221 protein-coding genes, 4 tRNA genes and 2 pseudogenes (1 of these 227 cut by a window edge) are annotated in these 222,219 nt (G+C 68.9%); 80 read left to right on the top strand and 147 right to left on the bottom strand.

Features of this window, described 5'->3' with window-relative positions; genetic code table 11:
* Nucleotides 1-278 precede the first annotated feature (278 nt).
* The 3 genes from AX769_RS22915 to AX769_RS23735 form a co-directional block, all read right to left on the bottom strand.
* Nucleotides 279-590: a GNAT family N-acetyltransferase gene (locus AX769_RS22915; RefSeq protein WP_082763517.1), complete on the bottom strand. Its 312-nt coding sequence runs from the start codon at nt 588-590 to the stop codon at nt 279-281.
* Between the two features lie 35 nt (nt 591-625).
* Nucleotides 626-1,345 (bottom strand): GNAT family N-acetyltransferase, encoded by a 720-nt coding sequence (locus AX769_RS05780; RefSeq protein ID WP_239451954.1) that lies wholly within the window; start codon nt 1,343-1,345, stop codon nt 626-628.
* A 219-nt stretch (nt 1,346-1,564) separates the two neighbouring features.
* Entirely contained in the window at nt 1,565-1,864 is a 300-nt protein-coding gene (locus AX769_RS23735) for a hypothetical protein (protein ID WP_157887476.1), read from the bottom strand.
* Nucleotides 1,865-2,003: 139 nt separating this feature from the next.
* Between AX769_RS23735 and AX769_RS05770 the strand changes: the two genes are divergently transcribed.
* Both AX769_RS05770 and AX769_RS05765 read left to right on the top strand, forming a co-directional pair.
* Nucleotides 2,004-2,192 carry a hypothetical protein gene (locus AX769_RS05770; RefSeq protein ID WP_066276964.1) on the top strand — a complete coding sequence of 63 codons (189 nt, stop codon included), beginning with the start codon at nt 2,004-2,006 and terminating at the stop codon, nt 2,190-2,192.
* A gap of 405 nt (nt 2,193-2,597) precedes the next feature.
* Entirely contained in the window at nt 2,598-3,188 is a 591-nt protein-coding gene (locus AX769_RS05765) for an RNA polymerase sigma factor (RefSeq protein WP_066276960.1), read from the top strand.
* A 211-nt stretch (nt 3,189-3,399) separates the two neighbouring features.
* On the opposite strand, the gene AX769_RS05760 is transcribed toward AX769_RS05765, so the two are convergent.
* Entirely contained in the window at nt 3,400-3,612 is a 213-nt protein-coding gene (locus AX769_RS05760) for a hypothetical protein (RefSeq protein ID WP_157887475.1), read from the bottom strand.
* Between AX769_RS05760 and AX769_RS05755 the strand changes: the two genes are divergently transcribed.
* On the top strand, nt 3,599-3,922 hold the full coding sequence (locus AX769_RS05755) for a hypothetical protein (protein ID WP_066276956.1): 324 nt from the start codon (nt 3,599-3,601) through the stop codon (nt 3,920-3,922). The genes AX769_RS05760 and AX769_RS05755 overlap by 14 nt on opposite strands.
* Nucleotides 3,923-4,692: 770 nt before the next feature.
* Here the strand turns inward: AX769_RS05755 and AX769_RS05750 are convergent.
* From AX769_RS05750 to AX769_RS23725, 5 genes are all read right to left on the bottom strand, one after another.
* On the bottom strand, nt 4,693-5,091 hold the full coding sequence (locus tag AX769_RS05750) for a hypothetical protein (protein WP_066276954.1): 399 nt from the start codon (nt 5,089-5,091) through the stop codon (nt 4,693-4,695).
* A 221-nt stretch (nt 5,092-5,312) separates the two neighbouring features.
* Entirely contained in the window at nt 5,313-6,569 is a 1,257-nt protein-coding gene (locus AX769_RS05745; protein ID WP_066276951.1) for an MFS transporter, read from the bottom strand.
* Nucleotides 6,566-7,099, bottom strand: a complete 534-nt coding sequence (locus AX769_RS05740; RefSeq protein WP_239452013.1) for a helix-turn-helix transcriptional regulator — start codon at nt 7,097-7,099, stop codon at nt 6,566-6,568. Before AX769_RS05740 ends, AX769_RS05745 begins: the two co-directional genes overlap by 4 nt.
* A 679-nt stretch (nt 7,100-7,778) precedes the next feature.
* Nucleotides 7,779-8,198, bottom strand: coding sequence for a tautomerase family protein (locus AX769_RS23730; protein ID WP_066276944.1), 420 nt, complete (start codon nt 8,196-8,198; stop codon nt 7,779-7,781).
* A 34-nt stretch (nt 8,199-8,232) separates the two neighbouring features.
* Complete coding sequence (locus tag AX769_RS23725) at nt 8,233-8,832, bottom strand: carboxymuconolactone decarboxylase family protein (protein WP_157887474.1); 600 nt, start codon at nt 8,830-8,832, stop codon at nt 8,233-8,235.
* 71 nt (nt 8,833-8,903) lie between these two features.
* Between AX769_RS23725 and AX769_RS05725 the strand changes: the two genes are divergently transcribed.
* Complete coding sequence (locus tag AX769_RS05725; protein ID WP_082763515.1) at nt 8,904-9,563, top strand: LysR family transcriptional regulator; 660 nt, start codon at nt 8,904-8,906, stop codon at nt 9,561-9,563.
* Nucleotides 9,564-10,147: 584 nt separating this feature from the next.
* Here the strand turns inward: AX769_RS05725 and AX769_RS05720 are convergent.
* The 3 genes from AX769_RS05720 to AX769_RS25935 all read right to left on the bottom strand — a co-directional run bounded on the left by AX769_RS05720 (nt 10,148) and on the right by AX769_RS25935 (nt 13,284).
* A complete protein-coding gene (locus AX769_RS05720; protein WP_066276931.1) occupies nt 10,148-10,786 on the bottom strand; it encodes a TetR/AcrR family transcriptional regulator in 639 nt (212 codons plus the stop codon).
* A 10-nt stretch (nt 10,787-10,796) separates the two neighbouring features.
* Nucleotides 10,797-12,356, bottom strand: coding sequence for an MFS transporter (locus AX769_RS05715; RefSeq protein ID WP_157887473.1), 1,560 nt, complete (start codon nt 12,354-12,356; stop codon nt 10,797-10,799).
* 517 nt (nt 12,357-12,873) lie between these two features.
* Entirely contained in the window at nt 12,874-13,284 is a 411-nt protein-coding gene (locus tag AX769_RS25935; protein WP_369824091.1) for a MarR family winged helix-turn-helix transcriptional regulator, read from the bottom strand.
* A gap of 139 nt (nt 13,285-13,423) precedes the next feature.
* Here AX769_RS25935 and AX769_RS05705 point away from each other — a divergent pair, with 139 nt between their 5' ends.
* A complete protein-coding gene (locus tag AX769_RS05705; RefSeq protein WP_066276925.1) occupies nt 13,424-13,891 on the top strand; it encodes a nuclear transport factor 2 family protein in 468 nt (155 codons plus the stop codon).
* Nucleotides 13,892-13,894: 3 nt separating this feature from the next.
* Here AX769_RS05705 and AX769_RS05700 read toward each other — a convergent pair whose 3' ends face one another.
* Nucleotides 13,895-14,494, bottom strand: coding sequence for a TetR/AcrR family transcriptional regulator (locus AX769_RS05700; RefSeq protein ID WP_239451952.1), 600 nt, complete (start codon nt 14,492-14,494; stop codon nt 13,895-13,897).
* A gap of 80 nt (nt 14,495-14,574) precedes the next feature.
* Here AX769_RS05700 and AX769_RS05695 point away from each other — a divergent pair, with 80 nt between their 5' ends.
* Nucleotides 14,575-15,456, top strand: coding sequence for an NADP-dependent oxidoreductase (locus tag AX769_RS05695; protein WP_082763512.1), 882 nt, complete (start codon nt 14,575-14,577; stop codon nt 15,454-15,456).
* Here the strand turns inward: AX769_RS05695 and AX769_RS05690 are convergent.
* Nucleotides 15,446-15,805, bottom strand: a complete 360-nt coding sequence (locus AX769_RS05690) for a helix-turn-helix domain-containing protein (RefSeq protein WP_066276917.1) — start codon at nt 15,803-15,805, stop codon at nt 15,446-15,448. The two genes, AX769_RS05695 and AX769_RS05690, sit on opposite strands and share 11 nt — an antisense overlap.
* A gap of 47 nt (nt 15,806-15,852) precedes the next feature.
* On the opposite strand from AX769_RS05690, the gene AX769_RS05685 reads away from it, so the two are divergent.
* Nucleotides 15,853-16,779 (top strand): NADP-dependent oxidoreductase, encoded by a 927-nt coding sequence (locus tag AX769_RS05685; RefSeq protein ID WP_066276916.1) that lies wholly within the window; start codon nt 15,853-15,855, stop codon nt 16,777-16,779.
* A 59-nt stretch (nt 16,780-16,838) separates the two neighbouring features.
* On the opposite strand, the gene AX769_RS05680 is transcribed toward AX769_RS05685, so the two are convergent.
* Complete coding sequence (locus AX769_RS05680; protein ID WP_162269010.1) at nt 16,839-17,564, bottom strand: IclR family transcriptional regulator; 726 nt, start codon at nt 17,562-17,564, stop codon at nt 16,839-16,841.
* Between the two features lie 150 nt (nt 17,565-17,714).
* Between AX769_RS05680 and AX769_RS05675 the strand changes: the two genes are divergently transcribed.
* Nucleotides 17,715-18,884, top strand: a complete 1,170-nt coding sequence (locus tag AX769_RS05675) for an epoxide hydrolase family protein (RefSeq protein WP_239451951.1) — start codon at nt 17,715-17,717, stop codon at nt 18,882-18,884.
* A gap of 942 nt (nt 18,885-19,826) precedes the next feature.
* Here AX769_RS05675 and AX769_RS05670 read toward each other — a convergent pair.
* Nucleotides 19,827-20,318, bottom strand: a complete 492-nt coding sequence (locus AX769_RS05670) for a hypothetical protein (RefSeq protein ID WP_157887471.1) — start codon at nt 20,316-20,318, stop codon at nt 19,827-19,829.
* A 181-nt stretch (nt 20,319-20,499) separates the two neighbouring features.
* Between AX769_RS05670 and AX769_RS05665 the strand changes: the two genes are divergently transcribed.
* From AX769_RS05665 to AX769_RS05650, 5 genes are all read left to right on the top strand, one after another.
* Entirely contained in the window at nt 20,500-21,051 is a 552-nt protein-coding gene (locus AX769_RS05665) for a GNAT family N-acetyltransferase (RefSeq protein ID WP_066276908.1), read from the top strand.
* Nucleotides 21,052-21,674: 623 nt separating this feature from the next.
* Nucleotides 21,675-22,004, top strand: coding sequence for a hypothetical protein (locus AX769_RS23720; RefSeq protein WP_157887470.1), 330 nt, complete (start codon nt 21,675-21,677; stop codon nt 22,002-22,004).
* Between the two features lie 578 nt (nt 22,005-22,582).
* The gene (locus AX769_RS05660; RefSeq protein WP_066276906.1) at nt 22,583-23,011 is read left to right on the top strand and encodes a hypothetical protein; all 429 of its coding nucleotides are present in this window, start codon (nt 22,583-22,585) and stop codon (nt 23,009-23,011) included.
* 170 nt (nt 23,012-23,181) lie between these two features.
* Nucleotides 23,182-24,654 (top strand): hypothetical protein, encoded by a 1,473-nt coding sequence (locus tag AX769_RS05655; protein ID WP_157887469.1) that lies wholly within the window; start codon nt 23,182-23,184, stop codon nt 24,652-24,654.
* A gap of 202 nt (nt 24,655-24,856) precedes the next feature.
* A complete protein-coding gene (locus AX769_RS05650) occupies nt 24,857-26,689 on the top strand; it encodes a hypothetical protein (RefSeq protein ID WP_066276898.1) in 1,833 nt (610 codons plus the stop codon).
* A 527-nt stretch (nt 26,690-27,216) separates the two neighbouring features.
* Here AX769_RS05650 and AX769_RS23715 read toward each other — a convergent pair.
* The 6 genes and pseudogenes from AX769_RS23715 to AX769_RS05630 all read right to left on the bottom strand — a co-directional run bounded on the left by AX769_RS23715 (nt 27,217) and on the right by AX769_RS05630 (nt 31,747).
* Nucleotides 27,217-28,965: an Ig-like domain-containing protein gene (locus AX769_RS23715; protein WP_157887468.1), complete on the bottom strand. Its 1,749-nt coding sequence runs from the start codon at nt 28,963-28,965 to the stop codon at nt 27,217-27,219.
* Nucleotides 28,966-29,260: 295 nt separating this feature from the next.
* Nucleotides 29,261-29,491 (bottom strand): annotated as a pseudogene (locus AX769_RS25045) (LuxR C-terminal-related transcriptional regulator); the annotation flags it as partial.
* Between the two features lie 92 nt (nt 29,492-29,583).
* The gene (locus AX769_RS25040) at nt 29,584-29,931 is read right to left on the bottom strand and encodes a response regulator transcription factor (protein WP_239451950.1); all 348 of its coding nucleotides are present in this window, start codon (nt 29,929-29,931) and stop codon (nt 29,584-29,586) included.
* Nucleotides 29,921-30,058 (bottom strand): hypothetical protein, encoded by a 138-nt coding sequence (locus tag AX769_RS23705; protein WP_157887467.1) that lies wholly within the window; start codon nt 30,056-30,058, stop codon nt 29,921-29,923. Before AX769_RS23705 ends, AX769_RS25040 begins: the two co-directional genes overlap by 11 nt.
* Nucleotides 30,016-31,215 (bottom strand): sensor histidine kinase, encoded by a 1,200-nt coding sequence (locus AX769_RS05635; protein ID WP_157887466.1) that lies wholly within the window; start codon nt 31,213-31,215, stop codon nt 30,016-30,018. The genes AX769_RS23705 and AX769_RS05635 overlap by 43 nt, the downstream gene beginning before the upstream one ends.
* A gap of 25 nt (nt 31,216-31,240) precedes the next feature.
* Complete coding sequence (locus tag AX769_RS05630) at nt 31,241-31,747, bottom strand: hypothetical protein (RefSeq protein ID WP_066276893.1); 507 nt, start codon at nt 31,745-31,747, stop codon at nt 31,241-31,243.
* A 183-nt stretch (nt 31,748-31,930) separates the two neighbouring features.
* On the opposite strand from AX769_RS05630, the gene AX769_RS05625 reads away from it, so the two are divergent.
* Nucleotides 31,931-32,854 (top strand): spermidine synthase, encoded by a 924-nt coding sequence (locus tag AX769_RS05625; RefSeq protein ID WP_204249327.1) that lies wholly within the window; start codon nt 31,931-31,933, stop codon nt 32,852-32,854.
* Here the strand turns inward: AX769_RS05625 and AX769_RS05620 are convergent.
* From AX769_RS05620 to AX769_RS05500, 25 genes and pseudogenes are all read right to left on the bottom strand, one after another.
* Entirely contained in the window at nt 32,851-33,120 is a 270-nt protein-coding gene (locus tag AX769_RS05620) for a carbon storage regulator (protein WP_066276890.1), read from the bottom strand. The two genes, AX769_RS05625 and AX769_RS05620, sit on opposite strands and share 4 nt — an antisense overlap.
* A gap of 111 nt (nt 33,121-33,231) precedes the next feature.
* Nucleotides 33,232-34,430: pseudogene (locus AX769_RS05615) on the bottom strand (IS110 family transposase).
* 280 nt (nt 34,431-34,710) lie between these two features.
* Nucleotides 34,711-35,835 carry a hypothetical protein gene (locus tag AX769_RS05610; RefSeq protein WP_066276888.1) on the bottom strand — a complete coding sequence of 375 codons (1,125 nt, stop codon included), beginning with the start codon at nt 35,833-35,835 and terminating at the stop codon, nt 34,711-34,713.
* Between the two features lie 121 nt (nt 35,836-35,956).
* Complete coding sequence (locus tag AX769_RS05605; RefSeq protein ID WP_066276885.1) at nt 35,957-38,005, bottom strand: flagellar biosynthesis protein FlhA; 2,049 nt, start codon at nt 38,003-38,005, stop codon at nt 35,957-35,959.
* Nucleotides 38,002-39,192 (bottom strand): flagellar biosynthesis protein FlhB, encoded by a 1,191-nt coding sequence (locus AX769_RS05600; protein WP_082763511.1) that lies wholly within the window; start codon nt 39,190-39,192, stop codon nt 38,002-38,004. Before AX769_RS05600 ends, AX769_RS05605 begins: the two co-directional genes overlap by 4 nt.
* 94 nt (nt 39,193-39,286) lie before the next feature.
* On the bottom strand, nt 39,287-39,946 hold the full coding sequence (locus AX769_RS05595; protein WP_369824065.1) for a flagellar biosynthetic protein FliR: 660 nt from the start codon (nt 39,944-39,946) through the stop codon (nt 39,287-39,289).
* Between the two features lies 1 nt (nt 39,947).
* On the bottom strand, nt 39,948-40,223 hold the full coding sequence (gene fliQ, locus AX769_RS05590) for a flagellar biosynthesis protein FliQ (protein ID WP_066276882.1): 276 nt from the start codon (nt 40,221-40,223) through the stop codon (nt 39,948-39,950).
* Nucleotides 40,223-41,083, bottom strand: coding sequence for a flagellar type III secretion system pore protein FliP (gene fliP, locus AX769_RS05585; RefSeq protein ID WP_066283213.1), 861 nt, complete (start codon nt 41,081-41,083; stop codon nt 40,223-40,225). The genes fliQ and fliP overlap by 1 nt, the downstream gene beginning before the upstream one ends.
* 239 nt (nt 41,084-41,322) lie before the next feature.
* The gene (locus tag AX769_RS05580; protein ID WP_066276879.1) at nt 41,323-41,895 is read right to left on the bottom strand and encodes a flagellar biosynthetic protein FliO; all 573 of its coding nucleotides are present in this window, start codon (nt 41,893-41,895) and stop codon (nt 41,323-41,325) included.
* A gap of 3 nt (nt 41,896-41,898) precedes the next feature.
* Nucleotides 41,899-42,588: a flagellar motor switch protein FliN gene (gene fliN / locus AX769_RS05575; RefSeq protein ID WP_066276877.1), complete on the bottom strand. Its 690-nt coding sequence runs from the start codon at nt 42,586-42,588 to the stop codon at nt 41,899-41,901.
* Nucleotides 42,585-43,523 carry a flagellar motor switch protein FliM gene (locus AX769_RS05570; RefSeq protein WP_082763510.1) on the bottom strand — a complete coding sequence of 313 codons (939 nt, stop codon included), beginning with the start codon at nt 43,521-43,523 and terminating at the stop codon, nt 42,585-42,587. The genes fliN and AX769_RS05570 overlap by 4 nt, the downstream gene beginning before the upstream one ends.
* 57 nt (nt 43,524-43,580) lie before the next feature.
* Nucleotides 43,581-44,543 (bottom strand): flagellar motor protein MotB, encoded by a 963-nt coding sequence (locus tag AX769_RS05565; protein ID WP_066276875.1) that lies wholly within the window; start codon nt 44,541-44,543, stop codon nt 43,581-43,583.
* Nucleotides 44,540-45,352, bottom strand: coding sequence for a motility protein A (locus tag AX769_RS05560; protein ID WP_066276874.1), 813 nt, complete (start codon nt 45,350-45,352; stop codon nt 44,540-44,542). Before AX769_RS05560 ends, AX769_RS05565 begins: the two co-directional genes overlap by 4 nt.
* 1 nt (nt 45,353) lies before the next feature.
* The gene (locus AX769_RS22895) at nt 45,354-45,683 is read right to left on the bottom strand and encodes a flagellar FlbD family protein (RefSeq protein ID WP_082763509.1); all 330 of its coding nucleotides are present in this window, start codon (nt 45,681-45,683) and stop codon (nt 45,354-45,356) included.
* 318 nt (nt 45,684-46,001) lie between these two features.
* The gene (locus AX769_RS05550; RefSeq protein ID WP_066276871.1) at nt 46,002-47,174 is read right to left on the bottom strand and encodes a flagellar hook protein FlgE; all 1,173 of its coding nucleotides are present in this window, start codon (nt 47,172-47,174) and stop codon (nt 46,002-46,004) included.
* A gap of 55 nt (nt 47,175-47,229) precedes the next feature.
* Entirely contained in the window at nt 47,230-47,730 is a 501-nt protein-coding gene (locus AX769_RS05545) for a flagellar hook assembly protein FlgD (protein WP_066276869.1), read from the bottom strand.
* Nucleotides 47,731-47,797: 67 nt separating this feature from the next.
* Nucleotides 47,798-49,426 carry a flagellar hook-length control protein FliK gene (locus AX769_RS05540; protein WP_066276865.1) on the bottom strand — a complete coding sequence of 543 codons (1,629 nt, stop codon included), beginning with the start codon at nt 49,424-49,426 and terminating at the stop codon, nt 47,798-47,800.
* A complete protein-coding gene (locus AX769_RS25035) occupies nt 49,423-50,691 on the bottom strand; it encodes a C40 family peptidase (protein ID WP_066276862.1) in 1,269 nt (422 codons plus the stop codon). Before AX769_RS25035 ends, AX769_RS05540 begins: the two co-directional genes overlap by 4 nt.
* Complete coding sequence (locus tag AX769_RS05530) at nt 50,691-52,025, bottom strand: FliI/YscN family ATPase (protein ID WP_066276859.1); 1,335 nt, start codon at nt 52,023-52,025, stop codon at nt 50,691-50,693. The genes AX769_RS25035 and AX769_RS05530 overlap by 1 nt, the downstream gene beginning before the upstream one ends.
* The gene (locus AX769_RS05525; RefSeq protein WP_082763508.1) at nt 52,022-52,666 is read right to left on the bottom strand and encodes a FliH/SctL family protein; all 645 of its coding nucleotides are present in this window, start codon (nt 52,664-52,666) and stop codon (nt 52,022-52,024) included. The genes AX769_RS05530 and AX769_RS05525 overlap by 4 nt, the downstream gene beginning before the upstream one ends.
* Nucleotides 52,659-53,684, bottom strand: a complete 1,026-nt coding sequence (fliG, locus tag AX769_RS05520; protein WP_066276851.1) for a flagellar motor switch protein FliG — start codon at nt 53,682-53,684, stop codon at nt 52,659-52,661. The genes AX769_RS05525 and fliG overlap by 8 nt, the downstream gene beginning before the upstream one ends.
* Nucleotides 53,681-55,351, bottom strand: a complete 1,671-nt coding sequence (fliF, locus tag AX769_RS05515; protein WP_066276849.1) for a flagellar basal-body MS-ring/collar protein FliF — start codon at nt 55,349-55,351, stop codon at nt 53,681-53,683. Before fliF ends, fliG begins: the two co-directional genes overlap by 4 nt.
* Nucleotides 55,351-55,689: a flagellar hook-basal body complex protein FliE gene (locus tag AX769_RS05510; protein WP_066276846.1), complete on the bottom strand. Its 339-nt coding sequence runs from the start codon at nt 55,687-55,689 to the stop codon at nt 55,351-55,353. The genes fliF and AX769_RS05510 overlap by 1 nt, the downstream gene beginning before the upstream one ends.
* Entirely contained in the window at nt 55,689-56,084 is a 396-nt protein-coding gene (locus tag AX769_RS05505) for a flagellar basal body rod protein FlgC (protein WP_066276842.1), read from the bottom strand. The genes AX769_RS05510 and AX769_RS05505 overlap by 1 nt, the downstream gene beginning before the upstream one ends.
* The gene (locus AX769_RS05500) at nt 56,084-56,425 is read right to left on the bottom strand and encodes a flagellar basal body protein (RefSeq protein WP_066276841.1); all 342 of its coding nucleotides are present in this window, start codon (nt 56,423-56,425) and stop codon (nt 56,084-56,086) included. The genes AX769_RS05505 and AX769_RS05500 overlap by 1 nt, the downstream gene beginning before the upstream one ends.
* A gap of 170 nt (nt 56,426-56,595) precedes the next feature.
* Here AX769_RS05500 and AX769_RS05495 point away from each other — a divergent pair, with 170 nt between their 5' ends.
* Entirely contained in the window at nt 56,596-56,988 is a 393-nt protein-coding gene (locus AX769_RS05495; RefSeq protein WP_066276840.1) for a hypothetical protein, read from the top strand.
* Nucleotides 56,989-57,078: 90 nt separating this feature from the next.
* Here the strand turns inward: AX769_RS05495 and AX769_RS05490 are convergent, their stop codons facing one another.
* From AX769_RS05490 to AX769_RS05470, 5 genes are all read right to left on the bottom strand, one after another.
* Nucleotides 57,079-57,378, bottom strand: a complete 300-nt coding sequence (locus tag AX769_RS05490; protein WP_157887465.1) for a hypothetical protein — start codon at nt 57,376-57,378, stop codon at nt 57,079-57,081.
* Nucleotides 57,371-57,820, bottom strand: a complete 450-nt coding sequence (fliS, locus tag AX769_RS05485) for a flagellar export chaperone FliS (protein WP_066276837.1) — start codon at nt 57,818-57,820, stop codon at nt 57,371-57,373. The genes AX769_RS05490 and fliS overlap by 8 nt, the downstream gene beginning before the upstream one ends.
* Before the next feature lie 5 nt (nt 57,821-57,825).
* Entirely contained in the window at nt 57,826-59,241 is a 1,416-nt protein-coding gene (gene fliD / locus AX769_RS05480; protein ID WP_066276834.1) for a flagellar filament capping protein FliD, read from the bottom strand.
* Nucleotides 59,242-59,367: 126 nt separating this feature from the next.
* Entirely contained in the window at nt 59,368-60,558 is a 1,191-nt protein-coding gene (locus AX769_RS05475; protein WP_066276831.1) for a flagellin, read from the bottom strand.
* A 133-nt stretch (nt 60,559-60,691) separates the two neighbouring features.
* Nucleotides 60,692-61,519, bottom strand: coding sequence for a sigma-70 family RNA polymerase sigma factor (locus tag AX769_RS05470; protein ID WP_066276828.1), 828 nt, complete (start codon nt 61,517-61,519; stop codon nt 60,692-60,694).
* A 598-nt stretch (nt 61,520-62,117) separates the two neighbouring features.
* Between AX769_RS05470 and AX769_RS05465 the strand changes: the two genes are divergently transcribed.
* The 7 genes from AX769_RS05465 to AX769_RS05435 all read left to right on the top strand — a co-directional run bounded on the left by AX769_RS05465 (nt 62,118) and on the right by AX769_RS05435 (nt 67,893).
* Entirely contained in the window at nt 62,118-62,606 is a 489-nt protein-coding gene (locus AX769_RS05465) for a flagellar protein FlgN (RefSeq protein WP_066276823.1), read from the top strand.
* Nucleotides 62,607-62,608: 2 nt separating this feature from the next.
* Nucleotides 62,609-64,033, top strand: coding sequence for a flagellar hook-associated protein FlgK (flgK, locus tag AX769_RS05460; protein ID WP_066276820.1), 1,425 nt, complete (start codon nt 62,609-62,611; stop codon nt 64,031-64,033).
* Nucleotides 64,033-64,962 carry a flagellar hook-associated protein FlgL gene (gene flgL, locus AX769_RS05455; protein ID WP_066276819.1) on the top strand — a complete coding sequence of 310 codons (930 nt, stop codon included), beginning with the start codon at nt 64,033-64,035 and terminating at the stop codon, nt 64,960-64,962. Before flgK ends, flgL begins: the two co-directional genes overlap by 1 nt.
* On the top strand, nt 64,959-65,378 hold the full coding sequence (locus tag AX769_RS05450; protein WP_066276818.1) for a flagellar assembly protein FliW: 420 nt from the start codon (nt 64,959-64,961) through the stop codon (nt 65,376-65,378). Before flgL ends, AX769_RS05450 begins: the two co-directional genes overlap by 4 nt.
* 140 nt (nt 65,379-65,518) lie before the next feature.
* Nucleotides 65,519-66,688 carry a tetratricopeptide repeat protein gene (locus AX769_RS05445; RefSeq protein ID WP_066276816.1) on the top strand — a complete coding sequence of 390 codons (1,170 nt, stop codon included), beginning with the start codon at nt 65,519-65,521 and terminating at the stop codon, nt 66,686-66,688.
* A gap of 3 nt (nt 66,689-66,691) precedes the next feature.
* Nucleotides 66,692-67,147, top strand: coding sequence for a SprT-like domain-containing protein (locus AX769_RS05440; protein ID WP_066276813.1), 456 nt, complete (start codon nt 66,692-66,694; stop codon nt 67,145-67,147).
* Between the two features lie 113 nt (nt 67,148-67,260).
* Nucleotides 67,261-67,893 carry a CGNR zinc finger domain-containing protein gene (locus AX769_RS05435; protein ID WP_066276810.1) on the top strand — a complete coding sequence of 211 codons (633 nt, stop codon included), beginning with the start codon at nt 67,261-67,263 and terminating at the stop codon, nt 67,891-67,893.
* 79 nt (nt 67,894-67,972) lie between these two features.
* On the opposite strand, the gene AX769_RS05430 is transcribed toward AX769_RS05435, so the two are convergent.
* Both AX769_RS05430 and AX769_RS05425 read right to left on the bottom strand, forming a co-directional pair.
* Nucleotides 67,973-68,266 (bottom strand): DUF427 domain-containing protein, encoded by a 294-nt coding sequence (locus tag AX769_RS05430; protein WP_066276808.1) that lies wholly within the window; start codon nt 68,264-68,266, stop codon nt 67,973-67,975.
* A 39-nt stretch (nt 68,267-68,305) separates the two neighbouring features.
* Complete coding sequence (locus AX769_RS05425) at nt 68,306-68,875, bottom strand: hypothetical protein (RefSeq protein WP_066276807.1); 570 nt, start codon at nt 68,873-68,875, stop codon at nt 68,306-68,308.
* A gap of 50 nt (nt 68,876-68,925) precedes the next feature.
* Between AX769_RS05425 and AX769_RS05420 the strand changes: the two genes are divergently transcribed.
* The 4 genes from AX769_RS05420 (at nt 68,926) to AX769_RS05405 (ending at nt 72,861) form a co-directional block, all read left to right on the top strand.
* On the top strand, nt 68,926-69,612 hold the full coding sequence (locus tag AX769_RS05420) for a hypothetical protein (RefSeq protein WP_066276806.1): 687 nt from the start codon (nt 68,926-68,928) through the stop codon (nt 69,610-69,612).
* A 214-nt stretch (nt 69,613-69,826) separates the two neighbouring features.
* Nucleotides 69,827-70,069: a hypothetical protein gene (locus AX769_RS05415; RefSeq protein WP_066276804.1), complete on the top strand. Its 243-nt coding sequence runs from the start codon at nt 69,827-69,829 to the stop codon at nt 70,067-70,069.
* Nucleotides 70,070-70,196: 127 nt separating this feature from the next.
* Nucleotides 70,197-70,796, top strand: coding sequence for a DUF1684 domain-containing protein (locus AX769_RS05410; protein ID WP_066283208.1), 600 nt, complete (start codon nt 70,197-70,199; stop codon nt 70,794-70,796).
* A gap of 232 nt (nt 70,797-71,028) precedes the next feature.
* Entirely contained in the window at nt 71,029-72,861 is a 1,833-nt protein-coding gene (locus AX769_RS05405) for a DEAD/DEAH box helicase (protein ID WP_066276801.1), read from the top strand.
* 98 nt (nt 72,862-72,959) lie between these two features.
* Here AX769_RS05405 and AX769_RS05400 read toward each other — a convergent pair whose 3' ends face one another.
* Together AX769_RS05400 and AX769_RS05395 are read right to left on the bottom strand one after the other, a co-directional pair.
* Nucleotides 72,960-73,706 carry a hypothetical protein gene (locus AX769_RS05400; protein WP_066276798.1) on the bottom strand — a complete coding sequence of 249 codons (747 nt, stop codon included), beginning with the start codon at nt 73,704-73,706 and terminating at the stop codon, nt 72,960-72,962.
* A gap of 87 nt (nt 73,707-73,793) precedes the next feature.
* On the bottom strand, nt 73,794-74,237 hold the full coding sequence (locus AX769_RS05395) for a VOC family protein (protein WP_066276795.1): 444 nt from the start codon (nt 74,235-74,237) through the stop codon (nt 73,794-73,796).
* A 25-nt stretch (nt 74,238-74,262) separates the two neighbouring features.
* On the opposite strand from AX769_RS05395, the gene AX769_RS05390 reads away from it, so the two are divergent.
* Nucleotides 74,263-75,189, top strand: coding sequence for an NADP-dependent oxidoreductase (locus AX769_RS05390; RefSeq protein WP_066276793.1), 927 nt, complete (start codon nt 74,263-74,265; stop codon nt 75,187-75,189).
* 98 nt (nt 75,190-75,287) lie between these two features.
* On the opposite strand, the gene AX769_RS05385 is transcribed toward AX769_RS05390, so the two are convergent.
* Both AX769_RS05385 and AX769_RS05380 read right to left on the bottom strand, forming a co-directional pair.
* Nucleotides 75,288-76,835, bottom strand: coding sequence for a GMC family oxidoreductase (locus AX769_RS05385; protein WP_066276791.1), 1,548 nt, complete (start codon nt 76,833-76,835; stop codon nt 75,288-75,290).
* Nucleotides 76,832-78,349: an alpha/beta hydrolase gene (locus tag AX769_RS05380; protein WP_066276788.1), complete on the bottom strand. Its 1,518-nt coding sequence runs from the start codon at nt 78,347-78,349 to the stop codon at nt 76,832-76,834. The genes AX769_RS05385 and AX769_RS05380 overlap by 4 nt, the downstream gene beginning before the upstream one ends.
* Before the next feature lie 72 nt (nt 78,350-78,421).
* Between AX769_RS05380 and AX769_RS24505 the strand changes: the two genes are divergently transcribed.
* Nucleotides 78,422-79,045, top strand: coding sequence for a hypothetical protein (locus tag AX769_RS24505; RefSeq protein ID WP_162269008.1), 624 nt, complete (start codon nt 78,422-78,424; stop codon nt 79,043-79,045).
* Between the two features lie 25 nt (nt 79,046-79,070).
* Nucleotides 79,071-79,277, top strand: a complete 207-nt coding sequence (locus AX769_RS05370) for a hypothetical protein (protein ID WP_066276782.1) — start codon at nt 79,071-79,073, stop codon at nt 79,275-79,277.
* Between the two features lie 80 nt (nt 79,278-79,357).
* Here the strand turns inward: AX769_RS05370 and AX769_RS05365 are convergent, their stop codons facing one another.
* Nucleotides 79,358-80,776, bottom strand: a complete 1,419-nt coding sequence (locus AX769_RS05365) for an FAD-binding oxidoreductase (RefSeq protein WP_066276780.1) — start codon at nt 80,774-80,776, stop codon at nt 79,358-79,360.
* Nucleotides 80,777-80,795: 19 nt separating this feature from the next.
* Nucleotides 80,796-81,353 (bottom strand): NUDIX hydrolase family protein, encoded by a 558-nt coding sequence (locus tag AX769_RS05360; protein ID WP_066276778.1) that lies wholly within the window; start codon nt 81,351-81,353, stop codon nt 80,796-80,798.
* 60 nt (nt 81,354-81,413) lie between these two features.
* Here AX769_RS05360 and AX769_RS05355 point away from each other — a divergent pair, with 60 nt between their 5' ends.
* Together AX769_RS05355 and AX769_RS05350 are read left to right on the top strand one after the other, a co-directional pair.
* Nucleotides 81,414-82,064, top strand: coding sequence for an alpha/beta hydrolase (locus AX769_RS05355; RefSeq protein ID WP_066276776.1), 651 nt, complete (start codon nt 81,414-81,416; stop codon nt 82,062-82,064).
* A 69-nt stretch (nt 82,065-82,133) separates the two neighbouring features.
* Nucleotides 82,134-82,781: an SIMPL domain-containing protein gene (locus AX769_RS05350; RefSeq protein WP_066276771.1), complete on the top strand. Its 648-nt coding sequence runs from the start codon at nt 82,134-82,136 to the stop codon at nt 82,779-82,781.
* A 126-nt stretch (nt 82,782-82,907) separates the two neighbouring features.
* Here the strand turns inward: AX769_RS05350 and AX769_RS05345 are convergent, their stop codons facing one another.
* The gene (locus tag AX769_RS05345; RefSeq protein WP_066276769.1) at nt 82,908-83,312 is read right to left on the bottom strand and encodes a MarR family winged helix-turn-helix transcriptional regulator; all 405 of its coding nucleotides are present in this window, start codon (nt 83,310-83,312) and stop codon (nt 82,908-82,910) included.
* 53 nt (nt 83,313-83,365) lie between these two features.
* On the opposite strand from AX769_RS05345, the gene AX769_RS05340 reads away from it, so the two are divergent.
* Nucleotides 83,366-84,187 carry an alpha/beta fold hydrolase gene (locus AX769_RS05340; protein WP_082763503.1) on the top strand — a complete coding sequence of 274 codons (822 nt, stop codon included), beginning with the start codon at nt 83,366-83,368 and terminating at the stop codon, nt 84,185-84,187.
* Between the two features lie 105 nt (nt 84,188-84,292).
* Here AX769_RS05340 and AX769_RS05335 read toward each other — a convergent pair whose 3' ends face one another.
* From AX769_RS05335 to AX769_RS05310, 6 genes are all read right to left on the bottom strand, one after another.
* Nucleotides 84,293-85,213 carry an NADP-dependent oxidoreductase gene (locus AX769_RS05335; RefSeq protein ID WP_066276767.1) on the bottom strand — a complete coding sequence of 307 codons (921 nt, stop codon included), beginning with the start codon at nt 85,211-85,213 and terminating at the stop codon, nt 84,293-84,295.
* A 106-nt stretch (nt 85,214-85,319) separates the two neighbouring features.
* A complete protein-coding gene (locus AX769_RS05330) occupies nt 85,320-85,835 on the bottom strand; it encodes a gluconokinase (RefSeq protein ID WP_066276765.1) in 516 nt (171 codons plus the stop codon).
* 22 nt (nt 85,836-85,857) lie between these two features.
* Nucleotides 85,858-86,751 (bottom strand): SDR family oxidoreductase, encoded by an 894-nt coding sequence (locus tag AX769_RS05325; RefSeq protein ID WP_066276763.1) that lies wholly within the window; start codon nt 86,749-86,751, stop codon nt 85,858-85,860.
* On the bottom strand, nt 86,751-88,088 hold the full coding sequence (locus tag AX769_RS05320) for an MFS transporter (RefSeq protein WP_066276760.1): 1,338 nt from the start codon (nt 88,086-88,088) through the stop codon (nt 86,751-86,753). Before AX769_RS05320 ends, AX769_RS05325 begins: the two co-directional genes overlap by 1 nt.
* Entirely contained in the window at nt 88,085-89,068 is a 984-nt protein-coding gene (locus tag AX769_RS05315; RefSeq protein ID WP_066276759.1) for an aldo/keto reductase, read from the bottom strand. Before AX769_RS05315 ends, AX769_RS05320 begins: the two co-directional genes overlap by 4 nt.
* Nucleotides 89,069-89,485: 417 nt before the next feature.
* On the bottom strand, nt 89,486-90,130 hold the full coding sequence (locus tag AX769_RS05310) for an FMN-dependent NADH-azoreductase (protein ID WP_066276757.1): 645 nt from the start codon (nt 90,128-90,130) through the stop codon (nt 89,486-89,488).
* Nucleotides 90,131-90,205: 75 nt separating this feature from the next.
* Here AX769_RS05310 and AX769_RS05305 point away from each other — a divergent pair, with 75 nt between their 5' ends.
* From AX769_RS05305 to AX769_RS05295, 3 genes are all read left to right on the top strand, one after another.
* On the top strand, nt 90,206-94,990 hold the full coding sequence (locus AX769_RS05305) for a DEAD/DEAH box helicase (protein WP_066276755.1): 4,785 nt from the start codon (nt 90,206-90,208) through the stop codon (nt 94,988-94,990).
* A gap of 58 nt (nt 94,991-95,048) precedes the next feature.
* Complete coding sequence (locus tag AX769_RS05300; RefSeq protein ID WP_066276751.1) at nt 95,049-95,825, top strand: DNA-formamidopyrimidine glycosylase family protein; 777 nt, start codon at nt 95,049-95,051, stop codon at nt 95,823-95,825.
* Between the two features lie 106 nt (nt 95,826-95,931).
* Nucleotides 95,932-96,591, top strand: coding sequence for a peroxiredoxin-like family protein (locus AX769_RS05295; RefSeq protein WP_066276748.1), 660 nt, complete (start codon nt 95,932-95,934; stop codon nt 96,589-96,591).
* Between the two features lie 25 nt (nt 96,592-96,616).
* Here AX769_RS05295 and AX769_RS05290 read toward each other — a convergent pair whose 3' ends face one another.
* The 7 genes from AX769_RS05290 to AX769_RS05260 form a co-directional block, all read right to left on the bottom strand.
* Entirely contained in the window at nt 96,617-98,665 is a 2,049-nt protein-coding gene (locus tag AX769_RS05290) for a glycosyl hydrolase (RefSeq protein WP_066276744.1), read from the bottom strand.
* A gap of 59 nt (nt 98,666-98,724) precedes the next feature.
* Nucleotides 98,725-99,456 (bottom strand): HlyD family efflux transporter periplasmic adaptor subunit, encoded by a 732-nt coding sequence (locus AX769_RS05285; RefSeq protein WP_066276740.1) that lies wholly within the window; start codon nt 99,454-99,456, stop codon nt 98,725-98,727.
* Nucleotides 99,453-101,396, bottom strand: coding sequence for a glycosyltransferase (locus AX769_RS05280; protein WP_082763502.1), 1,944 nt, complete (start codon nt 101,394-101,396; stop codon nt 99,453-99,455). The genes AX769_RS05285 and AX769_RS05280 overlap by 4 nt, the downstream gene beginning before the upstream one ends.
* Before the next feature lie 288 nt (nt 101,397-101,684).
* Complete coding sequence (locus AX769_RS05275) at nt 101,685-102,581, bottom strand: hypothetical protein (RefSeq protein WP_066276739.1); 897 nt, start codon at nt 102,579-102,581, stop codon at nt 101,685-101,687.
* Between the two features lie 200 nt (nt 102,582-102,781).
* Nucleotides 102,782-103,093: a hypothetical protein gene (locus tag AX769_RS05270; protein ID WP_066276736.1), complete on the bottom strand. Its 312-nt coding sequence runs from the start codon at nt 103,091-103,093 to the stop codon at nt 102,782-102,784.
* Nucleotides 103,094-103,169: 76 nt separating this feature from the next.
* Nucleotides 103,170-103,562 (bottom strand): DUF1304 domain-containing protein, encoded by a 393-nt coding sequence (locus AX769_RS05265; protein ID WP_066276734.1) that lies wholly within the window; start codon nt 103,560-103,562, stop codon nt 103,170-103,172.
* 95 nt (nt 103,563-103,657) lie between these two features.
* Nucleotides 103,658-103,981, bottom strand: a complete 324-nt coding sequence (locus AX769_RS05260; protein ID WP_066276732.1) for a hypothetical protein — start codon at nt 103,979-103,981, stop codon at nt 103,658-103,660.
* A 137-nt stretch (nt 103,982-104,118) separates the two neighbouring features.
* Here AX769_RS05260 and AX769_RS05255 point away from each other — a divergent pair, with 137 nt between their 5' ends.
* Together AX769_RS05255 and AX769_RS23695 are read left to right on the top strand one after the other, a co-directional pair.
* The gene (locus AX769_RS05255) at nt 104,119-104,625 is read left to right on the top strand and encodes a sigma-70 family RNA polymerase sigma factor (RefSeq protein WP_066276728.1); all 507 of its coding nucleotides are present in this window, start codon (nt 104,119-104,121) and stop codon (nt 104,623-104,625) included.
* Nucleotides 104,622-105,365 carry an anti-sigma factor gene (locus AX769_RS23695; RefSeq protein WP_066276725.1) on the top strand — a complete coding sequence of 248 codons (744 nt, stop codon included), beginning with the start codon at nt 104,622-104,624 and terminating at the stop codon, nt 105,363-105,365. Before AX769_RS05255 ends, AX769_RS23695 begins: the two co-directional genes overlap by 4 nt.
* A 23-nt stretch (nt 105,366-105,388) precedes the next feature.
* Here AX769_RS23695 and AX769_RS05245 read toward each other — a convergent pair whose 3' ends face one another.
* Nucleotides 105,389-106,561 (bottom strand): DUF2510 domain-containing protein, encoded by a 1,173-nt coding sequence (locus AX769_RS05245; RefSeq protein ID WP_066276722.1) that lies wholly within the window; start codon nt 106,559-106,561, stop codon nt 105,389-105,391.
* 197 nt (nt 106,562-106,758) lie between these two features.
* On the opposite strand from AX769_RS05245, the gene AX769_RS05240 reads away from it, so the two are divergent.
* Nucleotides 106,759-107,601, top strand: a complete 843-nt coding sequence (locus tag AX769_RS05240) for a helix-turn-helix transcriptional regulator (protein ID WP_066283205.1) — start codon at nt 106,759-106,761, stop codon at nt 107,599-107,601.
* Between the two features lie 254 nt (nt 107,602-107,855).
* Here AX769_RS05240 and AX769_RS05235 read toward each other — a convergent pair whose 3' ends face one another.
* From AX769_RS05235 to AX769_RS05225, 4 genes are read right to left on the bottom strand one after another with little or no spacing between them, the layout of a single operon-like run.
* A complete protein-coding gene (locus AX769_RS05235) occupies nt 107,856-109,025 on the bottom strand; it encodes a glycosyltransferase family 2 protein (RefSeq protein ID WP_157887464.1) in 1,170 nt (389 codons plus the stop codon).
* Nucleotides 108,998-109,204 (bottom strand): hypothetical protein, encoded by a 207-nt coding sequence (locus AX769_RS23690; RefSeq protein WP_157887463.1) that lies wholly within the window; start codon nt 109,202-109,204, stop codon nt 108,998-109,000. The genes AX769_RS05235 and AX769_RS23690 overlap by 28 nt, the downstream gene beginning before the upstream one ends.
* Nucleotides 109,201-110,199 carry a glycosyltransferase family 2 protein gene (locus AX769_RS05230; protein ID WP_082763498.1) on the bottom strand — a complete coding sequence of 333 codons (999 nt, stop codon included), beginning with the start codon at nt 110,197-110,199 and terminating at the stop codon, nt 109,201-109,203. Before AX769_RS05230 ends, AX769_RS23690 begins: the two co-directional genes overlap by 4 nt.
* Nucleotides 110,196-111,080: a glycosyltransferase family 2 protein gene (locus tag AX769_RS05225; protein WP_239451949.1), complete on the bottom strand. Its 885-nt coding sequence runs from the start codon at nt 111,078-111,080 to the stop codon at nt 110,196-110,198. The genes AX769_RS05230 and AX769_RS05225 overlap by 4 nt, the downstream gene beginning before the upstream one ends.
* Nucleotides 111,081-111,927: 847 nt before the next feature.
* On the opposite strand from AX769_RS05225, the gene AX769_RS05220 reads away from it, so the two are divergent.
* From AX769_RS05220 to AX769_RS05205, 4 genes are all read left to right on the top strand, one after another.
* Nucleotides 111,928-112,956: a glycosyl hydrolase family 18 protein gene (locus AX769_RS05220; protein WP_082763497.1), complete on the top strand. Its 1,029-nt coding sequence runs from the start codon at nt 111,928-111,930 to the stop codon at nt 112,954-112,956.
* 109 nt (nt 112,957-113,065) lie between these two features.
* Entirely contained in the window at nt 113,066-113,356 is a 291-nt protein-coding gene (locus AX769_RS05215) for a DUF6504 family protein (RefSeq protein ID WP_082764021.1), read from the top strand.
* Between the two features lie 19 nt (nt 113,357-113,375).
* Nucleotides 113,376-113,996, top strand: coding sequence for a GNAT family N-acetyltransferase (locus tag AX769_RS05210; protein ID WP_066276716.1), 621 nt, complete (start codon nt 113,376-113,378; stop codon nt 113,994-113,996).
* 2 nt (nt 113,997-113,998) lie between these two features.
* Nucleotides 113,999-114,292, top strand: coding sequence for a hypothetical protein (locus tag AX769_RS05205; protein ID WP_066276714.1), 294 nt, complete (start codon nt 113,999-114,001; stop codon nt 114,290-114,292).
* Here AX769_RS05205 and AX769_RS05200 read toward each other — a convergent pair.
* The 7 genes from AX769_RS05200 to AX769_RS05170 all read right to left on the bottom strand — a co-directional run bounded on the left by AX769_RS05200 (nt 114,286) and on the right by AX769_RS05170 (nt 119,507).
* Nucleotides 114,286-114,537 carry a hypothetical protein gene (locus tag AX769_RS05200; RefSeq protein WP_157887462.1) on the bottom strand — a complete coding sequence of 84 codons (252 nt, stop codon included), beginning with the start codon at nt 114,535-114,537 and terminating at the stop codon, nt 114,286-114,288. The two genes, AX769_RS05205 and AX769_RS05200, sit on opposite strands and share 7 nt — an antisense overlap.
* Nucleotides 114,518-114,910, bottom strand: a complete 393-nt coding sequence (locus AX769_RS05195) for a hypothetical protein (RefSeq protein ID WP_066276708.1) — start codon at nt 114,908-114,910, stop codon at nt 114,518-114,520. Before AX769_RS05195 ends, AX769_RS05200 begins: the two co-directional genes overlap by 20 nt.
* A gap of 126 nt (nt 114,911-115,036) precedes the next feature.
* Entirely contained in the window at nt 115,037-115,681 is a 645-nt protein-coding gene (locus AX769_RS05190) for a response regulator transcription factor (protein WP_066276703.1), read from the bottom strand.
* Nucleotides 115,678-116,880: a sensor histidine kinase gene (locus tag AX769_RS05185; RefSeq protein ID WP_066276701.1), complete on the bottom strand. Its 1,203-nt coding sequence runs from the start codon at nt 116,878-116,880 to the stop codon at nt 115,678-115,680. Before AX769_RS05185 ends, AX769_RS05190 begins: the two co-directional genes overlap by 4 nt.
* 36 nt (nt 116,881-116,916) lie before the next feature.
* A complete protein-coding gene (locus AX769_RS05180; RefSeq protein WP_066276699.1) occupies nt 116,917-117,729 on the bottom strand; it encodes an ABC transporter permease in 813 nt (270 codons plus the stop codon).
* Nucleotides 117,726-118,589, bottom strand: coding sequence for an ABC transporter ATP-binding protein (locus AX769_RS05175; protein WP_066276697.1), 864 nt, complete (start codon nt 118,587-118,589; stop codon nt 117,726-117,728). The genes AX769_RS05180 and AX769_RS05175 overlap by 4 nt, the downstream gene beginning before the upstream one ends.
* Before the next feature lie 255 nt (nt 118,590-118,844).
* The gene (locus tag AX769_RS05170) at nt 118,845-119,507 is read right to left on the bottom strand and encodes a ScbR family autoregulator-binding transcription factor (protein ID WP_157887461.1); all 663 of its coding nucleotides are present in this window, start codon (nt 119,505-119,507) and stop codon (nt 118,845-118,847) included.
* A 126-nt stretch (nt 119,508-119,633) separates the two neighbouring features.
* Here AX769_RS05170 and AX769_RS05165 point away from each other — a divergent pair, with 126 nt between their 5' ends.
* Entirely contained in the window at nt 119,634-120,629 is a 996-nt protein-coding gene (locus tag AX769_RS05165; RefSeq protein WP_066276694.1) for an MBL fold metallo-hydrolase, read from the top strand.
* A 55-nt stretch (nt 120,630-120,684) separates the two neighbouring features.
* Here AX769_RS05165 and AX769_RS05160 read toward each other — a convergent pair whose 3' ends face one another.
* The 3 genes from AX769_RS05160 to AX769_RS05150 form a co-directional block, all read right to left on the bottom strand.
* Nucleotides 120,685-121,902 carry a GAF domain-containing protein gene (locus AX769_RS05160; RefSeq protein ID WP_066276692.1) on the bottom strand — a complete coding sequence of 406 codons (1,218 nt, stop codon included), beginning with the start codon at nt 121,900-121,902 and terminating at the stop codon, nt 120,685-120,687.
* Nucleotides 121,903-121,972: 70 nt separating this feature from the next.
* On the bottom strand, nt 121,973-123,904 hold the full coding sequence (locus AX769_RS05155; RefSeq protein ID WP_066276689.1) for a glycosyltransferase family 39 protein: 1,932 nt from the start codon (nt 123,902-123,904) through the stop codon (nt 121,973-121,975).
* Nucleotides 123,844-124,590, bottom strand: a complete 747-nt coding sequence (locus AX769_RS05150; RefSeq protein ID WP_066276686.1) for an MBL fold metallo-hydrolase — start codon at nt 124,588-124,590, stop codon at nt 123,844-123,846. The genes AX769_RS05155 and AX769_RS05150 overlap by 61 nt, the downstream gene beginning before the upstream one ends.
* Before the next feature lie 135 nt (nt 124,591-124,725).
* Between AX769_RS05150 and AX769_RS05145 the strand changes: the two genes are divergently transcribed.
* From AX769_RS05145 to AX769_RS05120, 6 genes are read left to right on the top strand one after another with little or no spacing between them, the layout of a single operon-like run.
* Nucleotides 124,726-125,352 carry a molybdenum cofactor guanylyltransferase gene (locus AX769_RS05145; RefSeq protein ID WP_066276683.1) on the top strand — a complete coding sequence of 209 codons (627 nt, stop codon included), beginning with the start codon at nt 124,726-124,728 and terminating at the stop codon, nt 125,350-125,352.
* Between the two features lie 8 nt (nt 125,353-125,360).
* Nucleotides 125,361-125,651, top strand: coding sequence for a DUF6457 domain-containing protein (locus AX769_RS05140; protein WP_066276679.1), 291 nt, complete (start codon nt 125,361-125,363; stop codon nt 125,649-125,651).
* On the top strand, nt 125,648-126,835 hold the full coding sequence (locus AX769_RS05135; RefSeq protein ID WP_066276678.1) for a molybdopterin molybdotransferase MoeA: 1,188 nt from the start codon (nt 125,648-125,650) through the stop codon (nt 126,833-126,835). Before AX769_RS05140 ends, AX769_RS05135 begins: the two co-directional genes overlap by 4 nt.
* A 49-nt stretch (nt 126,836-126,884) precedes the next feature.
* Entirely contained in the window at nt 126,885-127,838 is a 954-nt protein-coding gene (fdhD, locus tag AX769_RS05130; protein ID WP_066276675.1) for a formate dehydrogenase accessory sulfurtransferase FdhD, read from the top strand.
* On the top strand, nt 127,835-130,156 hold the full coding sequence (locus tag AX769_RS05125) for an FdhF/YdeP family oxidoreductase (protein WP_066276673.1): 2,322 nt from the start codon (nt 127,835-127,837) through the stop codon (nt 130,154-130,156). The genes fdhD and AX769_RS05125 overlap by 4 nt, the downstream gene beginning before the upstream one ends.
* A gap of 32 nt (nt 130,157-130,188) precedes the next feature.
* Complete coding sequence (locus tag AX769_RS05120) at nt 130,189-131,880, top strand: FAD-binding dehydrogenase (RefSeq protein WP_066276670.1); 1,692 nt, start codon at nt 130,189-130,191, stop codon at nt 131,878-131,880.
* A 92-nt stretch (nt 131,881-131,972) separates the two neighbouring features.
* On the opposite strand, the gene AX769_RS05115 is transcribed toward AX769_RS05120, so the two are convergent.
* The 4 genes from AX769_RS05115 to AX769_RS05100 form a co-directional block, all read right to left on the bottom strand.
* Nucleotides 131,973-132,614: a DUF1294 domain-containing protein gene (locus AX769_RS05115; protein ID WP_082764019.1), complete on the bottom strand. Its 642-nt coding sequence runs from the start codon at nt 132,612-132,614 to the stop codon at nt 131,973-131,975.
* Nucleotides 132,615-132,699: 85 nt separating this feature from the next.
* Nucleotides 132,700-133,893, bottom strand: a complete 1,194-nt coding sequence (locus AX769_RS05110; RefSeq protein WP_066276665.1) for an ATP-binding protein — start codon at nt 133,891-133,893, stop codon at nt 132,700-132,702.
* Nucleotides 133,894-133,966: 73 nt separating this feature from the next.
* Nucleotides 133,967-134,968 (bottom strand): zinc-binding dehydrogenase, encoded by a 1,002-nt coding sequence (locus AX769_RS05105; RefSeq protein WP_066276663.1) that lies wholly within the window; start codon nt 134,966-134,968, stop codon nt 133,967-133,969.
* A 38-nt stretch (nt 134,969-135,006) separates the two neighbouring features.
* Complete coding sequence (locus tag AX769_RS05100; RefSeq protein WP_239451948.1) at nt 135,007-135,723, bottom strand: TetR/AcrR family transcriptional regulator; 717 nt, start codon at nt 135,721-135,723, stop codon at nt 135,007-135,009.
* 101 nt (nt 135,724-135,824) lie between these two features.
* On the opposite strand from AX769_RS05100, the gene AX769_RS05095 reads away from it, so the two are divergent.
* From AX769_RS05095 to AX769_RS24635, 3 genes are read left to right on the top strand one after another with little or no spacing between them, the layout of a single operon-like run.
* Entirely contained in the window at nt 135,825-137,372 is a 1,548-nt protein-coding gene (locus tag AX769_RS05095) for an NAD(P)/FAD-dependent oxidoreductase (protein ID WP_066283197.1), read from the top strand.
* On the top strand, nt 137,369-138,085 hold the full coding sequence (locus tag AX769_RS05090) for an alpha/beta fold hydrolase (RefSeq protein WP_204249326.1): 717 nt from the start codon (nt 137,369-137,371) through the stop codon (nt 138,083-138,085). The genes AX769_RS05095 and AX769_RS05090 overlap by 4 nt, the downstream gene beginning before the upstream one ends.
* Complete coding sequence (locus AX769_RS24635; protein WP_369824064.1) at nt 138,010-138,225, top strand: alpha/beta fold hydrolase; 216 nt, start codon at nt 138,010-138,012, stop codon at nt 138,223-138,225. Before AX769_RS05090 ends, AX769_RS24635 begins: the two co-directional genes overlap by 76 nt.
* Nucleotides 138,226-138,339: 114 nt before the next feature.
* Here the strand turns inward: AX769_RS24635 and AX769_RS05085 are convergent, their stop codons facing one another.
* Entirely contained in the window at nt 138,340-139,644 is a 1,305-nt protein-coding gene (locus tag AX769_RS05085; protein WP_066276661.1) for an MFS transporter, read from the bottom strand.
* A gap of 46 nt (nt 139,645-139,690) precedes the next feature.
* On the bottom strand, nt 139,691-140,122 hold the full coding sequence (locus AX769_RS05080; protein WP_066276658.1) for a MarR family winged helix-turn-helix transcriptional regulator: 432 nt from the start codon (nt 140,120-140,122) through the stop codon (nt 139,691-139,693).
* Between the two features lie 82 nt (nt 140,123-140,204).
* On the opposite strand from AX769_RS05080, the gene AX769_RS05075 reads away from it, so the two are divergent.
* Nucleotides 140,205-140,474: a winged helix-turn-helix domain-containing protein gene (locus AX769_RS05075; protein ID WP_066276655.1), complete on the top strand. Its 270-nt coding sequence runs from the start codon at nt 140,205-140,207 to the stop codon at nt 140,472-140,474.
* Between the two features lie 10 nt (nt 140,475-140,484).
* On the opposite strand, the gene AX769_RS05070 is transcribed toward AX769_RS05075, so the two are convergent.
* A complete protein-coding gene (locus AX769_RS05070; RefSeq protein ID WP_066276654.1) occupies nt 140,485-141,369 on the bottom strand; it encodes a GH25 family lysozyme in 885 nt (294 codons plus the stop codon).
* 179 nt (nt 141,370-141,548) lie between these two features.
* Between AX769_RS05070 and AX769_RS05065 the strand changes: the two genes are divergently transcribed.
* Both AX769_RS05065 and AX769_RS05060 read left to right on the top strand, forming a co-directional pair.
* A complete protein-coding gene (locus AX769_RS05065; RefSeq protein ID WP_066276653.1) occupies nt 141,549-142,031 on the top strand; it encodes an SRPBCC family protein in 483 nt (160 codons plus the stop codon).
* Nucleotides 142,032-142,071: 40 nt separating this feature from the next.
* Nucleotides 142,072-142,320 carry a hypothetical protein gene (locus AX769_RS05060; RefSeq protein WP_066276650.1) on the top strand — a complete coding sequence of 83 codons (249 nt, stop codon included), beginning with the start codon at nt 142,072-142,074 and terminating at the stop codon, nt 142,318-142,320.
* 11 nt (nt 142,321-142,331) lie between these two features.
* Here AX769_RS05060 and AX769_RS05055 read toward each other — a convergent pair whose 3' ends face one another.
* The gene (locus AX769_RS05055) at nt 142,332-143,444 is read right to left on the bottom strand and encodes a DNA alkylation repair protein (protein ID WP_066276647.1); all 1,113 of its coding nucleotides are present in this window, start codon (nt 143,442-143,444) and stop codon (nt 142,332-142,334) included.
* Between the two features lie 57 nt (nt 143,445-143,501).
* Nucleotides 143,502-143,990, bottom strand: coding sequence for an FBP domain-containing protein (locus tag AX769_RS05050; RefSeq protein ID WP_066283194.1), 489 nt, complete (start codon nt 143,988-143,990; stop codon nt 143,502-143,504).
* Between the two features lie 206 nt (nt 143,991-144,196).
* Between AX769_RS05050 and AX769_RS05045 the strand changes: the two genes are divergently transcribed.
* The gene (locus tag AX769_RS05045) at nt 144,197-145,114 is read left to right on the top strand and encodes a hypothetical protein (protein ID WP_066276642.1); all 918 of its coding nucleotides are present in this window, start codon (nt 144,197-144,199) and stop codon (nt 145,112-145,114) included.
* Between the two features lie 93 nt (nt 145,115-145,207).
* Here the strand turns inward: AX769_RS05045 and AX769_RS05040 are convergent, their stop codons facing one another.
* The 4 genes from AX769_RS05040 to AX769_RS05025 form a co-directional block, all read right to left on the bottom strand.
* On the bottom strand, nt 145,208-146,098 hold the full coding sequence (locus AX769_RS05040; RefSeq protein ID WP_066276640.1) for an aldo/keto reductase: 891 nt from the start codon (nt 146,096-146,098) through the stop codon (nt 145,208-145,210).
* Nucleotides 146,099-146,228: 130 nt separating this feature from the next.
* A complete protein-coding gene (locus tag AX769_RS05035; protein ID WP_066276638.1) occupies nt 146,229-147,095 on the bottom strand; it encodes a mycofactocin-coupled SDR family oxidoreductase in 867 nt (288 codons plus the stop codon).
* A gap of 99 nt (nt 147,096-147,194) precedes the next feature.
* On the bottom strand, nt 147,195-147,806 hold the full coding sequence (locus AX769_RS05030) for a TetR family transcriptional regulator (protein ID WP_066276636.1): 612 nt from the start codon (nt 147,804-147,806) through the stop codon (nt 147,195-147,197).
* 29 nt (nt 147,807-147,835) lie between these two features.
* Complete coding sequence (locus AX769_RS05025; RefSeq protein WP_066276634.1) at nt 147,836-149,191, bottom strand: aminotransferase class V-fold PLP-dependent enzyme; 1,356 nt, start codon at nt 149,189-149,191, stop codon at nt 147,836-147,838.
* A 175-nt stretch (nt 149,192-149,366) separates the two neighbouring features.
* Between AX769_RS05025 and AX769_RS05020 the strand changes: the two genes are divergently transcribed.
* Nucleotides 149,367-149,768, top strand: a complete 402-nt coding sequence (locus AX769_RS05020; RefSeq protein ID WP_066276629.1) for a hypothetical protein — start codon at nt 149,367-149,369, stop codon at nt 149,766-149,768.
* Nucleotides 149,769-149,830: 62 nt separating this feature from the next.
* Here the strand turns inward: AX769_RS05020 and AX769_RS05015 are convergent, their stop codons facing one another.
* From AX769_RS05015 to AX769_RS24630, 3 genes are read right to left on the bottom strand one after another with little or no spacing between them, the layout of a single operon-like run.
* A complete protein-coding gene (locus AX769_RS05015) occupies nt 149,831-150,316 on the bottom strand; it encodes a MarR family winged helix-turn-helix transcriptional regulator (protein WP_066276627.1) in 486 nt (161 codons plus the stop codon).
* Nucleotides 150,317-150,326: 10 nt separating this feature from the next.
* Nucleotides 150,327-152,483, bottom strand: a complete 2,157-nt coding sequence (locus AX769_RS05010; RefSeq protein WP_204249324.1) for a glycosyl hydrolase — start codon at nt 152,481-152,483, stop codon at nt 150,327-150,329.
* A gap of 38 nt (nt 152,484-152,521) precedes the next feature.
* Nucleotides 152,522-153,325 (bottom strand): hypothetical protein, encoded by an 804-nt coding sequence (locus tag AX769_RS24630; protein WP_066276622.1) that lies wholly within the window; start codon nt 153,323-153,325, stop codon nt 152,522-152,524.
* 214 nt (nt 153,326-153,539) lie between these two features.
* On the opposite strand from AX769_RS24630, the gene AX769_RS05000 reads away from it, so the two are divergent.
* The gene (locus tag AX769_RS05000; RefSeq protein WP_239451947.1) at nt 153,540-154,883 is read left to right on the top strand and encodes an MFS transporter; all 1,344 of its coding nucleotides are present in this window, start codon (nt 153,540-153,542) and stop codon (nt 154,881-154,883) included.
* A 91-nt stretch (nt 154,884-154,974) separates the two neighbouring features.
* Here AX769_RS05000 and AX769_RS04995 read toward each other — a convergent pair whose 3' ends face one another.
* The 5 genes from AX769_RS04995 to AX769_RS04975 form a co-directional block, all read right to left on the bottom strand.
* The gene (locus AX769_RS04995; RefSeq protein WP_066276620.1) at nt 154,975-157,125 is read right to left on the bottom strand and encodes a CBM35 domain-containing protein; all 2,151 of its coding nucleotides are present in this window, start codon (nt 157,123-157,125) and stop codon (nt 154,975-154,977) included.
* Between the two features lie 77 nt (nt 157,126-157,202).
* Entirely contained in the window at nt 157,203-158,204 is a 1,002-nt protein-coding gene (locus AX769_RS04990) for a carbohydrate ABC transporter permease (protein ID WP_082764017.1), read from the bottom strand.
* Nucleotides 158,201-159,172, bottom strand: a complete 972-nt coding sequence (locus tag AX769_RS04985) for a carbohydrate ABC transporter permease (protein ID WP_204249323.1) — start codon at nt 159,170-159,172, stop codon at nt 158,201-158,203. The genes AX769_RS04990 and AX769_RS04985 overlap by 4 nt, the downstream gene beginning before the upstream one ends.
* Entirely contained in the window at nt 159,172-160,542 is a 1,371-nt protein-coding gene (locus AX769_RS04980; RefSeq protein ID WP_066276618.1) for an ABC transporter substrate-binding protein, read from the bottom strand. The genes AX769_RS04985 and AX769_RS04980 overlap by 1 nt, the downstream gene beginning before the upstream one ends.
* 30 nt (nt 160,543-160,572) lie before the next feature.
* Nucleotides 160,573-162,189 (bottom strand): glycoside hydrolase family 13 protein, encoded by a 1,617-nt coding sequence (locus AX769_RS04975; RefSeq protein WP_066276616.1) that lies wholly within the window; start codon nt 162,187-162,189, stop codon nt 160,573-160,575.
* 104 nt (nt 162,190-162,293) lie between these two features.
* Between AX769_RS04975 and AX769_RS04970 the strand changes: the two genes are divergently transcribed.
* The gene (locus AX769_RS04970) at nt 162,294-163,322 is read left to right on the top strand and encodes a LacI family DNA-binding transcriptional regulator (protein ID WP_066276614.1); all 1,029 of its coding nucleotides are present in this window, start codon (nt 162,294-162,296) and stop codon (nt 163,320-163,322) included.
* Nucleotides 163,323-163,942: 620 nt separating this feature from the next.
* On the opposite strand, the gene AX769_RS04965 is transcribed toward AX769_RS04970, so the two are convergent.
* Nucleotides 163,943-165,763 carry a hypothetical protein gene (locus AX769_RS04965; protein ID WP_157887460.1) on the bottom strand — a complete coding sequence of 607 codons (1,821 nt, stop codon included), beginning with the start codon at nt 165,761-165,763 and terminating at the stop codon, nt 163,943-163,945.
* Nucleotides 165,764-165,867: 104 nt separating this feature from the next.
* On the opposite strand from AX769_RS04965, the gene AX769_RS24625 reads away from it, so the two are divergent.
* Nucleotides 165,868-166,338 carry a helix-turn-helix domain-containing protein gene (locus tag AX769_RS24625; protein ID WP_066274926.1) on the top strand — a complete coding sequence of 157 codons (471 nt, stop codon included), beginning with the start codon at nt 165,868-165,870 and terminating at the stop codon, nt 166,336-166,338.
* Nucleotides 166,227-167,009 (top strand): IS630 family transposase, encoded by a 783-nt coding sequence (locus tag AX769_RS23685; RefSeq protein WP_204249216.1) that lies wholly within the window; start codon nt 166,227-166,229, stop codon nt 167,007-167,009. The genes AX769_RS24625 and AX769_RS23685 overlap by 112 nt, the downstream gene beginning before the upstream one ends.
* A gap of 290 nt (nt 167,010-167,299) precedes the next feature.
* Here AX769_RS23685 and AX769_RS04950 read toward each other — a convergent pair whose 3' ends face one another.
* Nucleotides 167,300-167,689: a site-specific integrase gene (locus AX769_RS04950; RefSeq protein WP_066276609.1), complete on the bottom strand. Its 390-nt coding sequence runs from the start codon at nt 167,687-167,689 to the stop codon at nt 167,300-167,302.
* A 20-nt stretch (nt 167,690-167,709) separates the two neighbouring features.
* Entirely contained in the window at nt 167,710-168,975 is a 1,266-nt protein-coding gene (locus AX769_RS04945) for an IS110 family transposase (RefSeq protein ID WP_204249319.1), read from the bottom strand.
* Between the two features lie 326 nt (nt 168,976-169,301).
* Here AX769_RS04945 and AX769_RS04940 point away from each other — a divergent pair, with 326 nt between their 5' ends.
* Nucleotides 169,302-170,582: an IS256 family transposase gene (locus tag AX769_RS04940; RefSeq protein WP_066276607.1), complete on the top strand. Its 1,281-nt coding sequence runs from the start codon at nt 169,302-169,304 to the stop codon at nt 170,580-170,582.
* A 282-nt stretch (nt 170,583-170,864) separates the two neighbouring features.
* On the opposite strand, the gene AX769_RS04935 is transcribed toward AX769_RS04940, so the two are convergent.
* On the bottom strand, nt 170,865-173,081 hold the full coding sequence (locus AX769_RS04935; protein ID WP_157887459.1) for an N-6 DNA methylase: 2,217 nt from the start codon (nt 173,079-173,081) through the stop codon (nt 170,865-170,867).
* Here AX769_RS04935 and AX769_RS23680 point away from each other — a divergent pair.
* On the top strand, nt 173,052-173,411 hold the full coding sequence (locus AX769_RS23680; protein ID WP_157887458.1) for a hypothetical protein: 360 nt from the start codon (nt 173,052-173,054) through the stop codon (nt 173,409-173,411). The genes AX769_RS04935 and AX769_RS23680 overlap by 30 nt on opposite strands.
* An 882-nt stretch (nt 173,412-174,293) precedes the next feature.
* Here AX769_RS23680 and AX769_RS04925 read toward each other — a convergent pair.
* A tRNA-Ser gene (locus AX769_RS04925) sits at nt 174,294-174,384 on the bottom strand.
* Between the two features lie 283 nt (nt 174,385-174,667).
* Here AX769_RS04925 and AX769_RS04920 point away from each other — a divergent pair.
* Together AX769_RS04920 and radA are read left to right on the top strand one after the other, a co-directional pair.
* Nucleotides 174,668-175,549 (top strand): SGNH/GDSL hydrolase family protein, encoded by an 882-nt coding sequence (locus AX769_RS04920; protein ID WP_082763495.1) that lies wholly within the window; start codon nt 174,668-174,670, stop codon nt 175,547-175,549.
* A 151-nt stretch (nt 175,550-175,700) separates the two neighbouring features.
* Nucleotides 175,701-177,062: a DNA repair protein RadA gene (gene radA / locus AX769_RS04915; protein WP_066276601.1), complete on the top strand. Its 1,362-nt coding sequence runs from the start codon at nt 175,701-175,703 to the stop codon at nt 177,060-177,062.
* A 448-nt stretch (nt 177,063-177,510) separates the two neighbouring features.
* Here radA and AX769_RS04910 read toward each other — a convergent pair whose 3' ends face one another.
* From AX769_RS04910 to AX769_RS04895, 4 genes are all read right to left on the bottom strand, one after another.
* The gene (locus tag AX769_RS04910) at nt 177,511-177,915 is read right to left on the bottom strand and encodes an SseB family protein (RefSeq protein ID WP_066276599.1); all 405 of its coding nucleotides are present in this window, start codon (nt 177,913-177,915) and stop codon (nt 177,511-177,513) included.
* On the bottom strand, nt 177,915-178,610 hold the full coding sequence (locus AX769_RS04905; RefSeq protein WP_066276597.1) for a hypothetical protein: 696 nt from the start codon (nt 178,608-178,610) through the stop codon (nt 177,915-177,917). Before AX769_RS04905 ends, AX769_RS04910 begins: the two co-directional genes overlap by 1 nt.
* 109 nt (nt 178,611-178,719) lie before the next feature.
* Nucleotides 178,720-179,238, bottom strand: a complete 519-nt coding sequence (locus AX769_RS04900; RefSeq protein ID WP_066276593.1) for an amino-acid N-acetyltransferase — start codon at nt 179,236-179,238, stop codon at nt 178,720-178,722.
* 161 nt (nt 179,239-179,399) lie between these two features.
* On the bottom strand, nt 179,400-181,889 hold the full coding sequence (locus tag AX769_RS04895) for an ATP-dependent Clp protease ATP-binding subunit (RefSeq protein ID WP_066276591.1): 2,490 nt from the start codon (nt 181,887-181,889) through the stop codon (nt 179,400-179,402).
* Between the two features lie 190 nt (nt 181,890-182,079).
* Here AX769_RS04895 and AX769_RS04890 point away from each other — a divergent pair, with 190 nt between their 5' ends.
* Nucleotides 182,080-183,006 carry an NAD(+)/NADH kinase gene (locus AX769_RS04890; protein ID WP_066276589.1) on the top strand — a complete coding sequence of 309 codons (927 nt, stop codon included), beginning with the start codon at nt 182,080-182,082 and terminating at the stop codon, nt 183,004-183,006.
* Nucleotides 183,007-183,013: 7 nt separating this feature from the next.
* Here AX769_RS04890 and AX769_RS04885 read toward each other — a convergent pair whose 3' ends face one another.
* A complete protein-coding gene (locus tag AX769_RS04885) occupies nt 183,014-183,529 on the bottom strand; it encodes a GNAT family N-acetyltransferase (RefSeq protein ID WP_066276586.1) in 516 nt (171 codons plus the stop codon).
* 148 nt (nt 183,530-183,677) lie between these two features.
* On the opposite strand from AX769_RS04885, the gene AX769_RS04880 reads away from it, so the two are divergent.
* Both AX769_RS04880 and AX769_RS04875 read left to right on the top strand, forming a co-directional pair.
* Nucleotides 183,678-184,559, top strand: coding sequence for an alpha/beta fold hydrolase (locus tag AX769_RS04880; protein ID WP_066276583.1), 882 nt, complete (start codon nt 183,678-183,680; stop codon nt 184,557-184,559).
* A 14-nt stretch (nt 184,560-184,573) separates the two neighbouring features.
* On the top strand, nt 184,574-185,356 hold the full coding sequence (locus AX769_RS04875; RefSeq protein WP_066276581.1) for a metallophosphoesterase: 783 nt from the start codon (nt 184,574-184,576) through the stop codon (nt 185,354-185,356).
* Here AX769_RS04875 and AX769_RS04870 read toward each other — a convergent pair.
* Entirely contained in the window at nt 185,346-186,572 is a 1,227-nt protein-coding gene (locus AX769_RS04870) for an MFS transporter (RefSeq protein WP_066276578.1), read from the bottom strand. The two genes, AX769_RS04875 and AX769_RS04870, sit on opposite strands and share 11 nt — an antisense overlap.
* 75 nt (nt 186,573-186,647) lie before the next feature.
* On the opposite strand from AX769_RS04870, the gene AX769_RS04865 reads away from it, so the two are divergent.
* Nucleotides 186,648-186,878: a hypothetical protein gene (locus AX769_RS04865; protein WP_066276570.1), complete on the top strand. Its 231-nt coding sequence runs from the start codon at nt 186,648-186,650 to the stop codon at nt 186,876-186,878.
* A gap of 91 nt (nt 186,879-186,969) precedes the next feature.
* Here AX769_RS04865 and AX769_RS04860 read toward each other — a convergent pair whose 3' ends face one another.
* The 16 genes from AX769_RS04860 to tilS all read right to left on the bottom strand — a co-directional run bounded on the left by AX769_RS04860 (nt 186,970) and on the right by tilS (nt 203,348).
* Nucleotides 186,970-187,833 carry a serine protein kinase RIO gene (locus tag AX769_RS04860; protein WP_082763493.1) on the bottom strand — a complete coding sequence of 288 codons (864 nt, stop codon included), beginning with the start codon at nt 187,831-187,833 and terminating at the stop codon, nt 186,970-186,972.
* Nucleotides 187,834-188,065: 232 nt separating this feature from the next.
* Entirely contained in the window at nt 188,066-188,356 is a 291-nt protein-coding gene (locus AX769_RS04855) for a hypothetical protein (protein ID WP_157887457.1), read from the bottom strand.
* A gap of 53 nt (nt 188,357-188,409) precedes the next feature.
* A complete protein-coding gene (locus AX769_RS04850) occupies nt 188,410-189,318 on the bottom strand; it encodes a hypothetical protein (protein WP_066276563.1) in 909 nt (302 codons plus the stop codon).
* Nucleotides 189,319-189,702: 384 nt separating this feature from the next.
* Nucleotides 189,703-190,734 (bottom strand): sigma-70 family RNA polymerase sigma factor, encoded by a 1,032-nt coding sequence (locus AX769_RS04845; protein ID WP_239451946.1) that lies wholly within the window; start codon nt 190,732-190,734, stop codon nt 189,703-189,705.
* Nucleotides 190,735-191,228: 494 nt separating this feature from the next.
* Nucleotides 191,229-191,462, bottom strand: coding sequence for a hypothetical protein (locus AX769_RS04840; protein WP_066276557.1), 234 nt, complete (start codon nt 191,460-191,462; stop codon nt 191,229-191,231).
* 87 nt (nt 191,463-191,549) lie between these two features.
* Nucleotides 191,550-193,055 carry a lysine--tRNA ligase gene (lysS, locus tag AX769_RS04835; protein WP_066276555.1) on the bottom strand — a complete coding sequence of 502 codons (1,506 nt, stop codon included), beginning with the start codon at nt 193,053-193,055 and terminating at the stop codon, nt 191,550-191,552.
* Between the two features lie 18 nt (nt 193,056-193,073).
* Nucleotides 193,074-193,826 carry a Rossmann-like and DUF2520 domain-containing protein gene (locus AX769_RS04830; RefSeq protein WP_066276554.1) on the bottom strand — a complete coding sequence of 251 codons (753 nt, stop codon included), beginning with the start codon at nt 193,824-193,826 and terminating at the stop codon, nt 193,074-193,076.
* Nucleotides 193,823-195,745: a PH domain-containing protein gene (locus tag AX769_RS04825; RefSeq protein ID WP_082764015.1), complete on the bottom strand. Its 1,923-nt coding sequence runs from the start codon at nt 195,743-195,745 to the stop codon at nt 193,823-193,825. Before AX769_RS04825 ends, AX769_RS04830 begins: the two co-directional genes overlap by 4 nt.
* A gap of 8 nt (nt 195,746-195,753) precedes the next feature.
* Nucleotides 195,754-196,236, bottom strand: coding sequence for a PH domain-containing protein (locus tag AX769_RS04820; RefSeq protein ID WP_066276553.1), 483 nt, complete (start codon nt 196,234-196,236; stop codon nt 195,754-195,756).
* A 90-nt stretch (nt 196,237-196,326) separates the two neighbouring features.
* A complete protein-coding gene (locus AX769_RS04815; RefSeq protein ID WP_066276548.1) occupies nt 196,327-196,806 on the bottom strand; it encodes a DUF3180 domain-containing protein in 480 nt (159 codons plus the stop codon).
* On the bottom strand, nt 196,803-197,363 hold the full coding sequence (gene folK / locus AX769_RS04810; RefSeq protein WP_082763492.1) for a 2-amino-4-hydroxy-6-hydroxymethyldihydropteridine diphosphokinase: 561 nt from the start codon (nt 197,361-197,363) through the stop codon (nt 196,803-196,805). Before folK ends, AX769_RS04815 begins: the two co-directional genes overlap by 4 nt.
* Entirely contained in the window at nt 197,360-197,722 is a 363-nt protein-coding gene (folB, locus tag AX769_RS04805) for a dihydroneopterin aldolase (RefSeq protein ID WP_239451945.1), read from the bottom strand. The genes folK and folB overlap by 4 nt, the downstream gene beginning before the upstream one ends.
* Complete coding sequence (gene folP, locus AX769_RS04800) at nt 197,715-198,506, bottom strand: dihydropteroate synthase (protein WP_066283187.1); 792 nt, start codon at nt 198,504-198,506, stop codon at nt 197,715-197,717. Before folP ends, folB begins: the two co-directional genes overlap by 8 nt.
* A 942-nt stretch (nt 198,507-199,448) precedes the next feature.
* Nucleotides 199,449-201,452 (bottom strand): ATP-dependent zinc metalloprotease FtsH, encoded by a 2,004-nt coding sequence (ftsH, locus tag AX769_RS04795; protein WP_066276542.1) that lies wholly within the window; start codon nt 201,450-201,452, stop codon nt 199,449-199,451.
* A 197-nt stretch (nt 201,453-201,649) separates the two neighbouring features.
* A complete protein-coding gene (gene hpt / locus AX769_RS04790) occupies nt 201,650-202,201 on the bottom strand; it encodes a hypoxanthine phosphoribosyltransferase (RefSeq protein ID WP_066276539.1) in 552 nt (183 codons plus the stop codon).
* A gap of 82 nt (nt 202,202-202,283) precedes the next feature.
* Nucleotides 202,284-203,348: a tRNA lysidine(34) synthetase TilS gene (gene tilS / locus AX769_RS04785; RefSeq protein ID WP_066276532.1), complete on the bottom strand. Its 1,065-nt coding sequence runs from the start codon at nt 203,346-203,348 to the stop codon at nt 202,284-202,286.
* 72 nt (nt 203,349-203,420) lie between these two features.
* Here tilS and AX769_RS04780 point away from each other — a divergent pair, with 72 nt between their 5' ends.
* On the top strand, nt 203,421-203,915 hold the full coding sequence (locus AX769_RS04780) for an inorganic diphosphatase (protein ID WP_066276529.1): 495 nt from the start codon (nt 203,421-203,423) through the stop codon (nt 203,913-203,915).
* 79 nt (nt 203,916-203,994) lie between these two features.
* Here the strand turns inward: AX769_RS04780 and AX769_RS04775 are convergent, their stop codons facing one another.
* Together AX769_RS04775 and AX769_RS04770 are read right to left on the bottom strand one after the other, a co-directional pair.
* Nucleotides 203,995-205,395 carry an NlpC/P60 family protein gene (locus tag AX769_RS04775; RefSeq protein WP_157887456.1) on the bottom strand — a complete coding sequence of 467 codons (1,401 nt, stop codon included), beginning with the start codon at nt 205,393-205,395 and terminating at the stop codon, nt 203,995-203,997.
* 31 nt (nt 205,396-205,426) lie between these two features.
* Nucleotides 205,427-206,752, bottom strand: coding sequence for a M23 family metallopeptidase (locus tag AX769_RS04770; RefSeq protein ID WP_066276525.1), 1,326 nt, complete (start codon nt 206,750-206,752; stop codon nt 205,427-205,429).
* Nucleotides 206,753-207,112: 360 nt separating this feature from the next.
* On the opposite strand from AX769_RS04770, the gene AX769_RS04765 reads away from it, so the two are divergent.
* The 3 genes from AX769_RS04765 (at nt 207,113) to AX769_RS04755 (ending at nt 207,369) form a co-directional block, all read left to right on the top strand.
* Nucleotides 207,113-207,185, top strand: a tRNA-Glu gene (locus AX769_RS04765).
* 33 nt (nt 207,186-207,218) lie between these two features.
* Nucleotides 207,219-207,295: transfer RNA gene (locus AX769_RS04760), tRNA-Asp, on the top strand.
* Between the two features lies 1 nt (nt 207,296).
* Nucleotides 207,297-207,369: transfer RNA gene (locus AX769_RS04755), tRNA-Phe, on the top strand.
* Between the two features lie 352 nt (nt 207,370-207,721).
* Here the strand turns inward: AX769_RS04755 and rocD are convergent.
* Nucleotides 207,722-209,029, bottom strand: coding sequence for an ornithine--oxo-acid transaminase (gene rocD / locus AX769_RS04750; RefSeq protein ID WP_082763491.1), 1,308 nt, complete (start codon nt 209,027-209,029; stop codon nt 207,722-207,724).
* Nucleotides 209,026-209,817 carry a dimethylargininase gene (ddaH, locus tag AX769_RS04745; protein WP_239452011.1) on the bottom strand — a complete coding sequence of 264 codons (792 nt, stop codon included), beginning with the start codon at nt 209,815-209,817 and terminating at the stop codon, nt 209,026-209,028. The genes rocD and ddaH overlap by 4 nt, the downstream gene beginning before the upstream one ends.
* A 173-nt stretch (nt 209,818-209,990) precedes the next feature.
* On the opposite strand from ddaH, the gene AX769_RS04740 reads away from it, so the two are divergent.
* Nucleotides 209,991-210,428 (top strand): Lrp/AsnC family transcriptional regulator, encoded by a 438-nt coding sequence (locus tag AX769_RS04740; RefSeq protein WP_066276518.1) that lies wholly within the window; start codon nt 209,991-209,993, stop codon nt 210,426-210,428.
* A 108-nt stretch (nt 210,429-210,536) separates the two neighbouring features.
* Here the strand turns inward: AX769_RS04740 and AX769_RS04735 are convergent, their stop codons facing one another.
* Nucleotides 210,537-214,172 (bottom strand): bifunctional proline dehydrogenase/L-glutamate gamma-semialdehyde dehydrogenase, encoded by a 3,636-nt coding sequence (locus tag AX769_RS04735; RefSeq protein ID WP_066276512.1) that lies wholly within the window; start codon nt 214,170-214,172, stop codon nt 210,537-210,539.
* Nucleotides 214,173-214,213: 41 nt separating this feature from the next.
* Between AX769_RS04735 and AX769_RS04730 the strand changes: the two genes are divergently transcribed.
* Nucleotides 214,214-214,684 (top strand): MarR family winged helix-turn-helix transcriptional regulator, encoded by a 471-nt coding sequence (locus AX769_RS04730; RefSeq protein ID WP_066276510.1) that lies wholly within the window; start codon nt 214,214-214,216, stop codon nt 214,682-214,684.
* A 66-nt stretch (nt 214,685-214,750) separates the two neighbouring features.
* Here the strand turns inward: AX769_RS04730 and AX769_RS23675 are convergent, their stop codons facing one another.
* The 4 genes from AX769_RS23675 to AX769_RS04715 form a co-directional block, all read right to left on the bottom strand.
* Nucleotides 214,751-214,903, bottom strand: coding sequence for a hypothetical protein (locus tag AX769_RS23675; RefSeq protein ID WP_157887455.1), 153 nt, complete (start codon nt 214,901-214,903; stop codon nt 214,751-214,753).
* A 7-nt stretch (nt 214,904-214,910) separates the two neighbouring features.
* A complete protein-coding gene (locus AX769_RS23670) occupies nt 214,911-215,615 on the bottom strand; it encodes a hypothetical protein (RefSeq protein ID WP_157887454.1) in 705 nt (234 codons plus the stop codon).
* A 163-nt stretch (nt 215,616-215,778) separates the two neighbouring features.
* Nucleotides 215,779-216,276 carry a pyridoxamine 5'-phosphate oxidase family protein gene (locus tag AX769_RS04720; RefSeq protein WP_066283182.1) on the bottom strand — a complete coding sequence of 166 codons (498 nt, stop codon included), beginning with the start codon at nt 216,274-216,276 and terminating at the stop codon, nt 215,779-215,781.
* A 10-nt stretch (nt 216,277-216,286) separates the two neighbouring features.
* Entirely contained in the window at nt 216,287-217,162 is an 876-nt protein-coding gene (locus AX769_RS04715) for a rhodanese-related sulfurtransferase (RefSeq protein ID WP_066276507.1), read from the bottom strand.
* 82 nt (nt 217,163-217,244) lie between these two features.
* Here AX769_RS04715 and AX769_RS04710 point away from each other — a divergent pair, with 82 nt between their 5' ends.
* The 3 genes from AX769_RS04710 to AX769_RS04700 are packed head-to-tail and all read left to right on the top strand — an operon-like array spanning nt 217,245 to nt 219,556.
* Nucleotides 217,245-217,916 carry a GntR family transcriptional regulator gene (locus tag AX769_RS04710; protein ID WP_066276505.1) on the top strand — a complete coding sequence of 224 codons (672 nt, stop codon included), beginning with the start codon at nt 217,245-217,247 and terminating at the stop codon, nt 217,914-217,916.
* On the top strand, nt 217,913-218,590 hold the full coding sequence (locus AX769_RS23665; RefSeq protein ID WP_066276503.1) for a GntR family transcriptional regulator: 678 nt from the start codon (nt 217,913-217,915) through the stop codon (nt 218,588-218,590). The genes AX769_RS04710 and AX769_RS23665 overlap by 4 nt, the downstream gene beginning before the upstream one ends.
* A gap of 9 nt (nt 218,591-218,599) precedes the next feature.
* A complete protein-coding gene (locus AX769_RS04700) occupies nt 218,600-219,556 on the top strand; it encodes a DNA-3-methyladenine glycosylase (RefSeq protein ID WP_066276501.1) in 957 nt (318 codons plus the stop codon).
* 101 nt (nt 219,557-219,657) lie between these two features.
* Here the strand turns inward: AX769_RS04700 and AX769_RS04695 are convergent, their stop codons facing one another.
* On the bottom strand, nt 219,658-220,305 hold the full coding sequence (locus AX769_RS04695) for a DUF4190 domain-containing protein (RefSeq protein ID WP_066276499.1): 648 nt from the start codon (nt 220,303-220,305) through the stop codon (nt 219,658-219,660).
* 91 nt (nt 220,306-220,396) lie between these two features.
* Between AX769_RS04695 and AX769_RS04690 the strand changes: the two genes are divergently transcribed.
* Both AX769_RS04690 and AX769_RS04685 read left to right on the top strand, forming a co-directional pair.
* Nucleotides 220,397-221,425, top strand: a complete 1,029-nt coding sequence (locus AX769_RS04690) for a 6-phosphofructokinase (protein ID WP_066276496.1) — start codon at nt 220,397-220,399, stop codon at nt 221,423-221,425.
* Nucleotides 221,426-221,470: 45 nt separating this feature from the next.
* Nucleotides 221,471-222,219, top strand: partial view of an MDR family oxidoreductase gene (locus AX769_RS04685; RefSeq protein WP_066276494.1) — the 5' portion only. The gene runs 259 nt beyond the window's last position; 749 of the gene's 1,008 nt are visible here — the first part of the coding sequence; it begins with the start codon at nt 221,471-221,473; its stop codon lies beyond the right edge, outside the window.

Genomic DNA, 222,219 nt, shown 5'->3' with positions numbered 1-222,219 from the left:
ATGCGCTTTCGGGTACTGCTCGGCATCTCCGTTTGGATCGTCGTTATCGGCGTTGTCGGCCTCGTAACCACCGTTCCCCGGTTGTTTGAACAGCATCACTTGACCACAGTTCAGGCGTTCATCTTCCGTCAGTCTCGTTCGTTGTCGGACTCGCGCTCTACGTGTGGTCCCGGCGGAGAATCAGAACCGGCCCGCGCTCCTAGGCGGCGCTACTTTCGGCCGCCTGTCTACCCTCGAACGTCGACCGTGCACCTCGCCCGGCCCTCGTAGGGGAATCTTCATCGTGCGAGCTGCATAGCAGCCTCTACGAGCGTTCGGCCCAAGCCCTGCCGAGCGTGCTCGAGCGCGACAGACAGTTGCTCCAGGTGGCAGATGCCGTCGACCTCGAAGACGTGGACGAAGCCCGCGACCGGGCCATGGTCAAGTTCCACGACGAGAAGAAATCCCGGCTCAGACAATCGAGCGGTCCCCGGGGGCGCCGGAGACCACGATTCTGGTTTCAGACGACGGATCAGGAGTTGATCGGCGTCGTTCTCGATCTGCTCGATGACCTCGAGGTCCTGCTGTTCAGCAAGGCGGACACGGGTCATGTGACGAGCGTAGAGCTGACCATCAGCAGAACCCCCTAACGAACCATCCGAAGCTCGATAAGGTGTGAATCCCCGGGGTCCACGTATTGCGATCCATCGAAAGCAAAGCCGTTCCGTTCGTAGAACGCTGTCGCCCTGCCGTTGCCTTGCAACACCCAGAGCTGGACCGGACGGTCACCGACGACGGCATCGTGGAGCGCTTGACCGGCGCCTGTTCCTTGTGACTGCGCCAGAAGGTAGATCGAGAAGAGCGTGAGCGGGCGCGCCGCGGGGAAACCGTGCTCCGCGTCGACGCCGATCGACTTGCCTGAGTTCGCGAAACCAACGATCGTCCCGTCGATCTCCGCCACCGCTAGGGACCCAGGACGCGGGCTGAGGTCTAAGTAGCTTGACCAGAACGCAGCACGGCGGTCGAAAACATCCTCGGAGAAGAAGCGCTCGTTGAGGACGCCCGCGTAAGTTTCGCGCCAACTATCGACGTGTACTCGTGCGATGCCCTTCGCGTCGCCCACGATGGCGTCCCGGACGGCAACTAACCCAATCGTCATGCAATGACGATATCCCGGTGAGAATAAGGACTTGAGGCCCAGGACGTGCGCGGCCACGGCATCGATTCCGGCCACCACGTTGCTGAGGAAGAACCCGCTGCGCTCAGTGACGCTCTGATGGGTTCCTGCCCACCCCGCTGATCTCAAAACATCCGATCGCCGATCGCTTGCCGACTCGGAACCAGCGAGGAACAATGCGTCGATCACGGTTAGATCGCCGCGAAGGTTCGCTGGAAACGATCGGCTGGACCTGCGTGTCAGCGCTGGTGGCCGTCAAGGACGGTGAAGGCGGTCTCATGCCCGTCATGTTCTAAGACGAACGCATCGCCGGAAACGATTTGACTTGACCAGTCGAACACGACATCGAAGTGGTCCTGGAAGGGGCCTCCCGCAGCCGACGTCTGGGTGGCGGCGGCCCGCACTCCGTCAGGCCCCTGGAGCTGGGGCTGCTCCACCGCCCGGGGTGCCCTCCGAAGCGAAGGCTTCGGCCAAAACTGCCTTGTTTTCGTAACGACGAGATTGCCCATAGACAACGAAACCTGCCATCAGCATCACGCTGGTGACGCTCCCGGCGACGCCGATCCAGAAAGATGAAAGGCCGGCGAGTCCGACGCACGAAGGGCCAGCGATTCCAAGAAAAGCAATTGCCCACAGGACTTGAGCTACTCGAAGCAGACGTCGAGACGTTGCGAGAAGGTTCCCTGCGTCGTCGTTGCTGTCAGCCATGCCGTAAAACTATGCCTCGCTTCCGAGGCCGCGGTGCATCCGACTGCAGACCGCGGCCGTGAGCGGAACCGTAAACGGTCGCATGGAATTTTCGTCCCGCAGGAAATCGTGCCACCCATCATGGCGCTACCATCGCGCTATGAGACGCAGGCAAGCTGCCATCTTCCTCGGCGCCGGCATCGTGTTCGTGTTGGTGTTCGGTGCCTTGTACCTCTTTGATTCTCACGCCATCAAGACCCTAATTCCTCAGATATTTTTTCCGATCGGCGTGGTCCTGATGGTGATCGGCACCGTCGGCCTGTTTCGCACTCGACGCAGCCGAAGCTGACATTCGGTAAGCGGGCCGCTTCCGTGCGGCTCGGACGGCGTTCGCGAGGGAACGTCAACCGTGCACCGAGAAGGGCGACGGGTGAGGAACCGCTGGCCAACGATTACGAGGTCTGGGTCTTTCTCAGATGCGCAACACCGCCGAGGGGCGTCAAGCGATGCCACGGGAGCGCGTGTCCGGGAGAACACTCCGCAGGCGCGCAGGGCCGTACGAAGGTTCTAAGCGGGGCTCAAGCTCATAGTTGAGACAGTTGCGATGGCCGCCTCGGCTGCTCTGTTCCTACAGAGACATCTTCGGATACGGGCGACTCGTCGTAGTTTCTAATCTCGCGTAGCTCAAAAATGGAACCTTCTCCGGTGTGCGGACACCAGTCAGAAGAGAGGTATCGGATAGGGGGACAGCAAGATGACGGAAGACGACTCGGGGCTCTGGCACGGAGCGAAAAGTGGTGATGCGGAGGCGTTCGGAGCACTCTACGACCGGCATCGCGCAAGAGTCTTCAGTCAGGCTTCACGCCTTCTCCGATCGCGACTGGATGCTGAAGACGTCACCGCGATGGTCTTCTTGGAGGCATGGCGTAAGCGTGACTCCGTGCGTCTCGCCGACGACTCGATACTCGGCTGGCTCCTCGTGACGACCAACTACACCGTGGCGAACGCCGCGCGCTCGGCTCGGCGTCATCGAGCGGCTCTAGCCAAGATTGCGAGCCAGTACGAGCCCCCAGAATTCGACGGACACCAGTTCGAGGCCGTCGACGGCTCATCCGAAGCCGCTTCGGTGCGCAAGGCCTTCCTGTCACTCAAGCCGCAAGACCGTGACGTGCTCACGCTCTGCGTGCTGCACGAGATGCCCATAGCGCAGGCGGCATCAGTGCTCTCGCTGCCCGTCGGGACCGTCAAGTCCCGTCTCTCGCGAGCCAAGCAGAAGCTTGCAGCTCTCACCGGTTCCTTCGACGGAACCGCCGTAGTCACTCCCTCGACGGAGGAATTGTCATGACCGCACCGCGCCCGTTCGATCCTGCCCACGACGACGCCATCCGATCGGTACTCGTCGAGACGGTGGCGAATGGATCTCGTCGTGGGAGATCGACTCGTCGGATCTCGCTGTTCCTCTCGATCGCAGCCGCATGCGTCCTGGCCATCGCCGGAGGCGGCTATGCCTATGCGTCGCTGCACCCGGCATCGGGGGGCGGCGGGATCGCAGCCGTTCAGACGTCGCCGAGCGTGACCTCGGAACAGCCGGAACCAAGTTCCTCCACGAAGCCTTCGAGCTCCTCCTCAGCTTCAGGAAACGAGGAGCCCGCCAGCACTCCGACGCCAACGCCACTGCCCACGCCGATTACGGCGACCACCATCAAGACCCCGGTGATTCTGACACCGACGGCGGGCGAAGTGTTTCCGGCCGGGGTGACGAGCATCACCTATTCAGGAACAGGGACTCCCGGCACGAACATCTACCTCGCGGTCGACTGCGTGGATCCCGGTCATCCCGACGACTGCAGCAGCGCCGAGGAGTACGGCCAGGCCTACCTGAACAATCCGATCGTCGTCGGAACAGACGGCCAATGGAGCTACCAGGCGACATACGCTGGCACCCCGAACCCTGTTCCCGAGCAAATCGTCATGGCTTCGTCTGCTCTCGTGGACGCGCAGGGAAACACGCTGCGCGACTCCACCGGTGCCCTCATCCAAAGCGGCCACTCTGAGCAGATCACGTTCTACGTCGGATAGCCGGGGTCGTGATAGGCGACCGTGCAAGGCCTTCACCTCGTGGGCTTGTGACGGTTCCGAAAAGCGACGCCGAACAGCTGAACTACCGGGACGGCGACGTCGAGCAGGAACGCTATGACGGCCGTTGCAGAACGTCGCGACCACCGTCTCCCACCTGGGCCGTTGCTGCGCGGCACCCAAACCTTGAAGACGGCCGCAAGCTCAACCTCGGGCGTGCTTTGCACGGATGGCTGCGTGTGCCTTGGTGTGACTCGCGTCTAGGAACCCGTGAAGAAGCCGAAGAGGCAGAAGAGGATTCCTGCGATGGCAAAAACCATCGCAGAGTAGCGAAGCAATCGACTAGGAGGTTGGGCGACGTTGGAGAGTCCGCGCCTGTAGACAGTCACCATGAGACCGCAGAGGAGAACGAGCGCCAGCCCGATGGCCATGATTGCGGAAGCGGAATGTCTCACGAGCGGGAGCGTAGCTTCACGAAGACGCCGATGCCAACGCTGAAAAGTGACCCCGCCGACTGCACGTGGGGCGCAATCCGGACCCCCACCGTAGGCCTCCGCCGAAGTACGAAGAGGGACCTCCCTCGCTCATCTCAACCGGCGCGCGGAGGGGAACCCCATCCGGACGCCGACGAGTCCAGGTGGTTCGAGCCACGGGGAACTCGACAGTGGTGGCACCGTTCGCTTCGGTGCCGCGTGCCCCAGGTCCATACACCAAAGGAAGGCGTCAGCGCGCAGCGTCTACCTGGCGACAGCAATTGCCGGGGTACATGGGGGTCAAAGCGTCGAGATGGAAATGTACACACGGCCGTTCGAGTCATCAGGACCCGCCGAAAGAACAGTCACGTCGTACCCGCGAACTCGGAGAGACCACGGCTCATCACCCTTGCCATAGCCGGCCCGATACATCGCGGCGTGAAATCGCGCCTCCCAATCTGGGGTGTCGGCGGCGGCGAACGAATAGACAATGGTCGGCCCGTTTCCTGAGCCCCCTCGACGGACGGCCAGGCCGCTTTCGGTGCGAGTGGTGTCCGGAATCTCGCTGGGCAGGTCGATGCGCTTGTCTACGATTCGCAGGGCACTGAAAGCGGCCGCGGTCTGCGTGCGCTCATTCACGTTCGACCAAACCCGGTATCCCGAGACGAGCGCAACCAGCACCACCGCGATGATCGACACGACGAGAATCGCTCGAGACCCACTTCTCTTCCCCACGCCCACAAAGTACTTCTTGTCACCACGAAGCGGAGCCCCCTGTTCGGGACGCCAGCGGCAGGTGGCCGACCGCCCGAGCAGGAACCCCTTCCGTACGCATCGTTCTTGGATGCTGATCCGCCGTCCGGAGGGGGTCGTCCAGTGGTCACGGTGCGACTGGCAACAATCTCGTGGCGGCGTTTGGTCTATTCGAGGTCAGTAATCCGCCGGACTCGCAGGATTGGCGAGGGGAGCACCCATGCCACAGCTGCGGCACCGAGCACAGCCGCGGCACCGATGACGAGGCCGGGCCCGGCAGCTGTGGCAGCGATGCCAGCGAGGACGGCGCCAAGGGGGCGGCTGCCGTAGTTGATGGTCGAGTACGCGCCGGAGACGCGTGATCGCATGTCGTCGTCGGTGACCGCGACGGTCAAAGAGTTGTTGTTGACGTCGAAGACCATGATTGCCCAGGCGGATACGAACTCCGCCGCGCTGAGGGCGACGAAGGCACTGAGTTGCGTTTCCCCGGCGATGGGGAGTGCGATGAATGGTAGGGAGCTAAGGGCGACCCCGATCGCGATGGAGGGTCCGCTGCCGATCCCTGTGGCGAGCGGACCGGCCGTCAGGGCACCGAGTAGCCCACCGGCGGCGCCTAGGCCGAGCGCGAGCCCGATCTGCCCCGCGTTCAAGTCGAGGTAACGCGTGGCGTAGAGCACGAGAAGAGCTTGGATTGCGAGGGAAGTGATATTCATCGTCGCTGATGCGAACAAGCTCGCCCGAAGGATTTGGTGCTGGCGCAAGTAGATAAGACCGAGGCGGAGGCGGCGGCGATAGGGCTCAGTCGATGCGTGCTCTCGAGGCTTAGGCGGTGTGTGGAGAGACGCGATTGCGATGGCTGAGACGAGGAAGGAGACCGCGTCGGCGAGAACCGCGAGCGGGGCTCCCAGAAGCTGGATCAAGCCACCGCCCAGGGCCGGCCCGCCGATCGCAGCCATCCCTCGCGTCGTCGACAAGGCCGAGTACGCAGAGACGTACTGGTCCCGCCGCACCAGGCGAACAAAGAGCGCCGGGTACGTGCTGTCGAATAGGACTCCTCCGAACCCGAGAGCGACAGCCGCCCCATACAGCAAGGACATGCTCAAGGTCCCGGTGATGAACGCCACTGGGACGACCGACAGCGCTGCTGCCTGAAGGATGTTGGCCAGGACAAGGAGCCAGCGTTGCTGCCGGACGACGTTCGCCCACGTTCCTATCAGAATCGCCAGCAGATTCGGCCCCCACAGCGCGGCGGTGAGGATGCCCAGCTGGAACGGCGTCGCCTCGAACTCGGTGACGGCAATGAAGGGAAGTGCGAGTGCCGTGATCTGGTCGCCGAACGACGAAACGGCGTTTCCCGTCCAGAAGCGAAGGAAAGACTGCGACCGCCACAAGGAACGAGGTTTCTCTCCCTCGCGGCCGATCACGACAACTCGGGTGCGGCGGACGGCAGGACGTAGCGGAGGATCCTGACAGGTCGGGAGTCGCGCGGCCGCTCCTCTATTCGTCTCGCGACAAGTGGCACGAGCACAGCCTCGTGGGCTTCCTCAAGAGCCTCAAGCTCAGCCGGAGACACCCAGACGACGGTGTTCCATCGGCTGGAGGCCGACAACCATTCAGGCTCGAGCCGGGGTCGCGTCTCCTCGACCCAAGCAGTGACCAGATCTCCTTCGTCTCGCTCCAAGGCGTCGAACAGCGCCGCACCCGCCTCGGCATCCGCGGCACCTACGTCGAACCGGAACCCACGTCCTACGACCTGCCACCACCTCTGACGGCCGCTGCCACTTCCGTTCGGTGCGTCTTCGACGAGCCCGTGCTCGGCGAGATGGCGAAGATGCCAACTCGTCACGGAGGGACTAGCACCAACATGCGGCGCCAGCTTGGAGGCCGTCGACACGCCCTCCTCTCGCAATCGCCGCAAGATCGCGAGGCGCACCGGATGTGCCAGAGCACGCATGCCGCGAGCATCAAGCTCGACATCACCTAGCTGATTCATGCGGCCCCCTCAATTGAGAGAAGACTATCGAGAGAACACTCTCAATACCAACCTTGGCTCACACAACGGACTGGCCACCATCAACCGGCAGATTCGGAGCTGCCCAAGACCCACACGAAGCCGAGCCGAGGCCACCCTCTCGCAGAGTGGATCGTTCGCGTACGAAAACCTGAGGCCAACCGTCTGAAGCTCGCGTGTCTCTGTGGCTGACATTCAGCGGGCGGCTCGGCCGCGTTCGCGATGGGACCTTCATCGTTCGCGCCGCTAGCCGCGCGAGTGGGAACCTCATACGGAAGTTTTCTCAGAGGAAAGGCCATGTCTGGCTCGATCGACGTGTTTGAGCGATCGTGTACCGCAGTTGACCGGTGGTTGTGGGCTTCAAGGGAATGATCCCGGTGGGCGAGTAGCTCGATGGCGGCCGCAGGGGCGCTGATCCGGTGGGCAAATTGGCGAGCGTCAATCGAATCAGCTCGCGGCGCGGCAAAGGCCAGGTTCATTTCGAAGCGGGCCTCTGATAGCTGCGTGTCAGTGTCCCGATCGAGGTGGGGTGAGCGAAATGGTGGAAGCCGTGCCCGCCGCCGATTCCAGTTGATGCGATCCTCAACCAGCGGCTAGGAAACCGTGCGCGCTTTTCCGCGCGTCAGCTGCCGGGCACGACGGTCATCCGTGAGTCATAGCCCGTCGCCGGGTCAAGGGTCCGGCCGAACCCCCACCAGTTGGCCTTTGCCGTCTCGAGGACACGGAACATGACGTCTTCAGGGCGAACGCCCGCAATCTCGGTGAGGCGTTCAACGGCGGTGGCGAACAGTTTCTCTTTGGTCTTCGCATCCCTGTCATTGAAGGAGAAGGTGACGAACATGAGGCGCTCGTCTCGCGGCGCACCGAAGATGACGTTGTCGTGGAACATCGTCGCTTCGGGGTGTTCGTAGAACACGTGCAGGCGGTCGTCTTCCGGGATCCTGAGGACGTCTTTCATGGCCTGGTGCAGAGCGTCCGAGATGGCCTTCCGGTCCTGAGCGCTGTACGCGCCTTCGTGGATATCGATGCTGGTGAGTGGCATGGTGCTCTTTCTGTTGTGTTTTCTGGTCACCCCGTCAGGGCTGCTCAGGGGCGGGCACGGCGAAGCATGCCAGCAGTGCGGACGTGGTCGTGTATTGGCCAATGAGAGAGACAAGCGACACTGTGCCTGCCTCACCAAACTGGGCAGAGACCCTGTCATAGATGCGGTCGGGCACGACATGGCTGTCGGAGAGGGCGCTGACCAGCGCGAGGGCCGCGTCGATCTCGGCCGAAGCAGTGACCGGGACCTCGCGACGCAGGATCGCCTCGATCTCCGCATCGCTCAGTCCCGCCTGACGCGCAGCGATCGTGTGCGCGTAGCGCACGTACGGAGATTGCCAGCGAGCCGTGACACCGAGAATGGTCGCCTCGACCACCACCTTCGACAACGGTGATGCGGCGTTCGCTTGCGCCCACGCCAGGTACGCGGCGCCGACCTCTGGCGCCCGGAGCAACGGGTTGAAGGGACCAATGAGTCGGCCGTCCTCGGTTGTCGTTCGATAGCCGGATCGGTCGCCGCTCTTACCACGGCTTCGTCCGATGCTGTCGGCGAGGTCGCGCTGGGCGTCCGTCATGTCGGCGTGGCTCAGAAGTCTCAGCCGGCCGTCCAGGGCGTCACTGCTCGAATGGTTCATGTCATTCACGCTAGACACCGACGAGCTATGTGGGAATCGCAACGTCTGCATGGTGACTATGCTTGGTGCGCATGGATGTGTCGACGTCGGTTCTGCGGACGGCTCGTGCGGTGGCGGAGCTGGGGAGCGTCAGTGCAGCTGCGCGCGCGCTCGGCTTTTCGCAGTCAGCGGTGTCGCGACAGATCGGCTCCCTCGAACGAGAGACCGGCTACCCGCTCATCGTCAGGTCTGTTCACGGTGTGCAATTGACTCGGGAGGGCACCATCCTGCTGAGGGGAGCGATCGATATTCTCGATCGACTCGACTTGTCGGCCATGGAAGTCGCCGGCGTCTCTCCTGGTCGTACCCTCCGGGTCGGGTTCTTCCCGGTCGCCGGCGCGATACTGCTTCCCCAGGTCCTCGCGGCGCTGCGCCAGTCTCGGCCCGAAGTGAAAATCGTCAGTCGGCAGGGCTCTACGCCAGGATTGGTTCGCGCACTTCGAACGGGGGCGCTTGACTTCGCTGTCATCTCGCAGCGGATGCCTTACCGTGCTCCCGACAGCGAATTCCCGCCCCTCGTCATCGACGATCTCATCGACACAGAACTCCGAATCGGAGGGGCCGAGAACTCCTTCGACGGATCACGATTGATTCCGCGAAGCTCGTTGGTGCTCCCTGGATCGCGCCGATGTCTTCCAACGACGAGCCGCAAATCGGTGTCTGGCCGGGCCTTCCCGGGCGCCCCCAGGTGACCCACCGCGCCAACGACTGGTTGGCGCGCCTACGCCTCGCCGCCAGCGGAGCCGGGATCACCTCCATGCCGGGCCCGTTCCTCACCAGCCTCGTTCCCGGCCTCCATAGCTGGCGAGTCGAAGGACTCCCAGTAGAAAGGCGACGGGTCAGCCTCGCGTACGCACCCCGAAACGCGTCGGGGACTAGGTAGTCCGTGCCGTCGCGTCCGAGTTCGCCCATGCGGCAGGTGTCCTCGTCGACGACGCTTCGGCATATGAGTAAGTCAGGGCCGCGGACGTTGTCATCGGCGGGTCATCCAGGGCGTTCGCGCTTACGATCTGTGCAGAAGTCGGGCCGACCTTCTGTCTCTTCTGAGACCGTCACTCCAGGATGGCTGCGCGCGTTCGGCAGCCTGCCCGTCGAAGCGATCGTCGCCTGGGTACCTGCTCGTGGACACTCATCGAACCTGGACTAAGCCTTTCGCGGGGTGTGTCCGTGGTGAGAGTCATCCGGGCGTTCGTTCAGAAATTTCTCAAGCCTTCCGCCGCCCGGTCGTTAGTGGGATGTGCTCGTAACGCATCGTGAACGCCAGTCAGTCTTCTTGCTACGTTCGAGTCGACTGCTGAGTGTCGGATCGGGGAGCAAGGCCGTTGAGGTACGCGTCGACTATGGCCTTGGCCGAGGGGGCGGGTCTGCCGGTGGGTCTGACGTTGAGAACGCCGCCCACAACCGTGGAGATCATCATGGTCACGATTGCGACGGGGTCGGTGTCAGGGCGGAGCGATCCGGTTGCCATGTCTCGTTCGAGGAGCGAGACGAGGGCGTCGATCCGGGGCGAGACGAAGAGGTCGGCATAGATTCTGGTCGCGTCCGAGTACCGGTCGTCCGAACCGAGCAGCCGACACCAGACCCGACCCACACGGGTCGAAGTGAGGCGGTACTCGAGGTTCTCGATCACGTCGATGAGAGTGGTTCGGAGGTCACCGTCAGGATCGAAGGGCGCCAGGGCTTCGGAGTGGCCGAGGGCGTAGGCGACGAGTTCTTCTTTATTTGCCCAACGGCGGTAGATGGTCGGCTTGCCGACCTTGGCGCGAGCGGCGATCTTGTCGACGGTCAGACCTGTGACGCCCTCTTCGTCAATCAAGTCGACGACGGCACCGATCAGTGCGAATTCGGCCCGCTCGCCGCGGCCCGGCTGGTGTTCGTTCTCGTGACTTCTAGGGGAGACACGCGAGCTCGGCATGCGAGACAGCCTAGTTCGCGACCGGTTCGAGCCCTGGCGCCAGCGACTCGTTCTGAAAGGCGTCCGGCTCGGTGCCGGTCGAGGCAGGCCAACCCGATCTGGCGGCACTGACGGCGACGGCGATTGCACACAGCAGTGCGGCGCCGGCGGCGACCAGGGCCGTGACGTGGAGGGCCTGCATGAACGCGTCCTGTGCGGCCGCAACCTGGCTGTGACCACGAGCAAGGGAGAGGGTCGCCGACAGCGACTGGCGCGCTACGGAGCGGCTCGCGTCGGGAAGGGAAGCGATGCTCGATGCGACCCGGGCACCGTAGATCGACCACATGATGGAGCCGAGAACGGCCGTTCCGAGGGCGCTCGAGATCTGACGAGCAGTGTTGACGAGGGCGGATCCTGCGCCCACGCGGTCGGCCGGGACGGCTGCCATCGCCGTCGTCGTTCCGGGGCTGAGGACGAGGCCGAAACCGAGGGCGAGGACGAGGAAAACGGCAAGGATCAGGATGACCGCCGTGTGGATGGTGTAGAGACTCATCGCGGCCAGGGCGATCGTGATGAGGAACATGCCCATGGCCACGGTCGAGCGTGCTCCGAATCGGTCCGAGAGCTTCCGCGACAGCGGGGCGCCGGCAAGGAGGCCCAGAGACATTGGAACGAACAGGAGCCCGGTCTGGAAGGGCGTGTAGCTGCGGGCGACCTGCAGGTAGAAGGTCAGGAAGTACATCGCGCCGAAAAGGACGAGGGAGCCGACGCTGAGCGCGAGGACCGAGATCGCGAAGTCGGCCCGGCGGAAGAGTCCGACGTCGGCCAGCGCATCGCTTCGGCGTCCTTCCGTGACGACCAGAAGGGCGAGGAGGGCGAGCCCGACGAGCATCGGCGCCAGCGTCGTCACGGCCACCCAGTCGCCGCTCTGGCCGCCATCGAGGACTCCCAGGACGAGCAGCCCGATGCCGCCGACCGACATGACGACCGGGAGGAAGCGGAGCTCGCCCGTGCCGGATGTCGGAAGTCGCGGCACGAAGCCGACCGACATTCCGAACGCGATGAGGCCGACCAGGGCGACGAGCACCAGCACGGAACCCCACCACAGGCCGGCGCTGAGCAGAAGCCCTCCCGCCAACGGGCCGATCGAGATCGAGAGGCCGGATGCCGCGGCCCAGACGACGATCGCGCCGGCACGCTGGCGGGGCGGATACACCCGCAGGATAATCGCGAGAGTGGTGGGCAGGATCGCCGCAGCGAAGACTCCCATGAGGGCTCGCATCGCGATGACGAAGCCGACGTCGGTGGGAAGCGAAGCGAGAGCGGACGCGATGACGAATCCGCCCAGGCCGACCAGCAGGGTTCGGCGGAGGCCGAAACGGTCGCCGAGGGTTCCGGCGATCAGGAGGAATCCTGCGAACGTCAGCGTGTAGGCGTTGAGAACCCACTGCTGCCCCTCGTTCGTGAGGTCCAGGGCGCGGCTCATGTCGGGCAGTGCCACGTTCAGGATCGTGCTGCCGAGCAGCACTACCGATACGGCTACGACCATCGCGGCGAGCACGCCTCTGCGGCGTCCGCTTGTCATCTCCATGTCATTCCATCCAATCGTTACGAAACGGTTTCGTTCTGTAACCATATCTCGAGATAGCGGGAATGGAAACACCCGCGGCAGGAGATTGCGGCTGACGTCGATCTACGGCTCGTCCTCGGTGAACCTTGGGAGCCTTAGATTCCTAGTCAGCGTTTCTGGGTCGAGACGTAGACGACGTCAGCCTTCGGTCGGTCGGATGCATCGCCAGTCTCGAGGAGCAGGAAGCCTGCCCGCCGTTTTCCAGCCCGGTATTCGGGGTCTCCTGCTTCGAGACGAGGTGTTCGCAGGGCACGAGTGCCTCATAAGGGCTTTGGAGCGCGCGGCTCCAGGCGTCATTGGTGAAAAGAGTCTGGGCTATCTTCGGCGCCCGTGTCCCGGCGGCGGCATCAATGTAATCCCTTGGAGGAATTTGCCGGGCTCATGGCACCCGTTTGTCAGACCTGCTGGCGGGGGTCGTCACCGCGTGGAGCCCAGTGGTCAGCAAACGCTCCCGGGCTAGGTGACTGCTAGGGGCGACTCAGGCGTGGGGGCCACAAGGCCTACTCGTGACGCCCAATGCTTTGAGGAGAAGGTGGTGCAGCTCGCCCTGCTCCGCGGTGGTGAGGGAGGCGAGGCGGCCTGCGGTTGCCCCGTCGGCGGCGTCATTAGCTTTGTCGAGAAGAGCTTTGCCCTCGGTTGTGAGCGTGAGCTCGTGGCGGCGACGGTCCACGTCCGACCGACGGCGTCGAATGACATCGCTTTCTTCAAGCCTGTCCAAGACGCGGACAAGATCGCTTCGGTCGATACCGAGGTCGGTGGCGATGTCTTGCTGGGAGGGGGCGCCTGTCAGGGCGATGGCGTTCAGAACGCTGTGATCTCTCAGCGTCAGCCCAAGGTCTTTGAGGCGGAGGGCTATGTCGGACAGGACGCGATCGTGTAGACGCCCCATCGCGAAGCTCGGCCACCGCAGCAGCAAATCCGGTCGGAGATCTTCGTTGTCGCCTTGCGTATCACCCACACGAGAATGCTACGCTCAATCAACTGTAGGAAATACCTACAGTCTTTTTTACCAATGAATAGGGTGCGAAATGATTCAGGTGACTTCGGGTGAATCGGTGGCGGAACGAGCTGTCGCCGAGTATCTCAACTACGTCGTCGACGAATCGATGACGGCGCAGGTTGCTGGCTTGTTCGCGGAGGATGCGGTGTTCGAATTTCCCTTCGCCCCCGTGGGGGTTCCGAAGGTCATCTCGGGTCGGAACGCGCTCTCAGCGCATGTCGCCCACTTTCCGAAAACCTTCGATGTGCGTTTTGTCGAACTCACCTTCCATGCCACCGCAAGCCCTTTCGAGGCAGTCGTTGATTACCGGGCCGAAGGAACGGTCCGGGCAACCGGGAAGGCGTACCCGCAAACCAGCGTCTCGATAGTGCAGACCAATGCCGATGGGCTCATCGTCCACTTCAGAGATTATTGGAACCCCTTGATTGCGATCGAAGCGATGACTCCGAGGGATGCCTCGGTGACCTTGGGCGAGGTCCAGTTCGGCGACAACTAGATCTCAGCGGTGCGCAGTTTCCCAGGCCGCTTCGACCATCGGGAAGATGCTGTCGAGGGTGGCGAACGGCGTGTCGGAGGCACGTGCCAGGGAGTACGTGGTGACGATGAACCGGGCAAGTGCCTGGTTGGTGTCGTGGGTCCCTCCGAGAGTGGGGTCGGCTGTCATGGCGGCCGCGAGCGACTCGGCGTGGCGGGTGAGCATCGACTCCTCGTAGGCGCGGAGGTCGGGCGAGTGGTCGATCATGACCCAGAGAGGGCGAGACGATTCGGATCCGCAGTGCCGGATCATGGCCTCGACCTCGCCCCGCAACGCCTCCAGCACGGACTCCTCGGCGCCTCGTTCGGTGACGGCTTCGACGAAGCGCTGCTCGAAGACGCCGTCCAGTTCGAAGACGAGGGCTTCCTTGGACGGGAAGTGGGAGAAAAGCGTGGTCACGGCGACGTCGGCATCTTCCGCAATGTCGCGGATTCCCACCGCGTCGTATCCCTGCTCGAGGAACAGCCGGCGTGCTGAGTCGGCGATCCTGCCGCGGGTCTCGGCCTTCTTCCGCTCACGGCGCCCCGACGGACCGGCCTTCTCGATCGCAGGCTCCCTGATCACCCGTGAAGCCTATCCACATGCTGACCGTTAGTAAACACTGACGGTCACATAATGCTAACCGTTAGTGCTAGCGTGCAGACATGAGAAAAGTGAGCTTCGCCGAATTCGGTGGTCCGGAAGTCCTGCGCGTGATCGAGGCGGAAGAACCCCATGCGGGTCCCGGCCAGATCCGCATCGCAGTGAGAGCGGCGGGTGTCAATCCCGTCGACTGGCGGATCCGGGAGGGGCAGCGGCTGCAGGCGCATCCGCTCTCGCTTCCCTCCGGCATCGGTCAGGATGCGGCAGGGATCGGCGACGGGATCGAGGGGCTCGACCTCGGTGATCGGGTTTTCGGTCGAGGTGCGGACACGTACGCGGATCATGCCATCCTCGCCTCCTGGGCGGAGATACCCGGCGCATTGACGTTCGAGGAGGCAGCGGGGTACCCGTCCGTCGCCGAGACCGCCCTCCGGGTGATTCGCGAAGTCGGAGTACAGCCGGGCGAGACGCTTCTGATCAGCGGGGCGGCCGGCGGCGTCGGTTCTGCGGCCGTTCAGATCGCCCGCTCGCGAGGCATCGTCGTCATCGGCACCGCCTCGGCAGCCAACCAGCAGTACCTCAGCGATCTGGGCGCCGCCCCGACCACCTATGACCAGGGGTGGGTCGACCGGGTGCGGAACCTCGGGAATGTCGATGCCGCCGTGGATGTGTCCGGTAGCGGCGTCATCGCGGAACTCGTCGAGCTGACCGGCGACCCGAAGCGCGTCGTGACCATCGCCGATCTGTCGGCTCCGGCGCAGGGCGTCCGCTTCCTGGGCGTCGGCGGAGACATGTTCGCTGCTCTCGCCGAGGCGACGGATCTCATCGAGAGAGGGCTCCTGACCATCCCCGTCGACGCGACGTACTCACTGACAGACGCCGCGGCCGCACAGGCGGACAGCCAAGCCGGTCACGCGCGAGGGCGTCGCGTCATCATCCTGTGACGGTCTCCGCATCGACGACGGCGTCGGCGTTCTCCTTCGCCCACTCGGTCAGCGTGTGGATCGGATCGATGAGGGTCGCGCCGAGCGGAGTGAGCTCGTACTCGACTCGGGGCGGGACTTCGGCGTACGCCTGACGGCTCACGAGCCCGTGCGACTCGAGACGGCGCAGCGTCTGCGTGAGCATCTTGCGCGAGATCCCGCCGATCACGTCGATCAGTTCGCCGTGCCGGATCGGGCCCCTGCTGAGGCCGTAAAGCACGACGGCCGCCCACTTGTCGGCGAGAAGCTCAACGGTCAGACGAGCCGGGCAGTCGGCGAGAAATCCATCATCGGGGGCGAATCCGCTCATGTTCCCACGGTACCTCCGGGTTCCTGTCGGAAACCTACCGTGGAGGCATGCGAATCATCACCCAGCACACGCTCGGCGGCCCCGAGGTCCTCACCATCGAAGAGCGCCCGACGCCTCACCCTCTCCCCACGGAGGCCCTCGTCCGCGTCGAGGCCATCGGCCTGAACCCGCTCGAGCCGCGCCTTCGCGAAGGCGAGTTCCCTCTGCTCGGCGCGCCGCCCTTCATCCTGGGCTGGGATGTCAGCGGTGTCGTCGAGCAGACGGCGTCGTGGCGCTTCGCGCCGGGTGACGAGGTCTTCGGCATGCCTCTGTTCCCCCGGGCCGCCAACGCCTACGCCGAATACGTGGCCGTGCCGGCGGCGCAACTCGTGCGGAAGCCGGCATCGCTGTCGCACGTCGAGGCGGCGGCGCTGCCGATCGTGGGGCTGACGGCGTGGCAGGGGCTCGTCGACATCGGCCGTGTCACCGCAGGAGACCGCGTGCTCGTGCACGCGGGCGGCGGCGGCGTCGGCCATGTCGCGATCCAGATCGCCAGAGCACGCGGCGCTCATGTCATCACGACCGCCAGCGCCAGCAAGCGCGAGTTCGTCGAGTCGCTCGGAGCCCACGAGGTAATCGACTACACCACGGACGACTTCGCGGAGAGAGTCCACGACGTCGACGTCGTGCTCGACACGCTCGGCGGCGACACCGTCGAACGCTCGCTCGCGGTGCTGCGGCCGGGAGGGCACCTCGTGACGATGGTCGCCGACGAGGATCTCGAGCTCGCCGCCCGCTTCGAAGCCGCAGGCATGCGTTTCAGTGGCATCGCGGTCGACCCGGATCCCGACGCCCTGCGACAGCTCGTCGATCTCGTCGAGAAAGGGCAGCTCCTAGTTCACGTTCACGAGACCTTTCCATTCGACCGCATCGCCGACGCCCATCGACTGCTCGAAGCCGGCCACGTGCAGGGCAAGCTCGTGCTCACCGTGTGAGGCGGCGCGAGGCGGCAACGGCGCGACGGAGCGACCACGGTCGGCAGCGACCGCGGGTCTCAGGGGGCGGCGAAGCGCAGGCGACGCTCGATTGCGCCCGCAGCCTCGGTCACGAGTGCGACCGTGCGCTCGAGTTCAGGGGTTGCGAAGTGATGGTCGAGCCCTGACACCGAGATCGCCCAGAGAAAACCGTCGTCGTCGGTCAGCGCGACACCCACGGAGTTGATGCCCAGCGGAAGGCCCGACGCGTCCAATGCCCACCCTCTCTGGCGGATTGAGTCGATGTCGATCCGAAGGGCATCCTGCTGCGCCGTCTCGTCCCGCAGGGTCTCCGCGAGGTGACGGTCGAAAACCGCAATCTCCAGGCGGCCGAGCAGAGCGCGCCCCGCGGCGGCGCCATCCAGACGAACAGCTTCTCCAGAGGTCCAGGTCAGCACGTCCACCTCCCTGCCCGGCAGGCGAAGGAGGCAGCGTGCTAGCGAGGCTTCCCGTGTCGCGAGGAGAGTCGTCATCCCGGTCTCGTCCCGAAGCGCGGCCAGCACCGGTTCTGCGACACGGATGATGTCCAGGTTGAGCCTCACGGCCGCGCCGTAGCGGAGCATCTTCATACCCAGCCGGTAGCGGCCACCCTGATCTCGCGCCACCAGTCCCGCCTGGTCGAGTGACGCCAGAAGACGGAACGTCGTACTCCGATTGATGCCCGTCGCCTCGGCAGCCTCCGACGGCGTGAACCCCGAAGGAGCATCGAGGAGCGCGTCGAGAACGCGGACGGCTTTCTCGAGCACAGCGATGTGCGTACCCACCGACCGCTCGTCGGCCTCTGTCATGTCAGTCACGTCAATCCCGTCGTCGCAATCACGACACCTTTACATCCATTGGCCATCAACCTAGCCTGTTCACTGTACGAATAACCATCTCGCAATACGAGATGCTTCATGAGTGGACTGGTTATGACGATCACCCCGTTTCGAATCGCCGTGTCGACCGAAGACATGCAGGACCTGCTCGATCGGCTGAACCGCACGCGGTGGCCCGATCCATCTCCGGTGGGCGACTGGGTGGACGGGAGTGACGAAAGGTTCTTGCACCGTCTCGTCGAGCAGTGGAGATCCGGCTTCAACTGGCGACAGCAGGAGGAGTCACTGAACGAGCTGCCTCAGTTCACGGCCGAGCTGGACGGCGGCACCGTGCACTTCATCCATCAACGCGGCACCGGACCTCGCCCCCTTCCATTGGTTCTCGGCCACGGCTGGCCACAGACCGGGTTCGACCTGCGCCGCCTCATCCCGCTGCTGAGCGACCCCGCAGCTCATGGGGGCGACGCGTCCGACGCTTTCGACGTCGTCGCCCCTTCCCTACCGGGCTATGGATTCTCCGGGCGCCCCACGACACCCGGCACCGGTCCGCGACAGGCCGCACAGGGATGGGCGAGCCTCATGACTCAACTCGGCTATGACCGATTCGGCGTCCAATCCGGCGACTGGGGGGCCGCCGTCGGCATGTGGTTGGCACTCGACTCCCCGGAGGTCGTCACCGGTCTTCACATCAACTTCCTGCCGGGCTTCTACCAGCCACCCCTCGGCGACGGCCTCCCGCCGCTCTCCGACGCCGAAGCCACCTTCCTGACCGGGCTGCGGGGCTGGTTCGAAGCCGAAGGCGGATACCACCGACTCCAATCCACGAAACCGCAGACCCCCGCCTACGCACTTACCGACTCACCCGTAGGGCTGGCCGGCTGGATCGTCGAGAAGATGCGCGGCTGGAGCGACTCCCACGGCGACATCGAGAGCGTGTTCACCCTCGACGAGATCCTGACCAACCTGTCGCTGTACTGGTTCACCAGCACGATCGCCTCCTCGATGAGGTTCTACCGGGAGAACGCGCTGGCCCCGAACCGATTCGCCCCCGGCCAACGCGTCACGCCTCCGTTCGGCTTCGCCGCATTCCCCGCCGACCCCGTCCCGCCGCGGGAATGGCTCGAGCGCGTCTTCGACCTCCGCCAGTACACGGTCATGCCGAGGGGCGGTCACTTCGCTGCCTGGGAAGAACCACAACTCCTCGCCAAAGAGATCCGGAAATTCTTCCGGCCCCTCCGGACACCATGAGTCTGCAGATCCGAACGGGTCACCGAGCAGCCTGCGGAGGACCGCATCCGAAAACGCGCCTCCACCCCTCGGGCTGATGAGACGTCCGCCAGGGGACTTCATCCACATGCGCAGACGGGCGTAGCAGTCACGTCACTGCGTACTTCGACGCGATCGGGACTCTGATGAAATCGCTAGCTGTCGTCAAGCACGGCGCGGGTGTCATTGTGTCGACCCTCGCTCATCTTGCGGGCGCTTCGGCTGCCGCCGGAACCAGGGTTCTCCCGCCCACCGCCGATAAAGATCCGCAGTTTGCCGAGCGCGACGACTACCGCCCCTGAGAGGCCGCCTTCGTTCCAATCACGAGGACGCGTCGCCGCAGGAGGCAATCAGGGTGCTTGTGGGGCGGGTCCAGTGTCCCCGCGGGAACCTCATACGGCCCACGCAACTGTGAGCAGGGGACTGCGATGAATCTGACACCGCTTACTTCTGAGCCGCCGAAATGGCAGATGTCAAAGATGCTGGCGTGTTGTGCCAGAGGGAAGACCTGCCGCATACTTTCCGACCGGAGTAAGCAACATCCATCGGCATGAATGCTGAGTTGCCATGATCGACACGCTCGGGGGACCTTTTGAATCGGCGCATAACGCAACTGACGCGAATGGCAGCTCTCAGTGGTCTGCTGGTGGCCCTCGTCGGAGTGATCTTGCTGCTGTCCTCCCATGTACCCGCTGGGAAGGCTTTCATAGGCGGCGGCGCCGTCCTATGTGCCATTGCATCCCTCGTTGGTTCTTGGGCTCGTAAAAAGCCCCCGCTGCAATGACCTTTGGAATCAGCGCGATCCTCGTCTGAGTTCGCCCCTCCTCGCCTACGCGCTAGCAACCGTCGGAGATTTCACTCAACAGACGGACGCCGCTTGCGCTAGTTCACGGGCGTTCGCAGGGGAACGGTAACCGTTCGGACTTACGCGTGAACGATCTCGTGAGTGAGAAGGCTCCTCGTTCCCAGCGGCGCTTTGAGATGCACTAAATAGGGGACCTCTAGCTCCGTGCCGGCGCACGCCCCGACGGGGTTGTCGGTGGTTGGCCCGTCCCAAACATCTATGAGAACTGTCGCGCTGGTTTCGTGCACATAAATTCGCTCGTGGTGGCGCTCTCCGCAGTCGCCGAAAGCGAGATGGATCGGCAACACCCGGGAGCTGGCAGCGACTCGCAAGGCAGACCAAGACGAAGGAGCGAAGTCGCGCGGCAGAGTTCCCCATACCTGCCTGTGAGTCACGTGATGGTCGCTGGAGATGGAAACGAATTCGCCGGCAGGGACCACGTCGGCGGCAGTCACTTCCGCCTTTGTTCCGGGTTGCAGCATTTGTCCACGACCGGGTGTGGAGCACGCACTCAAGGAAATCAGCGACACGCTGACGGTCGCCAGAAGCAAAATGCGCTGGGTTCGATTCACTCCTTCAGGCTAAGCGAGGGGGTCCGGAAAGCAGTAACGATTGCTAATGACGGCCGAAACCCTTATCAACCAAGGGGGCCTGAAAAGAAGGTCGTGCGGGAAAGCCGGCGCCTGTCCTCAGTGGAACCGCTCACGTGCTCCGGCAACCTTGAGCCCCGCGGGTATCGGCTAGCGTTTCGGGATGACAGGGATACAAGTCCGTTGGGCGCGCGTCGAAGACGCCTTGGGTGTAGCCGACGTGCACGTTGCGTCTTGGCGGGCCGCTTACTCGGGGCTGATCGACAAGCGAGTTCTCGATGGTCTTAGCGTTGCCCAGCGGGCCGACGGCTGGACAACGATCATCACGGGGCATGGCGGGGAGAATCCACCGGACGCGGCCAGTGGCAAAGCGCACAGCCTCCTCGTCGCCGAGCGAGATGGTCGCATTGTCGGTTGGGCGAGTTTCGGGGCTGGTCGGGACGAGGAGGCGAGCGAACAAGGTGAGCTTGCTGGGCTGTACGTCCACCCCGATTTCTGGTCAAAGAAAATTGGACACTCGCTGATCCAGGCTGTTGAAGAACAACTTTCAGAGGCCGGCTATCGCTCGGCGTACCTCTGGGTGCTGTCCGGCAACTCCCGCGCGATTTCTTTCTACGACAGGCATCGATGGATCGCCGACGGCGGAGCGAAAATCGGCGCCGCAGGTGGTGCAAAGGATCTTCGTGAACTGCGGCACGTGCGTTCGTTGCCCTAAGAGAGGCAAGATTCGCGGGGTGGACTGCAAGCTGGCCAATGGGGCGCGAAAGCCGGACCCTCACCGTTCGCGCTGGGGCGCCAATTCGGGTCCTGCGGAGGGGAACCCCAAACGGACGACGGCCTAGGAACGGGGACTTGCGTCTGAGCTCAGAGACGCTTCATCTCCGAAGGCTCTGAGTCGAACGACCTCGTCTTCCCAGCGCCTCGAGAGGGTCATCAGCGTCGTGAAAGCGGCCAAGGCCACGATCCCGAGAGCGACAGCTACGAGAATGCCTAAGTTGTCTAACGAAAAGAGGCCGAAGGCGAGAGGTGATGCCACTGCCATGACCGCAGGAACGAACGCCCACTTGGCCGCGGCGGCACTTCGTCGAGCGCGGACCGCAAGCAGGTCGGCCCTCGCATCCAGACTCGACATGACAACAAGCTAGCCCCGGATGCGGCCAAAAATGAACCTTCGTGGTGCTTTCACCGTGCCCGGGACGGCCGACATGCGCGCTTGCCGAAGAGGTAAGTCTCAGGTAGGTGATTCGCTGGTGACCGGCGAAACTTCAGAGCGAAACCGACCAGAGGCATCCCTTTCTGGGGTGTTCCGTCATGAGCTCTCTCTGCGCACAATGAACCGTGATCAAGTCGCTTTTGAAACCGGCAGCGGTCCTCGGTCTGGCCCTAGTCGTCGTTGGAGGGCTCGGCGGCTGTTCCGCTGGTCCGAACGCTGATGTGACTGTCAATATCGGCAATCTGCGACCCGGGCAGGAGATTCGCGTGACTGTCACCAATCGTGGCAAGACCCTCGAGGATCAGAAATTAGTTGCGCAACAATCGCAATCCTTCAAGCTGCATACGCAAGGACTCGTGGGCGTCCATTTCGGGACCTTTTGTTCCGTCGCGGCCAGGCCCGATGCCAATGGCAAGATCGTCGCGCACATGAACATGAAGGGTTGCGGCGTCTAGAGGCGAAACCCTTGCCTGAGGCGCATTGCAATGCCGCCCTCGCAGCCCCTTCGGTCTCCCATCGGCGCGCAGGATCTGTGCTGACCCCAGTGCATAGCCGAAAGTTGAGCCCGGTCGCTTTTTGCTGGGCGCTGTACTTTTATCCGGGCGATGGTTGAGCTTCAGAATGCCTCCGATACGGCGGTCCTGGCCTCCTGGCCTCCTGGCCTCCTGGCCTCCTGGCCTCCTGGCCTCCTGGCCTCCTGGCCTCCTGGCTCACGGCTCACGGCTCACGGCTCACGGCTCACGGCTCACGGCATACCCGCAAGCCGAACCTCTATCGTGCGCGGGGAAAGTCTGGCTGTGGCCTCTCCCGCCTGCCCTGTCGCTTCATCGCATCTGCGACGCGGCGGCGGTACCTTCGACATGTCGGCGGCAATAGCGAGCGGGAGAACATGCGCGTTTCACGGGGCGTTCTCGCGGTTGCAGTCGTGGCCACGGCATGTGTCACGCTTACCGGTTGTGGCGACAATGGCTCTTGGGACACCCCTAGGACACCCACCCTCTCTGTCCAAGTCGACGACGGCTGCCCGCCCCACGTGACGAAGGCACGCGACGTCGTCAACGCGGACCCGGCCGATAGGACGCTTGTCCCGAGCGGCATCTCACCCAACGCCGCTGTGATGTGCATCTACAGCGGGCAGCTCAACCCATCGACCAAGCACCTCGCGATTAGCCTCAACGCGACCGAAGCCGCCCAAACCGCAGCATCACTCCAGCAGGTTTCGCTCAAGCGACCTACCGGCACCGTTAACTGCCCAGAGGACTCTGGCTCCTTTGCAATCCTGGCTTTCTCCTACCCCCGCCACCGAGACGTCGACCTCTGGTGGGACACGACCGGATGTCAGACCATCGACAACGGCCGGATCGGAGCATCGCAAATCGCCTCCGACAGTTTCGCTCACTTCCAGGAGACCCTTGATAGTGCCGCGAAGCTTCCCAACGGGCCCTACCTCCTCAACCCGTGACACCCTTTAGCGCGCGCGAAGGGGACCGTCACCGTTCGCCATGATCGGTGCCCGGAAGGGAACCTCCACCGTGCTCCCGGAGCAATTTGCTTCCTTGATTCAGCGGCAGCATCAATGGGCCTGACTTCGCGGCCAGCACGGGACGGTTCTCCGCTGGCACACTTGGCTTCATGCAGATCGTCACCTCGCGCACACCGTCGGGCGTTTTGACATGCACGGGTGAGGTGCCCGGGAGAACGTACGGCTCGCTGGTCTTCGCGGTGTCGAATCGTGACGAGCCTCTCCCTTGGCGAGGGATCACGGTCTTGACGCGGGCTCTCATACTCGATCTGTTGTATCCGCAGGCGTTCGAGGTCGAGATCGTTGCGGGCAGTGAACAGGTTGCTTTCCAGGTGTCAGGAACTCCCATTCAGGTGCAGGAACGATTGAAAGAAATCGCCGACGTCGTTTCGGACCTGTCACAGACAACGGTGGATGCTTTTGCGAAGACCAAGGAACGCGTTTCGCGCTCGAGCAGTATCGGGCCAACTCTTGAGCCAGGGGTCCTCTCCGTCCGGTACGGTCTTGCCGACATCGGCCTCGAGGACATCGCGTCTCGAGCATTGGAGGCCATGACTCTGGAGACAGTTACTACGTGGGCGGCTGAGTGGTTCGTTGCTGAGAACGCGGACGTCACCATGTCCAAGCCCCTTCCGGCGTCCTTCGACGTCAACCTGCCCGGAAGGCACTCGGCAGTCACGCGAGGCAGTTTCGCCGTGTCGGCGCTAGACCGGCCCACCCTCACGTCTGTCGGATACGACAGCCTCGTCCTGTCCTTGGTCATGCCATCCGCCACGGCCGACGTCGTCTATCTCCCTGTGTTGCATGAGCTTTACGACTCAACGGTCATGCGCCATGGTTTCGCAGAAAACGTGTCCGCGGCCCGGCCAATGCGCGTGGACGCATCCCAATCGCACCTCAAGTTCCGGTTCCACAAAGTGGATCGCGCCAAATCCGTGGAGAGGATCGTCACGGCTCTTCGCAAAATCGCCCGGGCAGGGGTGGCAGCGGAGTCTTTGAGCCTGGCCGTTGAAAGACTTCGAACCCGGTACGAAGAACCCGCAAGCGTTGACGTCAGGTTGGGCCGGCAATCCGGCGCAGCTCTTCGCGGCATAACGGACGCCGGGCTCGCCGAGGAGTTGCAGACGGTGCTGCAACTCTCCAGCAACGATGTCGCCTCGGCCGTTGAGAACGCATTGCCGACACTGCTGGTGAGTGTCGACAGTCAACGACCCGACATCGTCCAAACTCTCGCCCGCAAAAACCGGCTCGAGTTGGACCTGAACCATCGCGACCTTGTCCGTTCAACGACCGGAACGACTCCCGCGCGCCTGAACGATGTGATGACGTTTACCACTGACTCGATCGCGGGCGAGGGAGAAACCGTCGCTCTTTCTTCGGAGGGACTGTTCTTCACGTCCGCTCGAGGAAACACGAAGATCGACTTCGCCGACATCAGGCTGATCGGAGACGACCGCCCCTGGTCGGTCGTGCTGATCGACCAAGGCGGCCGCACAGAAACCCTCAGTCAGGAGAATTGGGACATCGACTTCTTGGACGCCTTGATCGACGCGGCCCCCCGGGACCGCATCGAAGTCTGGTAGCGAAAGCACACAGATCACGAACCCCACACGTGCCTTCGAGTGTGGAAGGCTTTCCACCAGGACATACAAGCGCGAGCAATGCTGAAGCTGCTCGGAACGTTGGACAACCCTGGACGCCACCGGCGCGACCATCACCGGCCCCGCGACCGACAACATCCTGCGGAATGCGGCGTCCGTCGCGACGGTCATCGCGACCGCGCGCGTGACGGCAGGATCCCCGGTCGTCACGCTCTCGAACGCCGTGTTCACTCCCGGCATGGTCGGCCAGCGCATCCAGATCCTCGATGTCGGCCCACGCGCTGGCCGCGTCGGCGCGCCCGGCTCGATGTACGGCGCGATCATCGCAGTGACGTCAACGAGCCAGGTGACGCTCGACACTCCTGCCACGTCGTCGTCGACGGCCGCGCACATGTACCTCTACCCGCACAACGACTCGAACATCTCGATTCAGGGCGGCACCTGGATCAATCAGAACAAGAACGCGCTCTCGCAGGTGCTCTCGGGACACGGCTTCTTGATCCGGCGGGCCTCAGGTGTGACCCTCGCCAAGCTCACGGTGAAGTCGACAGGACGGGCACAGCAGGGCGGCCAGTACGCCATCTCGCTCGCCGACGTGACGAACGTCACAGCCGCGAGTCTCACCTTCACGAACACGGCCTCCGACGGGCTCCACGTGCAAGGACCCGCCTCGGGGATCACCGTGCAGAACATCGTGGGTACGAACTCGGGTGACGACCTCGTCGCCTTCACCGGCGTCGACGGGCAGAGCCACGACGGCTCCCGTCTCGGCGACTGCGAAGGCGACATCTCCAACGTCACCGTGCAGAGCGTCAAGGGCACGAGCTGCCTCACCCACCTCAAGATCACATCGGGTGTGGGTGCGGCCGGTGTTCAGCGACACGTGACCGGATTCCAGGCCTCGGGCATCACGGGGACCGTGACGGGGACGTCATCGATCAACATCGTCAACTATGCCGGCACCACGTCGTTCGAGGGCAGCATCTCGAACGTGACCGCGTCACCCAACGGCACTTCGCCCATCGTCAACATCGGCGCGGCGTCGGTCAGCGCGATCACCATCGACGGGGTCACCTGGCCGGCCTCGGCCAAGTCCACACCCGACAGCGGCATCGTGAACCTCGCCAGCCCCTCCGTCGGCACGGCGACCGTTCGCAACGTCGTGCTGAAGTCGACGGCGAAGAGCCGCGCCACCGGCCTCGGCTGCGGTGTCCGCCTGCTGTCGGCCTCAGTCGGGGCACTCGACGTCTCGGACGTCAGCTGCCCAGTGCTCGCGCCGCACTTCGACTCCGTGCAGTTCGCGGCCCCGGGCATCGCCGTGAACACGCTGACCATCGCGAGCGACACATCATCCGCTCTCGACGGCAACGTGCTGCACTTCACCCCGGCGAGCACGGGGTACTCCATCGGATCGGCCGCCTTCACGGACATCCTGCGCACGACCGGGTCGATCTGGGAGGCCGACGTCGACGGGGGCGCCGTCGCCACGGCGATCACCGTCAACCGGTCGACGGGCGGCCGCGCGTTCGCACTGCTGCGCAGCCCGGCCACGATGACGCTGTCGAACATGAAGCAGCCCTCCCCGTCGGGCGCCGCCGTCCGGCTCATGTCACCGGCAGCGTCGCCCGTGCGAGTCGTCGTCAGCACGTCCACGCGGCCGGCCACGCTGATCTCGCGCACGGCATCACAGGCGGTCTCGGCCGTGTCGCCGACCATCGTCGTCGACCAGACGCTGCTGACGCCCCTCGACGGCGACATCATTCTCAACGCCAACCAGGGGCGGATCCAGTACGACGCCGCGACGTCCACGTGGGTCTCGCCGAACTCGACACCGGCGCCTCAGGCGACACCCAACAAGCCGGCCGCAACCATCCATGACGCACCCCCACCACGACACCGACCAGCAATCCGGCAACACCAACATCGACCGCCACACCGTCGGCAACCCCGGCGCCCACTGCCCCGCCAACGACTCCCCCAGCAACATCTCCCACAACGCCCGCAGCGCCAACAGTAGGCAGCGCTGCGGCGTCAGCCTCCACAACCGTTCCCGCCACATAAGCCTGCGGTCCGCACCGCCGCAAATGCCCTGAAGCTTCCGATAGACATCACGAGCGTCATTGACGCCTGCAAGACCCTAGGGACGGAAACGACCGGCCAACAGTAGATGGCCACAGAGACCGATTCCGAAGAACGGATCGCAATCAACGCCTACGGCGGGCCCGATCCCCTTCCCTCTAAAGGACGGAATCTTTTCCACCACCACCTCTCAGCGGCTGCTGACCAGTTGAAGTATCAACGCGCGTAAATGCGTTTATCAGGGGTCAGTCGTGGACGATGAAAGCGACATCCGTCGGCTCCTCGCCGCACAGCTTCGCCACGCGGTCTGCCGCCAGCTGCCTGGTGCGCCAAGTCACTTGAGTGCCCGGCCAGGGGAGAGTGGAACCGGCCGAAGCTGTCCCCAAGGGCTGGGCGCGGCAAGAAAGAGCCAGACCCGCAAAACGCGCGGCCTGGCTCCTTCGGTTACTGCAGCGGCGGCAAGCCCTACTCAGCCGCCCGACGGCGACGCAGCACACCAAGCACGGTGAGCAGCGCGCCGAGCGCCAGCAGGCCGCCGGCGAGGCCGAGGGGGGCCTCGACGTTCGAGCCCGTGAAAGCCAGCGAGCCGGTGCCGTTCGAACTGCTGTCGGCGAGGGGCGTCGTGCCGGTGGCCGCGGGCGCGACCGGGCCTGTCACGGGCGTGGCCGTCGTCGTGCCAGGGCCGGAGTTGCCGCCGGTCGGGGTTCCCGGGCCGGTGCCCGTGCCGCCGCCGGTGACGGGGGTGCCGGTGTTGGGGGTGCCCGCGTTGCCGCCGGTCGGCGGGGTGCCTGCGGCGCCCGGGGTGACTTTGGCGAAGTAGTCGTTGCTGGCCGTGACCGCCGTGCCGCTGACGACGCCGGTCGCGGTGACCGTGCCGACGTCGTGGTGGTCGGGGCCGGTCGACGAGACGCCGCTGAGAGCCGAGGTGCAGGGGAAGCTCGCGCCGGCGGGGAAGCGACCGGTGAAGGTCGTGCCGGTGGACGACCCGCCGAACGCCGAGAAGTCGCAGCTGAGACCGGTGACCGTGCCGTTCGCGAGCACCTGGTCGGTGACGGCGACATTCGTCAGAGCGTCGGCGCCCGTGTTGGTGATCCTGTAGACCAGGGAAGCCTGGCCCGAGACGGGCAGGGTCGCCGCCGTGAGGTCGGTGTCGGCCGCGTTGCCATCGGCGTCGCCCTTGGTGATCGACACCGCGGACACGGCGTTGACACCCACGCCGGTGCCGCCGCCGGACGACTGCACGTTGGAGGCGTTGGCGTCGGCGCTCGTGGTCACGCCGCCGGCCGTGGTCGTGACGACGGCCTGGTTGACGAAGGTCTGGGGGGCGGCGTCGCCCGTGGCTGCGAGCAGGCTGGTCGAGTAGGTCAGCACGATGATGTGCGACGCGGCGACCGCGGGCAGAGTGGCCGTGAGTGACGTGCGCGTGCACGACTTCGCGGTCGGCGTCACCGGCGTCTGAGCCGCGATGCTGTTGTTCGCGGCGATGGTCTGGTCGACGTAGCCGACGGTCGAGCAGTCGAACGTCCAGTTCTGCCCGCTGGGCACCGAGTCGGCGATCGTGGTCGACGTCGACGGGCCCATCGGGGTGTCGACGTGATAGGCGATGAAGTCCTTCGGGTGGAGACGACCCTCATCCGTGCTGAATTTGCCGTACTTGATCGGGATCGAACGGTCGCCGATGATGCCCGTCGGGGTGATGCTCGTGCTGAAGGTCTTGCCGTCGTTCGTCGTCGACGTGATCGGTGTCGGCGTGCCCGAGGGCATCTTCGCCGCCGAGAAGTCGGAGACCACGTAAGCCGTGCCGTGGGTCTGCAGGTGCGTCGACGCGTAGGCCGTCATCGTGAACGTGATCACGGCAGGCGTCGTCTGCGACAGGACCGCGTTCGCGACGACGGCGTCGGTAGCCGGGTCGTGGAGCGCGAAGCCGGCGGGCAGATCGGTCAGATCCGAACTGAGGGTCAGGGTGAACATGTCGCCGGCCCGGGTGCCGTCGGGCACCTTCCAGTCGATGTCCGTGGTGATCTGCGAGCCCTGGTGGGGCGTCGTCGGGGCGACAGTGACGGTGGTGATCGCGCCGCCGATCATGGTCGAGGCGGCGTGCGCCGAGAGGCCGAAGGTCAGCGACGCGATGCCGACAGCGGCGACGGCAGCGACCGCGAGCAGAGAACGGAGTCGGCGGCTTTTCGGCGCGCGCGACAAGGGCAGGAGGGACATTCGGGGCCTTCGGGGTTCGGGTTGTCAAGCGCGCCGACGGGGCCCCGCCTTGCGTGGCCGTCTTGGGCGAACGGCCGCACATCGGGTGATCTGGGCAGGGCTCGGGCGCGCCTGCGGGTGGGTGTCCATTCACCATAACCCCCGAACAGGGGTCAGGGGGAGGGCTTTCTGCCGGGCATCCGCTGCGCGTAGTGCGGCAGGCCAAGGCCTCAGCGCAGGGCGAGCGCCATGGCCTGGCCCTCGTCGAGACCCCGAGCTTCGCGAAGATCGTGTTGACGTGAGCCTTGACGGTGGCGACGCTGACGAAGAGGAGGCCCGCGATCTCGGGGTTCGAGCGACCCTCGGCGATGAGGGCGAAGACCTCGGCCTCGCGCGGCGTCAGGTCGGGGTGGCGAGCGCGGAGGGAGTCGGCGGTGACCGGCGTCGGGGAGATGGGGGCGTCGGATCCTGCAGCCTGTGACGCCCCCGCGTGGGGCGTCGCACCCGGCGGCGCTGCCGGCGCGGGTGAGCCCGTCAGGCTCTGCACCAGCAGGGCGCCGACGGAGGCGTCGAAGATCGACTGGCCGGCGGCGACGGCGCGGATGGCGCTCTCGAGCTCTTTGCGGCCGGCGTCTTTGGTCAGGTAGCCGCGTGCCCCGCGCGGAGGGCCCCGACGATCGACTCGTCGTCGGCGAAGGTCGTCAGCACGAGCACGGCCGTCTGCGGGTGCTCGGCGAGCACGCGCGCTGTGGCCTCGGCGCCCGAGATCTCGGGCATGCGCAGGTCCATCAGCACCACGTCGGGGCGCAGCTCGTCGACCCGGCGCACAGCCTCGAGGCCGTCAGCGGCCTCGCCCACGATCGCGAAGCCGTCGACGAGCGAGAGCAGGGTGACGAGGCCGTCGCGGACGATCGCCTGGTCGTCGGCCACCAGGATCCGGATGGGGTCAGCGGGCACGGGTTCAGCGCGCACGGGGTCAGCGGGCACGGGCGGTCTCCGTCGTGTGGGGGGTGGGGTCGGCGACCGGCAGGGCGGCCTCGACGACGAAGCGCTCGCCGACCGGGCCCGCGGTCAGCTGCGAGCTGTCCGCGAGGGCGTCGAAGCGCTCGCGCATACCGAGCAGGCCGTGGCCGCCGCCAAGCCGCGCCGAGGCGGGGGCGGGGTCGGGGCGGGGGCGCCTGTGAGCGGGGCCTCCGCGTCGGCCGGCCCGAGGCCGTTCGAGAGGCGAACCCGCAGGATGCCACCGGTCACCGGGCCGACCCCCAGACTCACCACCTCGCCCGGAGCGTGCCGGCGCGCATTGCTCAGCCCCTCTCTCAGCACCGCCGCGAGCACCCGGCGGTGGCGCGGGTCGAGACGGGCGATGTCGGCAGTGCCGCCCGTGACGACGACGCGGCCACCGAGCGACTCGTGGGCGGCGAGCAGGCGATCGACGGCGTCGGGAGCGGCGAGGGGGTCGTCGGTGTCGGCGCCGCCATCGGTCTTTCGAGCCGGGTCGGCCTCCGGGTCGCGGAGGGTCGCCACCGCTCGGCGAGCCTCGCCGAGGCCGTCGGCGGCGAGCACCCGAGCGGCGGTCACCCGGAGGGCGGCGTCCTCGGTGCGACCGCTCTCGAGCAGGGCCTCGACCGCGTCGAGCTGGATGACGAGGCCGCCGAGGCTGTGGGCGAGCACGTCGTGGATGTCACGAGCCACCGTCGCGCGATCGGCCAGCAGTGCGCTGCGGGCCTGCTCGCGCTCGACGTCGAGCTCTCGTTCGAGCAGCTCGCGCTCGCGCAGCTCAGCAGCACGGGCCTGGCGGCGGCTGATGCCCACGACGAACCCGAGGGCGATCCCGGATGCACAGCCGACCAGGAAGGCGGCCGGGCGGGCGTCCAGCAGAGAGGCGGCCGTGATGATCGCGAGGCCGACGAGGGAGAGGATCGCGCCGAACGCGAGCGGGCGACGCGGCTCGGCGGTGGCGGTCAGGGCGCCGATGATCGCGGGCGTGATGAGCAGGGCCTCGGTCGGAACGACCATGACGGAGCCGCCCACCAGCATCACGCAGGCCAGGACGTCGCGCACCCGATCGCGGGCCGGCGTGCCGGGGAAGATCAGCACCCTCGCCGCCCACGACGCGAGGGCGACAAGCGAGACGGTGATGACCACGGGGCTCAGACCGCCGTGGGCAGGCGCCTCCTGGAACAGCCAGAACCCGACGACGACGGCCCCGATCACGCTGAGCAGCGCGCCGAGGCCGAACCGACCGGAGGTCGAAGGCAGGCTGATGGTCACGAGTGCCATCATGCCCTGCCCGGGGTCAACGACGGATCGGAGTGCGAGCCGCCTGCGGGAGCTTGCTGTCGATCACGAGCGCGCTGGCCGCACGGCTGACCGCGACGGTGAGCAGGATCACGCCGGTGGCGGTGAGCAGGTGAGCGCCCATGACGCCGCCCAGCACGTCGAGCCCGACGCGGACGAGGATCAGCACGACCCACAGGGCAGCACCGGCGCGACCCGAACGGGCCTCGATGACGCGACCCTTCGAATCCGGCCGAGCAGCGGTGCGGAACGTCGTGAGCTTGCCCATCATCAGGCCGATGACGACGGCGATGACGAGCTCGATGCCGATGAAGGCGATGTCGGGTGCGCCGACGACGGTGCCCTTCGACATCGAGCTGAGGTTGATGACCCCGATGATGCCGAGCACGATCGGCAGGCGCCAGATGCTGCCCCGGTCGATGCCGGTCCAGCGCAGCTGGCGGTAGACGAGGTAGGCGACGAGCGCGAGCCCGATGACGACGTTCTCGATCAGCTGGATGCTCACGAGTGATCCCTTTCGAAGTGGTCTGCGGCCGGTTTTCGACCTGGATCCAGCCTCGCGATCCTGGGGCCTTCGCCCCACCACCCGTGGGTGGAGACCTCGTTCGGCGCGGGTGGAGATCTGCGCGGGGCGGGTGCGGACCGGCATGGCAGACGAGCACGGAGACCGGCATGGCAGGCTTGCGGCATGGCTTCCACCCCGTCTGCCGGCTCGAGCGGCTCCTCCCCCGACGCGCCCGTCGAGATCCGCCTCGGCGCGGGGCTCGCCCGCATCGACCCCGACCGCTACAGCCCGGGCTCGTTCACGCTGGTCGTCGACGGCACCCCGCAGTCGCACGTCGACCTCGACGACCCGACGCACCTCGTCTTCGAATACGTGCGCCGCATCGGCCACGCCATCGACCTGCTGCCGTCCGGCCCGATCACGGCCCTCCACCTCGGCGCCGGCGCCCTGACCCTCCCCCGCTACGTCGAGGCGACCCGGCCCGGCTCTCGCCAGCAGGTGATCGAGCTCGAGAAAGACCTCGTCGACCTCGTGCGGGCCGAACTGCCCCTGCCTCGTGGCGCCTCCCTCCGCGTCCGTTACGGCGACGCCCGCGAGGTGATGGAGAAGCTGCCCGCGGGGCTCCGCGGCACGGTCGACCTGCTCGTGGTCGACGTGTTCGGCGGCTCCAGGATCCCCGCGCACGTCACCTCGCTCGAGTTCTATGAGGCCGCTGCCGCCTTCTTGTCGCCCCGTGGCATCCTGGTCGTCAACTCGGCCGACGGGGCCGGCCTGCAGTTCGCGCGAGGGCAGGCGTCGACGCTCGCCACGGTGTTCGCCTCGGTCGTGGCCGTCGCCGACCCCGGCACGCTCAAGGGGCGGCGATTCGGCAACGTGGTGCTCGTCGGGTCTCAGCAGCCGCTGCCGGTCGACGAGATGCCCCGGGTCTACTCGAGCGACCCGCTGCCGGCGAAGGTGGTCGCGGGGCGCGAGCTGCGCGACTTCATCGCGGGGGCGCCGGTCGTGACCGATGCCACCGCGGTGCCGTCGCCGGAGCCGTCCCGCAGCGTCTTCGGGGGCGCTAGCTCGGTCGTCGCTGGCGGTGTCGGGCCGAGGGCGGACGGCTAGGACTGGCTGGGGGCGTCGTCGGCAGGATCCGCGGGGGCGGCGCCTCCGAGCAGGTCGCGGATCTGCGCCTCGGCCTCGTCGCCGGCCGAAGCCGCCTCGACGTTGGCCTCGGTCACGGCCCGGACGACCTCTTCGCGCTGCACCTTGATGCCGCGGGGGGCGTCGATGCCGACGCGGATGCCGTCGCCCCGAGAGTCGAGGATGGTGAGGACGATGTCGTCACCGATGAGGATCCTCTCCCCGACCTTGCGCGTCAGCACCAGCATCCGGCCAGACTACCGGAGCCCGGCAGCCACCAGAGTGCGCAAATTGCGGGTGAGGGCGAAAGTGAGGGGCGAGTTGCGCACTCTCGGGGGGGGGTGCCCCTATGTGTTTTGTCAAGCAGCAAGGGCGTGATCGGTTTCGTAGAGGGTGCCGTCGCGGAGCATTGCGAAAAGGACGTCGCAGCGGCGTCGTGCGAGTGCGATGAGGGCTTGGTTGTGGCGTTTGCCTTGGGCGATCTTGCGGTCGTAGTAGGTCCGTGAAGTTGGGTCGCGGAGGGCTGCGAAGGCGGACAGGAACAGGGTGCGTTTGAGGATCTTGTTGCCTCGCCGGGACGGATGTTCGCCCCTGATCGACGACCCCGATCTCCGAGTCACCGGCGCCAAACCCGCGTAAGCGGCGAGGTGGCCAGAGGTCTCGAAGTGTTTGCCGGCGACTTCGGTGAGGAGCCTGGCTGCGGTCCTGGCGCCGACTCCCGGCATGCTCGTCAGGACGGGCGAAAGAGGGTGCGCCTCCACCAGCTTCTCCACCACCACGGCGATCTCTGATCGCTGCCGTCGCAGCGCCGCGAGTTGCTCCGCCAGGCGCGGCAAAACAGTCGCGGCCGCGTTGGTGCCGACCACCACGACGGTCTGCTGGCTCAGGGCCTGGGTGATTTCCTCGGCCAGACGGCGTCCCATCCGCGGGCCAGCTTCAGCAGCCGGGTTGACATGCGGGTGGTGCCGGCCGACTTCATCGCGGCCGGGGACGGGTAATGCTGGAGCAGGTCGAGCATCGCGGGGTGGTCCAGGTGAGGCCCGACAACCCGCTCCAATGCTGGGTGGATCTGGGTCAGCAGGCCGCGGATTCGGTTGCTGGTGGCGGTCATCTGCTGCAGGATGTCGTCGTCGAAGCCGCAGAGCATGGACAGCTCCGCGACGGATTCGTCGGCCATCTGGATCGACCGCAACGCATGCGGCAACGTCCGCGCAGCTTGGGCGATGATCGCTGCATCGCGGGCGTCGGTCTTCGCTTCACCGGCGTGGAGGTCGGCGATGCGTCGCATCGCCAGCCCGGGCAGATACCCGACGAGGACACCCTCGGACTGCGCGACGGCGATCGGTAGCGCACCGATGGTGGCCGGCTGATCGACGACCACGAGGACCGTGCCGTGGTCTTTGAGTTTCTGCAACACGGCGCGCATCTTGGTTTCATCGTTGGGCAGGGCCTTGTCGAAGACGACTTTGCCGGCCCGGTTCAGGGCAACGGCGTGGTGTTCGCCTTTGCCCACATCGACACCGACGAACACGTCGACGCTGTCGTAGTTCTCGATCATCACTACTCCATCCACTCGGTCGAAGTGGCCTGGTCACGGCGTCAAGTCTCGGCATCCACGTTACGAACGACCTCGGCAACTTCACCTAGTCGAGCCCCTATTAGCGATCACCCGACGCCAATCGAGCCCGGTGACAACACCCCCGGATCATCAACGACTGGGGGCAACAATCATGCCGGGCCCGACAGGCCAACACCCTCCCAGTTCACACCGTTTGGGCCTACGAAGAAAGTAACGGGGGGAGAGCGGAGACCGAGCGGAGGGAGAGCGGAGACGGAGGTCAGGCGTCGCGCCAGCCGACGGGGAGACCGAGGGCGAGCACGGTGTCGGGGGTGGAGGTGCCGCGGAGGCCGTGGGCCGCGAGACCGTCGGCGGCGACGGTGGCCGTGACGGCGGCGAGCCAGCGTTCGGTGTCGGCGTGCTTGCGTCCGGCGTCGACGGCGATCCAGATCTGGTCGGCGGCGAGCGCGGCGACGATCTCGGGCACGAGGGCGGGTGCTGCGGCGTCCCAGCCGACGGCGACGATGGTCGCTCGGTCGAGCTCGACTCCGGCGGCGCGGGCCTCGAGGGCGGCGCGACGGTCGTCGACGGCGACGAAGCGGCCGTTGGCGGCGGCGCCCGCGACGCGCACTGCCGGGCGTGTGCCGGTCGAGCCGTCGGCGATCGCCTGAGCGGTCGCGACCACGTCGGGGCGCTCGCCGATGACGACGACGAGGTCGCCCGGGCCGTCGAGAAGGGCGGGGGCGGCAGGATCCGACGGGGTCGCGCCGGCGGGCACGCCGCGTCCGGCCCCGGCAGCGCCCGCACCGGCCCCGGCAGCGCCCGCACCGGAGGCAGGCGCGGCAGGGCCAGGCGCGGAGGCCGGCGCAGCAGCAGGCGCCGACGCGACCGGCTCGGGGGCGACCCCGTTGAACGCGAGGTCGTCCATGAGCTCGGCGAAGGCGTCGGAGCGGGTGGACAGGGCGGGGGCCGGCGCGAGCCGGGCCGACGCGGACGGCGGTGGGGTGGTGCCGGCCGAGCCGGTGGGGGCACCCGGCCCCGTGGCATCCTGCGCCCCCGACAGCACGGCGTCGAAGCCTTCGTCGGCCTCGTCGGCGTCGGCGAGCAGAGCAGCGAGGCCCACGCGCTGGGCCGGCGACGGCGAGAACGCCTGCTGGGCGGGCGGCGGCTCGGTCGGGGTGCCGCGGTGCCCGTCGACCGGGGAGCGGGCTGCGCGGCGGCCGCGCTCGGGCAGCTCGACGGTGGCCTCGACGTAGCGCTTCTGGAAGAGCCCGGCGATGCCGAGCCCGCCCGAGGTGACCCGCTGCGCCTCGACGATGCGGGCGCGCGGGCCGTAGTCGTCGCGCACCTTCGTGGCGATCTCGTCGAGGGTCTTGCCCTTCACGACGACGCGCTGGCCGGTCATGGCATCCACCCTATGTCAGCGCCCCCGACGGCGACTGCCCCGCCGGACGCGGCCCCGACGGAGACTGCCCCGACCCGGACTGCCCCGACGCAAACGGCCCGGGCCGCCGACCCGCAGAGCCTCACGCGGCGAGCGCATCTGCCGCGGCCCGCACCACGCCGATGGTCTCGATCGTCGAGCCTGCGGCGGTGGCCTCCTGGTACGACAGCACCGGCAGGCCGCCGTTCTGCGCAGAGACGAGGCGGCGGATCGCAGGGCGAAGGGCTGGCGCGCACACCAGCACGGCCGACAGCCCGTTGGCCTCGGCGTTCGCCACCGACTGCTTGAGCGAGGTCAGGATCGCCTCGATGCGGCCGGCGTCGAGCAGGATCTGGGTGCCCTGCTCGCTGGGGCGCAGGCCCTCGAGCAGTGATTGCTCGAGCATCGGGTCGATCATGATCACTCGCAGCACGCCGTCGTCGAGGTACTGCGCGGCGAGCGCGGGGCCGAGCGCGGTGCGGGCGGCCTCGATGAGCCCTTCGGGGTCGGTCGAGACCTTGGCGCGCAGGGTGAGCGCCTCGCAGATGCGGCCGAGGTCGTTGATCGGGATCTGCTCTTGCAAGAGGCCCTGCAGCACCCGCTGCAGCTCGGCCATGCTCAGCATCGACGGGATCAGCTCGTCGACTGCCGACGCGTTGACGGTCTTCACGCCCTCGACCAGCACGCGCACGTCTTCGCGGCTGAGGAGGCGAGCGGCGTTGTTCGTGATCATCGACGACAGGTGCGTGACCAGCACCGAGACGCGGTCGATCACGGTGGCGCCGGTCATCTCGGCCGAGTGACGCATCTCGGAGGGGATCCACTTGCCCGACAGGCCGAACACCGGCTCGACGGTCGCGACACCGGGCAGGGCGTCGAGGTAGTCGCCGAGGGCGAGCACCTTGCCGGCCGGGGCCGTGCCTCGACCCGCCTCGACGCCGGCGATCCTGATGCTGTACGTCGACGGCGGCAGCTCGACGTTGTCGCGGGTGCGGACCGGGGGCACGACGACGCCGAGCTCCATCGCGATCTTGCGGCGCAGCGCCTTGACACGGCCGAGCAGGTCGTCGCCGGCGCCCGAGACCATGTCGACGAGGTCGGGGGCGAGCAGGATCTCGAGAGCGTGCACCCGCATCTGCTCGAGGAGGTCTTCGGTGGTCTCCGTCGGCGCTGCCGGGGCGGCGAGCGCGGCCAGGTCGGCGGCCTTGGCTGCGGCGCTGGCCTTCGACTTGATGCGCTGGCCGATCACGAGCAGCGTGCCGCCGACGATCAGGAAGGGGACGATCGGCATGCCGGGGATGAAGGCCATGCCACAGGCGGCGACTCCGGCGATCCTGACGGCGGTGCGCGACTGGGTGAGCTGGTTGCCGGCGGTGGTGCCGAGGTCCGACTCGGCGTTCGACCGGGTCACGATCATGCCGGTGCTCACGGCCATGAGGAGGGCTGGGATCTGGGTGACGAGGCCGTCGCCGATGGTGAGGATGCCGTACTTGCTGAGCGCGTCGCCGATCGCGAGGCCGCCCGACATCATGCCGGTGGCGATGCCGCCGATCAGGTTGATGATGATGATCAGGATGCCGGCGATCGCATCGCCCTTGACGAACTTCGACGCGCCGTCCATGGCGCCGTAGAAGTCGGCCTCGCCGGCCACCTCGGCGCGGCGCCTCTTGGCGATCTCGTCGGTGATGAGGCCGGCGTTCAGGTCGGCGTCGATGGCCATCTGCTTGCCGGGCATGGCGTCGAGGGTGAAGCGGGCACCCACCTCGGCCACGCGCTCGGCGCCCTTCGTGACGACGACGAACTGGATGACCACGAGGATCAGGAAGATGACGGCGCCGATGATGACCGAGCCCGCGACCGCGACGTGCCCGAAGGCCTGAATCACATCGCCCGCGAAGCCCTTCGACAGCACGAGACGCGTCGACGCGACGTTGAGGCCGAGGCGGAAGAGCGTCGCGACGAGCAGCAGCGACGGGAAGACCGAGAAGTCCATCGGCTTGCGGACGAACATCGTCGTGAGCAGGATCACGAGCGCCAACAGGATGTTGCAGATGATCAGGAAGTCGAGGAGGAACGACGGCACCGGGACCACGAGCAGCAGGACGATGCCGACGACGCCGAGGGGGACTGCGAGCTTCGGAAGATTCTTCATGACAGGGCTCCGATGAGGGTGGTCGGGGAGGCGGTGGGGTCGGGGATGCGTTCAGGGCTGTCGACGTCTTCGGAGACTTCGGCGTCCTCCGGGTCGAGCGGGATCGTGCCGCCCGGCATGGAGTGCGTGCCGGGCACGGCCGACGAGCCGCGGGCCTTCAGCGCCATGACGAAGGTGAGTACGCGGGCGACGGGCGTGTAGAGGTCGACGGGGATCTCTTCGCCGATCTCGCAGAGGCGGTGCAGGGCGCGGGTCAGCGGCACGTCTTCGACCATCGGCACGCCTTCGGCCTCGGCTCGCTCGCGGATTCCTCGGGCGACTTCGCCCTTGCCCTTCGCGACGACGCGGGGCGCCGAGCGGCCGGGCTCGTAGACGAGGGCGACGGCGAACGCGGTCGGGTTGATCATGACGACGTCGGCGTCGACGATCTTCGACATCATCCGGTTGCGGCTGATGGCGAGGGCTCGTTGGCGGCGCTGATGGCGGATCAGCGGGTCGCCGTCCGACTGCTTGTTCTCGTCTTTGATCTCTTTCTTGGTCATGCGCGTCTTCTTGCGGTTGCGGCGCATGACCACCATCACGTCGAGGCCGCCCATGGCGAGGCCCGCGGCGACGGCCCCGACCACCAGCGACGAGACGCCGCCCGACGTGGCGGAGATGAGGGAGGTGAGTGGCAGGCCGGAGTTCATCAGGATCGGCATCAGGCCGTGGACGACCCCCCAGAGCACGAGGGCGACGACACCGGTCTTGAGCAGGATCTTCACGCCGTTCCAGAGCGCCTGCGGGCCGAACAGGTGCTTCACGCCGTTCAGCAGGTTGAAGTGCTCGAACTTCAGGATCGACTTCTTGAAGTGGATGCCACCCTGGGCGATGCTGACGACCAGCGCCGCGATGGCCGTGACGATCAGCATGGGCAGGATGATGCCGCCGATCGACTCGAGGCCCTGCGACAGCGCTGCCGTGGCCTTCGCCGGGGTGGGCGCGGCGATCACGCTCTGGACGGTGAGCATCTGGTGGAGGCCGGCGGCCTTCGCCCGGGCGATGGTCGAGGGCATCATGAAGACGGCGGCGCCGACTCCGACCCACGCCGAGAGATCCTGCGACTTCGAGAGCTGGCCCTTGCCGTGGACCTCCTTCATCCGCTTCTCGGTGGCTTTTTCGGTCTTCTCGCCGGAGGTGTCGCTCACGCCGCGCCTCCCATCATCTGGACGGCCTGGTCGCCGAGGTGCGAGACGATCTGAGGCATCGCCACGAACACCAGCCCGCCGAGGCCGAGCGTGATCATGATCTTGAGGGGTAGCCCATCTGGAAGGCGTTGAGCGCGGGCGCCACGCGGGTGAGCAGGCCCAGCCCGACGTCGGCGAGGAAGAGGATCACGATCAGGGGCCCGGCGATCTGCAGCGTGGCGAGGAACATCTGCGTGACCGCGGTCACCATCAGCTGCGCCGGGTTCGTGAGGTCGAGCGCACCCGTGACGGGGATCGCGTCGAAGGTGCGGAGGAGCCCGCCGAGCACCAGCTGATAGCCGCCGGAGGTGAACATCAGCACGAGGGCGGTCATCTGGAAGAGGCGGGTGAACTGCGCGCCGTTGACCTGCGACCCGGGGTCGTAGGCCATGGCGAGCTGGAAGCCGCCGAAGAGGTCGATGGCGCTGCCGGCCGCCTGCACCGCGGCGAACACGAGCCAGACCAGGAAGCCGAGAGCGGCCCCCGCGACGATCTGCAGCACGAGCGAGACCAGGAAGTCGCCGGTCGACTGCTCGTGGTAGCCCGGCACGACGCGCGGCGAGACGGCCAGCGCGAGGCCGATCGAGAGAATCGCCTTCACCCGGGCCGGGATCGCCGAGTACGAGAACGGGGGCGCGATGAACAAGAAGGCGACGATGCGGACACCTGCGAGCATCACGGCCTCCACCGCGTTCATGTCGAACCCCATGGCCATGTCAGACCCCGCTCAGAAGATGCGGGATCTGGTCGAACAGCTGCGTGGTGAACGTCACCATCGTCGAGATCATCCAGCTGCCGCAGACCACCAGCGCGATCGCGACGGCGACGGCCTTCGGCACGAACGCGAGCGTCGGCTCCTGGATCTGCGTGATCGACTGCAGCAGCGAGATCGCGAAGCCGACCACCAGCGAGGTGATCAGGATCGGCGCGGCGAGCTTGGCGGCGACCAGGAGGGCCTGGATGCCGACGTCGAGAACTCCGGACTGGTCCATCAGTTGTAACTCTCGATCAGGCTCTTGATGATCAGGCCCCAGCCGTCGACGAGCACGAAGAGCAGGATCTTGAAGGGCAGCGAGATCATCACCGGCGGCAGCATCATCATGCCCATCGACATGAGAGCGGCCGAGACGACCAGGTCGATGACCAGGAAGGGGATGAAGATGACGAAGCCGATGATGAACGCGCTGCGGAGCTCGGAGATCATGAAGGCCGGGATCAGCGTCAGCATCGGCGTCGTCTCGGCGGAGGCGGGGTTCGGCTTGTGGGCGGCCCGGGTCATCAGGGCGATGTCCTCCTGGCGCGTGTGCGGGGCCATGAAGTGCCGGATCGGCCCCTCCGCCAGCTGGATCGCGTGCGTGAAGTCGATCTTGCCGTTCAGATAGGGCTGCAGCGCCAGGTCGTTCACATGGATCAGCACCGGCCCCATGATGAACAGGCTGAGGAAGAGCGAGAGACCCGCGATCACCTGGTTCGGCGGGATCGACTGGAGGCTGAGCGCGTTGCGGGTCATCGAGAGCACCACGAAGATCTTCGTGAAGCTCGTCATCATGATCAGCAGCGACGGCGCCACGCTCAGCAGCGTGATGCCGAGCAGCGTGACGACGGCCGACGACGGCTTGCCGTCGGGGCCGTTGATGTCGAGCGAGATACCGTCGCCGGTCGAGCCCGAAGTCGCCGCCGCAGTCGCAGGAGCCGACGGGGCGAGAGGCGAGGTGGGCGCGACCGGGGCGGCGTGGCCGGCATTCGCCGTGACGAGCAGGATGCCGACGACGATCGCGAGCACGGCGACCACGATCGCTGTGATACGCAGGATCGCGCCGAGCGTGTCCTGGCGCGACCGGCGGCGCTTCATCGACGTCTCGAGTGTGAGAGCCGGGCGGCGACCCAGGATGCGGCCGGCGATGGAGTGCTCGGCACCGAGGCGGAAGGCGAGGACGATCGTGGCGAAGACGTCGGCGGCGGTGCCGGCGCCAGTTGCGGCGCCACGGGCGCCGCGGGTGCCACGGCCGGCGCGGTTCGCACCGAACAGCACGACTGCGGGCGCGCCGGAGGGAGCCGCGGCCCACGAGGAGCGGCGGCGGGGCGTGGCGGTCATGCGCGCCGCTGCTGTCTGATGGCGGCGGCGGCCTGCTTCCAGGTCGCGGCCGAGAGGATCGAGCCGGCGATCGGCGAGGCGGCCGGGGTCGGCGCGGGCGCGGCGGCCGCGGCGGCGCGCGCTGCGCGTCGCGGGCTCGTCACGCGCGTGGGGCTCGCCGAGTGCGTGGATTCCGGGGCCAGGCCCCCTGTTTCGGGCCGGATTTCGTCCACTCGGGAGGTCTGCTCGGCGGCGAGGGCCTGCGAGAAGGTCGAGGCCGACGATGCCGCCGGGGCCGCGACCGGGGCGACGGGCGCGAGGGCGGTGACCGTGGCATCCTGCGGCGCCTCGCCCACGCTCAAGACGTTGACGCTCTGCTCGGTGACGCCGAGCACGTAGCGGGCCCCGTCGACGTCGATCACGGCGACGCTCGCCTTGCCGGAGATGCCCTGGCGGGCGACGACCGAGATGTGCTTGGCCTTGGCGGTGACGCGGCCGGACTTCGAGACCTTGCGCTGGACCACCCAGAGCAGGGCGAGCACGGCCCCGAGCGAGACGACGACCCGGAGGGTCACGAAGAGGGTGTCCACGGGTCAGTTCTGCCCGTCTGCGATGTCGAGGATCTTGGTGATCCTGACCGCGTAGTCCTGGTCGACGACGACGACCTCGCCGTGCGCGATGAGGCGGCCGTTCAGCAGCACGTCGGCGGGGGCGCCGGCCGAGCGGTCGAGCTCGATGACCGCGCCGGGCTCGAGGCCGAGCACGTCGCGGACGCTCATGCGGGTGCGGCCGATCTCGACCGTGAGGGCCATCTCGACGTTGTTGATGCGGCCGAGCTTGTCGGCGACCGAGCCGAAGACCGGCGTCGACGCCGGCGCGCTGACGGTGCCGTTCTCGCGGATCCTGACGACGAACCAGCCGGCGGGGCGGCCTGCGTCGACGAGTTCGAAGACGATGCTGTCGATGTCTGCGGCGAGCGCGGGGGCGTCGCCCTGGCGGACCTCGCCGAGGACGCCCGCGCCGAGGGCCTGACCGGCGGCCTCGAGGGCCGGGCGCAGCAGGTCGGTCGTGGCGAGGCCGGCAGCGAGAGCGCCGGGCATCTCGGGCACGACGAGGGCGAAGTCGGCCGAGACGCCGCCGACGAACGAGGCGGTGACGGCCTCGGCCAGCAGCTCGGCGGGCACGGAGGCTGCGAGCTGCGTGGTCAGCGGGGCGCCCGAGGGCAGCTGCGAGGCGAGGGCTCTCGCTGCGTCGGCGTGCAGGGCGGTGACGGTGGCGGTCATGCGAGTCTCTCTTCGGTGGTGACGATGATGCCCGCGAGGCGCGACCCGTTCGCGCCGACGGCTGCGCGGCCGATCGGCTCGCCGCCGACGGTGACGTCGAGGGGGCGGTGCTCGGGGTGCGGGAGGGGCACGAGGTCGCCGACCTGGAGGTCGAGCACGACGCTCGGGAGCACCCGCGCGGGAAGGAACTGGAGGCTGACGTCGACGGGGACGGCGGCGAGCTGCGAGTCGATGAGCTCGCGGGCGTTCGCCGTGGTCGAGGTGGGGTTGGCCTCGCCGAGCTGCGGCAGGAGCACCTCGGCCGGGATCGCGAGCGTGGCGGGCGCCGAGGCCTCGCCGACCCGGATCTCGAAGACGGCGACGATCATGAGGTCGCTCTTGGCGGCCGCCTGGGCGAACTGCGAGTTGTACTGGAAGCCGCCGACCGAGATGGGCGCGACGAGCAGCGAGCCGAGCGAGTAGCGGAGGTCTTCGAGGGCGTCGTCCATGAGGCGGCGCACGAGGGCCTGCTCGATCGGGGTGAACTTGCGCTCGGGCAGGGTCTGGCCGGTGGGGTTGCCTCCCAGGCTGTGCCCTCCCAACATCGAGGTCACCCAGCCGAGGGCGGCAGAGGACGGGAACTGGATGACGGCCTTCGCGCTCGCGCCTTCGAGCGGGCACAGCACCATGGCCGTGGTGGCCGGCAGGCTCGCCGCGAACTCGTCGTACGTCGTCATGATGACCTGCTCGCAGGTCACCTGCGAGAGCACCCGCACCTTGGCGGTGAGCTGCGTGCCCCACTGCCGGGCGAACGTCTCGAACGCCAGCTCGAGCACCCGCGAGTGCTCGCGCGCCAGCGTCGTCGGGCGCAGGAAGTCGTAGACCTCGACCTGCCGCGACGCCGCGCCGCGGGGAGCGCTGACGACGCCGTGGGCGGTCTGGTCGAGGAGGGTCACGTAAAGCCCTATCGGCAGACCGCCGCGACGCGTTAGAGAATTAGCTTGATTCGTTTACTACTTCGTGACGGCGGCCTCCGCAGCTGCGATTTTGGGTATGAGGGCGTTGACGTCGTCGGTCTGGTTCGACAGCACCACGATGTCGACGCGACGGTTCTTGGCGAGATCCGCGTCGGTCGTGCCCGACGCCAGAGGGCGGCTCGACCCGAAGCCGACCGACTGGATCCTGTCGGCCGGCATGCCGCCCCGCTCGACCAGATCGCGCAGGACGCCGGTGGCGCGGGCCGCCGACAGCTCCCAGTTGGTCGGGTAGGGCGCAGCGCTGTCCCGGGAGTCGGCGTGACCCTCCACCGAGACGTTGTGGTTCGCGCCCTTCAACACCGGCGCGATCGCGTTCATGACCAGCTCGGCCATCGGCGAGAGCGTCGCCGAGTTCGACCCGAAGAAGGTCTCGGAGCCGACGAGCCGCACCGTGAGCCCCCGCGAATCGAGCACGAACTGCACGTCGTTCGTCAGGCCCTGCGCTTGGAGGTTCTTCGCGATCTGCTTCTCGATGCTCGTGAGGTCGTCGACCTCCTTCGTGGCGAGCTTGGTGTTCTGGGCGACCTGGGCCGTCGTGAGCGCGGCGGGCTGGGTCGCGGTCTGGGTCGACTTCGCAGTGCTGCTCGCCGAGCCTGCCGCGTCGCTGTTGGTCGCCTTGACCCCGTTCGCTGCCGTCGCCGTCTTGGCGTCGGTCTTCGAGGCGGAGTAGCCCGCGCCCTTCTTGGTGGCCTGGTCGGGCTTGACGACCGTGCCCGACGAGGTGTCGACGAACTTCGTGTGACTGACCCCGAAGCCGGTCGCCAGCGACTCCTTGAGCGCGGCGAACTTGTCGGCGTCGACGCTCGACATCGCGAAGAGCACGATGAACATGCACATCAAGACGGTGATCATGTCCATGTAGGAGGCCATCCAGCGCTCGTCGGGGTGGTCGTCGCCGTGATCCTCGGCCCCGTGGCTCTTGCGGCGTCGGGCGCTCACGCCGCCACGTCCGCGTCGTCGGTGACCTTCTGCGACTTGACGACCCTGCCCTCGGCCGGCAGATCCGTCTTCGGCACCATGGCGCGAAGACGCGAGCCCAGGAGGCGAGGCTGGGTGCCCTCCTGGATCGCCAGCACGCCCTCCATCAGCAGGGTCATGCGCGACACCTCGAGCTCCATGACGCGCTTGATGCGGCCGCCGATCGGCAGCCAGATGAGGTTCGCGCTGAGGAGGCCCCAGAGGGTCGCCACGAACGCGCTCGCGATCAGCGGCCCGAGCTTGCCGGGGCTCGACAGGTTCTCGAGCACGTGGGTCAGCGACACGACGGTGCCGATGATGCCGACGGTCGGGGCGTAGCCGCCGAGGCTCATGAAGAACTTCGCCGCCTGGCGCGCGCCGGCCGTGCGCGACTGGATCTCGTCCTCGAGCAGCTCGCGGAGGTCGTCGCCGTCGGTGCCGTCGGCCACGCTCTGCAGCGCGCCCTTGAGGAAGGCGTCGTCGACGCCCTCGGCCTCCTGCTCGAGGGCCAGCAGGCCGTTCGCGCGGGCCTTCTCGGCGATCGAGACGAGGTCGGCGATCGCCTTCGACGGGTTCGGCTTTTTCGCCAGGATCGCCGGGGCGATCGACTTGAACGAGTTGATCGTGTCTTTGAGGGCGCCGGAGGCGAGGCCCACGCCGAGTGTCGTACCGAACACCAGGATCAGCGGGCCGGGGATGAAGATCGACATGATCGAGACGTGCTCCATCGTCATCATGCCGATGAGGGCGCCGAAGCCGAGGACCAGGCCGATGAGGGTTGCGGGGTCCATGTCAGCGCCCCTTCTTCGCGTCGCGGGGGGCGTGGTCGAAGGAACCGGCGGTGACCAGGCCGAGGGGGCGCTGATGCGGCGTGACCGGCTGAGCCGGCTGAGCGGGCTGAGCGCGCTGAGCGGGCTGCGCGGGCTGCTCGTCGTAGGCGAGAGCCACGATGCGCGAGCGGTACCGGGCGACGAGGTCGATCACCTCGGCCATCGTCTCGGTGACGATGTACTTCGCCCCGTCCACCATCACGAGGGTGGTATCGGGGTTCGCAGTGATTCGCTCGATCAAGTCGGGGTTGATCGCGAACTGACTGTCATTGAGTCGTGTGACGACGATCATCGGCCCGTCCTAGGTCTGTGTGTCTGCCGGCCCATCCATGTGCCGGCGAGCTCGCATCCTGCGTTGCTCAGAGGTCACTATCGGCCGGTGTCTGCGGCGCGTTAGGCGCGGCAACGGTAAAACCCTCGCCGCCGGTCACGACGGTGGTCCGAGGACCACCGCGATGGCCGGCAGCGAGGGTTTGGCGCGCGGCGCGCAGGAGTCGGCGCCGACACCCGTCGACCTGACGGCGACGCCGACGCGCTGACCCCGGTAGTGCAGGAATCGCCCCTCACTTCTGAAAGTGAGGGGCGATTCCTGCACTACCGGGGAGGAAGGTCAGCGCTTGAGGTCGATGAGCTCCTGCAGCACGGTGTCGGAGGTGGTGATGATGCGGGCGTTGGCCTGGAAGCCGCGCTGGGCGACGATCAGGTTGGTGAACTCCTGCGAGAGGTCGACGTTCGACATCTCGAGGGTGCCGCCGGCGAGCGAGCCGCGACCGGGCGCACCGGGAGTGCCGACCGAGACCGGGCCCGAGTTGCTCGAGGCGACGTAGCCGGAGTCGCCGACCTTCTCGAGGCCGCCCGGGTTGGTGAACGTGGCGAGCGCGATCTGCCCGAGCGCCTGTGACTGGCCGTTCGAGAACGAGCCGATCAGGGTGCCGTCGCCCGAGATCGTGTAGCCGTTGAGGGTGCCGGCCTGGCGGCCGTCGACGTCCTGGATGGCGACGGTCGAGAGCGCCGCGTAACCCGTGACGCCCGAGAGGTCGGCGGTGATGCCGCCGACGGTCACGGATCCTGCCGTCGTCTGCTTGCCGTCGGTGAACGCGAGCGACGTGGTGCCGGTGTTGCCCTGACCGTCGTTGCCGGCGACGTCCCAACCGGTGGCGGTCTTGGTGAAGTCGAGGGTCAGCGTGTGCTTCGTGCCCTGCTTGTCGTACACGTCGACGTCGCGGGTGATGAGGGTGCCGGTGGCATCGTCGTTCGGCAGGTTGCCGTTGAGGGTGGCCTTCGTGGAGGCCTCGGCGGGCGAGGTCGCGCCGACGGGCAGCGTCACGTCGGAGAGGCCGCCGTTGGTGTTGACGACGCCGTCGGTCGCGGGGTAGCCCTGCACGATCTTGCCGTCGGCGGTGGTGAGGCGGCCCTGGCTGTCGAAGTCGAACGAGCCGGCGCGCGTGTAGACGTCCTGGTTGCCCGAGCGGGTCACGAAGAAGCCGTCGCCCGAGATCATCAGGTCGGTCGCCTTGCCGGTCGCCTGAGCCGAGCCCTGCGAGAAGTTCGTCGAGATGCCCGCGACCTGCACGCCGAGGCCGACCTGCGCGGGGTTCGTGCCGCCGAGGCCCGCCTGGGGGCCGCCGGCGCCGTGGGTGATCTGCGAGAGGGTGTCTTCGAACACGGTCGAGGAGCTCTTGAAGCCGACGGTGTTGACGTTGGCGATGTTGTTGCCCGTGACGTCGAGCATCTCCTGGTGGGCGCGGAGGCCGGCGATGCCGGAGTAGAGCGAGCGGAGCATGGGGACTGCCTTTCGGTGAGTGGGGTTGAGAAGCTGTGAGAAGTGATGGGGCGGGTCAGGCCGTGGTGGCTGGTGTGCCCGTGGTGGGCGTGGCCGTCGTGCTCGTGGTGGCCGGTGTGCTCGTGGTGGGCGTGGTCGGGTCGACCACGCCCGAGATCGAGTCGAGGGGGATGTCCTTGCCCCCGACGCTGACCGTCGGCACGGAGCCCGCGAACGAGACCGAGGCGGCCTTGCCCGTGACGTCCTTGCCGGTGGTCGCATCCGTGTAGGTGACCTGCTTGCCGACGAGATTCGCCGCCGAGATGCGCATCTGCAGCGAGAAGTTCTCGTTGCCGGTGGTCGTGTTGTTGGTGATCTGCTCCATCTCGGCGAGCTGCGTGGTCTGGCCGATCATGGCGTTGGTGTCCATCGGGCTCGACGGATCCTGGTTCTGCAGCTGCGTGACCATCAGCTTCATGAACATGTCGCTGTCCATCGTCTGCTTCGGCGCGCGCGTCGCGTCGGTCGTGGCGGGCACGGAGGTGGACACCGTGCCGGTGATGCCGTCGAGAGTCATGTCTGTTCCTATCGGCCGCGGGCGGCTGCCCGTCAGGCCATCACGTCGATGGAGGTGGAGGAGGCCGTCAGCGCGCGGGATTCGGCTGCGGCGGTGCCGTCGGGGTGTCGCCGGGGGCGAGGGCACGGGGGTCGAGGGTCGTGCCGGTCGGGCCCTGCGGCTGGCCGGGCTGGCCCTGGCCGGGCTGGCCCTGGCCGGCGTTCGGGCCGAACCCGAAGGTCTGCTGCTGGCCCTGCGAGCCCGAGCCCGCACCCGACCCGGAGGCCGACGGCTGGTTCTGGCTCGACAGGTCGATGCTCGACGAGAGCCCGGCGCTCTGCAGGTCACGACGAAGATCCGGCAGGATGCCACGCACCGCCTCGCGCCCCGCATTCGACTGCGCGAACAGCTCGACCCGCATCGCCGAGGCGCTGACATGGGCGCGCACGGTCACCGGGCCCAGCGCGTCGGGCGAGACCTGCACGGTGATGACGTGCTCGCCCTTGCCACCTGCCGCGAGGCTGAAGATGGGGCGCGCGAGCTGGGTCTGGAGGAGCTGGGCGCTGGCCGCGGGTGCGGTCGGCACGGCCTCTGACGCCGCGGATGCGGCCGTGGTCGAGGTCGCCGCTGCGGTCTGTCCGGCCGTGCTGGACGCCGCCGCGAACGCGGCTGAGCTGGTCTGGTCGGCCGGGGCCGACGCGGCCGGGGCGGCCACGCCACCCGCAGCTTGGGCCTGAGCGCCGGGGCCCGAGTCGGGCTGGCCCGCGTCGGAGGCCGAGCCACCGACGTGGCCCGCGGCCGCCTGCACGATGGGCGCGGGCGCTGCTGCAGTCGAACCGATTGCGGGCGTCGCCGCCGCGGGGGCGCCTGTCGCGAGCCCGCTCGCGGCGGCCGCGGCCGCGGTCGCGGTCGCGGCGGGGGCCGGGCCCAGGGCGGAAGGCACCTTCGACAATTCAGGCTCCACTCGCGCATCGCCCGTCGCGAGCGGGGCGATCGCGGCACCGGCGACGGGAGCAGCCTGAATTGTCGTGATGCCTGACGCGGCCGGAGCCAGGGCTAGGGCCGGAGCCAGGGCCACGGCCGTGGCCGAAGCCGAGGCTGTGGCCGGGGCCGATCCCTGCGACAACTCAGGACGCACGGCCCCGGAGGCGCCAGACGACGAAGCCAGCGCGCCGGGTGTCGTGACGAGAGCTGCCGTGGCCGCAACGACCTTCGGCAACTCAGGTGGCACGGCCGCGGCGGCGCCGATCAACGCGGACGACGACGCAAGTGCAGCGGGTGGAGCCTGAATTGTCGAAACGGCGGCCGGCGCGATCGCGGCGGTCGACTCGGCGGGCGTCGCACTCGCGCCGGCGGGCGCGCCGGCGGCCGCCCCAGCGGGAGCGGCCGCGACCGCGACTCCGCCGGGTGTGTTCGTCAGCACCGCGGACGAGGTGCCATCCGAAAGCGCGGCGCACGCTCGCGCCCTGTGGCCGTGCTCGCGCGATTCGGCGAGCCTGTCACCATTCGGCGAGCGGTTCGGCGAGCGATCCACCTGGCGCTCTGCGGGGCCGGAGGAAGCCTGCGGGGCCGGAGCCGTCGCATCCTGCGCCTGCATCGCATCGTCGAAGGATGCGGCGGACGAGGGCGACGAATCGGAGGCCGGGGACGCCGCAGGTGCCGGGCGCACGGCCCGGGCCGGTGCGAGATCGGTCACGGAGGCGGGGAGGCCGCTCATGCGCTGACTCCGCTCGACATCAGCTGCTGCAGGGCTGCGGTGACGAGGTCGGACTGCGACGCCGACGATGCGGTGGAGGTCGAACCGGTGGTGGCGGCGGAGAACGTGGACGGCACGATGCGGCGGATGGTGCCGATCTGGTCGGCGGAGAGCCACTCCTTGCGCAGCTTGACGTCTTCGCCGGGCTTCGGCGCCTCGAGGATCATGCCGTTGCCGGCGTAGATCTGGATGTGCCCGCTGCCCTTCTCTACGATGAGGTCTCCCGGCTTCGCCTGGGCCAGCGACGGAACCGCCACGCCCATCGCGGCCTGGTCGGGAACGACGCGCGGCATGGAGATGCCGAGGTCTTTGAAGACTGTCTGCACGAGACCGGAGCAGTCCATCCCTGAGCGAGTCGTGCCGCCGAACACGTAGGGCACGCCAAGGTACTTCTTGGCGTCGGCCAGGACGTCCGCGCCGGTGATGCCGTTGTCGACGAGGCCGCCGGCGGGCGATGCCGGCGTCGCGGGGGTGCCCGCCGTGCTGTCGAGCGGATCGGTGGCTGCCGTCGACGAGCCGGCCAGGGCGGATCCGGTCAGCGACGAGAGCAGCGACGACGTGGCCGACGACGAGTCGGTGCCGTCGGTCGAGTCGCTGCCGGCCGCGGCGAGAGCCGAAGCGAAGTCGGCGGCCGTGGCCGAGTCGGTCGCGTCGGACGAAGACGCCCCCGAGGCAGACGACGTCAGAGCCCCCGACTGGATCTGGGCGATCTGCGCCTGGATGTCGCTGATGCGGCTGAGGACGTCGGAGACGCTCATGACTGTCCCTCCTGAGAACCGAGCTGAGAACCGAGCTGGGAGCCCGGGCGGCTGAAAGTGGTGGTGGCGATCTCGTCGAGCGCGATCTGCTCGTCGTGCAGCTCTTCTGCGGCGGGCGGCCAGCGCGTGCCGCTCTTCGAGCTTCTCGAGCGCGATGGCTCGGGCGCGTGCGTCGTTGTACGACGCCTGGGCCGCATCGGCCGAGGCCCGGTGGGCGAGGGCTGCGGCGTCGAGCTCGGCGAGCATGCCCCGCGTCGAGGCGCGAGCGGCCGCGATGGCGGTGAGCGTGGCGGCATCGGTGACCACGTCGTTCTTGCCGACGGCACCCTCGAGGGTGCGCGATGCGGCAGCCCGGCGCTCGGCCACGTCTCGCACTCGGCGGTTGGCGGCCGAGAGCTCGGCCATCGCCTTCTGCTGCTGGGCGTGACGCACGCGCAGCAGCCCGGCGAGCGAGAATGCGCGGGCCATCAGCGCCCACCTCCGAGCGCCGCGGCGAGCCCAGCAAGCTGTCCCCACGCCTGGTCGGCCGGGGTCTGGTCGTCCATCCGCTGCTGCAAGAACGCGTCGATGTCGCCCTGGTGCGCGAGAGCCGCATCGACGAGCGGGTTCGTGCCGGGCTGGTAGGCGCCGACGTCGATGAGATCCTGAGCGGCCCGGCGGGCGGCCATGACGGAGCGCAGAGCCCGGGCATCGGAGGACTGCGAAGGCGAGATCACCTTCGACGCCACGCGAGAGATCGAGCCGAGCACGTCGATCGACGGGAAGTGCCCGGTGACGGCCAGCTTCCGGTCGAGAACGATGTGGCCGTCGAGGATGCTGCGAGCGGCGTCGGCGATCGGCTCGTTGTGGTCGTCGCCGTCGACGAGCACCGTGTAGAGACCGGTGACGCTGCCGACGCGGTCGGTGCCGGCCCGCTCGAGGAGGTTCGCGAGGGTCGAGAAGGTCGACGGCGGGTAGCCGCGCGTGGCCGGGGGCTCGCCGACCGAGAGGCCGATCTCGCGCTGGGCCATGGCGACGCGGGTGAGGCTGTCCATCATCAGCACCACGTCGGATCCTGCGTCGCGGAAGGACTCGGCGATGCGGGTCGCCACGAACGCGGCGCGCAAGCGCATGAGGGCCGGCTCGTCGGAGGTCGAGACGACCACGATCGAGCGGGCGAGGCCTTCGGGCCCGAGGTCGTCTTCGAGGAACTCGCGCACCTCGCGGCCGCGCTCGCCGACCAGGGCGACGACGCTGACCTCGGCGTCGGTGCCGCGGGCGATCATCGAGAGCAGCGACGACTTGCCGACACCACTGCCGGCGAAGAGGCCCAGACGCTGCCCGCGACCCGCGGTGGTGAGGGTATCCAGCGCGCGGACGCCCAGCTGAAGCGGCGTCGTGATGCGGGCGCGCTGCATGGAGTTCGGGGTGGGGTGGTCGACGGGCACGAGTTCGTCGAACGAGAGCGGGCCACGGCCGTCGATCGGCCGACCGAGGCCGTCGATCACTCGGCCGAAGAGACCACGGCCGGTGGGCACCAGGATCGGGCGTCCCGTCGGCCGCACCGTCATTCCGGCGCGCACCCCCGTCATCGGCCCGAGCGGCATGCACCGCACGCCGTCGCCCGTCGCTGCGACCACCTCGGCCACGCGATCGATGCCGGAGCCGTCGTCGGAGCCGACACGGACGACCTCGCCCACCGCGACGTCGAGCCCCTGCACAGTGAGGCCGAGGCCGACGATGCTCGAGACGACGCCGACGCGCTGCGGGCGCACCGCGTCGCGGGCTGCGGCGACGGCGGGAGCGAGATCGATGAGGGTCACGCGGCACCACCCGCGGCAGTGCCGCCGCCGAGAAGGGCCTCGCGAGCACGCCCGAGAGCCGTGCCGAGAGCGGCGTCGATGAAGCCGTGCGGCAGGTCGGCCTGGGCGTCGCCGCGACCGAGAGCGGCGTCGGCCACGAGGGCCACACCGAGAGAGGTCGCGGCGTCGGCGGGCAGCACCGAGAGGTCGTCGGGGTTGAGCCGCACGGCCGTCACCGACGGCGCGTCGGCGACGTCGAGCGCACGACTCAGCGCCGCGAGAACGGTCGACGTCGGGTTGGTGCGGACCTCATAGGCCAGGATCGCCTCGGCGAGTGAGAGCGCAGCCTGCACCAGGGTCTCCTGGGCCTCCGTGCGGAGTGCCTGGCGCGCGGCGTTCAGGGCGCTTGCCGCCGTCACGAGCACGGCGGCGGCTTTCTGCGATCGGGCTTCGGCGTGAGCGGCCACGGCGGCGGCCTCGGCCTCGAGAGCGGCACGCAGGGCGGCGGTCTCGTCGGCGGCGGCGCGGATGCCCGCGGCGTACCCGGCGGCGTGGCCGCGCGCGGAGGCGTCGTCCTCGCGAGCCCGAGTGGCGGGATCGCGGAGGACGGGGAAGGCCACGCGGGCGAACGCCGGCGAAGCGGTCAGCACGGTGTCACTCAACGAGGGCCTCCTCGTCGCCGCGCTGCACGGTGATGGCGCCCTCGGCCTCGAGCTCGCGGATGGCACGGACGACCGAGGCGCGGGCCTCCTCGACCTGCGACAGGCGGACGGCGCCGGCGGCGCGGATCTCGTCGTCGAGCAGCTCGCGGTTGCGCTCCGACACGTTGGTGCGGATGACCTCGGTGACGGCGTCGGGCGCGCCCTTCATGGCGAGGGCGAGCACGGCCGCGTCGATGCCGCGGAGCACCTGCTGGATGTCGCGGGAGTCGAGCTTCACGATGTCGACGAAGGTCAGCATGCGCGACCGCACCTCTTCGGCGAGCGCCGGGTCGCGGGCCTCGAGGCTCTCGAGCAGGATGCGCTCGGTGGCGGCGTCCGACCGGTTGATGATGTCGACGAGGGGCTGGATGCCGCCGACGGCCTCGATCTGCTCGCGCGGCGCGACGACGGCGCCGGCGCGCACGCGGAGGGTCTGTGCGACGATGCCGACGGCCTCGGGGGTCGCCGTGCCCATCGTGGCGATCGCCTGGGCGACGTCGGTGCGCTCGTCGGCGTCGAGGCCGGCGAGCACGCTCGAAGCCTGGTCGGCCGAGAGGTGCGCGAGCACGAGGGCGATCGTCTGCGGCAGCTCGCCGTCGAGCAGGGTCAGCACCTGACCGGAGTCGACCCCGTCCAAGAACTCGAAGGACTTGCCCGCCATCGACGAGGCGAGGCGCTCCATGACGCCCTGCGCCTTCTCGGTGCCGAACGACGCCTCAAGGAGGCCCACGGCGAAGTCGCGGCCGCCGCGGCGCGAGACGCGGCCCTGGGTGGTGAGGTCGTGGAACTCGTCGACCGCGGTGTCGGCGGTCGAGGCGTCGACGCGGCGCATCTTGACGAGCTCGGCCGTGATCTCGTCGGCCTCCTGCTCACTGAACTTCGCCATGACGGCGGCGGCTCGGGCCTGGTCCATCTGCATCAGGATCACGGCGACCTTCTGGGCGCCGGTCAGCACGGCCGCGACCGTGGCCGGGCTCATACGCTCTGCCGATCGTCGAGGAGGCCGCGGAGGAGCTCGGCCGTGCGGTCGGGGTCGGAGCCTGCGAGGGCGTCGATCTCGGCGCGCTTGCGCTCCATCGTCCGGCCCTCCTCGCCGAGCGAGGGCAGTTGCATCGTCGGGGCGGTCTGAGGCGATCCCCCCGACTCGAGCAGGCGGCGCGCCTCGACGTCGTCGAGCGAGAGCGGCACGGTGGCGGCCCCCGGCCAGGTCCCGGCCGTGCCCGACGGGCCCGTGGCCTGCAGCTCGCCGAGGTCGATGTCCTCGCGCTCCTGGCGGCGGCCGCGGCGGGTCAGCAGGAACAGCCCGAGGATGAGCGGCACGCCGATGGCTGCGGCGATGAGGCCGGTCTTGATCAGCTGCATCCTGCCGTCGCTTGCGGCCTGGGCGGCGCTGGCGGCGAGCGCCTGCTTGGCCTGGGCGGCGCCGGCGCCGTTGAAGTCGACCATCTGCACGCTCAGCGAGTCGCCGCGCGTCGGGTCGATGCCCGCGGCCTTCGCGACGAGGTCGTTGATGTTGCCGAGGTTGAGGTTCTTGGCGATCTTCGAGTTGATCGCGACCGAGACGGTCTGCTTCGTCAGCGTGCCGGAGGGGATCGTCGTCGACTCGGTGGTCTTGTCGACGGCGTTGTCCTTCGTCGACGACGAGTTGACGTAGCCGGAGCCCGTGCCCGTGGTGGACGAGCCGCTCGGCACGGCGATGTTGTCGGGGCCGAGCACGCCGGTGGCGCCGCTCGCTGATCCTGCGCCCGAACCGCCGTACGACTCGGTCGACGACGACTCGCTGATCGGCGACGCCCCGCCGGTGGGGTTCGAATACGACTGGGTGACCTTCGTGCCGGAGTTCTGGCTCATGTCGGCGGCGACCACGACGGTCGAGTTGCCGGCGCCGAGCACCTTGTCGAGCATGTTCTGAACGCTGGTCTGCACCTGCGTCTGGTATTGCGACTGCTGCTGCGACGAGGTGCCCGCGGCACCGCCGCCGACGGTCGAGAGCACGTCGCCCTGCGCGTCGACGACCGAGACGTCGGTGGCCTTCATGCCCTCGATCGAGGCCGAGGTGAGGTGGACGATCGCCTGGACCTGCTCGGTCGAGAGGGTGATGCCGGGCATCGTCGCGACGAAGACCGACGCCGTGGGGTCTTTGGCGTCGTCGGTGAAGACGGTCTGCTGCGGGATGGCGAGCTGCACGCTCGCGGTCTTGACACCGTCCATCGCCTCGATGGTCTTGGCGAGCTCACCCTCGATGGCGCGCTTGTAGGTGACGTTCTGCTGGAACTCGCTGGAGGTCACACCCATCTGGTCGAGCAGCGCGTAGCCCTGGGTGTTGTCGGCGGGGAGGCCCGCGGCGGCGACCTTGAGGCGCTCCGAGTAGACGGCCGACTGCGGCACAAGGATCGTCGCGCCGCCGTCGGCCAGCTGGTACTGGACACCGTCGGTCTGCAGCTGGGTGACCACGGCCGAGGCGTCGGTCGCAGCCAGGCCGGTGAACAGCGGGGTGTATTGCGGCTTGGTGAGCTGCGAGGCGACGAAGATTCCGCCGAGCACGAGGATCGCGATGGCCAGGATCGCGAGGGTGCGCTGGGCGATCGAGAACGACTTGATGCGGGCCCCGAGGGAGGTGAGCATGTTCTGCAGAGCGACGGGCATCAGGCCTGCATCCTCATGATCTCGTTGAAGGCGTCGACGGCCTTCGAGCGGACCGCGGAGACGAGCTCGAGGGTGACCTGAGCACGGGTGGCGGCGATGGTGGCGGTGTGCACGTCGTCGGCGCTGCCGGTGACGGCCTTGACCGCGGCGTCCTCCGACTGGCCCTGCAGCGACTGCAGACCGTCGATGACGCTGCCGAAGCCGGAGGCAGAGGTGGTCGGCGTCGCATCCATGCCGTTGACGGCAGAGGCGTCCTGATTGATGCCGACCTGGTCGACACCGGTCGTGTTGACGGCCGACGAGACCGGGAACGATCCGCTCACGGGGTAGATGGGCATCAGCTGCGTCCGATCTCGAGGGCTGCCTCGTAGGAGTCCTTGGCGCGGTCGACGACCGCGGCGTTCGCCTGGTAGCCGCGCTGGGCCATGATCAGGTCGGTCATCTGGGTGGAGAGGTCGATGTCGGGCATGCGCACGTAGCCGTTCTTGTCGGCCTGCGGGTCGGTGGGGTCGTAGGTGACCCGGCCGGCAGCGGAGCCGAACGCAGCGCCCTTGACGTAGACGCCCGAGACACCCTCTCCCTCCTGCACCTCGATGTAGCGCGCCTGGAAGGCGGCCTCCGACATCGGCTTGACCGTGTTGACGTTGGCGATGTTGTCCGAGATGGCGTCGAGCCACTTGCGGTGCACGGTGAGGCCGGTGCTCGCGATCCCGATCGCGTCGAACATTCCCATCAGGCGTCCTTCAGAACGGCACGGACGCTGGTGAGGACCTGGTTCTCGGCCTGCGTCGCGAACTGGTACTGCAGCACCGTGGTGGTGTTGCTCAGGGTCTCGGTGTCGAGGTTGACGTTGTTGCCGTTCTCGTCGGTCGGCTCGAGGGAGCGCGCCATCGTGGCCTGCACGGAGCCGTTGCCGTCTTTGACGGACGCCGCGAGGGCGTCCTCGAACGACACCCGCTCGGCCGTGTAGCCGGGGGTGTTGATGTTCGCGATGTTGTTGGCGATCGCCTTCTGGCGCATCGACAGGCCGTCGAGAGCGCTCTCGAGGGCCTTGGAGGTGACGGATTCCAGCACGAACGGCTCGCTTCTCCGCATCGACGTGATGCGGGCAAGGGGCGGGCGGCCGATCCGTGGCCTGGGAGGTGAGCGATCCGTGCTCACTACGCTCTATCGGCGGAGGGCCGGGGCACGTTAGGGGTGGTTCGGTGTGAGAAGACCCCCACACCGAGGGCCAGGATGGGCTCATGAGCCTTCTTCGCACCCCCGCCCGACTCCTGCTCGGCGGCACCCTCGTGTTCGCGGGCGTCAGCCACCTGACGATCGCCCGCCAGACGTTCCGCGCCCAGGTGCCCAAATCGCTGACCGACAACGTGCCCGTGTCCGAAGACCAGGTGGTGCTCGCGTCCGGGCTTGCCGAGATCACCCTCGGCACGCTGCTCTGGGCGGTCCCGCGCCGCTGGGTGGGCACGTTCGCCGCGCTGTTCTTCATCGGGGTCTTTCCCGGCAACATCGCGCAGCTGGTGAACCGCCGCGACGGCTTCGGCCTCGACACGAACGACAAGCGCCTGCTGCGTCTGCTCGGGCAGCCGCTGCTCGTCGGCTGGGCGCTCTTCAGCCGCCCGCGCAAGCGTCGCTAGCGCCCCCACCCCTTACCTTTTCGGCTGGTTCTGACCGCCCGGGCGGTGAGAACCGGCCGAAAAGGTAAGGGTGAGGCGACGGAGGCGCGGCTAGGCGCTCGCGTCGAGGTACACCGAGGCGTCTTTGTCGCGCTTCGGCGGCACCGCCTTCAGCGCGGTGATGTGCTTCACCACGCGGCGGCGCGCCTCGAGAACCCGGGCGAGAGCCGACTTCTGAGCCTCCTGCGCCTCGAGGGCGCGCGGCTCCAGGTCGGCGGGCATGGGCCCGAGCCCGGCGGGCGGGCTCCACGGCGACGGCGCCCAGTCGGGGTCGCCGGCCTTGCCCGCGACGGCCTCCATCTCGGCCAGGGCTTCGAGCCAGGCGGCGCGCGTCTCTTCTGATCTAGCCAATTCCGAGGCTCCCGCCGGTCGCGGACGAACCCACCGAAGTCGTCCCGGCCGGGGTGGCCGGCACCTGGTCGGCGGCCTCGTGCCACGCCTGGCGGAGCGGCTCGAGGTGGTCGATGCACTCCCTCGTCAGAGCGACGTCGCGGTGGACGTTCGCGTTGACCAGGGCGACGCCGATGTAGGTGTAGAGGGCCTGCAGATCCTGCCCGCCGTCCCAGACGTCGACGCGCAGCGACGAGGTCAGCTCGGCGACGATGGCCTGGGCGTGGATGAGGTTGGTCGAGGCGACCGGCCAGTCGGCTGCGGTCTGGGCCACCACGGCCCGGGCGAGGTCGAGCAGGAGCCGGTCGTAGAGCATGGTCAAGAGGCGCACGGGGGTGGCCGAGAGGACGGCCTCGCGGCCGTAGGCGTTTCGCTGCGCGGAGGCGCCGAACGTCATGGTCATTCAGATCACGCTCCGGTGTAGGTGGCGGGCACGCTGGCGAGGCTGCTGGTCAGCGACGACGACTGCGAGTTGAGTTGCGAGAGCTGCACTTCGAGGTTGGAGTACTGCGCCTCGAGGGCGGTGCGGCGGGCGGCGAGACGGATGTCCCACTGGCTCACCTGGTCGTTGAGGTTGGTGACGAGGCTCTGCTGGCCGGTGATGACGCCGGTGAGCTGGCCCGAGTACTTGTCGGAGACCTGGTTCGACGCGTCGGCGACCCTCGTCGCGAGCGCCGAGAGCATCGACTGCGTGCCGGCGGGGTCGTTCGCGAGGGCGGTGGCGAACTTCGACGAGTCGAAGTCGAGCGTGCCGTCTTTGTTGATGCTGATGCCGATCTCCGACGGAGAGTGCCCGTTGATCGGCATGGACGCGGCCGACGTGAGCGCGTCGTTGGCGCCGCGTACGGTGCTGTCGCCGGTGAACGGGCCGCCCGAGACGACGTTGTTGCCCGACGAGTCGGTGCTGTTGACGACCGCGCTCTTGGTCGAGATCAGCGCGAAGACGCTGTTCAAGCTCGTGACCAGGCCGGATGCCACGGCGGTCGCGCCCGTCGCATCCTGCGCCACCGAGACAGTCACCGGGTCGCTCGACGCCTTGCTGACCGTGACGTTCACGCCGGGCAGCAGGTCGCTGAAGGTGTTGGTGCTCGAGGTGATCTTCTGCTCGGCGGCGGTGCCGGCGTAGAGGGTGACCGAGGCGTCTTGCGCGGTCTTGATGACCGCGGATCCTTGAGCCGTGAGGATGTTGGTGGCAGACCCCGCAGCCACGTCGGTCGACGTGCCCGAGTAGACCTGGAAGTCGCCCTGTGCGCCCGTCGTGGTCGACGAGAACTGGATGCGGTACTGCGCGGCGCCCGACGAGTCGGTGCCCGCGGCGACCTTGAGGGCGCGGACGCCGGCGGTCGACGACGTGTTGACCGCTGTGACGAGCGCGTCGATGGAGTTCGACGACGGGGTGATGTCGACCGAGGTGCCGTCGGCCTTGACGATGGTGAGGGCGGCAGCCGACGACGCGCCGGCCGCAGGCCAGGTCGCCATCGCGGCCGAGACGCCGACCTTCGCCTGGGCGACGGCGCCGACGACGAGGTCGAACGAGCCGGCCGATGCGGTGGCCGACGCGGTCGAGGTGACGCTCGCATCCGAGCTCGACGTCGTGAAGAGAGCCAGCGACGTCGACGACTGCGCCGTCGTGGCGAGAGTCGCGAGCCCCGCGATCTGCTGGTTGAGGCCCTGATACGCGGTGATCTTCGTCTGCGTGTCGGTGACTTCGGTCTTGAGAAGGGTCTGCGGCTGCGCCTCGGCCGTCATCAGCGAGTTGATGAGCGAGGTGGTGTCGAGGCCCGAGACGAGGCCGTCGACTCCGAGTCCTGACACGGAGGCCATCTGCGTTTCCTTCCAGAAGAGTGTGCGGGGCGGGTGGCGAGAGAACCCGAACTCTCTCTCGTCACCCGACCCCGGGTGGTACTACCTGCTGCTGTTACCCGATGGTGCTGCTACCCGCCCGAGCGCCTAGCCGCGGAGAAGCGACAGAACACCCGAGGTGCTCTGGTTCGCCTGCGCGAGCATGGCCGTGCCGGCCTGGCTCAGGATGTTGGCGCGGGTGTACTTGACCATTTCGGACGCCATGTCGGTGTCGGTGATGCGCGACTCGGCAGCCGTCAGGTTCTCGGACGCGACGTTGGTGACGTTGATCGCGTGGTCGAACCGGTTCTGCACGGCACCGATGCCGGCACGGGCGGTCGAGACAGCGGTGATCTGCGCGTCGATGGCCGTGATGGCCGCCTGAGCGTGAGCCGCGGTGTCGAACTTGATGCCCGTGGTGGCAGCAGCCGTCGTGCCGGTGCCGAGGCCGGCGGCCTCGGGTGCCGTGGTGTCGACCACGCCGCCGTCCTTCGCCGTCACGGTGATGCCGGTCGAGGCGCCGTTGGCGTCCTTGTCGACGGTCACCGAGTACTTCGACGAGAAGGTCGAGTCGTTCGACAGAGCCGACGCGTACTCGTCGACGCTCTTGAACGATCCGCCCGCACCGGTGCCCTGAAGGGTGCCGGTGGTGACGGTGGTGGTCGAGCCGCCGTTCGTGGAGCTGAACGTGGCCGTGCCTTTCACCGTCGTCGCGGTGTCGACCGTGAACGTGGTGCCGCCGGTGGCGGTGGTGCCGCTGGCGAGCGTGTTCGCGATGTTCTTGACGTTGGCGCCCGACAGGTCGACGGTGATCTGGCTGGCCGCGTCACCGTTCGCACCGACCTGGAAGTTGAGCTTGCCGGAGCCGCCGCCGGCCGAGCCGTCGAGCAGGTTGATGCCGTTGAAGTTGGTGGAGGCCGAGATGCGCGAGAGCTCGTCCGTGAGGGACGAGACCTCGGTCGTGATCGCAGCGCGCGAGTCGGTGTTGTTCGAGTCGTTACCGGCCTGAACGGCGAGGTCGCGCATGCGCTGGAGGATCGACTGCGTCTCGGTGAGGCCACCTTCAGCGGTCTGGACGACGCTGACGCCGTCCTGGGAGTTGCGGGCGGCGACCGTGAGGCCTCCGACCTGCGACTTGAGGCCCTCGGAGATCGCAAGACCGGCAGCGTCGTCAGCGGCACGGTTGATGCGGAGACCACTCGAGAGCTTCTCGAGAGAGCTCGACAGTTCGCCCTGCGTGCTGTTGAGGTTGCGGTAGGTGTTGTTCGCCGCGAGGTTGGTGTTGATCTGGAAACCCATGATGTGACTCTCTTCCGTGATTTATGGGGTGTGGTGCTGCCGCCCATCCGTGGGCTGACATCTGGAGCTATCGGCTGCTTCTCTGCTGCCGTTAGCGAGAACTCGAAATCTTTTCGGTGATTTTCTGCGGGCGTCAGGATGCCACGGCGCGGCGACCCGTCGGCTCCTCGGCATCGCGCATGGCCCGGCCGATCCCGACCACGGCGCTCTGGCCCACCTTCGACAGGTAGGCGGCGCGGCGGGCCGGCGCGGTGCGCGACTCGTACATCACCTCGGCCTGCGGCTCATCGGCGTAGTGGGTGGTGAGCGCGTCGCGGAGGAGGCGGATCGCCTCGGTGCGCTGCTGCGAGACGGCGGAGTGCGTGATGCCGAGCTCGGCCGCGATCTCGGTGACGCTCATGTCGCCGAAGTAGACGTTCTCGACGATGTAGCGCATCTTCTCGGGCAGGGCGGTGACTGCGGCGCGCAGGATGCGGGTGCGCTCCTGCTCGAGCAGCGTCTCTTCGGGCAGGATGATGTCGGCTGCGAGCTGGTCGGCGACCGTCTCGTCGATCGCGGTGACGGTGCGCGCCGCATCGGTGAGGGCGTCGGTGGCGGTCTGGCGGTCGACGCCGAGCGACGAGGCGATCTCGTCGACGCTCGGGGTGCGGCCGAGGGCGGCGGTCAGGGTCTCCTGCGTCGCGAGGGTCTCTTTGATGCGCTTGCGGGTTCCGCGGCTGGCCCAATCGCTCGAACGCATGTCGTCGGCGAAGGCGCCCATGATGCGAGTGCGGGCGTAGGCGCCGAACGGCACGCCCTGCGTCGGGTCGAAGGCGTCGGCGGCCTGCACGAGGGCGAGGGCGCCGGCGGAGGCGAGGTCGTCGCGGCTGAGGTGGGTCGCCCGGGCGGCGACCTCGGAGACGAGGTAGCCCACGAGCGGGAGGTTCTGCACAACCATCGCGTTGCGTTCTGTCCGGTTCATGGAAACCCCTGGGTCTGGAAGATGGCATGGCGAACACCCCTTCGAGAGGCGCGCCGAATCGAGTGCGAGAAGTGATCGTTCTCTGTGTCGGAGGCGCCCTAGCGGGCCTCCGACTCGCCGGTGTGATCTCCCGGCACCGATAACGCTATCGATGTGCTGTGAGTTAAAACCAGGCCGAAAAGACCCCACTACGGGGGTTTCGGGTGTCGGCATTTCGGAGGACACGGGGCGTTTTCGGGGCTTAATCACCCCCGAAGAGGGCCTTGTCCCCGTGGGCTCCCGTCCGGCCTGACAGACACCTGTCGCCGAACTCTCTCGTTCGCTTCGCCCCGCCCGCGACACCCCTGCTTTCGGCCGAGGTCCCAGCGCCGCGGCGCTGGGACCTTGGCCGAAGTCGTGGGTCTTACCTAGGAGCCGACGCGGAGAGTCCGTCCGGAAACAGGCGCACGAGCTTGGGATCTCCCGAATCCCGCGAGCTGGGCATGGCTTCACGCTAACGGCGGACGTACGGTGACCGATAGTGGCCTCTGAGAGCGGAACGGCTCTCTGCGACGGGCAGCCATCAGCGGCGCCGCCGCAGCCGAATCTTGGAGGGATCGTGGGCGTGAACGAACTGTCCGCCGTGCTCTGGCGTGAGAGAGAGCTCTTGGAGCTCCTCACGTTCAAGCTGGAGGAGGAGCAGCTGCTCCTCACCGCCGGGAAGTCCCGGTGGATCGAGCACGCGACGCGTGAGGTCGAGCAGGTGCTCGATCGCCTCCGCACCGCCGGGCTCGAGCGGACCGTCGAGGTCGCCGTGGTCGCCGAGGAGTGGGGCACCGAGCCCGAGACGCCCCTGCGCGAACTCGTCGCACACGCCCCCGACGGCCCCTGGGCCGACATCTTCACGTCGCACCTCAGGGCGATGACCGAGCTCACCGTGCAGATCAAGCACCTGCGCGACGAGAACGAGCAGTTCTTGCGGGCCGCGGCGCGCTCGACCCAGGAGACCCTCGCGACAGCCACGTCGGATCCTGCGATCTATGACGCGTCGGGCACCGGCCGGAGCGCGGGGGCTACCGGCAGCCACTTCTTCGACGGGCGGCTCTGACGGTGAGCACCTTCTCGGGCCTCAACACGGCCTACCGCGGGCTGACCGCTGCGCGAGCCGGGCTCGACGTGGTGGGCCAGAACATCTCGAACGCCTCGACCGACGGCTACACCCGGCAGCGTGTCACGACCTCGTCGATCGAGGCGGTGCAGCCCGGCCTGTTCTCGACCGGCACCGGCGTCGGTCAGGGCGTGAGCGTCGACGGCTACGCCCGCCTCGGCGACGCCTCGCTCGATCAGAACGTGCGGGCGACCGCCTCGGCGTCCGGCTATTCGAGCGTGCGGTCGGATGCCCTCTCGACACTCGAGACCTCGCTCAACGAGCCCGGCGCCAATGGTCTCTCGACCCAGCTGCAGGGCCTCTGGTCGGCGTGGGGCGACGTCTCGAACAACCCCGGCACCGCAGCACCTGCGAGCACCCTGCTCGGTCAGGCACAGTCGGTCGCCGACACGATCAAGACCGGCTACCAGGCGGTCAGCGCGCAGTGGTCGTCGGCTCGCTCGAGCGTCGACTCGATGGCGACCGACCTCAACAACGACGCCAAGCAGATCGCCGCGCTCAACGGGCAGATCCAGCAGGGCACCGCGACCGGCGGCAACGTCAACGAGCTCGTCGACCAGCGCAACGTCCTGACCGAGAAGGTCGCGACCCTCGCCGGCGGCACCACCCACCAGAACGCCGACGGCACCGTCGACGTGCTGATCGGCGGCAACGCCCTCGTCAGCGGCACCGATGCGCGCAGCGTGCAGGTGACGGGCTCGGCCACGATGGAGGGTGCGGCGGCCTCGCCCGTGCAGCTGGAGTGGACCCACCGCCCCGGCGCCTCGGTCGGGCTCGACGGCGGCCAGCTCGCCGGCACGATCTCGCTGCTCGCGCCCGCCGACGGCACTGGCACGGGCGGCACGCTCGCCGAGGCCGCCTCGTCGTACAACGCGATCGCGACCAAGCTCGCCTCCTCGATCAACAGCGTCTACTCGACCGGCGCCACACCGTCGGGCACCACGGGCGCGAACTTCTACGCCATGTCGACGACCGGCCCCGCCGCCCTCGGCCTCGGTGTCGTGCCGCAGACCGCCTCCGACATCCAGTCGGGCGCCGTCGGCGCGGGCGCGTCGGACGGCTCCATCGCCGACCAGATCTCGACCCTGGGCACAGGGGCAGCGGCACCCGACCGCACCTGGGCCGACATCGTCACGAAGATCGGCGCCCAGGCGAAGACCGAGTTCAACGCCTCCGACCGCGCCACGACCGCCGCCACCGCCGCCAAGACCAACCAGGCGTCGACCGAGAGCGTCGACCTCGACGAAGAGAACGTCAACCTGCTCACCTTCCAGCACGCCTACCAGGGCGCCGCCCGCGTGATGACGGCTGTCGACTCGATGCTCGACACCCTCATCAACCACGTCGGCCTCGTGGGGATCAGCTGATGCTCGGCCGCGTCACGAACCAGACCGCCGCCCTCGCGGCCCAGCGGTCGCTGCAGACGAACGCCGCGCGGCTCGCGCAGCTCACCGAGCAGACGTCGTCGCTCAAGGCGATCACGGTGCCGTCCGACGACCCGACAGCGACCGGGCAGTCGATGCTCGTCCGCTCGCAGCAGGCCGCGACAGCGCAGTACTCGCGCAACGCGACCGACGGGGTGGGCTGGCTGTCGACGACCGACTCCGCGCTCAGCGACACCACCAACATCCTGAACCGGATCCGCGACCTCACCGTGCAGGGCGCCAACGACGGCACGATGTCGGCGACCTCGCGCGAGGCGATCGCGACCGAGCTCACGGGCCTCAAGAGCGACCTGCTCGCCGCCGCCAACACGAAGTACGCCGGCCGCTCGGTCTTCGCCGGCTCGTCCGACACCTCGCAGGCGTTCGACGCGGGCACGACCACGACCGATGCGACGACGGGCGTCGCGACGACCACCGAGCCGACGTTCAACGGGACGGCAGGATCCACTGTCCAGCGCCGCATCGCGGACGGCACCACCGTGAAGGTCGACACCGACGGCTCGCAGGTGTTCGGCACCGGCAGCGACTCCGTCTTCTCGATGGTCGACTCGATCGTCTCCGACCTCCGATCCGGCGTCAACATCTCGTCGCACCTGAACGACATCGACTCGCGCCTCACCTCCGTCCGCGGCGCCTGGGGCGACGTCGGCACCCGCCAGGCGCAGCTCGAACGCGCTCAGGACACCCTCGCGTCGTCGTCCGTCTCGCTCGAGAACCAGCGATCGGGCATCGAGGATCTCGACATGTCCAAGGTCATCCTCGACCTGAAGACCCAAGAAGTGACCTACCAATCCGCCCTCGCGGTCACCGCCAAGGTGATCCAACCGACCCTGATGGACTTCCTCCGATGAGCGCAAGCCTGACCTTCGTGACGCCCCCTCCCGGGCTCGACCCCGTCGTCGACTTCACCCTCGCCGAGATCGCCGGTGCCGCCGGTCTCTACTCGCTGCAGGCGGCGGCCCAGCCCTCGACGCGGCTCTTCGTGGTCGACGCCTCGGTGCACCTCCCCGACTACTCCCCCGTGATCTCGTTCGAGCAGAGCGACGCCCTCGGCGTGACCGACCCGCAGGATGCCATGCTGCTGGTCGTCGCGAACCCGGCCCCCGCCGGCACGACGGTCAACCTCATGGCACCGATCGTGGTCAACGCCTCCACCGGAGCCTCGGCGCAGATCATCCTCGACAACCAGGACTTCCCGCTGCGCGCGGCGCTCGTGCCCCGTGCCGCTGCCGCTTCGCGGCCCGCCGCGGTCCCTGTCGCGGTCTGACCCCGCCGACCCTTACCTTTTCGGCACGCCCTGACCGGCCGGACAGCCAGGTATTGCCGAAAAGGTAAGGGCGACGCAGGATCCGGGGGACAGCGCGCCGCACAGGCGATCCGGGCGCGACGCGACTACCCTCGTACTCGATGACCGAGCACGACCACTCCGACAACGACGCGCACGGTGGCCCGACCAGCCACCCCGTGCCCGCCAGCCTGGCTGCACCCATCGTGCCGACCGGCCCGTCGGCTGCGCACTTCAGCCCTGTGAGCCTCCGCCCCGCAATCGACGCCGCGGCACTCGAGGGGCGCCTGGCAGAGCTCGGCGCCAGCCGCAGCACCGCCGCCCTCGGAGAGCGCGCCGACCTGCTGCGCATGCTCGGCCGCCTCGACGAGGCGCTCGCCATCAGCGAGGAGGCCTTCCGCCTCGCGCACTTCACCGGCGACCGCGCCGATTCGACCGCAGCGCGCATTCGCCGCGCCTACGTCTTCAAAGAGCAGGGCCGCCTCGAGCGGGCGCTCAACGACCTGCACACCAGCCGCATCAGCGCCGCCACCGAAGAGTGGAGCGAACTCGAAGCCGCGGCCGCCGAGCTGGAGGGCTACACGCTCTACGACCTCGGCCGTTACGAGGAGTCGCGCGCCTCGCTGACCGCAGCCCTCGCCGCCTACGAGAAGGCGGGCGCGCCGGCCGAGCGCACGAACGGCCTGCGCGTTGCCATCGAAGGCGTGATGCGGGCGATCCTGCAGCCCGAGTCGCTGAACGAGCCCGAGCCCGCCGAAGAGACTCCGGTGCTGGCCGAGGCCGCCCCGGCCGACGTCGCCCCCAGCGAGCCCGTCGAGCCGATGGTCGCCCCGATCGTCGTCGACGCCCCCGGCTACCTGGGCCGCGAGTCGACCCCGGGCGCCCCGACCGATTCGGACGGCGACGAGAGCGATGTCGAAGACACCGACCCGGCGCCGCGATTCCGATCGACGGGCTCCCCCGCTTTTCTGAGCACCCCCACCGAGGCGCCGGCCGCCCCGCAGCGCCTCAACCCCGACGCCGCAGCCCGCCTCGACCCTGACGCCCCGACTGACGAGCCCGTCTCCGACGCGGTCTCGATCGGCGTCGAGACGCAGGCCATCGCTGTCCCGCACGCGACGGCTCCGGGCCGGTCGCGCCGTGACATCGACGACGAAGACCGCAACGAAGACGACGAGCCCGCGGGCAACGGCTTCGACGCCGAGGTCACTCGTGCGCGCAAAGCCGCCCGGAGCATCTGGGGCGCCTTCGACACGTCTCGCCAGAAGACGCCGCCGACCGACCAGTCGTAGCCGTTGGCCGATCTCACCCGCGTGCGGCGGTGGGCGGATGCGTTGATCGCCATGCATCTGGATCCTGCGGTCTGGTCGTTCGCCTTCGACAACGCCAAGACGCGCGCGGGCCTCTGCGACTACGGCAAGAAGCTCATCTCGGTGTCACGGCACCTGGCCGAGCGGTACGACGACGACGAGATCCACCAGGTGCTGCTGCACGAGGTGGCGCATGCGATCGCCGGGTCGAAGGCGGGGCACGGGCCGCGCTGGCGTTCGGTCGCCGAAGAGCTCGGCTACGTCGGCGATCGGCTGCACGACGGCGCGATCGCGTCCGAGCTGGCGCCGTGGGTGGGGCGCTGCCCGGCGGGGCACGAGCACTACCGCTACCGCACTCCCGCGCGGCCGCTGTCGTGCGGCCGCTGCTCGAAGCGGTACGACGACGCGAACCTCATCACCTGGGTGCGCCGCCCCGTCTGACCCCCGTCCCCCTCCGTTTTACCTATAGGCGAGCGTTTGCCGCACAGAAATTTCCTGTCGCGAGGGCCGCACCTATAGGTAAACGGAGGGGAGCGACCGGCTAGGGTGGTTACATGCCGACGGGTCAGTGGTTCGTGTCCGATGCGGGGCTCCGCTGGTTCTTCGACGCGGGTGCGGTCAGCCTCGACTTCGCCTACCTCGGGGGCTTCGCCGAGGGCACGTTCGGGTCGGCCTCCGGTCTCCCGGCGTCGGGCTGGGACGGGCTCGCGACCCCCGCCGACCTCGACGACTGGCTGGCTTCGCGCTTCACGGGCCTGGCAGCGGCCGCGACCGATCGCGAGCTGCAGGACGCCAAGACGCTGCGAGACGCGATCGCCCACCTCGCTCTGCGGGCAGCCGACGGGCACCTGCCCGAGGCCGGCGACATCGACATGGTCAACCTCTATGCGGCCCTGCCGGATGTGCCGCCGTCGCTCGCGGGGGGCCGCCGGCAGGCCGGTGCGGGGCGCTTGCGCGTCGGCCAGGCCCTGTCGTCGGTGGCGCGCGACGGGGTCGCTCTGTTCGCGGCGGTCGGGTTCGTCGGCGAACCCGGCGCTCGGCTGCGGCACTGCGCGGCCGACGACTGCTCTCTGGTCTTCTTCGACGAGTCGCGTGCCGGCACGCGGCGCTGGTGCTCGATGCAGAAATGCGGCAACCGGGCGAAGGTGCGTGCGCACCGTGCTCGAGCTGCCGCCCCTGACGCGTAGTTCTACCTATAGGTGCGGCCCCGCCGTGCAGAAATTTCTGCGCGGCGGGGCCGCACCTATAGGTAGAACGGAAGGGGGGTTACTCCGTGACGGAGACCTCTTTCCAGAACGCGACGTAGTTCGAGAAGTCCTTGCCCACGCGCTCGAACGCGGTCGGGTACGGCGTGGGGTAGCTCCACGCGCGATCCTGCAGGCCGTTCACCGAGAAGTACTGGCACTCGCCCTTCCACGGGCACGTGTAGGGCGTGTCGGTCTTCTCGAGCAGGGCGTCGTTGACGCTCGCCGGAGGGAAGTACCAGTTGCCTTCGATCTTGATGAGGTCGCTCTCGGGGGCCTCGGCCACCACGGTTCCGTCGCCCAGCACTGCCTTCATGGTTCCTCCTGAAAATTGGGGTTGCTGCTTGCCCGAACGCTACGCGCGGGGGCTGAATTCCCTCAGCACGACGGCAGACGCGGGGTGTGCGTCGCGCTGCACTCTGGCATCCTGCGCCCCGATCGCTGCTGTCGAGGTCGATGCCGTCAGCAGGTGCCCCGTCGCGCGACGCAGCCCCTGCCAGGCGGCGCAGGCGACGGCGGCCTCGGGCGACGATGCGTCGATGCCGAGGGAGGCCAGCGCATCGATCACGGCCCCGGCCGCGAGCTGGTCTTCGACCGCGTGACGGAAGCCGTCCGCCTCGATCGAGCCGGCCGCCACCACGGCGATCATGACCCTCTCGCCGAGGTCTCCTTGAAGGCGCAGGATCCGTCGGGCCGCGTCGGCGGCCGACGCCTCGGTCGCGCAGAGAACGGCCGGCTGCCCGGGCGCGGTGTCGAGCCGTGCCGCGTCGCTCGTATCCCGCACCCGGCGCGCCAGCTCACCCGCCGAGCAGATCCCGTGGTCGTCGAGCTCGTCGGCCACCACGATGACGTGGACGCCCGCCGCGATCCGGGCTGCCCCCGTCGGGCCCCACTCGAACCGGACCTGGTAGCGCTCTTGACTCACCCGACCACAGTAGTGGGGCCCTTCCGGGGTGGGGAGGCCACACTGAAGTCATGCACGTGCAGCTGAAGCTCACCCTCGCGGCCCCGCCCGCCACCGTCGTCGACGCACTCGCGAACCCGGAGGTCATGGTGGCCGTGACGACGCCGCTGCTCGTCTACCGCTCCGAGGAGCCGACCGGCTTCCCGCGACGCTGGAGCACCACTCCCAGCCGGGTGAGCGCCCGCATCCTGGGGCTGGTCTCGCTCGGCAAGACGCACGTGTCGCTGCGCTTCTACGACGTCAAGGTGCCGCCGGTCGACTCCACTCCGCTCGGCGGCATCGCGCGGGTGCAGGAGGACACGGGGCGGGGCATCGCAGGCACCTTCACCCTGCTGCAGATCCGGCACCGCATGGCCGTCTCACCGGCGCCGAGGTCGTCGGGTCTCGTCGGCGGCACGCTGCTGCGCGACCGCATGGAGTTCCACGCCGGCTGGCTGACGCCGCTGCTCTGGCCGGGCCTCTGGCTCGTGTGGCAGTGGCGCGGCTTCCGCTTCCGGCAGCTGGCGCCGACCTGGCCTACGCCCGACTCTGCCCCAACCCAAGCCCCAGCCTCGGCCTCGGCCTCGGGGCCGCGCCCGAGAGTGCTGATGCGCCCGCCTGAGCGCGCCGCCGTGGCACCTAACCAGCCGACCTTTCGCCGCTTATTTCGCGCTTCGGGGTGTAGTGGCAACCTGACACATCTCGTGCGTCGCCACTGAGGCGAGGCCTCCGGGCTGGCCAGCGGAGGGGTATTGCTTTTTTGGACTTACAGGTTCGCCTGAATTCAGGCGCGGCGACCGGCGGTCGGGCCGACGACGCTGAATTCAGGCAGAGCTGTATGTCGAAAAAGGCAATACCTCTTCGTCGCGACGAGGGCGCCGTGCGCCAGTGCGCCGAGGGCGGTACTGTGTCGGGACGATCAGGGAGGCGGCCATGGCACTCGACCACGAGACTGCGGCGGAAGCGCAGGCACGAGCCCGGGCGCAGGCACAAGCGCAAGCACGAGCCGAGCGATTCGGGCGCCTGCCCGACGCGCCGAGCCCCGAGTCGTTCGTCGTCGAGATCCCGGCGATCCCCGACGACCGGCCGCAGGCCGCACCGCCCGCACCGGCAGCGGCGCCCGAGTTGGTCGCCGCGAAGCACATCGCCGACGCGCGCGCCGAGCGCCGCCGCTGACACCCGCCGCGAGTAGCGTGAGCGCGTGACCACGAGCACCTCCGCAACCGACGACGCCAGCACCAGGGCCAGCGACAGCGACAGCGCCCAGCAGACGACCGCCGAGACCGCCCATTACGCCCTCGACATCGCCTCGTGGCGCCGCAACATCCACGAGGTGTACCGGAGCGTCCGCCAGGCGACCGACCTCGAGTCGGCCCACGACCTCTGGCGCCGCACCCGCGACGACCTGTTCGCCAACCACCCGTCGACCCCGCTGCTGCCCGAAGACCGCGCGCACTTCACCGGGCTGCCCACGAAGCCGTACGACCGCGCCTGGCGGTTCGAAGTCGAGATCCTGCCCGCCGACGAGCACCGCATGATCGTGCCGACCGGCACCGACGGCGACGTGCCGTTCGACCGCATCGGCCTGGTCGACGTGCCCGGCGTGGGCACGCTCGACGTGTGGCGTCTCGCCTCGTACGGCGGCGGCGTCTTCATCCCGGTGAAAGACGCGCTGGCCGGCAAGAAAGGCGGCACGTACGGCGGCGGCCGCTACCTGATCGACACCGTCAAAGGGGCCGATCTGGGCCCAGGATCGAGGCCGGGCCACCTGGTCCTCGACTTCAACTTCGCGTACAACCCGAGCTGCGCCTACGACCCCGCGTGGGCTTGCCCGCTCGCCCAGCCGGGCAACACCGTCGCCGTCGAGATCCCCGTCGGCGAGCGCTACAGCGGCTCCTACTGATACGATGGAGTTACTTGCGAGCCGACCCGATCGGCTCCCTGCGTCGTAGTACGCCCCTCACAACCCTCGGTTCCCCGTCCAAGACGGGTGTGACAAGCCGAATTTGCGAAGCACACTCTGCGGCGAAACGATCGAGCACAACTGCTCCGTCGCCACATCTCGAGTCCAGCTGCGTCGTCGAAAGATGCAAGCCCATGGGGCTCGATACCCGATGCCTGAAAGGCACCACCCCATGACAGACACCATCACCACTGCCACCGAGGTCGAGGACGAGGGCACCACCTTCGCCTCCCTCGGCGTCCCCGGGCCCATCGTCAAAGCCCTTCTCGCGGATGGCAAGTCCACCGCGTTCCCGATCCAGGTCGACACGCTGCCCGACACCCTGAACGGCCGCGACGTACTCGGCCGCGGCAAGACCGGCTCAGGCAAGACCCTGGCCTTCTCCATCCCCATGGCCGCCCGTCTCGGCGGCAAGCTCGCCGGCGGCAAGCGCCGCCCGGGCCGCCCGATCGGCATGGTGCTCGCCCCCACGCGCGAGCTGGCCACCCAGATCGACGCCGTCCTCGCGCCGATGGCTGCGGCCTACGGTATGAACACCACCACGATCTTCGGCGGCGTCTCACAGAACCGTCAGGTGCAGGCCCTCAAGCAGGGCGTCGACATCATCGTCGCCTGCCCCGGCCGCCTCGAAGACCTGATGAAGCAGGGCTTCGTCAAGCTCGACGCCATCGAGATCACCGTGCTCGACGAGGCCGACCACATGGCCGACCTCGGCTTCCTGCCCGGTGTGACGCGCATCCTGAAGGCCACTCCCGAGAACGGCCAGCGCCTGCTCTTCAGCGCGACGCTCGACAACGGCGTGGACAAGCTCGTCAAGCAGTTCCTCCACAACGAGGTGCTGCACTCGGTCGACGAGGCCAACTCGCCCGTGGCGAAGATGACCCACCACGTGTTCGAGACCGAGTCGCTCGAGACCAAGAAGGCGCTCATCGAGAAGCTCGCCTCGGGCCAGGGCCGCCGCATCCTCTTCATGCGCACCAAGCACCACGCCAAGAAGCTCGCCAAGCAGCTGACCGAGTCGGGCATCCCCTCGGTCGACCTGCACGGCAACCTGTCGCAGCCGCAGCGCGACCGCAACCTCGCCGCGTTCCAAGACGGCTCCGCGCGCGTCCTCGTCGCGACCGACGTCGCCGCCCGCGGCGTGCACGTCGACGACATCGAGCTCGTGATCCACGTCGACCCGCCGACCGAGCACAAGGCGTACCTGCATCGCTCGGGCCGCACGGCTCGCGCCGGCGCCGAGGGCGACGTGGTCACCCTCGTCATTCCGAGCCAGCGTCGCGACGTCGCTCAGATGATGAAGAAGGCCGGCATCACCGCGACGGTCACCGCCGTCAAGCCGACCTCCCCCGAGGTCGCCGCGCTCGTCGGCGACGTCGCGGCCTACGTCAAGCCGGCCCCCAAGTCGGAGCGCGCGCCGCAGCAGCAGGGCGGCGGCGGTCGCTCGACCGGCGCGAACGCCCAGCGCAAGCGCGTCGCCCGCCAGAACGCCGACGGCACCCCCATCGCTCGCCGCGACCGCTCGGGTCGTCCCGCTGCGGCCGGTCAGGGCGCAGGATCCGACGGCTCGCCCCGTCGCGGAGGCGCCGGCACGGGCCGCTCGCAGGGCGCTGCCGGTCGCTCTGGCCAGGCCGGCCGCGGTGCCGGTGGTCGCGGTGGCAACGACCGCAGCCGCAGCGAGGCCCCGCGCACGGGCTCCAAGACGTTCTACTCGACGGAGTCCGGCTCGGGTGCCCCCGCCTCGGCCGCACCCGTTCGCGACGAGCGCCAGAACCGCCGTGCGCAGTCGGACGGCGGCGCCAGCCGCTCGAACGGTGTGCGCAACGACCAGGCGGCCTTCGCCGCCGAGCAGTCCGGTGGGCGTGACGGCGGCCAGCGCCGTGAGGGTGGCAACGGCTCGCGCCGCGCCTCCTCCGGCGGCGGTCGCCCCGGCTCGCTGAAAGTCGGTTCGCTCGTCCGCGGCAGCGCGCCGCGCGGCGGCGGCGCCGGCGGTCGCGGCCGCTAGCCCCACTCTCACCTCACGAAACCCTCGCCGGTGGCGCGCGCGCAATGCCTAGGCATTGCGCGGATGCCGCCGGCGGGGGTTTTGTGCGTTCGCGAAAGTTACCCGAGCACCTGCAGGCTCGGGTGCTCTGCCACCGCCTGCAGGCCGTGCGTCGCGAACACCGTCATCACGGCGGCGATCGCGACGTCCGGGCCCTGCAGCCGCAGTGGCGGCACCCCGGTGAACTCGCAGATGAGCGCGCCCGAGGCGACCTCGGGGTAGACCGCCGTCATCGCGCCGTAGTGGAAGCTGACCCACTGCCCGCCGACGAGGCAGAGCAGCCGGTGGTTCGTCACGACGAACCGGATCGCTTCGAGCTCGCGCCACTGCGTCGCCGACTGGGCGGCCGCGTCCCGACGCCGTTGCACGTTCGTGATCCCGCTGACCGCGAGCCCCGCGAGGATGAACGCGGGGCTGCCGAAGTAGAACCCCGAGGCCGGGCGGTAGCCGACCTCCTGCCCGTAGAAGCGCTCGTAGTCGGCTCCGAGCTCGTAGAAGAAGACCTCGCCGGGCTCGGGCACCAGCTGCCAGCTGGTGAAAACGGGCGGCACTCGGCGCGCGAGGAGCAGGCCTCGGAGGCGCTGGGCCTCGGCCCAGGAGCCGCCTGCCCCCGATCCTGCGCCCTGGCTCTGCACTTCGGTAGAGGGCGCGGCGGGAGTCGCGAGCATCGCGCCACCGTCGACACTCGAAGCTGCAGAGGGAGGAGGCGAGGAGGCGACGGGAGGCTTCGGCCGAGCGGGCCGCACCCACCGGCCGATGCCGACCACCAGGAGGGCGATGACGCCGACGCCGATGAGCAGTTCCACGGCCGCTCCCTTCGTCGAGCCCCGACCATGAGGCTGATCAGACCAAGGCCCTCCGCCGGGCCGTGACCCTGAAAGCGTAACCCGTGCTCAGGCTGCTGCGACGAAGATGCAGAACGGGTGCCCCGAGGGATCGGTGAAGACGTAGAGCGCTTCGTCGGGGTCGGCCGACTCGTCGCGGATCATCGTGGCGCCGAGCTGCTCGGCTCTCGCCCGCTGATGCTCGAGCACCGCGGCGTCGGGCACGGCAAGGTCGAGGTGCATCATCTGCGGCGGGTTGCCGTCGGGCCACACGGGCCTCGGCAGCCCCTGGACGCGCTGGAACGCCAGGATGCGACGTCCCGACGCGTCGTCGAGGCCGGTCCAGTCGATGGGCTCGCCGGCCTCCAGCGCCGACAGATCGGTCGCACCGCCCGGCTCGTCGCCCGGCGACCACTGGAGCCCGAGCAGCTGCCGATAGAAGTCGCCCAGACCGCGCGGGTCGGGGGTGTCGATGACGGTCTGCCGGATGACAGGAAACTGTGAGTCGCTCATGCCCCGCGAGGATAGCGTCGATCTCATGCGTGTGATCGGTGTGAACGAATTCGGTGGGCCTGAAAAACTGGAGACCGTCGAGAGGCCGGAGCCGCACGCCGGCTTCGGCGAGGTGCGGATCGCGGTGAGGGCGGCGGCGGTCAGCCCGACCGACAGCCTCAGCCGCTCGGGCCTCGGCGCCCCCATGGCAGGTCCCCCCTACGTGGTCGGCATGGACGCGGCGGGCGTGATCGACGAGGTCGGCGAGGGCGCCCCCTTCGCGGTCGGAGACGAGGTCATGGCCATCACGATCCCCGCGAAAGAACACGGTGGCGCCTACGCCGAGTTCGTGGTCGGGCCGTGGCAGTCGGTCAGCAGGATCCCGTCGGGCCACTCTCTCGAAGAGGCCTCGACCCTGCCGATGAACGGCCTCACAGCCGTGCAGGCGCTCGAGAAGCTCGCGTTGCCCGCCGGTGCCACCATCGCCGTGACCGGCGCCGCCGGCACCCTGGGGGCGTACGTCATCCAGCTGGCGAAGGACGCGGGGCTGACGGTGATCGCCGACTCGTCGGAGAAAGACCGCGCCCTCGTCGAGAGCCTGGGCGCCGAGACGATCGTGAGCCGTGGAGACGACGTGGCCGATCGCATCCTGCAGGCCGCCCCCGGCGGTGTCGACGCCGTCGTCGACGCGGCCGTGCAGAAGGAGCAGGTGACGAGAGCCGTGAAGCCGGGCGGCGCGTTCGTGTCGTTCCGTGGCTGGACAGGCGACGGCACGGACGACGTGAAGTTCGTCGTCGTCTCGGTGGGCGACGAATACCTGTCGAGCGCCAAGCTCGACGACCTGCGGCAGAAAGTGGAGGACGGTGTCGTCACGCTGCGTGTGGCCGGCACCTTCCCCGCAGCCGAGGCAGCTGAGGCGCACCGCCGCCTCGAGGCCGGCGGCACGCGCGGCCGCTTCGTCCTGACCTTATGACCTTCTGACCCTCGGCCTCGGCCTCGGCCCTTACCTTTTCGGCTCGTCCTGACCGCCCGGGCGGTCAGGATGAGCCGAAAAGGTAAGGGTGGGGACCGCTACGCCGCGGCGAACATGCGCTCGGCGGTTCGCAGCCCCAGCGCCATGATCAGCAGCGCGGGGTTGGCCGGCACCGAGGTCGGGAAGACCGAGTTGTCGGCGATCCAGAGGTTCGGCACGTCGAAGCTGCGGCCGTCGGGGTCGACGACCGCCGTGTCGGCAGAAGTTCCCATTCGCGCCGTGCCGATCGTGTGCGCCGTACGCGCCAACACGATGGTGGAGGTCGCGCCCGCCGCCTCGACGATCGAGGTCATCGTGCGGATCGCGTGCTCGTCCATCGCCTGCTCGTTCGGCCCCTGGCTGAAGGCGATGCGCGCCTTCGGGATGCCGAACTCGTCGAGCTCGTCGGACAGCGTCAGGCGGTTCTCGTCGCGCGGCAGGCACTCGCCGTTGATGCCCACGCCGGAGAGGTAGCGGTAGTTGTCCATCGCGTCGACGAGCGACCTGCCCCAGAGGCCGCCGCCTCGCACCATCGTGGTCGAGAGCGTGAGCGGCACGACGCCGAGGCTCTGAATCAGATAGCCGCCGGCGAAGTCGGCGTCGCTCGGCCGCAGGAAGTCCTCGGTGATGATCGACGACGGGTAACCGCGGTGGCTCCGCATCTCTTCGTCGAAGCGGCCCCAGACCTGGGTCGCGCCGTGCGCCATGTAGTTGCGGCCCACCTGGCCGGACGAGTTGGCGAGCCCGGTGTGCAGCAGAAGGCGCGGGGTCTCGACGCCGCCCGCGGCCAGCACCAGGGCGGCGGTTCGCTGACGGTGCTCCACGCCATCGCGCGTGTAGACGACGGCGCTGACGCGCCCCGTGGCATCCTGCTCGATGCCGTGCACCGTCGAGTCGGGCCGGATCTCGGCGCCGTTCGCGACCGCAAGAGGCAGATAGGTGGTGTCCATGCTGACCTTGGCGCCCGAGCGGCAGCCCTGATGGCAGGCGCCGCAGTTGGCGCACGCGGGGCGGAGGCCGTGGTGCTCCTGTTGACGGTCGAGAGTCAACACCGCGGCCGGACCGTCGGTGGCGGTGATGCCGAGGGCCTCGCAGCCGCGGATCATCATGTCGCTCGAGGCGTTGCGCGCGACGGGCGGCATCAGGTACTGCCGCGTCGGGTCCCACGGGTAGTCGGCGGGGCCCGAGACGCCGACGAATTGCTCGACACGCTCGATGTAACCGGTGATCTCTGCGTGGCCGATCGGCCAGTCCTCCCCCTTGCCTGTCGTCGACTTGAGGGCGAGGTCGCGCGGGTCGGGGCGAGGGGTGAAGGCGCCCCAGTGCAACGTCGCGCCGCCGACGCCCTTGCCCGAGTTGTTCGAGCCGAACGCCGTCGGAGTCTCGCCGTCGCTCAGCCGCTCGTCCATCCAGTTGATGGCGACGGCCTGGTTCTCGTCGGGCGTGTACTGCTGCGGGTCGAAGTTCGGGCCCGCCTCGAGCGCGACCACCGTCAGCCCACGGGCTGCGAGCGTCGCGAGAAGGGGGGCGCCGCCGGCGCCGGTGCCGACCACGACGACGTCGACCGTCTCATCGTCGCTGTAGGTGCGTTGTCCGGTGAGGTTCATCGGGTCTCTCCTGCCGTCGTCGCAGCCTGTGGCGTCGTCGCAGCCTCTGCCGTCGTCGCAGCCTGTGGCGTCGTCGCAGGCTGTGCCGTCGTCGCAGCCTGTGTCGCTGTGAACGCAGCGGGCACCGCCGCGGCTCCGGGTGCGGCCGGCATCGCCGGCTCCCAGCCCTCACGCTCGCCGGCACCGAGGCGCTGGAACCCCTGGATCCTGGTCAGGTCTCCGCCGTTGGCGTAGCCGTCGAAGCCGACGCGCGCCATCGTCGCCGGGTGCGCGAGCCAGGTGCGCACGAGGTCGACGCGGCAGTCTTCGAACCACAGGCTCAGCTGTTTCGCGTCGAGCGCAGCGTCGCCGCCGGGCTCGTAGCTGCCGTCGATGAGGGCCTCGATCGTGGCGTCCTGCTCGGTCTCGGTCAGGCTGGCGAAGTCGGCGAGCACGTCGAGAGCGAGGCGATAGGCCTCAGGATCAGGGGGCAGGGCCGCGTTGCGCCACCCGTCGGAGTGCTCCCTCGCGAGCTGCGAGTCGACCCGGGCGGCGATGTCGATGGCGTCGTGCGGGTGGGGCTGTTCGGGCCCCGAGCCCTGCGGCACGACCCGGTCGGCGATGGCGCGGAAGGTCGCGAGCTGCTCGGCCGTCATCGAGCGCGGCGCGTGGTCGGGCTCGTCGGCGAGCGCGCGCCTCGCCAGGATCGCCCGCGTCTTCGTGCTGGTCCGGGCCGACGCGATGGTGCGGATGACGTCGTCGGGCACGACGGGCCCGCGCCCGGCGTGGTCGTTCCACAGGCGCAGGATCACGTCGGCCACCTCGCGCGGGCGCTCGTACGGAAGCAGATGGCCGGCCCCGTCGAGCACCGTGACGTCTGCTCGCGGGTAGACGGGCGCGTTGAGGCGGCGCTGCGCGTCAGGGCCGAGGTCACCGTCGGCGCCGCCCGCCACGATGGCTGCCGGCACGTCGAGGGTGCCGACGGCGGCCAAGTGGTCTTCACGGCTGCCGCGCTCGAACCAGGCGCGCCACGCCTCGGGGTCGGAGTGTTGCACGTCGTCGAGCGCACGGGCGTCTGCAGCTGCATCGAGCGGCGCCCCGACGTTGTCGTCGATGAAAGAGCGGGCGTCCGCAGCACTCACCGGGCCGTCGGCGGCCATCGCGATCGACTGCGCTCTGCTCTCGTCGGTCATCGGCTCGGGTGAAGGCGGCGAGGCGGCGAGCAGCACGACGCCGCTCAGGCCGAACAGCCCGGCTGTGCCGTCGAGAGTGCGCTTCGCGACGAGGGTTGCGATCTTGCCGCCCATGCTGTGGCCGACGATCATCCAGCGGCCAGCCGGGTGCTGCTTGATCTCGCGGATGACGTGGCGCACCATCTCGTCGATCGTCGTGCCGGTGGCTGTCGACGCGTGGCCGAACCCCGGCAGGTCGATCGCGACGACGTCGAACGTGTCGCCGAGTTCGGCGGTGAGCGCCGCGAACTCACCCCCGCTCGAGCCGAGGGCGTGGAGGCAGAAGAGTGTGGGAGTCGACATCCCCTTCGACACTAAGCCGCCGCCCCTCCGTGCGTTCGGCGCGGGGTACGCGCACTTTTTGAGAATGTTAATTTGCAATTCGTATTCTGGCAATCTACCTTCACTGCAGGGGCAGACAGCCCTGACCTGATGGGAGGCAATATGAACACTCAGTTTTCGGTTCGACTCAGTGCGCGGAGCTTTCACGCGCTGGCTCTGATGCTCGTCTTCGCATGCGTAGCCGCTCTGTCGATCGCTGTCGCACGGCCAGCCAGCGCAGAGACGATTCCTGAATCGGGCTCCGCGATCCTCAGCAATTCGCAGATCGGATCGATGCGCGCTCATCTCACTTCGAGTGAGCTTCCCCGCGTCAACGCCGTGGCGGGAGGCGAGCAGCTCGAAACATTCATCTTGCCGAGCGGCTCGACGATTGGCGTCCCTGTAGCGACCAGCCGCTTGTCGTCCGGGGTTAGTGGCTCAACCATCTTCATCAAGTTGAACAAGACGGACCAGCAAGCGCTCCTCAACGGTGGGGCAGTGGCTCTCGGCGCTGCCCTCTGCAATATTCCCGCCATCGGGTGGGTCGCGTGTGCTGCCATCGGCTCGGCTCTTGCCATTGGTATGACATACGTCCGTGCGCACGGAATTTGCAAGGGCTCGAAGCCAAACCTGCGCGTACTCCTCAACGGCGAATTCACGTCATCGTGCGTCGCATGACGACAACGACTAGGAGGGCATAGACATGAAAAGCTCAATCATCATTGTGCTGAGTGCCGCACTCGCCATCGCCGGAACGTACGCACTCGCCGGCTTCGGAGACTCCGAGCCGATCTCAGCGATCCGAGCGGCCAGCCCGGCGCTGGTAGCGGTGCCTGCCTTCGTGGTCATGGCCGTGAAACGGCGCGATCGGCGTCGAGTCGCGGACCCGGAGGCGTCGGCAGGCGAGTAGCAGCCCGCTATCGAGTGGGCAGAAAATGCGGAAATCGACCCGCAAATCCGCATTTTCTGCCCACTCGGCGCCCGCGAAGGCTAGTGGCCGGAGATGCGGTCGGCCAGGGCTGCGAAAGCGCTCGAGCGCGGGGTGCCGCGCCGCTCCTCCGACCGGTCGGCCCAGCGGTAGGCGGCGTAGATGGCGGTGACACCGAGCCAGCGGAGGGGTTCGGGCTCCCAGGCGTCCGCACGGTGACCGACCCAGGGCATGGTGACGAGCTCCGAAGCGTGACGGGCGTCGCGATCCTGCAGCACCAGGTCGGCGAGGGTGCGCCCAGCGAGGTTGGTCGTGGTGACACCGGTGCCGACATAGCCGCCGGCCCAGCCGAGGCCGGTCGCTCGGTCGAGGCCGACAGTGGCGCGCCAGTCGCGGGGCACTCCGAGCACGCCCGACCAGGCGTGGTCGATGCGGGCAGAAGCCGCCGCAGGGAACATCTCGTGCAGGATCGCCGTCAGTTCGGCCACGGTCCGCGCCCGAGTGCGCCCGTCGCTGTCGACTCGTGAGCCGTAGCGGTACGGGACCCCGCGGCCGCCGAGCGCGATGCGGTCGTCGGCGGTGCGCTGCGCGTACATGTACACGTGCGCCATGTCGCCGACCACGTCGCGGTGCTCCCAGCCGAGCTGGCCCCACACCGAGGCGGGCAGCGGCTCGGTCGCGATCATCGACGAGTTGAGCGGCAGCCACTCGCGGTGGGCGCCGGCGAGGTCGGCCGTGAAGCCTTCGGTCGCCCGAATCACGTGGCGGGCGGTGACGGTGCCGCGATCGGTGACGAGCGCGGCGTCGCGCGGCCCGCCGCCCCGAGGCACCCGCGGCCGGATCTCCGTGACGGTGGTGCCCTCGACGATTGTCACCCCGAGGCGCTCCACCGCCGCCGCGAGCCCCTGCACGAGCTTCGCGGGCTGGATCCGGGCTGCGTGGGGGTGGTGCAACCCGGCGAGCGTGCCCTCGATCCTGAGGCGTGCGTCGGTGTCGGCGGCCGTCAGGAGTGTTGTGCCTGCCTCGGCAAACTCGGCCTCGGACGCCGCGAAGGCCTCGAGCCGCGCCCGCTGCGCCGGAGTACGAGCCACCGTCAGCTCGCCGCCCTTCACAAGGTCGGCGTCGATGCCTTCGGCGGCGCACACCGAGGCGACCTCGTCGACGGCCTCGTTCATGAGTGTCTGGAAGCGGCCCACGAGCGCACGGCCGTGCGACGCGAGGTACTGCTCGCGACCGCCGGTGATGCTGTTGGTGAGCCAGCCGCCGTTGCGGCCCGAGGCTCCGAAGCCTGCGAAACGGCGTTCGACGACGATGATGTCGAGCGACGGGTCGGCGCGCTTCAGGGCATAGGCCGCCCACAGGCCGGTGTAGCCCGCCCCGACGATCGCCACGTCGGCCGCGCGGTCGCCGTCGAGCGGCGGGCGCGCGGCGGGCAACCCCGACTCGGCGTACCAGAACGAGACGTCGCCGTTGACGGTCATGGGCCTGCCGCCTCCCGGGTCAGCTGAGCGCGCCGACCGAGGCGAGGGCCGTGCGCAGAAGCGCCCCGCGGCCGCCCTCCATCTCGGCGGACACCTCGGGGCTGGCCGCGACGAGGGGGCTCATCCAGGTGATCTCGAGGGCGTCCTGTCGCGGGTCGCAGGTGCCCGTGACCGGCACCACATATGCCAGCGACACCGCGTGCTGGCGCTCGTCGGTGTAGACCGAGGCGCCCGGGAAGGGGAAGTACTCGGCCACCGAGAACGGCACCGGCGACGGCGGCAACTGCGGGAAGGCCATCGGGCCGAGGTCCTTCTCGAGGTGCCGGAACAGCGCCGTCCGCAGCGACTCGCCGTACATGACGCGCCCGGACACCAGCATCCTGGTCATCGCGCCCTCACTGTCGGCGCGCAGCAGCACGCCGACCTCGGTGACGACGCCTTCGCCGTTGACGCGCACCGGCACGGCCTCGACGTAGAGGATCGGCAGGCGCTGCCGGATCTCGAAGAGCTCCTCTTCGGAGAGCCAGGCGGAGTTGGGGTCGGCCCCATCGGGGTCAGGCGTGCGCACAGAACTCATGCCCCATTCTTACCTGCCGGATGTTCCGAACGTGTGACGAACGGCCGATACGCTTTTGGCATGGTCTTGATCGACACGTCCGCCGTCCGCTGGTCCCTGCCCGAAGACGAGCGGCGCGGCAAGCCCCTCGTGGTGCTGCTTCACGGTGTGGGCTCGCACGAGGGCGACCTCATCGGGCTCGCGCCGTACCTCTCGCCGGAGTTCGCGTACGCGTCGCTCCGAGCCCCACTGCCCTACCCCGGCGCAGCGAACGGCAACGGCTGGTCGTGGTACCCGCTCTCGCAGCCGGGCACCCCCGACTACGCGCCGGTCGACGAGGCGGCTGACGCCGTGCTGGCGTTCATCGACTCGCTGGCAGGAGCCCACCCCGCCGTCTCGCTGCTCGGTTTCTCGCAGGGCGGCTCGCTCTCGCTGCAACTGCTGCGCAAGCGGCCCACCGTCTTCGATTTCGCCGTGGTGCTCGCCGGCTTCGTGGTGCCCGGTGCCACGTCCTCGGTCGACGACGCCGTCGCAGCCGCGCGGCCAAAGGTCTTCTACGGGCACGGCGACGCCGACCGGGTGATACCCGGCGACGCGGTCGAGCGCACCTCGGCCTGGCTCGCCGCGCACACCGATGTCGAAGAGAACGTCTACCCGGGGCTCGCCCACGGCATCTCGCAGGAGGAGCTCGACGACGTCAACGGCTTCATCGCCCGGGTGCACCCGGCCTGACCCGTCGCCGAGCGCGCGGGCGGCGGGTGGCTGGTGACGGGTGACGGGTGACGGGGGCAGGATGTCGTCATGACGACTTTCGTGGTGGGTGGCACGGCGACCGCCTCGCATCCTGCCGAGTCGGCAAACCTGCACGTAGCCGTGACGGCCACCGGCGACGACCGAGCCGGCGTCGCGCGCCAGGTATCGGAGGCGCACGCCGGGCTGCTCGCCGACCTCGATGCGCTGGGCGACTCGGCCCCGTCGCACACGTCGACCGGCCTCGTCAGCGACACGATCCGCGAGTACCGCCAGGGCCGTGACGAGCCAGTCGTGCAGGCCCGGGCGCGCGTCTCGCTCGACCTCGTCGTCACCGACTTCGTGCAGCTCGGCGCCCTCGGCGGCCGTCTCGCCGAAACCGAGCTGGTCGAGATCGACGGCCTCACGTGGCAGCTCCACCCCGCCACGCGTCGCGCCCTGGCCCGCTCGGCGCGGTTCGAGGCGGTGCAGGATGCCACGGATCGCGCCGCCGACTACGCCGCTGCTCTCGACGTGGGCGCCCCGCTGCTCGACCGCCTGTATGAGGAGGGGCTGCGACCCGGCGGCGGTGGTGGCAGCGGTGCCTTCGCGCGGGAGGCGATGATGATGAAGTCGGCCGCCCACGACGGGGCATCGTTCGACCTCACGCCGCCCGACATCGAGGTGACGGTCACGATCTCCGCCGACTTCACCGCCTGACGGGTTCGCCGGCGCCGCGGTCGCCACAGAGCACGAGCGCGAGATCGCACTTCGACCCGCCCGCCACCCCGATGCTCGGCTGAACTGCGATCTCGCAAGCGAGCCCCGGGCCCGTTTGGGCCTGCGCTACCCGCCCAGGCGGTTCAGCAGGTCGTAGAGGGTTGCCCGCTCGGCGTCGTCGAGCGACTCGAACGAGCCCACGAGGAACCGCTCGGCCACGGCGGTGCCGGCCGCCAGCATCGCCGCCCCCGCAGGCGTCAGCCGGTGCTCCACCCGGCGGCCGGACCCCGGAGCCCGCACGATGAGATCCTGCGCCGCCAGTCGCCCCGCGAGCGTGCCGAACGCCTGATCGCTCTGGAAGGTGGCCATCGCCAGTTCGTGCGCCGAGGCGCCGGGCTGCCGGGCGATGGCACGCAGGGCGTCCCACTGGGTCAGCGTCGTACCGATCTCGGCGAGCCGGCGGTCCATGGCGCGGTGGTGGCGCCACTGCGCCTGCTTGACGGCGCGGCCGAGTTCGAGAAGGGAGACCATGACCACAGTTTAGCAACTTGTTTATATCAACATGTTGATTTAGACTCGCCGACATGACCGAGACGACCACCAGAATCCTGACGCCCACCGACGGCGTCCCACTAACCCTCGACGACTTCGCGCCGTCCACCCCCGCGCCCGGCGCCCCCGCAGTGCTCGTGCTGCACGGCGGCGGCGGCCCCTTCACCGTCCGCGGCATCGCGCAGCATGCGGCCGACACCGGCCACCGCGCCCTCCTCCCCACGCTCCCCGGGTGGAACGGCGCGCCGCGCGCCGCGTCGCTGACCAGCGTCCCGGCCTACGCCACCCTCCTGCTCGACCTGCTGGCGGCCGAAGGGCTGACCGACGTCGTCGTGATCGGCTCGTCGCTCGGCGGCTGGCTCACGTCCGAGCTGGCGGCGCAGGATGCCACGCGGCCGGCCGGCGAGCCCGCTCGCGTCGGCGCCGCCGTGGTGATCGACGGCGCGGGTGTGAAGATCCCCGGCGAAGACTTCGTCCAGTTCTTCGCCCTCACCCCTCGTGAGATCGCCGAGCACTCGTGGCACGACGCCGACCGCTTCTTCGTCGACCCGGCCACGCAGTCGCCCGAGCAGATCGCCGCCCAGCGCGCGAACATGGCGACCATGGGCTCGATCGCGGGCGACCCCTACATGCACGACCCGTCGCTGCTCGAGCGCCTGCCCGGCGTCCAGGTGCCCACGCTGGTGCTTTGGGGCGAGAGCGACCGCGTCTTCCCGCCGAGCTACGGCCGCGCCTACGCCGAGGCCTTCGGCGACGCCCGCTTCGAGCTCATCGCCGAGGCCGGCCACCTGCCCCAGCTGGAGCAGCCCGAGCGCACGCTCGCCCGCCTCGACGCCTTCGTCGCCGCGCTCTAGCCCCTCCCGTTCTCCCTATAGGCAAACCCTTTCCGCACAGAAACTTCCTGTCGGCAGAGCGCTACCTATAGGTAAAACGGAGGCCATGCGCAAGACGGAGGGACGTCAGACGACGAGGGCGAGCTTGCCGCCGGGGTGTCCTCCGACGAGCAGCTCGAGCGCCTCGCGGGCGTCGTCGAACGGGAACGTCTTCGCCACGGGCACCACGAGATCGCCGGCCGCCGCGAGGTCGACCAAGTGCTGCCGGATCCCGTCGCGGAAGGCCGCGCTCGCGGGCATGGCCCCGCCGATCACGACGAAGCCGTCCTGCTCGGCGCGCCCGAAGGCGGCGATGCTGACGAGCTTCTGCGCGTCGTCGAGCAGGGCGAGCGACACGTCGACGGCCTCATCGGTGCCGACGCAGTCGAGCGCTGCGACGATGCCGTTCGGGGCGAGCGACCGCACCCGCTCGAGGAGGCCGTCGCCGTAGACGACGGCCGTGCCGCCGAACTCTTCGACGACCCCGAAGTTCTGCTCGCTCGCGGTGCCGATGACCTTGACGCCGACACGACGAGCCTGCTGCAGGACGCTCACGCCGACGGCTCCCGAAGCACCGTGCACCAGGATCGTCTCGCCCTCGGTCGCCTCGGCGACGTTCAGCATCTCGGCAGCCGTCGCGCCCGCCAGCAGGAGGTTCGCGGCGGCGGCCCAGTCGAGCGTGGCCGGCTTTGCGAAGACGTTCGCGTCGTCGACGGTCACCTGCGTGGCGTAGCCGCCGCTGAGGCGGAAGGCGAGCACCTCGTCGCCCACGGCCAGTTCGGAGTCGGGCCCGACGGCCGAAACGACTCCGGCGACCTCGTAGCCGATGGGGGCCGGGAGCTTCGAGGCATCCTGCCCGTTGATCACGCCCTTGGCGTCGGCCGGGTTCATGCCCACGGCCTTCACGTCGATCACGACCTGCTGCGAGCCGGGGGCGACGACATCGGCCTCCACCTTCTCGAGCCCGTCGAGGGTTCCGTACGAGGTCGCGATCCACTTCTCACCCATGCCCCCATCCAACACCACGCCCGTTCTCCCTATAGGTGACGCGCTTCCGCACAGAAATTTCCCTGCGGGAGGGCCGCACCTATAGGTAAAACGGGAGGGGCAGGGGTCAGGCGAGATGGAGGCGGGCGACGATCTCGTCGACCTCGACCGAGGCGGGGCGGCCCGTGTCGATCACGACCTGGCGCTCGTCCGGGCCGAGCGGCTCAAGCAACGCCAGCTGCGATCCGAGCAGGCTGGCCGGCATGAAGTGCCCGGGCCGCTGCGCCACGCGCACGGCGAGGAGGTCGGCCGCCGCGACCAGGTGCACGAACACCACGTTCGGCCCGCGCAGCACGTCGCGGTAGGCCCGCTTGAGCGCCGAGCAGGTGATCACGCCGGGCTGGCCGGCGTCCGTGTGCGTCCGGATCCACGAGGCGATCGCGTCGAGCCACGGCCAGCGGTCGGCATCGTCGAGAGGGATGCCGGCCGCCATCTTGGCCACGTTCGCCTCGGGATGCAGGCGGTCGCCCTCGGCGAAGTCCCAGCCGAGACGCGACGCGAGGAGCTCGGCCACGGTGGTCTTGCCCGATCCTGACACCCCCATGATCACGAGGACGGGCGGCGACTCGGCGGGGATGCTCACCGGGCCATTGTGGCAGGAGCCGTCAGTGCGTCGGTGTTCCGCCCGTCACCGCGATGGTCTCGCCCGAGACGTACGACGACTCCTGCGAGGCGAGGAAGACGAACGGCGGGGCCAGCTCGACCGGCTGGCCGGGGCGGCCGTAGGCGGCCTCTTCGCCGAACGACTCGATCTTCTCGACGGGCACGAAGGCGGGCTGCAGCGGCGTCCAGACCGGGCCGGGCGCCACGCCGTTGACGCGGATGCCGCGCTCGGCGAGTTGCTGGGCCATCGCTCGGGTCCAGTTGGCGATGCCGGCCTTCGACACCGCGTACTCGGCGAGCGACGGCGAGGGCACGAAGCCCTGGATCGACGAGGTCGTGATGATCGAGGCACCCGGCTTCAGGTGCTTCATCGCTGCCTTCGTCGTCCAGAACAGCGGGTAGATGTTCGACTTCAGCACGTGGTCGAGCGTCTTCGTCTCGAAGTCGTCGATGCTGTCGACGGTCGGCATGACACCGGCGACGAGGGCCAGGATGTCGAGGCCGCCGAGGGCTTCGACGCTCTTCTCGACGAGTTCGACGTTGTAGGCCTCGCTCTGCAGGTCGCCCGGGATCAGCACGACCGTTCGCCCCGCGTCCTGCAGGAGCTTTTCGACCTCTTTGGCCTGCGCCTCTTCTTCAGGCAGGTAGGCCAGCGCGACGTCGGCGCCCTCGCGAGCGAACGCGATGGCGACGGCGCGGCCGATGCCGGAGTCGGCGCCGGTGACCAGCGCTTTGCGGCCCGCCAGGCGGCCGTTGCCGACGTAGCTCGTCTCGCCGTGGTCGGGAGCGGGCTTCATGTCGTGGATGTCACCGGGGCCCGTCTGCTGCTGCTGTGCGAAGGGCGGCCCGGGGTACTGCTTGGTCGGGTCCTGGGGCGTGTACATCGTGTCGGTCATCACGCCTGTGTACGCGGGGCGGGGCGGGTCGCGCGCTTTCTTGTCCCCCGGCGCTGCGTGAGGCGGACGACGGCCACGACGACGAACGCGAGGGGCGCGGTGATCGCGACCACCCCGAATCCTGCGCCCGGCCCGGTCGCCTGATCGACCACGCCGCCGACGAAGTTGCCCAGAGCCATGGCCCCCACGATGAAGGCCGACGCCCACGACAGTGCTTCGGTGAAGACCTGGGGCGCCACCTCGTCGTGCAGCACACGGTTCGTCGAGATGGTGAACGGCGTGATGGTCGCCCCGGCGAACAGGCCGAGCGGGAACAGCCAGTACGGAGTCGGCGAGAGCGCCAGGATGCTCCAGAACAGGCCGAAGACCGCGCATGCCGCGATCAGGAGGCGGAAGGACGGCCAGCGCTCGGGCACGAGCCCCATCACGAAGCCGCCCGAGACGCTGCCGATCGAATACGCGGTGAGCACGAGGCCGGCGATCTCGGCCGCGCCGATGCTCGTCGTCCACGAGACCACCGTGACGTCGTTGACGCCGAACGTGATGCCGACGGCGACGCTCGAGAGCAGCACGCCGACGAGAGCCCGCGAGCGCCACGGTCGGAAGGCGTGCTTCGGCCCGTGATCGGGCACGGCCCGGTCGAGCACGGCCACCTCGCCGCCTCGGCGCAGCCACAGGCAGCCGACCACCCCGGTCAGCCCCGACAGGATCAGCCCCGCCGACGAGTTCACGGCACCCGCCACGAACGCCGCAAGGGCCGGGCCGAACACCCACACCAGCTCGTCGGCGATGGCCTCGAGCGAGAAGGCGGCCTGGAGGGAGCCGCCTGCGGGTCGCGAGCCCACCGGCGCGTCAGGATCCTGTGACTCAGCCAGCATTCCCGACCACCGCGCCCGCATGAAAGCCCCGATGGGCGCCACCGAGCCGCCCGCGAGCGCGGCCCCCGCGCAGACCACCACGAGCGGTGCTTCGAGCGCGCCCGCGACGATCAGCAGCGTGACGGCGGCAGGATGCGAGACGGCCGCGAGCAGCAAGGCGCCCCTCTGCCCCCGGCGGTCGGCGATCCTCCCGAAGAACGGGCTGACGGCCGCCATCGCCGCCGTGGCGATGCCCGAGGCGAGCCCCGCGGCTGCGAACGATCCCGACGTGGAACGCACGAAGAACAGCACACTGAAGCCGACGAAGGCCAGAGGCAGACGAGCGGTCAGGCCGGCGAGGAAGAGCGCACGGCGCTCGGGTGCAGCGAGCAGGCGGGTGTAGCCGCGGAGACCGCCCTTCGCAGCGGCGTCGGCCCGGTCGGGCGCGGGCGGCTCGGCCGACTCGGGCTCGAGGCTCACCAGCGCGAGTGGACGGCCCTGCGGAAGTACCGGTCGTACAGGCGCTCGGCGCGGTCGTGGAACTCTTCGCCCAGGTCGGGCACGTCACCGGCTTCGGCGTTGGCGCGGGCCTGCTCGACGTTGCGCGCCCCAGGGATCACGGTCGATACACCTGGCTGCTCGACGATCCACTTGAGGGCCGCCTGCGCGGTGCTGACCCCCTCGGGCGCGAGCTCGGCGAAGGCCTTCGCCGCCTCGACCCCCTGCTCGAAGTCGACGCCCGAGAACGTCTCGCCCTGGTCGAAGGCCTCACCGTGGCGGTTGAACGAGCGGTGGTCGTTGGGCGCGAACTGCGTCTCGGCGGTGTACTTGCCGCTCAGCAGACCGCTGGCGAGCGGCACGCGCGCGATGATGCCGACTCCCGCTTCGACGGCTGCGGGCAGTACCTCGTCGAGCGGCTTGAGGCGGAAGGCGTTCAGGATGATCTGCACGGTCGCGAGGTTCGGCCGCTCGATCGCAGTCAACGCCTGGGCGGTCTCCTCGACGCTCACCCCGTAGGCGGCGATCGCTTCGCGCTGCACGAGCTCGTCGAGGGCGTCGTAGACCGCGTCGCTCTCGAACACGGCGGTGGGCGGGCAGTGCAGCTGGACGAGGTCGAGAGTGTCCTGGCCGAGATTGCGACGCGACCGGTCGACCCACTGGATGAAGTTCGCGCGGCTGTAATTCTCGGGATCCTGGGGCTCGCGACGGCCCATCTTGGTCGCGACCGTCAGCGGGGCGTCCTCATTGCTCTTGCGCCACTGCCCGATCGTCTTCTCGCTGCGGCCGTCGCCGTACACGTCGGCGGTGTCGAAGAAGGTGACGCCCGCCTCCGAGCTCGCGTCGAGCACGGCGAACGCGGCCTGCTCGCTGACGTCGCCCCAGTCGCCGCCCAGCTGCCAGGTGCCGAGCCCGATCACTGAGACTTCGCGAGCGGTGCGGCCGAGACGTCGTTGTTCCATGCGTCGAGCCTAGGCCCGGCCGGGTGGTGCGCGGCCCGGTGGCGCCCGGCCGGGTGACGCCCGCGGCGGCGGCGCCCCGGCACGCGGCCGCCCCCGCCGCGGCGGCACCCCGGCACGTGGTCGCCCCCGCGGCCCGCGGCGCAATCGAGCAGCGGTTTTGCTTTTGGGCCGCTCAACTACGAAGTTGAGCACCACGCCGCTCAACTACGGACTTTTAGGCCGCTCAACTACGTAGTTGAGCATCCTGAAACGAAAAGCGCTACCCGGAAGCGGCGACACCGACGGCAACAACAGCAATGCCGGCACCGGCCGCACCGACGGACGCAGCCGGCGCCCGGTCGGCGGAGCGGCGGAGCGGCGGAGCGGCGGAGCGGCGGCGCGGCGGAGCGGCGGCGCGGCGGAGCGGCGGCGCGCCGGTCAGCCGAGGCGGCGCGCACCGGCGGCAGCAGCGGCGTGGGCCGCCTCGAGCTCGGCGTGCTGGCGCGCGACCTCTTCGGCGGGGCCGCCGAAGCGCTCGGTCAGGGTGCGGGTGTCGACGATCGTCTCGACCTGCATGCCGAGGGCGCCCTGCAGGATCAGGGTCAGGGCCGGCAGCGCGTGGTCGTCGAACTCGGTCGGCGTGCCCTGGTCGTACACGCCGCCGCGCGTCGACACGAGCACGGCGGGCCTGCCCTTCATCGGCTGCGTCATGTCGGCGCCGAAGGGTGCGGTCACGCTCGGCACGTGGATGTAGTCGACCCAGGCCTTCAGAGTCGACGGCATCGAGTAGTTGTAGAGCGGCACCCCGATCAGCAGCACGTCGGCGGCGAGCAGCTGGGCGATGATCTCGTGCTGCAGGGCCTCCTGCGCCGGGTCGACCTGCGACCCCTCGGGGCGGAGCGCCGCGGGGAAGTGCAGGTCGGCGTTCGACAGGTGCGGCAGCTGCTCGCGGTGGAGGTCGCGATACACGACCGTGTGGTCGTCGCCGAGCGAGCGCCAGGCGTCGGTGAAGCTCGCCGTGATGGCGCGCGAACGGGAGCCGTGGAGGTCGGCGGACGAGTCGAGGTGCAGAAGGCTGGGCATGCCCTCACGTTAGCCATTCCGCAGCCGTCGCGGGGCTGAACCCGATGTCAGTGGCAGGGGCAGGATTCAAGGACCATGGCAGACGTCCTCGACCGCTTCTCTCCCGCGACCGCAACGTGGTTCCGCGGCGCGTTCGCGCGGCCGACGCACGCGCAGGAGGGCGCCTGGGAGGCCATCGCGAGCGGGCACAACGCACTGGTCATCGCGCCGACCGGGTCGGGCAAGACGCTGGCGTCCTTCCTGTGGTCGATCGACAAGCTGGCGTCGTCTCCTCCGCCGGATGCCGCGTCTCGTGAAGAAGCCCGGATGCATCGAACCAGGGTGCTCTACATCTCGCCGCTCAAGGCGCTCGGCGTCGACGTCGAGCGCAACCTCCGCTCGCCGCTCGTCGGCGTCACGCAGACCGCGCGGCGGCTCGGCACCGAGGCCCCCGAGATCAGCGTGGGGGTGCGATCCGGTGACACCACGTCGGCCGACCGACGCCTGCTGCAGCGCACCCCGCCCGACATCCTGATCACGACACCCGAGTCGCTCTATCTGATGCTGACGAGCGCCGCGCGAGAGAACCTCCGCGGGGTCGAGACGGTCATCGTCGACGAGGTGCACGCCGTGGCGTCGACCAAGCGCGGTGCGCATCTGGCGCTGTCGCTCGAGCGGCTCGACGACCTTCTCGACGAGCCCGCGCAACGCATTGGCCTGTCAGCGACGGTCCGGCCGCCCGAAGAGGTCGCGCGCTTCCTGGGTGGCCGCACGCCCGTCACGATCGTCGCGCCCGCCTCTGAGAAGAAGTTCGACCTGCGGGTCGTCGTGCCCGTCGACGACATGACCGAGCTCGGCACCGCCGCCCCCCTCGAGGGCTCCGCCGCCGGCCAGGCGCCGCAGGGGTCGATCTGGCCGCACGTCGAAGAGGGCATCGTCGACCTGATCCTCGAGCACCGGTCGACGATCGTCTTCGCGAACTCGCGACGGCTGGCCGAGCGCCTGACGGCCCGGCTCAACGACATCTACATCGAGCGCACCTTCGGGCCCGACGCCGCGGCCTTCGACGAGGCCGACGGCGCCGACGGCGCGCTCGTCACCGTGGGCGCAATCGAGGGTGCTGGCGCGACCGGCGACGACGAAGACATCGCCGCCACGCGCCGCCCGGGCGGCAACGACCTGGCCGCACGCCCCCAGCCGATCGGCTCCTCACCTGCCCAGCTGATGAGCTCGGGCCAGACCACCGGCGCCGAGCCTCTCCTGGCCCGCGCCCACCACGGCTCGGTCAGCAAAGACCAACGCGCGATGATCGAGGACGACCTGAAGAGCGGCCGCCTCCGCTGCGTCGTCGCGACGAGCTCTCTCGAGCTCGGCATCGACATGGGCGCCGTCGACCTCGTGATCCAGGTCGAGTCGCCGCCGTCGGTCGCGAGCGGGCTGCAGCGCGTCGGCCGCGCCGGGCACCAGGTCGGCGAGACGTCTCGGGGTGTGCTCTTCCCCAAGCACCGGGCCGACCTCATCCACTCGGCCGTCGCCGCCGAGCGCATGGTCCAGGGGCTCATCGAAGAGCTGCAGATGCCGCAGAATCCTCTCGACGTGCTCGCCCAGCAGACCGTCGCGGCGGTCGCCCTCGACGAGATCAACGCTGACGAGTGGTTCGACACCGTGCGCCGCAGCGCGCCCTTCATGAACCTCCCGCGGTCGGCCTACGACGCCACGCTCGACCTGCTGAGCGGCAAATACCCTTCCGACGAGTTCGCCGAACTGCGCCCCCGCATCGTCTGGGATCGCGTCCACGGCACCCTCACCGGTCGCCCCGGCGCCCAGCGCCTCGCCGTCACGAGCGGCGGCACGATCCCCGACCGCGGGCTCTTCGGCGTCTTCATGGTCGGCGAGAAGGCCGCTCGCGTCGGCGAGCTCGACGAAGAGATGGTCTACGAGTCGCGCGTCGGCGACGTCTTCGCCCTCGGTGCGACGAGCTGGCGCATCGAAGACATCACCCACGACCGCGTGCTCGTCTCCCCCGCCTTCGGCCAGCCCGGCCGCGTGCCGTTCTGGAAGGGCGACGGCATCGGCCGACCCGCCGAGCTCGGCCGCGCGATCGGCGCCTACACGCGCGAGCTCGCCAATTCGAGCGAGCAGGAGGCGACGGCTCGGGTCGTCGCCGGCGGTCTCGACGAACGCGCCGCCCGCAACCTGCTCGCCTTCATCACCGAGCAGCGCGAGGTCGCCGGTCACGTGCCGACCGACACCACCCTGGTCGTCGAGAGGTTCCGAGACGAGCTCGGCGACTGGCGCCTGATCCTGCATTCCCCCTACGGCATGCGCGTCCACGCGCCTTGGGCCCTGGCAGTCAGCGGCAGGATCCGAGACCGGCTCGGCATCGACGGCTCGGCCATGGCCGCCGACGACGGCATCGTCGTCCGCATCCCCGACACCGACGCCGAGCCGCCCGGAGCCGACCTCTTCACGTTCGACCGAGACGAGCTCGACGCGATCGTCACCGAGGAGGTCGGCGGCTCGGCGCTCTTCTCGTCGCGCTTCCGCGAGTGCGCCGCGCGCGCCCTGCTGCTGCCTCGGTACAACCCCGGCAAGCGGTCGCCGCTCTGGCAGCAGCGCCAGCGCGCCTCGCAGCTGCTCGACGTGGCACGGAAGTTTCCGACCTTCCCGATCGTGCTCGAAGCCGTGCGCGAGGTACTTCAAGACGTCTACGACCTGCCCGCGCTCATGCAGCTGACCGACCAGCTCGCCCGCCGCGAGGTGCGCGTGGTCGAGACCGAGACCGAGGTTCCGTCACCGTTCGCCCGGTCGCTGCTGTTCGGCTACGTCGCCGCGTTCATGTACGAGGGCGACTCTCCCCTCGCCGAGCGCCGCGCAGCCGCGCTGTCGCTCGACTCGACGCTTCTCGCCGAACTGCTCGGCCGCGCCGAGCTGCGCGAGCTCCTCGACGCCGGCGTCATCGAACAGCACGAGCTCGAGCTGCAGCGGCTCCTGCCCGATCGTCGGGCGCGCGACTTCGAGGGTGTTGTCGACCTGCTGCGCCTCCTCGGGCCGCTGTCGACGACCGAGATCGTCGAGCGCAGTTGGCTGGCCGACGCAGCCGCAGGCGACGGCGACGGCGCCACCGCCGCGACCGTCGAGCTCGACGAGGCGCTGTCGGGGCTGGCGCGAGCGAATCGCATCCTGCGCTTCACGCACTCCGGGGTCGAGCGCTGGGCGGGCATCGAAGACGCCAGCCGCCTGCGCGACGCCCTCGGGGTGAACCTGCCGATCGGCGTGCCCTCGGCCTTCATCGAGCCCGTCGACGACCCGCTCGGCGACCTGGTCGGGCGCTTCGCCCGCACCCACGCGCCATTCGCACCGGTCGATGTGGCTCAGCGACTCGGGCTCGGGACGGCCGTCGTGCTCGAGACCCTCCGCCGGCTCGGCACACAGCGCCGCGTGGTCGAAGGCGAGTTCCGGCCCGACCGCCAGGGCAGCGAATGGTGCGACGCCGAGGTGCTGCGGCGCCTCCGCAGCCGGTCGCTTGCGGCGCTGCGGCACGAGGTCGAGCCGGTCTCGGGCGACACGCTCGGCCGCTTCCTGCCGGCGTGGCAGCACGTCGCCACAGGCACCAAGGGCTCGGGGCTGCGCGGCCTCGACGGCGTGCTGCAGGTCGTCGACCAGTTGAGCGGGGTCGCCCTGCCGGCATCGGCGTGGGAGTCTCTCATCCTGCCGGCCCGGGTCACCGACTACACGACCGGCATGCTCGACGAGCTGACGGCGACCGGCGAGGTCATCTGGGCCGGCGCGGGCGCGCTGGCGGCCAACGACGGCTGGGTCGGGCTGCACCTCGCCGACGGCGCGCAGGTCACCCTGCCCGAGCCGCAGGGAGACGAGACCACCGAGCTGCAGCGCGAGGTGCTCGCAGCTCTCGCCGGCGGCGGCGCCTACTTCTTCCGGCAGCTCGCCGACGCTGTGGGCTCCACGGCCACGTCGCCGGTCACCGACGACGCGCTCGTGACGGCGATCTGGGATCTCGTCTGGCAGGGCCAGATCACCAACGACACCTTCGCGCCGCTGCGCATCCAGGTCGGCGGTCGCGCACCGCGACCGCGCACGCCGAGCCGATCGCGCGCCTCTTACCGAGGCCGGGTGCCGCGCTCGGCCCTGCCGCGCCACGCCGGGCCGCCGACAGTCGGCGGCCGCTGGTCGCTGCTGCCGCTCGCCGAGCCGGACACGACCGTGCGCGCTGCGGCGCAGGCCGAACTGCTGCTCGAACGCCACGGCGTCGTCACCCGCGGTGCCGTGCAGAACGAGGGCGTGCGCGGCGGCTTCTCGACCGTCTACAAGGTGCTGTCGTCGTTCGAAGAGACCGGCCGCGCCCGCCGGGGCTACTTCGTCGAGGGCCTGGGCGCGGCCCAGTTCGCGACCGGGCCCACCGTCGACCGGCTGCGCTCGTTCGTGCGCGACGACGACCGAGAGGGCGACGAGGCGCTGCAGGATGCCGGGCGCGGCCGCTCCGTCACCGTGGTCACGCTTGCGGCGACCGACCCCGCGAACCCCTACGGTGCCGCCCTCCCGTGGCCGAACGACGCCGAGGCCGACGGCCCGCGCGGCCACCGGCCCGGCCGAAAGGCCGGTGCCCTCGTCGTGCTGGTCGACGGCCGGCTCGTCGTGTACGTCGAGCGCGGCGGCAAGTCGACGCTGACCTTCGGCGACCCGAGCGAGCGCGACCTCGCTGCTGCGGCGACGTCGATCGCGGCGGTCGTCCGCGGACACCTCGGCCGGCTCGCCATCGAGCGCGTGGACGGCGAGTTCGTGCTGGGCACCCCCTTCGGCGACGCCCTCCGCGAGGCCGGCTTCGCGCCGACGCCCAGCGGCGTCCGGCTGCGCTCATGACGGGCCTGCGCTCATGACGGGCCTGTGCTCATGACGGGCTTGTGGGAGCGGGGCGCCCGTGCCTGAGGGCGACACCGTCTACCGCGCGGCGAAGAACCTCGACGCGGTGCTGCACGGCGCCACCCTCACGAAGTCCGACTTCCGAGTGCCGGCGTTCGCCACCGTCGACCTCGCGGGCGAGGTCGTCGACGACGTCGTCAGCCGCGGCAAGCACCTGCTCCACCACATCGGCGACGTCACACTGCACACCCACCTCAAGATGGAGGGCTCCTGGCACGTCTACCGTCACGGCACGAAGTGGAAGCGCCCCGCCTACCAGGCGCGCGTCGTGCTCGAGACGGCCGAGTGGGTGGCGGTCGGCTTCGACCTCGGCATCGTCGAGCTGGTGCCGCGCGACGCCTCTGACTCGGTGGTCGACTACCTCGGGCCCGACCTGCTCGGGCCCGACTGGGACGCGAGCGTCGCGCTCGACAACCTGACCCGTGATCCTGATCGCCCCATCGGGCTCGCCCTGCTCGACCAGCGTGTGCTCGCCGGGGTCGGCAACGTGTACCGCAACGAGCTCTGCTTTCTGCGCGGCGTGCTGCCGACGCGGCCGGTCGGCGAGGTCGACGACCTGCCGAAGACGATCGACCTCGCGTACCGGCTGATCCAGGCCAACAAGGATCGCGTCGACCGCACCACGACCGGCACCCTCCGCGGCGCCACCGACTGGGTCTACGGCCGGGCCGGGCGCCCCTGCCTGCGGTGCGGCACGAAGATCCTGCGCGGCACCCTCGGCGAGTCCGAGCTCGAGCTGCGCGACACCTACTGGTGCCCGCACTGTCAGACGTAGGTCGCGTGTCGGCTTGTTACGACGTCAGGCGCGGCCGACGGGGAGTGCGCCTAGCGTCGTCGTCACCATCCCCGGCGCCCTGCCGACCCGACGACGAGAGGCACTCATGCCCGAGACGACCACCACCATCGACGACCAGGTCGCGACCTTCAACGAAGGGTTCACCGCACAGATCGGACCGGACCTGAGCGCGGTGTTCGCGGCCGAGCAGGCCGCGCTGACTGAGAGCGGCCTGCCCGCCGATGCGGTGGCCGCAGGAGACACCTTGCCCGCGGCGGCCCTCCTCGATTCTGCCGGCAGCTCCGTGTCGCTCGGCGACGCCCTCGGCGACGGGCGGACCGTGCTCGTCTTCTACCGCGGCTCGTGGTGCCCCTACTGCAACCTCACGCTGAAGCACTACCAGGAGGCGCTGCTGCCCGAGCTGACACAGCGTGGCGTGAAGCTCGTCGCGATCAGCCCGCAGACGCCGGAGGCATCCGACCTGGCCGTCTCGAACGGCGGCCTCGAGTTCACGGTGCTGACCGACCCCGGCAACGCGCTCGTGCGTCAACTCGGCATCCTGACCGAGCCGTCCGCCGATGCTCGCAAGGCCCACGCGGCGCTCGGCTTCGATGTCGCCGACAGCAATGCCGACCAGACGGGCGACATCCCCTACCCGACGGTGCTCGTGGTCGAAGCGGACGGGCGCGTCGTCTTCGCCGACGTCCACGTGGACTACACGACGCGCACCGAGGTGCCCGCGCTCCTGGCCGCCGTCGACGCGTGACGCGCGCCGAAGCCGGCCCCGGGGGCTACTTCGACGCGTTCGCCATGATGTACGCGAGCATGTACGTGCGCGAGTCGCCGTTGTCGATGTCCGTGCTCAGCAGCTTCTTCGCGACCGCGAGGGCCGACCGTGCCGCAGCCGGGCTCGCGAGCGACTCGTACATCAGCACGTAGTCGACGAGCGTGGCGTCGGATCCTGCCGAGAGGGCCGTCTTGACGAGCGACTGGATGTGCGCCGCGCCGCCGCCCCGGGCCGAGCCGAGGTACGACGAGACCGGGCTCATCGGGATCAGCTGAATGCCGATGATCGCGCTCGGGGCCGCCGAGAACCAGGTGGCGTAGTCGCGCTTGCCGCCCCAGTTGAGCGACACCATCGAGTGGTCGAAGCCGTCGAACTGCGAGCCCACAAGCGACGGGTTGACGTAGTAGGCGAGAGCCGACGCGGCCTCTCCGCTGAGCATCCACGCGGCCTCGGCGGCCAGCGGCCTGTCGCTCGAAGCGGCGGCCCAGAGTGACAGCCCGGTCCACGCGTTGACGGCCTCGGAGGACGACTCCTGGTTGTTGCCGTCGGCGAACTCCGAATAGCCGGACGCCCAGCTGTGCGAGAAGTACGGATCGTACATGCGGGTGTCGGGGAAGTACTCGCCCGACTCGGAGTGCGTGTTCGTGGCGATATCGGCGGCCAGCAGGTTCATGACCGGCGCCCACTTCTTCGCGAGCGACGGAGTGTTCTGCGCCACGACGCCAGCGGCGTAGAGGAAGTAGCCGTAGTGGAAGTGGTGGTCGTTGTCGAGCTCGGAGCCGAACGAGTTGACGAGGCCGACGACCGTCTTGAGCTTCGGGTCGTAGACGAAGCACTCCTGGCCGCGAGTCGTGCAGCCGCCCGGCTGCATCCACTTGTCGAGCTCGGCCGTCAGCTTCGCCGTCAGCGTCGCGGCCGAGGTCTTGTCGCCGAGTTGCCGAGCGATCTGCAGCAGCATCGCGGCGCGGTAGAGCGTCTTGCCGCCGTAGTAGGTGTCGGTCGCGAACGTCGGCAGGGTGGCGACGTCGACCTTCAACTGCGACTTCAGCGTGGCGGTGTCGGCCGCCGAGATCGACGTGAGGTCGAGCGATGAGGTCGGCTTCACCGTCGGGGTGGTGAACGTGAGCCCCGTCGAGGCGCAGACGGGGACGGTGCCGTAGATCGTCCTGTAGGTGAGGCTCTGGCATCCTGACGACGCCGCCGCGTCGCCCTGGTGCGGCAGCGGCACGACGAGGGTCTTCGACCTGCCCGCCGTCAGGTACGAGAGCGAGGTCTGCTGCCCCTTGGACGTCGCCTTGTACGCCGTCCTCACCGAGGCCAGCGGTGACGCCGCGGCAGCCGTCAGCGTGTCGAGCTGGCCGGGCGACGTGCCGACAGGCACCGGGAAGAGCACGAGGCTCTGCCCCGAGGCGAGGGAGACGCCGGATGCCGAGAACGACCCGGACGTGACGACGGCCCACTTCTGACCGGCGGCCGTGAGGGTGCCTCGGGTGAACGATCCCGACTTCGAGGTGTCGGTGACCGGAGCGTTGAGAGTGGCGGTCTGCGACTTCGCGGCGACGTAGGAGACGAGCGGCGACCCCTCGGCCAGGGTCGTGTGCCCGACCACGCTCGATCCTGCCTTCTGCTCGAGGGTCACCGAGACGGAGTCGTAGCGGCTGACGATCTGGCTGGTCGCGCCGATGCCGACAATGACCTGCTGGACGGCCTCGCCGAAGAGGGTGTTGGTCGTGCCGGTCGCCGTGGGCAGACCTGCCGCGAAGCCCGATGCGGTCTCCTGGAACGAGATCGGGAAGGGGAAGACGGCCATCGCGGTGTCGCCGAAGACGAGCCCCGAGAACCACCGGTTGGTGGGCGGCGTGAGGCCGGAGGCCAGTTGCATCGTCGTCGCCGGGGCGATCGACTTCTGTGGCAGCGCCTTGACGAGCGGGGCGACGGTCGAGTCGCCGAGCACGGTCGACGACGCGTCGGCGGCCGACGGCTTCGACGAAGAAGAAGAGCCGGAGCCCGAGCCGAGGGAGGGCGACGACCCGCCCGTGGTGCAGGCGCTCACGAGGAGGGCCGTGGCTGCGGCGAGAGCAAGAGCGGCACCGAGTGTGCGTCGACGGATGGCTACAGACCGATCTTCTGGACGAAGGCGAGGAGGGCGTCCTGAGGCCCGGCGAGGATGCCGTCCTGCCGAAGGTGCAGCGTCGCCGTCACCGGCGTGCCCGAGTTGACGAGCCCCGAGTAGGCGCCCTGCACGAGGTACTTGCTCGAGACCTGGATCGCGGTCTGCGCGTCGCCGTTGGTGGTCTGCACGGTGACCTGCTTGACCTTCCCGCTGATCGTCGTCTGGTTGGGCAGAGTCACGTCGACTTCGGCACCCGTGCGGATGCGCTCGTAGTCGCGGGGCGACAGCATGTAGTCGCCCTCCACAGAGAGGCTGTCCGAGCGATCGATGGTCGCGAGGTCGGCGCCGGCGCTGACGAAGCCGCCTGCCTTGGTGTCGATCGCCGAGATCTTGCCGGGCACGGTGGCGCGGAAGGTCATGGTGCCGTCTTTCGTGACCGAATAGCTGGCGCTGTCGTAGCTGAGGAGGCCCACCGAGACGTCCTGGAGCACCGAGAGGCTCTTGATCGTGAAGAGCGGCTCGCCCTTCTTGACCGTGTCGCCCACGTTCACGTACTGATTGACGACGTTGCCGGCATAGTCCGTGCCGATCTTGTACTCCTCGGCCTCGATCGAGGCGCTGGTCGAGATGACCTGCGAGTTGCGCTGCGTGAAGATCACGAAGAACACCAGGATCAGAGCGAGCACTAAGATGAGGCCCACGATCAGCTTGGCGCGATTGGCCCAGGTCATGAGGCGACCCTCTCGCCGGCGTGGCGTGCGAGCAGAGCGCCCGCGCGGGGGATGGTGTCTTCGACGTCGTCGACCAGCAGTGCGACCTCGTCGCGCGTGCGGGGCACGGGGCGCGAGATCTGCGTGCGCAGCGGAGCCTGTGCAACGGTAGCGGCCGGGGCCGGCAGGACGAACGCCTCGACGGCACCGGCGTTCTCTGCCGCGTTCTGGCGCTTGAGCTGACGCCCCTCGCGCCAGGCCACGACCATGAACGACATCAGGATGCCGGTGTTCAGCAGATTCCAGATGGTCGCCAGGGTCACGACGCCGTTCTGCATGTCGCGGTAGATCGCGACGAACGAGGTGAAGAACAGGAAGACGAAGAACAGCACCTGGGGGATGATGAAGTTGAAGGGCGACTTCGCCTTGCCCTTGCGGCCAGTGACGCTCCAGCCCTCGTCCTTGCCGGTGATGACGTTCCACAGAGCCTTGACGTAGATCGGGAACGAGACCGTCGAGAGCATCAGCACCTCGTAGCGGAACGACCCCAGCGTGTACGTCGCCAGCACGATCTGCATCACATAGAAGCCGCAGTAGTACAGCAGCCACTGCACGATCGTGATGTGCAGGTTCATCGGCCGCAGGTCGAAGTAGATCTCGAGCGGCGGCACGAGCAGCAGCAGAAGGGGCGCGATGCCCGTCATGTAGTTCGTCGCAGTGACGAAGTACTGCAGACGTTGGTCCATCGTCAGCTTGTGCTTCGGCGAGAACGGGAAGTGCTGGAAGAGGATCTCGAAGCCACCGGTCGCCCAGCGCAGCTGCTGCTTGGAGTAGGCCTCGATGGTCTCGGGCGCGTCACCGACGGCCAGGGTCATCGGGATGTAGATCGAGCGCCAGCCGCGCTCGTGCAGGTGGAGGGACGTCCAGACGTCTTCCGACTTCGAATCGGTGACCATGCCGCCGATGTCGTCGATGGCCGCGCGACGGAAGATGACGTTCGTACCCACGCAGAACGCCGCGTTGAAGCGGTTGCGGCCCGGCTGGATGAACTTGTAGAAGACGGCCTGCATGTAGCCGGCACCGCGCGACACGAGCGACACGAGGTTGCCGTAGGCCTGCGGGGTCTGCACGAAGGCGACCTTCTCGTCGATGAAGAAGGGGACGGTCTCGTGCAGGAAGAGCGGCTTCGGCACGAAGTCGGCGTCGAAGATGGCGTAGAAGTCGCCCTTCGCCAGCGACAGGGCGTGGTTCACGTTGCCCGCTTTGGCGCCGTGGTTGGTGAGGCGTCGCACGTAGCGAGCGTTGTACCGGGCCGTGAGGTCGCGGACCTCGTCGCTCGCGCCGTCGTCGAGGATCCACGTGCGGTGCTCACCCTGCAGGGCGAGAGCTGCGACGAGCGTGGCCTCGATCTTCGAGATCTCCTCGCCGTACACGGTGATGAAGACGTCGACGAGCTGACGGTGACCGTCGATCACGATCGGCCAGAGGTGCGGCTGGTCACGGACCCCGAGTCGCCCGATCTCGACCTCGTCGTAGAGGAGATCCTGCGCCTGGAAGAAGTCGAACTCGCGCGGGTCGGAGCCTCCCGAGAGGATCGTCCACATCGAGAGAAGGGCCTGGATGACCACGATGGCCTCGGCGACGATCACCATGATGTAGGGGATCAGGTCGCCGCGGTTGGCGGGGTTCAGCAGGAACGAGCCGTAGAGCAGGATGCCGAGGGTGCAGACGAGCACCAGCAGCAGCATCACCGGCGAGTGCGTGCGGCCCTCGGGGCGACCGGCCGCGGTGATGTGCTCGGTCGTGTGCGCCTTGCGAGTGCGGGCGGGTTTGCGCGTCGAGAGCTCGGCCTCGAGGCGCTGGCGCTCGAAGGCGAGGCGGGACTCGGCGCGGGTGACCGGCGGCAGGGCGCGCGTTGGCACTTCTGTGGCGCGTCGACGGGCAGGGCTGTGTGAAGACATGCGGAGCTCTCCTCGTTCGGGGCATCGGAGACGCCTGACGCGGAGGGCGACGGGTGTGGACGCAGTCGACCGCGGCAAGCGGGAGTCGGCGGCGGCGACGACGGGAAGACATCCGAATCGGCGGTTTCGGGCGCCGATGCGGATGTTCGAGCGGGCCGGTTTCGGGTCGGCCCGTGGAGTTGTCTCAGCGTAGTGGCACGTCCACCGAAGGGGGGACCCCCGTTCGGGGGTCGGACGTGACGCCCGTATGAACTGTTGCCGTCTTTACGGCTGCCTCACCCCGGGGGATCACCCGTTGACAACGCTTACCCACCCGCTGAGGAACTCGGCGCCGGCCTCGTCGTGGATGGCCCCCGTCTCGCTCACCAGGATCGGATACGCCTTCTCGGGCACGCCGTCGGCCGGTCGCACGTCGACGTGCGCCACGTCGTAGCCGTGCTCGTCCAGCCAGTCGGCCATGGCGTAGTCGCTGCGCGAGTCGCCCATCGTGCGCCACGCGAGAGGCAACGGGCCGTCGAGGGCGAGCAGCTCGAGGGCACGCCGGGCGCCGAGGTCTTTGCCGAGCACGACGGATTCGATGTCGCTCGAGATGATCGTGGGGTCGATGCGCCACTGGACCTGCCCGTTGGCATCCTGCCGCACGTCGTCGAGGCGCCGGACGCCGTAGCCGCGCTCGATGAGGGCCGCCATCGCGCGCGCGTCGAACGTCTTCTGGATCGGCAGGTAGGTCGCAGTGTCGATCGACGTGAGCTGCTCGACCGACACCATCGCGCGCTTCGTGTGATCGAAGAACACGCTGCCGCCGAACTCGGCACTCACCAGCTCGTCCATCTCGACGGCGAAGTCGTGGGGCATCGCCAGAGACTCGTCGACCCGGATCTGCCCCATGCCCTCGCCGCCGAACTGCGGCCCGATCGAGAACCACACCGCGCCCTTCTCGCAGACGCCGTGCACGCGCGAGAAGGCCGGCAGCCCGGCGTCGAGCAGCGGGATCACGACCTCGTTGCGGATGAACGTGTCGGACCGACCCGTGTTGAAGATCAGCGGGATGCCGGCGGTCGCCAGGGCGACGAGGTCGCGGGTGATCTCGGGCAGGTTGATGCTGCGCGTGATCGGGCTGGCGATCGGCCCGTCGACGTCGAGGAGGAGCCCGAGGGCGGGGGCGGCGGTCGCAGTAACGGTCACTCGTCGATTATCGCGGGTTCGGTGACGTCGAGCTCCCGCGGGCGACAACGGCGAGCCCTACTGACGAGTGCGGTCGGTTCCGGGCGGAACGGTCGATCCGGATCGACCGCTTTGCGTGAAGTCGACCGGAGTCGGGGCGGGACACCGCAGGCTGCGCGCAAGCCTGCCGGCCGCGGGCCGGAAGACAAACAGAGCGAACGCTACGAGGCGTACTCCAGCTCGGGCTCGACGACGGACTGGCTGAAGATGAGCTCTTGGTAGGCGACCTCTTCGGCCTGCTTCTTGGCCTTGCGGAGGCGCAGGTCGCGGCAGCGCGCGGGCTCGCCCGAGGGGGCGGCGCCGGCGAAGGCCGGGATCAGCTCGACCACGCGCGCCTCGACGCGGTCGCCGAGGTCGGCGAAGAAGCGCTCGCGGTCGGGCAGAGCGAAGAATCGCGCCTCGTCGGCAGCACGCCAGAGATCCCGTGCAAGCTCGGCGTAAGCGTTCATGGCCCGACCCCCGTCGTCGATCATCTGGTGTGTGATAAGTCCACCGCATCGGGCGCCGGACCGCGTCAGCCTCCAGGCTGATCCTTGAAGCTGTGGCCTCCTACCGAGAGACCAAAGAAGCGAGTATGAGAGCGACGACGGCGGGCACGAACTGCACCACCGCCGCTCGCCGGTAGGCCCGCCCGGTGGAGGCGAGCACGATGCCGGCGACGGCCATGCAGCCGGTGCCGAAGATGACGAGCGTCTTGCCGGCGACGAATTCCCCGCCGTGGCCCTCGAGCAGGAAGATGCCGACGATGACCCCGACGGCGAGCGCGAGGTTGTAGAAGCCCTGGTTGTAGGCCATCGGCCGGATGGTGTCGGCCTCGGCCTGGGTGCCGATGTCGAAGCGCGCGTAGACCGCCGGCCGCGACCACAGCACGCTTTCGAACAGGAAGAAGACGATGTGCAGCAGGCTCGCCAGAGCCGCGACCAGCTGGGCGATGATCAGCATGAGGGCTCCACGCGACGAGCATGACGCGTCGAGATGCCACGGGCCGACAGGCGACGGCGTGTCGCCGGCATTCCCGCGGCCACGCCCGAAATGCCTCAGACGGCCCGGTGCCCTCCGCCGTCGGTCTGGTCGAGCACGGCTCGCGCCGCGAGCCGCAGCACGACGTGCACGTCGCAGTCACGATCGGTGGCGATCGCCGAGCCGAGACCTGCGGTCAGGGCTGCACTGGCGGTGCCGATGGTCTCGATCACGTCAGCCTGCCGTTCAGTGAGAGGGACGTCGCACAGCCCGTCGACGAGCTCGACGAGGCAGCGGTCGCTTGCGTCTCTCGCATCCTGCCCGCCGTCGACCGATGCCGTGGCCACCGCGACGAGCGCGAGGGCGAGTGATGCCGCCTCTGCCTCGGTGAGCTGATCCATGCGGTGGACGGTACGCCGTGTCGGGGCCCGCGTCGGAGGCAATGGTCAGGTGCGGTGAACCTTTCGCCGCCCCGCCTCGTGTGATCTAGTGGCACCGGCAACAGACGGAGCACCGACGAACGGCACGAGGAGCAGCGATGGTCGACAGCGACGCGCAGCTGCTTCGTGCGCTCCACGACGAACACGCGCCCGCGCTCTGGCGCTACGTCGTCGGCCTGACCCGCGATGACGCGCTGGCGCACGACATCGTCCAGGAGACCCTCTTGAAGGCCTGGAAGAAGCCGAGCGTGCTCGACCAGAGCGAGTCGTCGGCTCGAGCCTGGCTCTTCACGGTGGCACGCAACATGGTCATCGACGATCGACGAAGCGCCCGGCACGCGCACGAGTATCCGACCGAGTTCTTGCCCGAGACGCCGACGCCGGACTCCACCGACGCCCTGCTCGAGCAGTGGAGCGTCGCCGATGCGCTCGCGTCGATCGGCCTCGAGCACCGCACGGTGATCGTGCACGCCTACTACGGCGGCCGCTCGGTCGCCGAGATCGCCCGCGAGCTCGACGTGCCGGAGGGCACGGTCAAGTCGCGGCTGCACTACGGGCTGAAGGCCCTGCGCCTCGCCATGCAGGAGAAAGGGGTCACGCGATGAGCGACGACCGCTACGCCGACTGGGACGCCGCCTACGTGCTCGGCGCCCTCGCCCCGTCCGAGCGCCGGGAGTACGAAGAGCACCTCACCGTCTGCGACGAGTGCTCGGCGGCCGTCACCTCGTTCGCCGCGATGCCCGGCCTTCTGGCCGCGGTGCCGCGCGACGAGGCCCTGGCCATGCTCGACGACGGTCCGGCCCGGCACGACGAGAGCGCGCACGACAGGGCGGGCGCAGGATCCGACGCCCGCCCTGTCGTGTCTCGCCCCGAGATCCTGCCGATTCTCGCTGCCCGCGTGAGGCGCACCCGCCGTCGCCGCCTCACCGCCGTGGTCGCCGCCTCGCTGGCCGCGGCCGCCGTCGTCGCCGGCGCGATCGTCGTGCCGCCCCTCGTGACGTCGCCGCACCCCACCTCTCAGGTGGCGCTGCGCGCCGCCGTGCCGAGTGCGCTCACCGCGACCGTCGGCTTCACCACCGAGCGCTGGGGCACCAGCATCACGATGGCCTGCGCGTACCACGGGGCGAGCGAGGGCTCAGGATCGACGGGAGACGACAGCTGGACGTACGGCCTCTACGTCACCGACCGTGCCGGCACGACCGTCCGAGTCTCGACCTGGACGGCCGACCCCGGGTCGGACGTCGTGACGACGGGCTCGGTCGACACCGCCCTGCCGCAGCTGAGCCGCGTCGAGGTGCGCAACGAAGTGAGCGGCGCCGTGCTGCTGTCGAAGAACCTCGGCTGAGGTGCGGGCTCAGGCGGCGAGCGTCAAGCCGTGTGGCCCGCGACTCCGGCGACGACGCCGACGAAGGTGAAGATGACGGCGATGAACCCGATCGCGACGACGGCGATCGACACCCACATCGGCAGCCAGCCCCGACCCGACCGACGGTGCACGACGATCGTGCGGCCGATCACGTAGACCAGCGACGCGAACGGCGTCAGCAGCGAGAAGAACGCGAACGCCCAGTGGAAGGGCCTGACGACGCCGGCCCGCGACAGCTGTCGCCAGTCGAGGAAGGCGAGGACGATGGTGATCGCCGCAACCACCAGGTCGATGATCTGCGTGACGCCCTGCCCCGACGGCAAGGCGATGTTGGTGTCCGGGTTGCCGCTCTGGCCCTCTTCGAGGATCTTCTGGAGGAAGGGCTGGTAGCTCGGGATCGTGATGATCGCGACGACCAGCGAGATGATCGGCAGGAGGGCGATGACCCAGATGCGCCAGGTGACGACCTTCGCGCCCTCGGGGGCTTTCGGGAACTCGCGGGCGTGCGGGTACGGGCTCTGGCCGAAGCCGCCGTAGGGCTGCGCGCCGTACTGCTGCCCGTAGGGCTGCGGGCTCTGGCCGTAGGGCTGCTGCTGGCCGTACGGCACGCCGGGCGCCTGCTGGCCGTACTGCCCCTGCTGGCCGTACGGCTGTTGCTGGCCGTACTGCCCCTGCTGGCCGTACGGCTGTTGCTGGCCGTACGGCTGTTGCTGGCCGTACGGCTGCTGGCCGGAGAGCTCCTGGCCGGAGGGCTCCTGTCGGCCGTAGGGCGTCGCCTGGCCAGGCTGCTGAGCCGGTGCCTGCTGGCCGTAGGGCTCTTGGGCCGCAGGCTGCTGGGCGGCGGGCTGCTGCGAGGCGGCCTGCTGGTAGCCGGGGATGCGCTCGCCGTAGGCCGGGCGATCGTCGGCTGCGGGGGTGGCCTCGGCCGCCGTCGGCACTGTCGTCTCCGGCTCGGTGACAGACGCAGGCGCGGGCACAGACGCGGGCGCGAGGGTCTGCTCAGGCTGTTCGGCCGCCTGCGGCGCCGGGGTGTGCTGGTGGAGGGGAGCCTGCGGCTCGGGGCCGCGCACATGCTCCGTCCACGAGCGGCCGTCCCACCAGCGGTAGCCGGGTTCTCCGGACGGGTTGGGGTACCAGCCGGGCTGCGGCAGTGCGTTTCCGGTCGAGTCGGTCACGGGGAGTCCTTCGTGTCTGCGCGATCTCGCGCGATGCGGCGGCGGGCGGGCGACGCGCCCACCCCTGTCGGTTTCCATCCAGCCTAGGTCCGGCTTGCTTGCAGCGACCAGAGAACGTCGCGCCTCGCGCACCCCCAGAGTGGGAGGAGGGGTCCCTGGCTCCGGCCGCGTCACGGGCGCAGGATGGAACCATGGACATGGACAGGGCCGAGCTCGCCGACTTCCTCCGCCGCCGCCGCGAGGCCCTCCGGCCGAGCGACGTCGGCCTCGGCGACGGCGCGCGCCGCCGCACGCCCGGCCTCCGCCGCGAAGAGGTGGCGATGCTGGCCGGCATGAGCGTCGACTACGTGTCACGCCTCGAGCAGCAGCGGGCGACACAGCCGTCCGAGCAGATGATCGTGGCCATGACGCGGGCCCTGCGGCTGACACTCGACGAGCGCGACCATCTCTTCCGGCTCGCCGGGCACAACCCGCCGGCGCGTCTCGGGTCGAGCGGTCTCGTCGACCCGGCCATCCTGCGCATCCTGGATCGCCTGCACGACACCCCCGCCGAAGTCATCGACGACCTCGGCAACACGCTCGTGCAGAACGCGGCGGCGCAGGCGCTGATGGGCGACGACTTCCGGTTCGACGGCCTCGACCGCAGCCTCGTGCACCGCTGGTTCACGCACCCGCGCGGCCGCGACATCTACCCCGAGCGCGATCACGACCACCAGAGCCGGATCCAGGTCGCCGATGTCCGTCTCACCGTGGGCCGGCGAGGCGCGCAGGATCCCCGCGTGCGAGCCATCGTCGACAGCCTCCTGTCGCAGAGCGCCGAGTTCCGCTCTCTGTGGGAGCAGCACGACGTGGCGGCCCGCCACGCCGACCAGAAGACGCTGGTGCACCCCGAGCTCGGCGAGATCGAGGTCTACTGCCAGATCCTCACGCCGAACGACGAGTCGCAGCGCCTGCTCGTCTTCACGGCCGAGCCCGGCTCGGAGTCGGCTGCCAAGCTCGACCTGCTCGCCGTCGTCGGCCGCCAGGAGTTCGCTCGCTGAGGCTCGTCGGCAATTCAGGCTCAGTGCCCGATCCGACGCCGAATCGGGCTCGAATCGGGCACCCGGCCTGAATTCCCGACTGCGCGGAATCCTCGGTGCACGGCAACTTCCCCCGCAGACGAGTCCCGACGTCGGCGAGCTGAAGCGTGCGCGCCGCCCCTGGCCACCCACGGCCAGAAGCGCGCACGCTCGGAAGGTTGCCGCGCGCCGAAGGCGCCTCGCGCCGAAGGCGCCGCGCGGCGAGGGGGCGATTGCTAGCGGCGGGCCAGAGCCGCTGCGCGATCGGCCTCGGAGATGAGCCCGGTGCCGTCCCAGCGCTGCCGCAGGTAGCGGCCGGGGCCCTTGGCGACGCTCAGCAGCTCGGTCCAGCCGACCTTCGACACGGCCGTGGCCCAGTCGGTGCCTGACGCGAGCTGCGCAGGATCCAGCGCCGCCGGCGTAGAACCGCTGGTCGCCGGGCCAGCGCCCGACTCGAGCGATCCACCGCGCTTGGCGGCCAGCCGGCGCACGGCGTCGGGGGCGCGGCGGACAGCGACCTTCATCATGGCGGGGGTGAGTGCGACCTTCGTCAGCCACGCGCCGAGGCCCGAGCCGTAGCCGACGGCCTGGGCGCGGAGCGCGTCGAGGTCGGAGCGGTGACGGTGCCAGACGAGAGCGGAGGGCTCGACGACGAGCGCATCGCCCCGGAAGAGCACGCGCGTGAAGATGTCGAGGTCTTCGCCGCCGCCGGTGCGGCTGCCGACGCCGAAGGCGGTGTCGAAGCCGCCCATCTCGAGTGCGACCGTGCGGCGGAGAGCGAAGTTCGCCCCGGTGCCGAACTCGCCGACCGAGAAGGGGAAGGCGGGCAGGTCGGCGGGCGGCTCGGCGAGGCGGAACTGGCGGGCGACGATGTTGCCCGACCAGCTGACCCGGTCGTCGAAGTACCGCTGGACGGCGGTGCGCAGCTCGCCGCTCGGCACGAGGCCGGTGACGAGCGAGACGTCGTCGGCGCGGGCGAACCCGGCGACGAGCCCGGTCAGCCAGTGCCGGTCGACGATCACGTCGTCGTCGGTGTAGGCGACGATCTCACCCGTAGCAGCCAGCAGGCCGGTGTTGCGGGCGCGCGAGAGACCGGGGACGGGCTCGGAGACGGCACGGACGCGCGGGTCGGCGAACTCGGTCCTGATGAGTTCGCGGGTGGCGTCGGTGGCGCCCGCATTGTCGACGACGACCACGTCGAACGCCGGGTAGTCGAGCTCGAGCACGGAGGTGAGAGCGGAACGCAGCTGGTCGGCGCGGTCGCGCGTGCAGACGATGACGGTGACCGTCGGCAGGCGCACGGGCTCGGGCGCGATGTCGACCGGAGCGAGGCGGTCGATCTTCGCCGCGAGGTCGTCGACCGAGACGGCGCCGTCGATCACTGGCAGCTCGACGAAGCCGAGCACGGCACGGCCCCGGCGCACGAGCAGGCGGGCGACCGAGTAGCCCTCGGCCCCTCCAGCTCGATCGCGCTGCCGGCGAGCCCGGCGAGCTCGGCGGTGTCGACCGTGCCGATCCAGACCGCACCCGACCACTCGGGGGCGGCAGGGCTCGACATCGGCCGCGCGAGGCGCAACGCCATCATCGGCGCACCAGAGACGTCGACTCGAGCTGGCGCGTGACCGAGCCCGCGTCGGACGCCTTGGCGTTCGAGACGGCGCCGAGGCCGTAACCGGCGACGGTCGCCGTGACGGTCAGAGCGATCGCGGCGGCGCGCTTGCCGCCACCGCGGCCGAGCTGGCGCAGTTCGCGGAAGAAGGCGCCGGGCAGCACCCGCGTCAGGTACGACGACTCGCTCGAGAGCGAGTCTCCGCGGCCGAGCGTGCGGCTGAGGACGGCCTTCGAGACGCCCTCGTAGAACGAGCGGCGGCGCAGGTAGCCCCAGGTGCCGCGGTCGGCGGAGACGCGGTGATTGACGAGCGACATCGGCTCGAAGACGATGCGGGCCGACGGGTCGGCCTGGCGGATGCGGATGCAGAGCTCGGTCTCCTCGCCGCCGAGCGGGATGTTGCCCACGCGGCCGACGGTCGACGAGAAGCCGCCGACCGAGAGGATCGCCTCGCGACGGAAGGCCATCGAGCAGCCGATCACGTTGCGCACGTCGGCGGTCTCGGTGGGGAGGCCGCGGTACGAGCAGCCCACGATCCAGAGCAGCTCGTCGGCGTAGAGCCTCGGGCCGCGAGCGTCGGGCCAGACCGGCTCGGCGTAGCCGCCGACGCCGGCGACCGACGGGTCGTCGAACGAGTCGAGCATCCAGGTCAGCCAGTCGGGGTCGGCGGTGGCGTCGTCGTCGAGGAACGCGACGATGTCGCCGGTCGCGATCGCGACACCGGTGTTGCGGGCGCCGGAGAGCCCCTGCGCCTCGGAGTTCTCGACCACGACGAGCTCGGGCCAGCGGGCCTTCGCCAGGCGGAAGAGCTCGGTCTCGTGGTCGATCACGACGACGACCTCGGTGGTGGCGCTCTGGGCGCGCGCCGACTCGACGGAGTCCTGGAGATCCTGCCAGCGGCGCTGCGTGTACGCGCAGACGATGACGCTGACCGTGAGGGTGCCGGTGGCCAACCCGATGATGCTCGTCACGCGACTTCCTGCTCGGCGTCGATGCGGATGGGGGCTGTGACGGCCTCGTCGGCCATGATCGCCGGCTGGTTGCGGACGGCGGCGAGCGCGGCGTTCTCGCGACGCTTCTCGTCGAAGATCGTCTTGAGCACGCGGATGCCGTCGCTGATGGCGTTGAGGTTCGACTCGCCGTGGATGCGGTTCTTCTCGAAGCTGGGCACCTCGGTCACGCGCAGTTTGGCGGCGGCGAAACGGCAGGTCAGGATCGTCTCGATCTCGAAGCCGTCGCCCCACAGCATTCCGCCGGTGGCCGGCATCGGCAGGCTCGAGTCGAGCAGCTCGATGGCGGGCAGCACGTCGCGCCAGAACGCGTTGTAGCCGTAGCAGAGGTCGGAGTACTTCGTGCCGAGGATGATGTTGCAGATCAGGTTGAGGCCGAGGTTGCCGCCGGAGCGGAACAGGGTGAGGTCTTCCGAGCCACCGCCCTTGCGGAAACGCGAGCCCTTGGCGACGTCGGCGCCCGTGACGAGGGTCTCGATGAAGGCGGGGATCTCGGCCGGGTCGGCCGAGCCGTCGGCGTCGAACATGACGATGATGTCGCCGGTCGCTGCCTCGAAGCCGCAGGCCAGGGCGTTGCCCTTGCCCTTGCGGGTCTGATTGATGACCTTGATGCCGGGCAGGACGCGCTGAGCGGTCTCGACGGTGCCGTCGACCGAGTTGCCGTCGACGAGGATGACCTCGTGGACCTGGGGCAGCTGGGGCAGGATCACCTCGAGGTTCTTGGCCTCGTTGCGGGCCGGAACGATGATCGAGATGGTGGGGTTGGACGAGCGCAGGCAGGGCGAAGAGTCATGAGGGGTAAGCCAATTCGGGTAGGCGGGTTGTTCGGGGCGGGATGGCAACTCGGGTGTTGCGGGTGCCCGTTGTCGAGCGTTCGGGTGGTGCTCGACCGGAGCAGAGCCGGCCTTGGGGAGGGGCCGACCCGGTCTACGTTACGACTTCGGCCTGAGACCGTGTTCGTTTCGCTTCGGGTGTGGCCAACCTAATCGCGTGGCGAGAACGGGCAATACCCCCGCATACGAGGGTCACGCCGGAGGCGCTCCGAGCGTTAAGTCCCCCGTTACGCCGACGCCGACAGGGGTTCGAACCCCTGTCCCCCATGATGCGGACAAGCGGGGTTCTCCACAGGCCCGTACCCCGATTCGGCTGGTCACCACCTGAGGCCGCCTCCGGGCTATCGTGAACACGCGACGACGCTCACTGTCGCGCACGTCGGCCTCCGGGCCACGAGTCCTCGAACGGGTTCCCATGTCGCCCAAGACCGCTCCCGCCGAGCCCGTCTGTCTCTGCGGGCACGTGAAGGAAGCGCACGAGCACTATCGGCGGGGGTCCGACTGCAGCCTCTGCGACTGCCGGCGCTTCCGGCCCGCGCGCTGACCGGTTCTCGCAGCCGGCACGAAACGACTGACGACCGTGTCCGCATTTGTGCGGACACGAGCCCGCCGGGTGTCCTCCAAAGTGCCGACACGGTTCGCGTTTGTACCCCGCAAGTTATGGACGCGTCGACAGGCGCCGGATCCTGATGTCTCTCGGGGGCCACCGGCGAGACACTTTCTCGTCGCCGATCGTGCCCCCCGAAATCACCTCGGGCACACCGAAGAATTCACCGGTTCGTCAGCCGGCCCCACCCGAAGTGGGGGTGTCTCGCACGTCCAGCGAGGCGAGGACCTGTCCCGATACCCTCGTCGCATGAGTCGTCACCGGGTGCTGCGGCCCCTCGCCACGGGCCTCGCGCTCGCCACCGTTCTCTCGGTGGCAGGATGCAGCGGGGCCGCTTCGACGACCGGTCACGACGCCGTCGTCCCGGCCTCGCTCTCGGTCGAGGGCTACGGCGTGCCCGGCGCCGCCACCCTGAAGGCCATGTCGCGCGACCGGAAGGCCCTCGACATCGTCGGCATCTCGAGCGTCAACCTCACCACCGACGGAGCCGGTGTCGCCGCCTCGTCGCAGGAGGCCCTGAAGACGGCAGCGTCCGCCAAGGCCGATCACCTGAAGTCGGAGCTGCTGGTCACCAACATCGACCCGTCGCAGGGCGCGTTCAGCGATTCGCTGGCGAGCGCGATGCTCTCGAGCGCCGAGAACCGCTCGTTCGTCATCGCCGGGCTCGCCGGCGAGATCGAGCACGGCGGCTACGACGGGGTGCAGATCGACTTCGAGTCGCTCTCGAAGGCGGACAGCGACGACCTCGTCACGTTCGTCTCCGAGCTGCGGTCGACACTGCCGAAGTCGGCAACGATCTCGATGACCCTGCCGGCGGTCGCCGCGGCGAGCGACTACGCGGGCGCGGGTTTCGACCTGAAGAGGCTGAACCCGCTCGTCGGGCGGTACGTCCTGATGGCGTATGACGAACACGGCACCGGCTTCACCGCCGCCGGCCCGGTCGGCGGCCTGCCCTGGACGCGGCAGGCGGTCAGCGCTCTCACCTCGCAGGTCAGCGCGAACAAGGTCGACCTCGGGGTCGCCGGCTACGGCTACACCTGGACGAGCGACGGCCGTGGCGGGGTCGTCACGGCGGCTGCTGCTCGGAAGCAGGCGGGCAGCAAGGCCCGCTGGGTCGCCGCCCAGGGCGAGTGGACCGCGACGTTGTCGAACGGCACGGTGATCTGGTGGTCGGACGGCGAATCGTTGACGGTGCGTTCGAATCTGGCGAAGTCGTCCGGGCTGCATGGTGTCGCCCTCTGGCAGATGTCATCGGGCGACAAGATCACCCGCGGCTGACGACCCGTCTCTCCCCTTCTCCTCTCTGCTCTTGGCGCGTCGCACCCTCACGTCGTAGAGTCTCGATCTATCGAACATACGTTCGAACGAGAGGAGCGAGGTGGAGACCATGACCCGGGTCGACGAATCCGTGACCGTGTGGGTGTCGGACGACGGCGTGCCTCAGCGGATCGTGTGGCGTGCGCGACGCTACCGCGTCAGCGACGTGCCGACGCGCCTTCAGCCGACCTTCCCCGGCTGGCAGACCGAGACGGCGTTCGACCCGGCGATCACGCACCCGCCGGAGCCACGCGAGTCGTGGCGCTTCCAGGCCACGGGAGACGGCGGCGAGACGTTCGTGTTCGACGTCGGGCTCGACCCGTACAGCGCGCGGTGGCGGCTGCTGCGCACCTACGCCTGACCCCTCTACTGTCGATGACATGAGCACCGCGCCTGCCACCCCCGCCGCCTTCTTCGAACGCCCCACGCTCGTCGGCGACCGCGTCGCCCTCGAGCCGCTCGCTGCGACCCACGCTGCGGATCTCGCCGAGGCCGTCGCGGTCGGCGACCTGTGGCAGACCTGGTACGCCACGCACATCGCCTCGCCCGACCGGATGCCCGACGACATCGCGTCCCGTCTCGAGCAGCACGCCGCGGGGCTGTCCACCCCCTGGGCGATCGTCGACCGCGAATCACAGAAGGCCGTCGGCATCACGACCTACCTCAACATCGAGCCGACCAATCGCCGCCTCGAGATCGGCTCGACCTGGCTCGGCCGGTCCTACCAGCGCAGCGGCATCAACACCGAGGCGAAGCTGCTGCTGCTCGGCCGCGCCTTCGACGACCTCGGCTGCATCGCCGTCGAGTTCCGCACCCACTGGCACAACCAGCAGTCGCGCGCCGCGGTCGCCCGCCTCGGCGCCAAACAGGACGGCGTGCTGCGCAACCACAAGGTGTGGCCCGAAGGCACCATCCGCGACACCGTCGTGTTCTCGATCATCGACGGCGAGTGGCCGACGGTGAAGCGCTCGCTCGAGCAGCGCGCCGCCCACCGCAGCTGACCGTGGCGTCGTATCGCGTCACCCTGACGATCGGGCGCCTCGCGCCGGGCGTCGACCCCGAGTCCGTCCTTCCGACGGCGGCCGGCGCGGCCTCCCGGACAGCCGTCGTCGAGGCGCAGGATGTCGCCGTCGTGCGCGGGCAGGCCCGCCTCACCGTCCGCTTCGGTGCCGACGACGACCGCAGCGCCTCGCTGGTCACCGACGAAGTGGCCGCCGAGACGACGCGTGTCGCCGAAGTGCTCGCGGCCGCTCTCACGCGTCGCGACGGCTCGCGTTGGTCGCGGTTGCCCTACTGAGCGGCGTGCCGCGCTTCGGCGTCAACCGCTGCAGCGGCCTCCGCCTCCTCGCGCAGCCGGATCTCCTCCTCGACCTCTGCGACGGCTTTTCTGAAGCGCATCATCTGCGGGTCGCTCGGCGGCGGCTTGCGCTCTCGCATGGCCCTTCGATCCAGGTTCTTGACCACGACCGCCACGAGATGAATCGACCGCTCTCGGCGCGTGCGAAGCGACGAGAGATCCCGCTCATACAGGTCGACCATCACGTTCCTCCGTCACATCATCGCCCCGCACATCTGGCCCATCAAAGACCGGTGACAAGCCTACGATACCCGATATACGCATATCGTCATCCATCACCCATGGCATCTCGTTGAGTGCTTCCATGACGATCGCTCCCAACTCGCTGACCCGACCATCGGAGTCGACGAGCCGCTCCGCCGCCCACGTCCACCGCACCCACAACTGCTCCCGCCGCGTCACCTCGTCGAGGCGCCGGCGGGCGGCCCGCGCCTCGAGCAGGCCGCTGATCAGCGAGGCGGCCCCGATGACGGCAGCGAGGGCCGAGAAGACGAGCGGAGGGGCACGCCCCCCGGAGGGAAACATCGAGGGGCGCACCGTCGCCTCCGCACGGAACACCGCTAGGGTCGGCGTCCGGCCTCTGGAAGAACGACTCCGATTCGGGCGGAGCCGCGGCGACCACGATGGAAGTTACGCCACCGCTCGCGCTTCGCTCTCAGGAAGCCCACGGGTCGACCCGCCCGATCAGGGCGTCGCGGGCAGAAGGCCGAGCTCCATCGCGAGCGTCACGGCGCGCGTCCGATCGCCGACCCCGAGCTTCTCGAAGACGTGCAGCAGGTGCGTCTTGACGGTGGCCTCGCTGACGAAGAGCGAGGCCGCCGCCTCACGGTTGCTGTTGCCGCGAGCGACGAGTTGCAGCACCTGTGTCTCACGCTCCGTCAAGGCCACCGCGGGCGTCGGGGGCGCCTGGCTCGCAGCGACGGCGCGCACCAGGGTCGCGGCGATCGACGGCGCGAGAGCAACCTCGCCTCGCGCGACCGAGCGCACCCCGGCGAGGATCTCGGCCTCCGGTGCGGCCTTCAGCAGGTATCCCGATGCCCCGGCCTCGATGGCCCGCAGGATCGCGTCGTCGGTCTCATAGGTCGTGAGCAGCACCACGCGCACGCCCGGGTCGGCACGCACGATGAGAGCGGTCGCCTCGTCGCCGTCGAGCTGCGGCATGCGGAGGTCCATGAGCACCACGTCGGGCCGGAGCTCGTGGGCGAGCCGAACGCACTCCCGCCCGTCGACGGCCTCGCCGATCACCTCGACGTCGTCGGCCGACGCGAGCAGCGCCACGATGCCGCTGCGCACGATGGGGTGATCGTCGGCCACGAGCACCCGGATCACGACCGGACCACCTCGGCCGACGAGGCCCCGGCGCCGACGGACGCGAGGGTGGCTGCGACCGTGGCCGTGAGCCGAACCCCGGCCCCGGGCGCGGTCTCGACGTCGAGCCGCCCGCCGACGACGGCGACGCGCGAGCGCATGCCCGCGATTCCGAAGCCGTCTTCGAGGGCATCCGGCGAGAACCCGCGGCCGTCGTCGCGCACCTCCAGCACCACGTCGGCTCCTGAGCGTCGGAGAGCGATGGCGACCGTCGACGCCTCGGAGTGCTTGCGCACGTTGGCGAGCGCCTCCTGGGCGCAACGCAGCACGACGACCTGGGTCTCTTTGGGCAGTGCCGCGGTCGGCCCGTCGCCCGGCACCGTGACCTCGACGTGCAGCCCGGTCTCGCGTTCGAATCGCCGCCCGAGGCGCAGCAGCGCGGCGTCGAGCCCGGCGTCGAGGTCGACCGGGGCGCCCGCCGCGACGAGCGTACGCGTCTCAACGAGTGTCTCGCGAGCGGTCTCCTCGATGAGCACGAGCGTCTCGGCCGCGGCCTCGGGCGAGTCTGCGGCGAGCTCGCGACCGGCCCGCTGGGCGAGGAGGACGACGCCCGTGATGCTCTGCGCGATCGTGTCGTGCAGTTCGCGCGCGAGACGCTCGCGTTCGGCGGCGGCGCCGGCTTCGCGCCCGAGCACTGCCACCTGCTGCTGGGCGGCGCGCAGCTCGTCGAGCAGTCGCTGTCGCTCGATGCTGAGCTCGAAGATGCGCGAGATCCAGATGCCGAGGCAGAGGCTGCCGACGAGGCTGCACCCTTCGATCAGCGCGACCTCGACGATCGACTGCGCGCCGCTGCCGAAGAAGACCAGCATGCCCGCAGCGATCGCGGCGACCAGGGCGACGTTGACGACGACGGCGTTGCGGGTGCGGCGGATCTGAGTCCAGAGCAGCGGCATCGCGATGCACTGCACGAAGGCCATGTTCGGGTCGCCCGCGGCGCCGACACCGGCGCAGAGCACCATGACGGGCAGGAAGACCACCGCACCCCTCGTCGACGTGAAGCCGTGTCGGCCGACGACGACGTAGGCGACGACCAGGATGCCGACGGCCACCAGCGACAGAGCGTCGCGGGGGGCGCCCTGGACGAGGTTCGCGGTGAGGATGCCTGCCAGCACGGCCATCGTCGCCGCGAACAGCAGATGCCACCACCCGTTGCCGCGCATGTCAGAAGTATCGTCGCTCCGGCCGCACGCCACGAGTCACGTGTCCTTGCGGATCCAGCGGAAGGTCGCGATCGAAGCGACCAGCCCGACGACGAACCAGATGCCCAGGGCGACGGCCACCCCGCCGAGGTTCCAGGCGTGGCCCTGCTCGAGCGTCTGGAGCGAGTCGGGAAGGAAGACCGAGCGCATGCCCTGCGCCATCCATTTGAGCGGGAAGATCGAGGCGACGTTCTGCAGCCAGACGGGAAGCATCGAGAACTGCAGGTAGACCCCCGAGATGAACTGCAGCACGAGCACGATCGGCACGATCACAGCGGTGGCGCTCTTGCCCGAGCGGGGCAGCCGCGAGAGCGCGATGCCGAGGACGGCGCTGGTGACGATGCCGAGCAGGTAGATCCAGACCAGGGTGAGCCACTTGGATCCTGCCGTCGGCAGCGCGACCCCGAAAGCGAAGTGCGCGATGACGATGAGCAGGGCGATCTGCAGCACGCTGGTGACGAGCACGCGGCCGAGCTTGCCGATGAAGTACGACAGCACCGGCAGCGGCGTGCCGGCGAGCCGTTTCAGCGTGCCGTCGCCGCGCTCGACGGCGATGTCGACGGCCAGGTTCTGGACGCCCGAGAGCAGGATGCCCGCCGAGATCATGCCGGGCAGGTAGAAGGCGGCGGCGCTGATCCCACCCGAACCGTCGCGATTCGTGCCGAAGTTGCCCGCCGAGCTGAAGGCGACCGAGAAGATCGTCAGCATGATGAGAGGGAAGAGGAAGGTGAAGAGGATGGTGTCGCCCTCGCGGAAGTACACCCTGGTCTCGTAGCGGGCCCGGTCGATGCCGAGCGCGATGGCGTTCATGCGGCCACCAGCCCGAGATAGACGTCTTCGAGGCTGGGGCGCACCACTTCGAGCCCGGCCAGCTCGCCGCCGGCCTCGGCGTGGAGACGCGCGACGAACTCGGTCGGAGTAGTCGTTCGCTCTTCGTGCTGGCCGCGGCCGTCTGTCCAGCGGACCACCGGCACGCGGGCCTCGGCCCCGCCGATCTCGTCGATGCGACCGATGTCGATGAGCCGCCCGCCGGCGATCACGCCGGCCCGATCGCTCAGCTGCGCGGCCTCGTCGAGATAGTGCGTGGTGAGCAGGATCGTCGTGCCCTCGCGTTTGAGGCCCCGGATCAGCTCCCAGAACTCGTGCCGCGCCTCCGGGTCGAAGCCGGTGGTCGGTTCGTCGAGGAAGAGCAGCTCGGGTCGCCCGATCACCCCGAGGGCCACGTCGACCCGGCGGCGCTGGCCGCCCGACAGCGACTTGATGCGCGTCTTCGCCTTCGCGGTGAGGCCGACGGCGGCGATGGTCTCGTCGACGTCGCGCGACCGCGGGTACAGGCGGGCGAAGTGGGCCACCTGCTCGCGCACGGTGACGTTGCCACTCTCGCCGCTCGACTGCAGCACCATGCCGAGTCGGGCTCGCCAGTCGCGGCCGGCCGTCTGCGGATCCTGCCCCAGCACCTGGACGTCGCCGCCGGAGCGATCGCGGTAGCCCTCGAGGATCTCGATGGTGGTGCTCTTGCCGGCGCCGTTCGGGCCGAGCAGAGCGAACGTCTCGCCGAGTTCGATGTCGAACGAGACGCCCTCGACGGCCACCGCGCGGCCATAGGCCTTGTGCAGGCCGCGGACGCGGACGCCGCCACCGCTGCCGCCCGTGATCGGAGTTCTTGTCATGGCAACAGCATGACGACGCGCAGGCCGGAAAAGAACGGCTGATCGGTCAGATCGGCATCAACCGATCGGTGGATGCCGCGCGGCGAGAGTGCGGACAGGAGCACCCACCAGAGGTGCCGGGCGAGGCGGTGAACCCTCGCACCGGCAGCTCTCCCCGGTGGTGCACCGGCTCCTCCGTGCCGATGACACGATAGAACCATACTGTTCGGTACTTTTCTACCCCGCGGAGCACCGGTGACGCCGCGTGACGACGGGTCAGCGCTGAAGGGCACGCAGCGCCACCACAGCGGCGAGGCGCTCGGGCCGCACGATGCCCGGCAGGAAGATCTGCCACATCTCGGCCACGCGGTCGGCCGCGTCGGCTCGCTGCGTGAGCGAGTTCGAGACGAGCTGCACGCCGGTGAAGAGGCTGATCAGGAACCGCGACAGGGCGTCGGGGCTGTAGGCGGCGACCACGTCGCCCTCGGCGATCGCCTTGCCGAACAGGTCGGCATAGAGCGCACCCCAGGTCTCGTAGGGCTCGTCGATGTCGAGCCGGGCCACGAGCTCTTCGGTCGTGAGCTTGACACCGGCCGCCACGACGACGTCGGCGACTATCCGCTCGGTGAAGGCGCGGATCAGCAGGATCAGCGTCTCGAGCGACGACACCTCGAGGCGCAGGATTCGATCGGCCCCCTCGGTCATCACCCGCGTCTCTTCGGCGATCACCGCGTTGGCGAGGTCGTGCTTCGAGGCGAAGTGGAAGTAGAGCGCCCCCTTGGTGACCCCGGCCTCGACGGCCACGCCGTCGAGCGTCGTGCGCGCGTAGCCCCGCTCGGCGAACACGGTTGCAGCGGCCAGGACGATCGCGGCACGGGTGGCCTGAGCTCGCTCTTGCCTCGGCGCGCGCCGCCGAGGGGGCTTCGGGGTGCTCGGCACGGATTGCTCCACCGTCATGAGGATGATCGCGCCCCCGCCCACAGTTCGATCTGTGCAACGTCAATACTAGCCATATCGCCCCGGTCGCCCGGCGACCAATACGCTGGGACGGACCGAAAGGCACCGATGCACCCGACGAGCCCCCTGCAGTTCGAAGCCGTGGACGCGAACACGATCCCCGCTCTCGAAGAGGTCCGCGACGACGTCTGGGCTCTCGGCCTCGACATGGACGGCGATCACATCCCGTTCTCTCTGCTCTACCTGCTGCGAGACGCCGACGATGCGCTGCACGTCGTCGACCCCGGCACCGACTCACTGGCGAACTTCGCCCGGGTGCAGCACGCGGTCGAGGCGCTCGGCGGCACGCTCGCCGACATCCGCACGATCACCGTCACCCACCTGCACCCCGACCACCTCGGCATGGCGGCACGCCTCCGCGACGCGTCCGGGGCCGTCGTCGCCACGAGCGCGCCAGAAGCCGAAGCTCTCGGCCGGCTCAACGACACCCGCCTGAGCCCAGCCGACGTCACGGCTCTCGCCGACGCGTGGGGCGTCCCCGCCGACCGTCGCGCCGAGCTGCTCGATGCTGCGGGCCGCGCTCCCGACTACCCCGCGCCGCACATCGACAAGGCCTATGTCGACGGCGAAACACTGCCGATCCCGGGGTTCGCGCTGACCACGGTCGTGACGCCGGGCCACACGCCGGGCCACCTCTGCCTGCGCGACGAGGCGAGGTCGCTCGTGTTCACGGGCGATCACATCCTGCCCACCATGTTCGCGGGGCTCGGGCTCGGCGGCCCCACCACGACCAACCCGCTCGCCGACTACGTCGCAGGATGCGAGCGCGTCGCCGAGTTCGACGACCACGAAGTGCTGCCCGGGCACGGATACCGTTTCACGGGGCTGGGCGAGCGCGCTCGCGAGTCGGCGGCGCACCACCTGCGGCGCACGGCCGAGGTCGAGGGCGAGCTGGCGTCGCACCGTGGCGCCTCGGTCTGGGAGATCGCGTCGCAGCTCACCTGGACGGCGGGGTTCGCGAACCTCGCGGGCTTCTTCCTCTATTCGGCGCTGTCGCAGACGGCGATGCACCGCGACTACGTGCGGCAGCGGCGGGAGGCCTGACGCGGGCGCGGGCGCTGTCGCGGGCGCTGTCGCTGTCGCGGGCCTCGCTGCGGGGTCAGACGCCGAGCGCGACGGCGCCGCGGGTGAGCTCACGCTGCACCGCCAGGGCGAGCTCACGCAACAGCACGAGGTCGACGCTGTCGGCCGTGCGAGGCTGCGAGTCGGTGACGCAGAGCGCCCCGATGCGGATGCCGTCGGAGGTCTGCACGGGGTAGCCCGCGTAGAAGCGCACTTCGGCACTCGCGCCGAACCGGGTGTCCTCCCAGACGTCGGGCACGATCAGGGGGCCGCCGCCGGTGATGGTGACGGCGCACATGGCACCCTCGCCGGGGAACTCCCGCGTCGTCGTGCCCGCCACGGCCTTGTTCCAGATGCGATCGCGGTCGACCACCGAAAAGGCGGCCCCTGACGTGCCGAGCAGGATTCGCGCGCGCTCGACGATGTCGTCGAAGCGCTTCTCGTGCGGGGTGTCGAGGATTCCGAGGATTCGGATCGCTTCGAGGCGGTCGTCGTCGGTCTGCGGCCGGTAGCGCAGCGGGCAGTCTTCGCGGCCGCGCGAGAAGTGGTCGTCGAGCACGGGGGCGAGGTGGCTCGTGATGGTCGTGGCGATGAGCTTGAAAAGCTCGGTCGCCGGAATCTGGCTCGTGTGGTCGACGACCTCAGCCGCGCTGCGGTCGCGACTGACGATCATCCGCACACCCGGCAGAGACTCGCAGAGCTCTCGGGTCACGTCGTTGAGGCGCTCGGCGTGCTCGTCGACGGCGCTGCCCTCGCGAAGCGAGAAGTACTTGATCGACGACGGGCGGTGGATCGCCTGCACGACGATCTCGGCACCGTCGTGGCGCAGCTCGACGATGCGGTCGAGCAGGGCGCTCATGTCGTGGCGCCAGCGCCGCACGCTCGTCATGCGCAGGGCGTCGCTGAAGCCGATCACGATGACGATCGCGTCGTAGGTCACGACTCGCTCGACGGGCAGGTAGTCGACCGCGTTCTGCATCGTGATGAGCGGGTCGGAGACCACGTCGGCATCGATGCCTCGCCCGGTGACGGCCGAGACCTGCCGGGCCAGCTGGCCGGGCAGGGCGAGCTCGTGGCTGCGAACGCCCCAGCCGACGGCCGCACCGTTGCCGAAGATCAGGATGCGGTCGGGGTCGATGCCGGGTGTGTGCGCCGATGGGGCGTCGTCCGGCCGAGGCATCGACAGGCGACCGCCGAGCCCCGTGAAGCGCCCGCGGAAGAACGGCAGGGCGAGAGAGCGGAGCGACGAGTTCACCTCACGAGCATCACCTGTTCGTCACCCTGCGGCAATCCCCAGGAGGGGGGTGGGTGGGTGCGGGTGGTCGTCAGCGGGACGGCGCGGCGCCTCGGCAATCCCACAGCGACTGGCCGGGCAGCGTCGTCGCGCCCTCGTAGACGTCGTCGGGCACGTAGCCGCAGGTGGCGGTGACCCACGCCTCGACGCGACGCCTCTCGGTGGCGTGAGCACCGGGATCCTGCTCGCTCGTGCCGGTCGGCAACAGGAAGAACCGGCGCTGCCCGGTGGCGACGCCGTGCTCGACCTGCGACAGCGTGGGCGACGGCGTCCGGCCCGAGAAGCCGCCGAGTGACACGACGTCGAGACCCGACGACAGGATGTAGGGCGATGCGGCATCCCACGACGATGCGGTGAACAGCGGCGCGCCTTTCGACACGTGCGCCGCCGTGTAGTCGACGAGGTGGCGCTGCTCGGGCGTCAGGGCGGGCGCCGACGACGCCAGCACCGGCCGGGCGATCGAGAAGTGCTCGAAAGTCGTGCGGTCGACAGCCGAGCCCGGCGCCTGGAAGAAGAAGCCGACCCTGTCGAGGCGCGGGCCGCCGTACGCGTCGTTGGCCGAGCCGGCGAGCGACGGGTCGAGCGTCGAGCCGGTCCAGGCGGCCGGGGCGGCGAAGACCGTCACGAGGGCGAGAACGGAGACCACGCGGCGGACGCGCGAGCCGGGCACGAGCGCGAGGGCACACGTGAGCACGGCGGCGACGGCGATGACCGCGACCAGCCACCCCGGTGCGATCCTGGTGGCCATCAACGTCGCCAGCACCCAGGCCGCCTGCACGAGCACCGTCACGATCAGCACGCGCCCGCCTCGCCGCCGCGCCTCGACGAGACCCGCGCCGGCGAGCACGGCCGCGGGCACACCGAGAGCCGCGAGGTAGGCGGTGTGCGGCACGGTGGCCGCGCTCAGCAGCACGACGGCAACCCCCAGCCAGGCCACGAACACGATGGTGGTCGCCCGCGGCCGCAGCCGGAGAGTCAGCACGATGCCCGCCGCGACGAGGGGGAAGAACCAGCCGACCTGCGTCGTGAACTCCGGCAGCAGCAGCTTCGCGGGGCTCGCCCCGGGCGAATGCGCCCCGATCGACGCCACCACGAACTGCCCGGCCGCCCCGGGCACCAGCCCCGACACGAAGCGGTTGAGCCCGTTGTAGCCGAAGACCATCGAGAACACGTCGTCGTTCGTCGACCCGTCGACGTACGGGCGAGACGCGGCCGGGATCAGCTGCACGACGATCATCCACGACAGCGACGCCAGCACCGCGACGCCCGTCCAGAGCCCCGCACGACCCAGGCGCCGGCCCCACGACCATCCGGCGACGAGCAGCAGCCCGACCACGAGCGCCGGCACGACGAACCACGCCTGCAGCATCTTCGCCTGAAAGCCGACTCCGACCCACAGGGCAGAGACGACGAGCGGCAGGATGCGAGACGACCGGGTCGCGCTCTGCCAGGACACCACCGCGAGCGCGAGGCTCATCGTCAGAAGGCCGTCCTCCATCACGTGCCCGAACATCGACACCATCAGCGGCATCGTCGCGAAGGCGGCGGCGGCCACGAGCCCCGTGGTCTCGTCTCGCCAACGAGCCCCGATCCGGTCGACGGCAATGATCGTCACGGCCCCCTCGATCACCTGGGGCAGCGCGATCGACGTCGGGCTGAAGCCGAACAGCCGCGCCGAGAGCGCCTGCGGCACGACGAAACCCGCGAGCTTGTCGAGCGTGATCGTGCCGGCGGGGTCGAACGCGCCGAACACGAACGCCCGCCACGAGACCGACATGCTGCGGGCGGCCGACGAATAGAAGCCCGAATAGCCCGAGTCGCCGATGTTCCAGGCCGAGACGACCACGAAGAGCACGACGATCACGCCCAGCAGGGCGAGGTGCCGCCGCGGCACGATCACGGCTAGCGGGCGGTTCGCACGAGCAGCGGCCCGTGCCCCGGCAGCAGCGAGAGCCCGCGCCACTGCCCGTTGATCGCGGCGAAGGTCTCGAGGGCGAGGTCGTGGTCGTGGTCGAACATGGGGTGGATCGGCTGCGGCCCGTGCTGCTTCGACACGGCGTGCCCGGTCACGAGCGCGTCGCCGGTGGCCACCGCGTTCGCCGCGGGCAGGAGGTAGGCGGAGTGCCCCGGGGTGTGCCCGGGGGTCAGCTGCGGCACGACCTCATGGCCGCTCAGCGTCAGCGCCTCCCCCGAGACCCAGGCGTCAGGATTCGAGATGGCGACGTCGGCAAGACCGCCCGCCTGGATCGCGTGCCGCACCCACGCGACGAACCGCGGTTTCCAGAGGTGTGGCAGGATCTGCGGCACCCCCACCTGGTAGATGACCTCGCGTCGGATGTTCGGCAGCTCGTCGGCCGCCGCGACGACCCGGGCGTCGGGCCAGCGCTCGAGCAGCCCGCGCACGCCGCCGGTGTGGTCGGAATGCCCGTGGGTGATCGCGATCGTCTCGACGGGAAGACCAGGCGCGAGGGTCTCGAGGGTGTCGAGCACCAGGGGCAGATCGCCCGGGTAGCCGGCGTCGATCAGGCTGACGCTGTCGGGGCCGACGAGCGTCGTCCAGCCGGAGGCAGGCCCCTCGACGAAGTGGACGCCGGGCGCGACCTCGGTGATCGTGGCGGGGTCGGCTGATCGGCCGGTGTGTGCGGGCACGGGGTCTCCTGCGGCGCGCGCGCAGGCGTCGCCGACGAAGCCGGCGGGCCGACGAGCGAGAGGGTTGTGGGGTTGTGGCCCGGCGGGTCGTCCGGGCGTCTCTCACGCTAGTGCCCGGCCGAGTAGACAGGGCGGATGAGCGAGATCGAGTTCGACGCGATCCTCTTGGCCGGCGGTCGCGCGTCCCGACTCGGCGGCGGCGACAAGACCGCCCTGGTCGCCGACGGTCAGACGCTCCTCGAACGCAGCATCGAGGCGGCGCAGGATGCCACGACGCGGGTGGTCGTCGGCGCCCTGCCCGATGCCGTCCTGCGGCCCGGCCTCGTGATCACGCGCGAGGATCCGCCATGGTCGGGCCCCGCCTCCGCTCTCGCAGCAGGTCTGCGTACGCTCGACGAGGCCCGCTCGACGGCGCCGTTCGTGCTCGTCCTGGCGTGCGACATGCCGCGTGTGGCCGACGCCGTGGCCGTGATCCTGCGAGCCTTCTCCGACCTCCCGGAGACGGACGGCTGCATCGCCGTCGACGACGGCGGCCGTCGGCAGCCGCTGCTCGCGATCTATCGCGCCGGCGCCGTGCGCGAGGCTCTCGACGGGTTCGATCCGGTCGACGCGTCCATGCGTCGGCTTCTCGCCGGGCTCCGGCTCGCGGAGGTCGCGGTCGCCTCCGAGCTCGTCGACGACGTCGACACGCCTGATGATCTCCGCCGTCTCGGCGTCACCCGCCCCGCGTCGCTCGACGGCCTGCCCGGCGCGACTGGTTGAGTGGACCCATGACCGACTCCCCCTCCGACCTCGACGCCTGGGCCGACCGGCTCGCTCGAGCCCTCCACCTCCCCGCCGACTTCGAGGTCGACGTCGCAGCCGTCCTCGATCTGGCACGTGACGCGGCGCACGGCGTTGCCCGCCCGGCGGCGCCGCTCACGACCTTCCTGGTCGGCTACGCCGCGGGGCTCTCGGGCGGTGGCTCCGATGCCGTGACTCGCGCGACCGCCACCGCGTCCCTCCTCGCCACTGCCACCGCGACACCGCCGGAGGACGACGCGTCGGCGCCCTCGAAGTGACGGCGCTCGACTGGGCGCGTGCCCGCGAGGTCGCGTACTCTGCGGGCCGAGAGAGCGCCGGCTCTGCTGCGCGCGCCTCGGAGGTCGTCCCTCTGTCGGAGGCCCTGTCGCGCACTCTCGCCACCCACGCCGTCTCGCCGAGCGATGTGCCGGGTGCTGACGCGTCGGCCATGGACGGCTGGGCGACCGCAGGCCCCGGCCCGTGGACGCTGGGCGGGGCTCTCGTCGCCAGCTCCGTGCCGGTGGCATCCCCCCTCGAACCCGGCATGGCGCGCGCGGTCACCACCGGCGCTCCCGTTCCGCCCGGCACGGACGCCGTCCTGCGATCCGAGGAGGGTCTGGTCGACGGCGGCCGCCTGGTGGCCCAGCCGCACGACCCACGGGCGCCCGGGCCCCGGCGACACATCCGCCGGGCGGGTGAAGAGGTGCGCACCGGCGACCTCCTCCTGACCGCGGGCACGCTCCTCACGCCGCCGAGAGTGGCGCTGGCCGCCGTGGCGGGTCTCGACGAGCTGACGGTGGTCGGGCGGCCACGAGCCGGGCTCGCCATGCTGGGAGACGAGATCGTCGCCTCCGGGGTGCCCCGGCCGGGCACGGTGCGCGACGTGTTCACCCCGCAGGTGCCCGGCATCCTGCGGTCGCTCGGGGCCGACCCCGTGTCGGTCGCGCGGGTGCCCGACGATCTCGACGCCACGTTCGCCGCCTTCGACCGGCCCGACCTCGATCTGCTCATCAGCACAGGCGGGACGGCCGGCAGCAGCACCGATCACGTCCGGGCGGCGCTCGCGCGGCTCGGCGCCGAGTTGGTGGTCGACCGTGTCGCCATGCGCCCGGGCCACCCGATCATCGTTGCCCGGCGGGGCGGGGCGCTGCACCTGTGCCTGCCCGGCAACCCGATGGCCGCTCTCGTCGGGCTCGTCGTGCTCGGCCGGCCGCTCGTCGACGGTCTGCTCGGTCGACCCCTCGGCACGGTCGACGACGTGGTCACGGCCGTCGACATCGCCCACGACCGCGTCGGCTCGCTCGTCGTCGCCTACCGGTCGACACCCGACGGCGCCGTGCCGGCCGAACGGCAGTCCGCGGCGATGCTGCGCGGTCTCGCCGACGCGGACGGCCTTCTGGTCGTGCCTCAGGGGGGTGCAGCCGCCGGCTCGGTCGTGCCGTCGCTCGCCCTGCCGTGGTGACTGCGCGCAAGCCGTTGCCGCTCGCAGGGCTGCGTGGTAGACCCTCAGGATGGGACGAATCACGGCTCGCAAGCCGATCACCCGCGTGAGGGTCGCCGACGGCACCCACGACGCGGATCGCAGGATCACGATGGACACGCTCGCCGTCGAAGAGCCGCTGGAGATCCGCGTCGGCGGCCAGGCTCTCGCCATCACGATGCGCACGCCCGGCAACGACTTCGACCTCGCCGGAGGCTTCCTCGTCTCGGAGGGCGTCATCTCGACCGGAGACGAGTTCATCGCCGCGCGCTATTGCGCGGGCGCGACCGACGAAGGCCTGAACACCTACAACGTGCTCGACGTCACGCTCGCGCCGGGCGTGCCGGCTCCCGACCCGAGTCTCGAGCGGGCGTTCTACACGACGAGCTCGTGCGGGCTGTGCGGCAAGGCGTCCATCGACGCGGTGCGCACGAGCTCACAGCACGCCGTCCTGCACGATCCGCTGGTCGTCGATCCTGCGCTTCTCGCCACCTTCCCCGAGGCCCTGCGACAGGGCCAGGACGTCTTCGAGAAGACCGGCGGGCTTCACGCCGCCGCCCTCTTCGACGGGCGCACGGGACGGATGCTGGTGCTGCGCGAAGATGTGGGGCGCCACAACGCGGTCGACAAGGTCGTGGGCTGGGCGATCCGCGAGAACCTCCTGCCCCTGACGGGCATGGTACTGATGGTCTCGGGCCGGGCGAGCTTCGAGCTCACCCAGAAGGCGTCGATGGCGGGAATCCCGGTGCTCGCCGCGGTCTCTGCCCCGTCATCGCTCGCCGTCGACCTGGCGACCGAGGTGGGCGTGACCATCGTCGGCTTCTTGCGCGGCAGCAGCATGGTCGTCTACTCGCGGCCCGACCGGATCCTCGATACTGCCACCGCCGCAGACGCCGCCGACGCCTCAACGCCCGCAGCCGCGCACGCACCCGCACCCGCACCCGCAGAGTCCCCCGAGCCGCTCACGATCGGAACAGCATCATGACCGAGAAGCCTCCCATCGACGACGTCAACGACGACGACCTCACTGTCGGCGAACCCCGAGACTGGGCGGCCGGCATGCCCGGCGTGCTCCACTCGATGGAGCCCGCGATCAAGCAGCTCGGCCTCGCCCGCACCGTGAAGCTGATGACGTCGCTCAACCAGAAAGACGGCTTCGACTGCATGAGCTGCGCCTGGCCCGACCCGAACCACCGCAAGGTCGCCGAGTTCTGCGAGAACGGCGCCAAGGCCGTCACCTGGGAGGCCAACCCGGTGCTGGTGCCCGACACGTTCTGGGGCGAGCACTCGATCGACGACCTGCTCGAGAAGAGCGAGTACTGGCTCGGCATGCAGGGCCGCATCACGACGCCGGCCTACAAGGCTGCCGACAGCGACCACTACGAGCCGGTCAGTTGGAACAAGGCGTTCAGGATCATCGGCGACAAGCTGAACTCGCTGGACAGCCCCGACGAGGCCTCCTTCTACACGTCCGGGCGAACGTCGAACGAAGCGGCGTTCGCGTACCAGCTCTTCGTCCGCGCGTTCGGCACGAACAACCTCCCCGACTGCTCGAACATGTGCCACGAGTCGACGGGCACCGCGATGTCCGAGACGCTCGGCATCGGCAAGTCGACCATCGCCTACGACGACTTCGAAGAGAGCGACCTCATCATCGTGATGGGGCAGAACCCCGGCACGAACCACCCGCGGATGCTGACGGCCCTCGAAGACGCCAAGCGGAAGGGCGCCGCCATCGTCGCCGTCAACCCGCTGCCCGAGGCAGGGCTGAGGCGCTACAAGAACCCGCAGACCGTTCGCGGCATCGCGGGGCGAGGCACCGACATCGCCGATCAGTTCGTGCAGATCAGGTTGGGCGGCGACATGGCCCTGCTGCAGGCGGTCTCGAAGCGGGTGCTCGCGGCCGAGGCGAAGCACCCCGGCACCGTGCTCGACCACACCTTCATCGACGAGCACACCTCGGGGCTCGACGAGTTCAGAGCGCACATCGCGGCGGTCGACGACGACGAGGTGCTGCTCGCGACCGGTCTCTCGCAGACCGAGATCGACGAGCTGGCCGAGCGCTACATCACCGCCGACCGCGTCATCATCACCTGGGCCATGGGCATCACCCAGCACCGCAAGGCCGTCGACACGATCAAGGAGATCGTCAACCTCCTGCTGCTGCGAGGCAACATCGGCAAGCCGGGTGCGGGCGCCTCGCCGATCCGCGGCCACAGCAACGTGCAGGGCGACCGCACGATGGGCGTCTGGGAGCAGATGCCCGACAGCTTCCTGGACGCGCTCCAGACGGAGTTCCACTTCGACCCGCCGCGCGAGCACGGCGTCGACGCCCTCGACGGCATCAAGGCCATGCAGCGCGGCGACATCAAGTTCTGGATGGGCATGGGCGGCAACCTCGTCGCCGCGATCTCGGACACACAACTCGCCGAGAAGGCCTTCCGCGGCACCGAGATGACCGTGCAGGTCTCCACCAAGCTCAACCGGTCGCACGCGGTCGTCGGCCGGGAGGCGCTGATCCTGCCCACCATGGGGCGCACCGAGATCGACATCCAGAAGGCCGGGCCGCAGTTCGTCTCGGTCGAAGACACCGTCTGCTCGGTGCACGGCAGCCACGGCCAGGTGCCCCCGGTCGCGCCGAACCTCCTCTCGGAGGTCGCGATCGTCTGCCACCTGGCGCGAGCGACCCTCCAGGACCGCCCGGGCGGCGACCCCGCCGGCATCGACTGGCAGGCGATGGAAGACGACTACGACGTCATCCGCGACCACATCAGCCGCGTCGTGCCGGGCTTCGGCGACTACCGCACCCGCGTGCGCAGCCGCGACGGCTTCGTCCTGCCGAACGGCCCGCGTGACTCGCGCACCTTCCCGACGGAGACCGGCAAGGCCATGATCACCGTCAACGAGCTCGAGCACGTCCAGCGCCCCGAAGGCCGCCTCCTGCTGCAGACGCTGCGCTCGCACGACCAGTACAACACCACGATCTACAGCCTCAACGACCGCTATCGCGGCATCAAGAAGGGCCGCGAGGTCGTCTTCGTCAACCCCGACGACCTCGCCGAGCTCGGCCTCGCCGACGGCGACCGGGTCGACGTGTTCAGCGAGTGGACGGACGACGTCGAGCGCGTTCTGCGCGACTACCGCGTCGTGTCGTACCCGACGGCCAGGGGGTGCGCCGCCGCCTACTTCCCCGAGGCGAACGTGCTCATCCCCCTCGACCACGCAGCCCTCCGCAGCAACACTCCCGTCTCGAAGGCGATCCTCGTGCGGCTCGAGAAGGCGGCGGTGCCCGCGCCCGCCTGACCTGCCGGCTCTCGGGTGTCTAGGCTCGACTCATGGACACCGACGTCATCGTGATCGGCGGCGGGCTCGCCGGGCTCGTCGCCACGGCCGAGTTGGTGCGAGCCGGGCACCGCGTCACCATCGTCGAGCAGGAGAGCTCGCGGGGCCTCGGCGGGCAGGCGTTCTGGTCGCTCGGCGGCCTGTTCTTGGTCGACACCCCGCAGCAGCGCCGCTTCCGAGTGCGCGACAGCTTCGATCTCGCCTGGCAGGACTGGCAGGGGTCGGCCCAGTGGGATCGCCTCAGCGGCGAGCACCCCGAAGACGAGTGGGCGGCCCGGGCCGGTCGCGCGTTCGTCGAGTTCGCCGCCAGCGACGCGCGGCCGTGGATCGAAGAGCAGGGTGTGAAGTTCACGCCGCTCGTCGGTTGGGCCGAGCGCGGCGATGGCCGGGCGTCCGGCCACGGCAACTCGGTGCCGCGCTTCCACGTGCCGTGGGGCACGGGCACGGGGGTGTCGGAGCCGTTCGCCCGCCGCGCACGGGAGGCCGCGGATGCGGGCCGGGTCAGGCTGCTCTTCCGGCATCGCGTCGACGACCTCATCGTGACGGACGGGGTCGTGACGGGCGTCTCGGGCAGTGTCTTGGCCCAGGATCCGGCGCCCCGCGGCGCCCCGACCAACCGCGACGTCGTCGCAGACTTCGAACTGCACGGCCAGGCGGTCGTCGTCGCCTCGGGCGGCATCGGCGGCGACCACGACCTCGTGCGCCGCTGGTGGCCCGAGCGCCTCGGCACCCCACCGCGCACGATGGTGACGGGTGTGCCCGAGCACGTCGACGGCAGGATGCTGGAGATCGCCGAGCGAGGCGGAGCACGCCTCGTCAACCGCGACCGCATGTGGCACTACACCGAGGGCATCGTCAACTGGAACCCGATCTGGCCGGGCCACGCGATCAGGATCCTGCCCGGCCCCTCGCCGATGTGGTTCGACGCGCTCGGGCGGCGGCTGCCCGCGCCGGGGCTGCCCGGCTACGACACTCTCGGCACGTTGAAGCTGCTCCGCACGACACCCGACATCGCGGAGTTCGACCACTCGTGGTTCGTGCTCACCCAGACCATGATCGAGAAGGAGTTCGCGCTGTCGGGCTCCGAGCAGAACCCCGACATCACGCACCACGACCTGAAGCTGCTGCTGCGCGGCCGCCTCGGCGCCGGCGCGCCCGCGCCGATCGCGGCGTTCCAAGAGCACGGGGTCGACTTCGTCGAGGCCTCGACGATCGGCGAGCTCGTCGACGGCATGAATGCGCTCACGGGCCCGTCGGCCTCGGGCGCGCCCCTCATCGACGCCAGGCTGCTCGAGTCGCAGATCCAGGATCGCGACGCCGAGATCGACAACCGGTTCTCGAAGGATCAGCAGGTGGTCGGCATCCACAACGCGCGGCGGTATCTCGCCGACCGGCTGACGCGCGTGGCGACGCCCCATCGCATCCTCGACCCTTCATACGGCCCGCTGATCGCGGTGCGGCTGCACGTGCTGACGCGCAAGTCGCTCGGCGGGCTGCAGACCGACCTCGCGGGGCGGGTGCTCGACGCCTCCGGGTCGACGGTGCCGGGGCTGTACGCCGCAGGCGAGGCGGCCGGCTTCGGTGGCGGCGGCGCGCACGGCTACAACGCGCTCGAGGGCACCTTCCTCGCCGGGTGTCTCTTCACCGGGCGCAGCGTCGGGCGGTCGCTCGCGGCGACGCTCTGAGCGGCGACACCCCGGCTTTCGGCCGACCTCCCAGCGCCGCGGCGCTGGGGGCATGGCCGGAATCCTGGGCCTTGGCAGCCAGGCGGGCGCTCTCAGCCGAGCCCGACGACCTCGAGCCACTGCCGCCGAAAGAGCACGAGCGCGATGAAGATCGCCACGTTCAGGGCGACCGTGCCCCAGAAGCGGATCCTGAAGCTCGGCTTCTTCGTCTTGTGCCGCAGCACCTGCTGCGCGACGACGGCGCCCGGCCACCCGCCGATCAGCCCGACGGCGAGCAGCGTCGACTCGGGCACCCGCCACTTGCCGGCCTGCGCCGCCCGTTTGTCCTGCGCGTAGAGGATCACCGCGACGACACTCATCCCGGCATAGAGCGCGAGCCCCCAGAGCGGGAAGGGCCGCAGCCCGATCATCACGGCGAAGAGCACCGCGAACAGGATCACGACGGCGAGAGCGGCCCGCGACTGCCGCCTCCGCACCACGACCGAAGCCACCGGCGCGCCGGGTGTGCGCGCGTCGACGGCCCGGGGCCGCCCGTCCTGCCCTGCACCGAGCTCGTACGTCACCGCGTCGCCGACCCGCGGCCGCTCGGCCCCCGGCCCGAACGCCGAGGCGTGCACGAACACGGCGGTGCTGCCGGGGGTCGTGACGAAGCCGAACCCGCGGTCGTCGTTCCACTTCGTCAGCCTGCCGGCCAGCCGGGTGGCGCTGTCGCTGCGCACCCGATCCGAAGTCATCTCTCCAGGGTAGGCGAGCATGCCCCGACGGACACCGGCCGTGGTGCCCTCAGTTCAGGGGACGGGCGGAGGACGAGCCGGATGCTCAATCGTTCACCTTCCGATGGATGTAGTCGGCCATCCCTGGCACCGTGAATGCGACGAAGCCTCTGTCTGGCGCAAAGATATGACCGTTCTTGATCAACTCGTTTCGCGAGACCGAGAGATCGCTCGCGCGGGACTTACCCGTTCTCGCCACAAGATCCTGAACTGCGGACGGCTTTCCGTTGTCGGCTGCCATCGCCCGCATCAACTCACGCTGCTTTGGCGTCGCTCGTTCCCATCGTGACTGATAGAGGCCCTGGTCGACTTCTTCGCGAGCTCGGGCGACACCCACCGTGGCATCGTCGAGAGTGATTCTGCCCCGCGTCGACCGGGCGTCCCAGACGTGCTTGCCGCAGGACTGCGCAAAGTACGGATAGCCACCGATGCTGTCGAGTGCGAGTGCGAGAGCCGCGTCGTCCCAGACGACTCCTGCCTTCTCTGCGGGTCTGGTCAGAGCAGCGCGCGTCTCGTCGTCGTTGAGCAGACCGAGTGATCTGAAGTCGTAAAGGCGCTCCGCGTAGCTCGTGGCGTCGGCGAGGACTGCCGGCAGAGACGGAAGACCAGTGCCCACCATCAGCACCGGCACTGGCCAAGCCGATTGGCCGAGCGCGTGAAGAGCCAGGTTGAGCGCGTTGAGGTCGCTCTTGGGGGCATCCTGCAATTCGTCGATCGCGATGAAGACTCCCATCCCGAGTTCGCGCGCACCCTGGCCGAGTTCGTCGAGAAGTTCTCGGAGGTCTCGCTCGAGGTCGCCGCTGTCTGCGAATCCCACCTCTGCACTCACGTCGAAACCGAAGGAGTAGGTGCCCGCAGGATCGACAGTCATTTGAAAGGAGCGGAACACCCGCAAGGCGCGACCGAGCTTCTGGCGGACTTGGTCACCCAAGGACATCGTCCGGCGGAGCGAAGCGTGCAGCTCGCGCGTCAGGACCTCACGAAGACTCCGGCCAGGGGAGGCCTCGACTTTGACTGCGATCCACTTGCGTGACCGATCCGCCTCACGAATGAATTCGTTCAGGAGCACCGTTTTGCCGACACCCCTCAGCCCTGAGATGATCACCGGTCTGTCGCCTTCAGCATTCGCGATCACAGCAGCCATCACACTGCGAACACCGTCCAGGACGACATCGCGACCCGCCAGCTCGGGAGGCACGCGGCCGGCTCCGGGCTTGAACGGGTTGGTGGTATCGGCCAACTCACGCAAATGTAAACCCGTCTCAATTCGTATAAGCAGTAATCTTATACGTTATTAGACACGGTTAGACACCTCACGGGCGGAGGACGAGCCGGATCGGCGCGCCCTCCTTCGTCTCGAGCAGGCGCACCGCCTCGGCCGCCTCCGAGAGCGGCATGACACGGCTGACCGACTTCGAGAACTCGACGCGGCCCAGGTCGTAGAGCGACACGAGATCCGTGACGTCGCTCGGCACGGAACCGTAGTGGCCCAGGATCTGCTGCTTGAGGTAGCTGAAGAGTGTCCCGTTCGTGATGTGAAGCGGCTGGTCGGCGAGGCCGACGAGCACGAGCTTGCCGCCAGGCCCGAGGCAGCGCGCAGCCTGCTCGCGGACGGCAGGCACCCCGGCGAAGTCGAACGCGACCGTGACGCCGCGGCCGTGCGTAGCGGCACCGAACGCGGCGGCGAACCCGTCGTCGGCCGGGTCGAGGGCGACGTCCGCACCGAACTCGAGCGCGCGCGTCCGAGCGGCAGGCAGCGGGTCGACCGCGATGATCGGCGCTGCCCCGATGAGCCGCAGCAGCTGCACGGCGTGGGCCCCGAGCCCGCCGATGCCCCAGACGCCGACCGGCTTGCCCGGCTGCACCTTGGCGGTCGCGGTGATCGCCGACCACGGCGTCGACACCGCGTCGGGGATGAAGCAGGCCTCCTCGAACGGCAGCTGGACCGGCAGCGGCACGACGGTCTCGGCCGAGGCGACCGCGTACTCCGCCCAGCCGCCGTCGTAGTCGACACCGCGGGTCAGGATCGTGCCGCCGCGCTCCTCCCCCGCCTGCAGCAGCACCCGTTGGCCGATCGTCAGCCCGGTCACGCCCTCGCCGAGCTGGTCGATCACGCCGGCGACCTCGTGCCCGAGGGTGACGGTGTCGCCCTTGAGATACTGCGGCTTGAGCATGCCCTGGATGAGGTGGACGTCCGAGAGGCAGACGCCCGCCGCCTCGACCGCGATCCTGACCTGCCCGTCCGCTGCGGAAGGCGTCGGCACCTCCTCGACGGTGAACGTGGTGGTGGCGACATTCAGTCGACCTGCGAGCATGATCTCTCCTTCGAAATCGGGTGGTGGTGGTGGGGCGGCTAGGACGCCGGCCCGGAGCCGTAGATGCTGGTGAGCCAGACGTGTAAGAGCGTGTCGACCTCGTCGCGCGGCTCACGCGAGGCCGCGAGTGCCACCGTGATGACCCGCTCGTTGAGCTGGTTGAGCACAGTCGCGAGGTCGTGCGCGGCGGGCCCGTCGATGGCCGCACCCCGCGCACGCTCGGCGTCGATCGCGGCCGCCGTCCCGTCGATCCAGCGGCCCATCAGGCGAGCCCACTCGGCCGCGAGCTCGGCCTCTGACGAGAGCCTCGCGGCTGCGGCCACAGCGATCGAGACCCCGCGGTGCTTTGCGAAGGTGTCGGCGAACGCCTCGATCGCGCGACGCCAAGCGCCGGCAGGATCACGGGGCAGATCGTCGAGCACCCGGGCGCTGAGCGTGCCTGCCTCCCGCGCGACCCGGTCGAGCAGCGTCAGCAGCACCGCCTGCTTGGAGGCGAAGTAGAAGTAGAACGTCGGCCGCGAGATGCCGGCGCCGCGGGCGAGGTCGTCGATGGTGACGTCGGCGAAGTCCTTCTCGTCGAGCACTTGCTCGGCCGCCGTCAGAATGGCGCGCTCGCGCTCGTCGCCCGAGATGCGCACGGCGCGCCGGCCGCGCTGCGCTGCGGGTGGCAGCGGCGTTGCCGGCGGCAGCGGCATTGCCGGCGGCAGCGGCACCGCGGGCTGCGGCGGAGTCGCAGCAGGAGTCGGCGTGGGCATGCGGCCACTGTAGCGCGCTTCTCGACACAGTGTTGACTCAGTCGACACAGTGTTCGTAAACTGCCGGTGGTCGCACCGTCGTGGCCGGGATCGGAGCAGCCATGGCCACCGCAACGGCAACACCTGAGCATCTCGACGTGCTGATCGTGGGGGCAGGGCTCTCGGGCATCGGCGCGGCGTGCCGCCTCACCACGGCCTTCCCCGAGCGGTCCGTCGCGATCCTGGAGTCGCGCGCGACCAGCGGTGGCACGTGGGATCTCTTCCGCTACCCCGGTGTGCGGAGCGACAGCGACATGTTCACGCTCGGCTACTCGTTCCGGCCCTGGGCGACGTCGACGTCGATCGCCCCGGGCGCCTCGATCCTCGAGTACGTGCGCGAGACCGCTGCCGAATACAACGTCGACCAGCTCATCCGCTACGGGCACCGGGTCGTCAGCGCCGACTGGTCGTCGGCCGACTCGCGGTGGGCGGTCGAGGTCGAGCGCACCGACGCGTCCGGCGAGACCACGGCCAAGCGCTTCACCTGCTCGTTCCTCTTCATCTGCTCGGGCTACTACGACTACGACCGGGGCTACCGGCCCGCCTTCCCCGGCGAGGGCGAGTTCACCGGCGAGATCATCCACCCGCAGCACTGGCCGAGCGACTTCGACGCCACGGGCAAGCGCATCGTGGTGATCGGCAGCGGGGCCACCGCCGTGACGCTGGTGCCGTCGCTCGCGGCCACGGCGTCGCGCGTCACCATGTTGCAGCGCTCGCCCAGCTACGTCGCGATCCTGCCGTCCAACGACGACGGGTTCGACAGGATGCGCGCTCGCCACGTGCCCCTGAAGGCGGCTGCCGCGGTCTCGCGCTGGAAGGGCATCGGCACGTCGCTGATCAGCTACCGGATCAGCCGGCAGGATCCCGAGAAGATGAAGGGCATCCTGCGCCACCAGATCCAGAAGCGCGTGCCCGAGGGCTTCGACGTCGACCGCCACTTCACCCCGACATACGACCCGTGGGACGAGCGCCTCTGCATCGTGCCGAACGGCGACCTGTTCCGTGCCATCAGCAAGGGGACAGCCGACGTCGTCACCGACACCATCGACACGTTCACTCCCGGCGGCATCCGGCTCGCCTCGGGCGACGAGCTGGCCGCCGACGTGATCGTCACCGCCACCGGCCTCAACCTCCTGCTCTTCGGCGGCATGAAGCTGAGCCTCGACGGCGCCCCGATCGACCCGTCGCAGCGCGTCACCTACAAGGGCATGATGCTCGACGGCGTGCCGAACCTCGCCTTCGCCATCGGCTACACCAACGCCTCGTGGACGCTGAAGATCGACCTCGTGGTGCACTTCGTCACCCGCATGCTGCGTCACCTCGACCGGAGCGGCACCACCGCTGTCACACCGCAGGCGCCGCAGGATCTCGGGGCGCTCCGGCCCTTGATCGACCTCACCTCCGGCTATATCCGGCGCGGCATCGACCAGATGCCGAAGCAGGGCGCGCGTGCCCCGTGGACGCTGCACCAGAACTACCCGCGCGACGTCCGCCTCTTCCGGCTGTCGCGGCTGCTCGGCGACGGGCTGCGGTTCACCGGCGCTGGGCGCGACCGTCGCGGGTCGCGGCCGGAGCACTCCGAGAAGGGCGAGTGGGTGATGGCCGAGTGACCACGTCGTCCGTGCTGCCGATACCCGTCACGATCGCCGTCGACGGGACCTCCGCCCGGTATCGGGTCACCGGGCCCGCCGATGCGCCGGTTGTACTGCTGTTGCACGGCATCGGCCGCTCGCTCGACGACTGGGACGAGCAGCACCGCCTGCTGGGCGCCACCCACCGGGTGATCAGCGTCGACCTCGCGGGGTTCGGGCTGTCGGAGCCGCTGCCCGAGCGGCACACCCTCGACGCCCTCTCACGCTGGGTCGGGCGGTTCTGTGACGCTCTCGGGCTGGGGTCGACCGGCCCCTTCGACGTCGTGGGCAACTCGCTCGGCGGCGCGGTCGCCATGCGGCTCTCGACGCTGCGGCCGGGCCTGGTGCGGCGGCTCGTGCTGCTCGACAGCGCCGGCTTCGGGGCCACCGTGACGCAGGCTCTGCGGCTGATCGCCCTCCCGGTGGTGGGCGCGGTCCTGTTGCGCCCCTCCGAGAAGACCGCCGCGCAGACCGAACGCGCCCTCTTCCGCGAGCGTCGCTTCGTCTCGCGCGAGCGCATCGCGGCCAGCGTCGCCCGGGGCTCGCGCCCGCAGGCGATGCGCGCATTCCGCGAGGTCGCTCGCGACCTCGGCACCTTCCGCGGCATCCGCCCGGAGTGGCGTGCACGCCTGCTCGCCGACGTTGCACGCGCGGGCACCCCCTGCTCGTCGTGTGGGGCGACAGCGACCTGATCCTGCCGCCCTCGCACCTCGAGGAAGCCAAGCGCCTCCTGCCCCGCGCCCAGACCCACCTCTTCGAGCACACGGGCCACATGCCCCAGATCGAGCGCGCCGCCGACACCGCGTCGCTCGTCGACGCGTTCCTCGCCTGACCCCCCCCTCCGTTTTACCTATAGGTAAGCGCCCTCCGCACAGAAACGACTATGCGCGAACGCCGCACCCATAGGTAAAACGGGCCGGGCAGGGCAGGGCAGGGCAGGGCACGGTCAGTCGGCGTTGCCGACGGTCTCGGCCTCAGGGAAGACGTCGGCCTGCTCGACCTCGTCGAGCTCGCCCGAGACCGGCTGCGGCACCTCGCCGTGGTCGGCCGCGTCGAGCGCCTTGTGCGCCGTCGACAGCACGATCGCCGCCGCGAGCAGCGTGGCAGTGCCGAGCAGGAACGGCACGTGCGCGCTGAACGCGGTGACGAGCAGGCCCGCCACGAACGGCGCCATGCCTCCGCCGATGAACCGCACGAACCCGTAGGTGGCTGAAGCGACGGGCCGCTCGACCGGCGAGATGCTCATCACGGCGGTGGTCACGAGAGTGTTGTTGACCCCGATGAACGCGCCCGCGATGATCACGCAGACGATCACGGCGACGTGGTTGTACGGGAAGACGCCGATCACCGCGAGGTCGATCGCCATCAGCACGAAGTTCACGTAGAGCGTGCGTGGCGTACCGAATCGGCGCTGCAGCCACGGCGCACCCCAGACGGCGAACACCGCGACGAGCACGCCCCACGCGCAGAAGACGAAGCCGAGGCGGATGGGGCTGTCGATGCCCATCAAGAACGGCGAATAGCCCAGGATCGTGAAGAACGCCCAGTTGTAGAGAAAGCCCACGATGCTCGTCGTGCGAAGCGCCTTGTGCTTGAGGGCTGTCAGCGGCTCCGACAGCTTCTGCTTGCGAGCGGGTTTGGGCATCTTCGGCAGGAGGAACAGTGTGGCGAGGAGGGCGATGAACATCAGACCGGACACTCCGAAGAACGGCCCGCGCCAGGTGATGTTGCCGAGCAGGCCGCCGATGAGCGGGCCGAGGGCGATGCCGACGCCGAGCGCGCTCTCGTAGAGCACGATGGCCCCGGCGAATCCGCCCGAGGCCGAGCCGACGATCACCGACAGCGACGTCGCGATGAAGAGCGCGTTGCCGAGGCCCCAGCCGGCCCGGAACCCGACGATCTCGCCGATCGAATTGCTCGACCCGGCGAGCGCCGCGAAGATCACGATGATCGTGAGCCCGGCGATGAGGGTGCGCTTCGGCCCGATCCGCGATGAGACCCAGCCGGTGCCGAGCATGCAGACCGCGGTCACGACGAGGTAGCTGGTGAACAGCAGCTCGACCTGCGACGGCGTCGCGTTCAGCTGCCCCGCGAGGGTCTTGAGGATGGGGTCGACGAGGCCGATGCCCATGAACGAGACGACGCAAGCGAACGCCACGGCCCAGACCGCGCGGGGCTGCTTGAAGGGGCTCGGCGGAGCTGTCTTGTCGGCGACATCGCCGTCGGCAGTGGTGTGGCTGTGCGAACTCATGGGGAGGGTTTCCCGGCTTTCTGTCTGTCAGGGCTTGGGGTGGCGGTCACTCGGCGACGATGTGCTCAAGTGCGGGCAGCGCCTTCTGCAGGGCGTCGCGGTCGGCGGGCGAGAGCAGCTTCAGCCGGGAGGCGACCAGCTGCGAGCGCCCCTCGCGGTAGGCGTGGAGCCGCGAGACGCCTTCGGGCGTGATCGCGACGAGCACGACGCGACCATCGGCAGCGTCGGATCCTCGGGTCGCGTAGTCGGCGGCCACGAGGCGGTTCACGAGCGTGGTGGTGCCCGGCTGGCTCAGGCCCTCGCGCTCGGCCAGCTCGGTGACACGAGTGGGGCCGAGGGCCTCGAGACGAGACAGGACGCCGAGAGCGCTGACGCTCAGATCCTGCGGCTGGCGCGACTGGCGGATCCAGGTGATGAGGCCTTCGAGCGCACGCGCCACTTCGGCATCGGTCTCGGCAAGCACGGCCTCGTTGCTCATGAGCCAACTCTATAATGCAGTTATATAACCAGTCAATATTCATTCCCCTCGACACTGCGGTACTGATATGTCATAATAAAGTATGCGTGTTGCCCGGCAGATCGCCCCCCAGCCCGAGCTGGACGACGCCGCGTTCATCAACACCTCGGTCACGCGCCGCCGCATCGTGACCGAGCTGCACGTCGCCGGCCCGCTGACGTTCGCCGAACTGCTGCGCGCGACAGGCCGCAGCCCGCGCCGACTGAGGTCGCAACTGCGCTCGCTCGTCGGCCGCGGCCTGGTCGGCTGCACCGCCCCCGAGCAGCGCCGCCGACCGCAGGGCCACGGCGAGCTCTACTCGCTCGCCGCGTAGACCCCAGACCTCAGCGCCCCCCGGATGGCACCGGAGCCAGCGCCGGGTCGAGCCCGCTCGACCGCGCGAAGGTGCTGCGCGCGAGTGCCTGCACGTCGGCGAGGCTCCCTCTGAAGATGTCCTGGTCGCGAGCCGGGATGCTGCCCTTCGACCGGTCGGCGACACCGGCGTACTGCGTGCCCGCGTTGGTGTATTGCCAGAAAGTCCAGTGCGGCCAGGCGGCGGGCAGGGATCCTGCGCCCTTCGAGAAGTCGCTGACGTAGCTTGCGACGAACAGCGGGTAGTTGCCGAACGCCAAGCTGTCGCCCGTGCAGACCTGCCACCAGTGCGTCGTCGTGTAGATGACGGGCGTGCGGTCGGTGAGGGCGATGACGGTGTCGGAGAACTGCGCGATCCACGTGACCATCTCGGCCGGGGTCAGGCCCCAGCAGAGGTTCGTGTGGTCGCTGCCGGTGTAGGGGTCGGATTCGAGGTCGAGCAGGGGCGGCAGCGTGCGCGTGCCGTCGACGCGGCCGCCGCCGAGCTTCTTCAGCGACGCGGCGAAGTACTCCGCCTGCACGACGCCGTTCGACTGGTTCGGCCGAGCGAAGTGGAAGGCGCCGCGCGAGAGGCCCGCTGCGGCAGCGCCGGTGTACTGCTCGGCGAGGCGGGCGTTCGTGTAGTTCGACCCTTCGGTCGCCTTGACGTAGGCGAAGCGGGCGCCGGCACCGGTCGCCGTCTCCCAGTCGACGCCGTGCTGGTAGGCGCTGACGTCGAGGCCCGGCGTGCGCACGGCCGGGCTCGCGACCGCGACGGGCGCCGTCCGCCGCGGCAGAACTTTCGCGTCGGCCACGCCGGCGCCCGCCAGCAGCACCAGCACGACCAGCGCTGCGACGAGGGTGGAACGCGAGCGCATCCGGCGACGCTAACGCATCCCGCCTGCCCGCACCTGAACCCTCGCCCGAGCCCGAGCCCGAGCCCGAGCCCGAGCCCGAGCCCGATCGAACCACGCGATCCCCTCCGCGCCACGGGATCCGGTGGCGCGATCGGGATCGCGTGGTGCCACGCCGCAGCCCACGGCTCCGAACACTCCGTATGAGCTCCTCCACCGCCACCGCCACCGCCGACGGCGACACCTCCGCCCGCTTCGACCGAGCCTGGGACATCGGCACCCCGATGACACCGCTCGGCTACTACCCGAAGTACGGCCCGCTGCCGGCCGTCGTCGAGGTGCGTGACCAAACCGGCCCGTGGGATGCGACCGGTCAGACCCGGCAGTTGATGCTGTCCGACGGCGGGTACGTGATCGAACACCTGGTGCGCGTCGACCGCGAGGCGGGGCTCTTCGTCTACGAGCTGAGCGACTTCCAGAAGCTGTTCGGCCGGCTCGTCAGCGGAGCCCGCGCCGAGTGGGAGTACCGCGCGACGAACACCGGCACCCACGTGCGCTGGACGTACACGTTCTTCGCCCGGCCCGGCGCCGGCCTCCTGCTCGAGGCCATCGTGCGTTTCGCCTGGGCGCCGTACATGCGGAAGGTGCTGCCCGGCATCCTGGCCGAGATCGACCGCCACGCCTGATTCCCGACTACCGTGGACGGCCCGCGACGAAAGGCACCCCATGAGCGACAAAGACGGCCACTTCGACGAGACCGCCGAGGGCAACGCCGCGGCCAAGGTCGAGGGCGATGTGACGCAGCCGGCGGGCGAGGGCCGGTCGGGCTCGGGCGAAGAAGACTACGTCGCCGTCAACTCCGGCGGCATCTCCGGCGAGAGGCACGTGCCGACCGCCGACGAGGAGATCGGTCGCGGCGCGACCTACGACCCCGAGTCCGAGCGCTACCCCGACGAGGAGCGCGGCGACGACTGAGCCCGCCGGCGCTACGCCGTGACGAGGTCGAACCCAGCCCGCCCCTCCGAGACCCCGTTGACGAGCAGCTCGACGGCGTGAGCGCCCGGGTGGTAGCGGCGGGTGGTGATGAGCTTGAACGAGTGCGTCTTGACGAGGTCGAGCCGTCCGCCCGGGGCCAGGTCGCGCACGGCGAGCTTGAACGTCTTGCCGGTCGTCGCCCCGTTCGCCTTCTGGTGGTGCACGACGTAGTCGATCGACAGCCGAGCCGGTACCGCCCCGGTGTTCACGAGCGACGCCCGGAAGGTGAGCGAATCGCCGACGGCCACGACCGCCCGATCGAGCGTCGGGCCGGTCACCTCCAGCGAGGCGGGCGCAAATCCGAGCAGGGCGAGGGCACCGGGATCCCCACGTTTCACCAGGGTGCGCAACGCGCGCCGCACCAGCGCACCCGTGTTGGAGTCCGGCGTCGCCAGCCACCCCGCAGCCGTCGCCACGACCAGCTCGGCGTCGTGGCGACTGATGTCATTGAGGTGGTTCGCGACCGACCTCCGCACGTAGTCGCTCTCGTCGCGGTAGAGGGCGGTGAGAATCGGCACCGTGGATGAGGGGTCCTGCAGGATCCCGGGCACCCGGGTCGCCCACGGCAGATACGGTCGCGTCCCCTCCGAGGCCAGTCGGCGCACGTGCTCGTCGGCAGAGCCCACCCACTCGCCCTCGATCACGGCGAGCGCGCGGGCGAGGTCGTGCCGCAGCAGCACCCGGATGGCGAACTCGCCGGTGAGGCGGCCGGTCAGCTCGGCGATCAGCCGCAGGGCGTCGTCGAACGCGACCGGTGTCGACTCCTGCACTGCTCTCTCGGCGACAGCGCTCGTGACCGGCCAGATGAGCCAGCCCGTGAAGGGGAGGTCGCCGGTGGCAGCGCGGCGGACGACCGCGTCGAGGTCTGCCGACGAGCCCGGCACGGCCGTCAGAAGCCGGTCGCGCAGCAGGTCGCTGCGCTCGCGCAGGGCCAGCGGCCCGAGCGCCTCGGCGGTGGCGGCCGCCCGCAGCTGCGACACGTCGGCCGCGGGTGCCGCCGCCTCGATGGCGCGCACGAGGGAGACGGCGGTCGGCACCCCGATCAGTTCGTCGGCGAAGGGCATGACCCCACCCTGGCAGACGCCACCGTCAGCGCGGGGCGGCGGCCGCCGCCAGCACCGTCAGCCGGCAGCCACGTTCGCCGCGAACGCCGCGGCCCGCTCGCCGAGCGACGCCATGCGCCCCTGCCGGGCGGCCTCGACGTCGAAGCCGAGGTAGGCCGGGGGCGGCGGCTTCCGCACGTTCGCCGAGCACTCGAAGTCGGCGCAGACGAGCGTGCCGACGGTGTCGCCCTTGCGGCCTGCTGATCCTGCCCTCTTGGCCGCATAGAAGACGACGTCGTTCGGCAGCGTGACGTCTTGGCACCAGGTGCACTGCGCGCGCGAGCGGGGTGACGCCTCGGCCTGGCGCAGCAGGATGCCGACGACCTCGGCGTCGGTGGGCACGACGACGTACGCGCGGCGAGGCGCTTTGGGGTCGCGCCAGCCGAGGTAGTCGAGCGACTCCCAGTCGATGTCGTCGAAGCGGGCGGGGAGAGTGAGGTCGGAGACCTCTTTGCGAGACGCGTTCACGAAGGACGCGCGGATGGACTGTTCCGTCAAGGGAAGCATGGTGAAGCCGATCAGTGAGGCTCGGGGCACGCGGGTGCCCGCGAGAAAAAGGAAAGAGGAGGGGTCGGTGTCGCCGACTACCTGCCGCCGGCGGAAGACGCGCCGACGACCTCCTGACGCCCGAAGGGCTTCCCGCTGATCGTGCTCACCCCGTCACGCTATCAAGCGAGGCCGTCGAGCACGACCCCGGGGAGCATGATGAGAGGATGACGTCCCGCGAGCACCTGGCCCGAGCGTTGTGGACTCTGATCGAGCCCCTGCACGCCCTCAACTACTTCAGCCCCGAGGCTCGTCAGGCGTTCGCCGACGTCGGGCTGTCGCGCTTCTGGGACGGCTACTTCGCGGGCCGCGCCGCGCCTCTCGGCGCTGTGACGGCTGCTCCGGTCGTCGCGATGTTCTCCGGCTTCTCGCCCTTCCTCGTGGGCCGGGCCCTGCCGGCCGTGTGGGCGGTCACCACGCCCGAAGCCGCGCTCGAGGCACGGTTGGTCGGGGCTGAAGGCGCCCTGCGCAGGATCCTGACGCCTGCAGGGGTCGACGACGCTCACGTCGCGCGCGCGGCCGACACCCTCACGGAGGTGGCCTCTCGCATCGACAGTGCGGGCACCATCGCCCGGCCCCTCGCCGCCGCCAATGCCGCCCAACCGGTGCCGGACGACCCCTACCGGCGGCTGTGGTCGGCCACCTCGACCCTCCGCGAGCACCGCGGCGACGGGCACGTGCTTGCCCTGGCCACTCGCGACATCGCCGGCCTCAGCACGATCGTGCTGCGTGCCGCCGTCGACCTCGACGCGCAGACCATGAAGGGAGCGCGCGGCTGGACGGACGACGACTGGGCGGCCGAGCAGGAGCGCCTGACCGCGCGTGGCCTGCTGCAGCCCGGCGGGCGCATCTCAGGCTGGGGCCGCGCCGCGCTCAATCGGGCGGAGGACGACACGAATCGCCTGGCGGTCAGGCCCTGGGAGCACCTCTCTGAAGAGGCCATCGCCGACATCGCCCGGCTGCTGCTGCCGCTCTCGCGCGCCTGCGCCGTCACCTACCCGCAGCCGAACCCGATCGGGATGCCGCTGCCCTGGGACGCTGACGCCGACCCCGAGGCCCTCGGCGTGCCGGCGGCCCCCGCCTGACGAGGGCGGCCCCCGCCCGACGAGAGCGGCCCCCGCCCGACGAGAGCGGCCCCCGCCTGACGAGTCAGACGAGGGCCGCGACGTTCGAGGCGCTCAGGCCTCCGGGATATCGAAGATGCGCTCGGGCGGGCGCACGGCGTCAGGATCGGGGCCGCTGCGCTTGCCGAGGTCGAGAGCGTCGATCGCGGCGATATCCTGAGGCGTCAGCTCGAAGTCGAACACCTCGAAGTTCTCGGCGATCCGCGCGGGCTTGACCGACTTGGGGATGGCGCTGCGGCCCTGCTCGAGGTGCCAGCGGATCATCACCTGGGCGTTCGTCTTGCCGTACTTCTCGCCGATCGCCTGAATGGTCGTATCGGTGAGGGGGTTCTTGTGGCCGCCCTCGTTGAAGCCGGGGTAGAACGTGATGCCGCCGATGGGCGACCAGGCCTGCGTGATCGTGCCGAGCGCCGTGTCGGCCGCCTCGTTCTCATGCTGCGCGAAATACGGGTGGAGCTCGATCTGGTTGAGGGCCGGGACGACGGTGCGCTCCTGCATGAGGTTGTCGAGGTGCTCGGGCGTGAAATTGCTGACGCCGATCGAGCGCACCTTGCCCTCTTCGAGGAGGGTCTCGAGGGCGCGGTAGGCCTCGAGGGTCTTGTCCCAGATCCACGGGGCGGGCTGGTGGAGGATGAAGAGGTCGAGGGTGTCGAGGCCGAGCTTCGCGGTCGCGACGTCGAAGGCGTGCAGGGTCTCCTCGTAGCCGAACTGACTGATGAAGACCTTCGTCTCGACGAAGATCTCGTCGCGGTCGACACCCGACTTGCGAATCCCCTCGCCGACCTGCTTCTCGTTGAAGTAGGCCGCGGCGGTGTCGATGAGGCGGTAGCCGCCACGGAGGGCCGTGTCGACGGCGTCGACCGTCTCTTCGGGCGAGCTCTGGAAGACACCGAGGCCCAGGGCCGGCATGGTGACGCCGTTGTTGAAAGTGAGCTGTTCGTTCATGTCTCGACCGTAAGCCCGCAGTCGGCGGCGAAGAGAGGCCCCACCGTTACCTGGGTGGCAGTACCCCCTTCGCCGCCGAGCGCGGGCGGCCGCGCGAGGCCGACGCCGTCGCGCGGCGCACGCAGCAGGGTCAGGCCGGAGCGCCGGACGTCGTCGATGCGAGCAGGGCGCCTGCGTCGACCTTGAGCTGGAGCCCCGTGACGTAGCGCGCCTCGTCGGAGGCCAGGTAGAGCACCGCGTTGCTGATGTCGACCGGCTCGACGTAGCCGATCGGCATGGGCTGCATCGCGGGGAAGGCCTGCTCGGCGTCCTCGCGGGTCGGGTGCTCGAGGTCGGGGCGGAACACGTCGTACATCGGCTGGCTCATCAGCATGTTCGTATTGACGTTCGTCGGGTGCACGGCGTTCACACGAATGGAGTGCGGCGCGAGCTGCAGGGCCAGGTCGTGCACGAATCGGGCGACGCCTCGCTTGGCGTGCGAGTACCCCGCGCCTCCGGGCCCGTTCTCGGGGTTGTCCGTGCCGCCCGCCATGAGTCCTGCCACCGAGCCGGTGCAGACGATCGAGGCACCCGCCTTCAGGTGCGGCAGCGCCGCTGAGACAGCATTGATCACGCCGACGAGGTCGACTTGCACGGCGTCGAGGAACCCCTGTGCCGGCACATCGGCGCCGAGCGGGCAAATGCCGGCGTTGGCGATGACGAGGTCGAGATGCCCGAGCTCGGCGACGCCTTTCTCGACGGCGGCGCGAAGCTGGGACGGCTCGCGCACGTCGCCCTTGTAGGCGACGATCCTGCGATCCAGCGCCTCGATCTGCCGGACGGTCTCGTCGAGGTCCGCCGGCGTCGAGAGCGGGTAGTGGTTGCTGTCGATGTCTTCGAGGATGTCGACGGCGATGATGTCGGCCCCCTCCTGAGCCAGGCGGAGCGCATGGCTCCGGCCCTGCCCTCGTGCTGCTCCGGTGACGAAGGCGACCTTGCCTTCAACGCGTCCTGCCATGAGTGTTGCCCTTCCGATCGTCGTTGATGCGAATAGTGAGACCCTATAACGAAATTCGACGAGAGACCAGGATCCGAGGGCGTCGATACGCCGCACCGGTCAGGCGTCGGTCGGCGGTGCGGCCAGCCCCGTCCGAAAGAGCTCGAACGCCTCGGCGAGCGCCGCGTTCGGGGTGGCGTCGTCGGAGGCTGCCCAGGCGACGAGCGCCGTCCAGCTGGTGGTCCAGACGAGGCGGCTCACGAGCTGCGGGTAGAGGCTGTCTGCCGGCAGCCCGGTGCGGCGTTCGATGAAGGCGCTCAGGATTGCGACGTACTCGGCGATCCGCTCGCTGACGTGCGCTTCGGCACTCGGCACCGAGTCGATCAGGCGCACCTGGGTTCGCAAGAGGTCCATCTCGTCGGCCCGATACTCCAGCGTGGCCGGAGCGATCCGGCACAGGGCGTCGAGGAGCGGCTCGTCGCCCGGGGCCGAACGAAGGGCGCGCTCCAGTGACTCGTACTCCGTCTGGTAGCGATCCCACACGATGTCGAACTTCGACGGGAAGTAGCGGAAGAGCGTCTGCCTGCTGATCCCGGCGGCTTGGGCGACGTCTTTCATGGTCGTCTCGTCAAATCCTCGCTCGGCGAAGAGACGGAGCGCCAGGGCCGCGACGTCGGACGGCTCGGCGGCTCGGGGGCGACCCACGGGCGCGGTCTTCGGCTCGTCGACCATGCCCTCATCCTGCCAGGGCAGAGGGGGCGTCACATCGTGTCGAGGATGGCCGTCAGCATCTCGAAGGTGGTGAGCGGGCTGATGATCGCGAAACGCGCCACCGGCTCGCCGGCGTGCGACGACGGCACGACGAACGCGACCTGGTCTTCGAGCAGCTTGTCGGACCAGGCCTGGTAGTCGGCAGCCGTCCAGCCCTCGCGACGGAAGACGACGACCGAGAGCTGCGGGTCGCGCACGAGCGAGAAGCCCTCGCGACCCTCGATCTCGTCGGCGATTCGCCTCGCCAGGTCGATGCCGTACGCGATGGCGTCGCGGTAGACCTGCGTGCCGTGCGTCGCCAGCGAGAACCACAGCGGCAGGCCGCGGGCGCGGCGGGTCAGCTGGATGCCGAGGTCGGAGGGGTTCCAGTCGGGCGTCTCGGTGAGCGTGTCGAGGTACTCGGCGTGCTGGGTGTGGGCGCCCCGGGCGCCGACCGGGTCGCGGTACAGCAGCGCGCAGGCGTCGAACGGCGCGAACAGCCACTTGTGCGGGTCGACGATCAGCGAGTCGGCGAACTCGACGCCGCTGAACACCGGGCGCATCGAGGGCACCAGCATCGCAGCGAGGCCGTAGGCCCCGTCGACGTGGAACCAGACGTCGCGTGCCCGCGTCACTGACGCGATGGAGGCGATGTCGTCGACGATCCCGAAGTTGGTCGTGCCTCCGGTCGCGACGACCGCGAACACCGCATCGCCGTGCTCGGCGAGCGCGGCCTCGACCGCTTCGCCCCGCAGTCGCCCGTCGGCCCCCGGTGTCGCCTTCACGACGTCGACATCCATGACGTCGGCGGCCGAGGCGATGGAGGAGTGCGCCTCGGCGCTGCACACGACCACCCAGCGGGCAGGATTCGAGACCCCCGCCTCGGCATTCCGGCGGCGCGCCCGCGTCCGTGCGGTGACGAGCGCCGGGAGGTTGCCGATCGTGCCGCCCTGCATGAAGACCCCGCCGGCCGTCTCGGGCAGGCCGAACTCGGAGGCGAGCCACGAGAGCACCTCGTTCTCGGCGAACACGGCGCCGGCGCCCTCCATCCACGAGCCGCCGTAGACCGACGACGCCGACACGACCACGTCGAAGGCGATCGACGCCTTGCTCGGCGCGGACGGGATGAACGAGAGGTAGCCGGGGTGGTCGGTCGAGATGCAGGAGGGCGCGAGCACGTTCTCGAAAAGAGCCGACGCGCGCCGCGCCCCGATGCCCTCCGAGCTGATGGAGCCGCCGGCCAGGCGCTCCAGATCGCGGTGCCGCAGCGGTTTGTCGAGCGGGACGTCCTGGTACAGCGCGCGGCGCCTCGCGTACTCGAGCACCTCGTCGACGATCGCCGTGGTGCCCTTCGAGAAGGAGTGCATGCTGCTGGCCGAGTTTTCGCTCACGCCGACAGTCTGCCCTCTGTGGCCGCCCGCCCGCCGCCCCCTCTCCAGGCGACGCGCCCCGTCGACGACGGCGCATCGCGGCACCGGGGCGAGTTCTGCAATGCTGGACGCATCAAGGCCAGTGGAGCCGTGACGATGGAGGGAGCCGGGGGTGAGCTTCAGCGGCAGCATGAACAAAGCGCGCGATGCGACACGCCCCATGGCTCGGCGGGCGAGTTCCCTTCGCAGCGCGATCGAGCGATTTCAGCTCTTCGGCTTCGAAGGAACCATCTCCGCGCTCGCTGACGCGACCGGCGCGGGAGACGACGGCTGGTCGCCCGCGCAACTCGACGTCGCGATCGCCATGCTCGACGATGCACACCACTCATGGGCCTCGTTTGCGCGCGCAGAGCTGGAAGCCGGGCGCGCCACGAAGCGAAGCCAGCCCGGCGCACACCGGCCGAGCCAGCGGGATCAGCTCGCGTTGTGGAAGCAGCTGTACTTCAGCGCCGAACGAGCGGATCAGTGGCACCTCACGAGCGAGATGAGGCAGAGCCTTCGCCGCGAGGGCTGACCCCGTGGTTGGCGGGAAGCAGCAACCTGGCCCGAGGCCCAGCGAGGGCCAGGCGACGCGCCCTACGCGCCCTCGAGGCTGGTGTCCTTGGCGAGGCGCGCCATCAGGCGCGTGAGGGTGTCGATGTCCTTGCGGCTCCAGTGGGCGAGCAGGCGGTCGTGCTTGTGCTGCGAGGTCTCCATGATCCGTTCGCCGAGCTCGCGCCCTCGCGGCGTCAGCGTGAGCAGGATGCTGCGCTCGTCACCGGGGGCCGGCACGCGGAGGACGAGCCCCGCATCCTCGAGTCGGTGCGCGATCTTCGTCACGTTGGCGCGCCCGGTGCCCAAGATGCCGGCCAGGCGACTCGGCGAGGTGGCGCCGCGGTAGGTCAGCTGGTTGACGACGAGGAACATGGGCATGTCGTCGACGGGGAAGTCGATGGCCGCCATCACCGACCGCCGGTTCTCCTGGCTGTCGGCCCAGTGCACGACCGACGCCAGCGAGATCCGCAGGTCGAACAGGTCGGGGTCGATCACCGGGCTCAGGTCGACGTCGTCAGGTGCGGTCACCGTTCGAACTCTACCGACGCTCGATCAGCCGGACGGGCCCCACCAGGCCGTAGTCGCGCACGAACGTCTGCTGCATCAGCTCGGGCCCGGCCAGGTGGTGCGAGAACACGTCGGGCAGATCGTCGTAGTAGCCGCGCGCCAGCAGCCGATTGTTGAGCGAGCTGGCGACGCGCACCACGACGGTGTTCGAGCCGGCGACGAGGTCGTCGGTCACTTCCACGACCGGGTGCGAGGTGTCGAAGCCGCGAAGCGGCCCCTCCCCCACACGCACCGAGCCGAGGCCGCCCGACGTCGAGCCGAGGTCGAGCAGGTAGCGCGCGCCGTCGGCGACCGACGCCACGTCGAGCACCGTCGTGTACTCTCCGACGCCGGACACCTCGGGCCCGACCTCGGGGATGTCCTTCCAGACCCGCAGCGACCCCGTCCCCGCCGCCAGGCGCGTCACGGACGTGTGGGGGCGCACCTCGCGCGCCTCGTAGCCCAGCCCGCGATCCTCGGTGATGAGCTCCATCTCGCCGGCGTCCCAGCTCTCGACCGCGATCGACCAGTCGTCGAGCTGCGTGACCACGGAGTCGGAGGCCGGGGCCCCCGATCCTGCACCCTGACTGCGATCGAGCGTGAACAGCGCGGTTTCGCCGGGGGCGAGAGAGACGGTCAGGATCGTGCGGTCTCCCGAGACGCGAGCGGCACCGTACGGCGCCACCGAACCCGACCACGCGTCGATGCGGTGTGCCGCCCCGACGCCGGGCAGCGACACCTCGACGGTCGTGGGCTCGCCGGTCTCGTAGAGGAAGCTGTAGAGGTAGAGGTGCAGCAGGTCGCCGTCTTCGCGGAGGTGCGAGAGCACGTTCTCGTTCGGCTCGACGAACTCGGCGCGGCCCGTCACGCCGAGGTCGCGCAGGGCGTCGACGGTCAGCGACGCGTCGTCGACGGTCGTGACGGAGGGCTGCTTCAGCAGCTCTTCGATCGTCGCCGCCAGTTCGGCGTCCCGGCCGTCGAGACCCGGAGTCTGCGAGGCGGCCAGGTCGTGTTTCGTGGAGGTGCCGAGCATCAGCGACTTGAGCTCGCTCGTGCCGTTGACCAGCACGATCTTCGTGCCGCGCGACGCCCACTCGACGAGCAGCTTCGCCACGTCGGCGTCGAGGCCGCTCTGGAAGACGAGCAGCGCCTGGTAGCCGGGGCCGTCGGGCTGCACGACGGGGGCGGCACGGTCGCCGCCGAGCGTCACCTCGTCGCGCAGCAGCAGCGACCCGTCGAAGAACTCGTACGTCCACCCGGCGTCCTGCATCCCGAGATCCTGCCACCAGTGGTTCTGGCGGTTGCGCATCCAGTCGCGGCCGTACGCGTCTTCGTCGGGCACTCGGTTGCCGTCGGCATCGACGAAGAACATTCCGGAGGCGTTGTCGGTGAAGTGGTCGGTGTGCAGGATGCCGACGTCGATGCGCGGGTGCCCCTGCCGCAGCAGGTACTGGCAGCGGCCGATCGCGTCGTTCCAGAGCGGGTAGAACTCGGCCGCGGGCTGGCGGGTGTCGAAGCGCTCAGAGAACATGTTCCACATGCCCTCGTGGCCGGGCCACTCGGTGACGCCTTCGCCGCCGGCGGGCGACGCCCAGCCGTGCAGCACCGTCTTCGTGATGCCCGCGGCGAGTTGGGTCGCGATGATCTGGTCGTAGAAGCGGTGGTCGAGCATGTGATTGCGGGTGGTGGCGCCCGTCTCGGACGAGTACTGCTTGCCGAACAGGTGCGCGGGCCCGGCGAGCAGTCGGTAGGCGTCGATCTGCGAGGCGAACTCGAGCGACTCCGTCTCGATGCCGTCGACCTCGGGGCCCGGCCGCGTCAGCTCGAAGGGCAGGCCGTAGCTGATCTCCGACCGCAGCGTCATGCCGTTCTCGTGCAGGAACTCGGCGAACGGCCGCATCATGTTCTCGATGTAGAGGTCGGTCAGGGTGCGCACGTAGTCGAAGCGGACCTTCTCGACGGTGGCCCTCTGCGCCTCGAGCGGCTCGTGGTGGTACACGGTGCTCGACGCCATGAGGGGTGCGCTGCGGGTGAGGAAGGGCAGCCACGGTGTGATGTCGTAGCCGCGTCGCTCACGGAATTCGCCCGCGAAGTGCGCGCCCCAGAACATCCCGCCCGCACCGTAGGTCGAGAGCTCGAGCGAGTCCATGTACATCTGCGCGCGCGGGTTCTTGGCGATCTGCTCTTTCAGCTCGGGGTGAGCACCACCGTCTTCCAGTAGTCGATCACCGCGTCGACGCCGGCACGCTCGATGTAGTTGACCGTCCAGTTGGTCGAGGCCGACGGCGATGCGGTCTGGCCGGTGCCGTGCGACCAGAAGAAGAAGAGGGCCCACGGGCCCACGTCGGGTGCCGTCCATGCGAGTGTCTCGCCGGTGACCCGGGCGGTCAGGTCGATCACCGAGTCGGCGTCGAGGGTCGACGAGGCGTCGGCGAGCCCTCGCATGCGCACGGCCCCCGCCGGCGTCGTGCTCTTCGGGCCCTCCGCCTCGCGCAGCGCGACGACGGCGACGAGCGTCTGGTTGCGGATCTCGCCCCGGTGCCCCGGCAGCGGGGTGTCGGTCGGCGGCGACGAGAGGTCGATCCGCGGGATGGCGCCCGTTCTCGAGGCGCCCGCCTGCAACGTCTCGCTGACCACGTCGAGTTCCTGCGCCGCAGCGTCGTGGTCGGCGTCGATGGTGGGGATGTTGGCGTTCGACCAGTTCGTGCCCGAGGTGAAGCTCACCGACATGCCGCGCGCGGTCGTCTCTTCGACCACGATCTGCGAGTCGTGCACCCACTCCTCCGAACCCCAGCCGTAGCGGGCGTGGTCGATCTCGCCCTCGTCCATGGCCAAGAACTCCATGCCGCCGAAGCCCAGGCGGTGCGCCGTGTCGATCTCGAAGCGAAGGGTCTGGTCGGTGTGCAACCCCTCGGCGAGCCACCAGCGCAGCTCGGGGCGGAACTCGATTGACGGCTTCTGGATGCTGCGGGCGACGTCGTCGAGCGACATGGGTGTTCTCCTTCGAACGGTGGTGGGTCGACCCTAGAAGCCGCTCAACTGCATTGTCAATGTCTTCAGGAAACTAGTTGGTATCGCTTCGACAATTTAATTTGGGCAGAATCATTGCCAATCCACGGGCAGGCCGATTAGTGTGGCGTCGCGTTGAACCGTTTCATGACCATAGCTGGCGTTCGACGCAGACCGATGTTCAAAGGAGAACACCATGGCTTCCACCGTCCCGAACCCTCGCAAGGCACCGAACCCGTGGTGGGTCGGCACCGTCTCGGGGATGGCGTCGTACATCGACTCCGCGGCCATCGTCTCGTCGGGCACCGCTCTGGTGCTCTACCAGCACTCGATCGGCATCAGCGGCAACGAGATCGGGGTGCTCTCGGCCGCCCTGACCTTCTGCATCGCGATCGGCGCCCTGAGCGGTGGCAGGCTCGGCGACCTCTTCGGGCGGCGCACCGTCTTCATCGGCACGATGGTCTTGACGGTCGCAGGATCAGCCACGCTGGTGTTCAGCCCGGCCTTCGCAGGGCTCCTCATCGGTACGATCCTGCTCGGCCTGGGCACCGGCGCCGACCTGCCCGTCTCGTTGGCGACGATCTCCGAGGCCGCGAACGACGACAACCGCGGCAAGATCGTGAGCTTCTCGCAGGTGCTCTGGTTCGCCGGGATCCTCGCCACCTATGCGATCTCGAGCATCGTGGGCGGGCTGGGCCACCTCGGCGGCCAGATCATGTTCGCGCACGTCGGGATCATCGCCCTCATCGTGTTGGCGCTCCGCTTCACCATCCCCGAGTCGGCGACCTGGTCGGTCGCCAACAAGGAGAAAGACGCCGGCCTCAGCACCGTGCGCGCCGCTCGGCACGGCATCCGCGACGTCTTCACCCAGAAGATCTTCCTGCTGCCGTTCATCGCGCTGCTCGTCTTCTACACGCTGACGAACCTCGGCGCGAACACGGGTGGCCAGTTCGGCTCGTACGTCGCCGTCAACGTCGTGCACCTCTCGGTGCAGACCTTCTCGCTGATCAACCTCGTCGCCCTGCCCGTCGGCATGCTGCTGGCGTTCTGGTTCATGCGGGTCGTCGACGGCCGGTGGCGCATGCCGTTCTACATCATCGGAGCGATCGCCTACATCCTGAGCTACGCGCTGCCGCTCGTCTTCGGCTTCAGCCTCTCGACCCTCATCGCCATGCAGGCCTTCAACGCCGTGGGCGCCGCCTTCGCGTTCGAGGCGATCATGAAGGTGTGGTCGCAGGAGTCGTTCCCGACCCTCCTGCGCTCGTCGGTGCAGGGCACCATCATCGCCGTGGCGCGAGTCGCCGCCGCCGCCCTCGCCCTCGTCACCCCGCTGCTGCTCGGCGCACCCATCGTGATGTACGCGCTGCTCACCATCGTGGTCGCGATCGGCGTCGTCGTCGGGTGGCTGGGCTTCCACCGAGCCCGCTTCAACGCCTTCACCATCGAGGGCAAAGACCTGGCCGACGCTCAGGAGGCGCTCTTCGCCGCCGGCCTCCGCGACGATGCCCCGGCTGCTGCCGCGCGGCAGGACAACCGGTGACGCACAGCGCACGCTGAGTGCAGCCGCACAAGAGCAGGCGCAGGATCCGCGGCCGGCCTCGGCCCGCTGATCCTGCGCCCGTTCGGTTGGCTCAGAAGCCGCTGTTGCCGCTTCCGCGAGTGACGGTGAACCCGTTGCCGTTGTTCACGAGGCCCGTGGCAGCACCAGACACGGTCGTCGACGAGACGTTCAGCGCCCCGCTCGCACCCTCGATGTCGAGGCCGGAGGTGCCCGCCCCGGCGATCGTGTCACCTGACATCGTGAGCGCGGACACCGCCTGAGGGCCCTTGACGAGGACGCCCTGATAGGTGCTGCCCGAGATGGTATTGCCTGTCACAGCGATCGGCTGGGTGATCGACGTCTGGTCGGCGTAGATCCAGAGGGCGCCGAGATCGATGCCGAGGTCGGAGCTGTACGAGCCGGTCCGCTGCAGCGTGTTGCCCGAGACGGTGGTCGGCCCGTCGAACGCCTGCCCGAACCGGCTGCTGATGGTGATGCCGGCCCCGAACGCGACGGTGTCGGTGACGAGCGAGTCGCTGACGGTGTTGTTACCGCCGCCGTACACGCCGATGCCGTTCGCCTGGATGATGTTCGACACGGTGTCGGCCGTGAAGGTCGACCCGGTGACGTCGCCGCCCTCGGTGTCCATCGCGAGGCCGTCGTCTCCGGCGTTCCGCACCTCCGACTGCTCGACGGTGGTGTTCGACGTGCCGCCGTTGAGATGGATGCCGTCGGCGTAGACGTCGCGGACACGGGCGCCGCTCACCGTGAGGCCGGTCGTGGGCCCGTCCGTCCAGATGCCCACCTTCGTGTGCTCGATCCAGACGTTGGTGATCGTCGATCCGCTGGTGAACTCGCCTTCGATGCCGGCGGCTCCGGCGTTGTTGTTGCGGCTGGTCTGATCGCCGAAGATCGACAGGTTCGAGACGTGGTTCTCGCCGCCGTTGGAGTAGAGCCCGCCGTTGCCGTTCTCAGCGGTCGACTGGATGGTCGTGCGCCACTCGCCGGCGCCCTGGATCGATACGTTCGTGAAACCGATCCGGTCGGAGATGTCGTACGTGCCGGCCGGGAACCAGAGCCCGGTGCCGGTGCCGGACAGGCTCGACAGGGCGCTGTTGATCGCGCTGGTGTCGTCGGCGCCCGAGTTCGGGGTCACGCCGAAGCTGGTGATCGACGTGTAGCCGGACGGCATCGCCGGTGCAGCCGCGACCTCTTCGGTGTCGACGAGGTCGATCGTGTACGACGCGGCGGTGTCGGCGGCGTCCTTCTGCAGCTTGATCACGGTGCCGGCCGGCTGCTCGCCGATCAGCGCGCGGGTCTCGTCGAAGAAGTGGTGCGCGGCGCCGTTGGACGGCGAGTGCGTGTCGGTGTAGCCGCCACCATAGAGCCACGAGTACTTCGTGGTCAGCGACAGATCGGCGACGTGCGAGCTGCCCGCGTACACGGCGAGCGGCGCTGTCGCCGTCGAGCCGTCGCTCTTGTCGGGGATCGAATAGCGCACGACGATCGAGTTCGCGGGGTGCGCGAGCGTGACCGAGACGTACTGCCCGGTGCCCGTGAGCTGCACGGCGCTGCGCGTCGTCGCCTCGGACGCCAGGCTCGGATAGGTGCGGCTCACGGGCAGCACAGTGCCGGTGGTGGGCTGCTGAGCCGCCACGTACTCGGTGTACGGCAGTTGGGCGCCCGCGGTGGTCGCCGGCGGGGTGGTCCCTCCGCCGCCCGACGTGCTCGTCTCGGTGACCGCGAGGTAGTCGAGGTTCGCGTTGCCGTTGTCGGCCGTGCCGTAGCTGTAGGCGATCGTGTGCGAGCCGGCGGCCAGGGTGACCGATGTGGTCTCGGCGGCCCAGGTGTTCCAATCGGTCGTCGCAGGGAGGGTGATCTGCTGCGTCTTTCCGTCGACGCCGAGCGTCAGAGTTCGGGACGACCCGGTGCCGTCCGAGTACTCCAGCGCCAGCGCGTAGGTGCCCGCCGTCGCGGCCGACACGGTGAAGGCGGTCGATGCGGTGCCCTTGTCGCTGTCGGTGTACCCGCCGACGAAGCCCGACCCGGAGTAACCGGTGTGATCGGTTTCGACGACGGCGCCACCCGTGAGCTTGGCGCTTTCGGCCTCGTACTTCGTGGTCGTCGTCGCGGCGGAGGCGGCCGCGCCCGACATGAGCGGCATGGACGCCGAGCCTACGGCCAAGATCGCGGCGATGACGGCGCCCGCGCGGATTCCGAGGGGTGATGCGTGTGGCTTCATTCGAGTGCTCCTTTGCACTGGTAGATCGATTGGCGAGCTGGTGCACTGGTGGATCGATTGGCGAGCTGGTGAGACGGTCAGCCCTTGACGGCGCCCTGCATGCCCGCACCGTGCAGGAAGAACCGCTGCATGACGAGGAAGAGGACGACGGGGATGAACGTCGCGATGGTCAGGGCGGCGAGGAAGACACCGAGGTCGGTGGTGGTCTCGATGCTCGGCAGCCGCACGGACAGCGGTTGCAGGGCCGTGTTCGGCAGCACGAGGAAGGGCCAGAGGAAGTCGTTGAACGAAGCGATGACGGCGAACACCGAGACCACTCCGATGATCGGCTTCGACATCGGCAGCACGATCGACCAGAACAACCGGAAGGGCCCGGCCCCGTCGGTGCGCGCCGCTTCGAACACCTCGCGCGGCAGCGAGTCGAAGAACCGCGCGACGATCAACACGTTGAACGCGCTGGCGCCCGAGGGCAGCCACACGGCCCAGAACGTGTTGATCATCGAGGTGTGCAGCAGAGGCGGGTGCAGGATCGTGAGGTACAGCGGCACGAGCAGCACGATCGACGGCACGAACAGGGTGCCGAGCACGAGCCCCATCAGTGCCCGCCCGTAGCGCGGGCGCAGCACCGACAGGGCGTAGCCCGCGGTGGTCGCCACCAGGATCTGCACGAACCAGCAGCCGAGAGCCAGCGCGAGCGTGTTCCACACGTAGACGCCCACGTTGACCTGCGTCCACGCGTCGACGAGGTTGGCCCAGTCGATGCCGTGCGGAAACAACGCCAGCGGCTGTCGCAGGGTGTCCTGGGTCGGGGTGAGCGCCGACTTCAGCAGCCAGAGCATGGGCCCGAGCCCGCAGATCACGAGCCCGGCGAAGAGAAGCCCTTGCAGGGTGCGCATCGTGATGCGGACATGGGCGAGCCGCCAGTCGCCGGTCGAGACGATGCCGCGGTCGGCCTCGTCGTCGGCGGCCTTTCGGCGCCGCCGCAGAGAGCGCCGAGGCGTACCGAGGGCAGGATCCGATGGGGCGGGCGACCCGGGCACGGGCGGGGTGACCGGAGGGGTAAGGGTGTTCGTGGTCATGCGCTCCACCTTTTCGTCGCGCGGAAGTAGATCAACGACAAGAGAGCGAGCGCGATGGCGAGCAGCAGGCTGAGCGCCGTCGCCTCCCCGTACTGCCCGCCGGCGCTGTTGCCGAACGCGTCGTTGTAGATGAGCAGGAGGACGGTCAGCGTCGAGTTGTTCGGGCCGCCGTCGGTGAAGAGGTACGGCTGCAGGAAGACCTGAGCGGTGCCGATGATCTGCAGGATGAACGTGACGAACAGGATCCCGCGCAGCGACGGCACCGTCACGTGCCAGATCTTGTGCCAGATGCCGGCCCCGTCGACCTCCGCGGCGTCGTAGAGCTCGCCCGGCACGCCGAGGAGGGCCGCGAGATAGATGATGATCGTCCCGCCCGCGGCCGACCAGGTCGCCTCGAGCACGAGCGACGGCATGGCGCTCGCCGCCGACTCGATCCACGGCTGCGGTGGGATGCCCACCCAGCCGAGGATCGTGTTGAAGACGCCGGTGGCCGAGCCCGAGTAGAAGAACTTCCACAGCAGCACCGCGACGACCGGCGGCACCACCACGGGCAGGTAGGCGAGCACGCTGAAGAGGCCTTTCATCCGCCGCACCTCGCTCATGAGGACGGCGATGGCCAGCGGCAGCGGGTAGCCGAAGATCAAAGCCAGCAGGGCGAACCAGGCGGTGTTCCTGATCGCGGTGCCCAACAGGGGATCCTGCAGCGCCTGGGCGAAGTTCGCCCAGCCGACGAAGGTCGGCGCCGAGACGAGGTTCGTCGTCTCGAAACTCATGACGACCGACCGCACGATCGGCCACCACGAGAAGACGCCGAACACGAGCAGCATCGGCAGCAGGAAGACGACGGTGGAGGGGCCGCCGGCGCGCACCCACCGGCGGATGCCGGTGACGCGGCGGACAGCCGATTGGCCGGCAGACGGACCTAGGCCGACCCCCTGCCCGTGCCGCTCGTCGACGGAGGCGGTCATCAGTTGCCTGTGCCCGAGTCGAGCATGGTCTGGATCGTTCCGTTCGCCTGCTTCAGCAGCGTGGGGATGTCGGCGTTCTTGTCGGTCAGTACCGCCTGAACCACCGGGTCGAGCTTGCCGTAGAGCGCCTGCGTCTGGGTGCCGGGCTCGGAGACGATCTGCTGCGAGAACTCCTTGTCGGTGTACGGCGCGAACTGCTTCAGAGGCACGTTGACGTAGGAATTCGTCCAGGCGAGCGTCTGCTCGTACGTCTTCTTGTCGAAGACGGGCACCTGGGGCACGCCGACGGGTTGTTTCGATGCGATGGCGATCTTCGCTGCCGAGACGGAGGCCGACTTCTTGTACTGCTGCTGCATGTAGTAGTAGTCGATCCACTTCACGGAGGCGCTCTGAACCGCGCTCGAGGCACCGGCGCGGACGAAGGCGATCGCGCCGCCGCCCAGGGCCCCGGCGTTCTTGCCCGACAGCGGGATGACGGTCTGCCCGACGGTCTTGGGGTCGATGGCGTTCTGCTGCACGAGCGAGGTGTAGTTGCCGCCGCCCGAGATGTACATGCCGATCTTGCCGGCGGCGAAGTCCTGGTTGATGGCGTTCCAGTCGTAGAGGAAGTCGCCGCCCATCGAGTCGTCCGTCCACCGCATGTCGTGGAGCGTCTCGAGCGCTTTCTCGAACGGCTTCGTGTCGACGGTCGCCTTGACCTTCTTGCCGGTGCCGGTCTCGGCGCGACCGCCGAACGCGTTGGCGAGGGTGACCAGCGACCAGCCGCCGGTGTTCGACTGCGTCATCGTCGAGAAGCCGGCCTCCTTGGTCGTCGTCGCGATCGCCTTGGCGTCCGACCGCACCTCGGCCCACGTCGTCGGCGGCTTGTTCGGGTCGAGGCCCGCCTGGGTGAACAGCTGGCGGTTGTAGTACAGCGCCTGACCGTACGCCGAGATGGGCACGCCCTCGATCTGGCCGCTCGTGCTCTTCACGTTCGTGACGACCGACGGGTTGAAGTCCTTGACGTAGGGCAGCTTGTCGACGAGCGACGAGATGTCGGCGACCTGCTTCTGCGCGATCAGCGAGCGGCCGTCGGTGAACGGCACCGTGAACACGTCAGGCAGTGTTCCGCCCGCGAGCTGAGCGGTGAACGTGGTCGCCACCCAGTCGTAGGGCTGGGTCTTGACCGTGATGTCGGGGTTGACCTTCTCGAACGCCGTGATGCGCTGGTCGATCTGCTGTTTCGCGGCCGCCGTGAGGCCCGTGTCGATCGACACGGTGATCGACGTCTTGCCGGATGACGGCGTGGACGAGGTGCCGCAGCCGGTCAGTGCCATCGCGAGGGCGACGGCCCCGGCTGCGGGGGCGATGTATCTGCGTCGAAACTTCATTGTTCCGTTCCTTTCGTGAGGCTGTGCCGGTCAGAGCGCCCGGATGGCGCTGCGGTACCAGGCGGTGGTGTCGGGCGGCAGGATGCCGTCGCTGAGGGGAGAGCTGGACAGGATCACGTCGGCATCCGGCGGAAGGCGCACCGGAGTGTCCGACATGTTGACCGCGCAGGCGATGCCGCCGCGGCCGAAGGCGAGCACCGCGTCAGGGCTCGGCAGCCACTCGAGGGGCTGGTCGCGGAAGTCCGGAAGGGCGCGGCGGCAGGTGAGCATCGCCCGGTAGAGCGCGAGCATCGAGGTGGCATCGGCCGACTCCGACTCGACCGACCAGGTGCCCCACCCCGCGGGCTGCGGCAGCCAGGACGGCGCGGACGCGTCGGCCGGCGAGAAGCCGAACGAGTGGCCGACTGCCGTCCACGGCAAGGGCACGCGGCAGCCTTCCCGCCCGGGGTCGCGCCCTTCGGAGCGGAGGAACATGGGGTCGGTGCGGACCGAGTTCGGCAGATCCTCCACCTCGGGCAGCCCCAGTTCGTCACCCTGATAGACGTACAGCACGCCGGGCAGCGCCGCCGTGAGGAGCGCGGCAGCCCGAGCGCGCGTCGTCCCTCGAGCGATGTCGGTGGGGGTGTCGAACTCCTTGGTGTCGAACGAGAAGGCGCTGTCTTCGCGACCGTACCGCGTCACGGGGCGGGTCACGTCGTGGTTCGAGAGCACCCACGTCGGCGGCGCCCCGACAGTCGCGTGCACCTCGAGGGTCTCGACGATCGACTCACGGAGCGCCATGGCATCCCACGGCCGCGTCATGAAGTCGAAGTTGAACGCCATGTGCATCTCGTCGGGGCGCAGATACTTCGCGAATCGGTCGAGATCGGCCAGCCACACCTCCCCGACGAGCGCGCGATCGCCGTACTCGTCGGCGACGGCTCGCCAGCTGCGGTAGATGTCGTGGTTCTCGTCGCGGTCGAGGAAGGGGTGCGGGCTCGCGTCGTCGACCTCGGGCAGCGTCGGGTCCTTCACGAGGAGGGCCGCCGAGTCGATCCGGATGCCGGCGACGCCTCGGTCGAACCAGAAGCGCAACACGTCGTGGAACTCGCTCTGCACGTCGACGTTGTTCCAGTTGAGGTCGGGTTGCCCGGGGTCGAACAGGTGGAGGTACCACTCGCCCGGCGAGTCGTCCTGGTCGGGCGTGCGCTTCCAGGTCGTCCCCGAGAAGCTCGACGGCCACCGGGTGGGCGCGTGATCGCCGGAGCGGAACCAGAAGCGATCGCGCTCGGGCGACCCGGGAGCCGCCGCGAGGGCGTCCTGGAACCAGCGGTGCTCGGACGACACGTGGTTGGGCACGATGTCGACGATCGTTCGGATGCCGAGGGCCGCAGCCTCGCCGATGAGCGCTTCGGCCTCGTCGATCGAGCCGAAGTCGGGATTGATGCGGCGGTAGTCGGTGACGTCGTAGCCGCCGTCGACCCAGGGCGAGTCGTACCAGGGCGTGAACCAGAGGGCATCGACGCCGAGGTCGCGAAGGTAGGGCAGCCGCGAGCGGACCCCGGCGAGATCGCCGACACCGTCGCCGTCACCGTCCGCGAAGCTGCGGACGTACACCTCGTACACGACGGCGTCTCGCCACCATCCTCGGGCACTGTCGATCGGCATGCGTAGTCACTCCATCGTGGTTTAGCGGTATATGTCTGGTCGGGAGTTTATCGCTATAGTGGAGCTTGTCAACCACCGATCTCCCGACAGCGACGAGGGTGCCAATGGACCGCCGCGTGACCCTCAAGGACATCGCCGACGAGGCCGGCGTCAGCGTCATGACCGTCTCCAACTCGCTCAACGGCAAGCGGGCGCGCGTCTCCGAGTCGACCATCGAGCGCATCGAGGCCATCGCCCGGGCCCGCGGGTACATCGCCAACGCCTCGGCCCGCACCCTCGCCGCCAAGGCGTCGAAGCTCATCGGCCTGCTCGTCCTCACCGACACCGACGAGAACCTCTCGCTCAGCCCCTACAACCTGCAGGTGTTCAGCGTCATCGAGCACGAGCTGCGGACGCGCGGCTACCACGTGCTCTTCCGCGGGGTCTCCACCGTGCACGAGGTCGATGTGGCGTTGCGGTCATGGGATCTCGACGGCGCCATCGTGCTCGGCTTTCCCGACCGCATGGTGACCCAGATCGAACCGCCGGAGGCGACGCCGATCGTCGCGCTCGACAGCTATGCCGCGCACTCCCTCGCCATCCCCGTGCGCTCGGACGACCATGACGGTGGCCGGCTCGCCGCTGAGCACCTCCTCGCGAACGGGCACCGTCGCATCCTGTTCGCCGGGCCCGAGTACGAAGCCTCCGGGGTCGTTCGAGAGCGCTTCGACGGCTTCATCGACGCGTTCGAAGCGGCCTCGTCGGCCTGGGATCCGCGTGACCGGTCAAGCGAGGAGGCCACCTTCGAGGCCGGCGTCGCGCTGGGTCGGCGTCTCGGCGACCGGCACCCCGATGTCACCGCCGTGTTCGCCACCGCCGACGTGCTGGCGATCGGCGTCATGGAGGGCGCGCACTCGCGGGGCGTCACCGTTCCCACCCAGCTCTCGATCGTCGGTTTCGACAACCTCGACGCTGCCTCGTGGGTCACGCCCAAGCTCACCTCGATCGACCAGGACGTACCTGGCAAGGCCATCGACGCCGCCCGGACGCTGCTGCGCGCCATCGACGACGATGCCGGCCCCGCCGAGACGTCGCACCACCGGGTGCGTCTCGTGCGCCGCGGGTCGGTCGCCGCCCCGCGCGCGGCGCGCTGATTCGGTGGCTACGGGCGTCTGAGCGCCGTGACGACCTCAGCCCCGCCGCCGCCGGCCTGCAACCCGAATGCCGGCCGAACGACGACGAGGGCTGGGACGCTCCGTGGCCCTGAACCGTCCGCGGAATCGCCAACGCTACCCGCCCCCACGTTGCATTCTGTTGCGACTCCACCCGCCCGCGTCGCCCACGTCTGCGCGCCTTGCCCACGTCTGCGTTCCTTGACGGCGACGCGCGAAGCGCGTACGCCCCCCGCTCGGCGGCGAGCGTCAGCGAGCTCGCCACAGCGTCGAGCGAAGCGAGACGCGCGCGCCGAGAGGCGCCCGACAAGCACCCACCAATTGCGAATGCCCTGCCATTCCCGGAGGGAATCAGGCAGGGCATTGGCAATCAGTGGCGGTACCGGTGGGATTTGAACCCATCTTTTCGTGCTTATGGGGGTAGGGGCTCTGCCTAAAAAGCCCATGATTGCTGGGCATAGGCCACATGCAGCGCCTCTTACTCACACCGTCTCACGGGTAGTACTGCACCAAAATGCACCACGGCCAGGATCGAGGGACGCTTGAAAAGCGTCGGAGTTCGGAGGGGATGCGGGACAACTTCGGGCAAGCCCGGTGTTCAGTCAGAGCTCATCTTTGACGGAGACGTCTCGTGGCGAAGTCGGAGCGAAACGGGCCTTGTACCGTTCCTCTAGCCTTCGAGCGAGGGACGTGACTGCCCACGCCCCAAGCCCCTTCACCGTGACTCCGCTGATCAAGGCGCTCACGCCAAGCGCGACGGCCACGAGTCCGACCCCGAGCGAGATCCACCACGGAAGGACAGTTGCAAGCGGCGGATCGACCGGCCACGGAAAGCTCACGACTGCGGAAATCAGAAGGAGCACGCTTACGCCTATGCCGACGACAAGAACGATAGCTTTGGCACGACGAAGCGCTACAGATGCGTACGCGTCCGTTCGTGCCGCCAGCTCGCCCCTCAAGGACGCTTCGGTCCGCGAGGCCCGCACGGCAGATGCCGCGAGGTCTTGGCGGGCACGCGCAAGGTCATCATCGCGCTTAGAGATTTCCTCTTGCAATTCGCGACTGTGCTCTCTTTGGGCATGGCTCAAGACGAATTCGGCTGTGTCCTCCGTAAAAGCGTCGACATTGCCGTCAGTTTTTGCAAGCAAGAGGGACCGCGCCAACAACGATTGCCTAAGGGTGACGTAGTCGCGGTCCACAAGCCTTTCTCTCGAGTGCAAGAACTCGATCTTCTCGACAAATTTCAGCCAAACCTTCGGGTCACCTTCTGCCACAGACATCGCTCCAATGCCCAAAAGGTCAAGCGGAAGGTCGCCACGATCCGTGTGACGCGCCCAAAGATAGGTTGCGACCTGGCTCTCAACTAGTGCCAGCGGGACGCCTCGCATATCGTCCTCGCCAACCTTGTACAGCTGTCGGGCCGCGAGAGCCAAGTTGCTATTCGTCGTGACAAATAGGGCTCGGCTGGCTTCAAACCTGTCGTAGTGGCGCCCCTTCCGAAGTATGAATATCGAAGCGAAGGAATCGACGTCGGTTCTCTGCGCCTGCTTGTTCGTGTAGTGAATCTTCGAGTTCAACAAATCGGCCAGCGCATCTTCATCCATATTGAACTTGGGGTCGCGATCAGGCCGGTGCCGCAAAACGACGCCGCAATCCAGGAGCCGTTCGGGCAGACTAGCTATGACTTCCTCCGCATCGCTAGGCCCCCACCCCTCCGTCACCATGTATTCGACGGCTTCGCCGTAGTAGTCCCTTCGCCCCTGGCCCAAGATGGACGCCGCAGCGGAGAGAACGCCAACCACTTCTCGTTTTGTGTGCTCAAAGCAGACCAGTGAGATGCCACTTTCAACAGCTAGCTGTGTGAGCTCCTTTGAGAAAGATTGTCGAGCTGGACCACATAGCCCGAGAAGCCGCAACAAAAGGGTTGTATCTAAGTGGAGCTCCAGCCCCTCGATCCGCCTATTCGGGGCGTCAACGTCCACTGACCAGAGAACGCCGGCGAGCAGACTGCCTCTCGCAATTTGCTCCAGTGCCTTCAGTGACTCGCTCCTACCTTCGGACATTACATGCAGGATGAATTGAGCCGCGATTTGAAGAAGCGGATCGTCGCTATCGGGAGCAAGTCCATCGACCGGCGTCCCGCGAACCGCCCAATCGGCAACAGGAATTAGCTCAGAATGCACGAGGGCCACAATCGCGTCGGAAAGTTCTTGGTCCGAGACGGAGCGGCCGAAAACGCGCTCTCCGAATGTGATTCCCTCGCGAATGAGTGCGAGCTGATTCTTGCTGACCTCGTTCATCGACTCCGAGAGGTCGTAGACCTCCAGTTTCGACTTAACCGGATAAAAGACTCCGTTGCGGCGTTCTAGCAATCCGCGTCTGGCGAGCCGGCCCAGGAGCGTCTTGATTACCTGTCGTGGCACAGGCAACCCATAGCCAGTCGCTAGTAGCGTGTCGCTTCTAACTGTTTGGGTATTGAAGGGGTTGGCTGTTTCCGATTAATACTTGATCGGGAGGAGTCGTTGCCATGCCGAGACCGAAGGGTCATGTCGTCGTGTTGATGGCCGCTGATCGTGTGAAGCTGACGAGGGTGGTGTCGCGGGGAACGCATCCGGCACGGATGATCGCCCGGGCACGGATTCTGCTGGCTTTGGACGAGGCACCCGGCCCGGTGCCGGATCGTCGGGTGGTGGCCGAGCGGGCAGGGGTCAGTGAGGGCACGGTGTATCTGGTCGCGAAGCGGTTCACGGAGTCCGCCGGCCGTATCGAGGAGGTGATCGGCCGCCGCAAACGCGCAAGCCCGCCGGTGCCCGCGAAGGTGACTGGGGATGTTGAGGCGCGGGTGATCGCGCTGGCGTGCACGAAGCCCCCGGCAGGTTTCGACCGGTGGTCGCTGCGGCTGCTGGAGAAACACGTGCTGCTCACCGAGGGCCTGCCGCCGCTGGATCATTCCACGATCGGCCGGACCCTCAAAAAAGGGGGCTTCGTCCTCATCTGAAGAAGTGCTGGACGATCCCCCCGCACGCCAACGGCGAGTTCGTGGCCCGGATGGAGGACGTGCTAGAGGTCTACCATCGCCCGTTCGATCCGGCGGTACCGGTGGTGTGTATGGATGAGAAGCCCTACCAGCTGCTCGCCCACGCCCGCGACCCGATCCCCGCCGCGCCGGGCCGCGACCTGCGAGAGGACTCGGAGTATGTCCGTCACGGCACCTGCTCGATCTTCGTCTGGGTTGAACCACTCGCCGGGCGCCGCCGTGTCGACGCGAGGCCGAGGCGGACCCGAGTGGACTGGGCCGCTGAGATCGACCAGCTCCTGAGCGTCGACTATCCGCACGCCGAACGGGTCGTACTGGTCATGGACAACCTCAACACCCATACCCTCGGGTCGCTCTACGAGGCATTCGAACCCGGCAAGGCCCGCGCGCTCGCCCGCCGCCTGGAGATCCACTACACGCCCAAACACGGCTCCTGGCTCAATATCGCCGAGATCGAGCTCTCCGCGCTGACACGGCAATGCCTCACCCGGCGCATCGACGACCTCGACCTGCTCAACACCGAACTCGCCGCCTGGCAAAACGCCACCAACGCCGACCAGCGACAAGTCGACTGGCAATTCACCACAACCGACGCCCGCACCAAACTTCGACGACTATACCCACAACATTAGACACGACGCTCTACTAGTTCCGCTTGAATCGCTAAGTCCGAGAGGGCACTCTCGTTTCTGCGCGCGATGTCAGCCACGAATGGCACCAGCATTTCGATGACGTCTCCGCCGAAGCGGTCGTAGTTGACCTTCATTACGGCCATCGAGGCCAAAGTGTCTGTCACGGATCATCCCCCGTCTACGTCAAGCGCGGCAGCGGCGCCGAGCTGGTTTCCGCTGGTTGGACCTTATGGCCGTCCAACGTCTCGAACAAGAGACGGCCTCAGGATGGGCGACATCAAGTTGGTGATCTACAGAAGGACCGCGCGCTGACGGCTGAGTGCGTCCGTGACGTTGTCCAGATCGTCAGGGAATAGCGCCGCGTATGTGTCGAGAGTCACCTTGGCTGACTTGTGGCCGAGCATGCGTTGAACGACCTTCACGTTTGCGCCAGCACTGATCGCGAGCGAGGCCGCGGTGTGGCGGAGCGCATGAGGGGTCACCCGGCGAAAGGTGGCATCAGCCTTCATGCAGCGGCTGACAGCCCCAGAGAACCAACCCTCGTAAGCGTGTCCGGCCCGGAGGAATGTGCCGTCTTCCGCATTCCAGATCCGGTCGTCCGAATGTTTACCCTCACACGCTGCAGCAAGCTCTTCGTCCAGGAAGTCCGGATAGGCGACCGTCCGAGTTGAGTCCCGCATAGTGGATGCTCCTATTGCTGTCAAGGCGTGGCGGGTGGGGTGATTTGGTCGAGGGCGGCGTGGGCTTGGTGTTCGAGGGTGGTGTCGCCCCGGGTCCCGATTTCGAGGCGGCGGAGCTTTTGGTAGGGGACGCCGAGGGTCGCGGCGAGGACCGTGATCGGGATGCCGAGGGCTTGGCGGCGGGCGCGGAGCGCGACGCCGGCTGGTGCGTCCGGGCTCGGGTGGGTGAGGGTGTGGAAGACCTCGTTCGCGATGTGTCGTTTCAGGCAGCGGATGATGTCGCGGTCGGAGAGGCCCTCGGCTCGGCGGCGATCGAAGTACTCGGCTGTTCGGGGTTCACGGTGTCGCATTCTGAGGAGCACGATGCGGTGCAGGGCGCTGTTCGCTTGCCGGTTCCCTCCCCGGGAGAGACGGTGGCGGATCCGTTGCCCCGACGACGCGGGGATCGGTGCGGCACCGCAGAGAGACGCGAACGCAGCTTTGGATGTGAGTCTTTCGGGGTTGTCTCCGGCGGCGGTCAGCAGGGTCGCCGCGACGACGACGCCGACACCGCTGAGGGCGAGAAGGGCAGGGTTCACGACCCGGATGAGGGCATCGAGGTGGATGTCGATGATGGCCAGCTCGTCGTGGAGGGCCGTGTGACGGGCCGCGAGCCGCTTGAGCGTCTGGCGAGTGATCGCGTCGGGATCGTCCCCGGGGGCGGGGCGTGTTCGAGTGAGGATAGTCACGAGCCGCGTCTTGTCCAATGCGCGGTAGTCCTGCCTGACCCGGTCGGGTGCGGTGATGAGGAGGCTGTGGATTTGGTTCATGGTTTGGGACCTGGCCTTGACGGCGGAGTGTCGTTCGGCCATGAGGATCCGGATGGACTCGATCGTTCCGTCGCCGGATTTCGGTGTCGACGTGTGTGTGTCGGCGATGACTCCCAGGGCGGCTTGGTGGGCGTCGATCGGGTCGGACTTGCCTTTGAGGCGGCGATGTTGCCTGTTGGGGCGGGCGATCTCTCTGACGATGATTCCGGCCGCGTCGAGCGCGCGCGCGATTCCGGCACCATACGAGCCGGTTCCTTCGACGCCGACACGTTCGACGGTCCCGTGTCCTTTGAAGAACGCGACGATCTCCGCGTATGCCGTCGGTGTCGTGTCGAACTGCCGGTCCGTGATGGGACGTCCTGTCGCGTCGACGATCGCGACGTGATGGGTGCTCTTGTGGGTATCGATCCCGCCGAAGAACGCCACTGGCGACTTCGAGGGGTTGGCTGTGTCGGGTGGTGCTGTCATGCTCGTCATGGACGAATTCCCTTCCGTTGATGAGTGAATAGTCATCGCGGGCTGGGCGGGGCAGACAGCACAAAGGTGAGACGACTTCCCGGTCAGGCTCCTATCAAGTCATGTCCTGCCCGGCACCGCGAAAGCGGCCCGGAAACGTGGACAAATCCACCTAAAGACAACCCGTAAGGGCGTCAGTGTAAAAAGCGAGTCACACGCTCCCGGACACCCATCCATCATCTCTGTGTAACTGATCGGTGGTCGTGAGCGTCGTTACTGACCTGAGCGCGGCCACCGTGTGATCCTTCGAGGAATCTCCTACAACCCTCTCGAAAGGCATCAACACGATGACCGCACCCCATATTGTCGACCCCGCGACCGTCCTCGGCGAAGCCCTGGCCGACGCGTCCCCGGATCTGATGCGGCACCTGCTGCAGACCATGATCAATGCCCTCCTTTCCGCCGACGCGGACGCCGTCGTCGGCGCCGAACGGGGCGAACGCTCCGACACCCGAACCACTCACCGCAACGGATACCGACACCGGAACCTCGCTCCCCCGCTGGGAGCCTCCAGCGGGGGTACCCCCACCAGAGCCGGAACGATCGACGTCGCCGTCCCGAAACTGCGCTCGGGAACGTACTTCCCGGAATGGCTTCTCGAGCGCCGCAAACGCTCCGAAGCTGCCCTGATCACCGTCATCGCCGACTGCTACCTCGCCGGCGTCTCCACGAGGCGGATGGGCAAGTTGGTGAAGCAGCTCGGTATCCACTCCTTGTCGAAATCGCAGGTGTCGAGGATGGCGGCCGACCTCGACGAGCACGTGAACGAGTTCCGGCACCGGAGTCTGGCCGAAGCTGGCCCGTTCACCTTCGTCGCCGCCGACGCCCTGACGATGAAAGTCCGAGAAGGCGGCCGAGTAATCAACACCGTCGTGCTCGTCGGGACCGGGGTCAACCGCGACGGCCGACGAGAAGTCCTCGGCCTGCAACTGGCCACGAGCGAGACCGGGCCGGCCTGGAATGCGTTCTTCGCCGATCTGGTCGCCCGCGGACTCAGCGGGGTGCAGCTGGTCACCTCCGATGCCCATGCTGGCCTGAAAGACGCCATCGCCGCGAACCTGCCAGGAGCTACGTGGCAGCGGTGCCGCACTCACTACGCGGCAAACCTGATGAGCGTCACGCCGAAAAGCATGTGGCCCGCCGTGAAAGCGATGCTCCACAGTGTCTATGACCAGCCCGACGCCCAAGCGGTCAACGCACAATTCGACCGGACCCTGGACTACGTGACCCAGAAACTTCCCAAGGTCGACGAGCACCTCGACATCGCCCGGGCGGACATCCTCGCGTTCACCACCTTCCCGAAGGACCTCTGGCAGCAGATCTGGTCGAACAACCCCAACGAGAGGCTGAATCGGGAGATCCGGCGCCGAACCGACAGCGTCGGGATCTTCCCCAACCGGGACGCGATCATCCGCCTCGTCGGCGGAGTCCTCGCCGAGCAGACCGACGAGTGGGCCGAGGGGCGCCGCTACCTCGGCCTCGACATCCTCGCCCGCTCCCGAATGCGCCCAGTCGCCGACAACGGAAGCGAGGTGGACACCGACACGATCATGGCCCTCAGCGCCTAAACCGAAAGATCACCAGTCACACCACATGCCGGGACTTGACCCGTCTCCGCGACACTCCAGCCGAGGAATGAGGCAGGCTTTCACTCGAGGGGTGGCGAATGCCTGGCACGATAAATTCTGTTATCCGACGGTTCGATCAGACTTTGAGACTCAGCTGCCCCTCGCATCTCTGCCCCGAGTCAGGGCATCCGATCGGAGACCCGTCTCGAGAGTAAGAAAAACGCGCGCGCGCTTCGCTGCACAGGTTGAGGAAGGCACCTCTGATCTGAGCAGGCTTTCGGCTCAAACCACAGGGATCTGAGGGCCCGAATCCAGCCTTTTGGAGAGTTCCGTGGAGAAGGCCTCCAGATTATCTGGCATATAGATCGGAAAGGCGCGAAGCTTCGCAGCCGTCAGGTTGCTAATGTTCTGCTCTTTTAGCCCGAGAACGAATCTTCGGAACCGAGCGGAGAGAAAGTTGAATTCCAGAACACTTCGCATGACGTCGTCTTGGGTTCTAAGCAGTAGGAGGAAACCTCCGATGTACGCATCGATGTCTGACTCCGCGACCGCCACTTTACCCAGATGCCTCAGCGATCCACTCGCGATAGCCATGAGCAGGTCGCCCTTCTGCGGCCTCATCGACACCTGCAAATTCGTAGTCGAGCGAAGGTGCCGAAACGACACTAGCTTGAGGGTTCGGGTTGCCAGATCGAGGTTGGATGCCGTCAAAATCCGTGTTGACGTGACGCGCGGGACTTCCTGCTCCTTCGGGTAATTGGCTCCCTTGACCAGCGTCACGGAGCCCGCATCCTCAAGATCCGTTAGGGCGATCAAATTGCCCGGGAGGTCGTCAATGAAGTCACCATATGGGCTGGCCGTGGGCGGATCTTGCTCCTCAACAAAGTGAGCAGACGGATTTCGAAGCGACCAATCCAGGACGTTCCAAAGCGATTCGCTCGGAACGTGCAAGGCGTGCTTCTTAGTCGCGTCGGCCAGAGGAACAGCCTGCTTTCGAAACTGGCCGCGGATCAACTCGGCGACGCTACCGTTGCCATAAATGAGGCCACTTGAGTCAAGGTCATCGGGTTCGATGAGACGAACACCTTCATTACCGCGGTTACGCGAGAATCGGTAGCCGAGGAAGCCTTCCTGTTCCTTGGAGGATTCTCCGGAGTACGCAACGACCGCATCACTGCTGCCGTCGAGTCGTGCCCGGACTGCATGCGCCAAAATGTCGCTGTCATAGGCCGCGTCTGCATCCGGGTTCGCCTGCAAGGCCGTACGTAGCGCCACAAGATCTACGCCATGGTTTTCCAGCGCCTCGTGCTCACCCGCACGAGAAGCGTCGTTGACAAGTACTTGAAGTTCCCTCAGCGCCTTCGAGACATCCTTTCGTTGCCGACGCCGAGCAAAGAGACACACCGTGCTGGTGTTCGTAGCTATGAATGTCTTTTCGCGTAGCTCAAGCATGGATACGATCTCGAAGTCCAGAGCCAACAGGCGACGAGTCGCTCGATAGACACTTTTGGTATTACTAAGCACGCTCAGGGGGAGTATCAGTGCAGCCACTCCACCGTCACGAAGTAGCTGGGAAGCTCGCTCTACAAACAAGCACTCAATTTCGCCGCTCTCGGCCGACAGATTCTTATAGAGCCTGAACAGATGCGGAGTTGGCTCGAGGTTCCTTCGGAAGTTCGGGACGGCAAAGGGCGGATTCGATACGACCAGATCAAATTTCATCAGTTCCCGAGAAGAGCTCACGGTTCTCAGGACGCCCGTAAAGTTAGCCTCGGTTTGAAAATCCCCTAGGCCATCCGCCTGATGGACCCTTGCTTGGCCGTCACCATTCAAGAAGCCGGCTACTTTTGACACCTTTGCCAGCCGCTGGTCTCTCTCGATGCCGTAGATGGCGTCTTCGGCCCACTCGAAGTTCTGGCTCCGCGTGGTCAGCCAGGTCCTTTGCTGACCCTGTAGGGAATTTGGGTCCACGCCCTGTAAATATTTGCTGATCTCCGTCATCGCCTCAGTGAGAAAGTGCCCGGAACCACACGCATAGTCGATCGTCAAGGGGGCAACCACCCGACTGCCCGCCGCCACACGCTGCTGAATTAGATCCTCAATCGGAAGGCTCTGAAGAATGCCCCTCACGAGAGGGATCGGCGTAAAGAATTGGCCGGCCTCCTGTTTCACACCGGTGTTCAGAAGCATCTCGAAGAAGTCACTGAGGTGCTGATGCCGAGCGGAATATCGAATGAGGTACGGCTGTAGTAGTTCAACCACCTCGCGCAAAATTTTAAGGTTGGCCACGTGCGTAGGCTCGTCGTAAACGTCCAGGAAGTGAAAGTTCGTCGAAGACTGGAACTTCTTGTCGAGCTGAACACCGAGATACTCCTCCATACCTTTGGCATAGAGGTCTTCCATTCGGGCCAGGAAGTCGGTCTCTGATTCGCCCAGCTTCCATTGAAAATCTAGCTCTTCAGCCGGTGCGTGACCATCCTCGTCGGCGATCTTGCACAAGAACAAGTTGAAGATCTTATTGAAGGCATTCGGCTTATCACTGACGACGTTACGTCGAAGGATCTCGGCAAAGCTGTTGAAGACACCCGCGCCAGACTGTCTGTCAAGCTGCCTGAGGTCCTGACCGCGCAAGCCTCGAAAACTGTCCTCGTAAAGAGAGCTGTCCTCGTGAAAGATGCCCTGAGGCTCCAGACTCCGGTCCCAGGACGTGAATACTTCCTCCTGCTCGAACCGCTAAGGGAAGATGTTCTGATCAACTCTGCCAAGGGTCTTTCGTCCGTCTCGGGACGAGCGCTGTACAGGTATAGGCCACGGGCGGCTCGTTCCTGAGCAAAGTACGAAAAAAGCTGGCCTCCGTCTTGGAGCGTGTGGTTTCGCTCCTTCGTGTGTTCGGCACCCCAAGTTTTGCATTCGATAAGTGCGTAGACCCCTCGATCGGGAGCTCGCAGCAAGACGTCAAGACGGCCTTTTCCTTTGTGACCAAGGGTCCAAGTCTTTTCGAGCTCAATCAGATCGGCTCGATATCCCTTGTCCAGGAGACGGCCAACACAGTCGATGACGACCAGGGTCTCCGGGTTAGCAAGGGTGCTCGTGCTGCCGTGATGAACAGTGAGGCCCTCAGGGTATGTGACTCGGCTGCGGGCTGGTGAAGCCGCATTGAGTTGAATCGAGATCTCGGCTCCGCTGGACGAGCGTCGAATCAGGCGCGTTGATCCCTGCCTCGCGGGGACGAAGCCAAGGTGTTCAAGGGCGGACTCGATTGTCATGACGCCTTTCAGGTGGCAAGGTGCTGCAGGGAAGCCGGCACATCTGCTCGCCACGCTAACAGATGGTTCCGACGCTTTCGATGTCCCGCGCAGCTGGCTGTCGCGATATCCGAGCCAATTGGTGGCCATCTCATCGGAGTACGCGAGAGCCCACCAGCTGGGTAATTCCAGGCCCGGACTTGATAGTCGCCACATAGAGGACAGAGCGCGGATAGGCGCTGCGTGAAAGGGATTGAAAGACCATCATCGGGCGAAGACTTCCGGCTAATGACGATCCACCACCAGCTCGTGAAGACGGTGCAGAGGCGAGGCGAGGTTCGCCTGTCCGAGGTCCAGACACGCGCTTTTCGAGCTTGAGACCGAAGGGTCTTCCCAAGATGCACCACCGTTGCACCACGAACCAAACCTAAAACGAGAAAACCCCTGGCTGACCAGGGGTTTTCAGTGGCGGTACCGGTGGGATTTGAACCCACGGTGGAGTTAACCCCCACACATGTTTTCGAGACATGATCCTTCGGCCGCTCGGACACGGTACCGGGAGAGAGTTTAGTACATCTCGGGCGCTGAACCGAACTGGGCGCGGAGGGGCCTCGATCCTGCCGTCGCGTTGGGGAGGAAATCGCCGCAAGCGTTCCTTCCCGGGCGGCGTGGAACCCCGACATTTCCTCCCCGCGCGGCGCAAGACGGCCGGAGTTCCTCCCTAGGTGCAGCGACTTCCTCCCGAACGAGAAGCGTGGCGACGCACGCACGCGACCACCGCCCGGCAACCTCTCGGAGAGCGCCTATCGGCCACCGAAGTGCCGGGCGTATCGTGCCGGTATGAGCAGCGGAAGAGCGTCCATCGGAATCCTCGCGGGCGTCGGGGGCGCGGCAGTTGCGGCGGCGGGCGGGTTCGTCTTCTACCGCCGCTTCATGGCCAAGCGCGACGCGGCCGCCGACGTGCTCAACAGCCTCCTGCCGGTGCATTCGAAGTGGTGGCGTGACCGGTTCAGCCGCGACGGGTCGCTGCAATACGTGGCGTTGGGCGACTCGGCCGCGCAGGGCATCGGTGCGTCGAAGCCGTGGCACAGCTACGTCGGCAGGATCGCCGGGCACATCCGCCACACCACCCACGGAACCCTCGCGGTGAAGAACCTCAGCGTCTCGGGCGCCACGACGCACCTGTGCAAGATCGACCAGGTGCCGCGTCTCGCCGACTACCCGGCCGACGTGGTGACGGTCGCGATCGGCGCGAATGACGTGGGCTCGTTCGACCCGAAGAAGTTCGAGAAGAACATCCGCACCATCTACAAGGCACTACCGTCGCACGCGATCGTGGCCGACCTGCCGTTCATGGTGCTGCCCGAGAACGAGAAGAAGGTGGCCGTCGCCAACGAGATCGTGAGGCGCGTGGCCGGCGAGCTCGGCCTCGCGGTCGCACCCCTCTATGCGACCACGCGCCGCGTCGGCTACCTCGGCACTTTCAAGAACTCGGCGAAAGACCTCTTCCACCCCAACGACAACGGCTACCGTGTCTGGGCCGAGGCCTTCTACCCCGCCATCGAGGCCCGACTGGCCCGCATCGCGGCCGAGCGTGCCGCCAGCGACATCACCGCCTCGCGCCGCGTCACCAGCGTCGCGGCCACTGTCGCCGACAGGGCGCAGGATGCAGCGGTCGCCCTCTCAACGCAGGAGATCGCCACGCAGACCCCGGCCTCCTAGCCCGCCCCTACCCTCGAAATTGCGAGGGGATCCTCTGGCTCAGAGCCTCGCCATGCAGATGTCGCGGCCGTCGGACCAGGATCTCCTCGATTCTCCACAGGCTGGCCGCGCACCTCGGCGCGATGTCGGTCGTGCCACCTAGAGTTCTGGCATGGCACGAGTCACCTCCACCTTCCGCTGCACCGAGTGCGGCTGGACGTCGATCAAGTGGGTCGGCCGCTGCGCCGAGTGCCAGACCTGGGGCTCCGTCGTCGACACTGCGGCCGCGACGGCCTCGAGCCGGGGTGTGACGCCTATCAGGGTCAACGCCGATCGCGCCGCGCGGCCCATCACCGAGGTCGCGACCGACAGCGTCGCCCACTGGCCGAGCGGCATCGCCGAGTTCGACCGGGTGCTCGGTGGGGGCATCGTGCCGGGCGCCGCGATCCTGCTCTCGGGTGAGCCCGGCGTCGGCAAGTCGACCCTGCTGCTCGAAGTGGCATCGCGCGCTGCGGCCCAGGGTGCGCGCGTGCTCTACGTCACCGCCGAGGAGAGCGCCTCGCAGGTGCGTCTCCGCGCTCAGCGCACGGGTGCCATGAACCCCAACCTCTTCCTGGCGGCCGAAGTCGACCTCGCCGTGATCCTGGGCCAGATCGAGCAGACCGACCCGCAGCTCGTCATCGTCGACTCGGTGCAGACGGTGTCGTCGTCGGCGAGCGACGGCCTCGCCGGTGGGCCGTCTCAGGTGCGCGAGGTGGCATCCACTCTGGTGAGGGTGTCGAAGGATCGCAACGTGCCGATCCTGATCGTCGGTCACGTCACGAAAGACGGCAGCATCGCCGGCCCGCGGCTGCTCGAGCACCTCGTCGACGTGGTGTGCCAGTTCGAAGGCGACCGCCAGACGGCGCTGCGCTTCGTGCGGGCGCAGAAGAACCGCTTCGGCCCGACCGACGAGGTCGGCTGCTTCGAGATGACCGGCGACGGCATCGCCGAGGTCGCCGACCCCTCCGGGCTGTTCATGTCGCGCAGCGGCGCCCCGGTCAGTGGCACCTGCATCACCGTCTCGATGGAGGGGCGGCGTGCGCTGCCCGTCGAGATCCAGGCGCTGATCGTCGGCAGCTCGGCCCCGCAGCCGCGCCGCGTCGTCAACGGGGTCGACGCGTCGCGCGTCGCGATGCTGCTCGCCGTGCTCGAGCGCCGCGCCGGCATCCGCCTCGGCGACGCCGACGTCTACGTCTCGACCGTCGGCGGCATCAAGATCACCGAGCCTGGCGCCGACCTCGCCATCGCCCTGGCACTCGCCAGCGCCAGCCGCGAGATGGCCTACCCCCACACGCTCGCCGCCATCGGCGAGATCAGCCTGGCCGGCGAGATCCGGCCCGTCGCCTCGGCGAAGCAGCGCGCCTCGGAGGCGCGGCGGCTCGGCTTCACCCAGCTCGTCGACGCCGAATCGGGTCACCTGCGCGAGGCGCTGCGCCGCGCCTTCGGCGCCGCCTCGACCGAGCGCGACCGCGAGCTCGACGCCGCGTTCTAGCTGCCCGGGCTCTGGCTCTGGGGCCCGTCGCGCCGACGTCATGCGCGACCGCTGCCGCCAAACCCTCCCGCGGCCGGGGCACTCGCCCTCGGCGCGGTGCCGCACGGCGCCGAAAGGTGCGGCAGGCAGCCCGGCCGATGGTCGCGCCGTTTCACGCACTTCGGCGCGACTAGTTCCGCCGAAGTGCATCAGAAGGCACGAATTTTACGAGGGGAGGAAGCGGGCGCGCTCGCTCGGGAGGAAGCCCGTTTTCGGGAGGGCCCCACGCGCGCGCGGGAGTAACAACGGCCGAAGCCACCCGATGGGGAGGAGAAGCTCTTCGTAATCACCCGCCGGGGAGGAATCGCGCCGCCGAATTCCCTCCCGCACGGCGACTTCCTCCCGAGCGACCACGCAGGCCGCCGGCCCGCGGTGCGGTGGCCGCCCGAAGGTGCGACGGCCAGCCCAGCTAGTCGCCGACGACAGGCCGCAACGCCCGCAGCAGATCGGCGGGGTCGGCGGCCATCGTGTGCGGCCCGGCGATGTCGAAGAACACCTGCTCGATGACGTCGAGGTGCGCCTCGATGAAGTCGCGCAGCTTCGCGGCGTCGTAGAGCATCACGAGCCGGGTCTTCTCGTTCGGCACCATCGCGGCGTAGGCATCGGCCGACGAGAACAGCAGCAGGATGCGCTTGTCGGTGTTCTCGCGCCCGAAGACCCGCACCTGCTCGTCGTCGCGGCGCTTGGTGACGAGGCGCGGCACGACGACGACGTCGTGGCGCAGGGCGAACGCGACGGCCGCGACATCCTGAGCCGCGAGGGCGTCCTCGAGCTGGGCGGAGCGGAATTCGGGTGCAGGGGTGGAAGAGGCCATCAGTTCAGGATCATTAGGGCCGTGGTCGCCGACTTGATCGACCCCACGGCGACGGACAGGTGGTAGCTCGCTCCCCCGCCGGGGACGGAGCTGCGGGTGGTGCTGCAGGTGCTGGTGCTCGACCGGGTGCGGTCCCAGGTGATCGCCGGGGTGGCGAGGGTCTGGCCGGCGGTCAGCTTGACGATCTGGTGGGTGCCGCCGATCTGGCAGTCTTTCGACGACCAGTAGGTCTCGGCGCCGCTCGAGATCGTGAGCACCTGCTCGGCCGAGCCGAGGTCGATGCTGCACACCGACGTCGACGAGTTGGTGATCGACATCGAGATCTTCGGCTGTTCGAGCGACGAATACGAGCTCTTGTCGGCCACAGGCTTGAGCGTGATGTCCGAGGCGGTGCAGGTGCCGCCGGCGGACGTCCCGGCGGCGCCGGCAGCCGGCGTGCTGGTCGGAGACGGCGTCGCCGCACCCGACGCGCCGGCCACAGGGGCGTCGACCGTCGGGGTGGGCCCCGGGGTCGCGGCCGTCGAAGGAGTGGGGGTGGGGGATGCGACGGGGGCAGCCCCGGATCCTGACCCGGCGTGCCCCGCGAACAGCGCGATCACAACGATCACGAGCAGAAGAGCCGCCAGGATCGTCGCCCGGCGGCGCCAGTACACCTGGCTCGGCCGCGAGCCGACCGGGTGCTTGAACGACGACATGCGCCCATGTTAAGCGGCGATACGCTGAATACCGGCGTCCTCGGCGGCGCGCCAGGCAACCCGCAGGCGGGCCTCAGGATGCGACGGCTCGGCTGGCGCGAGCGTCGCGTCACGCCGCCGGCAGCACCTTGAGCATGCGCGTGTTGCCCAGCGTGTTGGGCTTCACCCGAGCCAGGTCGAGGAACTCGGCGACACCCTCGTCGGAGGACCGCACGAGCTCGGCGTAGACCTCGGGCGACACGACGGATTCGCCGATCTCGAGGTAACCGTGCTTGGTGAAGAAGTCGACCTCGAAGGTGAGGCAGAAGATCCTGCCGATGCCGAGAGCTCGCGCGTCGACTTCGAGGCCTTCGAGCATCTTGTGGCCGACGCCGTGCCGGATCCAGTTGGAGTCGAGGGCGAGCGTGCGCACCTCGGCGATGTCGTCCCAGAAGACGTTGAGGGCGCCGCAGCCGATCGGCACGCCGGACGGGTCGACGGCCATGCGGAACTGCTGGATCGAGCCGTAGAGCGTGACGTCGTCTTTGCCGAGCAGGATGCGACGGTCGACGTAGGGCCCGATCAGGCGCTGGATGTGCGGGACATCCGAGGCGAGCGCTTTGCGAACCGAGATCCCTGACGATGTCATGGCCTCAATGTTATCGAGCACGGCATGCACAAACGCCGAAGGCGTGGGCTGCAGCACCGGGCGGCCGAGGCTTGTCGGACGCCCGGTGCGGCGGGTCATGCCGCCTTAACGGCCGAGGGCGGCCTCCCCGTGGGGAAACCGCCCATTCGAACCAGGTGAACCTAGGCTTCGATCTCGCCCGGCTCGCCGACCAGGACCTCTTCACGGCCCGGCTGACGCCCGGTCTCGAAGGTGAACTTGCCGTCGACGTAGCCGACCTTGACGTGGTCGCCCGCGTTGAGCTCACCCTGCAGGATGTGCTCGGACAGCTGGTCTTCGACTTCGTGCTGGATCGCACGACGCAGGGGCCGCGCACCGAGGGACGGGTCGAACCCGATCTTGATGAGCTGCTCTTTGGCCGCGAGCGAGAGCTCGGCGGTCATGTCGCGGTCGAGCAGGCGGTCCGACAGACGCTTGATGAAGAGGTCGACGATCTGCAGCAGTTCGCCCTGGGTGAGTTGCGGGAAGACGATCGTCTCGTCGACGCGGTTCAAGAACTCCGGCTTGAAGTGCTTCTTCAGCTCTTCGGTCACCTTCGAGCGCATGCGCTCGTAGGACGTGGCCGTGTCGCCCTCGATCTGGAATCCGACGGGTCCGCCGGTGATGTCCTTCGTGCCGAGGTTGGTCGTCATGATGATGACCGTGTTCTTGAAGTCGACGACGCGACCCTGGCCATCCGTCAGACGCCCTTCCTCCAGCACCTGGAGGAGCGAGTTGAAGATGTCGGGGTGGGCCTTCTCGATCTCGTCGAACAGCACCACCGAGAACGGCTTGCGGCGCACCTTCTCGGTCAGCTGGCCGCCCTCTTCGAAGCCGACGAACCCGGGAGGGGCACCGAACAGACGCGAGACGGTGTGCTTCTCGCCGTACTCCGACATGTCGAGGCTGATGAGAGCGTTCTCGTCGTCGAACAAGAACTCGGCGAGCGCCTTGGCGAGCTCGGTCTTCCCGACACCGGTGGGACCGGCGAAGATGAACGAGCCGGAGGGGCGCTTCGGGTCTTTCAGACCGGCACGGGTGCGGCGGATCGTCTTGGAGAGGGCCGCGATGGCCTGCTCCTGCCCGATGACGCGCTGGTGCAGCGCTTTCTCCATGAAGACGAGACGCGAGGTCTCCTCTTCGGTGAGCTTGAACACGGGGATGCCCGTGGCCTGAGCCAGCACCTCGGCGATGACGCCCTCGTCGACGGTGCCCGAGGCTCCGACGTCGCCCGAACGCCACTGCTTCTCGAGGCGCAGGCGCTCACCGAGCAGTTTCTTCTCTTCGTCGCGCAGCGAAGCCGCCTTCTCGAAGTCCTGGTCTTCGATCGCGGCCTCCTTCTGGCCGCGGACGACGGCGATCTTCTCGTCGAAGTCGCGCAGCTCCGGCGGGGCCGACAGGATCGAGAGACGGAGGCGTGCACCAGCCTCGTCGATCAGGTCGATGGCCTTGTCGGGCAGGAAGCGGTCGGCCACGTAGCGGTCGGCGAGGTTCGCCGCGGCGACGATGGCGCCGTCGGTGATGGACACCTTGTGAAAGGCCTCGTACTTGTCGCGCAGCCCCTTGAGGATGTTGATCGCGTGAGGCAGCGAGGGCTCGTGCACCTGGACGGGCTGGAAGCGTCGCTCGAGGGCGGCGTCCTTCTCGAAGTGCTTGCGGTACTCGTCGAGCGTGGTGGCGCCGATGGTCTGGAGTTCGCCACGAGCGAGGAGGGGCTTCAGGATGCTCGCGGCGTCGATCGCGCCCTCGGCAGCGCCCGCACCGACGAGGGTGTGGATCTCGTCGATGAAGACGATGATGTCGCCGCGGGTGCGGATCTCTTTGGTGACCTTCTTGAGGCGCTCCTCGAAGTCGCCACGGTATCGCGATCCTGCGATCAGCGACCCGAGGTCGAGCGAGTAGAGCTGCTTGTCTTTCAGCGTCTCGGGCACGTCGCCCTTGACGATCGCCTGGGCGAGGCCCTCGACGACCGCGGTCTTGCCGACGCCCGGCTCGCCGATCAGAACAGGGTTGTTCTTCGATCGACGGGACAGGATCTGCATGACCCGCTCCATCTCCTTCTCGCGCCCGATCACCGGGTCGAGCTTGTTGTCGCGCGCAGCCTGAGTGAGGTTTCGACCGAACTGGTCGAGGACCTGCGACCCACCCTGCGGCCCAGCCTGAGTTTCTCCGCCCACTGCAACCGCCTCCTTGCCCTGGTATCCCGAGAGCAGCTGGATGACCTGCTGGCGAACTCGGTTGAGGTCTGCGCCGAGCTTGACGAGAACCTGGGCGGCCACGCCTTCGCCTTCGCGAATGAGGCCGAGCAGGATGTGCTCGGTGCCGATGTAGTTGTGCCCGAGTTGGAGCGCTTCGCGCAGGGACAGCTCGAGGACCTTCTTCGCGCGGGGCGTGAAGGGGATGTGGCCGGTCGGCTGCTGCTGACCCTGGCCGATGATGTCCTGGACCTGCTCGCGGACGGCGTCGAGCGAGATGCCCAGAGACTCGAGCGCCTTGGCGGCGACGCCTTCGCCCTCGTGGATGAGACCGAGCAGGATGTGCTCGGTGCCGATGTAGTTGTGGTTGAGCATCTTCGCTTCTTCTTGAGCGAGGACGACAACGCGACGGGCACGGTCGGTGAATCTCTCGAACATCTCTAAACTCCCTAGGTGACTGGCTGGATGGTCACCGATATGGCGGACGACGCCCGCAGGGGGTGGCGCCGTTGAATTCGAGAATAGGCGCGCCTCAGGGCTGCGTCTGCCCCTGTTCGCCGTGGGCGTGACACTCCGCTCGCTCACGGCTCGTGCGCGTCCTCCCAAGCGCACTCACTAACCTCGGGCCATGTCCCCGTATGTCGTCGGCCTGATCCCCCACCCCACCAAGACCGTGATGCCGTCGATCGACGTGCTGCGATCCTGGCAGGAGAAGAGCGACAGCCGGCTCATCGCGCTGAGAGACGACGCGAGCCGGGTCGGGGCGGATGTCGAGCTGGTCGACGAGGAGGAGTTCGTCGAGCGGGTCGACGTGGTCGTCGCGCTGGGCGGCGACGGCACGATGCTGGGCGCCATGAGGCTCGTCGCGAACCGCCCGGTGCCGGTGCTCGGGGTCAACTACGGCAATGTCGGCTTTCTGGTCGAGATCGAGCCGAACGAGCTCCCCGGTGTGCTCGAGGCGCTGCACGACGGCGACTTCTCGCTCGAGTCGCACCACGCGATCGAGGTGATCGTGTCGTCGACCGGCTTCGAGGCGTCGTTCCTGGCGTTCAACGACCTCTCCGTCACCCGCCGCCCGGGTCAGGGCGTCGTGACCGCCGACCTGATGGTCGAGGGCACACCGTACGGCTACTTCAAGGCCGACTCGGTCGTCGTGTCGACACCGGCAGGATCGACGGCGTACAACTACGCCGCGGGCGGCCCGGTGGTCAGCCCCGCGGTCGCGGCGACCATCGTCACGCCGGTGGCGCCCATGGCCGGCATCGACCGCTCGATCGTGCTGGGCCCGAAAGAGCTGCTGAAGTTCGTGATCGGCAAGGGCACCTACTCGGCAGCCCTCGAGCTCGACGGCCGCGTCGTGTCCGACGTGGGCGAGGGAGCCGTCATCAAGGTGCGCTTGCGCGAGGACGCCGGGATCGTGGCGCGGCTGGACGCCGGTCGCCACGGCCGCAGGGGCCGGCTGAAGCTCAGCCTGATGGACCTGCCGCTGCGCGAGGACCAGCTGCTCGAGCTGGTGCCACCGGAGGTGCGGGCGCGGTTCGTGCGGCAGCGCTGAGCGCTGTCTACAACGCGTCGTCGGTGCTGAGCACGCTCATGATGTGCTCGTCGTGCCAGCGGCCGTCATGGAAGACGACGTCGCGGAGGCGCCCCTCCTCGACGAAACCGCTCTTGCGGTACGTGGCGAGAGCCCGGGCGTTGTACGACCAGACGTGCAGTTCGATGCGGTGGAGGCCGAGCTCGCGGAAGCCGTAGCGGACCATCGTGCGCGTGGCATCCTGCCCGTACCCGTGGCCGCCCTGGTCAGGATCGAGGGCGATTGCGAAGACGGCCGAACGGTGCTGCCGCGTCATCTGGCCGAGCGACACGACGCCCAGCAGCCGCGCGGGCTCGTCACCCTCGGGGATCGTCTCGACGCAGAAGCCGCGGTGCGTGTCGGTCTGGCCCAGGTTGCCCGCGATGTCGACCATCAGAGTGCGGGCCCGCTCGTCCGACATGGGGTTGACCGCGTCGGACTGCAGGATGTCGACGGGCACCGACTGCCGCCACCGCACGAGGTCGGGAAGGTCGCGCTCGCGCAACCCCGCAACCGGGTCAGCCGACCGCTCAGCACGCTCGTCGCGTAGGCCTGGGCGTCGTCGGGGGTCCACTGCGGGTCGTCTTGACTCATGCCTCGACCCTATTCGCCGCCGGCCGACACTCCGTCGCGGCCGCGTGCCAGAATCGGGCATGGCCATCGTGAGCAGCATCGACCTCGCCGACGGGCGCCGCCTCGACTACCGCGTGAGCGGGCCGGAGGGCGGGCTTCCGTTCGTCTTCCACCACGGCACTCCGGGCTCGCTCGAACCGACCCGCGCGATGGAGCAGGCGGTGCACGCGCGCGGCCTCCGCCTCGTCACGACGTCGCGACCCGGCTACGGCTCGTCCAGCCGCAACGCCGGTCGCCGCGTCGTCGACGTCGTGCCCGACATCCAAGCGGTGCTCGCCGAGATCGGCAGCACCGAGTCGGTCGTCGCCGGCTGGTCGGGCGGCGGCCCGCACTCTCTCGCCTGCGCTGCGCGCCTGCCCGGCGTGCGCTCGGCGCTGGTGATCGCGGGTGTCGCCCCGAGCACGGCCGACGACCTCGTCTTCCTCGACGGGATGGGCGACGACAACCTCGAGAAGTTCGGCGCGGCACTCAACGGCGAGAGCCATCTGCGCCCCTACCTCGAGGCGGCCAGGCCCGGGCTCGTCGACGTGGCCCCGGGCGACATCGTCACCGAGATGGAGTCGCTGCTGCCGCCCGCCGACCAGGCGGTGCTCACCGACGAGTTCGCCGAAGACTCCGCCGCCGGGTTCCACGAGGGTCTGCGCGTCGGCGTCGACGGCTGGCTCGACGACGACCTGGCCTTCATCGAGGAGTGGGGTTTCACCCTCGACGAGATCACGGTGCCGACCTTCCTCTGGCAGGGCACCGAAGACCTCATGGTGCCGGTGGCGCACGGGCGCTGGTTCGAGAGCCACCTGCCCCAGGCCCACGTCACGATCCTGCCGGGCGAAGGCCACCTGTCGCTCGCCCTCGGGGCGTTCGACCGCATGCTCGACGGCCTGCTCGACGCGGCCTCGCTCTGAGCACAGGCCGCGCGATGCCTCAGCCGGGCGCCGGATTCGCGTCGGTCGCCGTCCTCTCCGACATCCACGGCGTGCTGCCCGCCCTCGATCGCGTGCTCGCCGAGCCCGCCGTGCAGCGCGCCGACGTCATCGTCGTCACCGGCGATCACACCTGGGGGCCGCAGCCGACCGGGGTGCTCGATCGGCTCGTCTCGCTCGGCGAGCGAGTCCTGCTGGTGCGCGGCAACGCCGACCGCGAGCTGCTGCAGATGTCCGAGGGGCAGGACGTCGGGCTGGCCGACGACCCCCTCTCGGTGTGGGGTGCGGCGCAGCTGACGAGTCGCCACCGAGAGCTACTGCGGGCGATGCCGACGCGGGTCACTCTCGAGATCCTGGGCTTCGGGCCCGCGCTCTTCTGCCACGCGACACCGCGCGACGACGCCGAGGTCGTGCTGGTCGACAGTCGCCCCGAGCGCTGGGCGGACGTCTTCGCCGATCTGCCCGTCGAGGTGGGGACGGTGGTGTGCGGGCACACGCACATGCCTTTCGTCCGCGAGGTCGACGGGCGGCTCGTGGTCAATCCGGGCAGCGTGGGGTTGCCGTACGGCCGGCCGGGCGGCCACTGGGCCGTGCTCGAGGCCGGGGCGGTGACGCTCGGGTGCACTCCGCTCGACGTCGACGAGGTGATCCGCGAGGTGCTTGCCTCGTCGACCTTCCCCGGCGCCACGGCGTGGCTCGACGAGGCCCTCCGCACGCCGGCCGGCGACTTCGAGGCGCTGGCCGAGTTCGGCCCGAGGGACGGGCGACTCAGCCCGTAGCGGTCTTCTCGCGGGTGGTCGTGCGGAGACCCCGCACCTCGGCGAAGCAGAGCGCGCCGGCCAGCGCGACGACGAGCAGCAACCCGGCCGCGCCGAGAGTCACCGGGAGCCCGAGCCGGAGGCTCACCGGCCCCGCGAGCACCTGGCCGATCGGAATCGCGAGGAAGGAGCCGAGCTGGTCGTACGAGCTGACCCGCGAGAGCAGCCCGATCGGCACGTGCTCTTGCAGCGAGGTGCTCCAGGCGACTCCGAACTGCTCGACCCCGAGGCCGCCGGCGAAGGACGCCGCAAGCAGCACCGGCAGCGGCGCGTGAGCAGCCAGGGCGAACAGAGGCAGCGACCACGCCATCGCGCAGACCAGGCCGACCGCGAGATAGCGACGCGGCCGCACGCGCAATGCGATGAAGCCCCCGGCGACATAGCCCACGGCTTCGGCGGCGAGGAAGAAGCCCCAGGCGCCGCGCCCGATCGTCGCGTCCGCGTAGGTCGGCCCGAGCACGACGATGCCGCCCACGAAGGCGGCATTGGCCAGGAAGAACGCAGCGACCGTCGCCCACACCCACCTCCGTTCGGCGAAGGCCGTCCACCCGGCCAACAGCTCGCGCACGAAGCCTGCTCGGGTCGTCCGCACGCTCCGGTCGAGACGGAGAAGCGCGAAGCAGCCCGCCCCGACTCCGAACGTGATCGCATCGACGACGATGGCGCCCCCCGAGCCGATCAGGGCCACGACGATGCCGGCGAACGCCAGGCCGACGACCGACGCTGCGTTCGAGAGCAGCCGCGACACGGCGTTCGCCGACGGCAGCAGCTCGGTCGACACGGTCAGCGGCACCAGCCCCGCCGCCGCCGGGCCGCTCAGCGCCGAGAAGGCCCCGTTCAGCGCCGACATGCCGGCGAGCAATGGCACGGTCTCGGCGTGACCGAGCAGGGTGACGCCGACGATCGCCTGGGTGACAGCGCTGGCCACGCTGGATCCTGCCAGCAGGATGCCACGCGGCACGCGATCGGCCAGCGTCCCTCCGATCAGGAGGAAGACCAGTGTCGCGGCCGAACGCGCCCCCACCACCAGCCCCAGGCTCGCCGCCGAATGTGTCAGGTCGAGCACGGCGAAGGCCAGTGCGACAGGCGCGATCGACGAGCCGAGCCGGCTGATCGCGGTGCCCAGCGCGAGCCACCGGAAGGGCGCGATCCGGGCCAGCACGGCTAATTCGCTCACGCTCTTCCCCGCCGGCCCGGCACGGGTCTATCGTGAGGCGTCGGCCGGGGTCGGAGCCGTAAGCAAGGAGACATCATGGTTTCTCTCATCATCGCAGGCGTCGTCGTCGTCGTGATCGTTCTCGCGGTCGTCGTGGGGGTGCTGCGGCGCACGCGATCGACGCGGGGTCTGACACGCGACGAGCGCGCGGCGAGACTCAGCGGGGAGCACCTCCGTAACGACGACAGCGAGGCGAGCCGCGCCGAGACCGCCGCCCGCAACGCGGCGGGCAGCGCCCGGGCGCAGGCTCAGAACAACCAGTTCTGAGCCGGCGGGCTCTGCGGCGCCTCGCGCTCTGGCGCCTCGGGCTCTGCGGCGCCTCGTGCTCGGGCGCCTCGGGCCTCAGCCGCCTCGGGCCTCAGCCGCCGAACACCTCCCCCAGGCACTCGGCGAGCAGCTGATCCGGCTCGCGCGCGAAGCCGCGGCGCGCGAACCAGTTCGACACGTTGAGGCAGTCGCGCTCGAGCAGCGCGACGCCGTTCGGGTTGCTGACGACGTCGACCAGCTGTGGCAGGTCGATCGCCACGACGCGACCGTGGTGCACCAGCAGGTTGTAGGCCGACAGATCGCCGTGCGCATACCCGGCGCGAGCGAACCCGATCAGGATCTCGGTCACCTGCTCGAACAGCGGCCACAGCTCGGCCCCGTCGGCCGCGGTCTGCGCCAGGCGCGGCGCCGCCACGTTGCCGCCGCCCGCCGAGACATCGCCGATGAACTCCATCAGGATCTCCGTGTGCGAGATCTGCACCGGGTACGGCACCGCCACGCCCCGCTCGTACATGCGCCCGAGTGCCTCGAACTCGGCCCAGGCCCAGAGCCCGGCCTGCACTTCGCGGCCGTGCATCGAGCCACGGGCCATCGCCCGGCCGTCGCGCGTGTTGCGCGTGCGCCGGCCTTCGCGGTACTGCGCGCCGCGGTGGAAGTCGCTCGTCTCGGTGCTGCGGTAGCGCTTGGCGGCCAGCACGCTGGATCCTGCGCTGCCGTCGGTCAGAATCACGTCGGGCGGGACGGCGCGTTCGATGAGGAAGACGTCAGCCTCTTTGCCCGTCTTGACGATGCCGAGCTCGGTGTCGATGGCGGCCGCGCTGGTCACGACCCAGTCAGGAAAGGGCCGGGGGCCGCGTTCGGTGGGGGTTGTCGCCGGCCAAGTGGACCAGCGCTGCCCGTCGCCGGGGTCGGCGTCGGAGAAGGTGGGTACGACGAAATCGTCGGAAAAAGTCAACGGAAGTCTCCAGAGACGGAGGCCGCCGGGCTTGCCTGTTCGGCTCTAGTCGGCGACGGCCTCGAGGGATGAGGGGTGCGGGGTCTTCACGCTCGCTGCATTCATGGTCGCCACCCCTTTCTCGTTCGTCTCGGTGCTTCGGCCTGCTCGTGCCGACACTAACGCAGGAGCCGCCGCGACACCAGGGTCGCGGCGGCTCCTGCGCAGGATGCGCGGTTCAGTGCGTTCGGGTTCAGTGCGCGCTGTCGGTCGCTGCTTTGTAGTCGTCAACGGTCACGCCGGGGGCGCCTGACACGGCGATCTGGTCGTCCTGGTAGACGATGTTCGGCTTCTCGTCGCTCGGTGCGCCCGGGGTCGCCGGGACACTGTCGGCCGAACCGTGCTGGGTCGACACGGCGGCCTTGTCGCTCGTCGCCGGCGCCGACGTCTCCGCCGCGTTCGCAGCAACGGCGCCGAGTGCGACGGAGCCGACTGCGGCGACGGCCACCGACGCGCCGATGAGGGTCTTCGAGAGCTTGTTCATGGAGGTTCCTTTCATCATGCGGTCGTTTTCGACCGCAGAACAATCAGAACATTTCAGATGTTGCAGGCCCGTAAACGCAGTTCTTTATCGAGTCGGTGCAGCAGGAGTCCGGAGCTCACCAGGTCGTCGTCGGTCACCCTGATCACCCGCCACCCGGCATCCTGAAAGCGCTCGTACCGCGCGATGTCCTTTCGCCACTGCGCCCGGTCGCTGCGGTGACCGTCGCCCTCGTACTCGAGCACCACCCGCTCGTCGCGGTACACGAGGTCGGCATGGCCGAGGGCCCCGCCCGCTGCGTTCGTCACTTCGCCGTTCGGCTCGGGCGGCTCGGGAAGGCCCGCCCGGACGATCAGCAGCCGCAGCTCGGTCTCTTTCGGCGACCACACGTCAGCCCGGACGAGGTGTCGCGCCTTGCGCAGCTTCCGCGCCCCGCGGCGGCTCCCCCACGTGCTCACCGCGACGTCGAGCTCGTCGAGCGGCCGCTCTCTCGCCCGTTCGTCTTTCGACCACCGCCCCGCCAGCCCGTCACCCATGGCCACGAGGTCGTCCAACCCGAGCAGCTCGCTGCACTGCGCCCACGCCCAGGCCGGCTCGACCACCGGCAGGCCGCCCATGAAGGTGCCGCCGACTCCGTTCGAACGATGGCCGACGACGCCGGGCCTCCGCGGGCGGCGGCCGTCCGGGCTCGTCTCGTGCAGCGGAGCCGATCGAGCCGCGAGCGGCAAAGGCAGACCCCAGAGCGCGGCGGCGGTCACGTGGCTGAAGGCCTGACCGGCGCCCAGCAGGGGAAGCAGTTCTTCACACCGACCCACGATCGACTTCGGTGCCGCGACGTTTCGAACACCGTGATGGGGTCTCAGAAGGTCGTCGGCGGCCAGGCGACCGCGCTCGACCCCCGCCGAGCGCCCGTCGGCCAACGTGAACGGTGCTCCGAGCAGAAGGGACGGCAGAGGCCTGTGCATGCCTCCAGGTTCATCGATCGTGGCATGCACCGGACACCGCTGGGCCTCGACTGTGGACAACTCACCGGACGGTCATGCCTGTGGAGGAGCAGCAGGAGCTCGCCGAAAGGGCAGAGTCGCACAGTCCTTTCGCGATCCTTCGGCGTTTGTGCCCTTTCGGCACCGCGAGGTCCTCGCAGCGCGGGCACCGTCTGCGTCGAAAGGGCGAGGACGCACCCGACTCGGGCGAATTTGGTGCGTTGGCGCCCACTCGGGGCGGCGGCGCGCAGGGGCGCCGGCGCGCGAGCGCAGGAGCGCGCACACATTGCGCACACACTGCGCACACACCGCGGGCACGACGAAGGGCCCGCACCGAGGAGGTGCGGGCCCTTCGGGAGGAAACGCCTACTGCAGGTAGAGCTGGAGGTCTTGCGAGACGGCCTTGGCGAACATGCGCAGGCGCGCGCGGCTCTCGACACGGGAGACCGCCTGGCGCGACGAGTGCACGCGCTTCGAGATCTCGTCGAGCGTCATCGGCTGGTCGTCGTCGAGACCGAAGCGCATGCGGATCACACGGGCCTCGTCTTCGGGCAGGGCCTCGACGAGCGAGTGGATGTCGCGGTTCAGCATGCTGGACTCTGTGGCCTCGCCCGGCGAGGGGGTCTCTTCGTCTTCGATGAAGTCGCCGAGCTCGCTGTCTTCGGCGTCGCCGACGACAGTGTGGATCGAGACCGGCTCGTGAGAGCGCGACTTGAGGTCGACGAGGTCGGCGACCTCCATGGCGACCTCGGCGGCCACCTCGTCGACGGTGGGCGCACGGCCCAGGTCGACGGTGAGGTCGCGTTCGGCGCGCGAGATGCGGTTGATGCGCTCGACGGTGTGCACCGGGATGCGGATTGCGCGCGCCTTGTCGGCGAGCCCGCGGGCGATGGCCTGGCGGATCCACCAGGTGGCGTAGGTCGAGAACTTGTAGCCCTGCGTGTAGTCGAATTTCTCGACGGCTCTGACGAGGCCGAGATTGCCCTCCTGGATGACGTCCATGAAGGGGAGGCCGCGCTGCGTGTAGCGCTTGGCGATCGAGACGACCAGGCGCAGGTTCGCGGTGATCATGCGGTCTTTCGCCCGCTCGCCGTCGTGGATCAGCCAGCGGAAGTCGCTGCGGTCGGAGGCGGTGAGGCCGCCTGCGGCTTCGAGCAGGCTGAGCTTCTCTTCGGCGAAGAGGCCCACCTCGATGCGTCGGGCGATCTCCGTCTCCTCCTGCGCGTCGAGCAACGGCATGCGGCCGATGTGGCGCAGGTAGTCGCCGACCTGGTCGGTGGAGGCGCCGCGGACCTGGCCGAGGACTTCGACCTCGTCGTCGGTGGTGGTGCTGCTCTGGGGGGCGCTCGTGGCGCCCGAGGTGGTCTCGCGGATCCGGTGGTCAGTTGCTGTCGACATCGTCTTCTCCATCTCTAGCGAGGTCGAAACCCGCCGTAGGGTTTCGATCCGGCGACGCCTGACCTTCAGTCGGGAGATGTTCCCGTGATGGCTCAGTGCCCGTGAAGCACTTTCCGTCGCACTACGAGTCAAGCGGTGGTTGCCCTGGTTGCCGAAATCGTTCAGGGTCTTCACAAGCAATCTCAGGGTGCGCTCACAGACAAATCCCCTCGATGGGGTACGGAGGGGTCAAAACTTTGACAGCGACGTCAAGTCGGGTGTAGGTCGTCCTCGACAGTTCAGGGGTACACGTTCACAGCCCGATCAGCACCAGTGCTTACGTTCTCACGGGTGAATAGCCAGCATCGGGGGACGAATCAGATGAACACGAGGTTTCGGGCAGGCGTCAGCAGGATGTGAGAAGACGTCTTTTCGGGGTACGCGGGGTACGCGACGGTGAGGGTCAACGACGACACCCCGAGCCGTGACGGCTCGGGGTGTCGACTCGACAGAAGTCAGTCGGTGGGTGACGGAGCGGGGCTCGCCGCGACGGCCGAAACAGCAGCAGCCCGCTCGGCGCGCTCCTCGGCCTCGGCCCGGGCGCGCTCTTCGATCTCGATGGCGTTGTACGCCGCCCGCTCGGTGCGGTCGGCACGGAAGATGGCGCGCATGGCGAACCAGAAGAGCAGACCGACGAGGATGGTCGGCCCGATGGCGTAGAACACGCCGCCGATCGCGTTATGAGGCACAGGTCAAGCGTACGTTGCCGCACGCGAAAGCCCAAGACGCCGAACTCGACCACGAGCGAGGTGTGCCGTGTGCCGCGCGCGACCGCCCTACTTGACCAGCGGAAACAGGATCGTCTCGCGGATGCCCAACCCCGTCAGGGCCATCAGCAGGCGGTCGACCCCCATGCCCATGCCCCCGGTCGGCGGCATGCCGTGTTCGAGCGCCTTCAAGAAGTCTTCGTCGAGACGCATCGCCTCCACGTCGCCACGGGCCGCGAGCTTCGCCTGCTCGACGAACCGCTCGCGCTGCACGACCGGGTCGACGAGCTCGGAGTAGCCGGTCGCCAACTCGAAGCCGCGGACGTAGAGGTCCCACTTCTCGACCACGCCGGGCTTCGACCGGTGCGAGCGCACGAGCGGTGAGGTGTCGAGCGGGAAGTCCATCACGAACGTCGGGCGGTCGAGCGAGCCCTTCACGAAGTGCTCCCAGAGCTCTTCCACGAGCTTGCCGTGGGTCTCCTGCGCCACCGTGATGCCCAGGTCGGAGGCCATGGCCTGCAACTCGCCGAGCGGAGTGTCGGGCGTGATGCGGGTGCCGGCCGCCTCGCTCAGCGACTCGTACATCGAGATGCGCGCCCACTCGCCACCGAGGTCGTAGTCGGTGCCGTCGAACCAGGTGACCACGTGGCCTCCTGCGACCGCTGTGGCGGAGTTCTGGATCAGCTCTTGGGTCAGATCGGCGATCTGGCTGTAGTCGCCGTAGGCCTGGTAGGCCTCGATCATCGCGAACTCGGGCGAGTGCGTCGAGTCGGCGCCCTCGTTGCGGAAGTTGCGGTTGATCTCGAAGACGCGCTCGATGCCCCCGACCGCGGCGCGCTTGAGGTAGAGCTCGGGCGCGATGCGCAGGTAGAGCTCGGTGTCGAAGGCGTTGGAGTGCGTGACGAACGGGCGTGCCGAGGCACCGCCGTGCATGGTCTGCAGCATCGGCGTCTCGACCTCGAGGAAGTCGTGCGAGTCGAAGGTCGAGCGCAGCGACTTCATCACCGTCGAGCGAGCACGCACGGTGGTGCGGGCCTGCTCGCGCACGATCAGGTCGAGGTAGCGAGTGCGCACTCGCGACTCTTCACTGAGCTCGGAGTGCAGGTTCGGCAGCGGCAGGATCGCCTTCGTCGCGATCTTCCACTCCTGGACGAGCACCGACAGCTCGCCGCGTCGGGAGGAGATGACCTCACCCGAGACGAACACGTGGTCGCCCAGGTCGACCATGGCCTTCCAGCGCGCGAGACTCTCGTCGCCGACCTCGGCCAGCGACACCATCACCTGGATGCGCGACCCGTCGCCCGACTGCAGCGCCGCGAAGCAGAGTTTGCCGCCGATGCGGAAATGCACGACCCGACCCGCAAGGCCGACGACGTCGCCCGAGGCGGTGTCGGTCTCGAGACCTGCGTAGGTCTCACGAACGGCGGGGATCGTGGTCGTGATCGGCACGGAGACGGGGTAGGCCTCGTCGCCCGATTCGATGAGCCGCCGACGCTTCTCGAGACGGACGGCCTTCTGCTCGAAGACCTCTGCATCAGTGAGGTCGGGCTCGGGCGCAGGCGTCGCGTCGGTCATCGAAAATGCTCCAGAAATCTAGGGAAGAGGGCCGTCGTCGTCGAAAGACGGCATGTCGATGCTACCGGGGCCGACCGACCCATCCGCCGTGGCCAGAGCGCGGTCCATCGCCGAGCGCACCAGCGGTGCGATGACGCGCCCCGGCTCGGGCAGACCCAGATCGCGCAGGATCTCGACCGACTGGGTCACGATCGCCGCCGAGAAGGTCGTCGCCGTCTCCACCGCCTCGGCGTAGCGGGGCCGGTCGGCCTCGTCGATGACGACGGGCTCGGCTCCCATCTCGACCACCAGCGCCTGGCCGATGGGCAGCACGGGCCCCGGGGCGGTGACGGCGCAGTAGGAGTCGCGGAGACGCACGAGGTCGATCGTCGAGCCCGTGAACTGCAGCGCGGGGTGGATCGCCAGCGGGATGGCCCCGGCCGCTCTGGCGGGCTGGAGAACGGCGAGCCCGTGCACCGGCGACGTGTGCACGACCAGCTGCCCGGCCTGCCACGCGTCGGTGGCCGCGAGCCCTGCGACGAGATCTTCGAGCTGGTCGTCGGGCACCGCGAGAATCACGAGTTCGCTTCGCTCGACAATCTCTTGGACCGTCAGGATCGGGACGCCCGGCAGGATCGCGTCGGCCCGGTCACGGCTCCGCTCGGAGACCGCCGAGACGCCTACGATCGCGTGGCCGGCGGCGGCGAGCGCAGCCCCCAGCACAGGGCCCACGTGTCCCGCGCCGACGATGCCGACCCCGAGGCGGCCGGAGGGCTGAGCGGGGGGAGTCACGGGTCGACCCTACGCTCGGACGCGGGCGGGGCCGGCCACTGCGGGGCCACGGAGGGCGCCGGCCAGGTGGCGTCGACGGCAGAGGTCGAGCCGGCAGGGGTCGAGCCGGCCGCCGCGCCGCTCGCGGTGTCGAGCCAGCGGTGCGTCCGGTCGGCCCGAGCCGCCACGACGGCGTCGTGGGCGGCGGTCTGGAAGAAGGCCATGGCATCCTGCGCGTCGAGGGCGCCGATCTCGGCGGTGATCGGCCCCTGGACGGTGTGCAGCTCGATCTCGGCCAGCCGGAGGCGGCGCAGCAGCGGCCCCTGCCGGAGGCCCGCGCTCTGCACGCGCGGCAGCGGCACGACGATCAGCTGACGCCAGATCGCCCCCTTGCGCAGCAGCACCGCGCCGGGCGCCGTGCGGAAGCCGTTGCGCCGCCACGAGAACCAGCGAAGCCACTGGCCGCGGCGGGGCGACGTGGTGAATCCGCCGTCGCGACCCTTCGACGTCATGCCCGCCTCGATCAGCGACAGCGCCTTCCGGCCCTCTTCGACCGCGCGGCGCGGCTGGCTGTCGATCACGTCGGCCGGGGTCGCGTCGCCGCGGTCGAGGGCATCCTGCACCGCCACGTCGGCGGCGGTGAGCCCCACGAGCTCGGGCAGGATCAGCTGCAGAACCTTCGTCACGTCGGCGGCGCTCCCGACCGGCAGGATCGTCGTGTTCGCCATGTTGTCGGCGCCCTTGGTCGACGAGTGCGAGGCCCGGTTGATCTTGACCTCCCACCAGCCGAACGGCCGCCAGGCGAGCGGTTGGCTCAGGCGAATGGAGTGGATGCGCCCCGGCGGCAGGGTCTCGTTGCTCGTCGAGAGGAGGCCCCAGCCGATGCGGATGCCGTCACGGGTCGACGCGATCGAATAGCGGAGCGACTTCACGACGCGTCGCGAGTAATAGCTGAACGACCCGATGATGGTCGGGAGGAAGATCACGAGCAGGAAGAACTGCCCGGTTGTTGCGATGCTCACGACGACCGCGGCGATGATCAGCGCGAGGAAGAGCGTGAAGCCGCTCAGCACGGCCGAGCCGATGAGGCGACCGAGGCGCATACGGACGACGCTCGGCGAGTCGCCACGTCGGTCGCCGGCCGAGGCCGCCGACGGGTTGCGCGCAGCGGCCGCGCCCGCCTCCCACTCGGTGTCCTCGCCCAGCGGCGATGCCATGAACTCGTGCAGCCGCTGCTCGATCAGCCCCGCGCCGCGAGCGGGGTCGCCGCTCTGCTGCTCCGCCTCGCGCACCCCGCTGGCCCGGCTGAGGATCGCCCGCCGCACGTCGTCGGCCGAGGCCGAGCGCAGGTACGCCAACGGCACGTTCGCGTCGTGCCCGGCCTGGTTGATCTCGAGCTTGGCCGCGCCGAAGATCCGCGCGAAGAGGGGCCGCTGCACGTTGATGCCCTGGATGCGATCGAGCCGCGCCCGTCGATTGGTACGGAAGACGACGCCGCTGCGCACCTCGACCGTCTCGTCGGTGACGCGGAACGAGTTCATCCGCCACGAGAGGTAGAAGATCCCGACCAGGATCACGAGGAGAGCCAGCACGGCGAGCACGGCCACCCACTCGAGGCGGTTCGCGATCACGTAGTCGACGGGGTCGCCGTCGTTGCCGCCGTTGCCGCCACCGCCAGTGCCGCCGCCGTGCCGGCCGCCCGGATCGGGGATCACGAGCTCGAGCAGCCGCTCGCGGAAGTTGTTGAGCACGAAGCCCAGGATCACGACGAGCGCGAAGCCGCCCCGCAGTAGCGGCGTCGCCGGGTGCAGCCGGTGCCACTGGCCGTCGGTGAGCTGCTCGGCGGCGCGAGCGCCGCTGGGCGTCGCCGGGCGCGACGGCGTCTGGTCGCCTGGCGCCCGGCCGGGCGGCTGCGGCTCGAGGGGCTTGGAGGGTCGCATGCCGAAGCTCACAGCCCGGCCCGCCTCGACTCGGCCAGCTCGACGAGGCGGTCCCTCAGCTGCTCGGCGTCGGCGTGCGGGATACCCGGGATCGTCACGGCCGAAGCCGCGGCCGCGGTGACGAACTTGAGATCGCTGAGGCCGAGGGCGCGCACCACGGGGCCGCGGTTGACGTCGATCAGCTGCATACGCCCGTACGGCACCGCGACGAAGCGCAGGAAGAGGATGCCGCGCCGCACCAGCAGGTCGTCGTCGCGCAGCTGATAGCCGATCGCGCGCACGCGGCGCGGAATGAACGCCACGAAGACCCCGGTGATCACCAGGATCGCGGCGGTCAGTGCGTACCCCCACCACTGCCCAGAGAACCACGTGAACGCGCTCAGAGCCGCGATGACCAGACCGGCCAGCGCATAGCTCGCCATCTCGGGCCACTTGTAGGTGGGCGAGATGCGCGTCCACGTGGCGCCGTCGACGTCGATGCGGTCGGTCACTGGTGCTCCTGGTCTCGGGGTGGTGCGTGCCGCTGCTCGCCTGAGCGCTGCTGCCTCGAAGTATGGCGCACGCCCCCGACCGTCCGCCGGTCAGATGCGCTGCTGTGCCCCGCCGCCGCCGTCGCGCGTGTCGTCTTCGGGCGGCACGGTGCACATGTATTCGGCGACGAGGCCGGCGACCATGAGCGCCACGCCGCCGACGACGCCGATGATCGTGGGCACGATCGACCCGGCCGAGATCGGCACGGGGCGGCTCAGCATGTAGACGAGCAGGCCGCCCATGCCGCCACCGAAGATCGCGCCCGCGATGCTCGACGCCTTGGCGATCAGCACGACGCGCGTGGCGTAGTAGGCGTCGATCGGATCGTGCGTGCGGCCGCGCGCCACCCGGAAGACCGGCACGGCCAGCGAGATCACGATCGCCGCGATGGCGAGCAGCGCGAGGCCCAGAGTGAACGCGGGCACGAAGATCGGGTGCAGCGTCGTCGTCAGCACGGCGTCGAGGGCGAACCCCGCCGCTGCCGCGACGACGAGCACGCTGATGACGGTCGAGATGCGGGTGCGTTTCACGCGGAGTCTTTCGGAGAGGGCGAAGCGGCCGACTCGGTCAGGCGAGCGGCGCCGGCACGGTGGGCGACCGGATCCTGAAGCCCCACCAGGATGCCACGGACGGGCCCCGCCCCCGGCAGCACGGCCTCGGGGTCGACCTGCAGCCACGGCTCGAGCACGAACGATCGGTCGGCGGCGCGCGGGTGCGGCAGTGTCAGCCGGGGGGTGTCGACGACAGTGTCGCCGTGCACGACGAGGTCGAGGTCGAGGGTGCGATCGCCCCAGCGCTCGAGGCGCACGCGGCCGTGGTCGTCTTCGATGCGATTCAGCTGATCGAGCAGCTCGACGGGCCCCAGCGTCGTCTCGACGAGGGCTGCGCCGTTGAGATAGGCGGGCTTCGACTCGTCGAGGCCGTCGGGGGTGAGCGCGACGGATTCGATGGGCACGCTGGCGTCGAGAACGGTCACGCCGGGTGTCGCGGCCAGCGCCGCCACGGCCGCCCGCAGAGTGGCGTCGCGGTCACCGAGGTTCGCCCCGAGCGCGACGACAGCGCGCACCGGAAGGGGGTCGGAGTTCATGAACGGCCCCGGTCGATGGAGATCGACACGTCGCCGAACGGCACCGCGATGGGCGCCTCCGGCTTGTGCACGGTGACGTTCGTCCGGATCGCGGCAGGGAACGACAAGACAGTCGCGGCGATCCGCTCGGCGAGGGTCTCGATCAGGTCGACGGGGTCGTGCTCGATGTCGTGCACGATGCGCTCGGCGAGCACGCCGTAGTGCACGGTCTTGTCGAGGTCGTCCGACGACGCCGACTCGATGGCATCGATGTCGACGATCACGTCGACGACGAAATCCTGCCCCTGCTGCTTCTCGTAGTCGAAGTAGCCGTGGTGGCCCTTCGCCCGGACTCCGGTCAGTTTCAGCTGGTCAACCACGGGACCCTTTCTGCCACGCCTCCCACACATCGAGGGCGGCGCGGGTCGATGCGACATCGTGCACGCGGACGCCCCACGCGCCGGCCTGCCCGGCCAGGGCGCTGATGACGGCGGTCGCAGGATCCCGTTCGCGCACGCCCGCATCCTCGGGCAGCAGGGCCCCCAGGAAGCGCTTGCGCGACGCGGCCACGAGCACCGGCAGCCCCAGCTCGCCCAGCTCGTGCAGGTGCCCGAGCAGCTGCCAGTTGTGGTCGGCCAGCTTGGCGAACCCGAGGCCCGGATCGATGACGATCTTGGCCGGGTCGACGCCCTGCACGACGAGCTCGGCCACGCGTTGGAAGAGCTCGGCCTTCACCTCGGCGACAGCGCTGGTGTAGCGGGCGTTCTGCTGCATGACGTCGGAGTGACCGCGCCAGTGCATGGCGATGTAGGTGCTGCCCGTGTCGACGACGACCTGGGCCATGTGCGGGTCGGCCAAGCCGCCCGAGACGTCGTTGATGACCTCGGCGCCCGCCGCGACGGCTGCGAACGCGGTGGCGGCGTTCATGGTGTCGATGCTGACCCGCATCCCGAGGGCGACGAGCTCGCGGATCACCGGGATCACGCGCCGTTGTTCTTCGTGCACTTCGACGCGCGGGGCCCCGGGGCGGGTCGACTCGCCGCCGATGTCGATCAGATCGGCGCCGTCCGCCGCGAGCGCGCGGGCATGCGCGACGGCGTCGTCGAAGCGGGCATAGCGCCCGCCGTCGCTGAACGAGTCGAGAGTGACGTTCAGGATGCCCATGATGAGCGTTCGGGTGCCGGCCGACGGCTCGGCGGCATCGAGAGGCTCAGGAGCCACCGCGGCCTGGCGCACGACCGCGATCGCCCGGGTCGCGACGTCGGCCGGGTCGGCTGCGGTCACAGCGGCAGCGGCAGGCGCAGCGGCAGGCGCAGCGGCAGCGGCAGGCGCCGCGGCAGCGGCAGGCGCCGCCGAGGCAGGAGCGGGGGGCGCGAGGGCCGGGGTCGCTGTCGCCACGGCGGGCCCCACCAGCGGCCGATCGAAGACACCACCTGCGATCAGGCGTCGGCCGGCCTCGCTGGGTGCCCCGGCGGGGGTCGGTCGCGACAGGACACGCTCGAGGCCGCCCTCGACACTCGGACGCGGGCGGACCGCGTCGCCCTCGCGACGGCGCTGGGCGACGCGTCGCAGCGCCTCGCCCTGCGCGGCGAGCGTCGCCCGGTCGGCGGCAAGCCGCTCGGCGGCCTCGGCCTCGGGGTCGAGCACCGCTCTGGCTCGACGGCCGCGGGCTCGCGGTGGCTCGGCCGGGGCACCGCCGGCCGAGGCACCGCCGGCCGAGGCACCGCTCGTCGGCACGCTGCCAGCCGACGCGGCGTCCGCGGGCTCGGTCGCACCGCCCGACGCCGCCGACAGTGAGACAACGGCCACCTCGGAAACGGCCGACACCGCCGCCCGCGGAGCCGCGATGGGCTCGACACGGGTGGCGGTGTCGGTGAAGTCGGCCTCGTCGACAGCTGAGCGCTGAGCGTGGACCGCGGGGGCCAGGGCCGGCCGGATCGGCGTCGACGCGAACGCCGACGTCGACGGCAGGTCGAGAGGAGTCGACTCGGGGTACCGGTCGCGGCCACGCGGGCGCACCCACGTCTGCTCGAGCTCGGGTTCGAGATCGGGCGTGGCGGGTTCCGCTCCGGCGCGGTGAGACCCCTGGGGCTCCTCGCTCACGGCCTAGGCGGGAGCGATGCCGGGCGTGGTGCGCGGCGGGCGCTTGCGCGCGGGCTTGGCATCCGGCGACGAGTCGACGCCTCCGTCGACCGCACCGGCGTCGACCGGGATCCGCGAGGGGATCTGGACGGCCGGCAGGCTCGACGACGGGCGCTTCGAGCTCGAGAGCCACTCGGGGCGCTCGGGCAGCTTCTTGACGTCTTTGAAGATCTCGGCCAGCTCGGTGTGGTCGAGCGTCTCCTTCTCGAGCAGCAGGGCCGCGAGGCGGTCGAGCACGTCGCGGTTGTCGTTGATGACCTGCCACGCCTCGTCGTGCGCCTGCTCGAGGAGGGTGCGCACCTCGGTGTCGACCGTCTCGGCGATCTTCTCCGAGTAGTCGCGCTCGCCCATGTCGCGGCCCATGAACTGCTCGCCCGAGCCCTGTCCGAGCTTGACCGAGCCGACCTTGGACGACATGCCGTATTCGGTGACCATCTTGCGAGCGGTCGACGTGGCCTTCTCGATGTCATTCGAGGCGCCCGACGTCGGGTCGTGGAAGACGATCTCTTCGGCGACGCGGCCGCCCATGGCGTAGGCCATCTGGTCGAGCAGCTCGTTGCGAGTGACCGAGTACTTGTCTTCGAGGGGCAGCACCATCGTGTAGCCGAGGGCGCGACCGCGAGGCAGGATCGTGATCTTGGTCACCGGGTCGGTGTGGCGCATGGCAGCAGCGGCGAGAGCGTGACCGCCCTCGTGGTACGCGGTGATGAGCTTCTCGCTGTCTTTCATCACCCGACTGCGGCGCTGCGGGCCGGCCATGACCCGGTCGACGGCCTCGTCGAGGGCGCGGTTGTCGATGAGCTGCGCGTTGCTGCGAGCCGTGAGCAGCGCAGCCTCGTTGAGGACGTTGGCCAGGTCGGCGCCGGTGAAGCCGGGCGTCTTGCGAGCCAGCACCTCGAGGTCGACGCTCGCCGAGAGCGGCTTGCCCTTGCCGTGCACCTCGAGGATCTGCTTGCGACCCTCCATGCCGGGGGCGTCGACGCCGATCTGGCGGTCGAAGCGGCCGGGGCGGAGGAGCGCGGGGTCGAGCACGTCGGGTCGGTTGGTCGCCGCGATCAGGATGACGTTCGTCTTGACGTCGAAGCCGTCCATCTCGACGAGCAGCTGGTTGAGGGTCTGCTCGCGTTCGTCGTTGCCGCCGCCGATACCGGCGCCGCGGTGGCGGCCGACAGCGTCGATCTCGTCGATGAAGATGATGGCGGGGCTGTTCTGCTTGGCCTGTTCGAAGAGGTCGCGCACGCGGCTGGCGCCGACGCCCACGAACATCTCGACGAAGTCCGAGCCCGAGATCGAGAAGAAGGGCACGCCCGCTTCACCGGCGACAGCGCGGGCGAGCAGCGTCTTGCCCGTGCCGGGAGGGCCGTAGAGCAGGACGCCCTTCGGGATCCTGGCACCCACGGCCTGGAACTTGGCGGGCTCTTTCAAGAAGTCTTTGATCTCTTCGAGCTCTTCGATGGCCTCGTCGGCACCGGCGACGTCCGAGAACGACACCTGCGGCGTCTCTTTGTTGTTGAGCTTGGCGCGAGACTTGCCGAACTGCATGACCTTGCTGCCGCCACCCTGCATGCTGCCGAGGAGCAGCCAGAAGATGATGCCGATCACGATGAACGGCAAGAGGAGGCCGAGGATCGACCAGATCGGGTTCGCCTGCGTGACGATGTCGTTGTAGCCGCCGGTGGTGCCGCCCGCCAGCTTGGCGTCGGACACGGCCTTCACGACCTCGGCGCCGCGAGGCGTCGAGTAGTAGAACTGCGCCGTCGTCTTGTTGTTGAGCGTGAGGTCGACCCGCTGCTCGTTGCTGTAGATCTGAGCCGAGGCGACCTTGCCGCCGGACAGGTCGGACAGGCCCTGCTGGGTGCTGATCTGAGTGGCGCCACCGCCATGGAGGAGGCCATAGGCCACGGCGATGCCGATCAGAACGATGAGCACGTAGAGGTACGGGCCGCGGAGTAAGCGCTTGAAGTCCATAGAGATCCGGGCGGCAGGCCCGACACCTTTCTGCAAGGGAACGTGAGGGAAAGGTTACCTCGGCTCACCTTGCCGGTGAGTGGGTGTTCGCCGTGCGCGCACTCCGCGTGCTCGGCGCGACGCGCCACGCGATGCCGATGTCGCGAGCGACCCCGCGAGCGCGGATCGAATCGCCGTGGCGTCAGCGCTCATTCTCATCACGAATAGACGTGCGGCGCAAGGATGCCGATGGCCCGCAGGTTGCGATACCGCTCGTCGTAATCGAGCCCGTAGCCGACGACGAATTCGTTGGGGATCTCGAATCCTGCGTACTTGACGGGCACCTCGACGGTCGCGGCCTCGGGCTTCCGCAGCAGTGCGAAGATCTCGACGCTCGCCGCCCCGCGCCCGCGAAGGTTGGCCAACAGCCACGACAGCGTGAGCCCCGAGTCGATGATGTCTTCGACGATGATCACGTCGCGCCCGTGCAGGTCGGCGTCGAGGTCTTTCAGGATGCGGACGACGCCCGACGACTTCGTGCCCGAGCCGTACGACGACACAGCCATCCAGTCCATCGTGGCGGGGATCTTCAGCTCGCGGGCGAAGTCGGCCATCACCATGACGGCGCCCTTCAACACCCCGACCAGCAGCGGGTCACGCCCGGCGTAGTCGATCTCGACCCGGCGAGCGACCTCGGCGATCTTCGCGTGGATCTCCTCCTCGGTGTACAGGATCGACTTGAGATCGCCTTCGATGTCGCTGGTGTCCATGGGGTGCGCTCCGGTTCTTCGACGGCCGTGGTCGTTCAGAAGGCGATCTGCGTTCAGCACGCGATCACCGTTCAGCAGGCAATCAGGGGGTCGCGGCCACGGCCTCGAAGTGCAGGATGCCGCCGCGCCTGACCACTGTAATGCCCGGCAGGTGCAGCGGACCCTGCCCGTGCCAGTCGGTCACGAGCCGCGCGACCTCGAGAGTCTGCGAGCGCGACAGCGTCACCGCGAACTCGCTCTCGACCGCGAGACGGATGAGGCGCTGCCGGAGCGCCGCCGGGTTGGCTTCGAGACCTCGGACGTCGAGGGAGATGCCCGCCTCGGCATGATCGGCGAGGTCTTCGGCCTGCTCGTCGGCGAAGTGGTCGAGGGCGTCGCTGTCCTCGCGCAACTGGTCGGCCGTTCGCACGAGGGCGAGCGCCACACCGGGGCCGAGCTCGCGCTCGAGCATCGGCAGCACGACGTCGCGGACGCGCACCCGCGCGTAGGCGGGGTCGGAGTTCTGCGGGTCCGTCCAAGGCAGAAGGCCCGAGTCGGCGCAGAACGCGCGCGTCGTCTCGCGTCGTACGCCGAGCAGCGGCCGGCCGTAGAGCCCGGTGATCGCGTCCATCCCGGCGAGACTCGTCGGCCCGCTGCCCCTCGCCAGCCCGAGCAGCACCGTCTCGGCCTGGTCGTCGAGCGTATGGGCCACGAGGATCGAGGGCGCTCCGGTCTCGCGGGCCGCCTCCTCGAGCGCGGCGTACCTCGCCGCACGGGCCGCCGCCTCCGGGCCGCCGGCGTTCCCGACCGAGACCCGCCGCACGAGCACCGGGTCGAGCCCGAGGGCCCGGGCCTGCTCGGCGGCGCGGGCCGCCACCTCGCCCGAGCCCCGCTGGAGGCCGTGGTCGACGACGACGGCGCCCGCGCGCGCCGGGGGGTCGGCACGGGGGGCCTCGAACGCGACCGCCGCGGCGAGCGCGAGCGAATCGGAGCCTCCGCTGAGGGCGACCAGGACGTCTGCGCGGTCGTGGGCGTCAGGATCCTGCGCCCCTCGCCCTGCCCCGGGCCCGAGACCTGACCCCGGTCTCGATGCGGCCGCGGCGAACCAGTCACGGGCGGCTCGACGGACATCGGCGATGGCGGGAGTCAGGCGGGGACGGTCGGGCACCTTGTAACGTTAACGCCGTCCCGCGTGCGTCAGAGCCCGCGCCCACCCCGGTTCACGAAACAAGGAGCAGTCATGGCCACGTACGACGTCGTCGTCGAAATCCCCAAGGGATCCCGCAACAAGTACGAGGTCGACCACGAGACGGGCCGGGTCTACCTCGACCGCGTGCTCTTCACGGCGTTCGTCTATCCCACCGACTACGGCTACTTCGAGAACACCCTCGGCCTCGACGGCGACCCGGTCGACGCGCTCGTGCTGCTCGAATACCCCGTCTTCCCCGGCGTCGGCGTCTCGGTGCGCCCGGTCGGCGTCTTCAACATGAGCGACGAGGCCGGCTCGGACGCCAAGGTGCTCGTCGTGCCCGCGAAGGACCCGCGCTGGCAGCACATCCAGGACATCGACGACGTGCCCGAGCAGACCCGCAACGAGATCGCGCACTTCTTCGAGCGGTACAAAGACCTCGAGCCGAACAAGTGGGTCAAGGCCGACGGCTGGGGCGACGCCGCCGAGGCCGAGGCCATCGTCGAGGCCGGCTTCAAGAAGTACGACGAAGAGGGCGGGCACTGAGCCTTCAGGCGACAGAGGCCGCCCCCTCCGCGTGGAGGGGGCGGCCTCCGGCGTTTGTCCTCGAAATCGCGAGGCAGGGCTAGCCGACGGGTCGGCCGACCGTGGTCATCAGCTGCGTGTACCGGATGGGGACGATGCGCACCAGGGCGCTCGGGTTCGGCGCCTCGATCATCATGCCGCCACCGAGGTACATGGCGTCGTGGTAATAGCCGTCCGGGCCGTTGTGGTAGATCAGGATGTCGCCGGCCCGCGCCTGCGAGAGCGGCACCATCCGACCCTGGGCCAGCAGGTAGTCGTACTGATAGCGCACCGAGTGCCCGCCGATGTAGACGCCTGCGGCGTTGTACGACGCCATCATGAGGCCCGAGCAGTCGTAGACGTTCGGGCCGGCGCCGCCGAACACATAGCCCTTGCCGACCTGGGCCTTGGCGAACGCGATCGCGGTGTTGACCGCGGCGGACGAGCCCGACGACGGGGGCGTCGTCACCGGAGGCGTCGTGACCGGCGGCTTCGGCGTGCTCACCGGCGGCTTGGGCGCGACTGGGGTGGTCGACTTCGAGGGCGACGGCGCAGGATTCGGGGCCTTGCTCGGCGTCGTCGACCCACCAGAGCCCGACCCGCCAGAGCCCGACCCGCTGGCCTTCGACCCGCCCGACTTGGCGGGCGACGGGGCCGCCACCGTGTCGGCGATCGTGCCCGCGGCCTGGCCGTTATAGTACTGCGTCTCGACGGCAGCCGTCGTGCCCTTGAGATAGGCGACCTGCGAGATCAGTTGGGACTGGTTCTTCGTCTGCACGGCGAGTGCGGCCGAGGCCGTGTCGGCAGCGGAGTTGGCCTGCTTGAGCGCCGATGCGGCGTCGGCCGTGCGCTCGGCCAGCGCCGACTGGGCCGACGCGGCCTGGTCGCTGAGGGCCGTCGCGGTGTGCTCGTCGGCCGTCGCCTGCTCGAGAAGGCCCCGCGTGCGCTCGGTGAGGTTGGTCATCGCCCCGAGCTGGTAGAGCAGGTTGCCGGCGTGCTTCGACTGGGTGAGCATCGTGACGGTCAACTGGCCGCCGCCCGAATGCGAGAGCTCGGCGACGAGCTGCCCGACGCGGTCTCGCGACAGCTTGGCCTTCGAGGCGGCTTCGGCCTGCTGCGACTTGAGCGACTTGAGGTCGGCGGCCGCCGACTGTTGCGCGAGAACGGCGACCTGGTAGCGCTCGCCCGCACCGGAGGCGGCGTCCATCGCCGTTCCGGCACGGTTCTGGAGGCTCGTGATCGCCGAGGACAGTGCGTCGATCTCTTTCTGCGCCTTGGCCTGGTTGCCCTTGGCGGCCTGCACGTCCGACCAGGACGGGTAGGGCGAGGCCTGTGCGGGCGCGGACAGCCCGACAGCGGATGCCGCGACGAGCCCCGCACCGATCGCGAGGACGCAGGCCGTGCGCGCGCGGCGCAGGCCAGAGAGGTGCACACCCGGTGTGCGGCGACGCGGGGGCGTCACCGATCGGTCGATTCGGGTGTGCGGCGTCTCATTACAGGGTCACTCCTCGGGCGGCCATGAAGGGGACGGCGTCGGTGGCTGTGCCACCGATGCGCGTCTCGAAGTGGAGGTGGCACCCGGTGGACCATCCGGTGGAGCCGACCTTCGCGATCTGCTGGCCGACGGTGACATGCTGACCGACGGTCACCATGATCCCGCCGTCGACGATGTGGCCGTAGCCGGTGTTGATGTTGTTGCCGTTGTCGAGCAGCACGAAATTGCCGTAGCCGCCGTAGGGGCCGGCGTAGATGACCGTGCCGGTCGCGGCGGCCAGGATCGGCGAGCCGCAGGAGGCGCCGAGGTCGGTGCCGGCGTGCAGCGCCCGCGCGTGCGTGTACGGGTCGACGCGCCAGCCGTAGCCGCTCGTGATGTAGCCGCCAGCCGGCTTCGTCCATCCGGAGGTGCTCGGCGCGCCCGTGATGCCCATCGCCTTCTCGGCGGCCAGCGCGGCTTTCCGAGCGGCAGCCTGGGCGGCGGCGCGGCGCACGGCGACGCCCTTGTTGTAGGCGGCCTGGGTGAGATTGCGCTTGGTCTTGATCGCCGTGAGCTGGGCCTCGAGGCGAGCCTGGTTGGCGCTCTGCTCCGTGACCGCCTCCTGGGCGGCCTCGTTGGCGGCGGTCGCTGCGGCCAGGGCCGTCTTCGCCTTGACCGCGAGGTCGTTCAGCGCCTTCGCGGCCACGTTCGCCTGGTCGGTCAGACCCTGGGCCGTGTTTCGAGCCTGGACTGCGTCGGCGTAGATTCCGTTCGCCTGTTCGGTCAGCTTGTTCATCGCTCCGAGCTTGTAGAGCAGGCTGCTGGCCTTGCCCGGGTTGGCGATGAGGTCGCTGGTCAGATCGTTCGAGCCGGAGCGGCCGAGCTGCGCGGCGAGCTGGCCGGCGCGCGTCTCGCTCGCGTTCGCGACGCGGTCCGCCTCGTCGGCCTGCGACTGAAGCTGCTCTTTCTTGCTCTCCTGCTCGTCGTAGGCCATCTGGGCCTCTTGCAGCTCTTGACCGCGCGCGTCAGCGGTCTTCTGAGCGGCAGCGGCGTTGCTGGTGAGCGTGCCGAGGAGCTTGGTGATGGAGCGGACCTCGTTGGTGGCGAGGTTCTCGTTGGTGACGGCTTTCGTCACGTCCGACCACGAGGGGTAGCTGACCTTGGCGGCCGCATCGGCCTGCATCGGAGGGCCTGCGAGCAGACCGGCCAGCACGGCCGCGGCGGCCAGCACGGCGACACCGCCGCGCGAGCGCACGGAGCGCAGGATGCCACCACGGCGCGTCGAAGAGACAGAGGCGCCCGAGGAGAGGGCCGCCTCGTTGCCTGAGCGGAGGAAGAGTGTCATCGAATCCCGAATCGTCGTCACGGTGCGGCCGGATGGCGAGGTCACACTGTTAACACGAGCAACAGTAGCAACGCACCACCGAGAGCCCAAGGGTGGATTTCTCACCTTCGGGCTGGGCTGTCGGCCGAAGACTTCCCGACGGAAAGTCTCAACTACAGCCTGAAACTAACTGTGGCAGGGGATTCCGGGCTGCCGCCTCGCCGTGCGGGCGTGTCTGTGGAGAACCCCCGTGTGACCCCAATTGGGGAGGACAAGACGCAGGATGCGACGGGTGCGGAAGCCCCGGATCCTGCCGTTTTGATTTATGCCCGACCTATCCGTATGCTTATCCGGGTTGCTGTGATGCCGACAAGCTTTCACGGCCCCATCGTTTAGTGGCCTAGGACACCGCCCTTTCACGGCGGCAGCACGGGTTCGAATCCCGTTGGGGTCACGCGCGATTGTCAGTAATGCAGCAACAAAGTTTGGCCCTGTAGCGCAGTTGGTTAGCGCGCCGCCCTGTCACGGCGGAGGTCGCCGGTTCAAGTCCGGTCAGGGTCGCCATGGCTGGGTAGCTCAGTTGGTAGAGCGTTCGACTGAAAATCGAGAGGTCCAGGGATCGACGCCCTGTCCAGCCACCCTTAGTCGGCGGCTTCGCCGCCTCCCCCTTCACAGGGCGTTGTTCCTTTTAGGACCGCCCGTCCAGCCGCTCCTTTTCTTCCGGCCTGTCCAGCCACGCTGCTTCTGGTCAGCCTCCGGCCGACGAAGGCGCTCGCGCGCCTGTCGAACCACGGGATTGCTGTCGCACCAACGGACTTCATGGCGTCACGGGGGACGGGTGGTTCGAGTCCACTCGATCATCAGCATTAGGTGTTTTATGCACGAGTGCTGTATACCTTATGGAGTGGGTCGGGTGCCTGGGTTCGCCCGACTCGGCGGGAGGCCGGGTACGGCCGGCCTCCCGCCACCACGAGCTGAGGCGTGAGCGCCTCAGCCGCGCAAGTCGGCGAGCACGGCCTCGAGCTGCGCGACGGCCCAGTCGAGCTCGTCGGCGGTGACGACGAGGGGCGGGGCCAGGCGGATCGTGGAGCCGTGTGTGTCCTTCGCGAGGACGCCGCGGCGCATCAGGCCCTCGGAAACCTCGCGGCCCGTGCCGAGGGCCGGGTCGATGTCGACGCCGGCCCAGAGCCCGGCCCCGCGGACGGCGACGACCCCATGCCCGATCAGAGAGTCGAGAGAGGTTCGCAGACGCTCGCCGAGCTCGGAGGCGCGCTGCTGGAATTCGCCGCTCGACAGCATCCTGACGACCTCGAGGCCCACCGCAGCAGCGAGCGGGTTTCCGCCGAACGTCGAGCCGTGCTCACCGGGGCGGAGCACCCCGAGCACCGCCCGGTCGCCGACGACAGCCGACACGGGAACGATTCCGCCACCGAGAGCCTTACCGAGCAGATACAGGTCGGGCACGACGCCGACCAGGTCGCACGCGACGGTCGAGCCGGTGCGGCCGAGACCCGACTGGATCTCGTCGGCGATGAAGAGCACGTTGCGCTCGGTCGTCACCCGACGGATGAAGGGGAGGTAGGTCGTCGGCGGCACGACCACACCGGCCTCGCCCTGGATCGGCTCGATGAGCACCGCGACGGTGTCGTCGTCGATCGCCGCCTCGAGCACCGCCTCGTCGCCGTAGGGCACCGAGACGAACCCGGGCGTGTAGGGCCCGAAGTCGGACCGCGCCTCGGGGTCGCTCGAGAAGCTGATGATCGTGGTGGTGCGGCCGTGAAAATTGCCGTCGGCCACGATGATCTTCGCGCGCCCCTCGGGCACGCCCTTGACGCGGTAGCCCCAGGCGCGGGCGACCTTGATCGCCGACTCGACCGCCTCGGCGCCGGTGTTCATCGGCAGCACCATCTCTTTGCCGAGGAGGTTCGCGAGGGCCGCGGCGAAAGGCCCGAGCTGGTCGTTGTGGAAGGCCCGAGAGGTGAGCGTCACGCGGTCGAGCTGGTCACGCGCGGCCTTCACCAGACGCTCATTGCCGTGGCCGAAGTTGACCGCGGAGTAGGCGGCGAGGCAGTCGAGGTAGCGACGACCCTCGACGTCGGTGACCCACGCGCCGGACGCCGTGGCGACGACGACCGGCAGCGGGTGGTAGTTGTGCGCGAGCGACGCGTCCTCGACCGCGATGGCGGCGTCGGTCGCGTCGGTCGCGCCAGTCGCGCCGCTCGCGCCAGTCGCACCGCTCGCGCCAGTCGCACCGCTCGCGCCAGTCGCACCGCCCGTCGGGTGCGTCGCGCTGCTCATCGCCGCAGCTCGAGGGTGCAGCACTTCACGCCGCCGCCGCCCAGCAGCAGCTCGGAGAGGTCCACGCCGATCGGGTTGTAGCCGCGCTCGCGCAGCTGCTTTTCGAAGCCGGTGGCCCGGGCGGCGATCACGATGTTGTAGCCGTCGCTGTACGAGTTGAGGCCCAGGATCGCGGCATCCTCTTCGCTCACGATGATCGCGTCAGGGTAGCGCTGGCGCAGGATCGCGAGGGAGGGCTCGTCGAATGCGCTCTCGAGGTAGGCGATGTTGGAGTGGCCGTCGACCGGCACGGGGTCGAGCACGGCGATCGCGGTGTCGAGGTGGTAGAAGCTCGGGTTGATCAACTTCAGCGTGATCACGTCGCGACCGAAGATCGAGGCGAGCTCTTCGTGCGAGGTCGAGTCGCTGCGGAATCCGGTGCCGGCCAGGATGACATCGCCGACGAGGAGGAAATCGCCCTCGCCCTCGTTGATCTGCTCGGGCACGTGCACCTCGTAGCCGTTGGCGCCGAACCACTCCATGTAGGCCGGCCCCTCGGGTTGGCGCTCGGGGTAGGTGAAGCTGGCGCCGTACGCCTTGCCGTCGAGCACGAAGCCGCCGTTGGCCGAGTAGACCATATCGGGCAGACCGTCGATCGGGTCGATCAGCTCGACGTCGTAGCCGAGCGAGAGATAGGTGTCGTAGAGCGTCTGCCACTGGGCGACCGCCCTCGACGTGTCGGTGGGGTCGTCGGGGTGCATCCACGGGTTGATCCGATAGCTGACCGTGAAGAAGGCGGGCTTGCACATGAGGATCGTGCGGTGGGACGCCTTCCGCTGTGGGACGGAGGCCTGGTGGGGGTCGGTTGCGATGCTCACGTCAGCCAGTCTCACATGCCGATCGCGCATTTCGATGGTGCGATACGCACTTTTTGTGCAGTATCCTGACATCCACGCAAGAAAAGCGCGCTACAGTCGCCTGCGTGGACAACCTCGACTTCAGCATCATCGATCTCCTCCGACAGAACGCCCGGGCCGGCTACGGCGACATCGGAGGCGTCGTCGGCCTCAGCGCCTCGGCCGTCAAACGTCGCGTCGACCGGATGGTGTCGGACGGCGTCATCCGCGGGTTCACGGTGCAGGTCGACCCCGCCGTCGACGGTCTCGCGACAGAAGCATACGTCGAGCTGTTCTGCCGCGGCACCGTGTCGCCGGCCGAATTGCAGCGCATCCTGAGCACCGTGCCGGAGGTCGTCGACGCAGGCACGGTCACCGGCAGTGCCGACGCGATCGTGCACATGCGCAGCCGCGACATCCCGAGCCTGGAGGGCGCCCTCGAGCGCGTACGCAACGCCCCGAACGTCGACCACACCCGCAGCGCGATCGTCCTCTCGAAGCTGATCAACCGCCAGCCCGCTTAGCCCTCCCCCTCCCCCTCCCCCTCCGTTTTACCTATAGGTAAGCCGCTCCCGACAGGAAACAACACTGCGCAAGAGCCGCACCTATAGGTAGAACGGAGGGAGGAGGGGTCAGAAGCGGAGCGCGGTGAGATCGGCGACCGGGTTGCCGAAGCGGTGCGCCGTCATCGAGATGGCCTGCTCGGAGAGGAAGGGCAGCAGCTCGACGCGCCCCGACTCGGTGACCTGGTCGGAGTAGATCGCCACGTCGCAGCTTCCGCCCACCGCCGCCGCGAGGGCCGAAGCCGCCCCGCCGATGAGACGGATGCGCAGGTCGCGGTACGAGACCGCCCCAGGCCCCTCGAGATGCGCGCCGGGGTCGGACTGCAGCAGCGCCGCGCGATCGAGGGCGACGGTGTTCTGGAGGCCCAGGGTCAGGGCACCCGTGTCTTGCGTCGCGCGTTCGATCAGTGAGAGGTCGTCTTCGGGCGGCGTCTCGACCTCGCCCTGCAGGAGGCCGGCGGCCGCCCGGGCGAGCCAGAGCCCGTCGCTCTCGACCGTGATGTCGTCGACGTGCACGGGGCTGTCGGCGGCCCGCAGCAACTGCACGAGTTGGGCAGGCAGGGGCGTCGCCGTGCTCACGTTCAGTCGCGAACCCGCGCGGGCTCCGGCCGCGATCACCCGGATGAGGTCGGCCATCACGCCGTCGTTCGACAGCCGGATCGTGACGGGGTGCGGCAGGTGGCGGAAGACATTGCGCTCGACCCCGAGTGCCGACGGGTCGACGGGCGACGCGAACCGCGCAAGCCAGGCCCGATGGTCGCTCGCGCTTGCGGCGCGCACGAAGTCGAACTCGCCGAAGGTCAGCACCGACCGGGTCGACTCGATGATCTTGACGCCCAGTTCGGGTACGCCGTCGAGCTGCAGCGACGCGGCGGGCTCGTGCTCGACACGCGCCCACGACGTCAGCGACGCGACGTAGTTCGGGCCGCCGGCCTTGGCGCCGGTGCCGACCGACGAGCGCTTCCAGCCGCCGAAGGGCTGGCGACGGACGACCGCACCCGTCGTCGACCGGTTGATGTAGAGGTTGCCGGCCTGTACTCGAGACACCCAGAGCGCGATCTCGCGCGCGTCGAGGCTCTGCAGCCCCGCAGTGAGGCCGTACTCGACAGCGTTCTGCCACTCGATCGCCTGCTCGAGGGTCTCGGCGCGCATCACGCCGAGGATCGGGCCGAAGTACTCGGTGGTGTGGAACTCCGACCCTGCGCGCACGCCGTCCCGAACCCCGGGGCTCCACAGCACGTCGGTCTCGTCGAGAGCCCCCGGCTTCAGCCACCACGTCTCGCCCTCGCCGAGCACCGTCAACCCGCGTTCGAGCTTGCCGGCGGGCGGGTCGATCAGCGGGCCCATGCGCGTCGTCGCCACGTCGGGGTAGCCGACACGGATGCTCTCGACGGCGTCGATCAGCTGCCGCCTGAAGCGCTCGCTCTCACCGACCGATCCCACCAGGATCACGAGAGACGCGGCCGAGCACTTCTGCCCCGCGTGCCCGAAGGCGCTGGCCACGACATCGGCCACCGCGAGGTCGAGGTCGGCCGACGGCGTCACGATCACGGAGTTCTTGCCGCTCGTCTCGGCGAACAGCGGCAGATCGGTGCGCCACGATCGGAAGGCGGCAGCAGTGTCGAACGAGCCGATCAGGATCACGCGATCGACGGCGGGGTGGGCGATCAGCTCGCGCCCCAGGTCGCCCTCGTCGAGGTCGACCAGGGCGAGCAGCGACCGTGGCACTCCGGCCCGCCAGAGGATGTCGGCGAGCACCGCGGCGGTGCGATGGGCCTGCGGCGCCGGCTTCAGGATGACGCCGCTGCCGGCCGCGAGCGCGCCGAGCACACCGCCCACGGGGATGGAGGCGGGGAAGTTCCACGGCGGGGCGACGACCGTCAGCCGCGGCGGCAGCGGTCGTGCGTCGCGGATCGTGTCGAGCTCGCGGGCCTGCTCGGCGTAGTACCGCGCGAAGTCGATCGCCTCGCTGACCTCGGGGTCGCCTTCGGCGATGGTCTTGCCCGTCTCGCTCGCCATGACCTCGATGAGGTCGGCGCGGCCCGCTGCGAGCCCCGCCGCGACCAGTTCGAGCAGCTCGGCGCGAGTGGCGCCGTCCTGGCGCCCCCACTTGACACCGGCCTCGGTGACGCCGGCGACGATCTCTTCGAGCCGCCCGGCGTCGTCGACCCAAGCGGCCTCGATGGTGTCGATGCCGAGCTCGCTCGTCGCCGCGCGATCCAGGATCTTGCGCGCCCAGCCCCGATTGGCCTCGAGCGCCGCGTCGGTGTCGGGCTCGTTGACGAAACCCGAGTGCATGTCGAGGTCGTAGCCCCGGGTGCGATCCTGCGTCCGATTCGGGCCCGGTGCCACGTCGTCGTCGCGGTTCTCGAACGCGTCGAGCGAGGCCAGGAAGCGTGACTTCTCGCGCTCGAAGACCGCAGGGTCTTTGCCGAGCTCGAACGCCCCGGACAGGAAGTTCTCGGGGCTGGCGTTCTCTTCGAGACGGCGCACGAGATAGCTGATGGCCGAGTCGAACTCGCGTGGGTGAACCACGGGCGTGTAGAGCAGCAGCCCGCCGACGTCGGCGCGCACGGCCTGAGCTTGCGCTGTCGCCATGCCGAGCAGCATCTCGAAGTCGACCCGGTTGGTGACCATGCGCTGCTTGGCGAGGTTCCACGCGTAGGCGACGTCGAAGAGGTTGTGCCCGGCGACCCCGATCTTGACTGCTGCGGCGTTCTCCGGCTGGAGCGCCCAGTCGAGCATGCGCAGGTAGTTGGTGTCGGTCTCGACCTTCGACGACCAGGTGGCGAGGGGCCAGCCGTGCACGGTGGCGTCGACCCGCTCCATCGCGAGGTTGGCGCCCTTCACGATGCGGACCTTGACCGGCGCGCCGCCCCGGGCGAGGCGGGCCCTGGACCACTCGGTGAGCAGCTGCAGGGCGCCGAGCGCGTCGGGCAGATAGGCCTGCAGCACGATCCCGGCCTCGAGCGCGAGCATCTCGGGGGTGTCCAGGATGCGAGTGAAGACGTCGATGGTCAGGTCGAGGTCGTGGTACTCCTCCATGTCGAGGTTGATGAACTTCGTCGTCGGCGCGGCCGCGGCCAGCTCGTACAACGGCAACAGCCTCTCGACGAGGCGGTCGCTCGTCTCTTCGAACGCCCACAGCGACAACTGACTGGCGACGGCGCTCGCCTTGATCGAGACGTAGTCGACGTCGTCACGGGCGAGCAGCGCGCGCGTGCCTTCGAGCCGGCGGTCGGACTCGGCCTCGCCGAGCACCGCCTCGCCGAGGAGGTTGAGGTTGAGGCGCGAGCCGTCGCTCCGCAGCTTCTCGAGGCTGGCGCCGAGGCGGTTCGGCGTCGCGTCGACGATGAGGTGCTCGACCATGCGGCGGAGGGCTCGGCGGGCCATCGGCACGATGGTGCGAGGCGCCCCGGTCGCCAGCCCGCCGCCGGTGGCGATCGCGGCCCGGAGATACCAGGGCAGGAACCTCGGGATCGAATGGCTCAGCTCTTCGAGGCTGCGCGCAGCGACGAGCAGGTCTTCGGGGCGCACCACCCGGTCGACGAAACCGAGTGTGAAGTCGAGCCCCTTGGCATCCTGCAGCACCCCCGCGAGGCGGGCCGCAGAGGGGTCGACGCGGGCACCCGTCGTCGCCGACAACCACCGGCGCACCGTCTCGACGGACTCCTGGGCGAGGTCAGCGGGGCGCACGTCGGACATGCAACGAGGATATGCCGCACGACCGTCTCTACACTGGGCGAATGGCCGACCAGCTCACGGAAGACGACTGGGCCGTGTGGGATGCCTTCTACTCCATGCGGCGACGACTGGATCGTGCCCTCGAGCTGAGACTTCAGGCAGAGTCGGGCGTGTCCGCGCCCGAGTACGAGATCCTCGCCGGGCTCGGCCGCAGCGCCGACCGCCGGCTGCGTGTGCGAGACATCGCCGAGCAGATCGGCTGGGAGAAGAGCCGCGTCAGCCACCAGGTCACGCGCATGGAAAAGCGCGGCCTGGTGCAGCGTACCGACTGCGACCTCGACGCGCGCGGCACCTGGGTCGAACTGACGCCGGAGGGCCGACGCGCGATGCTCGCGTCGAGCCGCGGGCACAACGAGGCCATCAAACGCTACTTCGTCGACGCCCTCGGCTCGGAGGCCGATGCCGATGCCGTCCGCTCGTTCGCCGAGCGCGTCCTCACCGCCATCGGCGAGGACGCGCACCCCGGCGACTAACCCCGGCCCTTCCCGGAACACCAACAACGCCCCCGGCAGCTACCGGGGGCGTTCTTGGTCGGGCAGTTATTCGCGCCCTCGCTCCTTCGCGATGAGTGTTGCGACGCGCTCATCGCGACGATGACCGGCCCGGCGAACGATCGCGGCGATCGCAGCAACCACGGCGGCGACGATCAGGATGTTGAGAATCAAACCGATGGGGGAGAAGTCGACGAGCATGTCGTACCTAACTCTGAACGTTGAATGAGTAGCTGCCCCCGTGGAAGTCGGCGAAGGCGATGATCGTGTCATAGACGGCAACCGATGTGTAAGTTCCCGTTCGGTTGAAGTTGTAGGAATGTGCGGTCGTGGACACGCTGGGTGTCGCCGAATAAGTGAGGCCGATTCCGGACGACCCGACCACGCCGTAGGAACGAATCTCAGCTCGGATGTTCGTCTTGCTCACTTTTGCGCTACTCGCCATCTTCACTGACACCGAATACTTATGAGTGATCGGGCCGCTCCCATTTGTGTTGAGATTGCCTTGGATTCGACCGGTCATTCCTCCAGACGTTTTTGCGTTGTTGAAGTTCCGTGAAGCTCGGCCGAGTTGGGCTGCATTGCCGTGAGCGTAAATACGGACGAATTCCGCGTCAGCCGGGTCGAATGCCTCTAAAACCTCGTAGGAGTCATCCAGATCATGGAACCTGTCGACGATTTCACGAGACGAAAGATCCCTGTTCTGGGCGAAGCTCGCTTCTGCAACATGCAAGGGAGCAAGGGCTTTCTGTTGATCCTCGGTCAGGGAAGTCGATTGACCTGTGTTTTGCGCGCTCACTGCAACCGCGCTCCGTGTCTGCCCAGCTTCCTGAGCGCCAGCCACGTCAACGCTCGAGCTACACCCAGTTAGCGCTGCTGAAGTCATCACGGCCAGTGCTCCGATTGTGGCCATCGGTTTGTCATAGACGCCATAGTCATACCTCGTTTTCATTCTGAGTTGATGTATTGGGTATGACTGTACGGAAAGGTCGATCTCGGGGCAAGTCCTTCGACGGCACGCGAAAAAGCCCGGCCGACAGGCCGGGCTTTCTCTGAACCCACTGACAGACGCGGGGCTAGAGGGCGATCGTCTCGTTGTCGCCAACGTTCTCGGGGTGGCCGCCGAGCGCCGCGGCCTTGGCGTATTTGAAGAGCGTCACGGCCTTCGGCTCGGTGCTGGTCCAGGATTCGACGGTGTGGGCGTCGACCTTCAGCAGGGCGACCTGCGGGTCGTCGCGGCCCTGGTCGAACCAGGCTTCGGCACCGGTGTTCCACAGCTCGTCGATGGTCGCGCGATCCTGCGACAGGGTCGCGGTGCCCGAGATCGACAACCAGCCCTTCGAGGTCTCGACGCCGACGTTGACCTCGGGCTCGGATTCGATGTCGTGCACCTTGTGGCTGTCTTTCTGCACGAAGAAGTAGACGGCGCCGTCGAAGTCGCGGTCGACGATGGCCAGCGGCCGGCTGACGAGGTGGCCGCCTTCGTCGACGGTGGCGAGGAGGCCGATGCGCGCCTTGTCGAGCACGTCGGCCACGGTCTTGAGCTCTTCGGGTGTCGCTTTGTCGGTAGTCATGCGCCGGACGCTACGCCGCAGCGGCGTGCGGGGCACACAGGGGGCTGTCGGGAGCGCAGGAGGCGCAGACGACGAGCTGCTCGCGGCACTGCGGGTCTCTGCAGTTCTGCATGTCGCTCGTCGCCGAACCGCACACCACGCAGCGGCCCAGCACCGCGGCGTGGTCGCTGAACGACACCGAGCCCCGCCTGTCGAAGACGTACAGCGATCCCTCCCAGAGCCCGTCGTCGCCGAACTGCTCGCCGTAGCGCGCGATGCCGCCGTCGAGCTGGTAGACCTCGCTGAAACCTCGGTCGATCATGAGCGAGCTCAGCACCTCGCAGCGCACGCCGCCGGTGCAGTACGTCACCACCGGCTGATCCTTCAGGTGGTCGTAGCGGCCGGAGTCGAGCTCGGCCACGAAGTCACGGGTGTTCGCCACCTCGGGCACGATCGCGTCATGGAAGCGCCCGATCCTGGCCTCGAACTCGTTGCGGCCGTCGAAGAACGCGACGCCCTTCTGCGCCACCAGCGAATGCAGTTCGTCGGGGCTGAGCTTCGTGCCGCCGCCGACGACGCCGTGCTCGTCGACGCGCAGTTCGTCGGGGGCGCCGAAGCTGACGATCTCGTCGCGCACCTTCACGCTCAACTTCGGGAAGTCGCCGCCGCGGCCGTCGCTCCACTTGACGTCCAGGTCGCGGAACGCGGGGTACTCGCGGGTCGACTTGAGATAGCGCTTCACATCGCGGATGTCGCCCCCGACCGTGCCGTTGATGCCGTCTTTCGAGATCAGGATGCGACCCCGCAGCCCCAGCGCCTGGCAGAGGTCGCGCTGCCAGAGACGAATGGCCTCGGGGTCGGGCAGAGGCGTGAAGACGTAGTACAGGAGGATCTTGGGGGTCGCCACCCGGGGAGTCTAACTTCCGCTGGAGGGGGCATCGGTTAGTGTGTGAAATGTTTATACGTCGACTTCCCGATCAGAGGTGCCCATGCCCGTCCCTCCTCCGACCACCCCCCTGGCCGATCCGGCGGTCCAGCGCCGTCTGCGCAAAGACGAGGTCTTCGACCAGATGCTCCGCGCCATCCTCGACGGCACGCTGCATCCCGGCGAGAGGCTGCGCGACAGCGACCTCCAGCGCTGGCTCGGAGTCTCGCGCACGCCGATCCGACTCGCGATCGATCGGCTGGCCGAGATGCGCCTCGTCGAGGTGCGCGCGAACAGCTCGACCCGTGTGAGCCCCGCGCGGCCGGACCGCATCCCGCAGACCATCGAGGTGATGTGCGGCCTGTGGGCTCTTGCCGCGCGGCGCGCGATCGTGCGGCTCGAACCGGCGCTGGCAGCCGACTGCGCCGGGCGGCTCCGACGAGCGGCCGCCGCCTGCCGTCGACCCGCCCGCACGCCGGTCGACGCGGTGGAGGAGATGCGCGACGCCCTCTACTTCTTCAGCGTGCACGCTGGCAACGAGCTGCTGCCGCAGCTGGTCGTCAAGCTGGGCGCCGACCTCCGCTTCCAGCTGTCACTGCCCGGGGCCGGGGTCGACGTCGGCCGGTTCGCCCTGACCTTCGACGAGCTCGCCGTGGCCGTCGAGCAGGGCGACGGGGCCCTCGCCGAGCGAGTCTTCGACCGAGTGCGCCGCACCACCCTCGGGGCCGCCGCGTGACGCCCGTGCCGGCGGGCACAGGCATCCTGGCGTCGGGCGAGCTGCTCAGCGAGACCGTCAAGCGTCGCATCCTGGGGGCGCTCTTCGCCGGCACCCTCACGCCGGGCGAACGGCTTCACGACGAGCAGCTCACCGCCTGGCTCGGCGTCTCGCGCACACCCGTGCGCACCGCCCTCGAACAGCTCACCGAGGTCGGCCTCGTCGAGATGCGGCCCAACTGCTTCACCCGAGTCGCGAGCCCGACGCTCGCCTCGCACCGAGCGACCCTCGACGTGTACGGCGCTCTGCACGGCGCGGTGGCCCGAAGCGCGGTGCCCGAGCTCGAGCCCGGCGACATCGTGAACATCACCGCTGCAAGCGATCGGGCCGTGACGCAGGTCGGGCGTCAGGCGCAGACGGCATGGTCTCTGCCGTCGCTCGAGGCCATGGGCGCAGTCACCGCCTTCCTGTCACGGCGGTGCGCCAACCCGGTGCTTCTCGCGGCGGCCGACGAGATCGACCTCCGCCTGGCGTTCTCGTTCCTCGCCCTCGAGATCCCCGTCGATCGGGTCGCGGTCGGCCGGTGCTCTCGGGGTGCGGTGGCCGCCGCCGAACAGCGAGACCCCGAGCTCTTCGTCGAGACGATGCACGACTTCCTCTCGTCGTGCGAGAGCGGTGTCGTCCGCGCCGATTAGCCTGTCCCCATGTCTCTCACGGCGGTGCTCCCCGGTGCGACCGGCCCCGCGTCGCCGTCGGTGTCGACCGTGTACCGGCCGCAGTCGCCGGTGCACCTCCATCAGACCGTGCGGCCGCTCAGCCGGGGCAGCGGCGACCCGTGCTTCCGGGTCGTCGGCGAGTCCGTGTGGCTCGGGGTGCGCACGCCTCAGGGCGCCGGCACGCTGCGGCTCACGCCGGGCAGCGCCTCGGTCGAGGCGACGGCGTGGGGCGACGGCGCCGAGTGGCTGATCGAGCACGTGCCCGAGCTGCTCGGGCACGGCGACGACTGGTCGACGCTCGACGTCACGGGCAACGCCTTCTTGGCCGACGCCTCCCGTCGGCTGCCCGGGCTGCGCCTCACGCGCACGAACCTGGTGGTGCAGATGCTCATCCCCGCCGTGCTCGAGCAGAAGGTGACGAGCACCGAGGCGTGGCGCGCCTGGCGCCAGCTCGTGCGTGCGCAGGGCACCGCGGCTCCCGGCCCTGCCCCGGTCGGGCTCATGGTCGCCCCCGACGCGGCGACGTGGGCCCGGATCCCGAGCTGGGAGTGGCACCGCGCCGGCGTCGGCCCTCAGCGCTCGGCCACCGTCATGCGCGTGTGCGCGGTGGCAGCGGGCCTCGAGCGCACCCTCGGCCTCGGCCGCGGCGGCGGCGAGGTGCAGAAGCGCCTCCGGTCGGTCGTGGGGGTCGGCGTGTGGACGGCGGCCGAGACCAGCCAGCGAGCCCACGGCGATCCTGACTCCCCCAGCGTCGGCGACTACCACCTGCCCGCCCTCGTCGGCTGGGCCCTGATCGGCCGGCCGGTCGACGACGACGGCATGCTCGAGCTGCTCGAGCCCTATCGCGGCAACCGCGAGCGCGTGATGCGCCTCATCGGTGGCAGCGGCTTTCGCAAGCCTCGGTTCGGGCCGCGCATGACGATCCAGGATCACCGCTTCCACTGACCCGACGCACGACCCCTCCCACCCTTACCTTTTCGGCAGGATCTCCCCGAACATCCGGTAAGGCCCTGCCGAAAAGGTGAGGGTTGGAGGCCCAGCTGCAGCTACGGGCAGCCGACCTGATCGCCCGACTGGGTGAGGTACTGCCCGGGGCCGACGAGGGCACACTGCTGCGACAGCGACACCTCGTAGCGCACCCACGAGATGCCGACGGCGCCGCCGATCACGATGTTGAGCATCGACACGACGATGCCGGCCGTGCCGAGAGCGCCGGCGAGGCCGACACGCCGCGACTGGCGCAGCGACGCGATGCCGATGAAGACACCGACGATGCCGACGAAGAAGCCCACGACGATCGACACGATCCCGGTCGTGCGGCCGGGGTCGCCGTCGACCGGCAGCCACGACTGCTCGTCGCCCGGCTGGGCCGGGGCCCACTGCGCCTCGGCCGGGTCGACGAGCTCGCCGAAGGTCGGTGGCGGGGGCGCGAACGAGGGGTCCCCAGGATCCTGCGCCGTGACCTGCGAGGGCAGCTCGCGGACCGAGATCGGCTGGCCTTCGGGTGCCCACGAGCGCGGCGCGGTGGGCGCCGCGGTGCCGGAGTCGACGGCGCCAGGCGGAGGACCGACCGGGATGCCGACAGGGCCGGCGTACGCCGCGACGGGCGGCGGCGGGCCGGGTGGGCCGACGCGCGTGCCCTCGCCGCGCCGGAAGCGGGCGAGGGAGGGATCGTTCGACTGGGGGCCGGTCATCGACTCGACCCTAATACGTCCGTGGGACATGATGGAGCCACGAGCCACCGGCGGCCCGCCTCGTCAGCCGCCCAGTCCAACGGAGTGCACCATGCGAATCGGAATCCTCACCTCGGGCGGCGACTGCCCCGGCCTCAACGCGGTCATCCGCGGCGCCGTGCTGAAAGGCATCCAGATCCACGGGCAGGAGTTCGTCGGATTCCGCGACGGCTGGCGCGGAGTGGTCGAGGACGACCTCGTCGAGCTGGTTCGGAAAGACATCCAGGGCATCTCGAAGCAGGGCGGCACGATCCTCGGCACGAGCCGCACGAACCCCTTCGAGGGCGACAAGGGCGGGGTGGAGAACATCGCCCGCACCCTCGAGCGCCGCGGCATCGACGCCATGATCGCGATCGGCGGCGAGGGCACGCTGGCTGCGGCGAAGCGCCTCACCGACGCCGGCCTCAAGATCGTGGGAGTGCCGAAGACGGTCGACAACGACCTCGGCGCGACCGACTACACGTTCGGCTTCGACACCGCCGTGCAGATCGCCGTCGACGCGATGGACCGCCTGCGCACCACGGGCGACTCGCACAGCCGCTGCATGGTCGCCGAGGTCATGGGCCGCCACGTCGGCTGGATCGCACTGCACTCGGGAATGGCCGCCGGGGCGCACGCCATCCTGATCCCCGAGCAGGCCACGAGCGTCGAGCAGCTCGCCGAGTGGGTGCGGTCGGCCTACGACCGCGGCCGCGCCCCGCTCGTCGTCGTCGCCGAGGGCTTCGTGCCCGACCACGAGAACGACGCCCACTCCGAGCGCGGCCTCGACGCCTTCGGGCGGCCCCGGCTCGGCGGCATCGGCGAACGGCTCGCACCGCTGATCGAAGAGCTCACCGGCATCGAGACCCGTGCCACCACCCTCGGGCACATCCAGCGCGGCGGCACCCCGTCCGCCTACGACCGGGTGCTCGCGACGCGACTCGGCATGGCCGCCAGCGACTCGGTCGTCGAGGGGCGCTGGGGCCGGATGGTGGCGCTTCGCGGCACCGACATCGTGCACGTCTCGCTCGAGGAGGCACTCGGCTCGCTGAAGGTCGTGCCGCAGGATCGCTACGACGAGGCCGCGATCCTGTTCGGATAGCTTCGAAGAGGGCTGAGGCCTGCAGCCTGGGGCTAGCGTCGAGGCATGACTCGAGCAATCGTTCTCCCCGCCGAAGGCCCCGCCGCAGTCCAGGACGTCGACGACGACTTCTTGGCCGGCGAGCACAGCCCGGGCGGCCACGCCGACACGCCCCGGGGTGTGCTCGTCGACGTCGAGTGGTCGAGCCTCAACTACAAAGACGGCATGGCCATCACCGGCGACAAGGGCGTCGCCCGCATCCGCCCGCTCATCCCCGGCATCGACCTCGTCGGCACGGTGGCGCGCGGCGACGCGGCGGGCCGCTTCTCGGTCGGCGACAGCGTCGTGCTGAACGGCGCCGGCATCGGCGAGACCCGGCACGGCGGCCTCGCCGAACGGGCTCTGGTCGACGCCGCCTCGCTCGTCGAGCTGCCCGAAGACATCACGCCGCGCCGCGCCGCCGCGATCGGCACCGCCGGGTTCACAGCCATGCTCAGCGTGCTCCGCATCGAGCGCGATGTGGCGCCGAGCGACGGCAGGATCCTGGTGACCGGCTCGGCGGGCGGCGTCGGCTCCGTCGCCATCCTGCTGCTCTCACGGCTCGGCTACGACGTGACCGCCTCGACGGGCCGCCCCGAGCAGGCCGACTTCTTGCGCTCGCTCGGTGCCGGCGACGTCATCGACCGAGCCGAGCTCTCAGAGGCCGGGCGCCCGATGCAGAAGCCCCTGTGGGCGGGGGCGGTCGACTCGGTCGGCAGCGCGACCCTGGCGAACGTGCTGGCACAGACGAGCTGGGGCGGCACGGTGACGGCGAA

Origin of the sequence: Frondihabitans sp. PAMC 28766, assembly GCF_001577365.1 — a bacterium.
Classification (GTDB): Bacteria; Actinomycetota; Actinomycetes; order Actinomycetales; family Microbacteriaceae; genus Frondihabitans.
This window is presented reverse-complemented; position numbering and strand designations above follow the sequence as displayed.

What these genes read in the sequence shown, in the direction of transcription:
- AX769_RS05095 (WP_066283197.1), top strand. Translation starts at nt 135,825, where the DNA reads ATGGCCACCGCAACGGCAACACCTGAGCATCTCGACGTGCTGATCGTG.
- fliN (WP_066276877.1), bottom strand. Translation starts at nt 42,588, where the DNA reads ATGACCGCCACCGTCACCGCCCTGCACGCCGACGCAGCGAGAGCCCTC.
- AX769_RS04700 (WP_066276501.1), top strand. Translation starts at nt 218,600, where the DNA reads ATGTCTCTCACGGCGGTGCTCCCCGGTGCGACCGGCCCCGCGTCGCCG.
- AX769_RS05140 (WP_066276679.1), top strand. Translation starts at nt 125,361, where the DNA reads ATGACCGACTCCCCCTCCGACCTCGACGCCTGGGCCGACCGGCTCGCT.
- AX769_RS05395 (WP_066276795.1), bottom strand. Translation starts at nt 74,237, where the DNA reads ATGAGCGACTCACAGTTTCCTGTCATCCGGCAGACCGTCATCGACACC.
- AX769_RS22895 (WP_082763509.1), bottom strand. Translation starts at nt 45,683, where the DNA reads ATGATCGTCGTCACACGACTCAATGACAGTCAGTTCGCGATCAACCCC.
- AX769_RS05145 (WP_066276683.1), top strand. Translation starts at nt 124,726, where the DNA reads ATGAGCGAGATCGAGTTCGACGCGATCCTCTTGGCCGGCGGTCGCGCG.
- AX769_RS05080 (WP_066276658.1), bottom strand. Translation starts at nt 140,122, where the DNA reads ATGAGCAACGAGGCCGTGCTTGCCGAGACCGATGCCGAAGTGGCGCGT.
- AX769_RS05770 (WP_066276964.1), top strand. Translation starts at nt 2,004, where the DNA reads ATGAGACGCAGGCAAGCTGCCATCTTCCTCGGCGCCGGCATCGTGTTC.
- AX769_RS22915 (WP_082763517.1), bottom strand. Translation starts at nt 590, where the DNA reads ATGACCCGTGTCCGCCTTGCTGAACAGCAGGACCTCGAGGTCATCGAG.
- AX769_RS05115 (WP_082764019.1), bottom strand. Translation starts at nt 132,614, where the DNA reads ATGACTTCGGATCGGGTGCGCAGCGACAGCGCCACCCGGCTGGCCGGC.
- fdhD (WP_066276675.1), top strand. Translation starts at nt 126,885, where the DNA reads ATGGGACGAATCACGGCTCGCAAGCCGATCACCCGCGTGAGGGTCGCC.
- AX769_RS04825 (WP_082764015.1), bottom strand. Translation starts at nt 195,745, where the DNA reads ATGCGACCCTCCAAGCCCCTCGAGCCGCAGCCGCCCGGCCGGGCGCCA.
- AX769_RS05035 (WP_066276638.1), bottom strand. Translation starts at nt 147,095, where the DNA reads ATGGCAGGACGCGTTGAAGGCAAGGTCGCCTTCGTCACCGGAGCAGCA.
- AX769_RS05315 (WP_066276759.1), bottom strand. Translation starts at nt 89,068, where the DNA reads ATGGAACAACGACGTCTCGGCCGCACCGCTCGCGAAGTCTCAGTGATC.
- AX769_RS04880 (WP_066276583.1), top strand. Translation starts at nt 183,678, where the DNA reads ATGGCCATCGTGAGCAGCATCGACCTCGCCGACGGGCGCCGCCTCGAC.
- AX769_RS05085 (WP_066276661.1), bottom strand. Translation starts at nt 139,644, where the DNA reads ATGAGTTCGCACAGCCACACCACTGCCGACGGCGATGTCGCCGACAAG.
- AX769_RS05050 (WP_066283194.1), bottom strand. Translation starts at nt 143,990, where the DNA reads ATGCTTCCCTTGACGGAACAGTCCATCCGCGCGTCCTTCGTGAACGCG.
- AX769_RS05100 (WP_239451948.1), bottom strand. Translation starts at nt 135,723, where the DNA reads ATGCCCACGCCGACTCCTGCTGCGACTCCGCCGCAGCCCGCGGTGCCG.
- AX769_RS05305 (WP_066276755.1), top strand. Translation starts at nt 90,206, where the DNA reads ATGGCAGACGTCCTCGACCGCTTCTCTCCCGCGACCGCAACGTGGTTC.
- AX769_RS05000 (WP_239451947.1), top strand. Translation starts at nt 153,540, where the DNA reads ATGGCTTCCACCGTCCCGAACCCTCGCAAGGCACCGAACCCGTGGTGG.
- AX769_RS05040 (WP_066276640.1), bottom strand. Translation starts at nt 146,098, where the DNA reads ATGAACGAACAGCTCACTTTCAACAACGGCGTCACCATGCCGGCCCTG.
- AX769_RS05550 (WP_066276871.1), bottom strand. Translation starts at nt 47,174, where the DNA reads ATGCTCCGCTCGCTCTACTCCGGCATCGCCGGCCTCCGCGCCCACCAG.
- AX769_RS05430 (WP_066276808.1), bottom strand. Translation starts at nt 68,266, where the DNA reads ATGAAGGCAGTGCTGGGCGACGGAACCGTGGTGGCCGAGGCCCCCGAG.
- fliQ (WP_066276882.1), bottom strand. Translation starts at nt 40,223, where the DNA reads ATGGACCAGTCCGGAGTTCTCGACGTCGGCATCCAGGCCCTCCTGGTC.
- AX769_RS04970 (WP_066276614.1), top strand. Translation starts at nt 162,294, where the DNA reads ATGGACCGCCGCGTGACCCTCAAGGACATCGCCGACGAGGCCGGCGTC.
- AX769_RS05030 (WP_066276636.1), bottom strand. Translation starts at nt 147,806, where the DNA reads ATGGTCGACGAGCCGAAGACCGCGCCCGTGGGTCGCCCCCGAGCCGCC.
- AX769_RS23730 (WP_066276944.1), bottom strand. Translation starts at nt 8,198, where the DNA reads ATGCCACTCACCAGCATCGATATCCACGAAGGCGCGTACAGCGCTCAG.
- AX769_RS05255 (WP_066276728.1), top strand. Translation starts at nt 104,119, where the DNA reads ATGGTCGACAGCGACGCGCAGCTGCTTCGTGCGCTCCACGACGAACAC.
- AX769_RS23675 (WP_157887455.1), bottom strand. Translation starts at nt 214,903, where the DNA reads ATGCTCGTCGACTTCTCCCCCATCGGTTTGATTCTCAACATCCTGATC.
- AX769_RS05765 (WP_066276960.1), top strand. Translation starts at nt 2,598, where the DNA reads ATGACGGAAGACGACTCGGGGCTCTGGCACGGAGCGAAAAGTGGTGAT.
- AX769_RS25035 (WP_066276862.1), bottom strand. Translation starts at nt 50,691, where the DNA reads ATGGCCCGCGCATTCTCGCTCGCCGGGCTGCTGCGCGTGCGTCACGCC.
- AX769_RS05625 (WP_204249327.1), top strand. Translation starts at nt 31,931, where the DNA reads ATGGCTTCCACCCCGTCTGCCGGCTCGAGCGGCTCCTCCCCCGACGCG.
- AX769_RS04900 (WP_066276593.1), bottom strand. Translation starts at nt 179,238, where the DNA reads ATGACATCGTCAGGGATCTCGGTTCGCAAAGCGCTCGCCTCGGATGTC.
- AX769_RS05475 (WP_066276831.1), bottom strand. Translation starts at nt 60,558, where the DNA reads ATGGGTTTCCAGATCAACACCAACCTCGCGGCGAACAACACCTACCGC.
- AX769_RS23705 (WP_157887467.1), bottom strand. Translation starts at nt 30,058, where the DNA reads ATGCGCGAGCGCTTCGACGCCCTCGCGGACAGCTCGCAGCTGACCGCG.
- AX769_RS05260 (WP_066276732.1), bottom strand. Translation starts at nt 103,981, where the DNA reads ATGGATCAGCTCACCGAGGCAGAGGCGGCATCACTCGCCCTCGCGCTC.
- AX769_RS05325 (WP_066276763.1), bottom strand. Translation starts at nt 86,751, where the DNA reads ATGACCGACACGATGTACACGCCCCAGGACCCGACCAAGCAGTACCCC.
- AX769_RS04950 (WP_066276609.1), bottom strand. Translation starts at nt 167,689, where the DNA reads ATGCGGGACTCAACTCGGACGGTCGCCTATCCGGACTTCCTGGACGAA.
- AX769_RS05345 (WP_066276769.1), bottom strand. Translation starts at nt 83,312, where the DNA reads ATGGTCTCCCTTCTCGAACTCGGCCGCGCCGTCAAGCAGGCGCAGTGG.
- AX769_RS05060 (WP_066276650.1), top strand. Translation starts at nt 142,072, where the DNA reads ATGAGCGACAAAGACGGCCACTTCGACGAGACCGCCGAGGGCAACGCC.
- AX769_RS04720 (WP_066283182.1), bottom strand. Translation starts at nt 216,276, where the DNA reads ATGACTACCGACAAAGCGACACCCGAAGAGCTCAAGACCGTGGCCGAC.
- AX769_RS05445 (WP_066276816.1), top strand. Translation starts at nt 65,519, where the DNA reads ATGACCGAGCACGACCACTCCGACAACGACGCGCACGGTGGCCCGACC.
- AX769_RS05270 (WP_066276736.1), bottom strand. Translation starts at nt 103,093, where the DNA reads ATGATCGACGACGGGGGTCGGGCCATGAACGCTTACGCCGAGCTTGCA.
- AX769_RS05420 (WP_066276806.1), top strand. Translation starts at nt 68,926, where the DNA reads ATGCACGTGCAGCTGAAGCTCACCCTCGCGGCCCCGCCCGCCACCGTC.
- AX769_RS05070 (WP_066276654.1), bottom strand. Translation starts at nt 141,369, where the DNA reads ATGCGCTCGCGTTCCACCCTCGTCGCAGCGCTGGTCGTGCTGGTGCTG.
- AX769_RS05240 (WP_066283205.1), top strand. Translation starts at nt 106,759, where the DNA reads ATGGACAGGGCCGAGCTCGCCGACTTCCTCCGCCGCCGCCGCGAGGCC.
- AX769_RS04910 (WP_066276599.1), bottom strand. Translation starts at nt 177,915, where the DNA reads ATGGCCTCTTCCACCCCTGCACCCGAATTCCGCTCCGCCCAGCTCGAG.
- AX769_RS05295 (WP_066276748.1), top strand. Translation starts at nt 95,932, where the DNA reads ATGCCCGAGACGACCACCACCATCGACGACCAGGTCGCGACCTTCAAC.
- AX769_RS25935 (WP_369824091.1), bottom strand. Translation starts at nt 13,284, where the DNA reads ATGGGGCGTCTACACGATCGCGTCCTGTCCGACATAGCCCTCCGCCTC.
- rocD (WP_082763491.1), bottom strand. Translation starts at nt 209,029, where the DNA reads ATGAGCAGCGCGACGCACCCGACGGGCGGTGCGACTGGCGCGAGCGGT.
- AX769_RS05595 (WP_369824065.1), bottom strand. Translation starts at nt 39,946, where the DNA reads ATGGCCATGGGGTTCGACATGAACGCGGTGGAGGCCGTGATGCTCGCA.
- AX769_RS05450 (WP_066276818.1), top strand. Translation starts at nt 64,959, where the DNA reads ATGAGCGCAAGCCTGACCTTCGTGACGCCCCCTCCCGGGCTCGACCCC.
- fliG (WP_066276851.1), bottom strand. Translation starts at nt 53,684, where the DNA reads ATGAGCCCGGCCACGGTCGCGGCCGTGCTGACCGGCGCCCAGAAGGTC.
- AX769_RS04990 (WP_082764017.1), bottom strand. Translation starts at nt 158,204, where the DNA reads ATGACCACGAACACCCTTACCCCTCCGGTCACCCCGCCCGTGCCCGGG.
- AX769_RS05165 (WP_066276694.1), top strand. Translation starts at nt 119,634, where the DNA reads ATGCACCCGACGAGCCCCCTGCAGTTCGAAGCCGTGGACGCGAACACG.
- AX769_RS04895 (WP_066276591.1), bottom strand. Translation starts at nt 181,889, where the DNA reads ATGTTCGAGAGATTCACCGACCGTGCCCGTCGCGTTGTCGTCCTCGCT.
- AX769_RS05280 (WP_082763502.1), bottom strand. Translation starts at nt 101,396, where the DNA reads ATGTCTTCACACAGCCCTGCCCGTCGACGCGCCACAGAAGTGCCAACG.
- AX769_RS05335 (WP_066276767.1), bottom strand. Translation starts at nt 85,213, where the DNA reads ATGGGTGAGAAGTGGATCGCGACCTCGTACGGAACCCTCGACGGGCTC.
- AX769_RS04890 (WP_066276589.1), top strand. Translation starts at nt 182,080, where the DNA reads ATGTCCCCGTATGTCGTCGGCCTGATCCCCCACCCCACCAAGACCGTG.
- fliD (WP_066276834.1), bottom strand. Translation starts at nt 59,241, where the DNA reads ATGGCCTCCGTGTCAGGACTCGGAGTCGACGGCCTCGTCTCGGGCCTC.
- AX769_RS05355 (WP_066276776.1), top strand. Translation starts at nt 81,414, where the DNA reads ATGGTCTTGATCGACACGTCCGCCGTCCGCTGGTCCCTGCCCGAAGAC.
- AX769_RS05665 (WP_066276908.1), top strand. Translation starts at nt 20,500, where the DNA reads ATGACAGGGATACAAGTCCGTTGGGCGCGCGTCGAAGACGCCTTGGGT.
- AX769_RS05540 (WP_066276865.1), bottom strand. Translation starts at nt 49,426, where the DNA reads ATGAGCGGCCTCCCCGCCTCCGTGACCGATCTCGCACCGGCCCGGGCC.
- fliP (WP_066283213.1), bottom strand. Translation starts at nt 41,083, where the DNA reads ATGAAGCGCCGCCGGTCGCGCCAGGACACGCTCGGCGCGATCCTGCGT.
- AX769_RS04845 (WP_239451946.1), bottom strand. Translation starts at nt 190,734, where the DNA reads ATGTCGACAGCAACTGACCACCGGATCCGCGAGACCACCTCGGGCGCC.
- AX769_RS04855 (WP_157887457.1), bottom strand. Translation starts at nt 188,356, where the DNA reads ATGAACAAGCTCTCGAAGACCCTCATCGGCGCGTCGGTGGCCGTCGCC.
- AX769_RS23670 (WP_157887454.1), bottom strand. Translation starts at nt 215,615, where the DNA reads ATGGCCACAATCGGAGCACTGGCCGTGATGACTTCAGCAGCGCTAACT.
- AX769_RS05740 (WP_239452013.1), bottom strand. Translation starts at nt 7,099, where the DNA reads ATGCGTGCTCTGGCACATCCGGTGCGCCTCGCGATCTTGCGGCGATTG.
- AX769_RS05725 (WP_082763515.1), top strand. Translation starts at nt 8,904, where the DNA reads ATGGATGTGTCGACGTCGGTTCTGCGGACGGCTCGTGCGGTGGCGGAG.
- AX769_RS05360 (WP_066276778.1), bottom strand. Translation starts at nt 81,353, where the DNA reads ATGAGTTCTGTGCGCACGCCTGACCCCGATGGGGCCGACCCCAACTCC.
- AX769_RS04770 (WP_066276525.1), bottom strand. Translation starts at nt 206,752, where the DNA reads ATGACACTCTTCCTCCGCTCAGGCAACGAGGCGGCCCTCTCCTCGGGC.
- AX769_RS05180 (WP_066276699.1), bottom strand. Translation starts at nt 117,729, where the DNA reads ATGAACGCCATCGCGCTCGGCATCGACCGGGCCCGCTACGAGACCAGG.
- AX769_RS05655 (WP_157887469.1), top strand. Translation starts at nt 23,182, where the DNA reads ATGCAGATCGTCACCTCGCGCACACCGTCGGGCGTTTTGACATGCACG.
- AX769_RS05380 (WP_066276788.1), bottom strand. Translation starts at nt 78,349, where the DNA reads ATGTCGACTCCCACACTCTTCTGCCTCCACGCCCTCGGCTCGAGCGGG.
- AX769_RS05055 (WP_066276647.1), bottom strand. Translation starts at nt 143,444, where the DNA reads ATGCCCTTCGCCGACGAACTGATCGGGGTGCCGACCGCCGTCTCCCTC.
- fliS (WP_066276837.1), bottom strand. Translation starts at nt 57,820, where the DNA reads ATGACCATGACGTTCGGCGCCTCCGCGCAGCGAAACGCCTACGGCCGC.
- ddaH (WP_239452011.1), bottom strand. Translation starts at nt 209,817, where the DNA reads ATGTGCAAGCCCGCCTTCTTCACGGTCAGCTATCGGATCAACCCGTGG.
- AX769_RS05210 (WP_066276716.1), top strand. Translation starts at nt 113,376, where the DNA reads ATGAGCACCGCGCCTGCCACCCCCGCCGCCTTCTTCGAACGCCCCACG.
- AX769_RS05340 (WP_082763503.1), top strand. Translation starts at nt 83,366, where the DNA reads ATGACCGAGACGACCACCAGAATCCTGACGCCCACCGACGGCGTCCCA.
- AX769_RS23695 (WP_066276725.1), top strand. Translation starts at nt 104,622, where the DNA reads ATGAGCGACGACCGCTACGCCGACTGGGACGCCGCCTACGTGCTCGGC.
- AX769_RS05695 (WP_082763512.1), top strand. Translation starts at nt 14,575, where the DNA reads ATGAGAAAAGTGAGCTTCGCCGAATTCGGTGGTCCGGAAGTCCTGCGC.
- AX769_RS05025 (WP_066276634.1), bottom strand. Translation starts at nt 149,191, where the DNA reads ATGCACTCCTTCTCGAAGGGCACCACGGCGATCGTCGACGAGGTGCTC.
- AX769_RS04780 (WP_066276529.1), top strand. Translation starts at nt 203,421, where the DNA reads ATGGCCACGTACGACGTCGTCGTCGAAATCCCCAAGGGATCCCGCAAC.
- AX769_RS04945 (WP_204249319.1), bottom strand. Translation starts at nt 168,975, where the DNA reads ATGACGAGCATGACAGCACCACCCGACACAGCCAACCCCTCGAAGTCG.
- ftsH (WP_066276542.1), bottom strand. Translation starts at nt 201,452, where the DNA reads ATGGACTTCAAGCGCTTACTCCGCGGCCCGTACCTCTACGTGCTCATC.
- AX769_RS05510 (WP_066276846.1), bottom strand. Translation starts at nt 55,689, where the DNA reads ATGCCCATCTACCCCGTGAGCGGATCGTTCCCGGTCTCGTCGGCCGTC.
- AX769_RS05215 (WP_082764021.1), top strand. Translation starts at nt 113,066, where the DNA reads ATGACCCGGGTCGACGAATCCGTGACCGTGTGGGTGTCGGACGACGGC.
- AX769_RS05560 (WP_066276874.1), bottom strand. Translation starts at nt 45,352, where the DNA reads ATGGACCCCGCAACCCTCATCGGCCTGGTCCTCGGCTTCGGCGCCCTC.
- AX769_RS05675 (WP_239451951.1), top strand. Translation starts at nt 17,715, where the DNA reads ATGAGTGGACTGGTTATGACGATCACCCCGTTTCGAATCGCCGTGTCG.
- AX769_RS04730 (WP_066276510.1), top strand. Translation starts at nt 214,214, where the DNA reads ATGGCCGACCAGCTCACGGAAGACGACTGGGCCGTGTGGGATGCCTTC.
- AX769_RS05010 (WP_204249324.1), bottom strand. Translation starts at nt 152,483, where the DNA reads ATGGACTCGCTCGAGCTCTCGACCTACGGTGCGGGCGGGATGTTCTGG.
- radA (WP_066276601.1), top strand. Translation starts at nt 175,701, where the DNA reads ATGGCACGAGTCACCTCCACCTTCCGCTGCACCGAGTGCGGCTGGACG.
- AX769_RS04735 (WP_066276512.1), bottom strand. Translation starts at nt 214,172, where the DNA reads ATGTCCGACGTGCGCCCCGCTGACCTCGCCCAGGAGTCCGTCGAGACG.
- AX769_RS05065 (WP_066276653.1), top strand. Translation starts at nt 141,549, where the DNA reads ATGAGCTCCTCCACCGCCACCGCCACCGCCGACGGCGACACCTCCGCC.
- AX769_RS04850 (WP_066276563.1), bottom strand. Translation starts at nt 189,318, where the DNA reads ATGCACAGGCCTCTGCCGTCCCTTCTGCTCGGAGCACCGTTCACGTTG.
- AX769_RS05285 (WP_066276740.1), bottom strand. Translation starts at nt 99,456, where the DNA reads ATGACCTGGGCCAATCGCGCCAAGCTGATCGTGGGCCTCATCTTAGTG.
- AX769_RS04690 (WP_066276496.1), top strand. Translation starts at nt 220,397, where the DNA reads ATGCGAATCGGAATCCTCACCTCGGGCGGCGACTGCCCCGGCCTCAAC.
- AX769_RS05220 (WP_082763497.1), top strand. Translation starts at nt 111,928, where the DNA reads ATGAGTCGTCACCGGGTGCTGCGGCCCCTCGCCACGGGCCTCGCGCTC.
- AX769_RS04905 (WP_066276597.1), bottom strand. Translation starts at nt 178,610, where the DNA reads ATGTCGTCGTTCAAGCACCCGGTCGGCTCGCGGCCGAGCCAGGTGTAC.
- AX769_RS23725 (WP_157887474.1), bottom strand. Translation starts at nt 8,832, where the DNA reads ATGAACCATTCGAGCAGTGACGCCCTGGACGGCCGGCTGAGACTTCTG.
- AX769_RS05125 (WP_066276673.1), top strand. Translation starts at nt 127,835, where the DNA reads ATGACCGAGAAGCCTCCCATCGACGACGTCAACGACGACGACCTCACT.
- fliF (WP_066276849.1), bottom strand. Translation starts at nt 55,351, where the DNA reads ATGCCCGTCGCTCTGCAGAACATGCTCACCTCCCTCGGGGCCCGCATC.
- AX769_RS04865 (WP_066276570.1), top strand. Translation starts at nt 186,648, where the DNA reads ATGGTTTCTCTCATCATCGCAGGCGTCGTCGTCGTCGTGATCGTTCTC.
- AX769_RS05715 (WP_157887473.1), bottom strand. Translation starts at nt 12,356, where the DNA reads ATGGAGATGACAAGCGGACGCCGCAGAGGCGTGCTCGCCGCGATGGTC.
- AX769_RS05405 (WP_066276801.1), top strand. Translation starts at nt 71,029, where the DNA reads ATGACAGACACCATCACCACTGCCACCGAGGTCGAGGACGAGGGCACC.
- AX769_RS05175 (WP_066276697.1), bottom strand. Translation starts at nt 118,589, where the DNA reads ATGACAAGAACTCCGATCACGGGCGGCAGCGGTGGCGGCGTCCGCGTC.
- AX769_RS04985 (WP_204249323.1), bottom strand. Translation starts at nt 159,172, where the DNA reads ATGACCGCCTCCGTCGACGAGCGGCACGGGCAGGGGGTCGGCCTAGGT.
- AX769_RS05120 (WP_066276670.1), top strand. Translation starts at nt 130,189, where the DNA reads ATGGACACCGACGTCATCGTGATCGGCGGCGGGCTCGCCGGGCTCGTC.
- AX769_RS05390 (WP_066276793.1), top strand. Translation starts at nt 74,263, where the DNA reads ATGCGTGTGATCGGTGTGAACGAATTCGGTGGGCCTGAAAAACTGGAG.
- AX769_RS05265 (WP_066276734.1), bottom strand. Translation starts at nt 103,562, where the DNA reads ATGCTGATCATCGCCCAGCTGGTCGCGGCTCTGGCGAGCCTGCTGCAC.
- AX769_RS05310 (WP_066276757.1), bottom strand. Translation starts at nt 90,130, where the DNA reads ATGCCCAGCCTTCTGCACCTCGACTCGTCCGCCGACCTCCACGGCTCC.
- hpt (WP_066276539.1), bottom strand. Translation starts at nt 202,201, where the DNA reads ATGGACACCAGCGACATCGAAGGCGATCTCAAGTCGATCCTGTACACC.
- AX769_RS05415 (WP_066276804.1), top strand. Translation starts at nt 69,827, where the DNA reads ATGGCACTCGACCACGAGACTGCGGCGGAAGCGCAGGCACGAGCCCGG.
- AX769_RS05350 (WP_066276771.1), top strand. Translation starts at nt 82,134, where the DNA reads ATGACGACTTTCGTGGTGGGTGGCACGGCGACCGCCTCGCATCCTGCC.
- AX769_RS05545 (WP_066276869.1), bottom strand. Translation starts at nt 47,730, where the DNA reads ATGACTCTCGACGGCATCACCGGCACGGTGTCCACCTCCGTGCCCGCC.
- AX769_RS05495 (WP_066276840.1), top strand. Translation starts at nt 56,596, where the DNA reads ATGAGCCTTCTTCGCACCCCCGCCCGACTCCTGCTCGGCGGCACCCTC.
- AX769_RS04995 (WP_066276620.1), bottom strand. Translation starts at nt 157,125, where the DNA reads ATGAAGCCACACGCATCACCCCTCGGAATCCGCGCGGGCGCCGTCATC.
- AX769_RS05185 (WP_066276701.1), bottom strand. Translation starts at nt 116,880, where the DNA reads ATGCGCGGCAACGGGTGGTGGCATCTGCTGTTCGCGGCGACGATGGCC.
- AX769_RS05365 (WP_066276780.1), bottom strand. Translation starts at nt 80,776, where the DNA reads ATGACCGTCAACGGCGACGTCTCGTTCTGGTACGCCGAGTCGGGGTTG.
- lysS (WP_066276555.1), bottom strand. Translation starts at nt 193,055, where the DNA reads ATGACCGACGCGACGCCTGCGCCCGAGCCCGACCTCACTGATGCAGAG.
- AX769_RS05505 (WP_066276842.1), bottom strand. Translation starts at nt 56,084, where the DNA reads ATGGGAATGTTCGACGCGATCGGGATCGCGAGCACCGGCCTCACCGTG.
- AX769_RS05470 (WP_066276828.1), bottom strand. Translation starts at nt 61,519, where the DNA reads ATGAACCGGACAGAACGCAACGCGATGGTTGTGCAGAACCTCCCGCTC.
- AX769_RS05685 (WP_066276916.1), top strand. Translation starts at nt 15,853, where the DNA reads ATGCGAATCATCACCCAGCACACGCTCGGCGGCCCCGAGGTCCTCACC.
- AX769_RS24630 (WP_066276622.1), bottom strand. Translation starts at nt 153,325, where the DNA reads ATGTCGCTCGACGACGTCGCCCGCAGCATCCAGAAGCCGTCAATCGAG.
- AX769_RS04710 (WP_066276505.1), top strand. Translation starts at nt 217,245, where the DNA reads ATGCCCGTCCCTCCTCCGACCACCCCCCTGGCCGATCCGGCGGTCCAG.
- AX769_RS05045 (WP_066276642.1), top strand. Translation starts at nt 144,197, where the DNA reads ATGACGTCCCGCGAGCACCTGGCCCGAGCGTTGTGGACTCTGATCGAG.
- AX769_RS24625 (WP_066274926.1), top strand. Translation starts at nt 165,868, where the DNA reads ATGCCGAGACCGAAGGGTCATGTCGTCGTGTTGATGGCCGCTGATCGT.
- AX769_RS04920 (WP_082763495.1), top strand. Translation starts at nt 174,668, where the DNA reads ATGAGCAGCGGAAGAGCGTCCATCGGAATCCTCGCGGGCGTCGGGGGC.
- AX769_RS05435 (WP_066276810.1), top strand. Translation starts at nt 67,261, where the DNA reads ATGCCGACGGGTCAGTGGTTCGTGTCCGATGCGGGGCTCCGCTGGTTC.
- AX769_RS04940 (WP_066276607.1), top strand. Translation starts at nt 169,302, where the DNA reads ATGACCGCACCCCATATTGTCGACCCCGCGACCGTCCTCGGCGAAGCC.
- AX769_RS23715 (WP_157887468.1), bottom strand. Translation starts at nt 28,965, where the DNA reads ATGTCCCTCCTGCCCTTGTCGCGCGCGCCGAAAAGCCGCCGACTCCGT.
- AX769_RS05720 (WP_066276931.1), bottom strand. Translation starts at nt 10,786, where the DNA reads ATGCCGAGCTCGCGTGTCTCCCCTAGAAGTCACGAGAACGAACACCAG.
- AX769_RS23735 (WP_157887476.1), bottom strand. Translation starts at nt 1,864, where the DNA reads ATGGCTGACAGCAACGACGACGCAGGGAACCTTCTCGCAACGTCTCGA.
- AX769_RS05690 (WP_066276917.1), bottom strand. Translation starts at nt 15,805, where the DNA reads ATGAGCGGATTCGCCCCCGATGATGGATTTCTCGCCGACTGCCCGGCT.
- flgL (WP_066276819.1), top strand. Translation starts at nt 64,033, where the DNA reads ATGCTCGGCCGCGTCACGAACCAGACCGCCGCCCTCGCGGCCCAGCGG.
- AX769_RS05075 (WP_066276655.1), top strand. Translation starts at nt 140,205, where the DNA reads ATGCGTGTTGCCCGGCAGATCGCCCCCCAGCCCGAGCTGGACGACGCC.
- AX769_RS05370 (WP_066276782.1), top strand. Translation starts at nt 79,071, where the DNA reads ATGAAAAGCTCAATCATCATTGTGCTGAGTGCCGCACTCGCCATCGCC.
- AX769_RS04980 (WP_066276618.1), bottom strand. Translation starts at nt 160,542, where the DNA reads ATGAAGTTTCGACGCAGATACATCGCCCCCGCAGCCGGGGCCGTCGCC.
- AX769_RS23690 (WP_157887463.1), bottom strand. Translation starts at nt 109,204, where the DNA reads ATGATGGCGTTGCGCCTCGCGCGGCCGATGTCGAGCCCTGCCGCCCCC.
- AX769_RS04695 (WP_066276499.1), bottom strand. Translation starts at nt 220,305, where the DNA reads ATGACCGGCCCCCAGTCGAACGATCCCTCCCTCGCCCGCTTCCGGCGC.
- AX769_RS05385 (WP_066276791.1), bottom strand. Translation starts at nt 76,835, where the DNA reads ATGAACCTCACCGGACAACGCACCTACAGCGACGATGAGACGGTCGAC.
- AX769_RS05605 (WP_066276885.1), bottom strand. Translation starts at nt 38,005, where the DNA reads ATGAAGAATCTTCCGAAGCTCGCAGTCCCCCTCGGCGTCGTCGGCATC.
- folK (WP_082763492.1), bottom strand. Translation starts at nt 197,363, where the DNA reads ATGAACTCCGACCCCCTTCCGGTGCGCGCTGTCGTCGCGCTCGGGGCG.
- folP (WP_066283187.1), bottom strand. Translation starts at nt 198,506, where the DNA reads ATGGGCATCCTGAACGTCACTCTCGACTCGTTCAGCGACGGCGGGCGC.
- AX769_RS04875 (WP_066276581.1), top strand. Translation starts at nt 184,574, where the DNA reads ATGCCTCAGCCGGGCGCCGGATTCGCGTCGGTCGCCGTCCTCTCCGAC.
- AX769_RS05705 (WP_066276925.1), top strand. Translation starts at nt 13,424, where the DNA reads ATGATTCAGGTGACTTCGGGTGAATCGGTGGCGGAACGAGCTGTCGCC.
- AX769_RS05620 (WP_066276890.1), bottom strand. Translation starts at nt 33,120, where the DNA reads ATGCTGGTGCTGACGCGCAAGGTCGGGGAGAGGATCCTCATCGGTGAC.
- AX769_RS04975 (WP_066276616.1), bottom strand. Translation starts at nt 162,189, where the DNA reads ATGCCGATCGACAGTGCCCGAGGATGGTGGCGAGACGCCGTCGTGTAC.
- AX769_RS05105 (WP_066276663.1), bottom strand. Translation starts at nt 134,968, where the DNA reads ATGCTCGCAGGTCGACTGAATGTCGCCACCACCACGTTCACCGTCGAG.
- AX769_RS05610 (WP_066276888.1), bottom strand. Translation starts at nt 35,835, where the DNA reads ATGACCGGCCAGCGCGTCGTCGTGAAGGGCAAGACCCTCGACGAGATC.